This is a genomic window from Bradyrhizobium sp. F1.4.3 (assembly GCF_040548375.1).
Lineage (GTDB): Bacteria > Pseudomonadota > Alphaproteobacteria > Rhizobiales > Xanthobacteraceae > Bradyrhizobium.
Map to the genome: position 1 here is coordinate 115,344 of NZ_JBEPRN010000006.1, position 167,142 is coordinate 282,485.

General features: G+C 62.5%; 173 protein-coding genes, 1 tRNA gene and 7 pseudogenes (1 of these 181 cut by a window edge). 100 read left to right on the plus strand and 81 right to left on the minus strand.

Annotation, left to right across the window (positions count from 1 at the left end):
• The 4 genes from ABIB73_RS18880 to rocF all read right to left on the minus strand — a co-directional run.
• Window positions 1-101: the 5' portion of a hypothetical protein gene (locus ABIB73_RS18880; protein ID WP_354226149.1), read on the minus strand. Its footprint begins 184 nt before the window's first position; 101 of the gene's 285 nt are visible here — the first part of the coding sequence; it begins with the start codon at window positions 99-101; its stop codon lies off the left edge, out of view.
• 111 nt (window positions 102-212) lie between these two features.
• Window positions 213-755, minus strand: a complete 543-nt coding sequence (locus ABIB73_RS18885; RefSeq protein ID WP_354226151.1) for a c-type cytochrome — start codon at window positions 753-755, stop codon at window positions 213-215.
• On the minus strand, window positions 742-2,013 hold the full coding sequence (gene soxC / locus ABIB73_RS18890) for a sulfite dehydrogenase (protein ID WP_354226153.1): 1,272 nt from the start codon (window positions 2,011-2,013) through the stop codon (window positions 742-744). The genes ABIB73_RS18885 and soxC overlap by 14 nt, the downstream gene beginning before the upstream one ends.
• A 158-nt stretch (window positions 2,014-2,171) precedes the next feature.
• On the minus strand, window positions 2,172-3,149 hold the full coding sequence (gene rocF / locus ABIB73_RS18895) for an arginase (protein ID WP_354226155.1): 978 nt from the start codon (window positions 3,147-3,149) through the stop codon (window positions 2,172-2,174).
• Window positions 3,150-3,436: 287 nt separating this feature from the next.
• Between rocF and ABIB73_RS18900 the strand changes: the two genes are divergently transcribed.
• Complete coding sequence (locus ABIB73_RS18900; protein ID WP_354226157.1) at window positions 3,437-3,697, plus strand: hypothetical protein; 261 nt, start codon at window positions 3,437-3,439, stop codon at window positions 3,695-3,697.
• A gap of 4 nt (window positions 3,698-3,701) precedes the next feature.
• On the opposite strand, the pseudogene ABIB73_RS18905 reads toward ABIB73_RS18900, so the two are convergent.
• Window positions 3,702-4,040 (minus strand): annotated as a pseudogene (locus ABIB73_RS18905) (EAL domain-containing protein); the annotation flags it as partial.
• A gap of 247 nt (window positions 4,041-4,287) precedes the next feature.
• On the opposite strand from ABIB73_RS18905, the gene ABIB73_RS18910 reads away from it, so the two are divergent.
• Window positions 4,288-5,118, plus strand: coding sequence for an alpha/beta fold hydrolase (locus tag ABIB73_RS18910; RefSeq protein ID WP_354226159.1), 831 nt, complete (start codon window positions 4,288-4,290; stop codon window positions 5,116-5,118).
• 225 nt (window positions 5,119-5,343) lie between these two features.
• Here the strand turns inward: ABIB73_RS18910 and ABIB73_RS18915 are convergent, their stop codons facing one another.
• The 3 genes from ABIB73_RS18915 to ABIB73_RS18925 all read right to left on the minus strand — a co-directional run bounded on the left by ABIB73_RS18915 (window position 5,344) and on the right by ABIB73_RS18925 (window position 6,854).
• The gene (locus tag ABIB73_RS18915; RefSeq protein WP_354226161.1) at window positions 5,344-5,685 is read right to left on the minus strand and encodes a phasin; all 342 of its coding nucleotides are present in this window, start codon (window positions 5,683-5,685) and stop codon (window positions 5,344-5,346) included.
• Between the two features lie 145 nt (window positions 5,686-5,830).
• Window positions 5,831-6,016 carry a hypothetical protein gene (locus tag ABIB73_RS18920; protein WP_354226163.1) on the minus strand — a complete coding sequence of 62 codons (186 nt, stop codon included), beginning with the start codon at window positions 6,014-6,016 and terminating at the stop codon, window positions 5,831-5,833.
• A gap of 448 nt (window positions 6,017-6,464) precedes the next feature.
• Window positions 6,465-6,854, minus strand: a complete 390-nt coding sequence (locus ABIB73_RS18925) for a hypothetical protein (protein ID WP_354226165.1) — start codon at window positions 6,852-6,854, stop codon at window positions 6,465-6,467.
• 70 nt (window positions 6,855-6,924) lie between these two features.
• Here ABIB73_RS18925 and ABIB73_RS18930 point away from each other — a divergent pair.
• Window positions 6,925-7,131, plus strand: a pseudogene (locus ABIB73_RS18930) (hypothetical protein); the annotation flags it as partial.
• 47 nt (window positions 7,132-7,178) lie between these two features.
• On the opposite strand, the gene ABIB73_RS18935 reads toward ABIB73_RS18930, so the two are convergent.
• Window positions 7,179-7,754: a hypothetical protein gene (locus tag ABIB73_RS18935; protein WP_354226167.1), complete on the minus strand. Its 576-nt coding sequence runs from the start codon at window positions 7,752-7,754 to the stop codon at window positions 7,179-7,181.
• Between the two features lie 52 nt (window positions 7,755-7,806).
• The gene (locus ABIB73_RS18940; RefSeq protein WP_354226169.1) at window positions 7,807-8,340 is read right to left on the minus strand and encodes a GcrA family cell cycle regulator; all 534 of its coding nucleotides are present in this window, start codon (window positions 8,338-8,340) and stop codon (window positions 7,807-7,809) included.
• Window positions 8,341-8,507: 167 nt separating this feature from the next.
• On the opposite strand from ABIB73_RS18940, the gene ABIB73_RS18945 reads away from it, so the two are divergent.
• Both ABIB73_RS18945 and ABIB73_RS18950 read left to right on the plus strand, forming a co-directional pair.
• Window positions 8,508-9,116 carry a S24 family peptidase gene (locus ABIB73_RS18945; RefSeq protein WP_212301392.1) on the plus strand — a complete coding sequence of 203 codons (609 nt, stop codon included), beginning with the start codon at window positions 8,508-8,510 and terminating at the stop codon, window positions 9,114-9,116.
• Between the two features lie 107 nt (window positions 9,117-9,223).
• Window positions 9,224-9,499, plus strand: coding sequence for a hypothetical protein (locus tag ABIB73_RS18950; RefSeq protein WP_354226458.1), 276 nt, complete (start codon window positions 9,224-9,226; stop codon window positions 9,497-9,499).
• A gap of 37 nt (window positions 9,500-9,536) precedes the next feature.
• Here ABIB73_RS18950 and ABIB73_RS18955 read toward each other — a convergent pair whose 3' ends face one another.
• Window positions 9,537-10,511, minus strand: a complete 975-nt coding sequence (locus ABIB73_RS18955) for a quinone oxidoreductase family protein (RefSeq protein WP_354226171.1) — start codon at window positions 10,509-10,511, stop codon at window positions 9,537-9,539.
• Window positions 10,512-10,736: 225 nt separating this feature from the next.
• Here ABIB73_RS18955 and ABIB73_RS18960 point away from each other — a divergent pair, with 225 nt between their 5' ends.
• The 3 genes from ABIB73_RS18960 (at window position 10,737) to ABIB73_RS18970 (ending at window position 13,413) form a co-directional block, all read left to right on the plus strand.
• On the plus strand, window positions 10,737-10,937 hold the full coding sequence (locus ABIB73_RS18960) for a hypothetical protein (RefSeq protein ID WP_354226173.1): 201 nt from the start codon (window positions 10,737-10,739) through the stop codon (window positions 10,935-10,937).
• A 146-nt stretch (window positions 10,938-11,083) separates the two neighbouring features.
• Window positions 11,084-12,031: an AAA family ATPase gene (locus ABIB73_RS18965; RefSeq protein WP_354226175.1), complete on the plus strand. Its 948-nt coding sequence runs from the start codon at window positions 11,084-11,086 to the stop codon at window positions 12,029-12,031.
• A 5-nt stretch (window positions 12,032-12,036) separates the two neighbouring features.
• Complete coding sequence (locus ABIB73_RS18970) at window positions 12,037-13,413, plus strand: vWA domain-containing protein (protein WP_354226177.1); 1,377 nt, start codon at window positions 12,037-12,039, stop codon at window positions 13,411-13,413.
• A gap of 24 nt (window positions 13,414-13,437) precedes the next feature.
• Here the strand turns inward: ABIB73_RS18970 and ABIB73_RS18975 are convergent, their stop codons facing one another.
• A complete protein-coding gene (locus ABIB73_RS18975; protein WP_354226179.1) occupies window positions 13,438-13,620 on the minus strand; it encodes a hypothetical protein in 183 nt (60 codons plus the stop codon).
• A gap of 352 nt (window positions 13,621-13,972) precedes the next feature.
• Here ABIB73_RS18975 and ABIB73_RS18980 point away from each other — a divergent pair, with 352 nt between their 5' ends.
• From ABIB73_RS18980 to ABIB73_RS18990, 3 genes are all read left to right on the plus strand, one after another.
• Window positions 13,973-14,194, plus strand: coding sequence for a hypothetical protein (locus tag ABIB73_RS18980; protein WP_354226181.1), 222 nt, complete (start codon window positions 13,973-13,975; stop codon window positions 14,192-14,194).
• Window positions 14,195-14,334: 140 nt separating this feature from the next.
• The gene (locus ABIB73_RS18985) at window positions 14,335-15,348 is read left to right on the plus strand and encodes a formamidase (RefSeq protein ID WP_354226183.1); all 1,014 of its coding nucleotides are present in this window, start codon (window positions 14,335-14,337) and stop codon (window positions 15,346-15,348) included.
• Between the two features lie 85 nt (window positions 15,349-15,433).
• Window positions 15,434-16,753 (plus strand): dicarboxylate/amino acid:cation symporter, encoded by a 1,320-nt coding sequence (locus ABIB73_RS18990; protein ID WP_354226185.1) that lies wholly within the window; start codon window positions 15,434-15,436, stop codon window positions 16,751-16,753.
• 10 nt (window positions 16,754-16,763) lie between these two features.
• Here ABIB73_RS18990 and ABIB73_RS18995 read toward each other — a convergent pair whose 3' ends face one another.
• Both ABIB73_RS18995 and ABIB73_RS19000 read right to left on the minus strand, forming a co-directional pair.
• The gene (locus tag ABIB73_RS18995; protein WP_354226187.1) at window positions 16,764-18,137 is read right to left on the minus strand and encodes a hypothetical protein; all 1,374 of its coding nucleotides are present in this window, start codon (window positions 18,135-18,137) and stop codon (window positions 16,764-16,766) included.
• A 111-nt stretch (window positions 18,138-18,248) separates the two neighbouring features.
• Complete coding sequence (locus ABIB73_RS19000; protein ID WP_354226189.1) at window positions 18,249-19,523, minus strand: allantoate amidohydrolase; 1,275 nt, start codon at window positions 19,521-19,523, stop codon at window positions 18,249-18,251.
• A gap of 404 nt (window positions 19,524-19,927) precedes the next feature.
• Between ABIB73_RS19000 and ABIB73_RS19005 the strand changes: the two genes are divergently transcribed.
• From ABIB73_RS19005 to ABIB73_RS19030, 6 genes are read left to right on the plus strand one after another with little or no spacing between them, the layout of a single operon-like run.
• Window positions 19,928-21,040 (plus strand): BMP family ABC transporter substrate-binding protein, encoded by a 1,113-nt coding sequence (locus tag ABIB73_RS19005; protein WP_354226191.1) that lies wholly within the window; start codon window positions 19,928-19,930, stop codon window positions 21,038-21,040.
• Window positions 21,037-22,149, plus strand: coding sequence for an ABC transporter permease (locus tag ABIB73_RS19010; protein WP_354226193.1), 1,113 nt, complete (start codon window positions 21,037-21,039; stop codon window positions 22,147-22,149). Before ABIB73_RS19005 ends, ABIB73_RS19010 begins: the two co-directional genes overlap by 4 nt.
• Window positions 22,149-23,075 carry an ABC transporter permease gene (locus ABIB73_RS19015; protein WP_354226195.1) on the plus strand — a complete coding sequence of 309 codons (927 nt, stop codon included), beginning with the start codon at window positions 22,149-22,151 and terminating at the stop codon, window positions 23,073-23,075. The genes ABIB73_RS19010 and ABIB73_RS19015 overlap by 1 nt, the downstream gene beginning before the upstream one ends.
• 11 nt (window positions 23,076-23,086) lie before the next feature.
• Window positions 23,087-23,770 carry a biuret amidohydrolase gene (gene biuH, locus ABIB73_RS19020; RefSeq protein WP_354226197.1) on the plus strand — a complete coding sequence of 228 codons (684 nt, stop codon included), beginning with the start codon at window positions 23,087-23,089 and terminating at the stop codon, window positions 23,768-23,770.
• A complete protein-coding gene (locus ABIB73_RS19025; RefSeq protein WP_354226199.1) occupies window positions 23,767-25,299 on the plus strand; it encodes an ABC transporter ATP-binding protein in 1,533 nt (510 codons plus the stop codon). The genes biuH and ABIB73_RS19025 overlap by 4 nt, the downstream gene beginning before the upstream one ends.
• A 13-nt stretch (window positions 25,300-25,312) precedes the next feature.
• Window positions 25,313-25,798: a nucleoside deaminase gene (locus tag ABIB73_RS19030; protein WP_354226201.1), complete on the plus strand. Its 486-nt coding sequence runs from the start codon at window positions 25,313-25,315 to the stop codon at window positions 25,796-25,798.
• A 175-nt stretch (window positions 25,799-25,973) separates the two neighbouring features.
• Here the strand turns inward: ABIB73_RS19030 and ABIB73_RS19035 are convergent, their stop codons facing one another.
• Complete coding sequence (locus ABIB73_RS19035) at window positions 25,974-27,080, minus strand: hypothetical protein (protein WP_354226203.1); 1,107 nt, start codon at window positions 27,078-27,080, stop codon at window positions 25,974-25,976.
• A 582-nt stretch (window positions 27,081-27,662) separates the two neighbouring features.
• Here ABIB73_RS19035 and ABIB73_RS19040 point away from each other — a divergent pair.
• The 4 genes from ABIB73_RS19040 (at window position 27,663) to ABIB73_RS19055 (ending at window position 32,368) form a co-directional block, all read left to right on the plus strand.
• A complete protein-coding gene (locus ABIB73_RS19040; RefSeq protein ID WP_354226204.1) occupies window positions 27,663-29,234 on the plus strand; it encodes an ABC transporter ATP-binding protein in 1,572 nt (523 codons plus the stop codon).
• Complete coding sequence (locus ABIB73_RS19045) at window positions 29,218-30,309, plus strand: ABC transporter permease (protein WP_354226206.1); 1,092 nt, start codon at window positions 29,218-29,220, stop codon at window positions 30,307-30,309. Before ABIB73_RS19040 ends, ABIB73_RS19045 begins: the two co-directional genes overlap by 17 nt.
• A complete protein-coding gene (locus ABIB73_RS19050) occupies window positions 30,296-31,213 on the plus strand; it encodes an ABC transporter permease (RefSeq protein ID WP_354226208.1) in 918 nt (305 codons plus the stop codon). The genes ABIB73_RS19045 and ABIB73_RS19050 overlap by 14 nt, the downstream gene beginning before the upstream one ends.
• A 75-nt stretch (window positions 31,214-31,288) precedes the next feature.
• Window positions 31,289-32,368, plus strand: a complete 1,080-nt coding sequence (locus tag ABIB73_RS19055; RefSeq protein WP_354226210.1) for a BMP family ABC transporter substrate-binding protein — start codon at window positions 31,289-31,291, stop codon at window positions 32,366-32,368.
• A gap of 106 nt (window positions 32,369-32,474) precedes the next feature.
• Here ABIB73_RS19055 and ABIB73_RS19060 read toward each other — a convergent pair whose 3' ends face one another.
• Window positions 32,475-33,824, minus strand: a complete 1,350-nt coding sequence (locus ABIB73_RS19060) for an 8-oxoguanine deaminase (RefSeq protein WP_354226212.1) — start codon at window positions 33,822-33,824, stop codon at window positions 32,475-32,477.
• Between the two features lie 153 nt (window positions 33,825-33,977).
• Here ABIB73_RS19060 and ABIB73_RS19065 point away from each other — a divergent pair, with 153 nt between their 5' ends.
• Complete coding sequence (locus ABIB73_RS19065; RefSeq protein ID WP_354226214.1) at window positions 33,978-34,805, plus strand: FAD binding domain-containing protein; 828 nt, start codon at window positions 33,978-33,980, stop codon at window positions 34,803-34,805.
• A complete protein-coding gene (locus tag ABIB73_RS19070; protein WP_354226216.1) occupies window positions 34,802-37,528 on the plus strand; it encodes a molybdopterin-dependent oxidoreductase in 2,727 nt (908 codons plus the stop codon). Before ABIB73_RS19065 ends, ABIB73_RS19070 begins: the two co-directional genes overlap by 4 nt.
• On the opposite strand, the gene uraD is transcribed toward ABIB73_RS19070, so the two are convergent.
• The 4 genes from uraD to ABIB73_RS19090 all read right to left on the minus strand — a co-directional run bounded on the left by uraD (window position 37,525) and on the right by ABIB73_RS19090 (window position 40,131).
• Complete coding sequence (gene uraD / locus ABIB73_RS19075) at window positions 37,525-38,412, minus strand: 2-oxo-4-hydroxy-4-carboxy-5-ureidoimidazoline decarboxylase (RefSeq protein ID WP_354226218.1); 888 nt, start codon at window positions 38,410-38,412, stop codon at window positions 37,525-37,527. The genes ABIB73_RS19070 and uraD overlap by 4 nt on opposite strands.
• A gap of 7 nt (window positions 38,413-38,419) precedes the next feature.
• Window positions 38,420-39,355 carry an allantoinase PuuE gene (puuE, locus tag ABIB73_RS19080; protein WP_354226220.1) on the minus strand — a complete coding sequence of 312 codons (936 nt, stop codon included), beginning with the start codon at window positions 39,353-39,355 and terminating at the stop codon, window positions 38,420-38,422.
• Between the two features lies 1 nt (window position 39,356).
• On the minus strand, window positions 39,357-39,770 hold the full coding sequence (locus tag ABIB73_RS19085; protein WP_354226222.1) for a DUF3830 family protein: 414 nt from the start codon (window positions 39,768-39,770) through the stop codon (window positions 39,357-39,359).
• A gap of 82 nt (window positions 39,771-39,852) precedes the next feature.
• Complete coding sequence (locus tag ABIB73_RS19090; RefSeq protein ID WP_354226224.1) at window positions 39,853-40,131, minus strand: hypothetical protein; 279 nt, start codon at window positions 40,129-40,131, stop codon at window positions 39,853-39,855.
• 31 nt (window positions 40,132-40,162) lie between these two features.
• On the opposite strand from ABIB73_RS19090, the gene ABIB73_RS19095 reads away from it, so the two are divergent.
• Entirely contained in the window at window positions 40,163-40,573 is a 411-nt protein-coding gene (locus ABIB73_RS19095; protein ID WP_354226226.1) for a hypothetical protein, read from the plus strand.
• 19 nt (window positions 40,574-40,592) lie between these two features.
• Here ABIB73_RS19095 and ABIB73_RS19100 read toward each other — a convergent pair whose 3' ends face one another.
• Window positions 40,593-40,985: a hypothetical protein gene (locus tag ABIB73_RS19100; protein ID WP_354226228.1), complete on the minus strand. Its 393-nt coding sequence runs from the start codon at window positions 40,983-40,985 to the stop codon at window positions 40,593-40,595.
• A gap of 285 nt (window positions 40,986-41,270) precedes the next feature.
• On the opposite strand from ABIB73_RS19100, the gene ABIB73_RS19105 reads away from it, so the two are divergent.
• Both ABIB73_RS19105 and ABIB73_RS19110 read left to right on the plus strand, forming a co-directional pair.
• Window positions 41,271-41,528, plus strand: a complete 258-nt coding sequence (locus tag ABIB73_RS19105) for a DUF2798 domain-containing protein (protein ID WP_354226230.1) — start codon at window positions 41,271-41,273, stop codon at window positions 41,526-41,528.
• A gap of 160 nt (window positions 41,529-41,688) precedes the next feature.
• Window positions 41,689-42,485 (plus strand): annotated as a pseudogene (locus tag ABIB73_RS19110) (MFS transporter); the annotation flags it as partial.
• Between the two features lie 17 nt (window positions 42,486-42,502).
• Here the strand turns inward: ABIB73_RS19110 and ABIB73_RS19115 are convergent.
• From ABIB73_RS19115 to ABIB73_RS19130, 4 genes are all read right to left on the minus strand, one after another.
• Window positions 42,503-43,813, minus strand: a complete 1,311-nt coding sequence (locus ABIB73_RS19115) for an alpha/beta hydrolase (RefSeq protein WP_354226232.1) — start codon at window positions 43,811-43,813, stop codon at window positions 42,503-42,505.
• A 120-nt stretch (window positions 43,814-43,933) separates the two neighbouring features.
• Entirely contained in the window at window positions 43,934-45,721 is a 1,788-nt protein-coding gene (locus tag ABIB73_RS19120; protein WP_354226234.1) for a chloride channel protein, read from the minus strand.
• A 12-nt stretch (window positions 45,722-45,733) separates the two neighbouring features.
• Entirely contained in the window at window positions 45,734-46,387 is a 654-nt protein-coding gene (locus ABIB73_RS19125; RefSeq protein ID WP_354226236.1) for a class II aldolase/adducin family protein, read from the minus strand.
• A 159-nt stretch (window positions 46,388-46,546) separates the two neighbouring features.
• Window positions 46,547-47,173 (minus strand): MarC family protein, encoded by a 627-nt coding sequence (locus ABIB73_RS19130; RefSeq protein ID WP_354226238.1) that lies wholly within the window; start codon window positions 47,171-47,173, stop codon window positions 46,547-46,549.
• A 105-nt stretch (window positions 47,174-47,278) separates the two neighbouring features.
• Here ABIB73_RS19130 and ABIB73_RS19135 point away from each other — a divergent pair, with 105 nt between their 5' ends.
• The 3 genes from ABIB73_RS19135 to lon all read left to right on the plus strand — a co-directional run bounded on the left by ABIB73_RS19135 (window position 47,279) and on the right by lon (window position 50,855).
• The gene (locus ABIB73_RS19135) at window positions 47,279-47,884 is read left to right on the plus strand and encodes a YciE/YciF ferroxidase family protein (protein ID WP_354226240.1); all 606 of its coding nucleotides are present in this window, start codon (window positions 47,279-47,281) and stop codon (window positions 47,882-47,884) included.
• 185 nt (window positions 47,885-48,069) lie between these two features.
• Window positions 48,070-48,453 (plus strand): Hsp20/alpha crystallin family protein, encoded by a 384-nt coding sequence (locus tag ABIB73_RS19140; RefSeq protein ID WP_354226242.1) that lies wholly within the window; start codon window positions 48,070-48,072, stop codon window positions 48,451-48,453.
• Window positions 48,454-48,461: 8 nt separating this feature from the next.
• A complete protein-coding gene (gene lon, locus ABIB73_RS19145; protein WP_354226244.1) occupies window positions 48,462-50,855 on the plus strand; it encodes an endopeptidase La in 2,394 nt (797 codons plus the stop codon).
• A 230-nt stretch (window positions 50,856-51,085) separates the two neighbouring features.
• Here the strand turns inward: lon and ABIB73_RS19150 are convergent, their stop codons facing one another.
• The 3 genes from ABIB73_RS19150 to ABIB73_RS19160 all read right to left on the minus strand — a co-directional run bounded on the left by ABIB73_RS19150 (window position 51,086) and on the right by ABIB73_RS19160 (window position 54,693).
• Window positions 51,086-51,388, minus strand: coding sequence for an HU family DNA-binding protein (locus ABIB73_RS19150; protein WP_195803191.1), 303 nt, complete (start codon window positions 51,386-51,388; stop codon window positions 51,086-51,088).
• A 281-nt stretch (window positions 51,389-51,669) separates the two neighbouring features.
• The gene (locus tag ABIB73_RS19155) at window positions 51,670-52,902 is read right to left on the minus strand and encodes an acetyl-CoA C-acetyltransferase (RefSeq protein ID WP_354226246.1); all 1,233 of its coding nucleotides are present in this window, start codon (window positions 52,900-52,902) and stop codon (window positions 51,670-51,672) included.
• Between the two features lie 330 nt (window positions 52,903-53,232).
• A complete protein-coding gene (locus tag ABIB73_RS19160) occupies window positions 53,233-54,693 on the minus strand; it encodes a GH1 family beta-glucosidase (protein ID WP_354226248.1) in 1,461 nt (486 codons plus the stop codon).
• Between the two features lie 1,165 nt (window positions 54,694-55,858).
• Between ABIB73_RS19160 and ABIB73_RS19165 the strand changes: the two genes are divergently transcribed.
• The 4 genes from ABIB73_RS19165 (at window position 55,859) to ABIB73_RS19180 (ending at window position 58,256) form a co-directional block, all read left to right on the plus strand.
• Window positions 55,859-56,074: a hypothetical protein gene (locus tag ABIB73_RS19165; RefSeq protein ID WP_354226250.1), complete on the plus strand. Its 216-nt coding sequence runs from the start codon at window positions 55,859-55,861 to the stop codon at window positions 56,072-56,074.
• Window positions 56,075-56,114: 40 nt separating this feature from the next.
• Window positions 56,115-56,303, plus strand: a complete 189-nt coding sequence (locus ABIB73_RS19170) for a hypothetical protein (RefSeq protein WP_354226252.1) — start codon at window positions 56,115-56,117, stop codon at window positions 56,301-56,303.
• Window positions 56,304-56,455: 152 nt separating this feature from the next.
• Window positions 56,456-57,088: a tyrosine-type recombinase/integrase gene (locus tag ABIB73_RS19175; protein WP_354226254.1), complete on the plus strand. Its 633-nt coding sequence runs from the start codon at window positions 56,456-56,458 to the stop codon at window positions 57,086-57,088.
• A 766-nt stretch (window positions 57,089-57,854) separates the two neighbouring features.
• A complete protein-coding gene (locus tag ABIB73_RS19180) occupies window positions 57,855-58,256 on the plus strand; it encodes a VOC family protein (protein WP_354226256.1) in 402 nt (133 codons plus the stop codon).
• Between the two features lie 82 nt (window positions 58,257-58,338).
• Here ABIB73_RS19180 and ABIB73_RS19185 read toward each other — a convergent pair whose 3' ends face one another.
• Both ABIB73_RS19185 and ABIB73_RS19190 read right to left on the minus strand, forming a co-directional pair.
• The gene (locus ABIB73_RS19185; RefSeq protein WP_354226258.1) at window positions 58,339-60,819 is read right to left on the minus strand and encodes a TonB-dependent receptor; all 2,481 of its coding nucleotides are present in this window, start codon (window positions 60,817-60,819) and stop codon (window positions 58,339-58,341) included.
• 154 nt (window positions 60,820-60,973) lie between these two features.
• Entirely contained in the window at window positions 60,974-62,332 is a 1,359-nt protein-coding gene (locus ABIB73_RS19190; protein ID WP_354226260.1) for a histidine kinase, read from the minus strand.
• Between the two features lie 198 nt (window positions 62,333-62,530).
• On the opposite strand from ABIB73_RS19190, the gene ABIB73_RS19195 reads away from it, so the two are divergent.
• Both ABIB73_RS19195 and fghA read left to right on the plus strand, forming a co-directional pair.
• Window positions 62,531-63,151, plus strand: a complete 621-nt coding sequence (locus ABIB73_RS19195) for a response regulator (RefSeq protein WP_354226262.1) — start codon at window positions 62,531-62,533, stop codon at window positions 63,149-63,151.
• 103 nt (window positions 63,152-63,254) lie between these two features.
• On the plus strand, window positions 63,255-64,100 hold the full coding sequence (gene fghA / locus ABIB73_RS19200; RefSeq protein WP_354226264.1) for an S-formylglutathione hydrolase: 846 nt from the start codon (window positions 63,255-63,257) through the stop codon (window positions 64,098-64,100).
• Window positions 64,101-64,159: 59 nt separating this feature from the next.
• Here the strand turns inward: fghA and ABIB73_RS19205 are convergent, their stop codons facing one another.
• The gene (locus ABIB73_RS19205) at window positions 64,160-64,663 is read right to left on the minus strand and encodes a DUF3280 domain-containing protein (protein ID WP_354226460.1); all 504 of its coding nucleotides are present in this window, start codon (window positions 64,661-64,663) and stop codon (window positions 64,160-64,162) included.
• 127 nt (window positions 64,664-64,790) lie between these two features.
• On the opposite strand from ABIB73_RS19205, the gene ABIB73_RS19210 reads away from it, so the two are divergent.
• The 6 genes from ABIB73_RS19210 (at window position 64,791) to ABIB73_RS19235 (ending at window position 69,646) form a co-directional block, all read left to right on the plus strand.
• Window positions 64,791-65,972, plus strand: a complete 1,182-nt coding sequence (locus tag ABIB73_RS19210; protein WP_354226266.1) for a lanthanide ABC transporter ABC transporter substrate-binding protein PedA1 — start codon at window positions 64,791-64,793, stop codon at window positions 65,970-65,972.
• An 8-nt stretch (window positions 65,973-65,980) separates the two neighbouring features.
• Window positions 65,981-66,949 (plus strand): YVTN family beta-propeller repeat protein, encoded by a 969-nt coding sequence (locus ABIB73_RS19215; RefSeq protein WP_502918443.1) that lies wholly within the window; start codon window positions 65,981-65,983, stop codon window positions 66,947-66,949.
• Entirely contained in the window at window positions 66,946-67,755 is an 810-nt protein-coding gene (locus tag ABIB73_RS19220) for a lanthanide ABC transporter ATP-binding protein PedB/LutE (RefSeq protein WP_354226270.1), read from the plus strand. The genes ABIB73_RS19215 and ABIB73_RS19220 overlap by 4 nt, the downstream gene beginning before the upstream one ends.
• Window positions 67,752-68,600 (plus strand): lanthanide ABC transporter permease protein PedC, encoded by an 849-nt coding sequence (locus tag ABIB73_RS19225; RefSeq protein ID WP_354226272.1) that lies wholly within the window; start codon window positions 67,752-67,754, stop codon window positions 68,598-68,600. The genes ABIB73_RS19220 and ABIB73_RS19225 overlap by 4 nt, the downstream gene beginning before the upstream one ends.
• Window positions 68,597-69,211 (plus strand): hypothetical protein, encoded by a 615-nt coding sequence (locus tag ABIB73_RS19230; protein WP_354226274.1) that lies wholly within the window; start codon window positions 68,597-68,599, stop codon window positions 69,209-69,211. The genes ABIB73_RS19225 and ABIB73_RS19230 overlap by 4 nt, the downstream gene beginning before the upstream one ends.
• Before the next feature lie 135 nt (window positions 69,212-69,346).
• On the plus strand, window positions 69,347-69,646 hold the full coding sequence (locus tag ABIB73_RS19235; protein WP_354226276.1) for a copper-binding protein: 300 nt from the start codon (window positions 69,347-69,349) through the stop codon (window positions 69,644-69,646).
• A gap of 195 nt (window positions 69,647-69,841) precedes the next feature.
• Here the strand turns inward: ABIB73_RS19235 and ABIB73_RS19240 are convergent, their stop codons facing one another.
• Window positions 69,842-70,399: a PQQ-dependent catabolism-associated CXXCW motif protein gene (locus ABIB73_RS19240; RefSeq protein ID WP_354226278.1), complete on the minus strand. Its 558-nt coding sequence runs from the start codon at window positions 70,397-70,399 to the stop codon at window positions 69,842-69,844.
• Window positions 70,396-71,277: a substrate-binding domain-containing protein gene (locus tag ABIB73_RS19245; RefSeq protein WP_354226280.1), complete on the minus strand. Its 882-nt coding sequence runs from the start codon at window positions 71,275-71,277 to the stop codon at window positions 70,396-70,398. Before ABIB73_RS19245 ends, ABIB73_RS19240 begins: the two co-directional genes overlap by 4 nt.
• 126 nt (window positions 71,278-71,403) lie before the next feature.
• On the opposite strand from ABIB73_RS19245, the gene ABIB73_RS19250 reads away from it, so the two are divergent.
• Together ABIB73_RS19250 and ABIB73_RS19255 are read left to right on the plus strand one after the other, a co-directional pair.
• Window positions 71,404-72,348 carry a quinoprotein relay system zinc metallohydrolase 2 gene (locus ABIB73_RS19250; RefSeq protein WP_502918441.1) on the plus strand — a complete coding sequence of 315 codons (945 nt, stop codon included), beginning with the start codon at window positions 71,404-71,406 and terminating at the stop codon, window positions 72,346-72,348.
• A gap of 53 nt (window positions 72,349-72,401) precedes the next feature.
• Complete coding sequence (locus ABIB73_RS19255) at window positions 72,402-73,220, plus strand: quinoprotein dehydrogenase-associated SoxYZ-like carrier (protein WP_354226282.1); 819 nt, start codon at window positions 72,402-72,404, stop codon at window positions 73,218-73,220.
• A 45-nt stretch (window positions 73,221-73,265) separates the two neighbouring features.
• Here the strand turns inward: ABIB73_RS19255 and ABIB73_RS19260 are convergent, their stop codons facing one another.
• Together ABIB73_RS19260 and ABIB73_RS19265 are read right to left on the minus strand one after the other, a co-directional pair.
• Window positions 73,266-73,580: a hypothetical protein gene (locus tag ABIB73_RS19260; RefSeq protein WP_354226284.1), complete on the minus strand. Its 315-nt coding sequence runs from the start codon at window positions 73,578-73,580 to the stop codon at window positions 73,266-73,268.
• Between the two features lie 236 nt (window positions 73,581-73,816).
• Window positions 73,817-74,176: a hypothetical protein gene (locus ABIB73_RS19265; protein ID WP_354226286.1), complete on the minus strand. Its 360-nt coding sequence runs from the start codon at window positions 74,174-74,176 to the stop codon at window positions 73,817-73,819.
• Window positions 74,177-74,263: 87 nt separating this feature from the next.
• On the opposite strand from ABIB73_RS19265, the gene ABIB73_RS19270 reads away from it, so the two are divergent.
• From ABIB73_RS19270 to ABIB73_RS19290, 5 genes are read left to right on the plus strand one after another with little or no spacing between them, the layout of a single operon-like run.
• Window positions 74,264-75,244 carry an ABC transporter substrate-binding protein gene (locus tag ABIB73_RS19270; RefSeq protein ID WP_354226464.1) on the plus strand — a complete coding sequence of 327 codons (981 nt, stop codon included), beginning with the start codon at window positions 74,264-74,266 and terminating at the stop codon, window positions 75,242-75,244.
• Window position 75,245: 1 nt separating this feature from the next.
• Window positions 75,246-75,983 carry an ABC transporter permease gene (locus tag ABIB73_RS19275; protein WP_354226288.1) on the plus strand — a complete coding sequence of 246 codons (738 nt, stop codon included), beginning with the start codon at window positions 75,246-75,248 and terminating at the stop codon, window positions 75,981-75,983.
• Window positions 75,973-76,713, plus strand: coding sequence for an ABC transporter ATP-binding protein (locus ABIB73_RS19280; RefSeq protein ID WP_354226290.1), 741 nt, complete (start codon window positions 75,973-75,975; stop codon window positions 76,711-76,713). The genes ABIB73_RS19275 and ABIB73_RS19280 overlap by 11 nt, the downstream gene beginning before the upstream one ends.
• 48 nt (window positions 76,714-76,761) lie before the next feature.
• Window positions 76,762-77,556, plus strand: coding sequence for a pentapeptide repeat-containing protein (locus ABIB73_RS19285; protein ID WP_354226292.1), 795 nt, complete (start codon window positions 76,762-76,764; stop codon window positions 77,554-77,556).
• 23 nt (window positions 77,557-77,579) lie between these two features.
• Complete coding sequence (locus ABIB73_RS19290; RefSeq protein WP_354226293.1) at window positions 77,580-77,927, plus strand: hypothetical protein; 348 nt, start codon at window positions 77,580-77,582, stop codon at window positions 77,925-77,927.
• A 6-nt stretch (window positions 77,928-77,933) separates the two neighbouring features.
• On the opposite strand, the gene ABIB73_RS19295 is transcribed toward ABIB73_RS19290, so the two are convergent.
• From ABIB73_RS19295 to lanM, 4 genes are all read right to left on the minus strand, one after another.
• Window positions 77,934-78,143, minus strand: coding sequence for a hypothetical protein (locus ABIB73_RS19295; RefSeq protein ID WP_027534088.1), 210 nt, complete (start codon window positions 78,141-78,143; stop codon window positions 77,934-77,936).
• 107 nt (window positions 78,144-78,250) lie between these two features.
• Entirely contained in the window at window positions 78,251-79,114 is an 864-nt protein-coding gene (locus tag ABIB73_RS19300) for a DUF6662 family protein (RefSeq protein ID WP_354226295.1), read from the minus strand.
• Between the two features lie 66 nt (window positions 79,115-79,180).
• Window positions 79,181-79,261 carry a pyrroloquinoline quinone precursor peptide PqqA gene (gene pqqA, locus ABIB73_RS19305; protein WP_018460299.1) on the minus strand — a complete coding sequence of 27 codons (81 nt, stop codon included), beginning with the start codon at window positions 79,259-79,261 and terminating at the stop codon, window positions 79,181-79,183.
• A 182-nt stretch (window positions 79,262-79,443) separates the two neighbouring features.
• The gene (lanM, locus tag ABIB73_RS19310; RefSeq protein ID WP_354226297.1) at window positions 79,444-79,836 is read right to left on the minus strand and encodes a lanmodulin LanM; all 393 of its coding nucleotides are present in this window, start codon (window positions 79,834-79,836) and stop codon (window positions 79,444-79,446) included.
• Window positions 79,837-80,182: 346 nt separating this feature from the next.
• On the opposite strand from lanM, the gene ABIB73_RS19315 reads away from it, so the two are divergent.
• The 4 genes from ABIB73_RS19315 (at window position 80,183) to ABIB73_RS19335 (ending at window position 84,123) form a co-directional block, all read left to right on the plus strand.
• A complete protein-coding gene (locus ABIB73_RS19315; RefSeq protein ID WP_354226299.1) occupies window positions 80,183-81,847 on the plus strand; it encodes a methanol/ethanol family PQQ-dependent dehydrogenase in 1,665 nt (554 codons plus the stop codon).
• Window positions 81,848-81,857: 10 nt separating this feature from the next.
• A complete protein-coding gene (locus ABIB73_RS19320; RefSeq protein WP_354226301.1) occupies window positions 81,858-82,214 on the plus strand; it encodes a c-type cytochrome in 357 nt (118 codons plus the stop codon).
• The gene (locus ABIB73_RS19325; protein ID WP_354226303.1) at window positions 82,211-83,140 is read left to right on the plus strand and encodes a type 2 periplasmic-binding domain-containing protein; all 930 of its coding nucleotides are present in this window, start codon (window positions 82,211-82,213) and stop codon (window positions 83,138-83,140) included. The genes ABIB73_RS19320 and ABIB73_RS19325 overlap by 4 nt, the downstream gene beginning before the upstream one ends.
• A 707-nt stretch (window positions 83,141-83,847) precedes the next feature.
• On the plus strand, window positions 83,848-84,123 hold the full coding sequence (locus ABIB73_RS19335; protein WP_354226306.1) for a hypothetical protein: 276 nt from the start codon (window positions 83,848-83,850) through the stop codon (window positions 84,121-84,123).
• Window positions 84,124-84,269: 146 nt separating this feature from the next.
• Here the strand turns inward: ABIB73_RS19335 and ABIB73_RS19340 are convergent, their stop codons facing one another.
• The gene (locus tag ABIB73_RS19340; protein ID WP_354226308.1) at window positions 84,270-85,241 is read right to left on the minus strand and encodes a helix-turn-helix domain-containing protein; all 972 of its coding nucleotides are present in this window, start codon (window positions 85,239-85,241) and stop codon (window positions 84,270-84,272) included.
• A gap of 224 nt (window positions 85,242-85,465) precedes the next feature.
• Between ABIB73_RS19340 and ABIB73_RS19345 the strand changes: the two genes are divergently transcribed.
• The 8 genes from ABIB73_RS19345 (at window position 85,466) to ABIB73_RS19380 (ending at window position 93,697) form a co-directional block, all read left to right on the plus strand.
• Window positions 85,466-85,711 (plus strand): hypothetical protein, encoded by a 246-nt coding sequence (locus ABIB73_RS19345; RefSeq protein ID WP_354226309.1) that lies wholly within the window; start codon window positions 85,466-85,468, stop codon window positions 85,709-85,711.
• A 44-nt stretch (window positions 85,712-85,755) separates the two neighbouring features.
• On the plus strand, window positions 85,756-87,561 hold the full coding sequence (xoxF5, locus tag ABIB73_RS19350; protein WP_354226311.1) for a lanthanide-dependent methanol dehydrogenase XoxF5: 1,806 nt from the start codon (window positions 85,756-85,758) through the stop codon (window positions 87,559-87,561).
• 110 nt (window positions 87,562-87,671) lie between these two features.
• Window positions 87,672-88,163, plus strand: a complete 492-nt coding sequence (locus tag ABIB73_RS19355; protein ID WP_354226466.1) for a c-type cytochrome, methanol metabolism-related — start codon at window positions 87,672-87,674, stop codon at window positions 88,161-88,163.
• A 61-nt stretch (window positions 88,164-88,224) separates the two neighbouring features.
• Window positions 88,225-89,334 (plus strand): S-(hydroxymethyl)glutathione dehydrogenase/class III alcohol dehydrogenase, encoded by a 1,110-nt coding sequence (locus ABIB73_RS19360; RefSeq protein ID WP_354226313.1) that lies wholly within the window; start codon window positions 88,225-88,227, stop codon window positions 89,332-89,334.
• Window positions 89,335-89,367: 33 nt separating this feature from the next.
• Window positions 89,368-89,928: an S-(hydroxymethyl)glutathione synthase gene (gene gfa / locus ABIB73_RS19365; RefSeq protein ID WP_354226315.1), complete on the plus strand. Its 561-nt coding sequence runs from the start codon at window positions 89,368-89,370 to the stop codon at window positions 89,926-89,928.
• A 683-nt stretch (window positions 89,929-90,611) separates the two neighbouring features.
• On the plus strand, window positions 90,612-91,064 hold the full coding sequence (locus ABIB73_RS19370) for a (2Fe-2S)-binding protein (protein ID WP_354226316.1): 453 nt from the start codon (window positions 90,612-90,614) through the stop codon (window positions 91,062-91,064).
• 1 nt (window position 91,065) lies between these two features.
• Window positions 91,066-93,381 (plus strand): xanthine dehydrogenase family protein molybdopterin-binding subunit, encoded by a 2,316-nt coding sequence (locus ABIB73_RS19375; protein WP_354226318.1) that lies wholly within the window; start codon window positions 91,066-91,068, stop codon window positions 93,379-93,381.
• A 55-nt stretch (window positions 93,382-93,436) separates the two neighbouring features.
• Entirely contained in the window at window positions 93,437-93,697 is a 261-nt protein-coding gene (locus ABIB73_RS19380) for a hypothetical protein (protein WP_354226320.1), read from the plus strand.
• 282 nt (window positions 93,698-93,979) lie between these two features.
• Here the strand turns inward: ABIB73_RS19380 and ABIB73_RS19385 are convergent, their stop codons facing one another.
• From ABIB73_RS19385 to ABIB73_RS19405, 5 genes are all read right to left on the minus strand, one after another.
• A complete protein-coding gene (locus tag ABIB73_RS19385) occupies window positions 93,980-95,707 on the minus strand; it encodes a methanol/ethanol family PQQ-dependent dehydrogenase (protein ID WP_354226322.1) in 1,728 nt (575 codons plus the stop codon).
• Window positions 95,704-95,850 carry a hypothetical protein gene (locus ABIB73_RS19390; protein ID WP_354226324.1) on the minus strand — a complete coding sequence of 49 codons (147 nt, stop codon included), beginning with the start codon at window positions 95,848-95,850 and terminating at the stop codon, window positions 95,704-95,706. The genes ABIB73_RS19385 and ABIB73_RS19390 overlap by 4 nt, the downstream gene beginning before the upstream one ends.
• The gene (locus ABIB73_RS19395; protein WP_354226326.1) at window positions 95,847-96,503 is read right to left on the minus strand and encodes a QcrA and Rieske domain-containing protein; all 657 of its coding nucleotides are present in this window, start codon (window positions 96,501-96,503) and stop codon (window positions 95,847-95,849) included. Before ABIB73_RS19395 ends, ABIB73_RS19390 begins: the two co-directional genes overlap by 4 nt.
• A gap of 266 nt (window positions 96,504-96,769) precedes the next feature.
• Window positions 96,770-97,234: a group III truncated hemoglobin gene (locus ABIB73_RS19400; protein WP_354226328.1), complete on the minus strand. Its 465-nt coding sequence runs from the start codon at window positions 97,232-97,234 to the stop codon at window positions 96,770-96,772.
• A gap of 138 nt (window positions 97,235-97,372) precedes the next feature.
• Window positions 97,373-98,263: a 3-hydroxybutyryl-CoA dehydrogenase gene (locus tag ABIB73_RS19405; protein WP_502918444.1), complete on the minus strand. Its 891-nt coding sequence runs from the start codon at window positions 98,261-98,263 to the stop codon at window positions 97,373-97,375.
• A gap of 232 nt (window positions 98,264-98,495) precedes the next feature.
• On the opposite strand from ABIB73_RS19405, the gene ABIB73_RS19410 reads away from it, so the two are divergent.
• From ABIB73_RS19410 to ABIB73_RS19430, 5 genes are all read left to right on the plus strand, one after another.
• Window positions 98,496-98,840 carry an ArsR/SmtB family transcription factor gene (locus ABIB73_RS19410; protein ID WP_354226332.1) on the plus strand — a complete coding sequence of 115 codons (345 nt, stop codon included), beginning with the start codon at window positions 98,496-98,498 and terminating at the stop codon, window positions 98,838-98,840.
• Window positions 98,841-98,851: 11 nt separating this feature from the next.
• A complete protein-coding gene (locus ABIB73_RS19415; RefSeq protein WP_354226334.1) occupies window positions 98,852-99,316 on the plus strand; it encodes an ArsI/CadI family heavy metal resistance metalloenzyme in 465 nt (154 codons plus the stop codon).
• A 17-nt stretch (window positions 99,317-99,333) separates the two neighbouring features.
• Window positions 99,334-99,744, plus strand: a complete 411-nt coding sequence (gene arsC, locus ABIB73_RS19420; protein ID WP_354226336.1) for an arsenate reductase (glutaredoxin) — start codon at window positions 99,334-99,336, stop codon at window positions 99,742-99,744.
• Window positions 99,744-100,436: an MIP/aquaporin family protein gene (locus tag ABIB73_RS19425; RefSeq protein ID WP_354226338.1), complete on the plus strand. Its 693-nt coding sequence runs from the start codon at window positions 99,744-99,746 to the stop codon at window positions 100,434-100,436. Before arsC ends, ABIB73_RS19425 begins: the two co-directional genes overlap by 1 nt.
• 136 nt (window positions 100,437-100,572) lie before the next feature.
• Window positions 100,573-101,271: an ABC transporter permease gene (locus ABIB73_RS19430; RefSeq protein ID WP_354226340.1), complete on the plus strand. Its 699-nt coding sequence runs from the start codon at window positions 100,573-100,575 to the stop codon at window positions 101,269-101,271.
• Here the strand turns inward: ABIB73_RS19430 and ABIB73_RS19435 are convergent.
• Together ABIB73_RS19435 and ABIB73_RS19440 are read right to left on the minus strand one after the other, a co-directional pair.
• Window positions 101,245-102,054 (minus strand): ABC transporter substrate-binding protein, encoded by an 810-nt coding sequence (locus ABIB73_RS19435; protein WP_354226342.1) that lies wholly within the window; start codon window positions 102,052-102,054, stop codon window positions 101,245-101,247. The genes ABIB73_RS19430 and ABIB73_RS19435 overlap by 27 nt on opposite strands.
• Window positions 102,055-102,089: 35 nt before the next feature.
• On the minus strand, window positions 102,090-102,416 hold the full coding sequence (locus ABIB73_RS19440) for a hypothetical protein (RefSeq protein WP_354226344.1): 327 nt from the start codon (window positions 102,414-102,416) through the stop codon (window positions 102,090-102,092).
• A gap of 230 nt (window positions 102,417-102,646) precedes the next feature.
• Here ABIB73_RS19440 and ABIB73_RS19445 point away from each other — a divergent pair, with 230 nt between their 5' ends.
• The 3 genes from ABIB73_RS19445 (at window position 102,647) to ABIB73_RS19455 (ending at window position 104,609) form a co-directional block, all read left to right on the plus strand.
• Window positions 102,647-102,907 (plus strand): hypothetical protein, encoded by a 261-nt coding sequence (locus ABIB73_RS19445; RefSeq protein ID WP_354226346.1) that lies wholly within the window; start codon window positions 102,647-102,649, stop codon window positions 102,905-102,907.
• Between the two features lie 205 nt (window positions 102,908-103,112).
• Window positions 103,113-104,261 carry a hypothetical protein gene (locus ABIB73_RS19450; protein WP_354226348.1) on the plus strand — a complete coding sequence of 383 codons (1,149 nt, stop codon included), beginning with the start codon at window positions 103,113-103,115 and terminating at the stop codon, window positions 104,259-104,261.
• 63 nt (window positions 104,262-104,324) lie between these two features.
• The gene (locus ABIB73_RS19455; RefSeq protein WP_354226350.1) at window positions 104,325-104,609 is read left to right on the plus strand and encodes a TonB-dependent receptor plug domain-containing protein; all 285 of its coding nucleotides are present in this window, start codon (window positions 104,325-104,327) and stop codon (window positions 104,607-104,609) included.
• 15 nt (window positions 104,610-104,624) lie between these two features.
• Here ABIB73_RS19455 and ABIB73_RS19460 read toward each other — a convergent pair whose 3' ends face one another.
• Window positions 104,625-105,941 (minus strand): alpha/beta hydrolase, encoded by a 1,317-nt coding sequence (locus ABIB73_RS19460; protein ID WP_354226352.1) that lies wholly within the window; start codon window positions 105,939-105,941, stop codon window positions 104,625-104,627.
• 268 nt (window positions 105,942-106,209) lie between these two features.
• Here ABIB73_RS19460 and blaBJP point away from each other — a divergent pair, with 268 nt between their 5' ends.
• Window positions 106,210-107,100: a BJP family subclass B3 metallo-beta-lactamase gene (blaBJP, locus tag ABIB73_RS19465; RefSeq protein ID WP_354226353.1), complete on the plus strand. Its 891-nt coding sequence runs from the start codon at window positions 106,210-106,212 to the stop codon at window positions 107,098-107,100.
• A gap of 158 nt (window positions 107,101-107,258) precedes the next feature.
• Here blaBJP and hutU read toward each other — a convergent pair whose 3' ends face one another.
• Genes hutU through hutI form a run of 3 tightly spaced genes read right to left on the minus strand, consistent with a single transcriptional unit; the run spans window position 107,259 to window position 111,710 of the window.
• The gene (hutU, locus tag ABIB73_RS19470) at window positions 107,259-108,929 is read right to left on the minus strand and encodes a urocanate hydratase (RefSeq protein ID WP_354226355.1); all 1,671 of its coding nucleotides are present in this window, start codon (window positions 108,927-108,929) and stop codon (window positions 107,259-107,261) included.
• A 10-nt stretch (window positions 108,930-108,939) separates the two neighbouring features.
• Window positions 108,940-110,499 carry a histidine ammonia-lyase gene (gene hutH / locus ABIB73_RS19475; RefSeq protein ID WP_354226357.1) on the minus strand — a complete coding sequence of 520 codons (1,560 nt, stop codon included), beginning with the start codon at window positions 110,497-110,499 and terminating at the stop codon, window positions 108,940-108,942.
• Window positions 110,496-111,710 carry an imidazolonepropionase gene (hutI, locus tag ABIB73_RS19480; protein ID WP_354226359.1) on the minus strand — a complete coding sequence of 405 codons (1,215 nt, stop codon included), beginning with the start codon at window positions 111,708-111,710 and terminating at the stop codon, window positions 110,496-110,498. Before hutI ends, hutH begins: the two co-directional genes overlap by 4 nt.
• Before the next feature lie 99 nt (window positions 111,711-111,809).
• Here hutI and ABIB73_RS19485 point away from each other — a divergent pair, with 99 nt between their 5' ends.
• The 6 genes from ABIB73_RS19485 (at window position 111,810) to ABIB73_RS19510 (ending at window position 117,801) form a co-directional block, all read left to right on the plus strand.
• On the plus strand, window positions 111,810-113,168 hold the full coding sequence (locus ABIB73_RS19485; RefSeq protein WP_354226361.1) for a formimidoylglutamate deiminase: 1,359 nt from the start codon (window positions 111,810-111,812) through the stop codon (window positions 113,166-113,168).
• On the plus strand, window positions 113,165-113,893 hold the full coding sequence (hutC, locus tag ABIB73_RS19490; RefSeq protein ID WP_354226363.1) for a histidine utilization transcriptional repressor HutC: 729 nt from the start codon (window positions 113,165-113,167) through the stop codon (window positions 113,891-113,893). Before ABIB73_RS19485 ends, hutC begins: the two co-directional genes overlap by 4 nt.
• Before the next feature lie 110 nt (window positions 113,894-114,003).
• Complete coding sequence (locus ABIB73_RS19495; RefSeq protein ID WP_354226365.1) at window positions 114,004-114,948, plus strand: ABC transporter substrate-binding protein; 945 nt, start codon at window positions 114,004-114,006, stop codon at window positions 114,946-114,948.
• Window positions 114,949-115,020: 72 nt separating this feature from the next.
• Window positions 115,021-115,794 (plus strand): ABC transporter permease, encoded by a 774-nt coding sequence (locus ABIB73_RS19500; RefSeq protein ID WP_354226468.1) that lies wholly within the window; start codon window positions 115,021-115,023, stop codon window positions 115,792-115,794.
• Complete coding sequence (locus ABIB73_RS19505; RefSeq protein ID WP_354226367.1) at window positions 115,791-116,576, plus strand: ABC transporter ATP-binding protein; 786 nt, start codon at window positions 115,791-115,793, stop codon at window positions 116,574-116,576. Before ABIB73_RS19500 ends, ABIB73_RS19505 begins: the two co-directional genes overlap by 4 nt.
• Complete coding sequence (locus ABIB73_RS19510) at window positions 116,569-117,801, plus strand: Zn-dependent hydrolase (RefSeq protein ID WP_354226369.1); 1,233 nt, start codon at window positions 116,569-116,571, stop codon at window positions 117,799-117,801. The genes ABIB73_RS19505 and ABIB73_RS19510 overlap by 8 nt, the downstream gene beginning before the upstream one ends.
• Here the strand turns inward: ABIB73_RS19510 and bamA are convergent.
• Window positions 117,798-120,311 (minus strand): outer membrane protein assembly factor BamA, encoded by a 2,514-nt coding sequence (gene bamA / locus ABIB73_RS19515; RefSeq protein WP_354226371.1) that lies wholly within the window; start codon window positions 120,309-120,311, stop codon window positions 117,798-117,800. The genes ABIB73_RS19510 and bamA overlap by 4 nt on opposite strands.
• Before the next feature lie 249 nt (window positions 120,312-120,560).
• Between bamA and ABIB73_RS19520 the strand changes: the two genes are divergently transcribed.
• The 3 genes from ABIB73_RS19520 (at window position 120,561) to ABIB73_RS19530 (ending at window position 123,689) form a co-directional block, all read left to right on the plus strand.
• Window positions 120,561-120,929 (plus strand): hypothetical protein, encoded by a 369-nt coding sequence (locus ABIB73_RS19520; RefSeq protein ID WP_354226373.1) that lies wholly within the window; start codon window positions 120,561-120,563, stop codon window positions 120,927-120,929.
• Window positions 120,930-121,225: 296 nt separating this feature from the next.
• Window positions 121,226-122,365 carry an MFS transporter gene (locus ABIB73_RS19525; RefSeq protein WP_354226470.1) on the plus strand — a complete coding sequence of 380 codons (1,140 nt, stop codon included), beginning with the start codon at window positions 121,226-121,228 and terminating at the stop codon, window positions 122,363-122,365.
• A gap of 406 nt (window positions 122,366-122,771) precedes the next feature.
• Window positions 122,772-123,689 carry a lipid A biosynthesis lauroyl acyltransferase gene (locus tag ABIB73_RS19530; protein WP_354226375.1) on the plus strand — a complete coding sequence of 306 codons (918 nt, stop codon included), beginning with the start codon at window positions 122,772-122,774 and terminating at the stop codon, window positions 123,687-123,689.
• On the opposite strand, the gene ABIB73_RS19535 is transcribed toward ABIB73_RS19530, so the two are convergent.
• The 5 genes from ABIB73_RS19535 to ABIB73_RS19555 all read right to left on the minus strand — a co-directional run bounded on the left by ABIB73_RS19535 (window position 123,669) and on the right by ABIB73_RS19555 (window position 129,679).
• Window positions 123,669-125,285 (minus strand): B12-binding domain-containing radical SAM protein, encoded by a 1,617-nt coding sequence (locus tag ABIB73_RS19535; RefSeq protein ID WP_354226377.1) that lies wholly within the window; start codon window positions 125,283-125,285, stop codon window positions 123,669-123,671. The two genes, ABIB73_RS19530 and ABIB73_RS19535, sit on opposite strands and share 21 nt — an antisense overlap.
• A 216-nt stretch (window positions 125,286-125,501) precedes the next feature.
• Window positions 125,502-125,909, minus strand: coding sequence for a Rap1a/Tai family immunity protein (locus ABIB73_RS19540; RefSeq protein ID WP_354226379.1), 408 nt, complete (start codon window positions 125,907-125,909; stop codon window positions 125,502-125,504).
• Between the two features lie 744 nt (window positions 125,910-126,653).
• Entirely contained in the window at window positions 126,654-127,355 is a 702-nt protein-coding gene (locus ABIB73_RS19545; protein ID WP_354226381.1) for a hypothetical protein, read from the minus strand.
• Between the two features lie 501 nt (window positions 127,356-127,856).
• Window positions 127,857-128,441, minus strand: a complete 585-nt coding sequence (locus tag ABIB73_RS19550) for a protein-S-isoprenylcysteine O-methyltransferase (protein WP_354226383.1) — start codon at window positions 128,439-128,441, stop codon at window positions 127,857-127,859.
• 5 nt (window positions 128,442-128,446) lie between these two features.
• Window positions 128,447-129,679, minus strand: a complete 1,233-nt coding sequence (locus tag ABIB73_RS19555) for a hypothetical protein (protein ID WP_354226385.1) — start codon at window positions 129,677-129,679, stop codon at window positions 128,447-128,449.
• 136 nt (window positions 129,680-129,815) lie between these two features.
• Here ABIB73_RS19555 and ABIB73_RS19560 point away from each other — a divergent pair, with 136 nt between their 5' ends.
• Together ABIB73_RS19560 and ABIB73_RS19565 are read left to right on the plus strand one after the other, a co-directional pair.
• Complete coding sequence (locus ABIB73_RS19560; RefSeq protein WP_354226387.1) at window positions 129,816-130,604, plus strand: SGNH/GDSL hydrolase family protein; 789 nt, start codon at window positions 129,816-129,818, stop codon at window positions 130,602-130,604.
• Window positions 130,605-130,779: 175 nt separating this feature from the next.
• Entirely contained in the window at window positions 130,780-131,040 is a 261-nt protein-coding gene (locus ABIB73_RS19565; RefSeq protein WP_354226389.1) for a hypothetical protein, read from the plus strand.
• Between the two features lie 791 nt (window positions 131,041-131,831).
• On the opposite strand, the gene ABIB73_RS19570 is transcribed toward ABIB73_RS19565, so the two are convergent.
• Window positions 131,832-131,936: transfer RNA gene (locus tag ABIB73_RS19570), tRNA-Ser, on the minus strand.
• A gap of 48 nt (window positions 131,937-131,984) precedes the next feature.
• Here ABIB73_RS19570 and ABIB73_RS19575 point away from each other — a divergent pair.
• Window positions 131,985-132,140: a tyrosine-type recombinase/integrase gene (locus ABIB73_RS19575; protein ID WP_354226391.1), complete on the plus strand. Its 156-nt coding sequence runs from the start codon at window positions 131,985-131,987 to the stop codon at window positions 132,138-132,140.
• A 1-nt stretch (window position 132,141) separates the two neighbouring features.
• On the opposite strand, the gene ABIB73_RS19580 is transcribed toward ABIB73_RS19575, so the two are convergent.
• From ABIB73_RS19580 to ABIB73_RS19605, 6 genes are all read right to left on the minus strand, one after another.
• A complete protein-coding gene (locus tag ABIB73_RS19580) occupies window positions 132,142-132,840 on the minus strand; it encodes a hypothetical protein (protein WP_354226393.1) in 699 nt (232 codons plus the stop codon).
• 550 nt (window positions 132,841-133,390) lie between these two features.
• A complete protein-coding gene (locus tag ABIB73_RS19585; protein ID WP_354226395.1) occupies window positions 133,391-133,642 on the minus strand; it encodes a hypothetical protein in 252 nt (83 codons plus the stop codon).
• 69 nt (window positions 133,643-133,711) lie between these two features.
• Window positions 133,712-133,945 carry a hypothetical protein gene (locus ABIB73_RS19590; RefSeq protein ID WP_354226397.1) on the minus strand — a complete coding sequence of 78 codons (234 nt, stop codon included), beginning with the start codon at window positions 133,943-133,945 and terminating at the stop codon, window positions 133,712-133,714.
• Window positions 133,946-134,196: 251 nt separating this feature from the next.
• Complete coding sequence (tnpC, locus tag ABIB73_RS19595) at window positions 134,197-135,825, minus strand: IS66 family transposase (protein ID WP_354226399.1); 1,629 nt, start codon at window positions 135,823-135,825, stop codon at window positions 134,197-134,199.
• A gap of 70 nt (window positions 135,826-135,895) precedes the next feature.
• A complete protein-coding gene (tnpB, locus tag ABIB73_RS19600; protein ID WP_231188497.1) occupies window positions 135,896-136,243 on the minus strand; it encodes an IS66 family insertion sequence element accessory protein TnpB in 348 nt (115 codons plus the stop codon).
• An 88-nt stretch (window positions 136,244-136,331) separates the two neighbouring features.
• Entirely contained in the window at window positions 136,332-136,685 is a 354-nt protein-coding gene (locus ABIB73_RS19605; protein WP_354226401.1) for a transposase, read from the minus strand.
• 318 nt (window positions 136,686-137,003) lie between these two features.
• Between ABIB73_RS19605 and ABIB73_RS19610 the strand changes: the two genes are divergently transcribed.
• Both ABIB73_RS19610 and ABIB73_RS37620 read left to right on the plus strand, forming a co-directional pair.
• Entirely contained in the window at window positions 137,004-137,855 is an 852-nt protein-coding gene (locus ABIB73_RS19610; protein ID WP_354226403.1) for a GIY-YIG nuclease family protein, read from the plus strand.
• 299 nt (window positions 137,856-138,154) lie between these two features.
• Window positions 138,155-138,361, plus strand: a complete 207-nt coding sequence (locus tag ABIB73_RS37620) for a DUF7662 domain-containing protein (protein ID WP_502918445.1) — start codon at window positions 138,155-138,157, stop codon at window positions 138,359-138,361.
• Here the strand turns inward: ABIB73_RS37620 and ABIB73_RS19615 are convergent.
• Window positions 138,358-138,537, minus strand: coding sequence for a hypothetical protein (locus ABIB73_RS19615; protein WP_027516023.1), 180 nt, complete (start codon window positions 138,535-138,537; stop codon window positions 138,358-138,360). The genes ABIB73_RS37620 and ABIB73_RS19615 overlap by 4 nt on opposite strands.
• Before the next feature lie 615 nt (window positions 138,538-139,152).
• On the opposite strand from ABIB73_RS19615, the gene ABIB73_RS19620 reads away from it, so the two are divergent.
• The 3 genes from ABIB73_RS19620 to ABIB73_RS19630 all read left to right on the plus strand — a co-directional run bounded on the left by ABIB73_RS19620 (window position 139,153) and on the right by ABIB73_RS19630 (window position 139,978).
• The gene (locus ABIB73_RS19620) at window positions 139,153-139,455 is read left to right on the plus strand and encodes a hypothetical protein (RefSeq protein ID WP_354226405.1); all 303 of its coding nucleotides are present in this window, start codon (window positions 139,153-139,155) and stop codon (window positions 139,453-139,455) included.
• A 65-nt stretch (window positions 139,456-139,520) separates the two neighbouring features.
• Window positions 139,521-139,754 (plus strand): hypothetical protein, encoded by a 234-nt coding sequence (locus ABIB73_RS19625; protein ID WP_148774776.1) that lies wholly within the window; start codon window positions 139,521-139,523, stop codon window positions 139,752-139,754.
• Window positions 139,755-139,756: 2 nt separating this feature from the next.
• Window positions 139,757-139,978 carry a hypothetical protein gene (locus ABIB73_RS19630; protein WP_007600502.1) on the plus strand — a complete coding sequence of 74 codons (222 nt, stop codon included), beginning with the start codon at window positions 139,757-139,759 and terminating at the stop codon, window positions 139,976-139,978.
• 60 nt (window positions 139,979-140,038) lie between these two features.
• On the opposite strand, the gene ABIB73_RS19635 is transcribed toward ABIB73_RS19630, so the two are convergent.
• From ABIB73_RS19635 to ABIB73_RS19680, 10 genes are all read right to left on the minus strand, one after another.
• Complete coding sequence (locus tag ABIB73_RS19635) at window positions 140,039-140,443, minus strand: hypothetical protein (RefSeq protein WP_148774775.1); 405 nt, start codon at window positions 140,441-140,443, stop codon at window positions 140,039-140,041.
• Window positions 140,444-141,115: 672 nt separating this feature from the next.
• Entirely contained in the window at window positions 141,116-141,541 is a 426-nt protein-coding gene (locus tag ABIB73_RS19640) for a hypothetical protein (RefSeq protein WP_354226408.1), read from the minus strand.
• Window positions 141,542-141,561: 20 nt separating this feature from the next.
• Complete coding sequence (locus tag ABIB73_RS19645; protein ID WP_007600495.1) at window positions 141,562-141,783, minus strand: hypothetical protein; 222 nt, start codon at window positions 141,781-141,783, stop codon at window positions 141,562-141,564.
• Between the two features lie 791 nt (window positions 141,784-142,574).
• A complete protein-coding gene (locus tag ABIB73_RS19650) occupies window positions 142,575-143,858 on the minus strand; it encodes a type II toxin-antitoxin system HipA family toxin (protein WP_354226410.1) in 1,284 nt (427 codons plus the stop codon).
• A complete protein-coding gene (locus ABIB73_RS19655; protein WP_148774771.1) occupies window positions 143,855-144,142 on the minus strand; it encodes a helix-turn-helix domain-containing protein in 288 nt (95 codons plus the stop codon). Before ABIB73_RS19655 ends, ABIB73_RS19650 begins: the two co-directional genes overlap by 4 nt.
• 343 nt (window positions 144,143-144,485) lie before the next feature.
• Window positions 144,486-144,653, minus strand: coding sequence for a hypothetical protein (locus ABIB73_RS19660; RefSeq protein WP_354226412.1), 168 nt, complete (start codon window positions 144,651-144,653; stop codon window positions 144,486-144,488).
• Window positions 144,650-145,438, minus strand: a complete 789-nt coding sequence (locus ABIB73_RS19665) for an ABC transporter permease (RefSeq protein ID WP_354226414.1) — start codon at window positions 145,436-145,438, stop codon at window positions 144,650-144,652. The genes ABIB73_RS19660 and ABIB73_RS19665 overlap by 4 nt, the downstream gene beginning before the upstream one ends.
• Window positions 145,439-145,516: 78 nt before the next feature.
• Entirely contained in the window at window positions 145,517-146,380 is an 864-nt protein-coding gene (locus ABIB73_RS19670) for an ABC transporter ATP-binding protein (RefSeq protein WP_354226416.1), read from the minus strand.
• Window positions 146,377-147,447, minus strand: coding sequence for an ABC transporter substrate-binding protein (locus tag ABIB73_RS19675; protein WP_354226418.1), 1,071 nt, complete (start codon window positions 147,445-147,447; stop codon window positions 146,377-146,379). Before ABIB73_RS19675 ends, ABIB73_RS19670 begins: the two co-directional genes overlap by 4 nt.
• A 25-nt stretch (window positions 147,448-147,472) precedes the next feature.
• On the minus strand, window positions 147,473-148,402 hold the full coding sequence (locus ABIB73_RS19680; protein ID WP_354226420.1) for a TauD/TfdA dioxygenase family protein: 930 nt from the start codon (window positions 148,400-148,402) through the stop codon (window positions 147,473-147,475).
• A 566-nt stretch (window positions 148,403-148,968) separates the two neighbouring features.
• Here ABIB73_RS19680 and ABIB73_RS19685 point away from each other — a divergent pair.
• The 3 genes and pseudogenes from ABIB73_RS19685 to ABIB73_RS19695 all read left to right on the plus strand — a co-directional run.
• Window positions 148,969-150,056 (plus strand): annotated as a pseudogene (locus ABIB73_RS19685) (NtaA/DmoA family FMN-dependent monooxygenase); the annotation flags it as partial.
• Between the two features lie 313 nt (window positions 150,057-150,369).
• Complete coding sequence (locus ABIB73_RS19690; protein ID WP_354226422.1) at window positions 150,370-150,510, plus strand: hypothetical protein; 141 nt, start codon at window positions 150,370-150,372, stop codon at window positions 150,508-150,510.
• Window positions 150,511-150,544: 34 nt separating this feature from the next.
• Complete coding sequence (locus tag ABIB73_RS19695) at window positions 150,545-150,910, plus strand: hypothetical protein (protein ID WP_354226424.1); 366 nt, start codon at window positions 150,545-150,547, stop codon at window positions 150,908-150,910.
• On the opposite strand, the gene ABIB73_RS19700 is transcribed toward ABIB73_RS19695, so the two are convergent.
• The gene (locus ABIB73_RS19700) at window positions 150,904-151,236 is read right to left on the minus strand and encodes a hypothetical protein (protein ID WP_354226426.1); all 333 of its coding nucleotides are present in this window, start codon (window positions 151,234-151,236) and stop codon (window positions 150,904-150,906) included. The genes ABIB73_RS19695 and ABIB73_RS19700 overlap by 7 nt on opposite strands.
• A gap of 1,456 nt (window positions 151,237-152,692) precedes the next feature.
• Between ABIB73_RS19700 and ABIB73_RS19705 the strand changes: the two genes are divergently transcribed.
• Both ABIB73_RS19705 and ABIB73_RS19710 read left to right on the plus strand, forming a co-directional pair.
• The gene (locus ABIB73_RS19705) at window positions 152,693-152,851 is read left to right on the plus strand and encodes a hypothetical protein (RefSeq protein WP_354226428.1); all 159 of its coding nucleotides are present in this window, start codon (window positions 152,693-152,695) and stop codon (window positions 152,849-152,851) included.
• A gap of 18 nt (window positions 152,852-152,869) precedes the next feature.
• Window positions 152,870-153,058, plus strand: coding sequence for a hypothetical protein (locus tag ABIB73_RS19710; protein ID WP_354226430.1), 189 nt, complete (start codon window positions 152,870-152,872; stop codon window positions 153,056-153,058).
• Between the two features lie 339 nt (window positions 153,059-153,397).
• Here the strand turns inward: ABIB73_RS19710 and ABIB73_RS19715 are convergent, their stop codons facing one another.
• Complete coding sequence (locus tag ABIB73_RS19715) at window positions 153,398-153,598, minus strand: hypothetical protein (protein WP_354226432.1); 201 nt, start codon at window positions 153,596-153,598, stop codon at window positions 153,398-153,400.
• Window positions 153,599-154,216: 618 nt separating this feature from the next.
• Entirely contained in the window at window positions 154,217-155,098 is an 882-nt protein-coding gene (locus ABIB73_RS19720) for a transglutaminase-like domain-containing protein (RefSeq protein ID WP_354226434.1), read from the minus strand.
• 179 nt (window positions 155,099-155,277) lie between these two features.
• Here ABIB73_RS19720 and ABIB73_RS19725 point away from each other — a divergent pair.
• From ABIB73_RS19725 to ABIB73_RS19755, 7 genes and pseudogenes are all read left to right on the plus strand, one after another.
• Window positions 155,278-156,168, plus strand: a pseudogene (locus ABIB73_RS19725) (transglutaminase family protein).
• 144 nt (window positions 156,169-156,312) lie between these two features.
• A complete protein-coding gene (locus tag ABIB73_RS19730; protein ID WP_354226472.1) occupies window positions 156,313-156,549 on the plus strand; it encodes a DUF1045 domain-containing protein in 237 nt (78 codons plus the stop codon).
• Entirely contained in the window at window positions 156,515-156,808 is a 294-nt protein-coding gene (locus ABIB73_RS19735; RefSeq protein WP_354226474.1) for a DUF1045 domain-containing protein, read from the plus strand. Before ABIB73_RS19730 ends, ABIB73_RS19735 begins: the two co-directional genes overlap by 35 nt.
• A gap of 712 nt (window positions 156,809-157,520) precedes the next feature.
• Complete coding sequence (locus tag ABIB73_RS19740; RefSeq protein ID WP_354226436.1) at window positions 157,521-157,907, plus strand: MarR family transcriptional regulator; 387 nt, start codon at window positions 157,521-157,523, stop codon at window positions 157,905-157,907.
• A 403-nt stretch (window positions 157,908-158,310) separates the two neighbouring features.
• Window positions 158,311-158,577, plus strand: a complete 267-nt coding sequence (locus ABIB73_RS19745) for a DUF3551 domain-containing protein (protein WP_204513504.1) — start codon at window positions 158,311-158,313, stop codon at window positions 158,575-158,577.
• A gap of 262 nt (window positions 158,578-158,839) precedes the next feature.
• Window positions 158,840-159,204 (plus strand): annotated as a pseudogene (locus tag ABIB73_RS19750) (hypothetical protein); the annotation flags it as partial.
• A gap of 264 nt (window positions 159,205-159,468) precedes the next feature.
• Complete coding sequence (locus tag ABIB73_RS19755) at window positions 159,469-160,704, plus strand: diaminopropionate ammonia-lyase (protein WP_354226438.1); 1,236 nt, start codon at window positions 159,469-159,471, stop codon at window positions 160,702-160,704.
• Between the two features lie 254 nt (window positions 160,705-160,958).
• On the opposite strand, the gene ABIB73_RS19760 is transcribed toward ABIB73_RS19755, so the two are convergent.
• Both ABIB73_RS19760 and ABIB73_RS19765 read right to left on the minus strand, forming a co-directional pair.
• Entirely contained in the window at window positions 160,959-161,531 is a 573-nt protein-coding gene (locus ABIB73_RS19760) for a GNAT family N-acetyltransferase (RefSeq protein WP_354226440.1), read from the minus strand.
• A gap of 1,235 nt (window positions 161,532-162,766) precedes the next feature.
• The gene (locus ABIB73_RS19765) at window positions 162,767-163,540 is read right to left on the minus strand and encodes a polysaccharide deacetylase family protein (protein ID WP_354226476.1); all 774 of its coding nucleotides are present in this window, start codon (window positions 163,538-163,540) and stop codon (window positions 162,767-162,769) included.
• A gap of 774 nt (window positions 163,541-164,314) precedes the next feature.
• Here ABIB73_RS19765 and ABIB73_RS19770 point away from each other — a divergent pair.
• Window positions 164,315-164,584 (plus strand): hypothetical protein, encoded by a 270-nt coding sequence (locus ABIB73_RS19770; protein ID WP_354226442.1) that lies wholly within the window; start codon window positions 164,315-164,317, stop codon window positions 164,582-164,584.
• Window positions 164,585-164,679: 95 nt separating this feature from the next.
• On the opposite strand, the gene ABIB73_RS19775 is transcribed toward ABIB73_RS19770, so the two are convergent.
• Window positions 164,680-166,599, minus strand: a complete 1,920-nt coding sequence (locus ABIB73_RS19775) for a methyl-accepting chemotaxis protein (protein WP_354226444.1) — start codon at window positions 166,597-166,599, stop codon at window positions 164,680-164,682.
• 207 nt (window positions 166,600-166,806) lie between these two features.
• Here ABIB73_RS19775 and ABIB73_RS19780 point away from each other — a divergent pair.
• Window positions 166,807-167,064 (plus strand): annotated as a pseudogene (locus ABIB73_RS19780) (transposase); the annotation flags it as partial.
• Window positions 167,065-167,142 lie beyond the last annotated feature (78 nt).

Sequence of the window (167,142 nt, forward strand, 5' to 3'; positions counted from 1 at the left end):
ATCAGCATCGCAGCAATCGTCACGCCGGCCACGATCAGCGCGATCACGCCGGGATGGCGAAGCGCTATGGAGATGGAGCTCGCGAAACGATCTGTTGCCATCAAAGAATCCATACTTTTCCTCTCGCGGGTTAACTCAATTGCGCCCCGACGAGTTCCGCCTCGATGTAAGCAAGTTCCGAGCCAATGCGCCGGAACTCATTAGGCACGGACTCAATGCTTCACATCGGGGCGTGCATCGCCGACGAATTTGTCCCGGTTCGGCATTTTGATGGCAGCGAGTGATTTTGCGTCGAGCGTCGCATCGGCTGCGACCAACCCATTCAAGTTCAGGATGTAGGCCGACACCGCGTACACGTCGTCATTGCTGAGTGACTGCGGCGCGTTCTGCGGCATGGCGCGGCGGATGTAGTCGAACAGCGTCGTCGCATAGGGCCAGTAGCTGCCGACAGTCCGGATCGGCTTGGGCGTACCAAGCGTTCCCTGCCCGCCGACGAGACGATCACCGAGGCCGCCCTCGCCCTTCTCGCCATGGCAAGAAGCGCATTGCTGAGCGAACACGTCGCGTCCCTGGCTGACCGAACCGCGCCCCTCCGGCAGATTGCTGCCATCGCGACCGACATCGATATTCCAGCCCGCGATCTCGGCAGCCGTCGCCGGCCGTCCGATGCCATAGGGACTTTGGGCCCGCGCATCGCTGACCCAAGCGCACAGCAGGATCGCGAAGGCAGTGCCGCAGATTTCACGCAAGCGCATTGGTCACCTCGCCGTCGGCCGCGACACGCCAGGGCCAGATCGCGTTGTTGTGGTAGAAATAATTCTCGCCGCGCACCGCGAGCAGCTCGGCGAGCGTTGGCTGAAAATAGCCGGTCTCGTCAATCGCGCGGCTCTGGATCACCGCGGGCTTGCCATCCCATCGCCATGGCAAACGGAAGCGCGTCAAAGCGCGTGTCAGCACGGGCTCTTGCAGTCGCGCCTCCTGCCAGCTCTTGCCGTCATCGACGGACACCTCGACACGAGCGATCTTGCCATGCCCGCTCCAGGCAATGCCGGTGATCTCGTGGAAGCCCGGCGCGCTCAGGCGTTGACCGCCCGAAGGACGTGTGATGATCGACTTCGCTTCCATATAGAAGGAAAATTCGCGCGCCGTGCCGTCCGGCAACAGGTCGGTATATTTGGAGGTCTCCTCGCGCGAGTAAGCGGGCTCTGCCGCGACGTGCAGCCGCCGCAGCCATTTCACGCTCATATTGCCTTCGAAGCCCGGCAGAAACAGCCGCAGCGGATAGCCCTGCTGCGGCCGCAGCCGTTCGCCGTTCTGGCTGTAAACCAGCATGGCATCCTCCAGGCATTTTTCGATCGGGATGCTGCGGGTCAGTGCGGCAGCGTCAGCACCTTCCGCAACGACCCATTTGGCTTCCGGCTTCAGCCCGGCTTCCTGGAGCACCAGCTTCAGGCTCACACCCGTCCATTCCGCGCAACTCAGCAAGCCCACGAGGTCCGATGCCGTCTTGCCATAGGGCTTGCTGTAACCGGGATTGCCGGAGCATTCGAGAAAGTGGATGCGCGACTCCGACGGGAAGCGCCGCAGATCGTCCATGGTGAAGATCAGCGGATGCTCCACGAGGCCGTGCAACACCAGCCGGTGCTCCGCCGGATCGATGGTTGGGACGCCGCCGTGATGCCGCTCGTAGAACAGGCCGTTCGGCGTGATGATGCCGTCGAGCTCCTGCAACGGCGTCCGGCCCGACGCGGAAATGTATTGCTTGAGATTTGGCGAGATGTTTTTGACCAGGCCCTTCTCGAACGGCGAGGGCGCGCCATAGGGCTGGCTTCCCATCGGCTCGCCCGGCGCCTTCATCCAGTCGGGAATGCTGGGAGGAAGGTTATCCGTTTCCGCAGCGGCAACGGTGCCTGAGCCAAGGATGGCGCCTCCCACTGCTGTGGCGCCACCTTGCAGGAAGCGACGTCGGGTGGTCGTCGCGGATTTTTCGTCGGCGTCGATAGTGCTGCTCATCGCGGTTCCTCGGCTGGCGCTGACCCGCATGAAACCTCCCGCGAAGCGCATTTGCAATTCGCACGTATTTCAAAAGCAGGCGATTTCGATCAGGACTGATCTAAATCCATCGGCCGGGCAGCAGTTCCCTTCTTTGCGATGCACAAACGGCTCGCGTCTCACTCGCCGGGTGCGATCGCGTTGCTGGGCGTCGGACGATCGGCGATCTGCTGGCCGAACAGGCTGCCGATCAGCTCGACCGCAGTGCGTGCCGTCCGACCCCGTTCGTCCAGGAACGGATTGAGCTCGACGATATCGACCGATCCGACCACGCCGGAGTCGTGCAGCAGTCCCATGATCAGGTGAGCCTCGCGATAGGTCGCCCCACCCGGCACCGTCGTGCCGACGCCCGGAGCGACGCAGGGGTCGAGGAAATCGACATCGAAGCTGACATGCAGCACGCCGTCGCTCGCCTTGACACGCTCGATGACGCGCCGGATCAGCACGGCAACACCGAACTCGTCGATCTGGCGCATGTCTGCAACCCTGATCCGGCGCGCGCGCATCAATTCCTTTTCGAGTTTGTCGATCGAACGCGTGCCGAACAAATCGAGCCTGTCGGGATCGATCGAGGCCCGCGGATCATCGCCCAGGAGACCATCGAGGCCCGGCTCGCCGCACAGGAATGCCGCCGACATGCCGTGCATGTTGGCGGTGATCGTCGTCTCCGGCGTGTTGTAGTCGGCGTGGGCGTCCAGCCAGAGCACGAATAGCTCGCGCTCGCGCTCCTGCCAATGCTGCGCCATCGCATTGACCGAGCCCATCGACAACGTGTGATCGCCGCCAAGGAAGATCGGGATCGCGCCCGTCTTTGCGATCTCATGGCCGCGACGACTGAGCAGGCGCGTCCAGCGCTGGATTTCACGGTAATGGTTGGCTTTCTCCGGCGGCCGATCGGCGAGATCGCTGAGTTCGGCCACGGAGAGATCACCGCAGTCTACGACCTCGAAATCCAGGCTCTCGAGCAATGTCGCAAGGCCGGCGGTGCGTAGCGCAGCCGGGCCCATCAGAGTGCCGCGCTGCGAGGCTCCCATGTCGATGGGTGCACCGAGCAACGCAATACGCCGGGCTCGATCCGGCATGGTCCGATCGGTCACGGCAATCTCCTGATCAGCAGCGTTGAGCCTTGGTGCCCCAGCCTAACAGAGATTCGCATCCGTCGTCTCACGGGGATGTCCCGGCGAAACACCATCGCGCGAGCCAACGTGGTCGGAACAAAATCCCGCGCGCCGCATTTCCACTGCAAGGCCGGCACCCGCCGTTTCACGACGGCGCCTGTCGCGGATAGCCAAAGGTCTTCGGACCCGCTGTTCAAAACTAGCGCTCGCGCGGATAGCCAAAGGTGCCGGCCTCATTCATCTCATCTGGAGCGGAGTTCACGAATTTGAAGACGGAAATTCCGCGGGCCATTCCGCAACCTGGCATGGCCGAGCGCGCCATCGACGCCGCAGTCGATGTCTCCCACTCGATCGGCGAAGTCGCGGGCGGCTTGCGCACTGCTGTCGATCGCCTCACCTACGCGATCGAGGAAGCGCGAAAGCCCGGACGGCCGCTCTCGACAGTCGCAGCGATCACCCGCGAAGCGCCGCTTGCCAGCTTGTTCGTCGCCTTCTTGTTCGGCGTCGCGGTTGCGCGCCGGCGCTAGCCCGTCAGGCAGCGGTGACAGCTTCGCGCTGCGCCGCCGGGAATTGCTTCTCGAACGCGTCGGCCGGCAGTGGGCGACCGAAGAAGTAGCCCTGCCATTCCTCGCATCCCATGCTGTCCAGGAAGTCGGCCGTCGCGCGGTTCTCGATGCCTTCGGCCACGACCGTAAGATTGAGCCGCTTGCTGAGGCCAATGGTCGAGCTGACGATCGCGGCTTCGTCGGAATCCGCGAGCAAGTCGAGCACGAAAGAGCGATCGATCTTAAGTCCATCGAGCGGAAACTTCTTCAGATAGCTCAGGCTCGCATAGCCCGTGCCAAAGTCGTCGAACAGGATGCGGACGCCGCCCGACAATGAGCGCCGCAGCCCGCGCTTTCTGTTCACGCTCTCGAGTGCCTTCCGGCTCTGCCCGGAACGCAGCAAGGCAAGCTGCCTCTAGCCGTGCTAGCCTTGCCATTGCACGGCCGCATGCGGCCCCTTTTGAGGCCCTCCTCACAGACTTGCCTAAATTTAATCCCGTAGCGTGCTCACGATCGCTCGATCCGGGAGTTCCTAATGACCATCTTCAGTCAAAAGTGATTGAAACGGAACCATGAAGAAAGTGTTTGCAATTCTGGCTTTCCTCTGCGCCCTCGGGGTCGCCCAGTATGTCGTCGTCAGCAAATTCGCGATCCGTCACGAGATGCTGACCTTGTTCGACGCCGCGCGCCAGCGACCGATCTCGGTCGAGATCGCGGTGCGGCGCGACTACGAGACCAAGGCCAATCTCGGCCTCTGGAAGCTTCCGCTCGCCATCATCAGCAATGGCAATACCGTCAAGGCCACCGAGTATTCCTTCCTCGCCAACGTGCTCGCCGCACGCGGTTATCTCGTCGCTAGCATCCAGCAGGACCTGCCGAGCGATCCGCCCCTGATGACCCATGTCGGCCAGCCCTATGTCGGCCGGCGCGAAGTCTATATCCGCTGCGAGTCTAATATCCTCTTCGTGCTGAATGAGCTGAAGGGTCGGCAGGAGAATGCCGACTACGATCACATCACGCTGGTCGGTCATTCCAACGGCGGCGACGTCTCCATGTATGTCGCCCGTCAGCATCCCGAACTGGTGTCGAAGGTGATCACGCTCGACAATCTCAGGGTGCCGTTCGTGCGCAACGACCGCATGAAGATCCTGTCATTCCGCTCGAAGGACCCGAACTTCGTGACCGATCCCGGCGTGCTGCCGACACCGGAAGAGGCCAAGGCGCGCGGCATCGACATCATCCATACCGGTGCGCAGCACACCGAGATGAGCGACCGCGGCCCCGAGTCGGTCAAGGAGAAGATCCAGGCGACGCTCGATCGCTTCCTGCGCGACAGCGCCAGCAGTGCGCTCGCGCCGGCCGATACGACCAGCCCGATGATCATGAACCCGGGCGATTATTAGCCGGGAACGCCTTGCAGCAGATCGTGCTGCGGCGGAGCACGGACTTTGCGCCAGCCCGCAAAATGCAAATCCCTGCCGGTTGAACCGACAGGGATCAGCAGAAAGGATGATGGACGGCGGATGACGTTCATCCGGTGGCCCGTCATGGACCTGCACCGGAATTGAAATGCGCATCGCACCGCCGCGCAAGATCAATTTGTGAGCAGACGGCGGCGCCTTGCATACTCAGGACTTGCCCTTGCCCGGCTGCATGAAGTTGCCGGTCATCTGGCGCATGTGATCCCCGGCATTGGTGAACTGGCTGCGCAGGAATTCGGATTGGATCCGCATGGCTTCCTGAACATCCGTTGCGTGCACGAGCTTGCGCGCGTGCTCGAACGCCGCCTTCATGTTCTGCTCGGTGAAAGCTAGCGCCTGCTTGGACACATCCGCGCCTGCCCCCGGGACCGACGACATGGACTTGGTGGCGGCGTCGAAAAACATGCCGAAGGCCCTTTCAGCCTGGTCGATCGTCTTCTCGGCCAGGTCGCGCAGTTCGGCCGGAACTTCGAGCTTCGGTTCGATCATGGTCGCTCTCCTCCCTCTTTTTCCCCTGATTATCACATTTGTCGCACCGCCTTCCAGCGGCCAGACTCCGGTCACGGCCGCCACCTGGCGGTCCCTTCTTCGGCCGGAAAGATGGACAAAATGTAATGCCGGCGCGGGGCCCGGCTCAAGACAACGGATGTTCGGGGAGGGTTTCGTCGGTGACGAGGTCTTCGACGAGCTTGATGACCTCAAAGCGCTGCCGGGGCGCGAGCTTGAGAAAGGCGCGCAGCAGGCGGAGACTTTCCACGGTACTGTTCGCGGGCGCGCCGAGCCTGAGATGCAGTTCAGCCGCGAAATTGAGGTTTTTCATCTCGCACCTATGACAAGGATCGGCCTTCGTGGTCGACGTCGGGGTCCCGATCGAGAACCGGACGCCGTCACCGAACACCATGGCGACGACGAACTCTCGGCCGGGGCACCCCAGCGGGTTGGCACGCTGAACTACACATCTGAACGGACTCGGCCCGACCCGAGAAGTTGTAATTATGCCAAGGAACAACCCCTCGGGCAAGCCAAACCGTAAGACTTAGCGATGCTTCGTCGGCATCGCGCCACGGCAATTCCGGATAACAGGAATATGCACCGCCGTCACCCACCTGCGTCAAGAAGCGGCATCACTCGCGCGCGCAGCCCTGATCGCTGTCAATCTGCACAGCCTTTCGCCTTGTTTTCCGCTGTGAACAGAGATTCGCAGCCGCGGACTAGCGCTTCTTCAGTATACACGTGGTCGTTGAGTCCGACCTGGGCGGTTGCATCGTCTACGAAATGGATGTCGGCCTCGCAGCCGGTCTCCAGCGTCCTGATCCGAGCGAAGCGGCAAGCACTTTGGGATCGGCGTTCCTGTCGGCGCGCCGCATCTCGTCGAATGCGCCCTGGAAAAGCATGTCAGGACCATAGTCGGTCACCTTGTATTGCGGCTTGGCGCAGGCAAACGGACGCGGACCGGAGATCTCCCCGCCTTTGAGGACCATCGTCTTGCCGATCAGCCGCGCCCGGTCGGCTCCGTCAGGCTTGCGCTGCGGATCGGCCCATGGTTCCGCCAGGGCCGTCGTGAATGTCCAGCTTCCGAGATAGAAGGGATCGGCGACCATGACGGAGCCGGCCATGCCGAGAGACATGAAAAGACATACTGTGCCGGTGAATTTCATCTGACGGGTCCCCTTGATCTACCGGCTTGGACTCGCCGCTCCGCGTCAGGGTTCATCATTGGCAATATTTCTCGCGACGCTCGGCGGCAACGATGCAAGCGCGGTCGCGCACGCACTGGCGCAGAAGGGCGATCTCACCGTCTGGCCGTACAACGTGCATCGCGGCCAGAACGGTGAATTGCAGCAGGCGCCGACCGCCAGGATCGGGCTGCTCGCCAACGCCTCGCTCCGCGTCGAGCCTTACACCACGCCCTACCAGGTCGTGCCGCATCGGTAAGGGATAGCCGAGGCACGCCGACGACGAAGGCCGCCGGCGCACTCTTGTCATCGGCACCGCTCGAGGCGCTGCACTGACGCTTCGGTCGCAAAGCCGTAGACCAGCGCCAGCCGGTCGAGGCATTCGCGAAAGCGTCGCGCGAAATAGTCGTTCCAGCGCTGGGTGCGGACGGCGCGACGCTGCCCGATCTGATCCATGGTCAGCCCCAGCACCAGCACATCATGCACCAGGACGGCACCGTCGGTGCCGAGCTCGCGCTCGACCCGGTTCAGCCGGAGCACCGCCCGGCGCTGGCTCTCGGTGATGGGCTCGCGGGAGCGTGCGCCGTCGACATATTCGCGAGTCGGATCCATCGCCTGAGGGCCCCGCTCCGCCCTCTCCCAGTCGTCCTGGTAGGCGCGGCCTCCGCGATATTGCGCCTCATGGATCTGGTGGTGTGAGTGCAGCCGGCCGAGCGGATCATTGCGGATTGACCGGATCGCCACGATCTTCTCGTCCGGATCGAGCGCCAGGGGATTGTCGACCTCAACCTCCGTCACCGCGGCATTGAACGGCAAGTCGCGCGACCGCCGGTCGTGAAGCTTGGCCAACTTGTAAGACATATTGCGTCTGACACGTCCCACTCGGAAACTCCTTGCGAAATTGACGTTGGAAGGAATGGCTGGGCCTTGCGCGTCAGGCGGCGGGGACCAGCCTCAACACGACGGCACCGGCAGTGCGGCCCGAAGCGGGTCCGGGACCGCGGGTCACGCCCGCATGCGGCGCGCAATAGCTTGAACCGGGCTGACGCGGGTGACCGCAGAAGGCGATCTCCTCTCCGTCCTTGTCGCCGCCATAGGGATAGCGGCAGTCGCCTCGTTCGAGTTCGACAAGCGGGACCAAGCGCGGCCGGACACCGACGCAGCGCAATTTGACCGGTTTGGCCGGCTTCAGCGCCGATTGCGGCGGCAAATTCAGGTTCGGTAACGCTGGACGGCGCGTCGAGAGCAATCCGAGCTCACCGGGCAAGGATGGCACGATTGATGGACTCGTCATCCGTACCGGCGCGGCGAGCCCCAGCCGCTTGGCGCGGCCGACCACTGCGTTGCGCGTGTAAGCCGTTCCAAACTTTGCGTTAATCTCTCTCCCGATCTCCGCATAAGACATTCCCTTGAGAAAATAGTCGCGAAGCGCGTCGGAGTGCTCCGACGACCAATGGCCCGGTTCCATGCTGCTGTCCCGTGATGCGCCTCCGCCGATCGCACGATCCGGAGGCAGAACGGCACATTCCGGTATTCCGAAACAAAAGTCAAGCTAGATTTCTGATATTCATAATTGCATCAATTCCGAATTTCGGATTACAAGAGGCAAGACGATGGGCAATCGAGGGAATCACCATGTTGGACGTTGCAATGATCGAGCGGGGCCTGGAGAAGACGGGCAAGAGCAAGGGCGGGCTGGCCGCGGCAATGGGCGTACGCCCGGGCGCGGTGTCGGAAATCCTCGGTGGCGAACGCCTGGTGAAGGCCTCGGAAATCATTCCGATCATGGAATATCTCGAGCTGAACCTCGCGCCGATCATGGGCCGGGTCGGCGCCGGCGCCGTGATCGAGCCGGATTTCGAGCAGGTTCCTCCGGAGGGGCTCGGCGACATCGCGCTGCCCTTCCCGATCATGGAAGAGACCGTCGCCTTTGAGATCGTCGGCGATTCGATGCTGCCCAAATACGAGAGCGGCGACGTGATCGTGGTCTACAAGGACCAGCGCCATCCGCTATCGAGCTTCTACGGTGAAGAGGCCGTGGTCCGGCTCAAGACCGGCGAGCGCTATTTGAAGACCATCGAGCGGGGCAAATCCCCCTCCGTCGTCAATCTCAACAGCTTCAACGCCAAGCCGATCGTCGGCGTCAAGCTCGACTGGGTCGGGGAGATCTGCCTCTCGATGCCCAAGGGCCAGCTCGAGCGGCTGCGCGCCAAGTCGGCCCGCCCCCGCAAGAAGGGCAGGTAGGCGCGTCGGCGCCGATTTCCGATTTTTGGAAATCACCCTTGACTTGATTCCGTTTTTCAGAAATACTCTTGCCGCGCTCCGACCACAGGGCGCGGCAGGACCGTTTGATGCAGTATTTCGTCGTGATGATCGATTATGGGCGGCGCGGCCGCGAGGCGATCGTCGACCCCGAAATCACAAGGCGCGAGGTCATCTCCCGCATCGCCTCGGGCGAGTATCGAAATATCTGTTTCATCCACGAGATCGTAGAGAGCTCCGTCGAGGACGTGACCGAGGCCATCCTGACCGAAGCCGCCCTCCCCCAAATCCCGCCTGAAGATGTCGATCTCCAGGCGATCCGCCTCGATCACGCCCGCGACCTGCGCAAGCACGAACGGACGTGACGCAGGCCTGCCGCCCGCGCCACCGTCCGTCCGGTGATCACACCGTAAGAACAGTCGATCCCGTGGTCTTGCGCGCGGCGAGATCCGCATGCGCCTTTGCGGCGTCCTTCAGCGCATAGGTCTGGCGCACCTCGATCTTGACCGCGCCGGACTTGACGACGTCGAACAGCTCGCTCGCCATTGCAACCAGGCTCTCGCGCTTGGCGGCATAGGTGAACAGCGTCGGCCGCGTCACGTAGAGCGAGCCCTTCTGCGCCAGCAGACCGAGATTGAGCGGTTCGACCGCACCGGAGGAGGCGCCGAACAATGCAGCGACGCCGAGCGGCGCGAGGCAGTCCAGCGATTTCAGGAACGTGTCCTTGCCGACGGAATCATAGACCACCGGCACCTTCTTGCCGCCAGTGATCTCATCGACGCGCTTCACGAAATCCTCGCGGCTGTAGATGATGACGTGATCGCAGCCATGTGCCTTAGCGAGTTTTGCCTTCTCATCGTTGCTCACCGTGCCGATCACGGTCGCACCGAGATGCTTGGCCCATTGGCTCAGGATCAAGCCGACGCCGCCGGCCGCAGCATGCAGCAGGATGGTGTCGCCGGCCTTCACCCGATAGGTCTGCCGGATCAGATATTGCGTGGTGAGCCCCTTCAACATCATCGCAGCCGCGGTCTTGTCGTCGACGCCGTCAGGCAGCTTCAACAGCCGGTCGGCGGGGATAAGCCGCGCCTCGGAATAGGCGCCGAGCGGCGAAGCGCCATAGGCGACGCGGTCGCCCGGCTTCAGATCGGTGACGCCGGGCCCGACCTCCTCGACGACACCGGCCGCCTCGCTGCCGAGCCCGCTCGGCAATTGCGCCGGATACACACCCGAGCGGTTATAGATGTCGACGAAGTTGAGACCGACGGCGGTGTGGCGGATACGCGCTTCGCCCGGTCCGGGCTTGCCGACGCTGACCTCCTCCCACACCAGGACTTCCGGACCGCCGGTCTTGTGAAAACGAATGGCATGCGTCATGGGGTTGCTCCCTTATCGTTGCAGTGAAGGTCCGTGAAAAGCGGATCGGCCTGTGAAATAGGCATTTGGTCTGCCCGTTACAGTACAGAGACGTAACAAGAATGTCACAGCGAACGACAAACCCTCGCCGTTCCGCCTCTGTTCGAAAGAGTTGATGACGGCGCCGACGCGACCGGCAGTAGCCTCTGCGCGGGGTTTGGTGGTCGCCTGCGAAGGAGAGCCGAGATGCCAGCTTATGTACAGCATCATCAGGATATCGAAATCGCGCCCGTGATTTGCCCCACCTGCATGGGGTTCCTGCCGATGTATGTGCGCGAGGTCGAGCCGCACTGGAGCCTTGCCAAGATCGACTTCGTCTATGAATGCGCCGATTGCGGCGCCGAGGTCAGACAGACCATCCGCAAGCCGGAGCTGCAGCGGCACTGACCGCACGTCGGCCATCGCTTAAGTATTTGCGCTGAACGGAAAAAGCGACCGTCAGCGCGGGTCAGGCCCGTCCCAAACGAGGCTTGTTCTTTGCCGGGAACGCAGGCAGAACAAGCCTCAAGCAAGACCTTTGGGAGCGCCCATTCGTGGCTGAACAGAAGCCCTCGACCGCGATCGAGGCAGTGGAGAGCGGCCTCGCCGCGCAAGGCTATATCGCGAGCCGGCAGATCGCGACCGCCGTCTATTTGTCGCAACAGATCGAGAAGCCGATCCTGGTCGAAGGCCCCGCGGGCGTCGGCAAGACTGAGCTTGCCAAGGCGATCGCCGCCTGGCGCGGCATGAAGATGATCCGCCTGCAATGCTACGAAGGCCTCGACGAGGCCAAGGCGCTCTACGAGTGGAAATACGCCAAGCAGCTGCTCTACACCCAGATCCTCAAGGACAAGCTCGGCGAAGTCCTTGGCGGCGCGCAGACGCTGCATGCTGCGCTCGATCAGCTCCATGATTTCGGCGACGTGTTCTTCTCCAAGGAATTCGTCGAGCCGCGTCCCCTGCTCCAGGCGCTGGAGCAGCCGGGCGGCTGCGTGCTGCTGATCGACGAGATCGACAAGTCGGACGCGGAGTTTGAATCGCTGCTGCTGGAGATCTTGTCCGACTTCCAGGTCACGATCCCCGAGCTTGGCACCGTCTCAGCGATTACGCCGCCGACGGTAATCCTCACCTCTAACAGCGAGCGCGACCTCGGCGACGCCCTGAAGCGGCGCTGCCTTCATCTGCATATCGGCTTCCCCGAGCAGCGGCTTGAGGAACGCATCGTCGAGAGCCGCGTGCCCGGCATCTCGCAGACGCTGCGCCGGCAGATGGTGGGCTTCATCCACGAAATCCGCTCGCTGGATCTGAAGAAACTGCCCTCCGTCAGCGAGACTATCGACTGGGCGCGCGTGCTGGTGCTGTTGCAGGCCTCCGAGCTCGACACCGAGATCGTCAAGGATACGCTCAACGTGCTCCTGAAATACGAAGCCGACATCGAGGCCGCATCGCCCCAGATCACGACCTTCATTGCCAAGGCAGCACGATCCAACGTCTTCGGTTGACGCCGATGCGCGAGAACATCCATCGTTTCTTTCGGGCGGCACGTGGCGCGGGCGTACACGTCTCGCCCGCCGAAAGCATCGATGCGATGCGCGCGGTTGCGCAGGTCGGCGTGTCCGATCGTGCTATACTGCGCGACACCCTCCTTCTGACCCTCGCCAAATCGCAGGACGAGAAGATCGCGCTCGGCGACTGTTTTGATCTGTTCTTCAGCCAGCCTGAACCGCGGCAGGATCAGCCAGAGGACGACAACAACGACACGTCGCAGGACGCCGATCAATCTCCCTCGTCGGGTGAGGCCAGCGAAGCGGGCGAAGGTCCACCGCCCGAGGAACTAGGCCCGCTTGCGCAGATGCTGCTGTCACAGGACCGCAACGTGATCGCAGCCGCCATCGCCAGCGCGGCCGGCGCGGCGTCCCTGTCCGACATCCGTTACTCCACTCAGCGCGGAATTTTTTCCAGCCGTATCCTCAATGCTATGGGTCTCCAGCGCCTGCGCGACGATCTCGACGAGCTGACCGCGACCAATCCGGCATTGGCCGAGCGCCTGCGCGCCGCGCTCGACGCCTTGCGCGAAGCGGTGCGCGACACCGTCTCGCAGGGGCTTGCGCTCTATGCCCGCGAAGAGGCCGAAAACCTGCGCAACGAGATCCTGCGCAATGCGCCGCTCGCGCGCATCGAGCGGCGTCAGGTCGCGGAAATGCGGGCGCTGATCCGACAGATCGCGCGGCGCCTGCGCGAGCGCTATTCGAAACCGCGCAAGCGCCAGCGCCGCGGTCATCTCGACGTTCGCCGCACACTCCGCCGCAACGCCGCCTGGGGCGGCGTGCCCTTTCTCACCGCGTGGAAGCGCAAGCACCGGGACCGGCCGAAGATCGTGGCACTCTGCGACGTCTCCGGCTCGGTCGCGCAGGTCTCGGATTTCTTCCTGCTCCTGATCCACTCCCTGCACGAAGTCGTCGACGACGTCCGCTCCTTCGCCTTCTCCTCGCATATGATCGAGGTCAGCGAGATCCTGGAATCGAAGTCGCCGGAAGAAGCGATGGCCGAGATCATGTCCAAGGTCGGCTTCGGCTCGTCCGACTACGGCTCTTCACTGGTCGATTTCGAGAAAGATTTCATGAGTGCGCTGACGCCGCAGACCACGGTGATCGTGCTCGGCGATGCCCGCAGCAACAACCTCGATCCGCGGGCCGACATCCTGCGCCGCGTCTCCGAACGCTCGAAGCGGCTGGTCTGGCTCAATCCCGAAGGGCGGCTCGCCTGGGGCTTTGGCGATTCCGAGATGCCGCGTTACGCGACATTTTGCAGCGCAGTGCGGCAATGCGCCACCGCACAGCAGCTCGAGCGCGCGGTGTCCGATATCGTTGCGACTTATCAGTAAGCGGTGATCGGCTCGCCTCGGGCGTCAGGCGGCGTTCAGCTCGGCCCGCGCGAGATTGCACTCCCAAAAGTGATAAGCGATTTCGTCGAGCGCGCGCTGTTCCCATTCCTGGGCCTGCGCAAGCCAGAACACCCGGCGCTCGAAATCCAGCGCGGCGCGCTCACGGCAAAGGAATTCCTGACTGCGAATTTCCACCAGCCTTTTCATGCACTCACACTCCTATCGTGTGAAGCCAATTCCCTCGAATCAGCGTAACAGAGTTACGAACCCCTCGCCTCATGATTTCTCTGCGTATCGCGACGCAGAATGGGACAGCGGTGCTTCCCGTGCATTGCGGTAGCTCGCGTCGCACGATCAAGAGCAAATCATCAATAAGTGATCCGGGACCCGGACGATATTCGTGCCTGAGCGATCTTAACTCTTGCGACGCAACGATGTGCGGCAATTTGTGAAGAGACGTTCTAAACAGCTCACCGGATTCCGGACTCATTGTCGTCGCATGGTCTTCACGCAGCGCCGCTAACAGGGGCGCGCGAGCAGTACTAGCACTCGAGGCAACATGAGCAACGACGTCGACTTCGATCTTTCACCGGACCAGTGGGAAACGCTGCGTGCGCTTCGCAACCCGGTGTCGAACGGTCGCCTCTCGAAGGCTTACCTCCTCGAAAGCCTCGTCAAGCTGGACCTTGTCGTCATCAACGGTGGCGTACCCGCGATGACGCCGACCGGACGCAAGGTATTGGTACGCGGATCGTGCCGGCTGCTGGACGTCACGGCCTGATGAGCTCCTCATCTGACTGCGCCATCGCCTGAAAAATAATCTTTTGCTCTCGGCCTAAATCGGATTTGCTTCCCGCGACAACACCTCGCGCGCAACGACGTGGCGCGGGAACGGCAAGGAAGCCGATAAGGGAGCTGATCATGAACGGGCTTGGCGGGCTGAACAAATCTCCCAATGGCGTGGTCATAGGGCTCGTGCAGTTGCAGCTGCCCAACGTCGTGACCCGCGCTGATCTGGCGAAGCAGACCGAGCGCATCGTCTGGATGGTCGGCAAGGCCCGCCGCAATCTCTCCACCATGGATCTGGTGGTGTTCCCCGAATATTCGCTGCACGGCCTCTCGATGGATACCAATCCCGAGCTCATGTGCCGGCTCGACGGGCCCGAGATGGCAGCGTTCAAGAAAGCCTGTATCGACAACAGAATCTGGGGCTGCTTCTCCATCATGGAGTTCAACCCGCACGGCAATCCCTACAATTCCGGCCTGATCATCGACGACCACGGCGAGATCAAGCTCTACTACCGCAAGCTCCATCCCTGGATTCCGGTCGAGCCTTGGGAACCTGGCGACATCGGCATTCCCGTGATCGACGGGCCGAACGGGGCAAAGATCGCGCTGATCATCTGCCATGACGGCATGTTCCCGGAGATGGCGCGGGAGTGCGCCTACAAGGGCGCCGAGATCATGATCCGCACCGCCGGGTACACCGCACCGATCCGCGACTCCTGGCGCTTCACCAACCAAGCCAATTCGTTCCAGAACCTGATGGTCACCGCAAATGTCTGCATGTGCGGCTCCGACGGCTCGTTCGATTCCATGGGCGAAGGCATGATCGTGAATTTCGACGGCGCAGTGCTGGCCCATGGCACTACCGGCCGCGCCGACGAGATCATCACCGCCGAGGTGCGGCCCGATCTGGTGCGCGAGGCCCGCGTCAATTGGGGCGTCGAGAACAACATCTACCAGCTCTGGCACCGCGGCTATGTCGCGGTGAAAGGCGGAGCGATGGACTGCCCCTATACGTTCATGCAGGACATGGTTGCGGGCACGTACCGCCTGCCCTGGGAAGACCAGGTCAAGGTCACCGACGGCACATCGTGCGGCTTCCCGGCGCCGACGCGGATGTTCGGCAGAACGGTGAAAGCGGCCGAATAGGCCGTTTTCAGCGAAAACAGCGACATTCTGGCACGGTTGTTGCTCCTTTTGACGACCAAGACGTCGCCAAAACGGGGGACTTACTATGTCGACCATCGTCGCGGCCCCGGCCGCCGAGCCCAAGCCGCTTTACACTTCGCTGTTCGTCCAGGTCCTAGCCGCGCTGATCCTCGGCATCATTCTCGGCGTAGCCGTCCCGGATTTTGCCATCAGCCTTAAGATCCTCAGCGACGCGTTCCTGAAGCTGATCTCGATGATCGTGGCGCCGATCGTGTTCTGTGTCGTCGTGCACGGCATTGCCGGCGCCGGCGACCTCAAGAAGGTCGGGCGGGTCGGCGTCAAGGCGTTGCTTTATTTCGAGGTGATGACGACGGTGGCGCTCGTGGTCGGGCTTATCTTGGCCTACAGCTTCGGCCCCGGCCATGGCATGAACATCGACCCCTCGACGCTCGATGCCAAGGCTCTCAACACCTACGCCGACAATGCCCACAAGCTGCAAGGTGCGGGCATCGGCTCCTTCCTGCTCAACGTGATCCCGACCACCTCGTTCGATGCGTTGTCGCGCAACGACGTGCTCCAGGTGCTGTTCTTCGCCGTGCTGTTCGGCGTCGGCCTCGCACTGGTTGGCGGTGAGAAGGGCAAGCTCGTCACCTCGATCATCGATGCGGCCTCCACCGTGCTGTTTCGCGTCATGGGCTTGATCGTACGTGTCGCCCCGCTCGGTGTGCTCGGCGCGGTCGCCTATACCGTCGGCAAATATGGCGTCGGCTCGCTCAAGCAGCTCGTCTCGCTGGTGATGCTGTTCTACGTCTCGGTCGGGATCTTCGTGCTCGGCGTGCTCGGCAGCGTGATGGCGCTCGCCGGAATCAATATCCTAAAGTTCCTCTCCTACCTGCGCGAAGAACTGACGATCGTGCTCGCGACCGCGTCCTCCGACGCCGTGCTGCCCCAGATCATGAAGAAGCTGGAGCGCATGGGCGTCAAGGATTCCGTCGTCGGGCTTGTCATCCCGACCGGCTATTCCTTCAACCTCGACGCCTTCTCGATCTACCTGACGCTCGCCGTCGTCTTCATCGCGCAGGCGACCAACACGCCGCTGTCGTTCGGCGATCTTCTGCTGGTGCTCGGCGTGTCTCTGATCACCTCAAAAGGCGCGCACGGTGTGCCGGGCTCGGCGATCGTGATCCTGGCCGCGACGCTGAATGCGGTGCCGAGCATTCCCGCGATCGGCCTCGTGCTGGTGCTCTCGGTCGACTGGTTCATCGGCATGGCCCGCGCGGTCGGCAACCTCATCGGCAACTGCGTGGCGACCGTGGTGGTCGCCGCCTGGGAAGGCGACCTCGACCGTGCCAAGGCGGCGAAGGTGCTGGAAGGCGGTGAGCTGGTGGACGTGACCGCGGGGTAGCGTCCGCAGATCAGTCATTCCAATGGAGCAAGGGCGTTCCAAACGCCCTGCTCCAAACCGACAGGAAACGCGGAAACCAGGAGTGCGCCACGGCGCCCTTGTAGGCCCAGGTGCGATACTTCAGGCCCTGTTCCGACAACAGTTCCTGATAACCGCCGTGGACTTCGGTCGCAGTCCGAATGTCCTTCAATATTCCCTGGGCGTAAGTCCGATAGGTATCGCTCCCTGAGAATTCATCGTAATCCAGCATGCGATCCGCAAATTCGACGTTGAACGTTGGCCAGGAGGAACGTCCCTGGTAGGCGGGCGCCGCAATCTTGTGGATCATCTTGTTCCGCGGATTATCCGCGGACACCAGGAAGTGGAACGTGCTGGGGATGCGAAAGCGCGGCTCGGCGATGACCAGGTCCGTCGTGGCCGCGAACAGCGCGCGTTCGCTCGCCTCGCTCAGATCCCAAAAACCCTGATGCACGCTGACGAAATCCAGGGCGATGGAGGATGCCGGCGAACCTGCCGGGCTATCCAGGGAATGCCTGACATAGCCGTCTTTGCCGAACAGCCGGAGAAGCTCTTGCTTGTACTGGGCGAGTTCGCGTCCGAGCAGTTGCTTTAGCTCGTTCGCATCGACGACCCCGAGTTGCACGCCCCACATGAACGTCGTGTAGACGCAGGCATTTGTAACAAAACGCCTGCGTTCCGCGCGGGTGTCCGTTGCCGCGGAACGAGGTGCACTGACATCGCAAAGCAGATACCTGGCGCCGTCATGATCGAACGGCTTGAGTTCGCTGGCGAGTTGCAAGATCGCCCGTTTCAGATCGACACCGTATTCGGCCAACAACAGGCGGCCGGCATGCCCGCATTGTGACATCGCAAGGTAGGACGACGCCCTCTGGTCGGCAGAGATCATCTGCTGGAGTCCGGCCAGAATGCCGAGCAGCGTATCCGAAGGGCGCGAGAAATAGTTCACGCCAAGATATCGACCGCGTCCTGCCGGGACGATGGTGGTCGTGACGACGTCAGCGCGAACCGCCTCGAGCAAGAGACGGACGCTCTTTTCAAGCAACCGAACCCGCCGGACCGCGTCCTGTGCATCCATGATGGTCTCGGGATCGAGAACGTCGGGATAGAACCAGGCGAAGTCGCGCGGGTAATAAGCGGACGCGTGCGGCGCTCCCGTGACGAGAAAGGACTCGGTCACCGAAAAGGCACTGGCCATCGAGTGTCGGTAAAGGTCCTCGATGGCCGATGACAAATGATGCGGCTTTCTCAGGAACCGATCGCCGAGAAAATTCACCGCCTGAAGGGCGTTGGCGACAAAGGTCGCCGCCACGCCCTGGTAAAATCGGTTCTCACGATGTGAGGGAAGAGAGATGTCGCTGTTCATATGCGTAAATCGGCTAATGTCTCGTGATCGCGGTGATGGCCGTCACCATTCTAACCATGCCTGATTCGTGTCTCTACCCGGTAACTTGCGGGCTCCCGACCGGGGGCTCCGTCAGTTTGCGCTGGCCCGGTCCTGCTGCGGCCGGAAATTCTCGATCACCCTGAGCAGCACGCGCGCGCCGGCGTCGGCGTCGGCGAGCTCGACGTGCTCGTCCGGATGATGGCTGATGCCGCCCCGGCAGCGGACGAAGATCATGCCGACATCGGCAATGTCGATCATCGCCATGCCGTCATGCCCAGCCCCACTCGGCAGCTCTAACACGCCAAAACCTTCCGCCGCGATCGCTCTTGCGATCTGCTCCTTCAGCCAGGACGCGCAAGGCGCGGTGCGGTTCTCATGGGTGACATCGAGCTGAAGCGCCAATTGTCGCCGCTTTGCGATCGCTTCGATCTGCCGGACGACGTCGGCGACCGCGCGCTTGCGATGCATGTCGGTCGGCGCGCGCATGTCGATGGTGAAAGACACCTCGCCCGGAATGACGTTGGTCGCGCCGGGCTTTACGTGGAGATAGCCGACGGTGCCGACCAGTCCGCTCTCGTCGGTTCGGCAGAACTGCTCGATCGCACCGATGCACTCGGCCGCGCCGCTGAGCGCGTCACGGCGTAGCGCCATCGGCACCGTGCCGGCGTGACCAGCCATGCCGGTCAGCCGCGCGGCAAGCCGCGTCGCGCCCGCAATCGCAGTGACGACACCGATGGGCAGGTTCTGTGCTTCCAGCACCGGTCCCTGCTCGATGTGCAACTCGATATAGGCCAGCAGCTCGCGCCGCGCCCGCGCGGCTGCACCAATATGATCGGGATCAAGCCCAAACTGCACGAGCGCATCGCGCATCGACACGCCGTCGCGGTCGCGCGTGCCCAAGACACTCTCGTCAAAAGTTCCGGCCACCGCGCGACTGCCGAGCAGTGTCGAGGCGAAGCGCACGCCCTCCTCGTCCGCAAAGCCGATGATTTCGATCGCAAACGGCAGGCGCTTGCCGCGCCGGTTGAGATCGGCGACGCAACAGATCGCCGCGATCACACCCAGCGGCCCGTCCCATTTGCCGGCGTCGCGCACGGTGTCGTAGTGCGAGCCGAGCATCAGGCAAGGTGCCCCCGGCCGCTCGCCCTCGTAGCGGCCACAGACGTTGCCGATCGCGTCGAGATGCGCGTTCATGCCGGCCTCGCGCATCCAGCCGAGGATGAGGCCCGACGCCGTGCCCAGCTCCTTGCTGAGATAGATCCGGGTAAGCTTGTCCGCCTCTTCCGAGATCGCGCCGAGCTCGTTGATGCGGCGAACGATCTCCTTGCCGAGTGACGCATCTTGAACGGCGGTAGCAGCACCCATCTCGCTCGAGCTTTCATCCTGGGGACCGCGCGCGGCGATCGTGACGACAATCGATACAAGTTCAGTGCCAGCGAAAATCGCTCGGCCGGCGCCCGTCCCAAATCAGCGACTGGTTAGCATGAATGCGCCAAGTGGCAGACGGTCCGGTCATCGCAATGCACACGCATGCTGGTTAAAGCTGCTTAACTCAATTGCATACAACACAAAAATACTGCTTAAAATCTAATCTGCCGATTTCCTGGTCAAGATTCGAACGGTCAGCATACATTATATAATTCATATACTTACGAATATATGCACGTTTCATAGCCTCTGGCACGAAGCTTGCGACATCTTGTTCCGGGCTCCGCCAGACCGGCGTAGCCGCGAGATTAAGGCGGTCCGTCCGCCAAAGGGAGCAACCAATGGATTTTGGCAGGATTTCACGACGGCATTTGTTGCAGGGCAGCGCGGCCCTCACCCTCGGGGCGGCAGCCGGCGTCCGCCCGGCCTTCGCAGCCGACACGACCATCGGCTTCATCTATGTCGGCTCGCGCGACGACTACGGCTACAACCAGGCCCATGCGCAGGGCGCGGCGGCGCTGAAAAAAATTCCGGGGCTGAAGGTCGTCGAGGAAGAGAAGGTGCCGGAGACCGACGCGGTCGAGAAGACGATCGAGTCGATGATCAATCTCGACGGCGCCAGCCTGCTCTTCCCGACCTCGTTCGGTTACTACAATCCGCACATGATCAAGATGGCCAACAAGTTCCCGAAGCTGCGCTTCGAGCACTGCGGCGGCCTGTGGAGCGACAAGGACCCGAAGAACGCCGGCAGCTATTTCGGCTACATCGACGAAGCCCAGTACATCTCGGGCATCGTCGCCGGATACACCTCCAAGACCGGCAAGCTCGGCTTCGTCGCCGCCAAGCCGATCCCGCAGGTGCTGCGCAATATCAACGCCTTTGCACTCGGCGCCAAGCTCGCCAATCCGAAAGCCACCACGCAGGTGATCTTCACCGGTGACTGGTCGATGCCGGTCAAGGAAGCCGAAGCCACCAACAGCCTGATCGATCAGGGCGTCGACGTGCTCACTTGTCATGTCGACGGCCCAAAGACCATGGTCGAGAACGCGGCGCGCCGCGGCGCCATGGTGTGCGGCTATCACGTCAACCAATCGCCGCTCGCACCGAAGGCTTATCTGACCGGCGCAGAGTGGAATTGGGAAGCGCTCTATCCGAAGTTCGTCAAGATGATCGCCGCCGGTGAGAACATCCCGAACTTCTATCGCGGCGGCCTCAAGGAAGAGATCGTCAAGACCTCGCCCTATGGCGAAGCGGTCTCCGCCGAAGCGCGCAAGCATGCCGACGACGTCAAGGCCAAGTTCCTGTCCGCAGACGGCTACTCCATCTTCAAGGGAGGGCTGGTGGACAACAAGGGCAAGACGGTGATCGCGGCCGGCACCGATCGGGGCCAGAAGGATCCTGAGCTCGAGAAGATGGACTATCTCGTTGAAGGCGTGATCGGAGCGACTTCGTGACAACGGAAGCGGCGGATCCCATTGAAGCGGTCGGGGCGATTGCCCCGGCCGCCGATCCCGGCTTCCTCCAGCGCCACGGCGCGACAATCGAATACATCCTGATCCCGGGCGCGGCGCTGGCCGGCGCGCTCGTGGTCTTCGGCATCTTTGTCGCGATGTTCGGCAAGAACCCGCTCGATCTCTATTTCTATATGTACTACGGCGCCTTCGGCACCTGGTTCTCCTGGCAGAACACGCTGACGCGCGCTGCCCCTCTGATCCTCACCGCGCTCTGCACCGCGCTGCCGGCGCAGCTCGGCATGGTCATCATCGGCGGCGAGGGCGCCCTGCTGATCGGCGCACTGACGGCGACGAGCGCCGCGCTCGCGCTCCAGGGTATGCCACCGCTCATCGTCCAGATCGCCATGGTCTGCGCCGGCGTCATCGGCGGCGGGCTGTGGATCATGCTGGCGGGCGCGCTGCGGCAGTATCGCGGCGTCAACGAGACGATCTCGAGCCTGCTGCTCGTCTACATCGCGCTTGCGATCCTCAATCATCTCGTCGAAGGCGCGATGCGCGACCCCGCGAGCCTCAACAAGCCGTCGACCCGCGAGATCGGCGCCGCCAACATGATCGGCTCCATCCCCGGCACCGACGTGCATTGGGGTCTTGTCTTCGGCCTGATCGCCGCGATCGCCGCCTACATCCTGATCTATCACACGGTATTCGGCTTCGCTGCCCGCGTCGCCGGCGGCAACATCCGCGCCGCGAAGATCGTCGGCCTCGGTGTCGGCAAGCTTATTTTGACGATCTGCTTCCTCGCCGGCGGCGCCGCAGGCCTTGCGGGCATGGTCGAGGTCGCCGCCGTGCAAGGGCGCACCAATGCCAATCTCGCGGCAGGCTACGGCTTCACCGGCATTCTCGTCGCCTTTCTGGCGCGGCAGAATCCGCTCGCAATCATCCCCGTCGCGATCCTGCTCGGCGGCATCAGCGCCAGCGGCGGCCTGCTGCAACGGCGCCTGGGATTGCCCGATGCATCCGTGCTGGTGCTCCAGGGCATCATCTTCGTCTTCGTGCTGGCCAGTGATGCGCTCTACGGCCGCATCGGTTTCCTGAAAGGCAAGTCCTGATGGCAGACGGATCGATCGGACTCTGGACTGTCCCGCTCGCCGTGCTCGGCGGCGCCATTCGCGTCTCGACGCCATTCCTGTTCGTGAGCTTGGGGGAATGCATCACCGAGCGCTCCGGCCGCATCAATCTCGGCCTTGAAGGCACGCTGGTGATGGGCGCGATGAGCGCCTACGGCATCTCCTACCTCACCGGCTCGCCGTGGCTTGGGGTGCTCGCCGCCGGCATCACCGGCGCGCTGCTGGGCGCGCTTCATGCCGGCATCTGCTCGCTGCCGCGCGTCAACGACGTTGCCGTCGGCATCGCGCTGATGCTGTTCGGCACCGGGCTCGCCTTCTATCTCGGCAAGCCGCTGATCGAGCCCACCGCGCCGCGGCTGCCCGCGATCGATTTCGGCTGGTGGAGTGACATCCCACAGCTGCGCGCCGCGCTGCGCGTCAACGTCCTTTTCCTGATCGGCGTCGTGCTTGCGCCCATTCTCTATTGGGCCTTCCGCACTACGCGCTGGGGCCTCCTGATCCGCACCGCCGGCGAGAGCTCGGACGCCGCGCGCGCCATGGGCCACTCCGTGCTGCTGATCCGCCTGCGCGCCACCATGGTCGGCGGTTTCCTCGCCGGCATCGGCGGCTCCTTCCTGTCGCTGTTCTATCCAGGCAGCTGGAACGAAGGCCTTTCGTCGGGTCAGGGCATCACGGCCGTGGCACTGGTGATCTTCGCTCGCTGGGATCCCCTGCTGTGCCTGTGGGCCTCGCTCGCCTTCGGCGGTGCCGCGGCGCTGGGCCCGGCGCTGCAATCGGTCGGCGTCACCTCCGGCTATCACCTGTTCAACGCCGCGCCTTACATTCTGACGCTGGCGATCATGATCATCACCTGCTCGCCGAAACGCACGCTGACCGGAGCACCGGCCGAATTGTCGATCACCCGCTAGAGAGCGAAATCATGCCCGAGCGCTACATCAAGTCCGAGCCCTATGCCTGGCCTTACAACGGCGATCTCGGTCCCGAGAACACGGCGCTCATCATCATCGACATGCAGACCGATTTCTGCGGCGTCGGCGGCTATGTCGACAAGATGGGCTATGACCTCTCGCTGACGCGGGCGCCGATCGAGCCGATCAAGAAGCTGCTAACGGCCATGCGCAGCCAAGGCTTTCACATCATCCATACCCGCGAGGGCCATCGCCCCGACCTCTCGGATCTTCCTGCCAACAAACGCTGGCGCTCGCGCCAGATCGGCGCCGGCATCGGCGATCCCGGCCCCTGCGGCCGCATCCTGGTGCGCGGCGAGCCCGGCTGGGACATCATCCCCGAACTGGCGCCGCTGCCGGGTGAGCCCATCATCGACAAGCCCGGCAAGGGCTCGTTCTGCGCCACCGATCTCGAGCTGATCCTCCGCGTGCGCGGGATCGAGAACATCGTGCTGACTGGAATCACCACCGACGTCTGCGTCCATACCACCATGCGCGAAGCCAACGACCGCGGCTTCGAATGCGTGCTGCTGCACGATTGCTGCGGCGCGACCGACAAGAGCAATCACGAGCACGCGCTCAAGATGATCAAGATGCAAGGCGGCGTGTTTGGCGCGGTCTCGACGTCCGACGCCTTCATCGGAGCGATTTCGTGATTATCGGCGAGCCGCCCCCGCCGTCAGGCGCCTTTGGCGTCAACGCCATCGCCATGACCATGCGCTTCGGCGACTTCCTGGCACTGGACAATGTCGAGCTGAAGGTGCGGCCGGGCTCGTTCCATGCGCTGCTCGGCGAGAACGGCGCTGGCAAATCGACCCTCGTGAAATGCATCATGGGCTATTACCACGCGACCGAAGGCGACATCATCATCGGCGATCGCGAGCAGGCTATCGGCAATCCAAAGGACGCCCACGCGCTCGGCCTCGGCATGGTCTACCAGCATTTTACGCTGGTGCCCGCCATGACCGTCGCCGAAAACCTCGTGCTGGCCCGCGACGACGTCCCAGCCATAGTGGACTGGTCGAAGGAGATGAAGGAGCTCGATGCGTTTTTGGCGCGGATGCCCTTCAAGGTGCCGCTCGGCGCAAAGGTCTCCGACATCTCGGCCGGCGAGCGCCAGAAATGCGAGATCCTGAAGCAGCTCTATCTGAAGCGCCGCTTCCTGATCCTGGACGAGCCGACCTCGGTGTTGACACCGGCGGAAGCCGACGAGGTGCTCGGCATGCTCCGCGACATGGTCGTCAAGGGCGAGCTGACCATCCTGATGATCACGCACAAATTCCGCGAGGTCATGGCCTTCGCGGACGAGGTCACCATCCTGCGCCGCGGCAAGCTCGCCGGCGCCGGCAAGGTGGCGGAGCTGACACCGGACGCGATGGCACGCACCATGATCGGGGCGGAGGAGCTGACCGTGCAGCCGCCGCGCACCGGCGAAGCCGGTCAGGCGAGGCTCGAACTGGCAAAGGTCCGCGCGCTCGACGATGCCGGCGCCATCGCCGTTCATGACGTTTCGCTGACCGTGCGCGCTGGCGAGATCGTCGGCATTGCCGGGGTCTCCGGCAACGGCCAGCGCCAGCTCGTCGAAGTGCTGGCAGGCCAGCGCGAATCCGAGAGCGGCGAGATCCGCGTTGCAGGCGATCCCTATCACGCCAGCCGCGAGGAGATGCGCCGCCACAGGATGTCGCTCCTCCCCGAGGAGCCGTTGAAGAATGCCTGCGTCGGCGGCATGAGCGTTGCCGACAACATCGCCTTCCGCGAGTTCGACCGTGCGCCTTTCGCTAGCTGGGGCTGGTGGCTCAACCGCGGTGCCTTCCGTGACGACGCCCAGAAGAAGATCGGGCAGTACAAAATCAAGACCCGCACGCCGGATACGCCGATCTCGGCATTGTCGGGCGGCAATGTACAGCGCGCCGTACTGGCCCGCGAGCTCGGCGGCGACGTCGAGGTGCTGATTGCGGCCAATCCCTGCTTCGGCCTCGACTTCGCGGCCGTAGCGCAGATCCACGCCGAGATCATGGCCGCGCGCAATCGCGGCGCCGCCGTGCTGCTGGTCAGCGAAGATCTCGACGAATTGCTTGAACTCTCCGACCGGCTGGTGGTGATGTTCCACGGCGAATTCGTGTATGAAGCACGGACCAGCGAAGCCGATCTCACGGAGGTTGGTAGGCACATGGCGGGGCACTGACCGCGGAGCATCAATGGACGGCGCAACCGAACGCGACGAACACTTTCTGCGCCTGTCCTTCACGGTCGCCCGCCGCTCGCTCACCCATGGCAATCACCCCTTCGGCTGCATCCTGGTCGATGCGGACGGCAAGGTGCTGATCGAGACCGAAAACGGCTACATGCCGGACCACGACGGCACCGCGCATGCCGAGCGCCTGGCGGCCACTCAGGCCTGCCGCACGCTGAGCCGCGATGTGCTGGCCAAGGCCACGCTCTATTCCTCCGCCGAACCCTGCGCGATGTGCGCCGGCGCGATCTACTGGGCCGGCATCGGCCGCGTGGTCTACGGGCTCAGCGAACACCGCCTGCGCGGTGTCACGGGCAACCATCCGGAGAATCCGACGCTCGACCTGCCCTGCCGCGAGGTCTTTGCCACCGGCCAGCGGCCGACGGAGGTCCTCGGCCCGCTGCTCGAGGACGAGGCCGAAGCGCTGCACGACGGCGTTTGGACGAAGTAGCGAGCCCCAAGAACTCGACTTCGGTGGGCAAAGCGAAGCGTGCCCACCAATTGCCAATGACCTGGAAGATGGTGGGCATGGCGCTTCGCGCCTTCCCCACGCCTCTGCGCATAAACGCCGATGGCGCCGCGCGGGTCATGCGCGGCGCCATTCGAACCTGGAGCCCTTCAGCCGATCAGAACTTCAGAGTGATACCACCGTAAACCGTGGACTCCGTGCAGCTCTTGGTGCTCTGGCCGGTCGGCGCGATCGTGCAAACGCCAGCCATGGCGTTGTGGTCGAGGCCGAACTTGTTCTGCCAGTAGCGATAGGCAACCCAGAGGTCGACGAAGTGCGAGTACTTGTCACCCCAGACCGCCTTCGAGGCATCGAAGGTCAGGCGGATCGGTTCGCTGTTGAGCTCGGTCTTGGACGCGGTGCTGAAGATGCCCGTACCCGACAGCGCAGGCGTGCCGTTCGAGTCACCCTTCGGGCCGTACCAGCCGGCGCGGCCGCTGATCGACCAGAACTGCATGTTCGGCGGCAGGAAGCCGAGGTCCATGTAGTAGTTGATTTCGACGGCCCAGGTCGGGTTGTAGCTCACGTTGCCGTCGGAGTTGCAGGTCACGCCCGCAACGCCCGGCCCGAACAGGCCGCACTGGGTGAAGGCGTTGTGGTTGGAGAACTCCCAGTACATCAAGGGCGCGACGTTGATATAGCCCTTGTAGGGAAGGTCGAAGGCGAACTGGAGACCGGCGACCACGTCGCGCTTGGCGGGCGCGAGGAAGTTGTTCTCGCTGTTGCCGTCCATACCGACTTCGAACGAGATGTTGTGCAGCGGCCCCATGGTGAAGGCCTTGGTGTTGAACAGCTCGTTCCAGCCGAAGGTCGAGCGGAACAGACCGTAGATTTCGGTTGCACCGGCACAGTCGCCGACGCCGCCGGTGATGGTCACGCCCGGTGCGGTACAGGGCGATGCGGGATCGTTATGACCCGACTTGAACATCGAGATGGTGAAGAAGTTGGTGCCGTAGGCCCAGAGGTCGAAATGAGTGAAGGAGTAGACCTGCTTGGCGGTGGTGCCATTGATGCTGCCATCCGGGCGGGTGCTCCACATGCCGGGGTCAGTGCCCTTCGGCATCCAGGAGAACGACACGCGGTCATCGATCACCAGGAAGAACGGGAGGTCAGGAGCCTTCTTCGCGGCCTTGACCGGCAGGTCCGCTGCCTGAGCCAGGCCACTGGTGGCGAGCGTAGCAAGTGACAGCGCCGCTGCTGCAATTGCCTTGAAACGAAACGACATCCTGAATACCCCCAAGTTTGGACACGTAAAAATGAACGTCCCTTGGGTGTGACACTTGCGCCGAACTCCCGGGGTGAGAAGCCTCAACTTCTTTCAAGGCGTGCCGCTTGTTTTGGCAGCTAGCCGCATTTCACCGCTGAATTCCGCAGTTTTTTGCGCGTCACCGTTGCTTGGTAGGAGTCACGCGAGACCGGCCATTGCCGGACATTCCCGTTTGATTTTGCTTGGCTTTTGTTTCGATCGAATAGCGTGCAGACGGTCTTCGGCGACGACTGCCGCCGCGCCCAGGAAATGCATACGCGCAGTGGCGCGTCTTTGCTCAACTTCACGTCAAGCCTGCATAGCGGGTTCCGATTTGACTTGAACCGTCACAAATCTGCAACAGGCGCTGTACGCAGGACGCGGCCTCGACGGCTGTCCAGGAACGGTTGCAGCTGATCACCGCGCGACGAGGGCAGCGACTCGCAATGCCGGCGCGCCTGCCGAAGCGTTGAGCAAGGGATGACGCTTTTTCACACCTTACGCGGCGGTTCAAACTAGCCCACAATTAAGGCACTTCATCCCATGCAAGCGTATCAGCGAATGTTAGATCCGACGCCTAACGGCCTGCATTCCGGCAAATCCCCGCTGCTTCAAACGCTCGGGCTCACCAAACGCTATGGGGACTTCCTCGCCAACGATTCCATCGACATCGACATCTGGCCGACGGAAATCCACGCGCTGCTGGGCGAAAACGGCGCCGGCAAGTCGACGCTGGTGAAGGCGATCTACGGACTGATCCAACCCAGCGCCGGCGAGATCCGCTGGCAGGGCGCGCCCATCGTGCTGTCGGGCCCGTCCGAAGCACGAAGCCGCGGCATCGGCATGGTGTTCCAGCATTTTTCGCTGTTCGACAATCTCACCGTCGCCGAGAATGTCGCGCTTGGCCTCGACGGCAAGGAGTCCTTCAAGGACATGTCGGCGCGGCTGGAGCAGGTCTCGAAGACTTATGGTTTGCCGCTCGATCCAAAGCGCGAGGTCTGGCAATTGTCGGTCGGCGAGCGCCAGCGCATCGAGATCGTCCGCGCTCTGATGCAGGATCCCAAATTCCTGATCCTGGACGAGCCCACCGCGGTGCTGACGCCGCAGGAAGCCGACCAGCTGTTCATCGTGCTGGAGCGGCTCAAGGCCGAAGGCCGCGCCATCCTTTATATCAGCCACAAGCTCGATGAGGTGAAACGCCTCTGCGATACCGCCACGATCCTGCGCGGCGGCAAGAAGGTGCAGACCTGCAACCCCCGGCTCGAGACCGCCGCCTCGCTTGCACGCATGATGGTCGGCGGCGAGATCAAGGAAGTGAAAGCGGCCGCTGGTCGTCAGACCACGATACCGCGGCTGGTCGTCAACGACCTCTCGCTCGCGCCCGATGAAGCGCACGGCGTGCGGCTCGAGCACATCTCGTTCGAGCTGAAGGGCGGCGAAATCCTTGGCATCGCCGGCGTCGCCGGCAACGGCCAGGACGAGCTGTTCGCCGCGCTATCCGGCGAGCGGTTGTCGAAGGACCCCGGTACGGTGGTGATCGAAGGCATCGCCGCCGGCCACCTCTCGATCACCAAGCGGCGCAAGCTGGGCGCGGCATTCGTGCCCGAAGAGCGGCTCGGCCACGGCACCGCGCCGCGCATGAAGCTGTCGGAGAATGCGCTGCTCACCGGGCATGCCGCCAGCGGCATGGTCCATCGCGGCTTCATCGACACTGCGGCCACGCTGAAAACGGTCGACCGCGCCACCGAAACTTTCGACGTCCGCAAGGCCAAGCGCGATCCGGAAGCCGCCAGCCTCTCCGGCGGCAATCTGCAAAAATTCATCGTCGGCCGCGAGATCCTGCGCAATCCGGCGGTGCTGGTGGTGAGCCAGCCGACTTGGGGCGTCGATGCCGGCGCTGCAGCCGTCATCCGCCAGGCGCTGCTCGATCTGGCGACAGCGGGCGCGGCCGTGCTCGTGACCAGCCAGGACCTGGACGAGCTCGCCGAGATTGCCGACCGCATCGCCGTGATGTTCCACGGCCATTTGTCGGAGCCGCTCGCCACGCGCGACGCAACACGCGAAAAACTCGGCCTGTTGATGGGCGGCAGCAGCCTGCAGCCGAAGGAGGCCGCGCATGCAGTTGGTGCTTGAGAAGCGCGCCGAGCGCTCCCACGCGATCGCGCTGGTCTCGCCGCTGATCGCGATCGGTCTGACGATCGTCACCATGACGATCCTGTTTGCGATCCTCGGCAAGAATCCGTTTCTCGCGCTGCAGGCCTATTTCATCGCGCCTTTGACCGACAGCTATTCGCTCCAGGAGATCGCGGTGAAGGCGACGCCGCTGGTGATGATCGCGATCGGGCTGTCGCTCTGCTATCTCGCCAACGCCTGGAACATCGGCGCCGAGGGACAATTCCTGATCGGCGCCGTTGCCGGAAGCTGGATCGCTGTGAAGACGCAAGGCACCGACGCCGGTGCATGGGTGCTGCCGGCGATGCTCGTGCTCGCGGCAGCCGCGGGCGCGCTCTATGCGCTGATCCCGGCGATCTGCAAGGTGAAGTTCGGCGCCAGCGAAATCCTGACCAGCCTGATGCTGGTCTATGTCGCCGACCTCTTCCTCGATTACCTCGTGCGCGGGCCCTGGCGCGATCCGAATGGCTTTAACTTCCCGACCACGGCCGAGTTCGATCCGGTGGCGACGGTCCCGCTGCTGATCGAGGGCGGCCGGCTGCATCTCGGCTCGATCATCGCGCTGCTGGTTGTCGCGGCGGCCGCGATCCTGCTCGGGCGAACCATCAAGGGTTTTGAGATCCGCGTGGTGGGCGCCGCGCCTCGTGCCGCGCGATTCGGCGGCTTCAATTCCAATCAGTTGATCCTTCTGACCTTCGCGGTCTCCGGCGCGCTAGCGGGCCTTGCCGGCATCATCGAGGTTGCGGGCCCCGTCGGCCATCTCCAGCCCGGCATCTCGCCCGGCTACGGTTTTACCGCGATCATCGTCGCCTTCCTTGGGCGGTTGAATCCGATTGGAATATTAATTGCAGGCCTTTTTCTCGCATTGACCTTTATCGGCGGCGAGCAGGCGCAGATCGCAATGAAGATCCCGTTGGACGTCACCAAGGTTTTTCAGGGCATTCTGCTGTTCTACGTGCTCGCCTGCGATTCCCTCATCCTCTACCGCTTCAAGCTGGTCTTCCCGAACCGTCAGGTGTCCCGTGGAGCTGGTTGAAGCCATCATCCTGGCGGTGCTCGCCGCATCGACGCCGCTGCTGATCGCGGCGACCGGCGAGCTCGTGACGGAGCGTTCGGGCGTGCTCAACCTCGGCGTCGAGGGCATGATGATCGTCGGCGCGGCCTGCGGCTTTGGCGGCGCCTGGCTGACCGGCTCGATCTTCATTGGCGCCCTTTTCGGCATCGTCGCGGGCACGCTGATGTCGCTGATCTTCGCGCTGATGGCGCTCGGGCTTGCCGTGAACCAGGTCGCGACGGGTCTCGCGCTGACCATTCTCGGCGTCGGCCTGTCGGGCCTGATCGGGGCCGGCTTCGTCGGCGAACGCATTACGCCGGCGGCGCATCTCGCCATTCCCGGCCTCACCGACATCCCGCTGATCGGCCGCGTGCTGTTCGGCGAAGACGCCTTCGTCTATTTCTCGCTGGCGCTGATCGTTGGCGTCTGGTGGTTCCTGTACCGCACGCGTGCGGGCCTGATCCTGCGAGCCTGCGGCGACAACCATGTCTCCGCCCATGCGCTCGGCTATTCCGTGCTGCGCATCCGCACCTTCGCCGTGATGTTCGGCGGCGCCTGCGCCGGGCTTGCGGGCGCCTATCTGCCGCTTGCCTACACGCCGTTCTTCATTCCCGGCATGACCGCAGGCCGCGGCTGGATCGCGCTGGCGCTGGTGGTGTTCGCGTCCTGGTTGCCGGGGCGACTGGTGATCGGCGCCTATCTGTTCGGCGCGGTAACCATCTTGCAGCTGCATGCGCAGGGCTGGGGCATCGGCATTCCCTCGCAGTTCATGTCGTCACTGCCGTATCTGGCGACTGTCATTGTGCTGGTGCTGCTGTCACGCGCGCGCACCGGCGGCTCGACGGCCCCGGCCGCGCTCGGCACCGTGTTCGTACCCGATCGCTGAGTTCACTTTCCGGGCGTCCGCGATGGGGCGCGGCGTTCCGGAGTTTGGTTCACCCCGACTGTTTGGAGATTGATGATGAGGAAAACATTTCTTGCGGCTGCCGCTGCGCTTTTGCTTGCCGGGAGCATCGCGAGCAGCGCCTCGGCCGCCGATAAGTTGAAGGTCGGGTTCATCTACCTTGGCCCGATCGGTGACCTGGGGTGGACCTACCAGCACGACCTCGCGCGTCAGGCGCTCACAAAAGAGCTCGGCGACAAGATCGAGACCACCTTCCTCGAGAACGTACCTGAGGGCCCCGACGCCGAGCGCGCCGTCGAGCAGTTGGTGCGCGCCGGCAACAAGCTGATCTTCACCACGTCCTTCGGCTACATGGACCCGACGCTGAAGGTCGCCAAGAAATATCCCAACGTGCATTTCGAGCACTGCTCGGGTTACAAGCGCGACAAGAACATGGCGACCTATTCGGCGCGCTGGTACCAAGGCCGCTACATCCAGGGCCTGATCGCAGCCAAGATGTCGAAGTCCGGCGTGCTCGGCTACATCGGCTCATTCCCGATTCCGGAGGTCGTCTCCGGCATCAACGCGACAATCCTCGCGGCGCAGACCATCAATCCGAACATCAAAGTCAAGATCATCTGGGCCAACACCTGGTTCGATCCGGGCAAGGAAGCCGACGCCGCCAAGGCCTTGGTCGATCAGGGCGCCGACGTCATCATGCAGCACACGGATTCGCCGGCGGCGATGCAGATTGCCAGCGAACGCGGCAAGTTCGCCTTCGGCCAGGACTCCGAGATGATCAAGTTCGGACCCAAGACCCAGCTGACCTCGATCCTCGACACCTGGGCGCCCTACTACATCGCCCGCGTCAAGGCTGAGCTCGACGGCACCTGGAAGTCCGAGGACACCTGGGGCGGCCTCGACAGCCACATGTTCGCGATGGCGCCGTACACCAACATGCCTGACGACGTGAAGAAGATCGCCGAAGATGCCCAGGCTGCGATCACCGCCGGCAAGCTGCATCCGTTCAAGTGCCCGGTCGTTGGGCAGGACGGCAAGGAGATCGAGTGCAAGGGCGGCGCCAATCTGGCTGACGGCCAGATCCTTGGCATGAATTTCTACGTCAAGGGCATCGACGACAAGCTGCCGGGCAAGTAGCACGCTTCTTGCATCGCTAAAATTACCTGCTCCTCCCGGAGGAGGTTCGGAGGGGGTGGCCAGAAGCACCCGGCACTTGTGGTCGCCCCCTCTTTCTATTCCGCCCCTATCCCGCCTGCATCGCCCGCGCCGCGGAACTGTGGCGGCGGATGAGGTCTGGAACATCCAGGCCGGGGATTGCACCGTCGACCACGACCCATTTTCCCGCCACCATCACCCGATCGGCCCGATGCGCCCCGCACAGCACCAATGCGGCCAGCGGATCGCCATGGCCGGAGAAACGCAGCTCGTCGAGCCTGAACAGCGCGAGGTCAGCCGCCTTGCCGACGGCGATCTCGCCGAGTTCCGGACGGCCGACGCAGGCAGCCGACCCCTTGGTGGCCCAGCGCAGCGCATCCTTGTGGCTGACCTTCGTCACGCCGTAGCGCGCCCGTTGCAGCAGGAAGGCCGCACGCACCTCCTGCATCAGGTTCGATCCATCGTTCGAGGCCGAGCCGTCCACGCCGATCCCGATCCCGACACCGGCCTCCTCCATCTCGCACACCGGGCAGCAGCCCGACGCCAGGAGCTGGTTGCTACAGGCGCAATGGCTGATGGTGGTCCTGGCCTTGCCGAGCCGCTTCATCTCGTCGGGATTGAAGAAGATGCCGTGGGCGAGCCAGGTCCGGGCATTGAGCCAGCCGCATTGCTCGAGATAGTCGAGCGGACGGCAGCCATACATCTGCTGGCAGAATCTATTCTCGTCCTCGGTCTCGGCGAGATGGGTGTGCAGCCGCACATCGAGCTTGTCGGCAAGATCAGCCGTGGCGCGCATCAGCGACGTCGTCACCGAGAAGGGCGAGCATGGCGCGAGTGCAATCTGCACCATCGCATCCGCGCCGCGCTGGTGATGCTTGGCCACCACGCGCGCGCTGTCGGCGAGAATCGTGTCCTCGTCCTGCACGACGCTATCCGGTGGCAGGCCGCCGTCGCGCTGCGACAGGTTCATCGAACCGCGCGTGAGAAGCACCCGCGCGCCAAGCCGTTTCGCAACGCCGACCTCGATATCGACGGACTCCTCGAGCCCCGCCGGGAAGACGTAGTGATGATCGGTCGTCGTGGTGCAGCCCGACAGCAGCAGCTCGGACATCGCCACGGTAACACCAAGCTCCAGCCGCTCCGGCGTCAGCTTCGCCCATATCGGATAGAGCGCCTGGAGCCAGGGAAACAGCTCGCGGTCCATCGCCGCCGGCAGCGCGCGCGTCAACGTCTGGTAGAAATGATGATGCGTGTTGATGAGGCCAGGCAGCACGACATGTTCGCTCGCGTCGAACGCCGCGACATCCGTGGTCGCCGGCGTGCCGCCGGCCGGCACGAGCTCAATGATCCGGCCGTCTTTCACCACGATCCCGCGCTCGGCGCCGTCGGCGAGGATGGCCAGGGGATCCCTGATCCAGATCGGCTTTGCGTCGCTCATGATCCTGTTTCTCCTCGCCCGCGTTAACGAATGGCCTGCAAGGCAGAGGCCTGCCCGAGAGCATCATTGCTGCGACTTGTTGTTGCCACTTGGCGCTGGTCTTGCAAGACTTTCCCGGAGAATAATGCGTTCGGTGCAAGCGTTGGCGCAACCATGGACTTGAATACCATCACAGCGGTCGCCCATCCGCAAACGCGCTCCCAACTGCCGGTTTGGACGCCAGGTGATGCTTGGCTCGCGGGCGGCACCTGGCTGTTCTCGGAACCGCAAATCCACCTGACAAGGTTGATCGATCTCATCGATCTGAAGTGGCCGGCACTGACGATCACGGACAGCCACCTCAGCATCGCCGCCACCTGCACCATCGCACAGCTCGATGCGCTGGCCTGCCCGGCCGACTGGCTCAGCGCGCCGCTGATCAGTCAGTGCTGCCGCGCCTTCCTCGCCTCCTTCAAGATCTGGAAGACGGCGACCGTCGGCGGCAATCTCTGCATGTCGCTGCCGGCGGGACCGATGATCTCGCTCACGTCAGCGCTCGACGGCGTCTGCACCGTCTGGAAGTCCGGCGGCGGTGAACAAAAGATTCCCGTCGTCGACTTCGTCACCGGCAATCAGCATAACCGCCTGACACCGGGCGATCTATTGCGGCAGATCAATATCCCGATTGCCGCGCTGAAGCGACGCTCCGCGTTTCGCCAGATCTCGCTGGCTCCAGTCGGCCGCTCCGCGGCGCTTCTGATCGGCAGCCTCGATGCCGACGGTGCGTTGGCATTGACGGTCACCGCATCGACGGTGCACCCGATCCAACTGTCGTTTCCAAAACCACCCGATGCGGGTGCGCTTCGCGATGCGATCGTGCAGCAGATCACCGACGACCTCTACCACACCGACATCCACGGCAAGCCGCTCTGGCGCAAGCACATGACGCTGCGGCTCGCCGAGGAGATCCTCGGCGAATTGCTGGACACGACGCGACCATGAGCTTCGAGATCAACGGCACGACGTTTCCGCAAGAGCCGCGCGCAGGCCAATGCCTGCGCACGTTCCTGCGCGAGCTCGGCCATTTCGGCGTGAAGAAGGGCTGTGACGCCGGCGATTGCGGCGCCTGCACCGTGTTGCTCGACGGCGAGCCGGTGCATAGCTGCCTGATCCCCGCGTTCCGCGCCGAAGGTCGCGCCGTCACAACGATCGAAGGACTTGGCGGAGACGGCAGCGCGCATCCGATGCAGCAGGCCTTCCTCGACGCGCAGGGGTTCCAATGCGGCTTCTGCACTGCCGGCATGATCCTGACCTGCGCCTCGCTGAATCAGGCGCAACGCACCGATCTCGGGGCGGCTCTGAAAGGCAACATCTGCCGCTGTACGGGCTATCGTTCGATCGAGGACGCACTTCTCGGCAAGAACAACGTCGAGGAGGGTGTGGGGGCTGGCGCCGCATTCGGCCGTAGCCTGCCGGCGCCCGCAGGCCCCGAAATCGTGCGGGGCAAGGCACGCTACACGTTCGACGCTGCCATCGATGACCTGCTGCACATCAAGCTGCTCCGTTCGCCGCATGCCCACGCAAAGATCGTCGCAATCGATAGATCTGCGGCACTCAGCGTTCCCGGCGTGCACGCAGTGCTCACGCACGAGGATGCACCATCGGTTCTGATCTCGACCGCGCGGCACGAAAAGGACTGGATGGACCCCGAGGACACCCGCATCCTCGACGACGTCGTCCGCTTCATCGGACAAAAAGTCGCCGCCGTCATCGCCGAAAGCGAAGCCGCCGCCGAGGAGGCCTGCCGACGATTGAAGGTCGAATACAAAATCCTGCCCGCACTGGTCGACCCTGAGCAGGCGATGGCGCCGGGCGCGCCCGTCATTCATCCCGATCGGACCACCGAGAACCGCGTCGCCGACGCCCCGCGCAACCTCGTCGCAGAAACGCATGGCGAGTTCGGCGATGTCGCAGCGGCGCTCGAAAAGTCCGCAGTCACCTTCGAAGGCACCTTCCACAGTCACCGTGTGCAACATGCGGCGCTGGAGACTCATGGCGGCCTCGCCTGGCTCGACGAAGCAGGCGTACTCAACGTCCGCACCTCGACGCAGGTGCCGTTCCTGACCCGGCGCGCGTTGTCGGATATTTTCAAGCTTCCCATGGACAAGGTCCGCGTGTTCTGCGAGCGCGTCGGCGGCGGTTTTGGCGGCAAGCAGGAGATGTTCGTCGAGGACATTTTGGCGCTCGCCGCCCTGAGGACCGGGCGGCCGGTCAAGCTCGAGCTCACGCGGGAGGAGCAGTTCATCGCGACCTCGACACGGCATCCGATGCGGGTCCACATCAAGGCCGGCGCCGATGCAGACGGCAAGCTCACCGCGCTTCAGCTCGACGTGCTCTCCAACACCGGCGCTTATGGCAATCACGCCGGCCCGGTGATGTTTCACGCGCTATCCGAGTCCATCAGCGTCTACAACTGCCCGAACAAGAAGGTCGATGGCGCGGCCGTCTACACCAACACGGTGCCTGCCGGCGCGTTTCGCGGCTATGGCCTGCCGCAAACCCTGATCGCAGTTGAGGCCGCGATCGACGAATTGGCAAAGCAGCTCGGCATCAGCCCTTACGACATGCGCCGGCTTAACGTCGTCAAACCCGGCGATCCCATGCTGTCGCCGCCGCCGTCTGAATATCATGACGTGCTCTATGGTTCCTACGGGCTCGACCAGTGCCTCGACCTCGTCGAGCGGGCGATGCTGGGAGATCAGCCGCCGCCCGACCTGTCGCCGGAATGGCTCGTCGGCGAGGGCATCGCGCTGACCATGATCGACACCGTGCCGCCGGCGGGCCACATCGCGGACGCGATGATCGCGCTGCGCGACGATGGCGGCTTCGATCTGACCGTCGGCACCGCCGAGTTCGGCAACGGCACCAGCACGGTGCACCGGCAAATCGCAGCGACAATGCTTGCGACCACTGTCGACCAGATCCGCCTGCGCCAGTCCGACACCGCCCATGGGGGCCACGACACCGGTGCCTATGGCAGCGCGGGCACCTTCGTCGCCGGCAAGGCAACCCACGCGGCGGCCCTGCAGCTTGCAACCGAGCTGAAGGTGGCCGCCGCAGCAGCATGGCTTTGCGATGCCGGGAGTTGCACCCTCGAGGGCGAGACCGTCGTCAGCGGGGTGCGGCGCATGTCATTTGCGGAGCTGGCCAAGCTCGCCCGCGAGCACGGCCAGCCGCTTGCGGCAAGCGGAAACTCCGGCGGCACGCCGCGCTCGGTCGGCTTCAACGTCCAGGGTTTTCGCGTGGCGGTGAACAAGGGCACCGGCGAGATCAAGATCCTTAAAAGCGTGCAGGCGGCGGATGCTGGCGTCGTCGCCAATCCCATGCAGTGCCGCGGCCAGGTCGAGGGTGGCGTGGCGCAGGCGCTTGGCGCGGCGCTCTACGAGGAGATGGTGATCGACGCGGACGGCCGCGTCACCAACCCGAAATTCCGCGACTACCACCTGCCCTCCTTCGCCGACGTGCCGCGCACCGAGGTGTTGTTTGCCGAGACCTCCGACACGATCGGCCCGCTGGGCGCGAAGTCGATGAGCGAGAGCCCGTACAATCCGGTCACCGCCGCACTCGGCAACGCGATCGCTGACGCCACCGGCATCCGCTTCACCGCGCCGCCGTTCAAGCCGGACCGACTGTTTCCAGCCTTGCGCGAAAAATTTGGATCCTAGCTGCCGCGATAGGTCGAGTAGCTCCACGGCGTGACCAGAAGCGGCACGTGATAGTGGCCTTCCGGCTCGCTGATGGCAAAGCGCAGCGGTATCTCGTCGAGGAACGGCGGGTCCGCTAGCGGCACGTTGCGCTCGGCATAATATTTGGCGACGCTGAATTTGAGCTCGTAGCGACCGATCGGCAGCGGGCGTCCGCCGATCAGCGGCTGGTCAGTGCGGCCGTCCGCATTGGTGACGGCGCGCGCGATGACGCGGCTCTCGCCGAGCGCCGCGAGCTCGACCAGTTCCACCGCGATGCCGGGCGCGGGCTTGCCGGCATGATTGTCCAGGACATGGGTCGAGAGCCGGCCGTGCACCTTCAGCCTGTCGTTGGCGATGACGAGCTGATCGAGCCGCAGCGCCGAGATGCGGCCAATCTCCTCGATCGCGCGTCGCGTCTCGGTTTTGGCAATATTGCGCAACCGCGTTTCGAAGTCATGCAGCACGGAGTCCTTGGTGTGGCGGCGCACGCAGACGATGTAGGGGATGCCGAACTTCTCACGATAGGCATTGTTGACCCGCTCGAACGCGGAATATTCGGCGTCCGACAGCCGGTCGAGCCCGGCGCTGTTCTGCTCGTCGGTCGATTCCGCCGTGAGGCCAGCGGCGCGCTGGGTCTTGTTGGCGAGATCGGGATGCGCCCGGATCAGCGCCAGCTGCACATCGGGTTCGGCACTCTGGATCGCCGCCATCAGCGCGGCGTGCAACTGATGGATACCGGCGAACGGCCGCTGCGCCGCGAGCTGCTCGGCGATCCACGGCGAATATTCAACGACGTTGGCGAGCGCCGCAACGAAACCGGCCTTATCAGCGGCGTTGAGATCGGAGAGCGAGATTTGCGACATTACTCCCTCACCCGATCTCGAATGCGTCAGCCGCGAGATGCGCGAGCTTGTCGTGCCAATGCTGCGCGATCTGCAACCGCGTCGGCACCCAGACGTGCTCATGCTTGCCAATGTAATCCAGGAAACGGATCAGCCCCGCCGCGCGGCCGGGCCGACCGGCGAGCCGGCAATGCAGGCCGACCGACATCATCTTCGGCGCAGTCTCGCCTTCGGCGTATAGCACGTCGAAAGCGTCCTTTAGATAGGTGAAGAACTGCTCGCCCTCGGCAAAGCCTTGCGGGTTGATGAAACGCATGTCGTTGGCGTCAAGCGTGTAGGGGACGATCAGCTGCTTGCCGTTGGCGCCCTTGACCCAATAGGGCAGATCGTCGGCATAGGAGTCGCAGAGATAGAGGAAGCCGCCCTCCTCCATCAACAGACGGTTGGTGTTGATCGAGGAACGGCCAGTGTACCAGCCAAGCGGCCGCGAGCCGGTTGCCTCGGTGTGGACGCGGATCGATTCGGCGATCTCGGCGCGCTCCTGCGCCTCGGTCATGTCCTTATGCTCGATCCATTTCAGGCTGTGGCTCGCGATGTCCCAGCCCGACTCCTTCATCGCCGCGACGATTTCCGGATTGCGCTTGAGCGCGGTGGCGACACCGAACACTGTGGCCGGCCACTTCCGCGCGTTGAACATCCGCCACAGCCGCCAGAAGCCGGCGCGCGAGCCATATTCGAACATCGATTCGATATTGGCGTGGCGCTGGCCCGGCCAGGGCTGCGCGCCGAGCACGTCGGACAAAAAGGCTTCCGAGGCGCGGTCACCGTGCAAGATGTTGTTTTCGCCGCCTTCCTCGAAATTGACCACGAACTGCACCGCGACCCGCGCGTTGCCTGGCCACTGCGGATGCGGCGGGTTGCGGCCGTAACCGCGGAGATCGCGCGGGTAGCGGGGATCCGGCAAATCAGGCTTCCTCGAGGCGGATCGGGAGAGCGCCCTTCCACAGCACGCTCTTGCCGAGCGTCGCCAGATTCTCCAGGCCCGAGGTCAACGTGATGAAGTGATTGCCGGCGAGCTGGCCCATCTTGCTTGCAAAGTGCACGCCGCCATAGGCGAGCAGGATCTCGGTCTCGCTGATGCCGCCGGGATAGAGGATGATCTGGCCCGGCGAGGGATAGCTCGTGTGGTTCTCGTAGCCGACGCCGAAGTCGAGGTCGCCGAGCGGCATCCACACTGCCTCGCCGCTCCAGCGCACATGGATGATGTGGCTTTCGAAGGGTAGCGCTTTACGGAACGCAGCGACGGTCTTGGGTGCCAGTTGCTCCTCGAAGCGGGCATCGAAGCTGAAATCACCGGCGCGGATAACGAGTTTGCTCATCTCTTCTCTCTGGATCGGGGCCCCACGGGGAACTTTCAGGCAAAGAGCATTCCAGAGGGCTTCGCGCAAGTGGCGCGGCCCATCACCGGCGGTCGTAGGACCAGCCGAGAATGCCGCTTCGGCGCACCTCCGGCTCCGGCTCGGCCGCCGGTGCGGGCGCCTCCTTGAGTTCCGCCTGCGGCGGGGGCGAAGGCGGTGCCGGCAGGCTCTCGCATTTCATGGAATAGACCAGCTTGCTATCCGCGGTGCGCCCGATCGGCGCGCAGGGGTCGGGATGCGCCGCCGAGGTCTTCGGAGTGAGCTTCACCTGCGCCGCGGCCGGCGAGGCAATCAGCAGAAGGACCAGCAGATATTTCGACATCGTTGTCGCCTAAATCGTCAATTCGTCCCCATTGAACCGGATTGCGCGGGTCAAGTCCATCGGACCCTCGGGGACGATTGCCGAATATTTAGCCGAGATCAAAAAATTTGCTCGCCCCATCGTGATGGCAGTGACGGTGATATTCGGCAGGACGCATCGCCATGTCAGCCGCGACGACGAACACATGTCTCAAAACCGGGACGTCGTCACGGGAGAAACAACAATGCAAAAGACCTTCACCATTCTCGGCGCCACGCTGGTTGCCGCCATCACCATTCAGGCCGCCGCCGCAAGCGACCGCCACCACGTCCGCAAGGCGCACCCCGCCCCCATCACCCAATCGGTCCGCGACTCCAACGCCGCCATCTGGCCGTCGCAGCCGACCGAGCTGGACTACTGGCGCTATACCAACGGCGCACTGTCGGCGCCGGCGGGCCGGTGATGTCGAGGCGACCTACCGGTCAATACTGCTGATAATAGCGCGGGCCACCGTAATATGGCCCGCCGCCATAGCCGTAGCCGGGATCGTAATAGGTCCGCGGACCGCCATAGTAATAATTGTTCTCGTAGTACTCGCGGCGCTGGCTCTCGGCAATCGCACCGCCGATCAAACCTGCGGCCACGCCCATGAAGGCGAGGCCGGCGGCGTTGGGTCCGCGGCGATAGTATCGGTGACGGCGAGCGGCGCTGAAGTCGGTCACGTCTGACGACGCGAGGGTCACTGCGGCGCTGGAAGGTGTCGCGGGCGAAGCAGCGGCAGAGGGGGTTGCAGAAGCGGCGGCGAGGGCGAGGCCGGCCAGCGCGGCCAGCGCCGAGTTGCGGCTGATTCTGGAATTCACGGGCCTATCAGTCATCTGACCGTCCTCTGTTCTCGCGCCAGTGAGACATATGCAAACAACGTCCAATGACCGCTGAAATGGTTTCATGATCGCGGCAATCTGCCACGCTTCGAACGATTGTAAACCGAACGACCAGATGCAGCTTGAACTACTCAACCTGAGCGGCTAGTGAACGGGCGCGCCGTTTTTCGGTCGCCGTAAGCGTTTCACGTGAACCAACGCATCAACCGACGCCGTCGGGATCGATGCCATTTCAGGGTTCAACGTGACTGACGCGTCCTTTTCCTCAAGAGAAATCAGATGATTGCGGTTCGCAAACTGCCGGCGCGCTATGCGCCGATCGTGATGCCATTGGTGCTGTCCATCCTCATGACCGCCGTGGTGTCGGTCATTTCGACACTCAGGAGCCTCGGTGCAACGTCGGCGTTCCTTGCGATCTGGCCGGGCGCCTGGGCGCTGTCGTGGCTCGTCGCCTTTCCCACACTGCTCGTGGTGCTGCCAATGGTCCGCCGGATCGTCGCCTGCCTCGTCGCAGCCCCTCCTCAACCAGGCCGATAGGCGGCGCGGACGGCGACGCATGAAGCCCGCCGTCCCGCTTCCAGATTGCTCAACACCTTGGATCAAGCTTCCACATTTCCATCTTCACCCGTCGTGCTGTCGCGACACCGTCCATTGCTGCTCTACATCGCCTCGCGAACCCTGTCGGAATTCTTCTACCACGTTGCAACGGGCGACCGCGCTGGCGACCGGCGCCTGGCAGGTCGCCAGCATCGGCGGCCCCGCCATCGGCGGGCTCGCCTATGCACTCTCGCCGGGCGCGCCGTTCGTGCTGTGGCGGTGCTGTCGCTGCTTGCGAGCGGCCTTAGCGGCTTGATCCGGGTCGAACGGACTGCCACTTCCGAGCACGAAAGTCTCGACGGTCTCTTTGCCGGACTGCACTTCATCCGCAGCAATCCTGCAATCCTCGGCACGATCTCGCTCGACCTGTTCGCGGTCCTGCTCGGCGGCGCCACCGCGCTGCTGCCGATCTATGCCAAGGACATCTTGCAGGCCGGCCCCTGGGCGCTCGGCGTGATGCGCGCCGCGCCCGCGGTCGGCGCGCTGCTGATGACCGCCGTGATCGCGCGCCATCCGATCACGCGGCGCGCAGGCCTGCGGATGTTCCAGGCGGTCATCGCCTTCGGGATCGCGACCATCGTGTTCGCGCTGTCGCAGACCATCGGGCTCTCGATCATCGCACTTGCAGCGATGGGCGCAGCCGACACGATCAGCGTTGGCGTCCGCGTCGCGCTGGTGCGGCTTGCGACGCCCGACGCGATGCGCGGGCGCGTCGGCGCCGTCAACTTCCTCTTCATCAACGCCTCCAACCAGCTCGGCGAATTCGAGAGCGGGATGGCGGCGGCCGTGCTCGGCGCGATGCCGGCGGCAGCGCTCGGCGGGATCGGTACCATCGCCGTCGCGCTATTGTGGATGCGGCTATTCCCAGTGTTGCGCGAGGTCGACCAGCTGGAGTGAACGCGGCCATACAACGCCTAGGCCCGGTAGCTCCAGTATTTCCGGAGCGCGTCGCCCGCGACCTGGAGGTCGAAGCGCTGGTCGGGCGCGAGTTGCTGCATGATCAGGTTGAACATGTCGTTCAGGATCGAGCGCTTGTCGCCGAAATAGGAATGGCGCAGTCCGACCAGGCTGGTATCGACCAGCGACGCATCGATCGTATCGACGCCGTCGACGACCAGCAGCGCCTCGCCGGCCTCGCCCGCCCTTGGATAGCCGTGCACGAATTTCGAGGCCAGCAGCGCGACGTCGCGAGACGAGGCATAGAGCGTGAAGCGCGCGGCGCAGCCCTTGAATTTCGCGGCAAGCTGGACGAAGCGATCGCGGTCGATGTCGGGCGCGGCAAAGATGACCTGACCCAGCGTGGCGGCGCCGGCCGGCAATTGCCAGGTCGTGACGCGTTCGAGGGTGTTGACCAGCGCGCGGTTGCCCATGCTGTGGGCGATGATGTGAACCTGGCGGGCGCCGATTTCGCTCAGCGCAAGCTGGAGAAACGCCTCGAAATGGTCGCGCGACCATTCGATCGTGCTCTCGTCAACGGTGTACTGCTTCGTATCCGCCGCAGACGCCCAGCTATATAGCAGCGTCCGGCCGGCGAATTTCAGGTCGACGGAAATCTGCGCGGCCCGCCGCGCCGCATCCTCGAATGACACGTTGAAGCCGTGCACGAAGACGAGGACGTCGCGCTCGTCGGCCGCGGCAAGCGAGTCCGCGAGACTCGTGACGAAAATATGCCGGACGAGCGGCCCGACCGTCTTGAGGATGACGTGCTTTGCCGGATCGGCCGCAAATTCGAGACGCCACCAGCTGGGACTGGTCAGTTCGCCGAGATCGCGCCCGCGCGTGGGCACGCTGACCTCCGCGATCCCGAACGCCAGCGCCCCGCGCTCGCCTCGAAAATAGTTCGCCGGCGTGTCGTCGCCCCGGGCGCGATCCGTGCCGTAGAAGACGGGAATCGTGACGATGCCGGTCGCCTCGTCCGCGCTCGGCCGAACGATCTCCGAAACCAAGGGCGGCGACACGCGGCCACGGCGCACCACAATCTCCTTGGTGGCGGCTGGTTCCGGCATGGCGTGTCGGACGAGCTCCGCGGCAGGCGCTTCAGCAAGCAGACGCCGAACCAGCGCATCGAGCCCGCGGCGAAGCTCACCAAGATCCTCGCCATGACCGGCGCGCCCGGCAAGCCCCAACAATTCATCACGATAGGCCGGCCATTTGCCGCCGAGCAAAGTCTCCAATTGCGGCCCAAGGTCGAGCAAGGCAAGCAACAGGCGAAGTGTGTCGGACATCGCACGTCCCTCGTCGCTGAGGGCGCCAAAGCGGTCGCCCGTTCGTCTCTAGCCTAGAGGTTGTGGATGATGCGACAAGGCCGTCGCGCGTGCAAGCCTCGCGTTGCCGGCGTACGCCCCTTATGACAGCGCGCCCAGCACGCCGCGCGTGGCCTTGTCGATCTCCTCGACGTAGCGACGGCGGGCGAAGGTCTCCGTCAAAAAGCCGACCACCTTGCGGCTGTCAGTGGAATCGACCACCGCCAGCATTTCGGCTTCCGCTTCGTCAAACACCGCCATTGCCGACTTCACGTTCATTTCCGGGATCAGCACGATGTCGATCAGGCGCGCCAGCTCGATGACCTGGATGTCGTCGGCGATTGTGTCGAGATCGCTGGAGAACAAATCGGGCAGCAGGACGAGGCCGACATATTCATCCGCATTGTTGACGATGACGATTCCTGGCCGCGAGCCCAGTACGAATTCGCGCCTGGCGGCGGCGATCGTCGTCGTCGACGGCACCTTGCCGACGTCGGAGCGCATCAGGCGCTCGACGGTGAGGTTGCGCAGCCAGCCGACGTCGTTCGCACTGCGGATGGTCTCGCCGCGCAGATGCAAGCGCCAGGTTGAGAACGAATGGCCGAACATGAAGCGGACGCAGATCGAGGTGACGATGCAACCGGCGAGCACCACAGCGGTGACGTCGACGTTGCGGGTCATCTCGAGCACCAGGAACGACATGGTCAACGGACCGCCGACGATCGCGACGCCGAGGGTCGCCATGCCGGTCAGCATCGCGACCAGCGGATCGATCACGAAGTTCGGGCTGATCAGCAACAGCACCGCGGCGAAGAACTTTCCGATCAAACTGCCGACGAACAGCGAGGCAAAGAACAGACCGCCGCGGAACCCGGACGCGAGCGAGATCAGGCAGGCCGTCACCTTCAGGGCGATGATCAGCGCGATCAGGCCGATCGTCATGTCGTGAAACAGATCGAGCACCATGGCGCCGTGGCCGGCCGCCAGCACCTGCGGGGTAGCGATCGCAAAGCCACCGACGATGAGGCCGCCGATCACCGGGCGCAGCCAGATTGGCAGCCAGGCAAACAGGCGCTCGAACATCGATGACGAGCGCATCACGGCGATGCCGACCCCGCTGGTGACGAGCGCAAGCCCGATCAGCGCCAGATATTGCTCGACGCCGACCGCGCTGACCTTCGGTATTTCGAGGGAGTACGGTGCGCCGCCGAGCCATTGCGCCGTCAGCGCGCCAGCGAGCGAGGCCGCGAGGATCGGCGCGGCGCTGCCGACCGAGTAGACACCGACGATCAGCTCGCAGGCGTAGAACGCGCCGGTGATCGGCGCGCCGAAGGCCGCCGCGATCGCCGCAGCCGCGCCGCAGCCGACGATCAGGCGGAGGTCGTTGCGGCGAAGGTTGAAGAACTTGCCGAGCAGCGAGGCGATGCCCGAGCCGATCTGGGTATAGCCGGCTTCGAGGCCGACCGAGGCGCCGCAGCCGTTGGAGATCAAGGTCTGGCTCGACACCACCACGCTGTCGCGCATCGACAGATTGCCGCCGCGTAGCGCATTGGCCTCGATCGGGTCGACCGCGCTCGATAATTTCAGCCGCCGCCGCCACCACTCCATGATGCCGAGCGCCAGCCCGCCAAGCGCGGGCGCAATCAGCGCCGCCCAGGGAGTGACGCGCGTATTGGCGGAGAGGCGAACGTCGATGGGAATGCCGTAGATCACGACGTGGGCGATCTGCGCGATCTCCGCCATCAGCGTCACGATGGCGCCGGCAAGCGTTCCGATCACGAGCGCGAGTGGGATCAGGTAGAACTCGTTGCTGCGCAAAAGCGCGCGCAGCCGAACCATGACGCGGTTCGAGCCCTTCCGATCGACGATATGTCTGATCCGCGCAAACACCGACTGCTCGCCCTACCCTTCCGACATGCCGTAGCCGGCCATGCGCTGGCGGACCCGCTCGATCTCGGCGCTCGACAGCAACGGCGGTTTGCCGATCTGGAGACAGCCGTGATACTGCCGTGCCAGCGTCTCGACCTCGACGGCGAGCCACATTGCCTTGTCGAGCGTCTTGCCGATCGCGATCATGCCGTGATGGTCGAGCAGGCAGGCAAGCCGGCCCTCCAGCGCCCGCACCGCGTGCTCGGAAAGCTCCACTGTCCCGAAGGTCGCATAGGGCGCGCAGCGGATGCTCTCGCCGCCGGCGGCTGCAACCATGTAATGCACCGGCGGGATGTCCATGCCCATGATCGCCAGAATAGTCGAATAGGCTGGATGGGCATGGACCACGGCGTTGACGTCATTCCGCGACTTGAGGATGTCGCGGTGGAAGCGCCACTCGCTCGACGGCTTCTGAGCGAGCGCATGGGTGCCGTCCATCGCCATGAAGACGATCTGGTCCGGCGTCATTGCGTCATAGGGCACGCTGGTCGGCGTAATCAGGAGCCCATTTCCAAAACGCACGCTGACGTTGCCCGAGGTGCCCTGGTTGATGCCGAGCGCGTTCATGCGGCGGCAGGCGTCGATGATGGCCTGTCTCTTGTCGAGTTCGTCCGCTGTCATCGACATCTCGAATTCCTGGCGATGCGCATTCCTTGAGTGGGGAAGTACGTCAAAGCAATGCGGCAGTGCAAGAGAAAGCGGGCCGGATCGCGCGCCGTCTCGCCGACACTCCGGGATACCAGTAAATATCCCGTAAAATCAACAAACTAACGGATTACCGCAGCTCTATGACAGGCTCGCCCGGACGGCCGCGATCCCGTTGATCACGAACTGCACCGAATAGGCAGCGAGCAGCATGCCCAGCACGCGCGACAGCACCGCATTGCCGGTGCGCCCCAAGGTCCGCGCGATCAGGCTCGCGGAGACAAAGCAGAGCATGCAGATCAGGCAGACCGCGAGGACGACGGCGATGATGATGGCGAGCCTCGCCCCATGGCCAGCATCGCCCGTCAGCAGCAGCGTGGTCGCGATCGCGCCGGGGCCGGCCATCATGGGGATGGCCAGCGGAAACACCGCGACATCGGAGGCATGCTCGGAGGTCGCCTTGTCAGCCTCGCGCGCCTCGCGATGCGGGCGGTCGCCGAAGATCATCTGGTAGGAGACGCCGAACAGCAAAAGCCCGCCGGCGATCTGGAACGCAGGGATGCCGATCCCGAGCTGGCGCAACAGCCAGTTTCCGATCAGCGCAATCACAACCAGGATCGAAGCCGCGATCAGCGGGGCGCGCAGCGCGACCGTCCGCTTGACCTTGTCGGGCATGCCCCCGGTCGCGGCAAGGAAGGCCGGCGCGAGGCCGACGGGATCAACCACCAGCAGCAGCGTCACGAAAGCGGACAAGGCAAGGTCGAGCATGCGGATAGGTCTCACGCGAGGTGCAGCCGCAATCCATAACGGCTCGACGCAGCCTTCGCGAGGAACATTTGCCCCTGCCGAGTCTTGGTCGCGCGAGGATTGAGGATGGGAACGCCTTCCCTTGCCCCTCAAGAGGAGGATTTATGGGCCAAACAAGCGAAGAAACGCGCAACCAAGAAGACCGCGGCGCGCCCCACGCGTCAGGCGCCGAAGCTGCTGAGCGACCTGTTTCTGGAAACGCTGAAGGACATCTATTACGCCGAGAACAAGATCATCAAGACCCTGCCCAAGATGGCCAAGGCCGCGCATTCGAAGGATCTCGCGGCCGCCTTCAACAAGCATCTGCGCGAGACGCAGGGCCAGGTCAAGCGGCCGGAGCAGACCTTCAAGATGCTGGGCAAGCCGGCGCGCGGCAAGCCCTGCGATGCGATCAACGGCATCGCCGACGAGGGCGCGGAGATCATGAAGGACTTCAAGAACGCCCCTGCCCTCGACGCCGGCCTGCTCGCCGCGGCGCAAGCCGTCGAGCACTACGAGATCTCCCGCTACGGCACGCTACGCACCTGGGCGAAAGAGCTCGGAATGCCGGATGCGGCAAGGCTGCTCCAGGCGACGCTGGACGAGGAACAGGCGACCGACCGCACACTGACCGAGTTCGCCACCTCCGTGATCAACCTCGAAGCTGAAGACGAGTACCGCGCCGCGGCCTGATGCCGTGCGCCTGCCCCATTGCTGCCTTCGGCGTCGCGGAATATCTCCGCGGCGCCGAAGCGTTTGCAAGGGCTTCTTCCGGTTCGAGGGGCCAGGCATGCACCGAACGCGCCATGCTGGATTTCCGGGGAACCATCCCCATATGCTGTTTTTCCAATCGCGGCGTCTTCCTCCGAGTTTTGCCCATGCAACCGAAAAATCCCCTCGACTGGATGCTGTCCGAAGCCCTGGACTCGTTGACTCGCGCCGACCGGCTGCGCCAGCAGTTCGGCCGTCAGGAAGCCTGCTGGGAGCCGCCGATCGACGTGCTCGAAACCGAGCATGAGCTCCTGATCCTGGTCGCGCTTCCCGGCGTCAATCCCGACAATGTCGAGACGGTGATCCATGACGGCGTGCTCATCATCTCCGGCCAGCGGACACTGCCGCCGGAGCTTCGCAACGCCCGCATCCACCGGCTCGAGCTGCCGCAGGGCCGCTTCGAGCGGCGCATCGCGCTTCCCCTTGGCCGTTACGCCATCAGCCGCTTCGTGATGGACGGCTGCGTCGCACTGCGCCTCGCCAAATCCTGAGGTCGATCATGGCCACCGAACAGATGAATAACGCCGAGACCAATTCCCAAAACAATTCTGACGTGAAGATCCCCGAGGACGCGCTGATCATCATCCCCGTGCGCGAGATGGTGCTGTTCCCCGGCGCCATTGCGCCGATCGCGATCGCGCGGCCGAAGTCGATCGCCGCCGCGCAGCAGGCGCTGCGCGAGCAGCGGCCGATCGGCATCGTCCTGCAACGCAGCCCCGAGACCGACGAACCCGGGCCGGACGACCTCTACCGGGTCGCGACCATCGCCAACATCGTGCGCTATATCACCGCGCCCGACGGCACCCATCACATCGTCTGCCAGGGCGTGCAACGCGCCCGCATCCTCGACTTCCTGCCCGGGACGCCGTTCCCGGCCGCGCGGATCCAGCAGATTCCGGAACCGACCACGAGTTCGCCCGAGATCGAGGCGCGCGCGCTGAACCTGCAGCGCCAGGCGATCGAGGCGATCGAGCTGCTGCCGCAGGCGCCGCCCGAGCTGGTCGCGATGTTCCAGAACACCACCGCGCCCGGCGCGCTGGCGGATCTGGCGACCTCCTTCATGGACATCAAGCCGCAGGATAAGCAGGAGGTCTTGGAGACCATCGACCTCGCCTTGCGGGTCGAGAAGGTGTCGAAGCATCTGGCCGAGCGGCTGGAAGTGCTGCGCATCAGTAACGAAATCGGCCAGAAGACCCGTGCGAGCTTCGACGAGCGGCAGCGCGAGGCGATCCTGCGCGAGCAGATGGCGACCATCCAGCGCCAGCTCGGCGAAGGCGACGGCAAGGCGGCCGAGGTCACCGAACTGACGGCTGCCATCGCCAAGGCCAAGATGCCGCCGGAAGCGGACGCGCATGCCAAGAAGGAGTTGCGCCGCTACGAACGCATGCCGGAAGCTGCCGGCGAAGCCGGCATGGTCCGCACCTATCTCGACTGGCTGATCGAGCTGCCCTGGGCGCTGCCCGAGGAGAAGCCGATCGACATCAAGGAGGCGCGTCGCATCCTGGATGACGATCATTTCGGCCTGGAGAAGATCAAGAGCCGGATCATCGAGTATCTGGCGGTGCGCAAGCTCGCGCCGCAGGGCAAGGCGCCGATCCTGTGCTTCGTCGGTCCGCCCGGCGTCGGCAAGACTTCGCTCGGACAATCCATCGCACGTGCGATGGATCGCCCGTTCGTGCGCGTCAGCCTCGGCGGCGTGCATGACGAGGCCGAGATCCGCGGCCACCGGCGGACCTATATCGGCGCGCTGCCCGGCAACATCATCCAGGGCATCAAGAAGGCGGGTTCGCGCAACTGCGTCATGATGCTGGACGAGATCGACAAGATGGGCCGCGGCGTGCAGGGCGATCCGTCAGCTGCAATGCTGGAGGTGCTCGACCCCGAGCAGAACGGGACGTTCCGGGACAATTACCTGGGCGTGCCCTTCGACCTGTCGCGCGTGGTGTTCATCGCAACCGCCAACATGCTGGACCAGATTCCCGGTCCGCTGTTGGATCGCATGGAGCTGATCAGCCTCGCCGGTTACACCCAGGAAGAGAAGCTGGAGATCGCGCGCCGCTATCTGGTGCGGCGGCAGCTCGAGGCCAACGGCTTGACGGCCGACCAGGCCGAGATCGAGCCGGAGGCACTGAAGCTGGTCGTCAAGGGCTACACCCGCGAAGCCGGCGTGCGCAATCTGGAGCGCGAGATCGGAAAACTGTTCCGGCATGCCGCGGTGCAGGTCGCCGAGGGCACGGCTGCGAAGGTCGTGGTAAGCCCGAAGGACATCGCCACCGTACTCGGCCAGCCGCGTTTCGAGGGCGAGATCGCGCAACGCACCAGCGTTCCCGGCGTGGCCACCGGCCTTGCCTGGACGCCGGTCGGCGGCGACATCCTCTTCATCGAGGCGACGCGCGTACCCGGACGAGGCAATTTGATCCTGACCGGACAGCTCGGCGACGTCATGCGTGAGAGCGTGCAGGCGGCGCTGACGCTGGTGAAGAGCCGCGCCACGCAGATCGGCATCGATCCGTCGCTGTTCGAGAAGAGCGACATCCACGTTCACGTTCCGGCGGGTGCGACCCCGAAGGACGGACCCAGCGCGGGCGTTGCGATGTTCACGGCGCTGACGTCCTTGCTCACCAATCGTACGGTGCGCAGCGACACCGCGATGACCGGCGAGATCTCGCTGCGCGGCCTGGTGCTCCCCGTGGGCGGCATCAAGGAGAAGGTGGTGGCCGCCGCCGCGGCCGGGTTGAAGCGGGTGATGCTGCCGGCGCGCAACAAGCGGGACTACGACGACATCCCGCAGAGCGCGCGGGACAACCTCGAATTCATCTGGCTCGAGCGCGTCGACGAGGCCATCGCCGCAGCGCTCGAACCGGCCGAGGCCAAGGTCGAAGCGGCGGAGTGATGCGATGAGTGAACTATTGAAAAGAGCGAAGAGGTCGCGGAAAGCGCAGCGCCTGCGCCAGTTGCTCGATCGCGCAATCGACCGGGTTCGCGACACGCTGGCGTCACCAGAACCGCGGCTTCAGCCGGTTCCGGTCCGAATTAAACGCCGCAAGGGCTGATCCCCTCCGTATCAACCCTCGCGGTCGCTCAAGACAAAAGGCCCCCTCTCACGAGGGGGCCTTTGCGTTCTTAGGCCACAGCGTCCTTGGCGGCCTTGACCGGGCGGGCGCGGACGATCTTCCGGGCCGGCTTGGCCTTGAACATCATCTCTTCACCCGTGAACGGGTTGGTGCCCTTGCGCGCCTTGGTCGCGGGCTTCTTGATGACCACGAACTTGGCGAAGCCCGGCACCAGGAACAGGCCGCTCTTCTTGAGCTCCTTGTGGCCGACATCCGTGAGCGTCTCCATGACGTTCTTGACGTCGCGCTTGGAAAGCTCGGTGGCGGTCGCAATCTTTTCGATCAACTGCGATTTGGACATTTGGGTTGGCATCGTGTCTCCTCTGATTCGTTGCCGGTTGCATATTAGACCAACCGTTGAAGGCCTATAGCCTTCTGCACAGTTTTGTCGCGGTTTTACGGGCTTTTTTGGCCCTCTATGGCAAAAAACCCTGCTTTTTAGCTGCTTCCGGAGCGGAAGGAGCCTTGGGCAGCGGATTTTGCCTTGTTTCAAAGGCCCGCAAGCAACCTTGCTAAAGCTGATTCGCTGCTTTCGACAAGCGACGACCGGCCTCTTTGTCGGAGGCCGGTCGCGATTCACCCTGAAAAATAAGGCTAGATCCGCTCGATGATGACCGCAGGCGCCATGCCACCGGCGGCGCACATGGTGACGAGACCGCGCTTGAGGCCGCGCCGCTCGAGTTCGTCGAGCACGGTGCCGATCAGGATCGAGCCTGTGGCGCCGATGGGATGGCCGAGCGCGATCGAGCCGCCGTTGACGTTGACCTTGGCGCGGTCGAGCTTGAGATCGCGGATATATTTTTCCGCAACCACCGCAAAGGCCTCGTTGATCTCGAACAGATCGATGTCATCGATGGTCAGCCCCGCCTTCGCCAGCACCTTGCGGGTGGCCGGCACCGGCGCGTTCAGCATCAGGGTCGGCGAGTCCCCCATGTTTGCCATCGCAACCACGCGGGCGCGCGGCTTCAGGCCATGCGCCTTGGCGTAGGCGGGCGAAGCCAGAAGGATCGCCGCGGCACCATCGACGACGCCGGAGGAGTTGCCGGCGTGGTGCATGAAGTCGATATCGAGGTCAGGATATTGCTGCAGGATCAGGCCACGATACGTCGTGCCTTTGTCGTCGAGCGCATAGTCGGCAATCGCGGGGAATGCGGGTTTGAGGCTGCTGAGGCCTTCCATCGTGGTCTGTGGCCGCGGATACTCCTCATGGTCGAGCGCCAGGCTGCCGTCTTCGCGGTGAACGGCGACCAGGCTCTTCTTGAAGTGGCCGTTCGCCATCGCATGCGCCGCACGCTTCTGGCTCTCGAGCCCGAGCGCATCGACGTCGTGGCGCGTGATGCCTTCCAGCGTCGCGATGGCGTCGGCGCAGACGCCCTGATGCGATTGCGGATGCCGGGCACGCAGGCGCAGATTGCCGCTGTCCATCATCATCGGGCCGCCGCCGCGACGTCCCTCCATCGACATCATCTCGCAGCCGCCGGCAATGACGAGGTCTTCGGCGCCCGCCATGATCGAGGCCGCCGCCATGTTGACGCTGGTGATGCCGGAGCCGCAGAAGCGATCGAGCGTTACCGCACTGGCGCGCACGTCGTAGCCGGCGTCGAGCGCCGACATCCGCCCGAGATCGCCGCCCTGGGTCGCGACCTGCGCGCTACAGCCCCAGACGATGTCGTCGACATCGGCAGTGTTGATCCCGGTCCGATCGGCGAGCGCGCGCAGCACGGTCGCGCCCAATTGCTGCGGATGAATGCCGGACAGTGCTCCCTTGCCGGCCTTGCCGACGCCTCGGGGTGTCCGGCAGGTATCGATGATGAGTGCATCGGTCATTGGCGTTGTCCTCTTTTTATGGATGTTGAGGGCGTTGTGAATCAGGGAGAGAGCGGAGTCAATGCAGGCTGTCGAGCACCCTCTTTGAAAAAAACTCGAAAACAACCCCATGCAAAGTAGAAATGCGGGTGACGGATGAGGCGTGGCTGCGGTCGCGAAGCAATTGACACGTCGGGCAAAACCGCGGCAATCGCGCAATTTCGCGGTGGGACCATGGATACGGCAACAGATGGACGCGCGGAGAGTCCCCCTCACCCGGTTTGTCCGCGTGCCGCGTAAAATCCGGCCTCCCCCCGCAAGCGGAGAGAGGCGAAGAAGCCACCGCCTGAGCTAGGCCCCCGCAGCGTTGTTCGCGATCACGTTGCGATAAAAATCCGCGCTCAGCTTCGGCGTACGCACCTGCGTGTCGAAATTGACATGGTAGAGGCCAAAGCGCTTGTTGAGCCCGTAAACCCATTCGAAATTATCCATCAGGCTCCAGAGGAAATAGCCGCGCACCGGCACGCCTTCGGCGGTGGCGCGCTGGAGCTGCGCGAGGTAGTTGCGCAAATACATGATGCGGTCGGTATCGTAGATCTTGCCGTCGGGCGTGACCTGGTCGGCGCCGGAGGCGCCGTTCTCGCTGATATAGATCGCATCGGTCTTCCAGATCTTGGCAGCCAGCTTTGGCACCCAGTAGATCGTCTCGGGGCCGACGCGCAGCCAGTCCGAATTCATGTGCGGAAAGGATTTCGGGATCGGCAGCGGCGCGAAGCCGGCGCCCTGGTCGGACGGCACGATGTAGTGCTGCGGCGCGTAGATGTTGAGGCCGAGGAAATCGACCGGCGAGGAGATGATCTTCAGTTCAGCGTCGGTGTATTTCGGCGCGTCGGCACCCGCGAACTTCAGGAACGCATCGGTATAGCGGCCCTCCATGATGACGTTGAGATAGCCGGCGTTCATCTCGCGCAGCGCGATTGCCGCGGCGCGGACATGCTCGGGCGTATCGATCGCGGGAATGCAGGCATCGATGTTCTCGGCCGGACCCACCCGCGTGCCGCGGCGCCCATGGGCGCGCACCGCCTGCACCGCGAGCCCATGCGCGAGCGCGCTGTTGTGCCTGACCTGGTTGACCTCCGCCTGCGGGAGCGTCAGGCCCGGCGCGTCGATGCCGATGCCATAGCCGAAATAGACGAAGCGCCCGCTCTCGTTCAGCGTGAACACGTTCCTGACACGATCGGTCAGGTGTTTTGCGACATAGGCCGCGTAGTCGCCAAAAATCTTGCAGGTCTCGGTCGAGCGCCAGCCGCCAAAGCGGTCCTGAAGCGATTGCGGCAGGTCCCAATGGTAGAGCGTCAGCCACGGCTCGATGCCGTTCTTGAGGAGCTCGTCGACCAGGCGGTTGTAGAAGTCGAGCCCTTTCGGGTTCGACTTGCCGTCGCCATCCGGAAACACTCGCGGCCAGGCCACCGAGAAGCGATAGGCCTTGCAGCCGAGCTCCTTGATCCGCGCAATGTCGTCCTTGTAGCGATGATAATGCTCGTTGGCGCGCTCGCCGCTGCTGCCGTCCTCGATCTTGCCGGGGATGCGGACGAAGTTATCCCAGATCGAGACCCCTCGCCCGTCTTCGTTGACCGCGCCCTCGACCTGATAGGACGAGGTCGCGGTGCCCCAGAGAAAGCCCGGCGGGAAGTTGCTCGCGCTACGCTGTGTCGAAGTCGGTTTGGCCTCTGCGTCGAGAGGGCCTGCGATTCCGGCTGCGGACAGTCCCGCAATCTTCGCGAACTGGCGACGCGAGACGTTATTCGACATTGACGCTGACCCGAGATAGTTGTTGCAGCGGCACAATGGCGGGTTACGGGCGGTTTGAACAGCAGGGCGCCGAGGACTGATGCAGAATGACCGTTCGCGACAAACCGCGCTCCCTTTTGTGAGCGACCAGTCGACGCAGAGGGCGTGAGAAATCAATGGCCCGATCTATGAAGATCAGCATCTGCGTTCAGCAGGTACATCCATCGCATGAAGATGTCTGGTTGTGGTCACGGCAGACATGGTGACAACCTCATCGGCAGGTATGAACCAATAGCGGAAGTCATCATAGGACGGCCGCGCGGCAAGCCGCTCCAACAGCAAGAGCACTACGATCGATCGAGATAGATCGAACATTGGTGCGCGACGCTGAACGGACAGGGCTCACCCTTGCGCACCTTGTGGCCGCGCACCTCGATCTGCAGCCAGCCATCGCGACAGGCGGTGCAGCTTCCGCAGCTTCTGGGGATGCGCTGGTTCAATATAGAAGCCCATGCCTGCCGAGCGGCCGCATGTTGGTTCGGCTCGGTTTGGCGCTTGGATTCAGTGGCCGAGCGAGTCGCGCCGCCCCCGGCGGAATGCTGCGCGCGTTGCACCGAACTCACCAAAGGGATTTGGATACATGTTTCGGGAGTCACACAGCTGGCAACCATTTGGCCCCCAAGGCTGGGTCGCCGCGATGCCGCAGAGCGGCAGCGCCATGCGCTCGGCGATGCTGGGCGGCACCGGCTGTTGGCCACCCTCACAATAGCGAGCGATCGCAGAACCACTAGTCGAAAGCGCGAGCACCAATCCAGTAACGAGACACCTCACATTCGCCTCCTCTTAGTTCGATTCTATCAACGATAGAGCTGGTCGAGAATGGTGGCAATCAACCGTTTTTTAAGATCGAACTCATCGAGCGCCTTTCGCCGAAATGCCGTCCCGGACGTTGCGTAAATCTGAACGAGGCAGGGAGCTGAGCCCTCGAAGTCCGGTCTGCCCGATACAGCAGACCTGCGCGGCTTTTCCAACCTCTTCGCCTTCGGGCCAGAAGCGGAAGCAATCTTTGAAGTACTCAAGATTGAATAATTCTCTTAATGCATCCATAAGGTAGCTAGGCTAGTTGCGATAGATAGCTTTAATCGTTAAACTAGAGAGACCTAGGGATCGCACTGGGATTGAGTGGATGGGCGAGCGGTCGGGAGCACCACAGACTGAAAGAGATGCCGAGAAGCTCGGTTTGAAGGAGCTTAACGGCTGGATCAATATTGCCGAATTTCGCGCGACCAAATTGAAGCTTTCGGCGTCACTTAAGAAATCCGCAATGAAGCGGCTAGTCTGGCTCGAAGAACAGCGCGAAAAGCTTCATGGCGTGCCAGCACCTAAGCGCAGGCGCTTCTGATTTTATCGAACTGTCCGTTCCGGCTCAGCAGAGACGTCGAATGATCAACGTTGGATTGCCCGTCAAATCCTACATTACCGAGCGTCTGGCTGAAGGAGGCTGGCGTGTCACCGAACGCGGCGCCGATCTTACAGACATTCCTGTCGCGGATTTTGTGTCACTTCGCGACGCGGAAGAATGGGTGAACTGGAAACAGGGCCTCCCGAGGCTCAACCCGTATGCCGATTGATCACTAAGCGCGCGACTTCAGCTACGGGTCAAAGTCGGTCCACTCATCGCTCGAATTGGACGCAAGTATGTCTCCAATCGTCTGAAAGCGGACGTAGAATTGGAAGGGCTCGGGGTTAAAAATGACCAACCTCACGAGTTGAGGAGGTCAACATGACCGATATTCTGAGCGCTACGCCTGCCGTCTTGAAATACACTCCGTGGAATAAGGGGAAGATCGTCGGCGCGAAGCCGCCGCTCCGTCCGAAGCACGTCTGGTCAATCCGAACCAAGCTCCAGGTCGAAGGCCGGATGCGCGATCTGGCGCTGTTCAACATCGCCATCGACAGCAAGCTGCGCGGCTGCGACGTCGTAGCCTTGAAGGTCGATGACGTTGCGTCGGGCGGATATGCTGCCGACCGCGCGACCGTCCGCCAGAAGAAGACCGGCCGACCAGTCAAGTTTGAATTAACGGAATCGACCCGTCAGGCGATCGATGACTATCTGCGGGTGACCGGCAGAAAGTCAGGCGAATACCTGTTCACTGGCCGGCGGCGGACCGGACACATGACGACCCGCCAGTATGCCCGCCTTCTATCTCACTGGATCGCTAACATCGGACTTGACCCGTACCTATTCGGGACGCATTCCCTACGCCGGACCAAGGCGACCTTGATCTACCGGCGAACCGGCAACCTGCGCGCCGTGCAGCTCCTTCTGGGGCACACCAAGATCGAGAGTACTGTCCGGTATCTGGGAATTGAAGTCGACGATGCGCTCGCAATAGCAGAGCAGGTCGACGTCTGAACTGCGGGGCGGAGCGGACATGCTCTGCCCTACTTTTTATGCCCGCTCGGGGCCACGAGCGGTCCCTGCGAGCTATTCGCGTCGGACGCGTTGATATGCAAGGCACTCGGTGGACCATCCATCATATTGAGATTTGCTGATCGGGAATGAAGCGAGCCGAAGTTTGCCATCGTCCGCTGAATAAATGGTCACGGTGTACTCCCGACCGCTTTGATCAGGCGTACAAGGAAAGGCGATGTACCTTCGGTGTTCGCTGCGCCGGCCTAGGAGAACGTCGAGCACTTGGCCGGCTTCAGCTTTGCCTCTGAGAACTTCAGTGATCTTCAGACGGGTGAAAAATATATCGTCGGTACAACCCTCGCAGTGTCGGCCGCCCATCCATATTGGGCGGAGTTGCAAGCGAACTTTCGCAACGACAACATCCTTACTCTCGGGAGGCAAATTGTTCAGCGCCTCCGCGAGAGTGTCTGGCGCCCCCTCTGCAAAGTACGCAACAGGCGTGTTGTTCTCCGTCGCCGCAGAATGCGGTGGACTGCCAATGATTGCGCTCATCATCGCAGCGATAAGAGCTAGACTTCGCTTGTCGGATTTCATCTACCCTGCGCAACCTAGGGGTTGTAGTGACAACCTAGCCCAATTTTTAGAAGTTGAACAGATGATGTCCGCTTTGGGTCACAAGCAGCCCTCGACCGGACGCGCACGGCATGTGGGCTATGGGCCAGAAGCGGCGGTTGCCGGGCACGAGATCTCTTGATAGAATTTGATCATGATGTCGGTAAGCACTCACCTCATGTTTCAAGGCGGCAAAGCGCAAGCAGCGGTAGACCTGTACGCGACTGTCTTCCTCGGCTTCGCGGTTGTTTCCGTGGAAAAGTATGGGCCGGGCGATCCCACTCCTGGCCTCGTAAAAATTGCCAAGATCAATTTTCACGGGCACCCGTTGATAATTATCGACAGTCCGGTACCGCACAAATTTGATTTCACGCCCTCGATGTCCTTGTTCGTCGATTTTGACCAGACTGCGGACTTGGATCGAACGTTCAATAAGCTTGCCGCTGGCGGTGAGGTGAAGATGCCATTGGGCGACTATGGGTTCAGCCCGCGATTTGGATGGCTGACCGATGTCTTAGGTGTCTCTTGGCAGCTCAATCTGCGAAAGGCCCAGTGACCTTTTGGGTCAGAACCAGACATGAAGCACTGCTGCGAGGTCCGCTTTGCGTCAACGGCGGACGTCCGCGCCTCGAACGTGTCTAGAACGTCACCCGCGCACCCGCGTAGAACGCGCGCGGCCGGGCCGGGCTCAGCGAGCGCGGGTCGGTGAACTGGTTTCCGCCATTGGCGAAGTTCGGCAGCGCGGTGGTGTCGAAGAAGGTGCCGTAGGTCGAATAGCGGTTGTCGAAGATGTTGTCGACCTTGCCATAGATCTGGAGGTTCTGGGTGACCTGATAGGAGGTGTGCAGGTTGAACACGGCGTAGGACGGCAGCTTGGGCGCCTGATTGGATTCGTCACCGACATAGTACTGGCTCGAGACCCAGAGCGCGTCGCCGCCGACTTTCCAGGCGTCGGTGACGGTATATTCGATACCGGCCTTGATGCGATGCCGCGGGACGTTCGGAATCTGGTTGCCCGGCGAGATCTGGATATTGCCGTCGGCGTCGGCAAACGGGCTGTTCGAGCCGACCTGAAGTGCATCGAGGAAGCGGGCATCCACAAAGGCGTAGCTGGCGTGGACTTGAACCGCATTCGACTTGAGACTGACCTCGGCCTCGATGCCTTGCCGGCGGGTCGAGCCGATGTTCTGGAAATAGCCAAAGCCTTGAAGACCGGGAATCGGGATTGCAAGGATGTCGTCATAGTTGGTTGCGCGAAAGCCGCCGATCTTCCAGCCGAGCTGCCCGATGTTCAAGTCCTTGGTGCCGCGAAGGCCGGCTTCCACGGTCTTCGAAACGACCTGCTTCAACGACGGATCGGAGACGAGGAAGGCTGCGATGAGGCAGGGATTGGCGGGATCGGCGCAACCAAGCTCGAGCGGCGTCGGCACGCGGTTGGCTTCCGAATAGCCGGCATAGGCGGTGAGCTCCGGCGTGATCTTGTAGGTGCCGCCGATCACGGGATTGAAGCGATCGTAGGTATGATCGCCGTTCAGCGCAGTCCCGAGCTGATCCTCCAACGTGACGCGCGCGGCGTTGTACCGGCCACCACCCGTAATCGCGAAGGCGTCCGTCACGTTGAACGTATCGAGCGCATAGAGGCCTTGATACTGGTTGACGGTGCGCAGCGACACCGGGCCGATCGACGTCGGATTGCCCGACTGGCCGAGGAAGACGCCGCTGCCCGTGACGACGTAGTTCTCGCCGACCGTCCCAAGCTCGGAGCTTGCATCGAAATGCGTCACGCTGGCGTCGTAGCTGGCACCGAGCACGAGACGGTTCTCGTGCCCGAGCAGCTGATCGCTGTTGGTCGCCTGTCCGGAGATGCCGAACGTGCTCGAACGCGTCGTGGTACGGTCGATCTCGCCGAGCACCGCGCCCGCCGGGAAAGGATTGGCGAGCTGGGCGCCGTTCAGGCCGAAGGCCGGCGTGGTATCGTCGCCGAAACACAGGAATCCCGCCGACGCGCTGCAAGGCTGGGCACCGGTCGGGTTGCCGTCCTGGGTGTTCTGGTTAAAGCCGCGCACGTGCGCGGTGCCTTCGAACGTCCAGGTCGGCGTCGCCTCGACCTTGCCGGTCAGATTGATGTAACCGACCTGGTTGGTATGGGTCTGCGGCGTGGTATAGGAGGCCCCCCAATATTGCTGGAGCAGTTCGTTCGGAACGGTGCTGGGGCCAGCCAGATCGTTGTCGGCAACGCCCATGTTGACGTGAAACTCGTTGCCCTCGAAGCGATAGCCGACGTCGCCGTAGAAGCGGCGGATGTCCGACGATGAGAAGTTTCGGAAGCCGTCGTCATGTGCGCCTTCGAGCGCGCCATAGACCGCCCAGTTGTTGTCGATCCGCTTGCCCCACTGCGCCGAGCCCTGGATGCGGCCGAACGAGCCGCCCATCATGTCGATCTCGGCGCCCTGATAGGTGAAGCCGTCCTTCATCAAGAGATTGACGGCGCCGCCGAGCGCGTTGAGGCCGAAAGCGGGGTTGTTGGTGACGACCGTTGCCGACCGGATCGCCGCGGTCGGGATCACATCCCAGTTGACGGCGTCGGAGAAAGCCTCGTTGATGCGCACGCCGTTCTGGTAGACAGCAAGGCCCTGCGGTGTGCCGGCCAGGGGCGAAGCGACGTAGCCGCGAAACTCGATGTTGGGCTGGAACGGATTGCCAGTGACCTCGCTGAGGTTCACGCCGGGCACATATTGCTGAAGCGCGTCGGCGATGTTCAACGACCCCGTGCGCTTGATCTGGTTGGGATCGACCGCGTTGACGCTCGCCGGAATCTTGTCGACATCGATGCTGCCGGACGCACCGGGCGAGGTCGGGTAGACGTAGATTCTGGGCTTGGGCGTCGCACGGCTCGCAGTTCGGGCCGGCGTCCGCAACGGCGCGCGCCGTGGGGTCGGCTGCGGCGCCACCACCTCGATCGCGGGCAGGTTTTGAACGTTGGTCTCCTCGTCCTGCGCGGCATCCGCGCCGGCCGCGAAGAAGATTCCAGATACCAGCCCCGTCGATACCGAGGCGATCAACAGCCTTCGCGTGCCCAGCCTTCGCTCGCCCATCCCCGGCTCGCCCATCCCTGCCATCCCACTCGTAACCACCGGCTGTTGTGTTTTTCGCCGTTCGGTCGAGACGAGTGTAATCGGCCGCGGCACACGCACCAGCCACAAAAGGTCGGGCGATATCCGCACCCGTTTTCCCGACAAAATCGGGAATTTTTCCCGATCGCCTCCGGCCCGATCATGCGCCCGCAGTCGGAACCAGCGCCTCCACGGTCACACCGCCCTCGCCGGACGCAACGTTGAGCGTACCGCCCAGCGCCAGAATGCGCTCGCGCATGCCGACGAGGCCGAAGCCGAGCTTCTGGCCGGGCTCCATGCCGTGGCCATTGTCGCTGACCCGCACGCGCGCGCAGCCGCGGCCGTCGCGCCCCAGTGGCTCGGCCGGCTCGATGACCACATTGATCGAGGTCGCGCCGGCATGGCGGAACACGTTGGTGAGGGCCTCCTGCACGATGCGGTAGATGGTGAGGTCGGCGGTCTCGCCGGTCGGCCCGAGCGCGGGCGAGATCGAGGTCCTTATCGCGACATCGGGATGTGTTTCGCGCCACAATCGCGACAGCGATTCGAGCGCCTGGCCCAGGCCAAGTTCGGCGAGGCCGACAGGCCGGAGCCGTTGCAGCACACGACGGGTAAATTGCTGGAGCGCGTTGATCTGCTCCAGCAAGGCGCTGCCGTGCCTGCGCACGGCGTCCGCGCTCGGCGCGCGCCCGTCCGCGAGCTTCGCCAGCGCGCTCGCATGCGCGCGCAGCGAGAACAGATACGGCCCGAACTCGTCATGCAGCTCGCGCGCGATCTCCTTGCGCTCGACGTCCTGGAGCGACACCGCGCGCTCGGCCAGGCGGCGCTTGTCCTCGACCGCCTCACCCAGCGTCGCCGCCAAATGATTGAGCTTGGTACAGATCGCGGCCAGCTCGGGCGCGCCGCCCGGCGCCGCGCGCGCATCGTAATGCCCGCCCTCAAGCTCGGCCATCGTTTGCGCCAACGACTGGAGCGGCGCCAGCGCCCGGCCGACCACATTCATCATCACCAGGAACAGCACGAGCGCGATGGCCGAGCCGACCTCGAGCTGCGTCACGATGGCATCCCAGATCTCGGCGATCTCGTCATTGGGATGCGAGGTGATCACCAGCGAGCCGGGCTTGCCATGGACCGAAACCGGGACGCTGACCGCGGTCTGCTCCGGATGGACCAGGCTGACGAACCAGGCCGGCGGCCCCGGCGTGTCGTCATCAGCATCAGCGCGCGGGGGCGTCAGCGGGTTCCCGCCGGCGTCCTTCAGCGCGATGCTGACGTGGCGAAGACGATTGAGGTCACGTGCGATCTGGTTCAGCCTGGCATCCGGATCTGGCGCCTCGTTGAGATCGGCAACGATCATGTCGATGAACTCGCGCGCAAGCCGAATCACGCTCTGGTCCTCGGCCTGCACGCGCGGCCCCGCCTCCGCGACCTGGCGGGCGATGTTGACAGCGAGCCCCAGCGCCAGCAACAGCGCCAGCAAGAGGTTGATGCGCGCGCGCAAGGATAGATTTTGCCACATTGGTTACGCCCGTGCCCCCGCGAGGATCGCTCAGGCCTGTCCGATGACGTTGACAGACCCGAAGCGCCCGATATCTAATCGGAAGCGTACAGCAATCCAACCCGGGTTGCATGACCCGACATGGGACACGCTCGCGCGTCTCTTTTGGTCGGCATCGTGCGGCGCAAAACAGGCCGGCGGCTGTCGCGGGGAACGCCTATGCGCATTCTGATCGTCGACGATCATCCCATCGTCGCCTCCGGCTGTCGCGCCGTGCTGGCGGACGACGGCGAGATCGACATTCTGGAGGCCGCCGACGCCGAAAGCGGCGAGTGCGTCTTCATCGTCGAACGCCCCGACCTCTGCATCATCGACATCAACCTGCCGACCGTCTCCGGCTTCGAGCTCGCGCGCCGCATCCTCGAGCGCGCGGCTGATGCCCGCATCATCATGTTCAGCATGAACGACGACCCCGCCTTCGCCGCGCGCGCGATCGAATGCGGGGCCAAGGGCTATGTCTCCAAGACCGGCGACCCCGACGATCTCGTCGAGGCGATCCGCACCGTCGGCGGCGGCGGCACTTATCTGCCGAGCGCGATCGCGCGCAGCATCGCCTTCGCCGGACCGACGCTGGCGCAAAACCCGCTGTCGAAGCTGAATGCGCGCGAGATGGAGATCCTGCGGCTGCTGAGCGCCGGAAAGAGCCTGTCCGAGATCGCCTGGCTGGTGCAATCGTCCTACAAGACGGTCGCCAACACCTCCTCGATCATGCGCCAGAAGCTCGGGGTGAAGACCTCGGTCGAGCTGGTGCGGCTGGCGATCGACAGCGGCGTCGCCTGATCTTGTGCCAGACTTGTCTTGCGCCAGATTTGTCGCGCCGGCACAAATTCGGTCACACAAGCGTTGCAATGTAGATGTGGTGAGATGCCACGGAGCCCAGGGCATGACGATGCAGACTGTCTCGACCAACACCTCCTATGGCGGCGTGCAGGGCGTGTACCGCCATGCGAGCCAGGCCACCGGAACCGACATGGTGTTCTCGGTTTATGTTCCGCCACACGCGAATGGCGCAAAGCTCCCCGTGGTCTGGTATCTGTCCGGGCTCACCTGCACGCATGCCAATGTCACCGAGAAGGGCGAATTTCGCCGCGCCTGCGCCGAGCTCGGCCTGATCTTCGTCGCGCCCGACACCAGCCCGCGCGGACCGGATGTGCCCGGCGATGCCAACAACGCCTATGATTTCGGCTTAGGGGCCGGCTTCTATGTCGATGCGACGCAAGAGCCGTTTTCGCGCAATTATCGCATGTGGAGCTATGTCACCGACGAGCTGCCCAAACTGGTGGCGGAGAATTTTCCGGTCGATGCCAGGCGGCAGTCGATCATGGGCCATTCGATGGGCGGCCACGGTGCGCTGACGGTGGCGCTGCGCAACCCGCACCGCTATCGCGCGGCAAGTGCTTTTGCCCCGATCGCGGCGCCGTCGCAGGTGCCGTGGGGGATCAAGGCGCTGACCGGCTATCTCGGGCCGAACAAGGATGCGTGGCGCAGCCACGACACGGTGGCGCTGATCGAGGACGGCGCCAAGTTTCCGGGCTTTCTCGTCGACGTCGGCGAAGCCGACAATTTCTTGAAGGAGCAGCTCAAGCCGGAGCTGCTACAGGCCGCCTGCACCAAGGCCAACATCCCGCTGACGCTGCGCCGCCAGGCGGGCTACGACCACAGCTATTATTTCATCTCGACGTTCATGGGCGATCATCTGCACTGGCACGCGGAGAGATTGACGGGGTGAGCTCTTACCCTCCTCAGGAGGGGGAGGGTAAGCGGGCAGCGTGTCGTGAGGGGAAGAACCTACTCCGGCTTTCCGTAGTTCGGCGCCAGCAGACGGTTGCGGATCAGGTAGCTCATCGTCCGCGACCAGGATTCGTCGGTGTTGCCGCGCATGTCGGCGCTGGCAGCCATGACCATTTTTCCGCTCTTCACATCGCGCAGATAGATATTCAGATTGATGATCAGGTTCGAGACCTTCTGCACCATGCCGGTGATCTCGAGATCGGCGCCGAGCTGGCCCGCGAGCTTGAGGTCGCAGCCGCCGCAGACCTGCAAATTGCTGTGATGGGCGGCATCCCTGATAGGCGCGATATCGAGCAGCTGGAACCTGCCTGACTCCGCCAGTTCCTTGCGCAGTTGCTCGCTGATGCGATCGAGCCGCGCCTCCTCCGGCTTCGAGCCATAGAACTCGCCAGGCAGGCTGGTGTCGATCAGCTCGAAATCGAACACCGCAAGCTTCGGCGGATCGGCGAAGGCGACCGAACCGGTCAACAGCAAAACGGCAATCGAGAGCAACGCTCGCATCATCGTGATTCCGGACACCGTGTGCGCGACGACCAAATGCGGGGTTGCAAGCCCGGCCAAATCGGTCATGCTTGAAGAGAGACAATTCTCCACCAGCGGTCAAGCCGGGGAGACGTACGGAGGAAGCATGATCCGATGGTTGCTCGGCCTAATCGGCATGAGCCTGGCCGCGACGCAAGTGTTCGCGGCCGACCCGGTCGCGATGGGCGTCGGCTATCTCGGTGTCGCCGGCACCAGGTCGACGCTGTCGCTGGTCGAGCAGCCCGCGGAGAATGACGGCATCGCCGGCGCTAGGCTTGCCATCGAGGACAACAACACCACCGGAAAATTTCTCAACCAGCGTTTCACGCTGGAAGAACGCCGCGTCAGGGAAGGCGAGGACGTGGTGCAGGCCGCGACCGACCTCGCCGCGCGTAACGGCTTCATCGTCGCCGACCTGCCCGCCGATGCGCTGCTGAAAGTGGCGGATACCTTGCGCGACCGCGGCACATTGCTGTTCAACGCCGGCGCCATCGACGAGCGGCTGCGCGAGGCCGATTGCCGCGCCAATGTCATCCACACCGCGCCGACGCGGTCGATGCTGGCGGACGCGCTCGGCCAGTATCTGGTGTGGAAGCAGTGGAAGCGCTGGCTGCTCGTGGTCGGCTCGCATGACGAGGACAAGCTCTACGCCGATGCTCTAAGACGTGCTGCGACGCGTTTCGGCGCCAAGATCGTGCAGGAGCGCGCGTTCGAGGACACCGGCGGCGCGCGCCGCACCGATAGCGGCGTGACGCTGATCCAGCGGCAGATGCCGGTGTTCACACAGCAGGCCCCCGCTTACGACGTGTTGGTTGCCGCCGACGAGAGCGAGGTATTCGGCGCCTATCTGCCCTATCGCACCTGGGATCCGCGGCCCGTCGCAGGCTCGGCTGGCCTGGTGCCGCGCAGCTGGGACGCGGCGCAGGACCAGTGGGGCGCCACCCAGATGCAGAACCGCTTCATGAAGCTGAACTCGCGGCGCATGACCGCGCTCGACATGCAGGCCTGGACGGCAGTGCGCATGATCGGCGAAGCCACCTCGCGCACCAATTCCGGCGACGTCAAGAAGGTCACCGATTTCATCAAGGGACCGGACTTTTCCGTCGCCGCCTTCAAGGGCACAAAGCTGACCCTGCGCGACTGGAACCTCCAGTTGCGCCAGCCGATCCTCCTTGTCGACGGCCGCATGGTGGTGTCGGTGTCGCCGCAGGAAGGATTTCTGCACCAGGTCTCGGAGCTCGACACCCTCGGCTACGACCGCCCGGAGAGCAAATGCAAGCTGAAGTGAGGACGATGATGTTGCGCATGTGGCGCGTGGGGCTTTTCTCCGGACTGGCGCTCGCCGCGGCGCCCGCGCATGCGTTCATCGCCTATGTCTCGAACGAAAAGAGCAACACGGTCTCGGTGATCGACACCGAAAACTGGACGGTGACCAAGACCATCAAAGTCGGTCAGCGCCCGCGCGGCATCGAGTTCACGCGCGACGGCAAATTCGTGATGGTCGCGGTCGGCGACGACGACACCATCCAGGTGATCGACGCCAAGAGCCAAGCGATCGTGGACACACTGCCCTCCGGACCCGACCCCGAGCTGTTCACCCAGGATGCCGCCGGCAAGACGCTCTACGTCGCCAACGAGAACGACAACACCGTGACCGTGATCGATCTGGAGAAGCGCGCCCGGCTCGGCGACATCCAGGTCGGTGTCGAGCCCGAGGGAATGACCGTCAGCCCCGACGGCAAGACGCTGATCAATACGTCGGAAACGACCAACATGGCGCATTTCATCGACACGGCGTCGCGCCAGATCGTCGCCAACGTGCTGGTCGACGCCCGGCCACGCTTTGCCGAATTCAAGCACGACAGCTCGGAGCTGTGGGTGTCGTCCGAAATCGGCGGCACGGTCTCGATCATCGACCCCACAAAGCATGAGGTGATCGGCAAGGTCACCTTCGACATCCCGGGTCTGCGCCGCGAGGCGATCCAGCCGGTCGGCATCGGCATGACCAAGGACGACAAGACTGCCTTCGTCGCGCTCGGGCCCGCCAACCGCGTCGCCGTGGTCGACACCGCGACGCGCAAGGTGACGAAATATCTGCTGGTCGGGCAGCGGGTTTGGCACATGGCGTTCACGCCGGATGAGAAATACTTGCTGGTGACCAACGGCGTCTCCAACGATGTCTCGGTGATCGACGTCGCCGCGCAAAAAGTGATCAAGACCATTCAGGTCGGCGAATTACCCTGGGGCATCACGATCGCACCATGACCAGCCCCGCCCCCATCGCCGAACCACGCGAGAGTGCGCCGAAGCCCGATTCGGCCGCGGCGCCGGCGCTGTCGATCGACGGCGTCAGCCATGCCTATGGCTCGCGCCGCGCGCTGATCGACGTCTCCTTCAACGTGCAGCCTGCCAGTTTCACGGCGCTGCTCGGTCTCAACGGCGCGGGCAAGAGCACGCTGTTCTCGCTCATCACGCGACTGTTCGGCATCCAGACCGGCCGCGTCGGTATTTTCGGCTATGACATCAGCAAAAGCCCCGGCGAGGCGTTGCGACTGCTCGGCGTCGTGTTCCAGCCGCGCACGCTCGATCTCGATCTGTCGCTGACGCAAAACCTGCTCTACCACGCAGCGCTCCACGGCATCAGCCGCCGCGAGGCCGCCGCGCGCAGCGCCGAACTCCTCGGCCGTATAGGCCTTACTGAGCGTGCCCGCAGCAAAGTGCGCGATCTCTCGGGCGGACAGATGCGGCGGCTGGAGATTGCACGCGCGCTGTTGCACCGGCCGCGGCTTCTGCTGCTCGACGAGCCGACCGTCGGACTCGACGTCAAGGCACGCGCGGACATCATCATCCATGTTCGCCAGCTCGTCAGCGAGCAAGGCATCGGCGTGCTCTGGGCCACGCATCTGTTTGATGAAATCAATGCGGGCGACGACCTCGTGGTGCTGCATCAGGGCAAGGTGCTGGCCAAGGGTCCCGTCAGCCGCGTGATTGCGGAGGCCGGCGCGCAGGACGTCAACACCGCCTTCATGCGCCTGACCGGTGCGCAAGTGATGCCGGGAGGCGGCGCATGAGCAGCATTACCGCTCACGACGCGCCGCGTGGCTTCTCGTTCTCGGAATACATGACCTGCCTCACCGGTATCGTCTGGCGCGAGGGCCTGCGCTTCCTGCATCAACGCGAGCGCTTCGTCTCGGCGCTGGTGCGGCCCCTGGTGTGGCTGTTCATCTTCGCCGCCGGCTTCCGCCAGGTGCTCGGCATCTCCATCATCCCGCCTTACGAGACCTACATCCTCTATGAGGTCTTTATCGCGCCCGGGCTGATGGCGATGATCCAGCTCTTCAATGGCATGCAGTCCTCGCTGTCGATGGTCTACGACCGCGAGATGGGCAACATGCGTACGCTGCTGGTGAGTCCGCTGCCGCGCGGGTTCCTGCTGTTCTGCAAGCTGCTCGCGGGCACGGCGGTGTCGCTGCTCCAGGTCTACGCGTTCCTCGCAATCGCATGGTTCTGGGACATCACCCCGCCCCCGATCGGCTATCTCACCGTGTTGCCGGCGCTGATCCTGTCGGGATTGATGCTAGGCTCGCTCGGCATGCTGATCTCCTCCGGCATCAAGCAGCTCGAAAGCTTCGCCGGCGTGATGAACTTCGTGATCTTCCCGATGTTCTTTGCTTCCTCCGCGCTCTATCCGCTCTGGCGGGTGCAGGAGGGCAGTCCCTATCTCTACTATGTCTGCCAGGCCAACCCGTTCACCCATGCGGTGGAGCTGATCCGCTTTGCGCTGTACGGACAGATCAATTGGATCTCGCTGGCGGTCGTCGCGACCTGTACAATCGTCTTCATGATCGGTGCGATTTTCGCTTATGATCCGTCGCGTGGGCTTGCACGGCGCGGGCCTGCCGGAGGCGAAGGATGATCGTTCGGAGTCTTGCCATTGCTGCCCTTGCGTTCGTGGTCACGGGCACGGCCGCGCGCGCGGCCGATCCGCGCTATCCCGAATGGCCGTGCTCACAGGCCAAGGTGCCGGAGATCTCGCTCGCGGCTGTCTGGGCCGGTCCCGCGCTCGACGACGCCGAGAACAAGTGGAAGGACGACGCAAAAGTCAGTGCGCTGGTCTCAAAGCTATCAGCACGCAAGACGCCGCTGGACGAGGCCGAAAAGTCGGTGAAGGAATTTCTGGCGGGCTCCGCCGCCGACAAGACCACGAACGCAAAGCTCTTGTTCGCCGGCCTGTTCGACACGCTCAACGCCCAGCGTTCCCAGGTCATGGGCGGGCTTGAACGGGTCAGCCGCAAGCAGCGCGAGGCCGCAGACAAGATCCGCGACGAGACGATCCAGCTCCAGACGCTCCAGGGCGCGACGCCACGCGACGACACCAAGGTCGAAGCGCTCAGCAACCAGCTGGTCTGGGAGACCCGCATTTTCGAGGACCGCCGCAAGGTGGTCCGATTCGTCTGTGAGGTTCCCACCACGATCGACCAGCGCCTGTTCGCGCTGGGACGCGTGATCCAGCAGGAGATGGAGTAGCGTCAGCCTCGCTGACCGCTGCGCAAAAGTTCCCGCAGTGGCACCGCGATCGTTAACCTTTGCTGCGCTATCTGCCGGAACCAAATCGATCTAGGATGTCTTGTCGATGTGAATCTCGAACGCCGGGAGGCCTTGATGGGAACCACAAGATTCATCCTCGCAGGCGCTGCAGCCATCAGCATGCTTGCATCCAGCGCTTTCGCTGACGACATGACCGGAATGGTCACCAGGATCGATCGGCTCAACAACACGATCTCGATCCAGCAGACGCAGAAGGGTACGGTCGGCGGCAGCGCAGGCGGCGCTGGCGCGCTCCAGCAGTACAAGGCAAAGGACGCCGCGATGCTGGATGCCGTTCATGCCGGTGACAGGGTCAGCTACTCCGCGACCGACACGGATGGCACGGGAACGCTGACGAAGTTGCAGAAGCAGTAAGCTCGCTTTTCGCCTCTCCCCGCGCACGGGGAGAGGCCGGAATGCGCGCGCAGCGTGGATTCCGGGTGAGGGGGAGTCTCCGCGAGTCCATCTGTCACCGTGGATGTGGAAGCAGCCCCTCACCCCAACTCTCTGCCAGTAAGAACGGGGCGAGGGAGAGCACCTGCGCTCCGTGACGCGACTCGGCTCAATCGCTTACTGCTCCGGGCGGGGTTCCGGCTGCGCCTCGTCGGTCGGGAGTTTCGCGTGCTCCCAGCCGTCCGTGCCCTCTGGATACCAGGCCACGTTGGAGTAGCCGTCAGCCAGCGCGCGCTTGGCGGCATTCCACGACATCCAGCAATCGGCCAGGCAATAGATCACGAGCAGCGCGGCCTTGTCGCTGCGCGATGCACGCGTGAGACCGCGCCTGAAATAATCCTCCATCGCGGGCGGCAAATTGCCGTAACCGGTATCCGGCAGCCAGATGCTGCCCGGAATGTTCTTGCGCGGCGCATCGCGCCACACCGTGCCTTCGGGAAGGTTCTTTGGCTTCGGCGGCCGCGGCAGCACATCGATGAATGCGGCGCTCTTCGCCCGCCAGATCGCCTCGGCCTCCGCCGTCGTCAGCACGCGCGCGCCTTCCAGCGTCGCCGGCACCGGCGCGCGGTAATTGTCGGTACGAAACCCCTCCGGCTCGAACGGCTCCTGCTGCTGCGCGAATGCCGGCGCCGCCAGCATGGCGGCGACGATCGCAGCGGCAAGGGGCCATCTCATGGCGCCTTCTTGGCCGTCTCCGCGCCGAGCGGCCGATCACTCTCGTCCAGCAGCGGCACCCCGAAGTCGAGCAGGATCTTGTTGATCTCGCCCTGGTTCTCCTGGATCAGCTTGTTGAGCTGCCGCTTCCAGTTCTGGTCGGCGGGGCGCACGCCCATGCCGATGCGATAGACCAGCTTTGGCCCGGTCGTCTCCTTCACCAACGGCGTCACGTGGAGCGAGCCGACCTTCTTCGCGTAGAACCCCGCCATCGGTCCCCACAGCACGCCGGCATCGATCTTGCCGGCGGAGAGGTCGTCGATCATCGCCTGCGCCGAATTGTCATAGCGGGTGTCGATCATCAGCGGATACGGCTTTGCATCGCCCATCAGGCCGGCGATCGCCATGTTGGTGGCCGGCGGCGTGCCGGCGACGATGCCGACATGCTTGCCCTTCAGCCGCGCGTCTTCAAGCGTGTCGACGTCCTCGAGCCCGCCGCCCACCTTCGTAACCAGCGCGTAGGACGTGCGGTAATAGGGGTTGGTGCCCTGCACGAGATCGTCACCTTGCGGAAAGCCCATGATGACGTCGCAGCGATGCGCACCCAGCGTCATCCGCACGAAGCCGGTCGCCTGCGGAAAGAACACGTAGTCGAGCTTCTTCTGGAGCTTGTCCGCGAACAGCTCTGCGAGCTTGTTCTCGATACCCTCGCCTTTCTCGTTGGAGAACGGCAGGTTGCGCGGATCGGCGCAGACGCGCAGCACCTTTGGATCGACCAGCTCGAATGAGAGATCGCCACTTTCGTTCGTCTGCGCGACGGCGACGTCGCCGATCGCGCAAGACGCTGCCATCAGACATAGCGAAAATAACCAGCGACGATGTCGCCCGGCCTCCGTCATCGCGCTTCCTCCATCTTTTGTCTCAATGCTATCCATGCAACGCAGGACGCACCATGTTTTGCCAAACTTTGTGCTGGCTTGTTGTGTTGCAGTGCAATGCCGCAAACCATGAACTGAGGCGGAAAAGTGTCTCATCTCGCGTCAACGGTCGCAGCCTTCTTAAGAATCGAGGTTTTGGCCCTGCTGAGCCTCGCCACGCTAACATGCGCCGCGGCGGCCGAATTGCCTGTGAGCGAAGTCGCACCGGGAATCTTCGTACACTCCGGGACCATCGCCCTGATGACGCGCGAGAACGAGGGCGACATCGCCAATGTCGGCTTCATCGTCGGCGAGGATTCGGTGGCCGTGATCGACACCGGCGGCAGCCTCCGCGAAGGCGAGGCGCTGCTCGCGGCGGTGCGGGCCCGCACCAGCAAGCCGGTCCGCTACGTCATCAACACCCACGGCCATCCCGACCATGTCTTCGGCAATGCCGCCTTCGTCGCTGAGGGAACCAGCTTCTTGGGCCACAGCAAGCTGCCGCAGGCGCTGGCCACGCGCGGGCCGTATTATCTCGACAATTTTAGACGCATCATGGGCGGCGAATTGATCGATCCCGTGAAGATCGTGCCGCCCACCGTGCTCGTTTCGGACACGCTGACGCTCGATCTCGGATCGCGTCGCCTCACCTTGCGGGCGTGGCCGGCCGCTCATAGCGACAACGATCTGACCGTGCTCGATGAGACGACCAAAACGCTGTTCGCGGGCGATCTCGTCTTTCTCCGCCATATTCCGGTGGTCGACGGCAGCCTCCGCGGCTGGCTCGCCCTGCTGAAGGAGCTGGAGACGATTCCGGCGCAGCGCGTCGTTCCCGGTCACGGACCTGTGAGCGACTGGCCTGCAGCGCTCGCCGATGAACGGCGTTATCTCTCAATATTGCTGTCCGATGTGCGCGGGTCGAACAAGAAAGGCGAATCGATCCGCACCGCTGCGGACAAGGCGGCGGGATCAGAACGGTCGCACTGGGAGTTATTCGACGACTACAATGCCCGCAACGCAACCGCAGCATTTTCTGAAATTGAATGGGAGTAGCGGACGCGCTACGCTCACCCCAACCACTGCTTCGTTAGCGCGGGACCACGACCATGATGGGATATGCGCGGCGCCTGACCTTGATCGCCGCACTGGCCGGCATCGTCTTCGCTACGCCGGCGCGCGCAGAGGAGGCCTATGATCCCTGGCCGGGCCTGGTTCAGGACATCTTCAACAACCGTCCGATGAACGATGGCGCCGACATCATCGGCATCGAGATGCCCTATCGCGCAGAGGACGCGGCGATCGTGCCGGTGACTTTGCGCAGCAAGCTGTCGCCCGCTGACAGCCGCCGCATCCGTTCGATCACACTGGTGATCGACCGCAACCCGGCGCCGATGGCGGCGAAATTCGAGCTCGGGCCGGATGCCAACGTCACGGAAATCTCCACGCGCGTGCGCGTCAACAACTATACCGACGTCCATGCGGTCGCCGAGCTCAGCGACGGCCAACTCTACGTCTCAAAAACCTATGTGAAGGCCTCCGGCGGCTGCTCTGCACCGGCGGGAAAGAATGCCGAGGAAGCCCAGAATCGTCTCGGCCAGATGCGCTACCGGCAGTTCGCGCGTGAGGAGGCGCCGGCGAGCCGCATCCGCGAGGCGCAGATCATGATCGGCCATCCCAACAATTCCGGCCTCCAGATGGACCAGGTCACGCAGCTCTATATTCCCGCCTTCTTCGTCAACCAGCTGAAGCTGACGCAGGACGACAGTCCCGTGCTGTCGATGGAAGGCGGCATCTCGATCTCGGAAGATCCCAATCTGCGCTTCACCTACGTCTCCAACGGCGCCAGGCGTTTTCGCGCGGAAGCCAAGGACACGGACGGGCACGTGTTCCGCAATGAGTGGGACGTGGAGAAACCGGGGACATAATACACGCCACTTGCGCTGACGCCCCGCCTCCCTTGTCGCGTGGGTTCACATGCCACTCCCTCCGCCACCGCCGCCACCACCACCACCACCACCACCACCACCAGCCTGTCGGGAAGCTTCGAGGTTTCTGTCTAAACGACTGGGTTCGCCAGCCGCGTAACCGTAAGCTCCCGGATAGCCTTTCTTCGATCCCACCGTTTGCATCTCACGCAGCGGAGCGTAGCCGGGGACACTCGGATGATGTGTCTTGGAGATCATCTTGTGCTGACCATGGGCTTTGCTCGGCACGCCCTGCGCCAGCGCGGCTGGTGCAGCGGCGATGAGAGCGGCGGCAGAAAGTGCGATGATCGTCTTCTTCACTTTTCGGTCCTCCCACGTTGGGATGGAAGAGCCTGCATGGAAGATCGAAATTACGCCTGCTCCGTGAAAGGCTGCGTCACGCCACAGTGAACGCCTATCACTTCACCGTGGCGGTGCCGCAATCTATTAACGCACACGGCAACCTCATGGCCATGTCCGCTTGCCCTCGAAGGCGAACATCATGGAGGTCAAGTCGAACGTCAGAGTCAGAGAAGGGCCATTAGTCGAAGGCAGCGTCAGAAACACCTCACCTCGGCTTCCGCCTGCGCGCGCCGCAGATCGTTCACGGCGGAATTCGCCTGCTCCGACGTGCGAAACTGGACGCCGAGGTTGCCGCGGACCTGGGACATGCTGAGCGCGGTCTCCGCGGTGACGTAGCGGTCATAGGATACAATCGAGGCCACCACGTCGATCGAGCAGGAACATTGTTCGATCGACTGCCGCGTCTCGCCATTGGCTTTCATGCAGCCATAGACATATTCCGCGCGCGCGGAGGTGGGATAATCGTTGGCCTCCTCGGCCCGCGCCACACACGCGGTCGCCGCCACGACCGCCAATGCGGCGACAATCGGTCGTAGCTGTCCCGCCAGATACATGAGCGTCCTCCCGCTGGTTGCGACGGAAGCTATGCTATGCGTATTGTCCTGAAAAGCACTCCCTTCGAGGAAACGGCTCACAAGGTGATGAGAGCACTTGGTCGAACATTGGCGCTTGCGGCAGCCCTGGCGCTGACACTGGCCGAACCGGGCCGTGCCGCGGATACGATCCGCCTTGCGGTGCAGAGGACCGGAACATTCTCCTGGGAACTGGCGACGATCCGCCAGAGCGGTCTCGACAGGGAGGCCGACCTCTCGCTCGATGTCACCGAGCTTGCGAGCCCCGAGGCCGGCAAGATCGCGCTCCGCGCCGGCAATGCCGACATCATACTGTCGGACTGGCTGTGGGTGTCGCGCGAGCGCGCGCTCGGCGCCAATCTGACCTTCTATCCCTATTCCAGCGCGCTCGGCGCGGTGATGGTGCCGGCGGCGTCGCCGGTCAAGACGCTCGCCGACCTCAAAGGGCGCAAGCTCGCTATCGGTGGCGGGCCGATCGACAAGAGCTGGCTGCTGCTGCAAGCGCGAATGAAGCAGGACGGCATCGACCTGAAGTCGGAGGCGACCATCGTCTATGGCGCCCCGCCTTTGATTGCCGCCAAGGCGCTCGACGGCGAGATGGATGCGAGCCTGAATTTCTGGAATTTCTGTGCCCAGCTGGAGGCCAAGGGCTTTCGGCGCCTCGCCGGCATCGAGGACATTTTGCCAAAACTCGGCGCCAAGGGAGCCGTCTCCGCCGTCGGTTATGTCTTCGACGAGAGCTGGGCCGCGGGCCATCGCGACGCGGTGGCGCGCTTCATCGCGATGACCCGCAAGGCCAAGCAGTTGCTGGTGACGTCGGACGCGGCCTGGGACAAGATCGCCCCGCTCACCGGCGCGACCGATCCGGCCATGCTCAAGACCTACCGCGACCGCTATCGCGACGGCATTCCGCGCCGGAGCATCGCCGACGAGGAGGCGGACGCGCGCGTGCTTTACCGCGTGCTGGCCGAGATCGGCGGCCGCGACCTGGTCGGGCCTGCGGCTGAGCTCGATCCCGGCACCTTCTATCACGCCGTGCCCGGAGACTGAGGTGCTGCGCCTTTTGTCGATTGCCCTGCTGCTTGCGATCTGGTGGACAGCCGCGCTGTTCGTCGGCGGCGCAAAGCTGCCCTCCCCGCCTGCCGTGCTCAACGTCATCATTGCGGAGGCGTCGAGCGGCGCGCTGTTCCTGCATCTCGGCGCCACGCTCGCGCGCGTCGCGCTCGCCTTCATGCTGGCGATGTCGCTCGGCAGCGCCATCGGCTATCTGATGGGACGGGTGAGGCTCGCCGACCGTCTTGGCGATCCCTGGCTGATCCTGCTGCTCAATTTGCCGGCGCTGGTGGTGATCGTGCTTGCCTATATCTGGGCCGGGCTCACCGAGGCCGCCGCGATCGCGGCGATCGCCATCAACAAGCTGCCGACAGCGGTCGTCACCTTGCGCGAGGGCACCCGGGCGCTCGACCGCTCGCTCGACGAGATGGCGAGCGTGTTTGCAATGCCGCGCTGGCGCGCGTTCCGCCATGTCGTGCTGCCGCAGCTTGCGCCTTATATCGCGGCCTCCGCACGCTCGGGCCTTTCGCTGGTGTGGAAGATCGTGCTGGTCGCCGAACTCTTGGGGCGGCCGAACGGCGTCGGCTTCGAGATCGGCGTCGCCTTCCAGCTGTTCGACACGCCGCGGCTGCTCGCCTATTCGCTGACGTTCGCCGCCGTCGTGCTCGTGATCGAGACGGCACTGGTGCAGCCGTTCGAGGCCCGCGCAACACGGTGGCGGCCCCGTGCGGCTTGAGGTCGATATTCTCAGCAAAACTTTCAGGAGTGCCGCGGGCGAAACGCACGCGGTGCTGGCGCCGGTCAAGTTCGCGCTTCAATCGGGCGAGGTCGGCGTGCTGATCGGCCCGTCCGGCTGCGGCAAGAGCACGATGCTGCGCATCATCCTCGGGCTCGACCGTGACTTTGAGGGGCACATCGCGCGTCCCCCGGAGGCACGGGTCGGCATGGTGTTCCAGGAGCCGCGGCTGCTGCCCTGGCGCTCGGTCGAGCAGAATGTGCGGCTGGCAGCGCCCGCTGCAAGCGATGCAAAGCTCGCCGAGCTTTTCAGGATTTTGGAGCTGGAGGCGCATCGCAGCCACTTTCCCGGCGAATTGTCGCTGGGGCTCGCCCGCCGCGTCGCGCTTGCTCGCGCCTTTGCGGTCGAGCCGGATGTTCTGGTGCTCGACGAGCCCCTGGCCTCGCTCGACGACGCGCTGGCCGGCCGATTGCGCGACGAGATCGCGACGCTGGTCGCCAGCCGGCCCGTCACGACGCTGCTCGTGACGCACAGCCTGGACGATGCAGCGCGCCTCGGCGACCGCCTATTCCTCCTGTCGCGGCGCCCGGCGCGCATTCTGGCCGAGGTCCCCATCGATATCCCTCGCGAGACACGCAGCGACGCCGCGATTGCCGCGATCAAGGCCGGGCTTGCGCGGCGAGCCCAGGATGAACAGGGCGGCGAACGCGCCGGGCGGGATGTCTCATAGGCAGCCGCGCGGCCCATGTGCTAAACAGGCCGGCAGCGGAGCCTGACGATGAGACGAACCGTTGCTCTGACGACGCTTGGCTTCGCGCTCGTCGCGACCGTGGCGAGCGCCCAGGACATGATGCGTGACGTCGACCTCACCTCACCCGCCATGGTTTCCGCTGAAATGAGCCGGCAGGAGGTCGAGGCCGTGCTGGCCAAAGCGGGCGCCGGCGCGCCCGCGGACTTCACCGGCACGCGCTTGTCGGGGCTCGATCTTTCGGGGCTCGACCTTTCCAGGTCGGTGCTTCGCGCGGCACGGCTCAACAAGACAAAACTCAGCGGCGCCCGTCTTGATCGAGCGATCCTCGATCAGGCGTGGCTTCTCGACGCGGATCTCACGGGCGCGAGCCTGAAGGACGCCAACCTGTTCGCCACGCAGATGGCGCGCGCCCACCTCGACGGCGCTGATCTGACCGGCGCGCGCATCGCAGCCGATCTCAGCGGCGCAAGTCTGGTCGGCGCCTCGATCGCCGACGCGCATCTCGGCGCCGACATGCGCAACCAGTCGATGGGGTTGATGCGCGCCGTGCTGCGATCGGCCAATCTGGAACGGTTGAACGCGCGCAACGCCGACCTGTCGCGCGTCGATCTCGAGTTTGCCTCCCTCAGGGGAGCCGACCTGACCGGGGCGTCGCTCCGGAACGCCCAGCTCGGCGGCGCCGACCTGACCGGGGCGACCGTCATCGACACCGATTTCGAGGGCGCCGATCTCGCCTCCGCCAGGCTGATTGCACCGATCGGCCTTGACCGCGCCAGAAATTTCGACAAGGCAAAGAACCGCGAGCGCCTGATCAAGCAATAGCGGCGCCTTGGGAGGACGATTTGATGCGTTGGGGTCTGGTGTTGATCGCGTTGCTGGCGTTTGCCGGCGAAGCCGCCGCGCAAAGCAAGGGCAAGGGCATCCGGCTTTGGAATCTGACCACGGAGACCATTTCCGGCTTCCAGCTCTCGCCGGCCGGCAAGACCGACTGGGGCCCGAACCAGACCTTGAACGACAAGGACAAGGAGGTCGACCACGACGAGCGGCTGCGTATCACCGGCGTCGAGCCCGGCCGCTACGACGCCAAGGTCAGCTATCCCAATGCACGGCAGTGCGTCGTTCGCGACATCGAAATCAAGGCGGATGCGGTGTTCTCGATCGCCGACAAGGATCTGAAGGACTGCACCAAATAGCGCGTCTCACGCCTTGTCATTCGGGTGCGGATATTCGCAGCGCCACCGCACCGCCTGCCACTTCGGATGCTCGCCGACCCATTGCGCAATATAGGGCGGCGCCGCCATGGCGCATTGCGTCGGCGACCCCGCATAATTGAACACCAGATGCTGCTCCTCGCAGGTCGCAGGCGAGAGCACCGCACACACAGTCACCACCAGGTCGATCGGGTTCATGCCGGGATCCTCGCGCGAGGGGCAATCAAAGTTAGCACACCAGATTACGCTCGAGGCCTGTCGAGGTTTCAAACCGGCGTGAGAGCTGGGGTCCGGAACTCGCCCTGCTAGAAGTTAACGCCAAACACCAGCCTTGCCTGATGTCGTTCGAAATTGACGAGGTCGAGATTGGCGGCCGATCCGGCCGGACGCCCCCAGGCCTGCATGCTCCAGCTCAGCGTCAGCCGCGAACGGTCGGAAAGCTGGAAATAGGCGGTCGGGCCGACAAACAGGGCCTGGCCCGAAAACGCGCCGAGACCGATGCCGTCATATTGGCGGAAATAGCGCAACTCAGCGCCGAGCAACAAATTGGGGCGCACGCGCACCATGCCGGCGAAGGCGGCGCCGATGGTGGAGCTCTTCTCGGACAGGCCCGTCACCTCGAAGCGCGTCCACTCCGGCTGGTAGATCAGGTTGAGCGCCCCGATGGCGAAGTTCGGGATCAACTCGCGGTCAAAGGCGAGCGTGAAATCGGTGCCGTACATCCGCCCTTTCGCGCCGCTGATCTCGTCGATTCGGTCGCCATGGAGTTCGGTGGCGACGGTCAGGCCGAACGGCGCCTTGTCACGATCAAGCAGCCGATAACGCAGGTCGAGCGAGGCGCCCTGGAAATTGAGCTGGCGGCGATCATCGATGTCAGGGACGCCGGTGATGTCATGCAACGTCGTCGTGCCGCCGATCTCGATGCGAAAGTTCGGCAGCGGCACCACTTCGATCTCGACTTCCTGGCCGAGGGCACGATAGGTGCCGCCGCCCTTGCCGAACCGTCCCGTCGTCTGGCTCTGGAATTCGCGCTCACCGGGATTGCCGACATCTGTGCCGATCATGAAGCCGAAGATGTGCTCGGTATCAAAACCCTCTTCGGCGCTGACGCACGCTGGTGCAAGTGCAAGGCTGCACGCAACCGCTGTCCAGATTGTGTGGGCTCCCATGCGTACCCCGAACACTGCCGCGACTTCTACAGCATCCGCCTTCGACGCCGCGGCAGGTCGTCAGTCTTACTTGCGCAAAGCGCAGGCGTACATGTTGATTTCCATGCCGACCGGCACTTCCACAATCTTCGGAGCTTTCCAAGCCATTCGGGGGTCTCCAAGGTATTGAGCGCGACATCGCGCCGGGCGAAACCTAGGGCTGCGTCCGGCACAGCGCAAGTCTGGAGTCGAACGGCGAACACAAGGAAACGTGCCCGGTCGCGAGCAGACTTCCCTCTTGGGCAAACTGGCTTCGCTCTCAGTCAAGCCACACAGCGCGAGCGCGATTCCTAGTGCAGCAAACGCAGCAACGCGCGCCCCGCACGGGACTTCAATTCCTTGGCGTCGAGAGTGCCATCATTATCGGGATCCGCTGCATTGAAGCGCTGCTCCACAACGGACAGATACTCATCAAGCGTGAGTGTCCCGTCATGATCGGGATCGGCGGCGGCAAGTTCCTTCGCCGTTAACCGTCCGCGCAATTCACGCATGTCGAGCGTACCGTCATGGTCGGGATCGAGCTTTGCGAACAGCGCAGCGGCTGCCTTCTTCACTTCGGCGAGGTCGAGCGTGCCGTCATTGTCGGTATCGAACATCTTGACCGCACTGCCGGATGCCGACCAGGCCGGACCGGCGAGCAATGCGATCGTCAACCCAAGAGCAACAGAGCGACGCGTTATCATCAAGACCTCCCTGATCAAGAAACCCGATTCGGAGCGGGGTCGAGACCACATAAGTCCGCAACCTCGCCCTGGTTCAAGTCCGGAATTGCAACCGACCCGTCGACGTCCGGTCCCTCGCCCGCGGTTTCCTGCCTGAAAAACGCGCCGCACCAATCTTCGCGCCACGGAAATTGATGCAGCGCATTCGCGCAAGACGTGCAGAACCCGTTGGGGATTACCGCGCGCGTCTGGCATCCGGCGTCCAACATATCGGCAGCGCGCTTTCGACTTTCGTATTGACGGGTTTTGCTTTCCGACGGAGTGTTGCTCTCGCAGCGTCAAAAGGCGCGCATATTGGGAGGAACGGATGAAACGCTTTGCGATGGCCGCGAGCCTCGTCATATCCGCATGCTCGGTTGCGAGTGCACAAACCACCGACCAGCTGGTCAAGGGCGCAACCGACACGTCGAACGTTCTCAATTACGGGATGGGCTACAATCTCCAGCGCTTCTCGACCCTGAACCAGATCAACAAGGACACCATCAAGAATCTCGTCCCGGTCTGGAACTACTCCTTCAACGACGATCGCAGCGAGGAATCGCAGCCGCTGGTTTACCAGGGCGTGGTCTACGTGACGACGCATGCCGCCACCATGGCGATCGACGCCAAGACCGGCAAGCAGCTCTGGAAGACCAAGGTCGAGTATCCCGCCGAGACGCCGCGCATCGTCTGCTGCGGCATCATCAACCGCGGCGCTGCGCTGTATGACGGCAAGGTAATCCGCACCACGCTCGATGCCAACGTCATCGCGCTCGACGCCAAGGACGGCAAGGAGTTGTGGCGTCAGAAGGCCGCCGACATCAAGGAAGGCTACTCGATGACGGTGGCGCCGCTGGTCGCCGACGGCGTCGTCATCACCGGCATTTCCGGCGCCGAGTTCGGCACCCGCGGCTTCATCGACGGCTGGGATCCGGCAACGGGCAAGCATCTCTGGCGCACCCATTCGATCCCCTCGCCGGACGAGCCCGGCGGCGACACCTGGAAGGGCGATACCTGGAAGCTCGGCGGCGGCTCGACCTGGATCACGGGGTCCTACGATCCCGAGCTGAACACGGTCTATTGGGGCATCGGCAATCCCGGACCGTTCAATGCGGCGGTGCGTCCCGGCGACAACCTCTACACCTGCTCCGTGCTGGCGATGGATCCCAAGACCGGCAAGATCAAGTGGCACTACCAGTTCTCGCCGAACAATCCGTTCGACTATGACTCGGTGGCCGAGATGGTGCTTGCCGACATGAATGTCGAAGGCAAGCCGACCAAGGTGCTGATGGATGCCAACCGCAACGGCTTCTTCTACGTGCTCGACCGCACCAACGGAAAGCTGCTCGCGGCCAATCCTTACGTGAACGTCAACTGGGCAACCGGCGTCGACATGAAGACCGGCCGTCCGGTCGAGACCGACGTCGTCAAGGATGCGCGCGACGGCAAGAAAGTCACGGTCTATCCGTCGATTCTCGGCGGCAAGAACTGGGAGCCGATGTCGTTCAATCCGCAGACCGGCCTCGCCTACGCCAACACGCTCGCCTTCGGCGGCAAGTACAAGTCGGAGCCGGCCACTTTCAAGCAGGGTGAATGGTATCTCGGCATGGACCTGACCGATCCCTGGGAATGGGGCACCGGACCGCGCGGCCATCTCAAGGCCATCGATCCGATGACCGGCAAGGCGAAGTGGGAAGCGGCCAGCGACATTCCGCGCTTCTCGGGCGTGCTGTCGACGGCGGGCGGCGTCGTGTTCACGGGTGCGCTGACCGGTGAGTTCGAGGCCTTCGATGCCGACAGCGGCAAGAAGCTCTGGCAGTTCCAGACCGGCTCGGGCATCGAGGGACAACCGGTGACCTGGCAGCAGGACGGCGTGCAGTACGTCGCCGTCACGTCAGGCTATGGCGGCGTCTACTCGCTGTTCTCGGGCGACGAGCGGCTTGCGAAGGTGCCGCCCGGCGGCTCGCTGTGGGTGTTTGCGGTCAAGCAGTAACCACGGCGCAATGCTGAGAGACAGATCTCACAAGACGGCGGCGATCCTCGCCGCCGTCGCGGTGCTGACGGTCGCGCTTGCTGCGACCGTTCGTGCCGCGGATGAAACCAATGGCAATCCCGTGCAGGCGCAGATCGACCACGGCAAATCGACCTATGCCGAAAAATGCTCGCACTGCCACGGTCCCAACATGATGAATTCCGGCACCATCACGCCGGACCTGCGCGCCTTCCCCGACGACAAGACGCGGTTCGTCACCACCGTGAAGAACGGCAAGAACAACAAGATGCCGCCCTGGGGCGACATCCTCAGCGACGACGAGATCGGGAATCTCTGGGCCTTCATCTCGAGCCGGAGGAAGCCATGAGGGCGAGGCTGCTCGCGTGGAGTCTGGCGGCGCTCTGCTCCGCCTTCGTAACGGCTGCTTATGCAGCCGACGAGCCCCTGAAGATCTGCCTCGACGAGGATCGGCCGCCACTGTCCGTCCATCATCGCGGCAAACCGGATAGCGGCTTCGACGTCACGCTGGCACAGGCGATCGCCGAGCGGCTCGGCCGTCCGCTGAAGATCCAGTGGTTCGAGAGCAAGCTCGACGAGGATTCGAGCCCGCAGCTCGAAGCCAATGCGCTGTTGTCCGACGGTCGCTGTTCGCTGGTTGGCGGCTACGCGCTGACGCAGGACTCGCTGGTCGTCCCGGGCGTCAAGACGGCGAAGCTTCCGGATTACGACGGCGCCACGCGTGAGGACCGGCGGCGGCGCGTCGCGCTCGGTGTGCTGGTGCCGAGCCAGCCTTATATCTATTCGCCGATGACGGTGGTGCTCGGACCCGAGGCGCGCGAGCGCAAGCTCGCCGGTATCGGCGACCTTGCAGGCCTGCGCATCGCGATCGAGAGCGGATCGCTCGGCGATGCCATTCTGATGACTTTCGACAAGGGCAAGTTGATCGACGACATCACTCATCTGGTGCCCGGCCGCGACGATTTGCTCGGCGCGCTCGACCGCGGCGACTATGATGCGACGCTGCTCGATCTCGCCCGCTTCGACGCCTACCGCACCGCCCATCCCGACACGGCCATCTCCGCGTCCGGCTACTATTATCCGATCGGCGCCAATCGCGGCTATGTCGGGCTTGCCAGCGACCCCGTCCTGATCGACGCCGTCAACAAGGCGCTGTCGGAGCTGTCGTCCGGGGGCAAGATCGCGGAGTTCGGCAAGCAGGCGGGGCTGACCTACCTGCCGCCACGCGAGCCCGCGATTCTCGGCGATGTCTGGAAACAGATCATTCGGCAGTAAGGCGGACGTCCTCTCACGGCGTTCGGCGGCTGGTGAGCTCACCCTCGAAGCCAACGAAGACGCTCTTGAGCGCCCTGTCGTTCGCGAAGTCGACGGCTCACCGGGGTCGGCTCACTCCTCCGGGGGCCCTGCCGCCACACCTCTCGCGCCGACGAATCCGCCGGGACTGCAAGGCGCGGTTTCCACGAAGGCGGGGCCCTTTGAGGATGCCCGCCCGTGTGTGACCAGTTGTACCACGGCCCAATGGCTGGCGGACGCGATTCCTGCTAATCTTGATGGCAGCCCCGCAGCGACCTCGCAGGAGTGAGTGACGAACTAATCCCGGTTTTCGACAGTCCCGACGGCCGCAGAAGATCGTGAAAGCGAACTGAGTTCTCGTCGCAAATCAACGGCATCGAGCCGGTCAACCAGAGCGAAGAGGGAATGGAAATGAAACCGAAATCCGCGTTGATACTCGCAACGCTCGCCTTGAGTTCAGGTTTCGTGGCCGGAGGCACCAAGCAGGCCAACGCAGTCGTCTACTGCCAGTACGTCAGCTATCCCGCCGGCTGCATCGTAAGGCCCGGCGTCGTACTGGCGCCAAGGCCGGTTGCACGAGCCGCCGCGCGCGAAGCTGTCCGCCCTGGAAGGCCCATGAATCGAGGCGGGCCAGTCAATCTTGTCGGCAGATACTGATATTTCTCAATCTTTGAACCAAGGAGGCGATGATGGAACAGATACTGATGAATCTCGTGGCCGGCGCTCTTGGCGGAAACGCAGTTGCAAAGGCCTCACCCAACTTCGATCTCGGCACGCTCGGCAATACGATCTCGGGGCTCGTTGGCGGCGGGGTGCTCGGTCAGGTCATTACGTTGCTGCTTCCGAGCCTGGTATCCGGAAAACTCGATGTCGGCACCATCATCACCCAGCTCATCGGTGGTGGCGCCGGAGGCGCGCTCCTGACGGCAGTCGCTGGGGCCATCAAGAACAGGGCCGCGGCCTGACCTGATCGCCGTACGCAGATTGCACGGTGAACGACGCGCCTTTTCAGCGCGAGAATTTTGCGGTCTTGCGCGAACGTCTCGCTGACAGCGCCGAGGCTCGTCGAGTATCGGTCACGAACAGCCCGCACGCGAGGCGCAGACGGGCCCTAATGTTCGTCGGCGACGCTGGCATTCGGCGGCTGCGCCTTGTGGATCGAGGACGGCACCACGCCAAAATATTTCCGGAACACCCGGCTGAAATGCGATGAGCTGGAGAAGCCCCAGGAAAACGCGACGTCGGTGATGGTCTTGCCGGCGTGCGCCTCGAGCTCCTGGCGGCAGTTCTGCAAGCGCGCCTGCCAGATGTAATCGCTCACAGTGGTGCCGCGCTCGGAGAACAGCATGTGCAGATAGCGCTTGGAGCAGCCGAGCTCGGTCGATATCTGGTCGATGCACAGATCGGGATCGCGCAGGTGCTCGCGGATGAAGAACTGCGCGCGCACATACATCGCCTCGGGCCCGACCCGATCGAACATCGTGTCGGCTTCACGCAACGGCAGCAGCAACAGGTCGATCAGCGAATCGGCAACGCCGACCGCACTGTTCGCCGACAGCTTGGCCGCCTCGTCGAAAGTGGCATGGACGAAATCATGCGCGATCCGTCCCGTGCCGGTACGCGACGTCAGCTTGCAAGCAGGCATCCGCTGCGACGGGAATCCGCGATCGCGCAGCAGCGCCTTTGGCACGATCACCACGTCGTGGCGCGTGAAGGCGGGGCTGATGATCGAATGCGGGCAGGAGACATCATAGGCGATGATATCGCCCGGGTTCAGCTCGATGTGGCGGCCTTCCTGCTCGAAATAGGACACGCCGTAGGTCTGGAAGTGGATCTTGATGTATGGGTGTTCATTGGCTTTGGCGCGTGCCAGCGTGTGCGCGATGCGATGCTGGCTCACCTCGATCTGGCAGAGCTTCAGGCGCGAGACGGACGTGTAGTCGATGCGGCCTTCGAGCGAGGACGCCTCTAGCGGATCGACGTCGAAATAGCCACACAGGCTCGTCAGCCCGTCGATCCAACTCTGGATCTGCCTCTTCGGCGTCAGTCCGGTCGTCGAGAGCGTGTGAATTGTGTCGGACATTAATCCAGCCACTGCCTTCATCCGGGAGATTCGACGCGAATCGCGACCGGTGCAGCCGGTGCCCTCAGCCGTGATTGCGTGACGTTTACCTCAAATTTGGGCGGTCTTTCGGAACGAGCGCCATCGCTCCACTGCTGCCCTTGAAGGCTAATCCTCCGCCTTAGTTGCAGCGCCGTCAAGCGGAACCTGACCGATGCGGTCCACGCTTGCGCGGTGCGAGAAACTTGAATTCGCTCCTGCAAAATCAAAAACTTCGCATCCGTGCGCTATCGAGCAAAGCGGCTTCTCTCTTGGGCAAGTTTCCCGATGGCGAACCCGTTAGGAATTGCGACAGGAACAACAAAAACGGGCCGCTCCTGCACGCGGACCTGTGGCTCTCATCAGGAGGAGGAAACACCCCAGCATCGTTTCTGGTCCCAATCGTGACCGCCCTGCACGAGCAGACGCCGGACGAGAAGCCCGGCGATTGAGCAATGCTTCGGAAACAATAAACGAGATCAACGGAGGAATGACTATGCGCAAGGTGCTACTGGCGACCTTTCTTGGCTCCGCGGCGGCTCTCGCCGTCGGCAGCGCTTCAGCCAATGACGAGCTGAACAAGATGTCGCAGAACCCGAAAGACTGGGTGATGCCGACGGGCGATTATGCCAATACCCGCTATTCCAAGCTAAACCAGATTAACGCTCAAAATGTCGGCAAGCTCCAGGTCGCTTGGACCTTCTCGACCGGCGTGCTGCGTGGCCATGAAGGCGGCCCGCTGATCATCGGCAACATGATGTACGTCCACACGCCGTTCCCGAACAAGGTCTACGCCATTGACCTTTCACAGGAGAACAAGATCGTCTGGAGGTATGAGCCGAAGCAGGATCCGAACGTCATCCCGGTGATGTGCTGCGACACCGTCAACCGCGGCCTGTCGTACGGCGACGGCAAGATCTTCCTGCATCAGGCCGACACGACCCTGGTCGCGCTCGATGCCAAGACCGGTCAGGTTGCATGGTCCGCGAAGAACGGCGATCCCAGCAAGGGCGAGACCGGTACGTCGGCGCCGATGGTCATCAAGGACAAGGTGCTGGTCGGCATCTCCGGCGGCGAGTTCGGCGTTCAGGCCCACATGACGGCCTACGACATCAAGACCGGCAAGGAGGTCTGGCGCGGGTATTCGGAAGGGCCGGATAACCAGATCCTGGTCGACGACAAGACCACCGCCCTCGGCAAGCCGATCGGCAAGGATTCCAGCCTCAAGACCTGGCAGGGCGATCAGTGGAAGATCGGCGGCGGTGCCACATGGGGCTGGATCTCCTACGATCCCGAACTCAATCTCGTCTACTACGGGTCGGGCAACCCATCGACCTGGAACCCGAAGCAGCGTCCCGGCGACAACAAATGGTCGATGACGATCTGGGCACGCAACCCGGACACCGGCGTTGCCAAATGGGTTTACCAGATGACGCCTCACGATGAGTGGGACTATGACGGCGTCAACGAGATGATCCTCTCGGACCAGCAGATCAACGGCCAGCCGCGCAAGCTGCTGACGCATTTCGATCGCAACGGCCTCGGCTACACGCTCGATCGTACCAACGGCGAATTGCTCGTCGCCGAGAAGTACGATCCGAAGGTGAACTGGACCTCCGGCGTCGACATGGACAAGAACTCAGCCACCTATGGCCGTCCGAAGGTGCTCGACGCAGCTTCGACCGACAAGGCGGGTGAGGACCACAACGTGAAGGGCATCTGCCCGGCCGCGCTCGGCACCAAGGACGAGCAGCCGGCAGCCTACTCGCCGGACACGCAGCTGTTCTACGTTCCGACCAACCACGTCTGCATGGACTACGAGCCTTTCAAGGTGAGCTACACCGCGGGCCAGCCCTATGTGGGAGCGACGCTCTCGATGTATCCGCCGCAGGGCGATACCCATATGGGTAACTTCATCGCCTGGGACGGCAAGACCGGCAAGATCGTGTGGTCGAACAAGGAGCAGTTCTCGGTCTGGTCGGGTGCGCTCGCAACTGCCGGCGGCGTGGTGTTCTACGGCACGCTCGAAGGCTACCTGAAGGCGGTCGACGCCAAGACCGGCAAGGAGCTCTACAAGTTCAAGACTCCCTCCGGCATCATCGGCAACGTCACCACCTATGAGAACAGCGGCAAGCAGTACGTTGCCGTGCTCTCCGGCGTGGGCGGCTGGGCCGGCATCGGTCTGGCGGCAGGCCTGACCGATCCGACCGCTGGCCTCGGCGCAGTCGGTGGCTATGCGGCGCTCAGCAACTACACGGCGCTCGGCGGTACGCTGACGGTGTTCTCGCTGCCGACGAACTAGCCTCAACTCCGTATCGCTCCGGCGCGTGGATCAACTCCACGCGCCGGCTCGTCTCCACCGAACGCCCCGAGGAAAATCTCTTGCGTAAAATCTGCTCTGTCATTGCTGCGATGTTCTTCGTTGCGTCCGGTGGAATTGCTATCGCGGACGGCTCGGGTGACCCGACCGCCGTCAAGCAGAACGAAACTGGAGAATGGCTCGATAAGGAAGGTAACCCGACCTACAAGATCTCGGCCGACGGCAACGTGGACTGGTACACCTATTCCGGATACCGCCGCTATCACTCGGACTGCCATGTCTGCCATGGCCCTGACGGAATGGGCTCCACCTATGCGCCGGCGTTGAAGGATTCGCTCAAGACCATGAGTTATGCCGATTTCCTCGGCGTCGTCGCCTCTGGCCGCAAGAACATCTCGACCGCGCAGGAGAACGTGATGCCAGCCTTCGGCGATAACCCGAACGTCGCCTGCTACATGGACGATCTCTATGTCTATCTGCGCGCCCGCTCCGACGACGCCTGGGGTCGCGCGCGCCCCGGCAAGCATGAGGACAAGAACGACGCCTATACCAAGAACGAAGACTCGTGCATGGGCAAGAAGTGAACGTTTGGGGCCCGGCCGAGACTTAAATCTTGGCGCCCTGCGAGAATTTGAGGAGTTTACGATGAAGACACGTGCCGCCGTCGCTTTCGAAGCCAAGAAGCCGCTCGAGATCGTCGAAGTCGATCTGGAAGGACCGAAGGCCGGCGAAGTCCTGGTCGAGATCAAGGCGACGGGCATCTGCCATACCGACGCCTACACGCTCGACGGCTTCGACAGCGAGGGGATCTTCCCCTCGATCCTGGGCCATGAGGGCGCCGGCATCATCCGCGAGATCGGCGCGGGCGTGACCTCGGTGAAGCCGGGTGATCACGTCATTCCGCTCTACACGCCGGAATGCCGGCAGTGCAAAAGCTGCCTGAGCCGGAAGACCAATCTCTGCACCGCGATCCGCGCCACGCAGGGCAAGGGCGTGATGCCCGACGGCACCAGCCGCTTCTCCTACAAGGGCAAGCCGGTCTACCACTACATGGGCTGCTCGACCTTCTCCAACTTCACGGTGCTGCCCGAGATCGCGGTGGCGAAGATCCGCGAGGACGCCCCCTTCGACAAGAGCTGCTACATCGGCTGCGGCGTCACCACCGGCGTCGGCGCCGTCGTCAACACCGCCAAGGTCGAGCCGGGCTCCAACGTCGTCGTGTTCGGCCTCGGCGGCATCGGGCTCAACGTGATCCAGGGCGCCAAGATGGCCGGCGCCGACAAGATCATCGGCGTCGACATCAACGACTCCAAGGAGGAGTGGGGCCGCAGGTTCGGCATGACCGATTTCGTCAATCCCAAGAAGATCACCGGCGACATCGTCCCGCATCTCGTGACCCTCACCGACGGTGGCGCCGACTACACTTTCGACTGCACCGGCAACACCACGGTGATGCGCCAGGCATTGGAAGCCTGTCATCGAGGCTGGGGCACATCGATCATCATCGGCGTCGCAGAATCCGGCAAGGAGATCGCCACCCGTCCGTTCCAGCTCGTCACTGGCCGGAACTGGCGCGGTACCGCCTTCGGCGGCGCGCGCGGCCGCACCGACGTGCCGAAGATCGTCGACTGGTACATGAACGGAAAGATCCAGATCGATCCGATGATCACCCACACGCTCAAGCTCGAAGACATCAACAAGGGCTTCGACCTGATGCATGAGGGCAAGTCCATCCGTTCAGTCGTCGTGTTCTAACTCAGAAGCGTCACACCCAAGGAGGATCGACCCATGACTGCACTCCACCCCTCGATCGACAACGGCGTCAAACAAGGCACCGGCCACTTTGCTGGCGGCACGCTCGCCTGCAAATGCAAGGACCACCAGGTCAAGGTCGGCATCAAGGGCGACGTGGCGCACAACCACGCCTGCGGCTGCACCAAGTGCTGGAAGCCGGAAGGAGCGAACTTCTCTGTCGTCGCGGTGGTGCCGCGCCAGAACGTCACCGTGCTCGAGAATGGCGACAAGCTCCAGATCGTCGACGCTTCCGCGGCGATCCAGCGTCACGCCTGCAAGGCCTGCGGCACGCACATGTACGGCCGCATCGAGAACAAGAACCACCCGTTCTACGGGCTCGATTTCATCCATCCGGAGCTGTTCCAGGAGCAGGGCTCTCAGGCGCCGCAATTCGCCGCCTTCGTCTCCTCGGTGATCGAATCGGGCGTGAAGCCGGAGCAGATGGCCGGCATCCGTTCGCGGCTGAAGGAAATCGGGCTCGAGCCCTATGACTGCCTGTCGCCGGCGCTGATGGACGCGATCGCGACCCATGTGGCGAAAGCCAAGGCTGCCTAGACCAACAAGGCTGCCTAAACAAACAGGGCCGCCTGAGCAAGGCCGCCAGACTTCGCTGTACCCGTCCGCTCGCTGACCATAACCACGGCCAGCGAGCCGGGCGGGCGCGGCTCGCTGATGATCGCGGCCAAATCTTCACGGCGATCATCGCCGCCAGTGCGCTCTGCGTGTGCGAGGGCGTTCCGCTCCTCAGTCTTGGTGTCTGAATGACTGCGCAGTGCCCACAACTTCCCTCTTGAAGTCCGCAGGTCCTGCGTTTCTCCCTCCCTCGACTGAGGCATCCTGCTTCGTCCGCGCAGTCCCTCTGGCGGACGAAGCCTTTTTCGCGACGTCGCGCTGATTTTGTAATCGCGCCATGCACGCGACGTGTTGCCGCGCCCTGCTTTTGACAAACCACGGATGCAATCTTTTCACGTCGAGAACACCCGGCTGTGAATGCCGGGCCGGCCCGATCTCTGCTACGATCGCGGCGTCACGATGCCGCGCGAAGTTCAATCAACTAAGAACAAAACGGGAGGTATCGAGCACATCCGGACATTGCGATTCGCATTTCTGTCCCCTGCAGGGATTTGCCCGCGCGGGACGACGGGCCGGAGTGCGGCTGCGACGACGCACGGACCATTATGCCGGCCGACGTTGGCGAATTCTGAATCGGCAAAGCTTATGAAGAGCGAGGGACGATCATGATCAAGGTGAAGATCAACGGCCAGGAACAGAGCTGGGACGGCGACCCGGATCTCCCGCTACTCTGGTTCCTGCGCGACGAGGCCGGGCTGACCGGCACCAAGTACGGCTGTGGCCAGGCCCTGTGCGGCGCCTGCACGGTCATCGTCGACAAGGAGGCGGTGCGCTCCTGCATCACGTCGATCAACGACGTCGCCGGGCGCGCGGTCACCACGATCGAGGGGTTGCATCCGACCGGCGATCACGCCGTCCAGAAAGCCTGGCGCCAGGTCAACGTTCCCCAATGCGGCTTCTGCCAGGCCGGCCAGATCATGCAGGCCGCAGCACTGCTGATGGACAATCCAAAACCATCGCACGACCAGATCCGCGAGGCGATGTCCGGCAATATCTGCCGCTGCGGCTGCTATCAGCGCATCGAGAACGCGGTCCACCTCGCATCGACGGGAGTGTGACATGAATTTCATCGAGAACCCGACGAAGCTTCGCGGCTTCGAGAAGAACGTCAAGGTCGAGAAGATCTCGCGCCGCAGCATCCTGAAGGGGCTCGGCATCACCGGCGGCTTCGTGCTCGCCGCCCCCGTGATGTCGCGCCAGGCCTTTGCCTATGAGACCGGCGCCGGCAAGATGCCGCACGGCGTCGTGGTCGATCCGCGCGTCTTCGTCGCGGTTGCGCCGGATGGCACCGTCACCATCGTCGCCCACCGTTCCGAGATGGGCACCGGCGTGCGCACCAGCCTGCCGTTGATCGTGGCGGAGGAAATGGAAGCCGACTGGTCCAGGGTGAAAGTGCAGCAGGCCCATGGCGACGAGGTCAAGTTCGGAAACCAGGACACCGACGGCTCGCGCAGCACACGGCACTATCTGATCCCGATGCGCCAGATCGGCGCCTCCGCCCGCACCATGCTGGAGCAGGCCGCCGCAAAGCGCTGGGGCGTGCCGGCGACCGAGGTCAAGGCGGTCAACCACGAGGTCGTCCACAGCGCGAGCGGGCGCAAGCTCGGCTTCGGCGAGCTCGCCGCGGACGCCGCCAAGGAATCGGTGCCGAGCATCGAAGGCCTCAAGCTGAAGGACCCCAAGGACTTCCGCTACCTGACCAAGGGCCAGATCGGCATCGTCGACCTCCACGACATCACCACCGGCAAGGCGGGTTATGGCGCCGACGTGCGCCTGCCCGGCATGAAGTATGCCGTGATCGCGCGGCCGCCGGTCACCGGCGGCAAGCTGGTCTCGTTCGATCCGGCTGAGGCGATGAAAATCTCCGGCGTCGAGAAGGTGATGCAGGTCCGTGGCTGGCCGTGGCCCTCGAAATTCCAGCCGCTCGGCGGTGTCGCCGTGATCGCCCGCAACACCGGTGCGGCGATCAAGGGCCGCGATGCACTGAAGCTGGTCTGGGACGACGGCGCCAACGGCAAATACGACTCGGTCGCCTATCGCAAGGAGCTCGAGGAGGCCGCGCGCAAGCCCGGCCTCGTCGTGCGCAGCGAGGGCGATGCGGATACCGCGCTCAAGGGCGCCGACAAGGTGATTGTCGGCGAGTACTACATCCCTCATCTCGCCCATGTCAGCATGGAGACGCCGGTCGCGGTTGCCGACGTCAAGGGCGACAAGGCCGAGATCTGGGCGCCGGTGCAGAGCCCGGGCGGCACGCGCGAGGACGTCGCCAAGACGCTTGGCATTCCCGAGCAGAACGTCACCGTTAACGTCACGCTGCTCGGCGGCGGCTTCGGCCGCAAGTCGAAATGCGACTATGCGCTCGAGGCGGCGCTGCTGTCGAAGGAGCTCGGTGCGCCCGTGAAGGTGCAATGGACGCGGGAAGACGACATCCACAACGGCTTCCTGCACACCGTCTCGGTCGAGCGGATCGAGGCGGGACTCGACAAGAGCGGCAAGGTGATCGCCTGGCGCCATCGCAGCGTGGCCCCCAGCATCGCTTCGACCTTTGCCGCCGGAACGGTGCATCAGGCATCGTTCGAGCTCGGCATGGGGCTCGTCGACATGCCGTTCGAGATCGCCAATATCAGTTGCGAGAACCCGGAAGCGGCCGCGCATACCCGCATCGGCTGGTTCCGCTCGGTCTCGAACATCCCGCGCGCCTTCGCGGTGCAGTCGATGGTCGGCGAGCTCGCGCAGGCGACGGGCCGCGACCAGAAGGAGATGCTGCTGGAGCTGATCGGCTCGCCACGCATCATCAAGCTGACCTCGGTAAAGGACCTCTGGAACTATGGCGAGCCCTATGACAGCTACCCGATCGACACCGCGCGCCTGCGCAAGGTGGTCGAGCTGGTCGCCGAGAAGGGCGAATGGGGCCGTCAGGTACCGAAGGGCCACGGCCTCGGCATCGCCGTGCACCGCAGCTTCGTCAGCTACATTGCGACCATCGTCGAGGTGGCAGTCGACGACAAGGGCAAGCTGTCGGTGCCGCGGGTCGACACCGCGATCGACTGCGGCACCTATGTCAATCCCGAGCGCATCGAGTCGCAGATCGAGGGCGCGGCGATCATGGGCCTGAGTCTGGCCAAATATGGCGAGATCAGCTTCAAGGACGGCAAGGTGGAGCAGAAGAACTTTGACGACTTCCAGGTCGTCAGAATCGACGAATCTCCGCTGGTGACCAACGTCTACATCGTGCCGCCCGGATCCGACACGCCGCCGAGCGGCGTCGGCGAGCCCGGCGTGCCGCCATTTGCACCCGCGCTGATGAACGCGATCTTCGCCGCAACCGGAAAACGCATTCGCGCGCTTCCGATCGGCAAGCAATTGGAGGCGTGAAGCGGAACGGAAAACGGCCTCGCGCCGTTTCCATCGATCTGACAGGAGCAGATCGATGACCAACATCTCAAAGGCGCTCGCAGTCTCGCTACTGTCGGGCGCCTTTTCTTTGTCTGCCGCAGGTGCGTACGCCCAGAGCAACGCCACCCCGCCGACCACGGCCACGCGCCCCACCGCGCCGGACCAGAACTCGCTTCCGAACGCGAACGCCCCGCCCACCTCGACCACCCAGACCACCGGGCAGAGCAGCACCGATCCGAAGGTTCAGGAGATGAACCAGAAGGAAAAGGACAAGGTCGACCGCCAGGGGAAGTAGACTTGGCGCGCACCAGCGTTTCCGCGCCGATGCAAATTGATGTGCCCTCTCCCCTTGTGGGCCCCTTGTTGGAGAGGGCAGTGACACTGACTACCGCGATCTCGCTTGGGTGAGGGGTCTGCCTCCTCGGATAGAGACCCCTCATCCGGCGCTTCGCGCCACCTTCTCCGACAAGGGGGGAAGGGAAGACAGCACTCCGGCACGCGCGCGAAAATGCGGCGGACGTTGCCGTCCGCCGCATTCGCTCGCCCCCGCTCCGCCTTCTTCGATCCGCCGCGGAGCTTATTTCTTCAGCGCGAACACCCAGATCACGCCGCCTTGCGGCACGTTGGATTCGATGCCGATATTGTTGGTCGCGAGCGCGTCCTGGATGCGCTGTGCATCCACGCCCCAGCCGGACTGAATCGCGACGTACTGGGTGCCGTCGATCTCATAGGACACCGGCATGCCCATGATGCCGGAGTTGGTCTTCTGCTCCCACAACACTTCGCCGGTCTTGGCGTTGAAGGCGCGGAAGTTGCGGTCGTTTGTGCCGCCGGCGAAGAGGAGATCGCCCGCGGTCGCAGTGACCGAGCCGAACAGCTGCGACTTCGGGAAGTTGTGCTGCCACACCTTCTTGCCTGTCACAGGATCCCAGGCCTGGAGCTCGCCGAAATGATCGGCGCCGGGCTTCGCCGTCAGGCCGATGTCCTCCGGCTTGGTGCCGAGCCAGAGCTCGCCCGGCTTGAGCGCGACCTTCTCGCCGGTGAAGCCGCCGCAGAAATTCTCGTTGGCGGGCACATAGACCAGCCCGGTCTTCTGGCTGTACGCCGCCGACGGCCAGTCCTTGCCGCCCCACAGCGACGGACAGAACTCGACGCGCTTGCCGATGACGGGCTTGTGCGCGGGATCGACGATCGGACGCCCGCTTTCGGCATCGATGCCCTTCCAGACATCGGTTGCGACGAACGGCCAGCCGGCGACGTAGTTGATCTTGGTCGGGGTGCGCTCGAGAACCCAGAAGATCGCGTCGCGTCCCGGATGGATCAGGCTCTTGATGCTGCGGCCGTCGCGTTGCAGGTCGACCAGCATCGGCGCGTCGACTTCGTCCCAGTCCCAGGAATCGTTCTGGTGGTACTGGTGATAGGTCTTGATCTTGCCGTTGCTGGGATCGAGCGCGAGCACCGACGAGGTGTAGAGATTGTCGCCGGGATGCGTCTCGCCAGGCCATGGCGCGGCGTTGCCGACGCCCCAATAGACCGTCTTGGTATCCTTGTCGTAATTGCCGGTCATCCAGGCCGAGCCGCCACCGGTTTTCCAGTCGTCGCCCTGCCAGGTGTCGTGACCGGGTTCGCCTTCGCCGGGAATGGTGAAAGTGCGCCACAACTCCTTGCCATCCTTGGCATCATAGGCGGCGACGTAACCGCGCACGCCGAGCTCGCCGCCGGAGCCGCCGACGATGACCTTGCCGTCGACAACAAGCGGCATCAGGGTCATGTACTGGCCCTTCTTGTAGTCCTGCACCTTGGTGTCCCACACCACCTTGCCGGTCTTGGCATCGAGCGCGACGACATGGTCGTCGGTGGTGGCGAGATAGAGCTTGTCCTCCCACAGGCCGACGCCGCGGCTGGTCGGATGCAACTGGAACAGATCGTCCGGGAGCTGCCGCTTGTAGCGCCAATATTCGTCGCCGGTCTTCGCGTTCAGCGCGATCACCTGTCCCATCGGCGTTGCCACGAACATCACGCCGTTGTTGACGATCGGCGGCGCCTCGTGGCCTTCGACCACACCTGTGGCGAAGGTCCAGACCGGCGTGAGATCCTTGACGTTCGAGGTATTGATCTGGTCGAGCGGGCTATAGCCCTGCCCGTCATAGGTCCGGCGATAGAGCATCCAGTTGCCCGGTTCCGGATTTTCCAGGCGTTGCGCGGTGACCGGAGAGTAGCTCTCGATCGGACCTGCAACGGCGGCGGTCGAGGCGAGGCAGGTGAAGGCGACGAAGCCGGACAGTAAGCATTGCTTCCTGGTCATGGACGTATCCCCTTTTCATCCGTTTTGAATTCGTTTGGTGAATTCTTGTCGTTTTTCTTGTCGTTGTTCTCGTCGTTCTCGTCACCCGCGCGTTGGCGGATGCGGCCTGTCGTGGCGCGGGCGCGACCCGCGCGATCGGTCATCCCTGCTGCACGCCACCTACCTTTCCGACGAAGTTGCCGGCGACGTTGAGCGAGCCGTCAGCCAGCGCCAGCGGCAGCGCGGCGAGCCGCCGCGGCGCCGGCCCGAACACGACCTGCGCGCTCGCGCGGGGATCGTATTCGGAGTTGTGGCACATGCATTTGAACACCTCCTTGTCGCCGACATCGCTCTTGACCCAGGCGGTGACGGGACAACCGGCGTGGGAACAGATCGCCGAGTAGGCGATGATGCCGTCGACGGCGCGCGCGCGTGTCTGCTCGTCGAGCTCGGCGGGATCGAGCCGGATGATCAGGATCTCGTTGAGCCGCGAGGCGCTTCGCACCACCGATGTCTTGGGATCCTTCGGCCAGGCATGCACGGGCGGTCCGCCGCGCGGTAGATCGGCAGACGTGATGAGCTTTCCTTCCTGATCGCCTTCGGAGAAGACGAGCAGATCGCCCTTCTGCGGTCGTTCGTCAGAGCCGGGCGGATCCTCGCCCGCACGCGCTTGCGCGGAACAGCCGAGGCACGCGGTGGCGGCGGCGAGCGCACCGAGCAGTAGCGTTCGCCGCGTTTGCTCCGTGCACGCGTCGGTTTCAGGTTCCGCAATGTTGTCGGAGGACGAAGAAATTGTGTTGAACGATGCGCTCGACATGCTTGCTAGCAGGCGCTGGAACTCTGCCGAAAAGAAGGCGGAGAATTGGCGCCGCAGTGCATCAATATGTCTTTGCTCGCTTTGATTGAACGGAAACGAACGCATTCGAACGCGTTTTTGCAAGTTCTACATCACAGCGCGCGAACGGCATGATGATTTTGCAGACCAGACCGATGATGTTGGAATTGGTGCGCCGCGCTGTCTTTCAACGCGGCGTTAGCTGACGTTCGCACTGCTGCACGTTTCTCAGGCAGGCATTTTGTATGTCAAGATCGCAGCACGTGGCGCGGCGACGCGATGTGCCCCGCCATCGTCGCCGATGCCATTTCAAAACTGTCGGCGATGCGCCGCGCCTTGTCGATGAACAGCGCAGCCGCGGCCGGCGGACAGATCTCGCACGCGGTCTGCTCGAACAGGTCGAGCCAGCGATCGAAATGGTTCCCGACCAGCTTCAGCGGAACGTGCGCCCGCATCGGCGAACCATGATAGCGGCCGGTCATCAGCACGACGGAGGACCAGAAATTCTTGAGCTTGGCGAGATGCTCGTCCCAATCCTGCACGGCCGCAAACACCGGCCCCAGCAACGCGTCCTCACGCACGCGTTCGTAGAAGCGGGTGACGAATTCCCCGATCATCTCTTCCGTGATCCCGGTGTGCGCGATCGCGTCCTGGACCAGCAGGTTCCGCCGCGCGGCCGCAGCGTCCCGCTCGGCCTTCAGTCGATCCGACATGTCCTTTGCTTTCCGTTCCGTTATTCCGTTCCCGCAGGCCGCCCGAGCGACATTGTCGGGTCAATTGCGCGCGTCGTCTTTGTCGCAGCGCAAATTGCGGGACGAGCGGCGGGCGTTCGACACCCGCCGGCGCCAGGATCAGGCGCTGTAGGTATAAAAGCCCTGCCCCGTCTTGCGGCCGAGATGGCCGGCATCGACCATTTCCTTGAGCAAGGGCGCCGGACGGTATTTGGGGTCGTTGAAGCCTTTATAAAAGACCTCCATCACCGACAGCATGGTGTCGAGCCCGACCAGATCGGCGAGCGCCAGCGGCCCGATCGGGTGGTTGCAGCCGAGTTTCATGCCGGCATCGATTTCTTCTGCCGTCGCGATCCCCTCCTGGAGCGCGAAGATCGCCTCGTTGATCATCGGGCACAGGATGCGGTTGACGGCGAAGCCCGGGCTGTTCTTGGCCGTGATCGCCACCTTGCCGACGCGCTTGGCGAAATCGAGCGCCTTGGCGTGGGTGCCGTCGGAGGTCTGCAAGCCGCGGATCAGCTCCAAGAGCGCCATCACCGGAACCGGGTTGAAGAAGTGCATGCCGATGAAGCGGTCCGGGCGATCGGTCGCCGCGGCAAGCTTGGTGATCGAGATCGACGAGGTGTTGGTCGCAAGCAGCGTGCGCGGCGACAGCGTGGCGCAGAGGTCTTTCAGGATCTTGACCTTGAGCTCCTCGTTCTCGGTCGCGGCCTCGATGACGAGATCGCATTCGACGAGCTTGGCGCGATCGGTCGTGCCGGCGATGCGCTTGAGCGTCGCCTCGCGATCGGCCGCCGACATCTTCTCCTTCTTGACCAGGCGCTCCAGGCTGCCGCCGACGGTGGCGATACCACGGTTGACCGCGGCATCGGAGATGTCGACCATCACGACCGAAAGCCCGGCCGCGGCACAGATCTGGGCAATGCCGTTGCCCATAGTCCCTGCTCCGATGATACCAACGGTTTGGATCATTGCTTCATATCCTTCTCTTTCGGTGGGGTGCCGACACAGACCCGCGCCCTTTTTTCCTGCATCGGGATCTAGCAACGCCGCTCGGCGTCTGCGACCCGATCCTGCCCCTTTCCTTAAAGCATCCATGGCGGGAATAAAGCCCGCTTGAAAGTCGCGAAAAGCATGATTTGGCGTCGTCGCGGCTCGTTTGGCGCGCGTGCTGCGCCTGGTCCGGCTCAGGGCGCGGATATCCGGATTGACAGACCGCAATCATTTCAATATTCGTTGAAATATGGAAACGACGGATACCGTCACCGCGCTCGCCGCGCTCGCGCAGGACAACCGTCTCGACGTCTTCCGCCTGCTGGTGCAGGCGGGCCCCGACGGCATGGCCGCCGGCGCGATCGCGGAGGCGCTGGATCTCGCCCCCAACACGCTGACGTTTCACTTCGACCGGCTGCGGATGGCGGGTCTTGCCACCGTCCGGCGCGAGGGGCGTTCGATGATCTATGCGGCGCGGTTCGAGACCATGAACGCTCTCGTCGACTTCCTGACCGAAAATTGCTGTGGCGGGACGCCATGCGCTCCGGCCGAAACCTGCAAGCCTGCGCGCAAGCGCAACAAGATTCCAGCCTGAAAGGACAATCCATGAAGCGCCTGCACGTGCACGTGTCCGTCGAGGATCTTTCCCGCTCCATCGGATTCTATTCGGCCTTGTTCGCAAGCGAACCGTCGGTGGTGAAATCCGACTACGCAAAATGGATGCTCGAAGACCCCCGCGTGAATTTCGCGATCTCGACGCGCGGACGCGCGCCCGGCCTCGACCACCTCGGCATCCAGGTCGAGACCGGCGATGAGCTCCAGGAGGTCTATGCGCGGCTGCGCCAGGCCGGCGGCGCCATCATCGAACAGGGGCAGACCGCCTGCTGCTATGCCAAGTCTGAAAAATCCTGGATCGATGATCCCGCTGGCATCTCCTGGGACACTTTTCACACCACGGGCGAGAGCACCGACTACGGTGATGGCAGCGGGGAGAACCTCGCGCGGGTTGCGCATGAGCAGCCGTCAGCCTGCTGCGCACCGCAGGCGGCGGCGAAGCCATCACAGGCCTAATGCTGAAGGTGTTGGCGATGGATGCGATCATCTACCACAATCCCGCCTGCGGCACGTCGCGCAACACGCTTGCCATGATCCGGAACACCGGCATCGAGCCGCACGTGGTCGAATACCTCAAGACGCCGCCGTCGCGGGCGCTGTTGCAGCAGCTTGTTGCGCGCATGGGACTGTCCGTGCGCGACCTGCTGCGCGAAAAGGGCACGCCCTATGCCGAGCTGGGGCTCGGCAACGCGGCCCTGACCGACGAGCAGCTTCTCGACGCCATGATGGCGCATCCGATCCTGATCAACAGGCCGGTCGTGGTCACGCCGAAAGGCGTCAAGCTCTGCCGCCCGTCAGAGCTGGTGCTGGAGCTCCTGCCCGCGCACCAGGGCGAGTTCGTCAAGGAAGACGGCGAGCGCGTCCGGCTGGACCGCGGCACCTGATGCGCGGCCTTGCGCGGCGCGCCTTCGCCGAATGGCTCGGAACGACGTTCCTGCTTGCCGCGGTGGTCGGCTCGGGAATCATGGCCCAAAAGCTCGCGGGCGGAAACGTCGCGCTGGCGCTGTTGTGCAATACGATCGCCACCGGCGCCATCCTCGTCGTGCTGATCCTGACGTTCGCCTCCCTGTCGGGGGCCCATTTCAATCCGGCGGTGACCCTGGCATTCGCCCTCCGCGGCGAGACGCCCTGGACCGATGCTGCAATTTATATCGCCGCACAGATCACCGGCGCGATCATCGGCGTATGGATCGCGCACCTGATGTTCGGGCTTCCAGTCCTCCAGCTCTCGCTGACAGAACGCACCGGAGCCGGACAATGGCTCGCCGAAGCCGTGGCGACCTTCGGTCTGCTGTTGACGATCTTGGGCGTCGCGTCTCGAACCCCCGCAGCCGTTCCTTACGCCGTCGGCTTGTACATCACCTCGGCGTATTGGTTCACGGCCTCGACGTCGTTTGCCAATCCCGCAGTCACCATCGCCCGATCGCTGTCCGATACATTCGCCGGCATCGCCCCGCAGGGCGTGCCGGCATTCATCGCCGCGCAAATCATCGGGGCAATCGTTGCCATACCACTCGCGCGCTGGTTTTGGGGCACATCCTCGGTGACGCACAGCCCCGCCCCGCTTGCGTCCTGAAGGCAGAATCACAGCCGCGATATTCGCCTCCGAATAAATCGAGTTCCCAAACCGTTCCTTCCAAGTATTCTGTGAATGTCGACAGGACTCGCAGAGGATAATCCGTGAAGCGACTTCGTAGCCTTGACATCGACGGATGAACGACTTCGTGCGATCCATTGGCGCCGCCTTCTCGCTGATCGGCGAAGCCAACGCCGAACTCCTCGGCATCGTCGCATTGTCGTTGCGCGTCAGCCTGACGGCGAGCGTCGTCGCGCTAGCAATCGGGGCACCGTTCGGCGCCTTTCTTGCGATCGCCCGTTTCCGCGGACGTCAAGTCATCATCGTGCTGACCAATGCGCTGCTCGGCCTTCCGCCGGTCGTTGTCGGGCTCGCCCTCTATCTTCTGCTGTCGCGGTCCGGTCCGCTCGGGGCGGCCGGCCTGCTGTTCACGCCGACCGCCATGGTGATCGCGCAGACGCTGCTTGCCGCGCCGATCGTGGTGGCGCTGGTGCACAGGCCGGCGAGCCTGTTGTGGGCCGAGTATGGCGACATGGCGCGGACGGACGGGCTGTCGACCCTGCGCAGCATTGGCTTGTTGTTCGCGCTCGGCCGGACGTCGCTGCTGACGGCTTTCCTCGCGGCCTTCGGGCGCGCCATCGCAGAGGTCGGCGCTATCATTATCGTCGGCGGCAACATTCGCGGCTTTACGCGAACCATGACGACTGCCATCGCGCTGGAGACCAGCAAGGGTGACCTGCCGCTGGCGCTCGGACTCGGGCTGATCCTGCTCGCGCTCAGCGTGACGGTGTCGACCGTTGCTTTCCTGCTAGTGGGACGCGTTGGGGAAAAATAGCTGCTTCCCGCCGACCCTGTAGCCGGCGATCGCATCCTGCCCCTTCGACGAGACCAGCCAGTCGATGAAGGCCTGCCCGTCCTGCGCTTTCACGTTCGGATGCTTTGCCGGATTTACCAGCATGACGCCGTACTGGTTGAAGAGCCGCTTGTCACCCTCGGTCAGGATGGCGAGCTCACCGCGGTTTTTGAATGACAGCCAGGTGCCGCGGTCCGACAGCAGATAGGCGTTCGTCGACGACGCCATGTTCAGCGCCGGCCCCATACCCTGGCCGATCTCGCGATACCAGCCATCCTTGCCGACACCGATGTCGACGCCCGCCTCCTTCCATAATCTCAACTCAGCCGCGTGCGTGCCGGACTTGTCGCCTCGCGAGATGAACGGCGCTTTCGCCGCCGCGATCTTTCGCAGCGCCTCGGCCACGTCCTTGCCGCCGGCGATCTGCGCGGGATCGCTCTTCGGCCCGACAATGATGAAGTCGTTGTACATGACGTCGAAGCGCTTCACGCCCTGCCCTTCGGACATGAACTTGTCCTCGGCGGGCCTGTCATGGACGAACACCACGTCGGCATCGCCCCGCCGTCCGATGTCCAGCGCCTGGCCGGTGCCGACGGCAACGACCTTCACATTGATGCCCTCGGCCTTCGAGAAAAGTGGAAGCAGATAGCCAAACAGGCCCGACTGTTCCGTCGATGTCGTCGAGGCGACGGCAATGGTGCGATCCTGGGCAAAGGCGACGGTGGACCAGAGCAGAACTGCTCCGATGGCGGCAAGCTTCCTCATGCGTCGTCCTCACAACAGGGAATGGGCGGTCCAGATTACCCTTGGGAGAAAGAAGCAGGAACCCCCGACGTTCGGCGTGGCGGCACCGTCGGCATGGTCACCGGTGTTGACGGGCGTGGTTCTGCCGTCACGAGGATCGCAGCCGTGTCGAGAAGATCGAGCAGATGTCGCGCCGACTGCGCCGACCCGCTTGCAGCCGCCGGATCGATCACGGTCAAGCCTTCGGTCAGGCGCGCGATGACTTGCACGAGCTCGTCGCGCCGGCCCTGAAGATCGGCAAGCGTTGCGTCAAAGCGCTCGTCGAGCCTTGCGCCTTGCAACGAACGGGTCGGAACGATCCTGTCATCGGGAGGATCGGACATGCGAGCGTTTCGCCTTGCTGCCCGCTCATCCTATGCGTGACGTCTCGAAACTCCGCGGCGGTGCTTTGTTGCATGCGGGTTCCCGAGAGACCTCGTCGCCTGCAAGCAGGAACCGCTCACGCCCGCCTCACGCCTTTTGAACCCCGCGTGAACTATCGCGAGATCATGCGGCAGCGCGGAATATCACGCGTCCCATCCGATCATGTCAATGGAACGGTTTGGAGCCTCCCATGACAAAGACAGCTATCTTCACAGCCTTGCGGCTCATCCTCTCGCTCGCGATAGCCGGCCCCGCGCAGGCCTGGCCTGGACAGCCCGGCGGCGCAGGGATCGTCTCGCCGTCCGGCGCGCTCGCCGTGGCGCTTGTTCGCAAACCCGCCCCGGCACATTCACACATCCGCAAAACGGAGCATGCGACCATCGCGCTTCCTCCGATGCGGAGCCTCTCCGATCGTGAGCAAGATCCGCTCGCATCCATGCATTTCGAATAGACACGGCAACGCAGCTGGCGTCGCGATCCGTGGACGACAATCCGGAAGGCGAGACGGCTGCTGCATCGCCTCTCGCCCGACGGACGTCCGGATGTTCTGCAATTGGTCCCGCCTACATTGACATCGATGTGACGGCCGGGGCAGTTTTTGCGTTGCTGACGAATCAGCGATTGCCTTACGCCGAGTACCTCTTGGACAACTCCCAGTGCTATCGAGACTGATATCGTTGCTGTGCCGCATTCCTGCGGTGCAATGGGCGTTCACCCGGCTTCGGCCTCTGCCGCGCAGCGGCAGCATCGACGTGGCACCGATCGCTGCGGCTGAGCAGTCTACCACCATCGTCGACATCGCGGATGCCGTTCCGGCTCTCGACACCAGCAACAGCATTGACCCGTTGCGCAACGACGCAGACATTGCAGTCGCAGGGGATGACACGACTATCTCTGTCACCGCGGAGAGCCCATCGGCCGCGCCGTCCGATAGCCACGCCAGCGACGATTCATCTCGGGTGGCGCTTCCGGAAATCGAGCCAGTCGTCGAAGACGAGGCTTCGGTCTTGTCTGACGTCGACAGCGAGCCGGCTGATGTTCCTGAACTCGTCATCAGCAGCGAGCCATCCGCCGAACTCCCGACGGACGTTGAACCCGTCGTCGCGGAGGAGATCTCCGTCTCGTCTGTCGACGTCGAGACCGCCCCGGTCGATGTCCTTGATATCGTGATCGACGAAGATCCCTCCCCCAGCGTTCTCGAAAACGTTGAGCCAGCCGTCGCAAGCGACTCGTGTGCCGCCCTTGTCGGCGCCGAAGTCTCTGCGGCTGATGCCCCCGAGATCAACATCTGCAGCGAGCCATCTCCCAGCGTCGCGGTAGAGATCGCGCCGGTCCTCGCCAATGATCCTCCGCCCATCGCCACTGTTGCCGCCGAAGACTCTTTCGCCGCCACCGTCGCCGCGAGCATCGAGCCATCTCCCGCTCTTGCGTCTCCCTCTCCGGAGATCCGCAGCGCACCGAAGGCGCGCGCAAGAGCCGCGGAACCTGTCGATCGCACCACGCTGATCCGGCAACGTTGGGCCGAAACCGGGATCAGGATGTGGAATCCGCGGCTTCACGGCGCTGGCGACGCCACGCTGAACATCCAGGGAAGCGTCGAGCTGCTGCCGCCCGCACCCGGCGAGACGATGCCGCGCTATGACAAGCTGGAATTCAAGATGCTCGGCGGCCACATCGTCTGCGAGGGCGTGATCGTCGAAGCGCCCGCGCAGGCCGACAAGCGCAGCTTCACCCGGCTCGCCGAGCCGGGGAAACCCGACCGGGTTCGCGAGCCGTTGCGGGAACGCCAGGCCGCTCTCGCCTGATCCTTTTGCTCGGCGACGATGCTCGCCATATGCTAGGCTGACACCCTGGATATGGGAGATCGCATGCCCGCAAAATCGGTGCGATTGGTCGTGATCGCCGCCCTCTGCTTCTCGCAAGGCGCCTTTGCCGCCTCCAGCAAGCGGCCACGCCACGCGCCTTCGGTTGCCCCCGCCACCGATCCGGCTGCGCCCTACAAGGCCGACCGGCTATCATCTTCGCGCGGCGAGCCGATCCTCAATACGCCCGGCCAAACCACCGTGCTGACGCGGCAGGTCCTCGACGACATGAACGCGACGAGCCTGAAGGACGCGATGCGCTCGACCGCCGGCGTGACGATCGGACGATAGGCGCTCCGCACCGACCTAGGGAATTGGATAGCCCTTCCAGACCCACTCCAGCGCTGCCGGCAGCGTTTGCGCGATCGTCGGCCGATCGACATGCTTGGCGTTGCGCACGAACAGGAACTGGTAGTGGTAGCCCTTCTCGGCCAGCACCTTTGCCGTCAGTTCGTTCGACAAGGTCCAGTCGTGCATGCCGTCGGGAATGGTGGGATTTGGATAGAACAGGTCCTGGTCGCCGCCGAAGAACCAGAAGCGGATCGGCTTGGTCGGCGCGCTCAGGATCAACGGGACGCCGGGCGGCTCGGCCGGCGTAAGCACGCCCGCCTTGGAGATGAGGTTGGGCGTAGCCGGCCCGGTCCAGGCGCTGTGATATTCCCAGGCGCCGCCGCGCAGCGACGGATCATGCGGCCATTGCTGGTTGACCATCGTCGGCGAGAACGCCAACACGCGGTGATAGAGATCGGGATAGAACCACGCCATGGTGAAGGCTGCCACGCCGCTCGAGCTCAGGCCCATGGTCGCGCGCCCATCCGGATTCCTGATGAGCTTGACGCCGGCATTCTGCTCGACCAGCGGCAGCACCTCGCGCTCGACGAACTGTGCGTAGGCACCCGAAACCGCGTCATACTCGCGCCCGCGCTGGCTGCCCTGCGCATCCTGACCGCCATTGCCGATCTGGATCGCGATCATCGGCGGCACGCGACGCTGGGCAATCAGGTTGTCGAGCGTGGTCGGGAGGTCCTTGTAGGCATTGGAGCCGCCGTCGCCGATCACGATGAACGGCGCCTCCGTGCCGGGCACATATTGCGCCGGCACATAGACGTCGATCGTACGCGACCAGACACCGGGATGGCTGGTGGTCACGAGCATATTCGACTTGTCGTCCGGCGCGGTGACGGTCGTCATGATCGAGGAGTTGGTGCAGCCGGCGACGTCGTCACGGATCAGGCCGGGATTGTAGATCGTGCTGTCCTTGGACGACAGCGTGAAGGACTTTGTCGTCCCGCGCGGCACGCCCTCCTTCGCGATGGTCTCCGGCGCGGGATTGTGGGCGGGACCGATGACGAAATTGCCCTCGGCGCCTGGCGGCGGCAGCGTGCCGTCGGGGAGCTCGGTCGCACGCGGATAGTTGGGGTTGGAGGGATCGCGCGTCGGCGGCGCCGTTTTGAAATCGAGACCAGTGGTGTCGACGAAGAACGGCGCCGTCTTGTCGGTGGTGTTGGCGCCCGGCGGCACGGTCATGTTCTGGGTCACGCAGGCCGGCTGCGACAGCGCAATTGACGTGAGGGAGACGACGGAAATCAGCGTCCCCGCGAGGACGGACAATGAATTGGTCATTTCAGCTCCCGGTGCCGACGAGTCTTGCAGGCTCGTCTTGAGAGGAAGTATGGCGGGCGGCCTGCGTGCGGTCAAACGCCAGCTGGCCGCGTTGCAGCAACGGCCGCCATGCTCAAACCGGACAGGGACCGTTATTCCGCGCATGGCGTGAAATTTTTCAGACGTGAGCCCGTTGCTGCCGTATCGCGCAACACGTAGCTTGCGGCCGGTCGGGGCGCGCGAAAGTCACGTGCGATCACAACGGCAAGAAAACATTGGGAGGAAAACCATGAGAAAGCTCACGGCCGCGCTATGCGCGTTCGCATTGTTCGCCCCGGCTGCGCAGGCCCAGACCATCAAGGATTTCCTGGCGGCGGTCATGGTGAAGTGGACGGCGCCGTTCGAGCCGTTCCAGCTCATCGACAAGATCTATTACGTCGGCACCGACGGGATCGCCGTCTACATCATCAAGACATCGCAGGGCCTGATCCTGATGGACACCGCGATGCCCCAGTCGACCAGCATGATCAAGGACAACATCGCAAAACTCGGCTTCAAGGTGGCCGACATCAAGATCATCCTCAACACGCACGCCCATCTCGACCATACCGGCGGCTTCGCCGAGATCAAGAAGGAGACCGGCGCGCAGCTCGTGGCCGGACAGCGCGACAAGCCGCTGCTCGAAGGCGGCTATTATCCGGGCGACGAGAAGAACGCGGACCTCGCCTTCCCCGCAGTCAAGGTCGATCGCGCTGTGAAGGAAGGCGACAAGGTCACGCTCGGCGACACTACGCTGACGGCGCATGAGACGCCCGGCCACTCGCCGGGCTGCACGAGCTGGGAGATGACCGTCAAGGACGGCAGCCAGGAGCGCGACGTGCTGTTCTTCTGTAGCGGCACCGTGGCGCTGAATAGGCTGGTCGGTCAGCCGACCTATGCTGGCATCGTCGACGACTACCGTGCAACCTTCGCCAAGGCCAAGGCGATGAAGATCGACGTGCTGCTCGGGCCGCATCCAGAGGTCTACGGCATGCAGGACAAGCGCGCACAGCAGATAAAGGACGGCTCGCCGAATCCGTTCGTCAAGCCGGGCGAGCTTGCCACCTACGCAACGAGCCTGTCGGAGGACTTCGACAAGGCGCTCGCCAGGCAGACGGCCGCGCTTCAGCCTGCGAAGTAGCAGCTGCGGACTGTCTGCTGCGCTGTCCCCAAGGTCGACCGCCAGGGCTATACTTCGCAAAACCCATGCCCGTCGACAATCGACGGCTATCTCGCGAAGAAGCGGCAGCGCCTCGACGGCGACGCGGCGCGCGGGACAAAGGAGGCCTGAAACCGCAGCTATTTCGCCAGGCTCGGCAGATCGAGCCCGTTGGCTCGGGCGCAGTCGATCGCGGTCTCGTAGCCCGCATCGGCATGGCGCATGACGCCGGTCGCCGGATCGTTCCAGAGCACACGCTCGATCCGCTTTGCGGCTTCCGGCGTACCGTCGGCGACGATCACCATGCCGGCGTGCTGGGAGTAGCCGATGCCGACGCCGCCACCGTGATGCAGCGAGACCCAGGTCGCGCCGCTGGCGCAATTGAGCAGCGCGTTGAGCAGCGGCCAGTCGGACACGGCGTCCGAACCGTCGCGCATCGCCTCGGTCTCGCGGTTGGGGCTCGCCACCGAGCCGCTGTCGAGATGATCGCGACCGATCACGACCGGCGCCTTCAATTCACCGCGGGCGACCATCTCGTTGAAGGCGAGGCCGAGGCGATGACGATCGCCGAGGCCGACCCAGCAGATCCGCGCCGGCAGGCCCTGGAACTTGATGCGCGCCTTGGCCATGTCGAGCCAGTTGTGCAGGTGCTTGTCGTCAGGCATCAGCTCCTTGACCTTGGCGTCGGTCTTGAAGATGTCCTCGGGATCGCCCGACAGCGCGGCCCATCGGAACGGCCCGACTCCGCGGCAGAACAGAGGTCGGATATAGGCAGGAACGAAGCCTGGAAAATCGAAGGCGTTTTCCAGGCCCATGTCCTTCGCCATCTGGCGAATGTTGTTGCCGTAGTCGAGCGTGGGGATTCCTTGCGCGTGGAAATCCAGCATGGCCTGGACGTGCTCGACCATCGACGTCTTCGACGCGCGCTCGACCGATTTCGGATCGGCGGCGCGCTTCGCCTCCCACTCGGCCAGCGTCCAGCCCTTCGGCAGGTACCCATTGATCGGATCATGCGCGCTGGTCTGGTCGGTGACGATGTCAGGCTTGACGCCGCGACGCACCAGCTCGGGAAAGATCTCGGCCGCGTTGCCGAGCAGGCCAACCGAGACCGGCTTATGTGTCTTGGCTGCCTCCGCCATGATCGCCAGCGCTTCGTCGAGCGTCGCGGCCTGTCGATCGAGATAGCCCGTGCGCAGCCGCATCTCGATGCGGCTCGGCTGGCACTCGACCGCGAGCATCGAGGCGCCGGCCATGGTCGCGGCCAGCGGCTGCGCGCCACCCATGCCGCCGAGGCCGGCGGTAAGGATCCATTTGCCGGCAAGGCTGCCGCCATAATGGCGGCGCCCGACCTCGACAAAGGTCTCATAAGTGCCCTGCACGATGCCCTGGCTGCCGATATAGATCCAGGAGCCCGCGGTCATCTGGCCGTACATCATCAGGCCCTTGCGATCGAGCTCGTTGAAATGGTCGAGCGTCGCCCAGTGCGGCACGATGTTGGAGTTCGCGATCAGCACGCGCGGGGCATCCGCATGGGTGCGGAAAACGCCAACCGGCTTGCCGGACTGAACCAGCAAGGTCTGGTCAGATTCGAGCTTGCGCAAGGCGGTAGTGATCCGGTCAAAACTCTCCCAGTCGCGCGCGGCGCGGCCGATGCCGCCATAGACGACGAGTTCGCTCGGGCGCTCGGCGACATCGGGATCGAGATTGTTCATGAGCATGCGCAGCGGCGCTTCCGTCTGCCAGCTCTTCGCACTGATGTCGCTGCCGCGAGGGGCGCGGATGGTGCGGTCGTTATCCAGTCGGCGGTTCATGAGGACCTCTTCAGTCAAGTCTCGGAAATGGATCATTCGAGAGCGCCGTGAGCGCCATGGCCGGCAACGCATCGGCTTCCACCAGCGCTGCGGCCTTGGCGAGATCCCCGGCCATGTAGCGGTCGGCGCCGAGCGCAGGCACCTGTTCGCGAAGCGCGGCGATCACGGCGACAAGCGCCGCGCTCGTCGCATGCGGCGCACGCAACGTGATGCCTTGCGCGGCGACCAGGAACTCGATGCCGAGGATGGCGGCAAGATTGTCGGCCATATCGGACAACCGCCGCGCGGCGTGCGCGGCCATCGAGACATGATCTTCCTGGTTGGCGCTGGTCGGCGTCGAATCGATCGAGCAGGCAGCCGCGCGCTGCTTGTTCTCGGCGTAGAGCGCGGCGGCCGTGACCTCGGCGATCATAAAGCCGGAATTGATGCCGGGATCCGGCGTGAGGAACGGCGGCAGGCCGAAATTCAGCGCGGGATCGACCAGCGTTGCGATGCGCCGCTCGCTGATCGCGCCGATTTCCGACAGCGCGAGCGCGATGGCGTCTGCAGCGAACGCGACCGGTTCGGCGTGGAAATTGCCGCCCGAGACGATCTCGCCGGTCTCGACCAGGACGAGCGGATTGTCGGTGACGGCGTTGGCCTCGACGATCAGCGTGCGCGCGGCCTGCGTGATCAGGTCGAGGGCTGCGCCCGCGACCTGCGGCTGGCAGCGCAGGCAATAGGGATCCTGCACCCGCTCATCGCCTTCGAGATGCGACAGCCTGATGTCGCTGCCGTCGAGCAGCGCGGTCAACGTCGCGGCCGCCGCGATCTGGCCGGCATGACCGCGAAGCGCCTGAATTTCGGGGCGGAACGGCGCCGTCGATGCCATCGCCGCATCCACCGAGAGCGCACCGGTCACGAGCGCAGCACGAGCCAAGCGAAACGCGCGCAGCACGCCGGAGATGGCATAGGCGGTCGAGAACTGCGTGCCGTTGATCAACGCGAGCCCCTCCTTCGGGCCGAGCGTCAGTGGCGCGAGGCCGGCGGCGGCAAGCGCTTCACCACCGGGCACGGTCTTGCCGTCGAGGATCGCCTGCCCCTCGCCGATCATGACGGCGGTCATGTGCGCAAGCGGGGCGAGATCGCCGGAGGCGCCAACCGAACCCTGTTGCGGCACCAGCGGACAAACGCGCCGCGCCAGCATTGCCTGTAACTGCTCGATCACCTCGCGGCGCACGCCCGAGGCGCCGCGCCCGAGCGAGATGATCTTCAGCGCCATCATCAGCCGGACGATCGGCTCGGGTGTCGCCGGCCCCACGCCGCAGCAATGCGAGACGATGAGGTTACGCTGGAGCAACGCGGTCTGGTCGGGCGGAATCCGTTTCGACGCAAGTTTCCCAAAACCGGTGTTGATGCCGTAGACGGGCGCGGCGGCCTGCGCGGCCTTGGCGACGATCTCCGCGGCGGCATCGACGCGTGGCCAGAACGACGGATCAAGCATGACAGGACTGCCCGCGAGCACGCAAACGAGATCGTCGAGACTGACTGTTCCCGGTTTGACGACGATCGGCACGCCCTGCTCCGTCACTGTCCCCTCCACACCCGGCGGTACAGCGGATTGAAGCCGATGCGGTAGACGAGCTCGGCGGGCCGCTCGATGTCCCAGATCGCGAGATCGCAATATTTGCCGGCTTCGAGCGTGCCGGTCTCATCCAGCACGCCGAGCGCCCGAGCGCCTTCACGGGTGACCCCGGCGAGGCATTCGGCCACCGTCATCCGGAACAGCGTCGCTCCCATGTTCATGGCGAGGAGAAGCGAGGTCAGCGGCGAGCTGCCGGGATTGCAGTCGGTTGCGAGCGCCATCTTGACGCCGTGCTTGCGAAACGGCTCCACCGGCGGCCTTGCGGTCTCGCGGATGAAATAGAAGGCGCCGGGCAGCAGCACGGCGACCGTGCCAGCCTGCGCCATCGCAGCCGCACCGGCTTCATCCGTATGCTCCAGATGATCCGCCGACAACGCGGAAAATCTCGCGGCAAGCGCCGCGCCACCGAGATTCGACAATTGATCGGCGTGAAGCTTGACCGGCAGCCCGAGCGCCCTCGCCGCCTCGAACACCCGCGACGTCTGCTCACCGGAGAACGCGATGCCTTCCATGAACGCGTCCACGGCATCGGCAAGGCCGGCGTTCGCTACCGCGGGCAGCATCTCGTTGCAGACGAGGTCGATATAGCGGTCCTTGTCACCGTCTGCTTCTGGCGGGAGCGCGTGCGCGCCAAGAAAGGAGGTTCGGATCGCGACCGGCCGCTGGCCGCCGAGGTTCCGGGCGGCCGCGAGCTGCCGCATCTCCGTCTCGGTGTCGAGGCCGTAGCCGGACTTGATCTCGACGGTGGTTGCGCCCTCGCCGATCAGCGCGTCGAGCCGCGGCAGCGCGCTTGCGACGAGATCGGCCTCGCTGGCCTTGCGCGTCGCGGCCACGGTCGAGACGATGCCGCCGCCGGCCCGCGCGATCTCCTCATAGCTTGCACCCTTCAGGCGCAGCTCGAACTCATGCGCGCGATTGCCGCCGTAGACAAGATGGGTGTGGCAGTCGACGAGGCCGGGCGTGATCCAGCGGCCCTCGCAATCGATCCGCTTGATGGCGTCCGCATTCGCCGGAAAATCTGCCACCGCACCTGCATAGACGATGTGGCCGCCGCGCGCGGCGATCAGGCCGTGTTCGATCTCGCCGAGATCGGGACGGTCGGCCCGCATCGTGGCGAGCCGGGCGTTGTGCCAGATCCGATCGAAGCGCTCTGCCATGCGGTGGTCCCCTCGCGGATGTCCCTGCGCCGTGGGATGCTTGACTTATATGTCTAGACATATAATCGTGAGGCCGTCCTGTCCAGCCGGCGTGTAATCATGACACGACTGCATTTCACCTCCGCGCTCTTGCCTTCGGGCTGGGCCAATGACGTGCAGGTGGTCGTCACCGCCGGCGCGATCGAAGCGGTGACCCCGGGCGTGGCGCCGGTCGCCGGCGACGAACGCCACGGAATCGCGCTTCCAGGACTTGCGAGCCTGCACAGCCACGCGTTCCAGCGCGGCATGGCGGGACTGGCCGAATTGCGCGGCGGCTCGACCGATACATTCTGGACCTGGCGCGAGACGATGTACCGCTTCGCGCTCGCGATGACGCCGGACGACGTCGCCGCCGTCGCGACGTTGCTTTATGTCGAGATGCTGGAGCAAGGTTTTACCCGCGTCGGCGAATTCCACTATCTGCATCACGATCGCGACGGCTCGCCCTATACCGACCTCGGCGAAATGGCTGCGCGCATTGCGCAAGCTGCTGAAGCGTCGGGCATTGCCCTAACGTTGCTGCCGAGTTTTTATGCGCATGGCGGCTTCGGCGGTGCCGCGCCACATGCCGGCCAGCGCCGCTTCATCTGCTCGGTCGATCTGTTCGCCGCCCTGATGGCTGCTTCGCGCATGGCAATCAGCGATTTGCCGGGCGCTAATATCGGCATCGCGCCGCACAGTCTGCGCGCCGTGACGCCGGATGAGCTCGCGGCCATCATTCCGCTTGCCGATGGTGGACCTATCCATATCCACGCCGCGGAACAGGTCAAGGAAGTCGAGGATTGCCTGACCTGGTCGGGACGACGGCCGGTGCAATGGCTGCTGGAGCACGCGCCTGTCGATCAACGCTGGTGCCTCATTCACGCGACCCACACCACGAGAGAGGAAGTCAATGCATTCGCCGGGACCGGCGCGGTCGCCGGCCTGTGCCCCGTCACCGAAGCGAGCCTCGGCGACGGCACTTTTCCGGCCCGCGAGTTCCTCGATGCCGGCGGCCGGTTCGGCGTCGGCACCGATTCCAACGTGCTGGTCGGCGTCGCCGACGAATTGCGCCAGCTCGAATATGGCCAGCGGCTGAAGCATCGCGAGCGCAACGTACTCTCCTGCGGCGCGGGCGCGTCGACCGGGCGCGCACTGTTCGACCATGCGCTGGCGGGCGGTGCGCGGGCGCTGGCACAGACGACCGTCGGCCTTACGCCGGGCGCACGTGCCGACATCGTCACGCTCGACGCGGCACATCCGTCGCTGGCCGGACGTTCGCGCGACTCCGCCATCGACGGCTGGATTTTTGCGACAGGGAGCGATGCGATCGATTGCGTCTGGGCCGCAGGCAACAAGGTGGTCGAGGGCGGACGGCACAGGCTGCGCCAGACCGCGCGCGAACGCTTCAACGCATCCGTGCGGAGGCTCGTCGCATGAGCCTTGCCACTGACGCGACCGACCAGCCGACGCTCTACAAGCGGATCCGCGCCGACATCGAGAAGCGCATCCTGACCGGCGAATGGCCGCCGGGCCACCGCATTCCCTTCGAGCACGAACTGGTGACGCGCTACGGCTGCTCGCGCATGACGGTGAACAAGGCGCTGTCGGAGCTGGCGCAGGCAGACCTGATCGAACGGCGGCGGCGCGCCGGTTCCTTTGTGCGCCGGCCGCAACATCAGTCTGCCGTGCTCAAGATCGCCGACATCCGCGCCGAGATCACCGCGCTCGGCCGCAGCTACGGCTACGAGATGATGCATCGCAAGCTGCGCACGGCGACCGCCGCCGACCGCGATCGCCTCGGGATCAAGAAGGCCGGCAAGGTGGTCGCGATCGCCTGCCGCCATAGCGCGGACAAGGTGCCTTTCGCGGTCGAGGACAGATTGATCGATCTCTCCTCCGTGCCGGATGCGGCGACCGCGGATTTCGCGCGTGAGCCGCCCGGCTCGTGGCTGCTTCATCATGTCCCATGGACAGAGGCCGAACATACGATCAGCGCCATTGTCGCGGACGATCGCGCGGCGGAGGCGCTCGACATCGCCGTCGGCGCGCCCTGCCTCGTCATCGACCGCTACACGTGGCGCAGCACGCGTACGATTACGGCGGTGCGACTGCTGTATCCCGGGGACTCTCACCGCCTTGTCGCCCGATTCCAGGGAAGTTGAGAAGACGATGTCGGCATAATTCGTGCAACGCTTCGGGCAACGGTCCGTGTGGGCCAACATGAAGAGATCAACAGGACGTCAAACCATCGATCGGCAAGAGGACGACAATCATGCGTAGTTCGAAAGTATTTGCCACAATCATTGCTCTCGCGGCCTCCACTCCCGTGCTCGCCGACGACGTCAAGGTCGGAATCGGCATCTCCGGATGGACCGGCTTTGCGCCGCTGACGCTGGCGAAGGAGGCCGGCATCTTCAAGAAGAACGGCCTCGACGTCACGATCAAGAAGATCCCGCAGAAGGACCGCCACCTCGCCATCGCCTCCGGCGACGTCCAGTGCGCGGCAACGACGGTCGAAACCTGGATCTCCTGGAACGCCAACGGCGTTGCGACCAAGCAGATCTTCCAGCTCGACAAAAGCTACGGTGCCGACGGCATGGCCGTGCGCAATGACGTCACATCGATCAAGGAGCTGAAGGGCAAGACGGTCGCGGCGTCCGCGCCCGGCACCTCGCCGTATTTCGCGCTGGCCTGGATGCTCAAGAAGAACGGCCTCACGGTGAAAGACGTCACCGTCGTGAACCTCGAGCCGGCCGCCGCTGCGCAGGCCTTCGTCTCCGGCCAGAACGACGCCGCCATGACCTATGAGCCGTATCTGTCGACCGTGCGCGCCGCGCCCGACAAGGGCAAGATCATCGCCACCACGCTCGACTATCCGATCGTAATGGACACTTTTGGCTGCACGCCAAAATTCCTGAGCGAGAATCCGAAGGCGGCGCAGGCGCTCGCCGACAGCTATTTCGAGTCGCTCGACATGATCGCCAAGGATCAGGCCAAGGCCTACGAGATCATGGGCGCGGACGTGAAGCAGACCGGCGAGGCGTTCGGCAACTCGGCAAAATATCTGCGCTGGCAGGACAAGGCCGCGAACCAGAAATTCTTCGCAGGCGACTTCCTCGCCTTCAACAAGGATGCCGCTGAGCTCCTGCTCGAGATCGGCATCATCAAGACCGCACCGAAGGTCGAGGACCTCTTCGACGCCAGCTACATCAAGTAAACCTCTCACGAACTGCCGGCCCCGTCTCGCGGCGGGGCCGGCAAATTTGCTCACCGCCCGGATAGACCGTTGATGCGCCCCCTTGATCCCGTGACATCGAAGCAGCGCGTGGCCTACGGCCTCGCGTTCTTCGTGGTGTTCGTTGTCCTCTGGTCGTGGGCGACCTTCGGCGGCCATGTATCGAAAGTGTTCCTCGCTAATCCGCTGACCATGGTGCAGGAAGGCGTCGATCTGATCACCAAACAGGGCTTCCTGTTCGACATCGGCATGACGATCTGGCGCGTGGTCGGCGGTTTTGTGCTGGCCGCGATCATTGCGGTGCCGCTCGGCGTGCTGATGGGCGCTTATAAGCCGGTCGAGGCGTTCCTTGAACCGTTCGTCTCCTTCGCGCGCTATTTGCCCGCCTCCGCCTTCATTCCGCTATTAATTCTGTGGGCGGGCATCGGCGAGCTGCAAAAGCTGCTCGTCATCTTCATCGGCTCGGTGTTCCAGATCATCCTGATGATCGCCGTGACTGTGGGCGCGACGCGGCGCGACCTGGTCGAGGCGGCCTATACGTTAGGGGCCAGCGACCGCGGCATCATCCGCCGCGTGCTGTTACCCTCCTCGGCACCCGAGATCGCGGAGATCCTGCGGCTGGTGCTGGGCTGGGCCTGGACCTATGTCATCGTCGCCGAGCTGATCGGCTCGTCCTCCGGCATCGGCCACATGATCACCGACAGCCAGGCGCTGCTCAACACAGGTCAGATCATCTTCGGCATCATCGTGATCGGCCTGATCGGCCTTATCTCGGACTTCCTGTTCAAGGCGTTCAACGCCTGGCTGTTTCCGTGGAAGCTCGCATGACAACGCTGAAGATCGAGCAGGTCTCGCGCACCTTCCCCGCGCGCCATGGCAACGCTCCGACCAAGGCGCTTGAGCCGACTGACCTCATTATCGGCAACAACGATTTCGTCACCATTCTCGGCCCCTCCGGCTGCGGCAAGTCTACGCTTCTTCGCATCGTCGCCGGCCTCGACCGTCCGACCAGCGGGCGCGTCACACTCGACGGGCGCGAAGTGACCGGACCGGGCGCCGATCGCGGCATGGTGTTCCAGTCCTACACGCTGTTTCCCTGGCTGACGGTGCGCGAGAACATCGCCTTCGGCCTGCGCGAGCGCGGCGTTCCGCAGGAACAGCGTCGCAGAATTGCTGACGCCTTCATCCGCCAAGTCGGATTGTCAGGCTTCGAGAACCACTGGCCGAAACAGCTCTCCGGCGGCATGCAGCAACGCACGGCGATTGCACGCGCGCTTGCCAACGATCCAAAGATCCTGCTGCTCGACGAGCCCTTCGGCGCGCTCGACAACCAGACCCGCGCCTTGATGCAGGAGATGCTGCTCGGGATCTGGGAGCGCGACCAGAAGACCGTGCTGTTCGTGACGCATGACATCGAGGAAGCGATCTTCCTTGGCAGCCGCGTCGTCGTGATGAGTGCGCGTCCCGGCCGGATCAAGGCCGACATCGCGATTGATCTGCCGCATCCGCGCTCCTACAAGATCAAGACCACGCCCGAATTCGTCCAGCTGAAACAGCGGTTGGTCGAGGAAATCCGCACCGAGGCGCTGAAGGTTGCCGAACATGCCTGACAATCGTCCATCCGCCGACGGCAAGCGCGTTCTCGCCGATCTCAATGCGCTGCGCGCCATCGGCGCCTACAAGACCGGCGTGCACAAGCCGACCTTCTCCGAGCCGCACAAGCAGTCGCTGGAGTGGTTGGCGCAAAAGCTGCCCGACGCGGGCCTCGCCGCCACGATCGACGGCATCGGCAACGTCTTCGGCACCAGCGCGAAGCCCGGGCCGAGGCTGCTGGCCGGATCGCATCTGGAAAGCCAGAACTACGCCGGCTGGCTCGATGGTCCACTCGGCGTCGTCTATGCGCTCGAGGCCGCGCGCGTCCTGAATGCCGATCCCTCACTGCACGGCGCCGTCGAAGTTGCCGCCTGGTGCGACGAGGAAGGACATTTCGGCAGTTTCCTCGGCTCGAGATCCTATGTCGGGCAAGTCACCGAGGCGGAGATCGATGCCGCGCGCAACCGCACCAGCGGCCAGAGCATGCGCGACGCGCTAAGCGACATGGGGCTCGCTGGTCGCGCGCGGATCACCGTCGAGCCGAGTCGGCACGTCGGGTACCTGGAGGCGCATATCGAGCAGGGCGACACGCTCGAAAGCGGCCGCCTTGCGATCGGCGTCGTGACCTCCATCGTCGGCATCTGGCAATACCAGATCAATTTCGTCGGCGAGCAGAACCACGCCGGCACCACCCGCATGGTCGCGCGGAAAGATGCTGGACTGGCGCTCGCAAAGTTCTGCGTGGCGATCGACGAGCGCTTCCCGGCCACGTGCGGGCCACGCACCGTCTGGACCACCGGCCGCGTCACGCTCGATCCCGGCGCACCAAGCATCATCCCCGGCGCAGCCCAAATGCTCTTCCAGATCCGCGACGACAATCCGGTCGTCATCGCGCGGCTGGAGGAGTTGCTGCGAACCATGGCGGACGAGGTCAACGCGAAAGGCCCCTGCACGGTGACGGTCGAGAAACTGCGGACCGGCGCGCCCGCAATGATGAACTCCGGCTTTCAGGACGCGATCGAAGCCGCGAGCAAGGCCTTCGCCGGAGGACGATCCCTCCGCATGCCCAGCGGCGCCGGCCATGATGCGCAGATGCTCGCGACCGTCATGCCCGCGGGCATGCTGTTCGTGCCATCGATCGGCGGCGTCAGCCACCATTGGACCGAAAACACCGCCGACGCCGATATCATCACCGGCGCAGACGCTTTTGTCGACGCCTGCCGGCGGATCCTGGGCGGCTAGAACGACGTGCCGCCGCCGAACCTGAACTCCTGGACGACGTCGTATTTGCCCTTCGTGATCGGCACGGCATAGTCGAAGCGAAGCGGTCCGAACGGCGAGGCCCAGATCAGGCCGACACCGACCGACGAACGCACCACATTGCCGTCGTCATATTGGAGCCCGCAGGTTGGGCAGGACGGCGTATTCACTTCGCCTGTGGCCGTCCAGGATGTCGGGCCCTGGTAGCCCCAGAGCGAGCCGGCATCGGCGTAGACCGCGCCCTTCAGGCCGACCTCCTTGGGCAGGAACCAGAACGGCATCTGCAACTCCATGGAGGCGCCCCAATATTTCGTGCCGCCGAGCGCATCGCCGCTGGCGCCCAGGCTTGCATAGGTGATGTCACGCGGACCGATGCCGTTGGAGGCGAAGCCGCGCACGAGGTTCGGACCCATCTGGAAATGATCCAGCATGCGCAGTTCCTGGTCGCCGAGCTTGTTGAGGATGCCACCCTGGAGGTGGATCACGCTGACGATCTCGGACACCAGCGGCGTGTAGTACTTGGTATCCAGCGCAGTCTTCAGGTAGGTCACATCGCCGCCGACTCCGGCGAAATCCTGCCTGAAGTCGATGAGCAGACCGTCGGTCGGGTTCTTGGTGTTGTCGAGCGTATTGTAGTTCAGCGTGTAGCCCAGCGCCGACGTCCAGGTCGCGCCGTTCGCCAGCTCTTTTCGGACCGGCAGGCTCGATTCGCCGTCGCCGTAGCAGCCGTAGCCATAGACCCCTGAATCCGTGGCATTGGTCGGATCGACGCCGCCCAGGACATTCTTGATGTAGGCCGGGGTCGGGTTGAAGGCCAGCGACGCGTTGGCCGCGTTGTTGTTACAGTTGTTATAGGCGTCCGCGAGCGTGATGCTCTGCTGATAGAGCGAGTAACGCAGCTGGAGCGAGAGATCCTCCCGCAGCGCGAAGCCGAGGCGCGGGGCGAAACCCAGCGTCGTCACGCCGTAGCTGGTGTAGCTGTTCGCCAATTGCTGGCGGTATGAGACGTCCAGCCCGAGGGCAACCCGGTAATCGAGCAGATACGGCTCGACGAATGACAGCGATATGCCGCGCGAGTACTGGCCGTAGCTGACGGAGGCTTTGCCATAAAGCCCGCGGCCGAGCAGGTTGCGTTCGGAAATCGAGACCTCGGCCAGCGCGCCATCGGTCGTGGAGTAACCGCCCGAAATCGAAAAGTCGCCGGTCGATTTCTCCTCCATCTCGACGATCAGGATCACGCGGTCGCTGGAAGAGCCGGGCTCCGTTGTGATCTTGACGCTCTTGAAGTAGTCCAGATTCTTCAGCCGTCGCTCGGCCCGATCGACCAGCGCGCGGTTGTAGGCGTCGCCCTCGGCGATGTCGAATTCGCGCAGGATCACGTAATCGCGCGTGCGTGTGTTGCCGCGGAGATTGATTCTCTCGATATAGGTGCGCGGCCCTTCGTCGACATTGAACACGACGGACACGGTATGCGCTTCGAAGTTGCGGTCGCCGCTGGGCCGTATCACGGCGAAGGCATAGCCGCGGCGCGAGGCCTCTATCTGCATCTCTTCGGTCGACTTCTCGAGCAATTCGACATTGTAGAGCGAGCCGACATTGACGCGCGAAAAGCTACGCATCGAGCTTGCATCGAAGTTGGCAATGCTGGAACGGAAATCGACCGTTCCGACTCGATATTGCTGACCCTCTTCGATCTTGAAGGTGACTAGGAAGCCTTTCTTGTCCGGATCGTATTCGGTCAGGGCGGCCACGACCTGCGCATCCGCAAAGCCGTTCTTGAGATAGAAGCGACGGATCAAGTCGCGATCGGCCTCGACCCGGTCGGGATCGTAGATGTCGTTGTTGCCGAGGAAGCTCAGCAGATTGCTCTCATGCGTCTTGATCACGTCGTGCAGGCGCGCGGCGGAGAAGGCGCTGTTGCCGATGAACTCGATCGATTTGACGCCGGTCTTCGCCCCCTCCACGATCGTGAAGATGAGATCGACGCGGTTGCTCGGCTGCTCGATGATCTCAGGCGTGACGCGTACGTCGTAACGGCCTGAGCGACGATAGATCTCGGCGATCCGCAGTGTGTCGGACTGCACCATCGCCCGCGAGTAGGTGCCACGCGGCTTGGACTGGACTTCGGCCGAGAGCTGCTCGTCCTTGATCTTCTTGTTGCCTTCGAAGGCAACGCGGCCGATCACGGCATTCTCCACCACCGACACCACGATGTGGCCGCCGACGCGGTTGACTCTCACGTCCTGGAACAGGCCGGTCGCGATCAGCGCCTTGAGACCTTCATCGATGGTCGGTTGATCGAGCTGCCCGCTGGCGGCGGGCCTGAAATAGGAGCGGACCGTCTCGGCCTCCACGCGGCGATTGCCTTCGACCGCAATCGTCTCGGCGGCTTGCGCCGCCGCCGGCTGCGGCAACAGCACCAGGGGAAGTGAAGTTGCAATCGACACGCCACTCACGACCACCGCGACAAGCCAGGCCCGCAAAACCGACATTCCACACCTCAAGAGCACCTAGTTGCTCTGAAACGGGAAAGCTGTGGCCACGGTGTGGCTTTGTGGTTGCTATATTGTTTCCGAGGATTGAGTTTGATTGTGCCGATCGCCGGCGCCCACGCAAGTAACCCCGCGCGCGTCCCGTTTGCGGGAGCAGCCAGCAACATCGCGTAAAACATGGCTTGTTTACAGATCGCAAGACCGATGCGAGAGCCGTCGGCATCAGCCAACACGCATGGAATGCCCGCAATGAACCTGATCGTCACGACCAGACTGATGCTGGTCGCCGTCCTCGCCTCGACCGCAACCTGCAACGCCGACACGGCTGGCAAGCGCGAACGGCAGCAGACGGCGCGTGAGGCCGTCTATGACTACGGTCCGCACGGCCCCAATCGATCCTATCGGTCCGATCCGCACACGCGCATCTATGTCAGCAAACGGTCGTGGCTGGATGGCGGGACCGAGGTGCTGCCCGGCGACCGGAAGTTCAGCGACTACGCCTTCCCGCCCGGCACATCGTTTGCCCGCCAGAACAACAACCGGCCACTAGATCGGCAGCCCCTCAGCCCGACCTCGGACCTCGGTGGATTTGAGCAGAGAATCCCGCTCGCCTGGTAACCGGCATGCGGCGACCCTGGCGGACGTTGCCGGCGCGCGACGGCCGGCAACATCTTCTCATATTCAGCAACACTGCGCCGGCCGGAAAAACGGCGATCGGGCAGATGCGGATATCCTGCCCGGATTGCGCGCATCGGCTACGCGGCGCTATCGCAAGCCGCGGCATTTTGTCTTCGCACGAAGACACCTGTATATGGGGCAGGAACATCAACATCCCAGGCGACTTGTCGACGAATTGGCCGAATTCGTGCGGCACCGTTCATGACATTCATCGCCTCCTCTCTCCCGGAGTTCTCATGCTCTCTGCCGACCGGCCGGCGACTCGCCTTGCGACGCGGCTCGCCTTCCTGGTTGCCGGCTTCGGCATCGCATGCTGGGCGCCGCTCGTGCCGTTCGCAAAAGCGCGTCTCGCCGTTGACGACGGCATCCTTGGATTGCTCCTGCTCAGCCTCGGCGTCGGTTCCGTCGCTGCGATGCTTCTGACTGGCGTCCTGAGCGCGCGTTATGGCAGCAAGCCGATCATCGTTACGGGCGGGCTCGGTCTTGCGCTGCTGCTGCCGCTACTGGCGATCGCGAGCTCACCGGCGACGCTGGCATTGGCGCTTCTCGCATTCGGCGCGGCGCTCGGCTCCATCGACGTCGCCATGAACATCCACGCGGTCGAGGTGGAACGCGCAGCAGCTCGCCCGCTGATGTCCGGCTTCCACGCGCTGTTCAGTATCGGCGGATTTGCCGGATCCGCCGTGATGACCGGGCTGCTCTCACTGCAACTGGGTGCATTCACGTGTGCCTTGATCTGCTCCGTCCCGATGCTGCTCGTAACCCTGGTGGCCTGGCCGCGCCTGCTTCGCTCGGCGCAAGCGCAGCAGGAGCCGCTCTTCGTGCTGCCGCGCGGAACTGTGCTCCTGCTCGCACTGCTCGGCGCGATCACCTTCCTCGTCGAGGGCGCCGTGCTCGATTGGGGCGCGCTGCTCGTGATCGGCGTGGGCCTCGTCTCCGAGGCCCACGGTGGCATCGGTTATATCGTGTTCTCGATCGCAATGACCGCCGGCCGGCTGGCCGGAGACGCAGTGGTTGCCCGCATTGGCGATCGCACGACACTGTTCTGGGGCAGCCTGCTCACAATCGCAGGCTTCACGGTTCTGTTGCTCGCGCCCGTGGCGGCGGTCGCCATGGCCGGCTTCCTGCTCATCGGCCTCGGGGCGTCGAACCTGGTGCCGATCCTGTTCCGGCGCGCGGCCACCCAAACGGCGATGCCCGTCGGCCTCGCCGTCGCAGCAATCACGACCGCGGGCTATGCAGGCGTCCTCATGGGCCCCGCCGGCATCGGCTTCGTCGCCCATGTCGTAGGGCTTCCGACGGCGTTCTGGATCCTGGCCGCGCTCACGGGTCTCGTCACCGCGTCGGCGCGCGTCGTGACGGCGAACCGGCGCTAGCGCATGCGAGACCGCATGACCACTCCCCTGCTCGGCGCGCCGGGCGGCCTCAGCGGCTATCGCTCCAGACGGCGTCGATCTCCACGATCCCGGCGGCCTCGAACGAGTGCATGAAGCCAGCGACGTGGAAGATTTCCGATATCGATGCCGATCGAGGCTAGCAGCTGTGTGGTGGCGTCCATGGGCCACTTCACCGGATGCTGCGGGGTCGTCCTTGCAAACTATCCTCGCGGGAGAAGCAAAACCGGTCCATCCCCATTAACGGACATTTACTCCGAACGAAGCTCGATCCGAGAGGCGCGCCCTTCGCAACTCGTCGGTGTCTTTGATCGCATCGCGTATCGGTGGTATTGTGCGCGCTGGAGCCCGTGGAAAGCCGAAAGTGTAAGCCAAGATTGTCGTTGCAATGCGGACCAGGCTCCAATTTCGTGACGTGACCAAGCCCCTGGGCCAAGCGGCGGTGGGCGCGTTGACGATCGGAATACTGCGTACCGCTCGCCATTTCGATCCAACCAAGACGGCCAGCTTATTCGCTCGGATCACTCGCTCAATCGGGCCCATGATGCCGGAGCAAAAGACCGGTCGAGCCAATCTAACCGCCGCATTTCCGGAAAAATCGCCTGCAGAGATCGAGACCATTCTCGCAGGCGTCTGGGACAATCTCGGTCGTGTCGGCGCCGAATTCGCGCATCTTGATCGCATCTGGAAGTACGATCCCGCGCTGCCCGAGGATAGCCGGATCGAAATCGACAAGCGCTCGTATGATTTGTTTACGCAGCTGCGGCTTGACGGAAAACCGGCGCTGATCTTTGCAAGTCATCTCGCGAACTGGGAACTTCCGGCCCTGGCAGCCGTCGCGCACGGGCTGGATACCGCGATCCTGTATCGCCGACCCAACATCGCGTCCGCCGACCGCATCATCCAGGATATGCGCGCCGTGAAAATGGGCACGCTCATTCCAGCGGGTCGTGACGCGCCCTTAAGACTTGCCGAGGCCCTTAAAAGTGGCCAGCACGTTGGAATGCTGGTCGATCAGTATCTGACCAACGGCGTCGATGTCACTTTCTTCGGCCGCAAGACCCGGGCCAATCCGATGCTTGCCCGGCTGCTGCGGCAGATCGAGTGCCCGATTCATGGCGTGCGCATCATCCGTCTGCCCGGACACCGCTTTCGTGGCGAACTGTCTGAAGAAGTGAAGCCGGTCCGCGATGCCGCCGGGCAAATCGACATTCAGGGAACGATGCAGGCGGTCACGTCGGTCATCGAGGGTTGGATCCGCGAATATCCCGATCAGTGGCTGTGGCTACACCGTCGCTGGCGGTAGCACTTGCCTAACCGCAGTGGCCCTCAGCGGAGGTACATCGTCCAACTCGGCAATGCGGCGGTCAATCTCGCCGATGACGCGTTCCGAGAACGGCCCGAGGTGCATGTACAGCGCCATCAGCATCACGATGTAACGCAACGCGCCTGGATTGGTCTTGGCGACGTCGACGAAGGTCTTCCAGAACGGCTCACGAACCTTCGGCAGGGCCCGCATGATCTTGTGTACGCTATCGATGCCGCCAAGCCTCTTGCGCACGTCGCCATCCGGAAGATCGCGGCGCCGGTCGGACCGGTCGAGCATGGCTGCGAGACGGGACAGCCGTCCTGCATATGCTGCCGGACTGTAGACGTGTCCGAGCACCGCTTTGTAATCGGTAAGGACGTCACGAAGCGGGCGCTTCGTATCGAAATTGCATCCGAGCGTGCACTGATCGCCCGCCTGCTCGACGTTCATGAGGTCATGGCCCTGGTGCAAGCGGCCTTCCGCGGCCAACCGCCGTGTGAGCTGTGTGCCGGGCAGCGCATAAAGCAGTCCAACGATGGAAACTGGAATGCTCGCCTCCTCGATGAGGTCGGCCATTGCCTGTCCTATCGAGGCATTTTCGCTATCGAACCCAACGATGAAGCCAGCGGTGACGAACATGCCGTAGCCGTAAATCTTGTGAATGCACTCGGCGATGTTGCGCCTGGTGTTCTGCTTCTTCTTCATCTGCACGAGCGTCTCGGGATCCGGGCTCTCGATGCCGACGAAGATCGCGAAGAAATTCGCATCCTTCATTGCCTGCAACAGCTCGCTGTCGTCCGCGATGTTGATCGAGGCTTCGGTTGAGAACTCGAATGGATAGTCGTGGTCTTCCAGCCAGGCTTTGAGCCGCGGCATCAAGGTGCGGAGGTTCTTCTTGTTGCCGATGAAATTGTCGTCGACGAAATCGACATGCCCGCGATAACCGTGATCGTAGAGCGCCTGCAACTCTGCGAGAATCTGATCGTTGGTCTTGGTACGCGGCACGCGACCATACAGCTCGATAATATCGCAGAACTCGCAGGTGAACGGGCAGCCACGCGAATACTGCACGCCGATGTATAGATAGTGATCGAAGTGAAGCAGATCGTAGCGAGGCATCGGGCTCAGCGTGACATCAATCTTGAATTTCTCGGCGATGAACACGCCCTTGCGTTCGCCGCTTTCCCAGGCGACGATGAACTGCTCGATGACATGCTCGGCCTCGCCGATCACCTGAAAGTCCGCGTCCGCGTAAAGATGCGGGCTGGAGGAGACGTCCGGTCCACCGACACATACTGGCTTGCCGTGCAGGTGGGCGAGATCGATCAGGTAGATGGCATCCGGCTGCTGGTTGAGCATACCGCCGATCATCACAAGATCGGCCCAATCGAGGTCCGCATCTGTCAAAGCCTCGGTATTCCGGTTGACGAGCCGGATGTCCCAATGCTTCGGCAACATGGCGGCGACGGTAATCAGGCCGAGTGGCGCCGTTGGATACTTCGCGCCGACGAGTTCGCAGGCCTCCGCGTAGTTCCAAAACGAGTTCGGAACGAACTTCGGATAGATCATCAGGACGCGGCAGGGGGTTGTCATGCTGTTCCAGCCCGGGCGTGGATGGCACAATGCCCCGCTGTTTATCGGGGCTCAAGGGTTCGCTTCGCTCGTCGATAAGGCGTTGAGTGCTGATTGTGGAGGTGTGCACCGCGGTTCAGTTCGCGCACCTCGAGGTAGTGCATTGCGAATCAATCAAGAGCCTGACGCGAACATCGCGGACCGCAAGGCTAGCATCAGTATCCGCAGATACGCGTTCTATTTGGATTTTTTTGGGGCATGCTTTTTCGATCCAGTTCCGGTGGACGACTGAGCGTCGTCCCCACGGCAGGGCCAAGCATCTCTGAATGCTTCGATGGCGACAGTGATCCCCGGTTCATTCACTCGATTCGGATTGTTATCAAGATACCGCAGAAGAACCTTGGCACTTTGCAAAGTGCTGCCTTGCGCGGGGGGGCATGCACGCACGTCAGCTGGCAGATTTGGTGAAAAGAGCATCGCAGTCTCGATCATTCCCTCACATACGCCGGCGGACCGAGCTTCGTCCTGATTGCGAAAAGAGTTCTGAACAAGTAGTTCGCAAGACTTTTGCGCGTCGGTTCCTTTATCGACAACCGTGGCGCTGGCCGTCCCGATGACCGATAGGATTAGGCCGGCAACAATCATATGGACTCGCATCCGCGTCCCCCGAACAGCGGCGCGATAGCTTGCTGCATTCAGTATGCCCCAATAGAGCGGCCGCCCGCGCCGTTCCAGGCGGCTCAGACGGCTTAGCTCAAAAAAAGCGTCCGATCCACCGCGCTCAATACGAGTGACGTGAACTCAGCTCTAAATTTCCACAAAGCCCAAAGAGCGCTTGTCGACTTGAAAACACGCAGCTTACGCGCGTGACAGCCGTAAAGGTCGGCGGTACCGATCATGATCGAGGATCAACATAGGCGACGATCAGTGTACCGATGGTATCGATCTCGATCCGGCATCTGTCATCCGGCCGTGTACGCGAGGTGCATTGATCGATTGATGTCCATGCTCGGCCTCGACGCAGCATCATTGCCTGTCCGACGATCTTCGTCTCAAGGTGCGAGCGCTGAAGACAGAGCGTCGCGTCGCTACGGCCATAGGCGAAAGATACGATTTGCGAACCTTCCTCAACTGCGCCAAGCAGGACTTCGCCCTCGCAACGGTTTCCAACAAGAGCTTAGCCATGACCAAGAGGAGGTGGAGCTGCCTTGCTTCGCAGCACCGCAGACATTCCCACGATCTCCCAGCCGATTCATCAACCAAGCGAGGTAGCGCACGAATGCCGTTGTATCGAACCGCGCCCTCGAAGAACACGCTCGCTTGAACTTCTTGAAGACCTCGCATCTATTCTGACGGCAAGAAGAACAGGATGAACTCTATCCGAGGGTGCTAGCTTCGATCAGGTTCGAGTTGAGCCGTTTTTCGCCCGCCGTTAAGCTCTCTGAGTTGGTTTACGTATTCCTCAGGCTTTAGCAGATGAAATGGAGCCTTAAGGCCCATAAAGGTCGCTATGCGGCCGATGAAAGCAGTGCAGTTTGCCGTTGCTGCATTCCAGAGCGGCGAAGTCTCCTGCAGGTGCTTGATATAAGCAAAGACCTTCTTGGCGTCTGCCTCAGACAAATAGACGCGATAGCTGGCGGTCAAATATTGCTCGTCAAGATCACCGTAGGTCGCACCTGTCTCAGAGGGGACAAATATGACGTGTCCCAAAATGTAGGGTATCTCGTCGCCGGCCGGAGCCAGGCCAGCGACATCGACCTGCTTTTCGTTCGTCTTTCCGTACCAGATGAATGCATGCCCGTACGTTGCTGCCGTGCGGGCACGAAAATCAACGTAGTAGGGACCCGTGGAGGCAGCTCTTCGAACTGGCTTTACATCGGATATGGCCGGCGGGGCACCCGGCGTAGCAGAAGCCATGCTTTCCGCATGCTTTGTCGCCGAACTGGGGAGAGCGTCCCGTTGCTGCTGGTCCGTACGCGCCGCGAGTGGTTGTGCGCTACTGATTCCGGCCCCCAAGCCCACAAAGGCCGCCAGCATGGCGGCCTTTGCAAGAAGCTCAAGACCCGGATATTTCCGAATCACTCCCGCCATCTTCGAATCCTCTTGGATCCAAGATCCGATGCCACAGTTAATCTGCTAGCCCAAGCGAACGCCGCTGGCGTCCGAATGGATAGTCAGATCAACCTTTGGTCACCAACGGAGCCGGGGCAGCGACCGGGTATTTGCCCACGGGGCTCTTACCGACGGGGTATTTGCCGACGGGGTATTTGCCGACGGGCGCCGGGGCGGCAGCAACCGGCTGAGCCCGTGGCAGGTCGGCAGCAACTGCGGTTCCCACGAAAGCCAAAGAAGCGATTCCAAGGACAACGAATTTCAACATCGGGATCTCACCATTGTTCGGGAGGGATTGGATTCACCTGACCGGCATAGAAATAACCTGACACTCGCCACGACACCAACGAATAGACCGGGGGGGCGGGGGTTCCGACAACTTTTTCTGCCGTATGTTGCGGAAATGGCACGCAAATTGAGGCGTTTGGTTCCAAATCAATCTCGTGGGTACCCACAGGTCAAGACGTGCCGGGACCTACTTCAGAGTATCCATGGGAAGACCCGACCGGTCCGCGCCATATACTCGCTATAGCTGTCGCCAAACGTCTGCAGCATCATTCGCTCTTCTCTTGCGACGCGGCCAAAGAACAAAATCCCGAAGCCGGCCAGGCCCGCGAAACCGGCAATCCAGTTAGGCAGCAGCAATGCCTGGGCGATAGCCCACAGCCAAAATGCCGAATACATCGGGTGTCGAACTTTCCGGTAAATCCCTTCCGTCACGAGTTCATGGTTCTCCCGCACGTCGAGACTTATCGACCAATTCCGGCCGAGTGCACGGTGAGTCAGGTGAAAGACGCCCAAAGCCGCAATCGCAAAGAGAGACCCCAGCCAAGCCAACCAGGGATAAAAGCTGTAAGCTGCGAAACGAGGTATTCCTGTCGCTACGTAGACGAGCGGCACAAGTCCAAGCCCCGAAAGAGATATGAGCAGGAGCGCAGTTTCCAGGGGGCCGCGAGCGCTCCACACAACCCCCGCACGGCGGGAACGCCGCGCGTACTTGTAGCGTATAAGGTACCAGCCGATCACCAACGCGACGAAAATGATTTTTGAAATGGTGGGCGTCATTTGAATCAGGCTGCCGCGCCCGGGCTTCCCAGCAGTTCGCTTGCTGACGGCGGTGCGCTCGCAATAAGTCCTCCGTTGTCAGCGATCATCGACACGGCGCCATCCGGGGCGAGCGTCTGGGATTTGGCTGAAATAGGTCCGCATGTGAGCATGAAGTAGTCGTACGATGTTCGCCTGTCATTTCCACTGATGAACTGGCAGTGCAGTCGGAAGAAATTGAGACGGATGCGTTGATACATGTCGTCGTCAAGCATTCGGCTAAGTCTCACGACCTTGACGGTCGCTTCGTTTTCCGTCGACAAGCCCATTTCGGCCATTGGCCGGCTTTTGTAAAAGTTCAACGGGTCGACGAGGGCCTGATAGTCGCCCCAGAAGATCCCGCGCGACTTGGCGACGCGTTCCATCGTCGCGCGAAAGCGTGTTGCCTTCGGATGCAGGCCGACCTTGAGTATGGATGATCCAACGCTCAAGAAGGTGACGGGAATTTTGTTTCGACCGAGCACAGGGTCCAGCTTCAAGGCGCGATCAAGCAGATCAACCGCAAGTACCGCGCCAAGACTGTGCCCTATGACCAAAATTTCGTCTGCGGCAAAGTTGCTCGCCGCAGCCACGAGCTCGGTGGCCAACCTGTCCAGCCTTTGCTCGATTTCTGAATTACCGAAGCGAATATACTCGCGAGAAAAAATCCAATCGTCGAACAAGTCGCCCAGGTGCAGCCAGCGCCACGGACCCGCCAACACGGCCGCGAACCCGAAGAGACCGGTACCAGTAGCAATGGGAATTGATCCGGTGATTTTGAATGCAAACACGCCAATCAAGACAGCGGTCGCGGTGAGCAGTCCGAACATGACGAACGGATAGAGAAAGAAACCTGCGTAACGCCAGTTGGTCAGCAAGTAACGCCAAAGGGTGCCGGCCAAAACGAAATCCAGAAACGCAAGAATGCCGACGGAGATGCGTGAGCCAATGCTCCGACGCCCGAAGGCCTCAATTACGTCGTGCCACCGGACCAGACGGTAATCGGTTTCGACGAGCCAATCGGGGCCGGTTGTCGTCACATTCCATCGAATCTGATCGACGGTATCCTGCAAACCGTCAACGGTCGCTTTCACTGACCAGGTACGTTGGAACCTGGCAATTTCGCGCACAAAGCGTCGTTGCGCGCTGACATGCGACGTGATTGGATCATAGCCGCCGATATGGAATACCAGCCGCTTCGCTAGGGGCTTTCCGGTCATGGTCTCACCCGCGACTACCCGCGGATTCATCGTGTTACTCGCTGCCCACGCGTCAATCGACCTGTAACTCAGGGACATAGCGAAACGTCTGACGCCAACGGTTGTCAAGAGAGAATCGACCAGTTATTGGGGGAACATGTTTCTGACCTATTTTGCCATCCGTACCCGAGCCGCTGGAATAATGGCGTCAATCGGCGCGGCCCTGCTTATCGGATTGTCTGGCAGTGGGTCCTCTCAAGCGCAGGACGAGTTATCATCTGCCGAGAAATGCCTTTCAGCAAATTTCAACGCCTCGCTGGGTGCACAATTGCCCCGCACGGCGTCGCGTTTGAAATCTGGTGAGCCGCTAAGGATTGTAGCGATTGGATCATCGTCGACGGTGGGACTCTGGGTACTTAGGTCCGCGGCCACATATCCGGAGGTGATGCGCCGAGAACTCTCGAGACTTAGATCCAACGCCACGATCGAGGTCATCAACAGCGGTCGAGTCGGCGATACGATTCCGAACAACGTCGCACGGTTCGAGCGTGACGTTTTCGCGCACACGCCTGATCTCGTTATCTGGCAATTAGGTACTAATGACGTCGCCTGGGGGGGCCGGCCGGACCAAGGGCTCAAAAGAAGCGTTCTTGAAGGGGTAAGGGCACTTAAGGCGGGGTCTGCCGATGTCGTGTTGATGGATCTGCAATATGCGCCACAGGTGCTCGCCTCAGTTGGCTATTCGACGATGGAGGACATCATCATCGATGTCGCAAAACAGGAACGGGTCGGGCTGTTCTCTCGTTTTGCGCTGATGCGAAACTCGGTCAGTGCCGGAGTTGCGCAAAGCGCGCTTGTAACGTGGGACGGATTGCACAACACCGCCGATGGTTATGATTGCATTGGACGAGCCCTTGCCCGAGCTATCTCAACGAGTGCGCGTTGAGAGGCTCTAGCTCAGGCGAATCGAAGGCTGCGGGTTCGCATGAGTTTGGACACCGGCCGTGACACGAGCGTGCAGATGCCCACCAACGCGAACAAAGACCAATTATCGTCGACAATCACCGCATCTCTCGCAGCGGTGACAGCAATTCGCGCCAACGCTGTCAGGAGGTGCGCTCATGCACCATTATGCCAGCCAACTTGTTGACCTGTTACTGGTGCTTGTCGCCGCGTGGATGGTGCCGGCCACCATTTTTATAATCTACGCCTATTTCGCTCGCCTTAAGAATCCGGTCAGCGAATCGGTCTTTGGACGTGTGGTCATCATATCCTTGTTGTTCATAACCACGTCGATCTGGCTCCCGATAATTCTGACCGCCATAGTCCTATCACTGATCGGTCATTTGTGGTTCCGCTTAAGGGGACAACTACGCAAGTAGCTAGATATTGCTAGAGGCGAAAAAGATGGAGTCGAATTAGAGCAGCCCCTCAGCAAACTGAAAAAGGAAGTGAAGCAATGTCCGCGTTTCTTCCAGCTCTGACGATAGCTGCTATCAATTTTATAACAATCGCCACGGCTGCAGAATGGCGACCGCAGTTTCTCTCAGCGTGCCGAAACGGTTGCGCGCAGCAAGGCGGTTTTTCGACGGACGCTTGCTTGCAGATTTGCATCTGCATGGCGTCAGAGTTGGAAGCGAAGTTTAGTACCGAGACTCTCGGCTCCATTGATCCTCCGAGTGCTGAGCAACTACACCAAACTAACGAAATCAGAATGCTTTGCGTCCGGCGAGTACTAGGACGGTAGAGCTGTTGCCATTGGCACGGAGGTCATCAGCTTGACCCTGACGTACCTCTCCGTCCTTCCATGGCCAGCGAGCGGCTGCGTACTGCACCCTCTCGCCAAGGACGCTCTCGAACTGGTTACGATCCGGGACGAACTGCCGATCGGCCGCATCCACAGGGCGCCGGGGTTGGCGGTCATGACATCTGGAACTGGACCTACGGCCTCGCCAACGTGCCGCAGCGCTCGGCGCGCGTGGAAAGGGCTGAAGGCCGAGCTCAGCCACGATCAGATCCAGAAGGCGCGCGTGATCGCAGGCGCCCCGAGCACGACTCCGATCAGCTCGAAATGTCGCACGGCGTGCGACTGATTTTGGTCGCACAAACGGGTCGCACGGCGACCAAAAGAACGAAACCAGGCCTGCTTAAGCGACTGTGACGTGGGGTAATATGGTGGGCGCACCAGGGCTCGAACCTGGGACCCGCTGATTAAGAGTCAGCCCCGGGTTGAGAATAATCAATCACGTACTGGTCGCACCACTGGGCTTATCCGACCGAAACTGGGCATTCGTCGCACGATCATAGTCATCGCACTGCCTGAGAATTGAACAGGTTATTGAAAGCCACTCGTTCTTGCCGAAGCTCAGCGATTACGCAGGTAATCCAGTTCGCGCTCGCCACTGGGATGAGGCGAGGCGAAATCGCCAATATGCAGTGGAAGGACGCCGTGACGCATGACCAAGCAAAGTCGATTGCGTGACCTAGACTTTCGTTCTCTTGTCTTTATCAAACCGAACATACTCTGGATCAAGTAGGTCCAGCAGATCGATTAAAGCGTGATCCAAAGCAGCTAATCGCGATTCTCCCGCCTCAAGATTTTGCTCGAGGGACGATACATCCTTGCGAAGTCCATCGATGAAGGGATACGCGCCGCTGTCAACGCGCTTGAGGAACGTGCCATATCCTACGCATTGCGGCCCTTTAGCGCCCTCTTCAATCAGAGCTTCACCAACTGCTCGCTGCTCACCGGAAAACAGACGAAACGGCTTCTTGTATTGATCCGTGCCGAAGAGGCCAGAGATTTGATCTTGCAGCTTTGTTAGCTTCCGCGTTCTTTCCGTGCTACCCAAATCGATGAATTGAATTTCCCGGCGTGTCAGTTCGGTCCAGCAAAGATACTGTCCAACTAGAAACGCAGTATTGTTGATCACGTATGTCTTCTCCCGCTCATCGCCCTTCGCGACAAACGCGCCAATCATGTTTTGCCTTAAGATGTTCTGGATTCTACTTTGAAGGTCATAAGCTGCCCGCGCCAGCGGCTCCCGAAACCCGGAAAGCTCCTTCTCTCTTTGAGACTCGATCCTCAATTCTTCAACTTGATTGCTAGTGATAGCAGTGATTACCACTGCTCCGATGGAAGCCGCCGCAGCGACAATTGCAACAACGATTTCTGTTTTCATCCCTCCCCCTCCTCATCGAACGCCGTTCGCGTTGCAGACACAATCTTGCGATGATACAACTCGGATGGCAAGTAGCGTCCAAATAGATTCGCGGGGCCGACTGCAAGCCGGGCGCGCTCGCTTGCCTACAGAGCCTTGCTTGGAATCCCAGGCGTGCCCGTTTCAAAAGCTGTTCCCCCCGATCACGTCGTGACAGTTCTCGCGATCGGCGGCGAGCTCGAAATGGTCCTCGAGACCACGTCGCAGAGCAGACAGTGCTGGTTTCCAGTAACGACCTGCCGTCCGGTGAGGGGGCGCCTCATAGGGCCACATTCAATCATCAGGTTGCCAGCTCGTGCACTGCTTCTCGGCCAGCTGTTGCCGTTGAGCCCTCGCGCTTGACTTGGTTAGGATCGCCGCCTCTTGATTACCTCGCCGATGGTGACCGACTACGACGAGATCCCTATGGCAACATTGTAAAGCGGTAAGGACCAATGGAGCCGGGGAGTTCGCTTTCGGCATCCCCTACCTCGGGGTCGGCTTATGGTCATCGCCCTTCCAGATCGTGATGCTACTCGGGCGTATTGACCGGTTGCGGTGCAGGAGCGCTCGCATGGCTCGCAAGCAACGAAGGACCCAGCTCGCAGCCTCCTGGATCACGACCGAGTACCAAACCTGCATCGAGCATTGTCGGATCGGGTCTCACCAGCTTCGCGGTGCTCACGCCCGCATTCGGATCAACTGCCATTTCGTAGTCTCGTTCAAGCAGCTCTCGCAGGCGCTCGATGCGAGCGAACCGGAATGGATGGACCAGTTTGATCATCGGGCTAGGCCCCTCGGGTCGAAGCGAACAACCGGATGATGAAAATGAAGAGCGTGCGAGGGGTGACGCTCATGAGTCGAGCTGTCGGTTCTCCGCCGAATGCCAGTCCGCGCCGTGGAGGCGGATCATCTCCCGACGGGACCGCTCGATGAAGATGCGCTCAACGCAAAAGCCGGCTGCAACTGAAGCCGCCAGCGCAAGGCCGCAGGCCATATAGTCGTTCATGAAATTCCAAAACATGTTGCAGCCGGCAACTCCTACAAAAGTAAGTGCCATGACCATATTGCGAAATACCTTAACCATGCTGCCCCCAGTCAGTCGGCGAGGAACTTTTAGCCTTGCAACCAAGGCGATTGGCAGCGTTTGACCCTTGTGATGCGCCGTCTTTCTGCTCGATCAGCCTGGGTCCGGCCGCGCTGTCGACCGCCGTGGGGCTCGCTCTTCCCACTTAAGAGGGCACGGGGCAGTGATAGCGACGCCGGCATACTTCATCACGGCGGGCCCCTTTCCCGAAGTAAGCATCCGGCGAAGACCGCGCGCGGGTCATTTTCGGCTCAGGCGGCTTGATCAACGTTCCGGATGGCAGAGCGCCAATTCCATGGCAGCAGTTCGTCGAGCCTTTGGACGGGATGCTCTGCGATGCGCGCCAGAACGTCGGCGAGCCAGGCTTGCGGATCGACATCGTTCATCTTGGCGGTGACGATCAGGCTGTACATCACCGCCGCCCGCTCGCCGCCGCGATCCGGGCCGCAGAACAACCACGACTTGCGACCTAAAGCGATGCCGCGCACGCCACGCTCCGCCGCATTGTTGGACAGGCAGATGCGGCCGTCGTCGAGGAAGCGTGTGAACGCGATCCAGCGCTTGAGCATGTAGTCCATTGCTTTGGCGATGTCGTTGCGACGTGAGAGCTTGGCGCGTTGCTCGCGCATCCAGGCTTCTAAATCGGCGATCAGCGGCGCGCTCAGTTCCTGGCGGACGGCCCGGCGCCGTTCGGGCGTCTCGCCGTTGATGCCTCGCTCGATCTCGAACAGGGCGTCTATCCGGCGGACTGTTTCCAGCGCCAGCGGCGAGATCACTGCCGGCTTCTTGCCCTGAGCCTTGCGACGCGCATTCTCGGCCAGATCAGCCATCACGAAGAACGGCCGCCGGGCATGGACCCAGCACGCGGCTTCCAGGATCGGACCTGCGTTGCGGCCCGGTTCGTAAAGCCTGCCATAGCCGCCATAGGCATCGGCCTGGAAGATTCCGCTGTAGTTGGCCAAGTGAGCCTGGGGATGCTCGCCGGCCCGATCGCGCGAGTAATAGAACACCGCCCCCGGCGGGGCCTGCCCTCCAAAGGGCTTGTCGTCGCGCACATAGACCCAGATCCGGCCGGTGTCGGTCTTGCCTTTGGCCAGGACCGGGACCGTGGTGTCGTCCCCGTGCAATCGCTCGGCGCTCAGCACATAGGCCTCGAGGCGCTTGAACAAGGGTGCCAGCGCCGCGGTGCAGTCGCCGACCTGGTCGGCCAGGGTCGACAGACTGATCGGCACACCCTCCTTGGCATAGCGCTCCGCTTGCCGGTTCAGCGGCTGATGTTGACCAAACTTCTCGAACAGCACCATCGCCAGCAGGCTTGGCCCCGCCCAGCCGCGGGCAAGCACATGGAACGGCGCCGGAGCCTGGCTGATCTTCTCGCAATCACGGCAAGTAAACTTCTCGCGGACGTGCTGGATCACTTTCCAGGATTTCGGGATCACCTCCAGCGTCTCGGTGATGTCCTCGCCGAGCTTGGACAGCCGCGCGCCGCCACAGCAGGCGCACGCCACAGGTCCCGGCACCATCACCCGCTCGCGAGGCAGATGCTCCGGGAACGGCTGGCGTGACGGCCGCTTGCGCGTGAACGACGCCACCTTCGTGGTTTTGGCCGCGGCCATTTCGGCGGTGAGTTCGTCCTCCGTCGCCGAACTCTCCAGCTCCTCCAACGTCAGTTCAAGCTGATCCAATAGCCGCGCGGTACGCTCCGAGCGCGGACCATGGCGGTCGCGGTTAAGTTTCTCGATTTGCAGCTTCAGATGGGCGATCAACGCCTGGTCGTCGGACTGCCGGGCACGGGCGGCCGCAGCCTCCGCCCGAGCAACGATCAATGCCGCTTGCAGCGTTTCGACGTCGTCTGGCAGCGATTCAAGGCCGTCACCCATGGCCCCGATGGAATCACAAAAGAGGCGATTTGAGGCGTCTTTTCTTCCGCACCTCAGAACTTTTTTGAGCCTATCCTGCGCTCTGTGGCCGCCACGTGTGCTGCGGATTGCGCCAGTCGATCGCCTCCAGCAGATAACTCATCTGCGCCGCGCTCAGCCCCACCACACCGCCCACCGTCGCCGGCCAGACAAAACGGCCACGGTCCAACCGCTTCGCGTAGAGCGACAGTCCAACTCCATCGTGCCACAAGGCCTTGATCAGCGAACCGCCGCGTCCGCGGAACACGAAGACATCTCCGGCGAACGGATCACGACCAAGGCTTTCCTGCACCAATAATGACAAACCCTGCATGCCCTTGCGCATGTCGGTGTGGCCGGTCGCAATCCAGATCCGTGCGTTCGAAGAGATCGGTATCATCGACGCTCCAGAACCTGCAGCACCCGCGCCAGCGCTGCCGCATCGACGCTGGCGTCGACAATCACTCGACGATCCCCGCCAATCACGATCACCATCTGCCCACTCGGCGGTGTGGCAGCAACCGCCGGCTCGACCTCAGCGGCCAGGACGACCCGCGCAAAGCCAGATTGTTCGCTTTGAGGGCTGATCGGCTCGGGCCCGAACGCGCGAGTGCGTTGCGGCTAGGGGACGCGCCCGACGACTGGGCGCGTCCCAAGTCACGCCATGTCATCAGCAACGAACGTGATATGCCATGGCGCCGTGCCGTCGACGATATAGCGCGCGGCGCTTCAAAGCTCTCGCTCACGATCCGCAGCTTCTCGTCATCCGACCAGCGCCGACGACGACCAGTCTCGACCACCTCAAGCCGTTCAAGCTGAGTACTGCGCTTATGGCTGTCCATAAGGACTGTTACGCACCAATTGGACTAATCCAACAAGGCGGCCCTCGCCGGAGGGAGACTTCCCGAATGCCCCCGGCGAGGAGCTCCGCATCCCTTTGCGCGAGGGATGGACGCCGCACGGCGTGCGCCGTTGTGGCGTGGAGAAGAAGGGCCACCAAGCTCGCAATCATTCCGCTAATCGTTTCGTCAGACCTTTTGATTAGCAATCTGCCGAAGATGCGGGAGGATTGCCCCGCAAGTCATGCAATCTAGACGTTCCGCCTATTCCACGTCCGGGCGGTCCTCCACTTTGCCGGCGTGGGTTGGGGGATCGCGCCTATGCCGCAGGGGTTTGTCTACGTACTCGTTTCACCAAATAGCGATTACATAAAAATCGGCCGCACCGAACGGCCCATCGCTGAACGCCTTCGAGGAATAAATGGCGGTGAGGCGTACGTTCCCCATGGTCCGTGGGAATTGTCAGATTTCGTGCATGTCACGGACTGCACCGCAGTAGAGAGCGCGCTTCACCGTCACTTTCATACCCGAAAAGTGGAAGTCGAAGGGACGCGGGAGCTATTCAGCGTGGCTCCGCACGAGGCTAGAGAACAATTGCGCTCGATTAGCGAACTGCTTCGCGTCGATCACGAGAGGACGGATCGGCTCTTCCACAATCCCGATGTCAGCCTGTTTCTTTTTCGCTTATTCCAGCTTTCGGGATTGTACGGCAACCTCGACATTCAGGGCGCGTGGACCTTAAGCGTTCTCCCGCAGACCAACGGAGGGCGTTGGTTCACGTTAAACATCGGGTCACACGAAGTCGCTTTCAGCACTCGAACACCTGCGGACGGAAAGTTCTCGCACTACCTCGTGCTTGACCGTCTCATTTTGGACTATCCCAAAACAATCATGTGGCTCGGCCAACGTGCTGGGGATGTTCAACCGGCCGACTACAAAGCTGCTGAACGTGCAGTAAGTGTGATTTTCGACCAGGATTTTGCAAAGGCCGAACGCATCTTCGCGCTCGACGGAGTTCGCCGCGCCATGGTCGCTTATTGGGCTGATGCTCTGGCCGATCTTCGCGAGAGGAATGCAAAGAGCGTCTACGCAAGGTATCATTCCTACGATACGGTGTCGCAGCTGCTCGAATATAAAAGAGCAAGAGACAAGGTGGTGGTAGGCGAGCGATGAAGAGATCCTTCAAGGACGGGAGCGCCTTGGGTGAGAGCCCGCCAGCAGCCTGCCCCGGCGGCGCCCTCGCTCAGCCCGATTGTCTGTTAAGGTACTTTGTCCTGCCTCAGCCGGTTGGATCAATTGCTCGGCGATGTACTTCCGGCTCTCATGATCGCCACCGTGCGGAAGCTCGGCACGCACTTGCTCTAGGACCGTCCATGTTTGCCTAGCCTGCGGTGAGACCATGAGCTTCCGAAAATCGATCTACGAACCATTGCATCAGCGGCTATTGAGGCGAGCACGGGCAAATCGTTAGGCTGATCTTCTCCGAAATGGAAGAGATACTTTGGAGAACGCTTCCGGCAGCGGCACACAAATTCACGGCGTGGTGGAGCAAGGAAAGCTCCATGAGGGCCGGGCACACCCAAGCAAGGGCGTGGATGAACGTGGGCTTTCGGGCGCATGCTCCGATTAAAGTCCCGTCGTCGAACTCCGCCGGGTTTGATCAAGATGTCTGGTTTTAGCGCTTGTCGAAGGCCTTCGCACGCTGGAACAGCACGGTTTGAAGTCCGGTGATGATCAACTTGTTCAACGTCTCACAATCGTTCGGCGACAGGTGGGGAAGCTGGCGCGAAGTCTTCCACTGCTCAATGGCGGCGGTGACAGCGGCGCGCAATTCGTCATCAGTCGGGCTGGTCATCGGTCGACCTCAATGCGATCGTTTACAGCTTGGCGCCTTTTGAAGCGGATGCAATTGAACCTTCGATGTATCGGTTGAGGGTTACTTCAGCACGGGCGAACGGACGATGCGATCGGATCGCTACCTTAATTCCGCTGCGGATGTGATCCTGCGACCTTAAAGATCGATGGCCGTCACTCGATCACTCTGCTAACTGAGCAAAGACTTTCCCACTCGTCCTACTCGCCCGCCCTCGCTGTTTTTGAAAGCGCTGCAAGCGAGCGTAGACCGCTTGGCGGGTGCGGCCTAGCCGTTCGCCGACCTCCTCAGCTGTGGCACCTGCGCCAAACAGCGAGAGCAATTCCGCCTCTTCGTCCGGCAACCACGGACTCGTCGATGTGCGATCGTTCGTCATTCGCGATGCCTGCAATGCCTAAATCCGCGGCGGCGCTGGCCGCCGCGGCGGGTCGGGAAAGCGAGCTGGCCGCTCTGAGCGCGGCGGCGCCGGCAAGCGGCCGGGCTCAAGCACGCGATTACCGCGCGTCATCCACGCTGCTAGACGAGCGTAGCTTCGCCTGAGAGCCGGAACGAACCAAGCGGATGCGTCCTCGTGATCCATGCCGCAGAACAATATCCATGAACCATTTAGAAAAGATTGCCGGCTGTTCCCGATCCGTAACCGATCGTAAACGATGCGATGGCAACAAACGGGCATGGAAACCGAACGCCCGCTTGAAACGATACGTCAAGGCATCGGTCGGCAGGAAAAGCGCAGGCCGCTTTTTAATCAGTTTCACCGGCAAATGCTCGATCCTCTTCGTGACCGCGATTGGGTGTCTTCTTCGAAGCTTCCCGATCATCCCGGAACAACGCTCGCTCTTTTGCGAAACGGATGGATGGAGCGACGCTCAACCGGCGAAGGTGTGGAATATCGTATGACCGAAGCCGGTCTGACAGAACTTAGCCGCCCCCGATAATCCGCAAGCCGGTGGGAAACGACGAACATGTCAAAGGCCATGGAATTGATCGTCGCTGGCTACGTGAAGGTGCGGGACCGTCGCGCGCTGACAGACTTGCTGGCACATCGTCGCAAGGTGCTCGCCCAGCTGCAAGCCGTATCAGGCATCAACCCAGAAAACGCAGTAACAGCGATCCAAGATGAATTGGCGCTGATCGAAGCCGGCCTCGAAGAACTTAAACCTCCGCCCGGTTCGCTGCCTGAGAACGAGTGGAGCTAGCGATGCGCGTTAACAAGATCAATTGGGACAAAATCGGCCGGGTAACGGAGCCGGGTCGATATAGGTGCTTTTTTGGATATCTAAACGTCACTTCAGAGGACATTGAGGTGTGGACGCGCTACCCCGATGCGACGTTCACCTTGATCACGCGGCCGACCACTGAGCAATCGGTGGGCGAAGATTACCGTCTAGGCGCGTTCGACATCGGCAATCCTGAACAGTAGGACGGTCCACCGTCGTCGCCTGGGGCACAGCCCCGACGGGCGTTGAGTGCGCGAGCCCGTCTATCCAGACCGCTTTGCCACTTCTGCGACGAGCAAGTCCCGTTCCTGCAAATGAGCCTTTTGGGTCTCAATCAGGGTGTCCAGAATGGAAAACGCGAGAGCAAGATCACGTCCCTCGCGCTTGAGCTGGGCGATGACCCTCTCTTGCTCACTGATGTGTTGCTCGCCTTCGTGAAGACGGCGTTCGGCTACGATCAAGCGCTCGCGCAGGCGCGAAAGCGGCCGCTCCTGCCTCCGCTCCGGTTCAAAGCGGGCGAGACGCCGTGGACCACACCAAACCTCGACAGGGTCGTTCGCCACCGCGGGAGAGCCCAGCTGTAGAGCCTCTTCGGCGTTATTGCAGTCGATCTCTTGCGCGTTCAGTGTCCTACCGCAGTCGTAGAGCGTGAAGATATAGCAGCGCATCGCAGTTTCGCAGCTGTTGTTCAGTCAGGAATTCCAACGCAGGCCTAGACGTTCCTTCTTATTCACCGGCTCAGAACCTTCCGATGCGGCTTCTCGGTTCCCGAATTAACTTCCAGCGCGGATATCAAGCTTAATTTGACGCGTTGATTGCGGCGACGCGTCGGAGGGTTAGCTTTGCGCACCGGACATTGCCCGGTCCGGGAACACCCCAGGCGAAGCCGTCGCGCCATCATATTCGGCGCGGCGGTTTCGTTTGCCCCAGCACGCCCGCGAGTGCGATTTTGAAGAGGCCGTCAAAACAAGAAGCGCTCGATCTCGCCGAGATGCGTCGGCAGATCATCGCTGTGCGAAGCCGGCACTCAGAAAATTTGCGCTTACGTATCTGCTGAACAGATTGCTGATCAAGATTGCATATCTCACTGAACCAGAGAGCCCTACTCACGCGGAGCAACTGCGCAAAGCGTTCACCCGAACCATGACGGATGTCGAGACCATCACGAGAGAGGACCGCACCGCGCCGCCCGGTAAGGCTAACTAGTAGATTACATTGCAGGAGACCATTTCTGGGTCGAGCCTACCTGTAGTCGCGGAGGTGCCGATGTATCGCGTAAACGCTGCCTTCGCGGCAAGGGGCCGCCGCTGTCACAAGCGGCGGCCCCGCCCGCGGGCGGTCTAGTAAGCACGCCGCACTACTCGGGGCAGGGATGGCACTCTCGGAGAAAACCGGTGGGCAAGCGCGAGCACTGCGGCTTCGTCGGTTTCGAGCGCGATCTTCTGCGCGAGCATCACATCGCCAGCCGCCAGGGCCCGTTCGGGAACGAAACACCACCCGATCTTAGGCTGTCTTTCTTCATCAAGTTCCAAAACATTGCTCATGGTGCCCTGATGAATTCGATATCGTCGGCCGGTGTGAGAGCCCGCGACATCGAAATAACCCTCGGCATCAAACTGCGCACGCTGATCCGGAGATAGCCAATCGCGCAAAAGACGCCGCGCACGCGCTTCCGGCCCTTTTTGCTCGAAGAAGCTCGAATACAGCGAACGCAGGGCGCGCAAACGCGCACTACTGCCGACGCCGTTGCGCCTGAACAAAAACATTTGCCGTGCCGCGAGGGTGGCTAGCCGCCGACGAGGCGCGGATAGAACAGCGTCTCGTCCGCAGTCGGATCAAATGTCCGTACGGCCTTGAGATCGCCGACTGGCGTCCGAGTAGCAGCGGTAAATCCTTGGTCTGTCAACTTCTTAAAGCGACGCTCAGCCTTGGCCAGCCCCTCGAGGGCGGTTTGGTCAAAAAAGTGTCTGCTGTCGCCTGTGTGGTCCATCACGATCTGAGTAGCCATCGAAGAGAACTCCGTAAGTGCTAACCCTACGGCGGAAGAACCTCGCGGCGCCGGCTGGTGTTCCTAGTCTGGGGAAATTTGCTGTGTTTCCCATTAGGCGTCCCTGACCGGCATCGACGAAGCCTGATCCGCCGCGACCTGACCGCAGCGCAGCGCACTGACCTGATCGCGAAGCGGAAGCGGCATATAGAGCCGTGCATCCGGAGACGAAGCACGGCGCGACCGGGCGCCGCGGGAAAAAGATGCCAACGTGGCGTCTTTTACTTCCGATACCGCCGCAAGACAGGAAAACCAGAACGGACCATCCAGCGCGACGCGAACCGCGCCAAGGCGCTAGGCCCCGATCTGGACCGTGTTTCAAGACGTCGCGTACCAACCGACAGGACAGCCGTCGTGGCCGCGATCCTGCTCTGTTTGATCTTCAGCCCTGGCTAATCCAGCGCCCCTTAAATGGGGCGAGACGCCGTGATTGCGCAGCCGTGTCCACGGGACTGCCGGGCGGATAGGAGTCGTGCCAAAAGAGGACCTACAAGCGGACCGCCGAATTGGAAAAGCCCGCGGAGAGTAATCGTACTCTGCCGGAGCCCTGAAAGGACATGCCGTAGGGTCATGCCACCCGCAGCGGCTACGCGGTTGCCACCGATCGCGAGCAACCACCGATCGTAGTCGACATCGACATCGGCATGCCGATCGCGGTGGTGCTGCCGTTGGCGTCGACAACGACATGTCGACTATGATGATCGACGCCTTGCTGCCGAACATCATCATTCTGCTGGCGGCCGTAGTCGGAACTATATCCCACCGAGTTGTCGACGGCATTGCTTGGCTCTGGCAATCAAGTGCTCGGCGAGGCGCCCGATGATGGCATTGTCCAATCCGTCTTTCCGCCCTTGCTCCCGTACGGCGGCTACAATGTCCGGAAGCTGCTCGGCCATGGAAATCAGTCCGGCGATCACCTTGTCAGGATCGAGGCGCGTTTCGCGTGCGAATTTCTGCCAATCGCGCAAACCAATCTGGCTGAGCTTGTAATCACCGCCGATTTTCATCGCGAGCTTGATCTTCTGCAGATCGATGTCATCGTAGGGAAGAATGCTGGCGATGTCGTAGAGGGGGGCGAGTCGTACGTGAGGGCCGCCGGCCAGCAGCAGCGAATAGTTCTTGGCATGAGCATCCGTACCCGCAATCAGCCAATTGAAGCCTAGCGCCTCGACAAACGTGTCAACGTCGACGACGCGATCCGTGGAGTAGGTGCGCAAAAGCTCGATCACGTCGGCAGGGCTTGGTCCGCCATCGTTTTGATACTTTCTGGTCGGCAGGATCCCGAGCGCCTGGCAGATATCCTCCTGGTGGACACGGACAATCTCGTTCCCACTGAACTGCCTGTCGTAGCGCTCGATGACGATGGCGATTTCTTTTCCGAAGCGCATCACCTGGGTGTCGGCGACGGGCAGACCGAGATTGCGGGCGAGTATGAGGCAGATATGTTCATTTTCCGCGTGTCCATCGAAATGGCCGGTCGGCGGTTTGAGGATATGCGTCGTCGGAATGCGCCCAGAGGGAATTCCCCATTTGCCCTTTTGCAAAAGCAAGGCGGTTTTGGGTTGGGCGCCCGCAAGGCTGAATTGTCCGGCATCGCGCGGCAACCGCCATGCGGCGTGATCCTCGCGCAAGGTCTGCAGGCGTTTGGCGATCGCCGTTTCGTCAAGCCATTCGACCTTGTCTTCGGCGCCGCTTCGCAAGGCGTCCAGCCGATCGGGCGTGACGAACTGGACGGCGCCGGCGCAGTCCTCGCCGACATGGGAAATAAGGGCAAACACGTTGCGCGCCGACACCTGAAATCGTCGGGCCCACCGTTCGAGCACGTGTTCGTTGTCGGGCAGGAGTCCCCAGAGGAAAGCCTGCACGGCGGAAGGTCCGTGCTCTTCGGCCGCGAGCGGCATGGACAGTGACAGCGGATAGGCTCCTTCGGCCTGGCGCCAGTCCTTGTCATAGACAAGGGTGAGCCGGCCGCGGGCGTCATTGCGCACGCGGCCGATTTCCCGGCCGTCCAGCAGAGCAACAAGTTCGCTCGTCATGCCTTTTTCTTCCTGGCCTTGGCCACGATGGCATTGATATCGACGGCTGGCCTGGTGGCCCCGCGGGCCGGCGCTTGTTCGGTGCTCGCATCCAGGCGGATGTCCAGGGCGTCAAGGGCGCGAAGGATCAGACCGAGTTCAGCGCGCGCGTGACCGTGCTCAACTTCGATCACCCATTGGCGGCTGACGCCAATGCGTTTGGCAAAAGTCGATTGATCGAGTTTGAGCTTCTTGCGCCGGTCGCGAAGGACGGCACCGAGTTCGGCCGGTGTGCGTACGAGCATGGGATTTCCAAATGTCAACGTTCGCTTACTTTAACATATGTTGGCGTTCGTTGACAATTTGTAAATGACAGCGATCGATGACATTATAAAAAGTCATCGATCGCTGACATAGGCTCCGCAATTCACGCGTTTTCATTGCGCCAGGCCGATTGGCATCGATATTCACCAGCGCGCTCGCACCGGCTTCTCATCGATTACGGCACCGGGGGGCACGATCACTATCGGCGACAATGTCTGAATCTATCAGGCGGTCACGCTCGAGGCGCGACTTTCCGACGGATGACAAAGGCAACGTGATCAGGAGCGACACTCGCCACCCGATCTTGGACGACGGCGTCGTGATCTACGTCGGCGAAACGATCCTTGGCCGTATCACCATCGGCTGAAGCACGATTCGCCGCGGATCGACCATCGGCGGGAATGTCTGGCTGATCCGCGACATGCCGCCGAGCAGCATGGTGACGCTGGCCGCCGCGCGAAAAGTTGAGCGGCGCCTGATCCCTAATCTCATGCCGTCACTGGCGCCTTCCACCGCATGAAGCGCCGCTCCACTGCCTCCAGAATGGCATTGAACGCCAGCCCGATGACGGTGATGCCCAGGATGCCGAAATACATTTGCGGAATCAGGAAGCTGTACTGGCTATTGATGATGAGATAGCCGAGGCCGGCCTTGGCGCCGACCATTTCGGACGCAACTAGCACCAGCATGGCCGACGCGCTGGCCAGACGAATACCGACGAAGATAGTGGGACGCGCAGCCGGCAGGATGACCTTGCGAAACAGCTGCTGCGGGGTTGCACCCATGGTCCGCGCCGACTTGATCAGCAACGGATCGACCTGTTTCACCGCGGCAACGGTGTTGAGCAGCAGCGGCCACGCGCAGCTATAGACCACCATCGTGATCTTCGACGTTTCGCCGATTCCGAGCAGCAGGATGAAGACCGGCAGCAGCGCAAGCGGCGCGGTGTTGCGGCAGATCTCGATGAACTGGTTCACGAGATTGCCGAGACGCGCATACCAACCGACGGCCACGCCAAGCGGGACGATCAAGGCGACAGAAATCAGAAATCCGCTCAAGGCACGCAGCAGGCTGGCGGAGACGTCATCATAGAGCTCGCCGGTTTGCGCAAGCTGCCAGCCCGCGGCGATCACCTCCGAGAAGGGTGGCAGGAACACCGGATCGATCAACCCGAGCCGCGGCGCCACCTCCCATGCCGCCAACAGGGCAATCAGCAGCAACGAGCGGTGCCCGAAGGCAGCCAGCCCGCGGGCCGCGGCGAGGATCCGGTCCACCACTGCGATGCCGGTCTTTCCACGCCGGTCAGCGGCTCTCGGCGCCCGTGCGCAACCTCCAGCAATGTCAGTATCTCGAGGCTAGACATGGGTGACCTCCTCCACTTTTCGATCGGCTCGCGCACCAGTGCCGGCGGCCAATTGCCCTTGCTGCGCTTTCAAGACTTCGTCGCGTAACAGACTCCAGACCTCGTGGCGCACGCGGCCGAACTCAGGCAGCGAGCGCACGTCGTCGGCCTCGCTGCGCAGCACGTCCGGAATGTCGATGACCTGCTTGATCCGGCCCGGACGCGACGTCATCACCGCTACCCGCTGGCCGAGCACGATGGCCTCGTCGATGCCATGGGTGATGAAGACGATCGTCTTGCCGGTGGCGCGCCAGATCCGCAGCAGCTCGCCCTGCAACGTCTCGCGCGTCTGGGCGTCCAGCGCGGCGAACGGCTCGTCCATCAGCAGCACTTCCGGATCGTAGGCGAGGCTTCGCGCGATCGCCACGCGCTGCTTCATGCCGCCGGAGAGCTCATGCGGGTAGCGGTCGGCAAAGCCGGACAACCCGACCAGCTCGAGGAAATGCCGCACGATGTCGAGCCGCTGCTTGGCCTTGAACCCGGCGATATCGAGACCGAACTCAACGTTCTGCGCGGCGGTGCGCCAGGGAAACAGCGCATACTGCTGGAACACGATGCCGCGGTCGCGACCGGGTCCGGCAATCGGCCGGCCATCGAGCAGAATCCGGCCGTTGGTCGGCAGCGTGAGCCCGCCCAGCAGATCGAGCAATGTGGATTTCCCGCAGCCGCTTGGGCCAACCAGGGCCAAGAATTCGCCGGAGCGAACATCGAGCGTGATGTCCTCCAGAGCGATGAAGTGGCGGCCTGGTGCGCCTCCCTCCCCGCGCAGGACGAACTCCTTGCGGACATGCTCGAAACGGATCTTGACGGAGGTCATCGGGCCTCCGCCGTTTTTCCGGGACGAAAATAGTTGAACGCATTGGTGTAGGTGTCGGAAGCCTTGACCTGACCCGGCTTGAACAGGCCGTCCTTCACCAGCCAGTCGATCCATACCTGGATTTCGCTGTCCGAGATCAAGCCGCCCTTGGATGCAACACCGGTGCTCTTCCAGTATTTGATCGAGGAGGCATCCTCGTTGCGCTTGCGCTCGGCGATGATCTTGTCGAACCGGGCCCCCACCTCTTCCGGCGGTGTGGTCTGGGCCCATTCGATGGCCCGCGAAATCCCCTCCACCAGCTTACGCGAGGAATTGGGATTATCCTTGATGAATTTGTCCCGCAGTACATAGGCACCGCCGGTGAACTGGCCGAACAGATCGGTGTCGACAAAGAGCGAGCGGATGCCACCCCGTTCCAGCGCCTTGTCGCGCAGGACACCGCCCAACGCGCTGACCTCGACCTGGCCCTGGCGCAACGCTTGCTCGCCGCTGACCGGAGGGATCGCCACCAGCGTGACCTGCCTGGCTTCACCAGCGCTGAGGCCGGACCTAGCCAGGTACTCGCGCAGCACGAACTCCAAATGTGCGCCCAGCGTGTTGACCGCGACCTTCCTGCCGATCAGGTCATGCGCGGTCTTGATCGGGCTGTCGCCCTTCACGAAGTAGCCGTAATAGGTGTTGGCGTCGGAGCCGTAGTAGCCGACCACCGCCTTGACTGGCGCCTTCGCCGCGATCAACTTGAGGATCGCCCCATAGAACGCGCCGCCGATGTCGATATCGCCGGTGACGACGGTCTGGATGTCCTGCGGCCCGCTGATGGTGTTGCCGACCCATTTGAGCTTGAGCGGGGCGAGATAGCCAAGGTCCTCGGCCAGCTCGATAAACGTCACCTGCCCGGCCGATCCCTGGTAGCGGATCTCGGTCTTCTCGAGCGGCGGCTCGGCGAATGCCGGGGCCGTGAGGCCGAGCGCCACGGCGCCCGCCAACAAAACCCGCAACGTGTTGCGGGTGGCCCGTCCCAACCCGGCGCGCCTTGCGGGAAGCAATCGAAGTATAGCGTTCATCATTGTGACTCTCGTGAGCTAATCAGGATCAAGCGGCTTTGGCGGTCTGGGGCTTGGATGTCTTGACGCGCGTCACACTGCGGCGACCGTCGACGCTGAGCGGTACATCGCCATCGATGGTGGCCCGGCGCACAACGCGGTGCTGGTCGCCATAGTCGTTGACCGCGTAATGTTGCGTGGCGCGATTGTCCCAGATCGCAACGTCGCCGGCCTCCCAGCTCCAACGAACGGTGTTTTCCGGCGCCGTGATATGCGATTGGAACAGGTCGAACAGCTTCTGGCCGTCGTATTTCGGCAGGCCGACGAAGCGCTGCACGAAATTTCCGAGCACGAGCGTGCGCTCGCCGGTCTCGGGATGGACGCGCACGACCGGATGCTCGGTTTCATAGATCGTTCCGGTGAACACCTCGTCGAAGTGCTTTTTGTCCGCCTCGGTCGCCCGCGTTTTCACGGCATAGTCATAGGCGTTGCTGTGAACGGCCCACAGCTCGTCAGCGAGCTTGCGCAGAGGCGCCGGCAGGCCGAGATAGGCGGCTGCCGTGTTCGACCAGACGGTATCGCCGCCGTAGGGTGGAATCACCACGCCGCGCAGCACCGAGATTTTCGGATAGGCGTCGACGAACGTGACATCGGTATGCCATTGATCGGCGCGGCCACCGCCCCGGCCCGAGTCCAGCTCCAGGATCGACGTCGTGCCCTTGATCGCACCGACCGTCGGATGGGGCACCAGCTTGCCGAGCCTGATGGCAAAGCGCTCCTGCTCGGCATCGTCGAGATGTCCCTGGTCCCGGAAGAAGATGACCTTGTGTTCGAGCAGCGCCTGATTGATGGCAAGGATGGTCCCGTCCGAAAGATCGCCCGACAATTTGATGTTCCTGATCTCAGCGCCAAGCCTGGCCGCACGCTTGACGATGTCGGCGCGCGGAATGACGTTGTCAATTGTTGTCGTGTTGCTCATGGTCGTGCTCTCGTCACTGCGATCCCCGTGGACAAAGCTCCGCCATGCGCCGGTCGCGGAAACGACGGCGGAGATAGATGAAATCATTTCTGGCTAGGGGCCCTACTCGGGCGCAACGTGCTCCGGCAGACGGCCCGAGCCGGGACATCGGTCACTGGGTTCGGATTGGAGCATGATGAAACGACCTCGCGTTGAGGCCTTGAATGGTACGAGCGATCGATCGTCAGTCAATGAAACAAAACCAGCTTTGTTTTCGGCGAGAGGCAACGAACGCTTCATTAGCAATGCTGACACTGAAAGATTTGCAATGATGACTGCCCGCCCGGCTGCAAGAGCGGCGCAATTTGACGCGACGCAACGCACTTCTCGTCCAGAGGCGCGATAAAATCGTTACAACCGCCGCCGTTCCTCGTGGTGACGACTGCTCTCGTCTTTGATTGGCGCTCTGCTCGCAAGCTTCGTGCCTGCATCCACCTCAACAATGCAAATTCATTTCATCGACATCAGCGCGACTGCAGACGTAGAGTCTCGCTTGCTACAGCTCCCAATGCACGCGGATCTCACAAATGAGCGAACGACGGCAGCTTTCACTCAACTTCTTCATCTATCCAGACGGCCATCACGAGGCGGCCTGGCGCCACCGGAGTTCGGCAGCCAATCGCATCCTCGACGTCACCTGTTACCAGGAGCTGGCGCAGCGCGCTGAAGCGCACAAGTTCGACGCGGTCTTCTTCGCCGACGGCCCGGCGCTGGCGGACAATGTCCGCTATGCGCAACGGTTTCGACTTGAGCCGATCACCCTGCTCACCGCGATCGCGTCCGCTACCAGTCGGATCGGCCTGATCGCGACCGCATCGACGACTTATACTGAGCCCTACAACCTGGCGCGGCTCTTCGCCTCGCTGGATCACATCAGTAGCGGCCGGGCCGGCTGGAACATCGTGACAACGAGCACGCCGCAGGCCGCGCAAAACTTTGGCTTGCCCGAGCATCCTCCGCATCACGAACGCTATGAGCGGGCGCGGGAGTATCTGGACGTCATCACGCGGCTTTGGGACAGTTGGGAGGACGACGCGCTCGTCAACGACCCCATCTCGGGTGTTTTCGCCGACACCGGCAAGATCCACGCAATCAATCACGTCGGAAAGCATTTCCGCGTGCGTGGGCCGCTCAACATCTCAAGGACGCCGCGCCGGTCTATGTCCAGGCCGGCTCTTCCGACGACGGACGCGCCTTTGCGGCACGTTTCGCAGAGGCGATCTTCACCGCGCATCAGACACTGGCGAGCGCCCAGGAATTCTATGCCGACATCAAGCGTCAGGCGCGCGCCTTCGACCGCAGTCCCGATCAAATCAAGATTCTGCCCGGCATCAGTCCTTTCATAGCCAGCACGCAGATCGAGGCCGATCGGCTGCAGGACGAGTTCAACGAGCTGATCCAGCCCGAGTATTCGCTGACCCAGCTGCGCCAGATGATCGGTCTCGACCTCTCCGGGTTTGACCTCGATGGCCCCTTTCCTCGTCATCTGATCGATACGGAGGGCGCCAGCGGCGTTGCCAGCCGCTTCAAGCTGGTGATCGAGATCGTCGATCGCGAGAAGCCTACCATTCGCCAGCTCGTGCAGCGCCTGGCTGGCGCCCGCGGCCATTGGGTGATTGCCGGACCGCCGGAGAAGATCGCCGACAACATCCAGACCTGGTTCGAGAACGGGGCAGCCGATGGTTTCAACTTCATGCCGCCCTGGCTGCCCGGCGGGTTCGACATCTTCGCCGAGCAGGTCGTGCCCATTCTGCGCAAGCGCGGCCTGTTCCGTCACGACTACACGGGCACAACGCTGCGCGATCATTACGGCCTGAGCCGGCCGGCCAGCATCTTCTCCAACGCCATTCAGGCGATCGCATAGTTCGCCTGTCGCAAGAAAGCCTAACGGATTGCTTTCATTGGGCCGCTGGACGGCTAAGGCGCGAATGAGCAACAGATTTCTCTATGCCCCGGAAACCAAGCTGCGGTGTCTTCGAAATGCGGTGCGCTTTGGGAAGCTGGTTTTGGCGATGCACGAGCTTCGCAACGAGAGCGGCTGGTTCGCCGCTCTGGCCTCGGTGGTGTAGGAGCGCGGGCTCAGCCGCTGCGAGTGTAGGATCGATGTGCGGCTCGACACGCTTTCCCAAAGATCAGCCGTGGTGGTGCGTCGGATTGCGCCTTTTCTGCTCGGCAGTGGCGCCGCAGGATCTGTCATCAAACATCGCACTGAAACTCGTCACCGAACGCCCGTTTGCCAATCCGGAAGTCGCCGCCCGCCATCTCCTTCAGCTTGCGTCGGTCATCGAGCCGGTACAGGACGGCCGTGTCCGCATCGAGAAGATCAACTATCCCTTCCTCTACCCACTTAAGGGAACCGGCGCAGAGTTCGGCGCCGGCATGACGTGCGCTGTAGAGAAGGGCGAGCTGCATGAGAGCGGCACATACGTTCGGCTGCAGACGCCCGCCGAGGATCTGCTCCGTCAATAGAGGAGAGTGAAGGACAACCACGCCGCGAGAGACGCGCAGAGGCAAATTCCAAAATAAGGCAATACAAGGCGCATCGGGCTTCCCTCCGAAACGCAAATGTTGATCATCATCTCATGCGCGGACGACGACCACCAGGAATCAGGGGTTGCAATCGCGCGCCTTCCGGCAAGCTGGGCGGCGCGTTCCCAATGGAACATAATGCCGATAGTCACATTTCGGTTTCCGCGAAATTCAGCTTGCAAACGAGAAAAGGTTAGCGCTAGATTTTCCGAACCGGGGCTGGCTGCATATTTCACTTGGATATTTAACCCGGCTTTTTTGACCATGCGCGGGCCGCAGCGATTTAACCTCCCGCTGCGGCCTTCGTACGTGCGGTTACACCCGCTAGTGCGGATCGGTGAACCTCTTTCTCAGCTTGCACGCAGTCTTTTCCCACCCCGGCGAAATCCTCCTGAAACATGCGGGGCGATAGTGGCAGCATCGAACACGGGGATGCCAACATGCTAGTCCTGATGAACCTGATCTGGCGGCGCCTTGCTTATACGATGCTCGGCGGTATGCGGTCCAAGCTCGTCCGGCAGTAGGGTAGAGGGGCTGTCCGCCTGGGGGGCCACCACATGCCTAAGCAGATCGCGATAGCCCTGTGGTGCTGGCTGCGTACGTGATCGCATTCAGCAGGGCAACGCTGGTTGCGTCGCAATAAAAAGGGAAAACCCGCCGCCTCGTGAGACGGCGGGTCTCTATGCCCATGCGCACCGCGGTACTTGTCACCAGGCCGCGATGGCGGCTTTTGTACCTGTTAGGTATTGCCGGCAGGTTACCGGCTCGCTGGGCGTCTGCCGCTCTCCCGCTGTTCGGTGGCGGGCTGAAGGCAGAACGACTCCAAGGAGTCCGCTAGGCCGGTCGGCAGCGCGCCGGCGGGAGCGGTAGCTACGTCCCGCCACCGGGAGGGACCCGTGACCGCTATTCGGCTATCAAAGGCATTGCGTGAAACGGTCGACAAATGGGCTGGCAAGCAGGAGGATCAGTCCGGCCGTTCCGAAGCCATTCGCCGAAGTCGGGATCGGGCTGAAGGCGAAGGCAGAATAAACGCATTCAACGGTCGAGGGGATGGACCATGAAGCGACTATTCGGACTTATCGCACTGCTCATTGCGACTGGCGCGTTTGCTCAAACCGCTCCGCCGAAAGCCGCCAAAAAGCCGCCTGTTCAGGTCAAGCCGCAGGTGCCAATGGGATGCAAGCCCGTCGGCACGGTTAGGGGAACCAAGATTTGGGCCGGCGATTGTACAGCGCCCTCAGATCTCAGGGGCAGCGCACCAGCCGCCGAACCCACGGCGCCAGCAGAACCGCCCGGAGCGCCCGCTAAACAATAGCGGGCTTCCTTTCCCGTTCCGTCCGCGCCGAGCGGGCGAACTTGCCATCGTCTGCTCTGAGGACGATATTCCGATTATCTAAGGTAACTTCCGGCAGCTTACAGGCTCATTTCGATGGAGGCTGCGATGCTCGCATTGGAATTGCCGCGCTGGTTGATTGTTGCTGGCAGCGCGCTGGTGATGGCTGGACTTGTAGGCCTAGGGCTTACCCGAAACAAACAGGTTGAGAGTGATCCCCTTATGCTTCCGGGGGACGTAAGTTCATGGAGATCTGAAAGGGCCGATCCATCGGGGCCCTCGGGCACCAGGGATTCAGGCTAAAACCCCATCCCTCGGAGCGCATCCGCGCGCAGGGAACATTTGGCCTCCCACCGAGTCCCTATCGGGACGTGCTTGTGAGGCGACCAATGGAGAAAGCGGTTGCCTATGCGATCTCAATCGGAATTGTCGGCTTCGGCGCCTGGGGCCTCGTTGCCGGCCGCTCCTCGAGCGTACCCATTTTCTGGTCATGCGTCGCTCTCGTCGCCATTGCAGTCGGCATCTGGAGCGTTTGCAGCGACAGCTAAAGCACGTTGCGGGCGATCATGGACCTGACGGCAACCGAGCGCGATTTCCTGAGCCGTCTGGCTTCGCAATTCTGGACCAGCCCGCCGTTGTTTGACCATGAGCTCGTCGCCCGGTTGGTCGAGCTGGGACTCGTCGAGGCCGAACTGCTGGCATCGGGCGAAGTCGCGTACAGCATTACCGCGGCCGGCCGAGTTACTTTGTCCTGATCGTGTGCCGCGTGAGTGCTCAGGAGGCGGGCTCTGTTATTTGTGAGAATGGCTCAAAATTGGCGGCGTGTCCGTCACGCTTCATCCGAACGCGCCTCCATCGCCAAAGCTTTCTTCAAACGGAGAATACCCGCGCCCTTCCTAGAGCGAAGGGTTTTGATTCTGCTTCGTTCGTATCGGCGTAATCTCGTAAATGGGACGCCGGAGGCGCGTTCGGTCTGTGAATACACCCCGACGTCTTCTAGAACCGCGAACGCCTTTGAAGGTTGCATTTCTGCGAACGCTTCTCGAACAGTGCACGAACAGGATGTGATAAAAGAGAACGGCCCTCGGGACCATTTAGGGAATCTCGCTCCTGCTTCGGCTCGGTCCAATGCTGTGCGGCTTGTTGAGGACGAACTCGCGGTTGCCGAAAGCCGCCTCAGCGTATTGATCAATCGCGACCTGGATGGCCTCGATGTGCGCCCTGCACCATCCTTCACGGGTCGAGAGCCCCCGCGTCTGTTCGAGCGACTTCAGCAAGTCAGGGCCGTCCTGCATGTCGGAAAAGTACTTAGGCCGCTCGGACTTCCTGCCTCCTATAAGGGGCCCCAACGCACAGAGCTGGGGCTTGGAAGCAAAAACGCCGCCTGCTCAATGAGCGCAGGCGGCGGCTTTCCAGCCCCGGGAGGGTGACGCGCAAAATCCCGATAGGGTCCAGGCTATCACGATTTGTGCGAAGGATTTATTAAGCGTCCTCGGTCGCCACTGCGGCGCGTACCGTCTCAGGCTTCAAGTAATTTTGCCTTCCAAAAATCAGCTGCGAGTGCGCCTAGGAAAAAAGGCCGCCGAGCTGAGGGGAACGAAACGTTGCCGCCGACGTCTTCTGCATCTTTGGACAGGAATTCGTTTGCAAGCCAACCATCCGAAAGAACTCAGCAAGCAGGTCCTCCATGCGGAACGCCTCTCCTACACAATCAGCAACATGCAGGCGTCCCGCACATTGAGGACCATAGCCGAACAGCGGCTGATGACCTTGAGCACTCGGAAGTGTCAGCTTGCAAGCAGATGGCTCAGCAAAACCTCCGCTCAAAGACAATGGTGGTCCCGCAGCTGGCAATGTGCGCGCGATTGTCGGCAGTAAGCATGCTTGGAATCGGTCGCAGTCGCAATTGCCGTTCAAGCAAACTGCCGCTGGCCCACCAAACCGTCGTGTGATGGATCAATGTTCGGCTGAAGCGGAAACGCTTCGTGAGCTGGCACTTCCTCAGTCACTACGTTGAAGCGCACAAGTTTCCTTGGTCCAAACGAAGTTGAGATAGCGACGTCAGCCGCGTCCCTACCACGCGCAATTACGACACGACCGATGCGAGGCTGATTATGCCGAGCGTCGAAAGTGTACCAATCCCCGCCGATGTACGCTTCAAACCATGCGCTGAAATCCATCGGCGCCGGATCCGGCGGAACTCCGATATCGCCCAAGTAGCCCGTGCAGTAACGTGCTGGAATGTTCATGCATCGACACAAAGCGACAGCGAGATGAGCGAAGTCTCGACAGACGCCCACTCGTTCTTGGTTACCTTCGAAGGCGGTGCGATCGTTTCGGGCAAAGTGGTAGCCGAACTGAATGCGGTCGTGCACATAATCGCAAATGGCTTGAACCCGCTGCCAGCCTCCGTTGATCTGCCCGAACGTGGACCAAGCAAAATCTGTCAGCTTTTGCGTATCGCAGTAACGGCTGCCCAACAGATATATTAAGGAGTCGTCTGGCAACTCGTGCAGCGGGACCTGAGTAGCATTGGGTGCGACTGCATCGGGCAGACCACTGTCCTCGATGATGAACTCGTTCCGAATCTCGATCAGCCCGCTCGGCGCGACTAAACGCGTACAAATATTACGGAAAACATCTCTGTAATCCCTGGTATGTACAATCGGTGCCACGCGGATGGCATGGTCCATCAAGATCTCTGACGCGCGGGACGGATGGACGGTGAGCATAAGCACCATCGGAACGTCCTGGAAGCACTCGAACACGATTTTGTAGCCTGCCCGAATCTTCAAAGCCGTGTCCTTACCCGTCTGCGTTTACTGTGGCAGACAAAGCCCACTGGCCCTTGTTTGTTCCGGGATCTTCTCAGGTATGCTGCTGAAATGAACGGCATTCGTGGTCGAACAAATCCATTTCCACGTGCGGCCTGCGATCAGGACCGGGTCTTATGTTGTAGTCTAGAGCGAATTCGATGATCGTTTACACCGTCCACCACAGCACCGTTTATCGCTACCGTAGGTCCGTAGGGCTTGGCCAGCATCAAATACTCTTTCGTCCGAGAGACAGTTTTGATCAGCGGCTACTGGACTGCAAACTTGAGGTAAGACCGGAGCCGGTCGAAATCCGCTGGATACACGACGTATTCGGTAACTGCCTCACGCTGGTTGACTTCAACACCTTGGCAGAGGTGCTCGAGTTTGAAACGACCATCCGTCTTGAGCATACGCCAGAGAAAGCTCCAGACTTTCGGATCGAGGAATACGCTCGGGAGCATCCTTTCGCTTATGACGGCAATGAACTGCCGGATCTGGCCCCATACATCCGTCGCCATTATCCAGACGATACAGCCGTCGACGAATAGCTTTTAAAGTTCGTGGCGCCAGGTGTTAATCGCCCTACTGGTCAGTTGCTCATGACGCTCAACGAAGCGATCGCAGAGGGATTTTCCTACCAACGCCGTACGATGCGAGGCACTCAAACACCCGCGGAAACCATACATCTTAAACGGGGAACTTGCCGCGACTTTGCGCTCCTGATGATGGAGGCCGCGCGCTCGCTCGGCTTTGCCGCTCGCTTCATCACTGGCTATGTCTATGTACCCGATCGCGATGGGGGCGTCCGTCTCGGAGGCGGCTCGACACACGCCTGGTGTTCGATCTACGTCCCAGGCTCTGGTTGGGTTGAATTTGATCCAACCAACGGCATCGTTGGAAATCGCGACCTTATCAGGGTTGGCGTCGCTCGGACACCTGCTCAAGCTATCCCGCTTTCGGGCAGCTATTGGGGCGCCCCCACAGATGAAGCAGAGATGGAAGTCTCGGTGAACGTGAAATCGGAACCGATAGACAAAGACGGCATGTGAATCAGCGGCCTTTGCCTTGCTATTGATACAGCGGAAATTGGAACCGTGCTCGACCACCACGCGATCTACTACACGCCAGGTCCGGACCACCCGCGAACGGTAGCGGCGATTGGCTTGGGTACGACGCCTGAGGGACGCTCGCCCGTGGCCTCGGCTGCACTCGACGCCGCTACTACGAAGCAAAATTCACCGTGCTCTTACCATTGTGCCCGTCGCTACGGCTTCCACGCGACGCTCAAGCCGCCGTTCCGGCTGAAGGAGGGGTATTCAGTCGAGGAATTGGAGCGGGCGCTGCGTGCGTTCGTGACAGCTTGGCCTTCGTGCCCGATCGGTCCTCTGAAACTCGATCTACTGGGGGCTTCTTTGGGCTCGTTCCCGTGAGTCCGATTCCCACTTCGCAGGGCTTGCCTTGTGCATCGTCGAAGAGTTCGACGCTTCGAGCCCCGCTGAGTCAGCGCGACTTTCAACGGCGCTTGTGCAGTCAGCTCAACGAGCCCATCTTGTCCGATGGGGTTACTCGTACGTTTTCGATCTCTTCCGCTTCCACATGACCCTAACCGGTCGCGTTCTCGCCGATAGTCAGCCCGAGGTACGGCAGGAGTTGGATGCGGTCTTCGCACCCTTGTTCCTCGACGAATAAGGGCTGGATAGTCGGACAGCCGACGATCGAATTCTCTCGCTCGTCGGGCGGCAAAATCAGCTCTTGGACGGCAACACACGAGATACAACGCTGCGATTGCGCTTGAATTCGGCGTTTGGGCGATCGTTTTTGATGAATTCCACCGTATCGATTGTGCAAAGTTGCGATTCTGTTAAGCGCAGAGCTGCCCGACGTTAGAAAGACATTCGAGGCCGTTGCCCGGATCCGAGTACGGTCTTCCGGCGTTGGGGGAAACCTGTGGTCGGAGCGTAAGTGATGGAGTGTCGCGCCGGTGCGCGACACCACGAATCGAGGGTCTCTTTTTGAACGTGCATCTCGGCGAGCCCCGTATATTTGGCGAAGCCAATTGGTTGGCAAGCAGTAGCCGCCGACATGTAGGCCGGGAGGTCTCGCTGGGAGCCACATACTTCGCGCCACTTCTCGGCATTCTCCGATAATCGACGGAAGTAAGCGCGTGAGGCCCAACACATTGTCCCTGTCTTTGAACCTTGTCAGCGCGAACGAGCTTTGAGCAGGGTCCTAACATTCGACGGCACCGCATTTGGCTAAGCAAGCAACGCGAGGGGGAAATGGCTCTGCTGAGAGCCAGGAGCTGGTGCGGCGATTAACGTTGGAGATCAGGTCCCTCAACGTCTGTCTGGAGGATTTTCTTCACGTCCGAGCCGAGGCACTCGGCATTAGTGGAACACAATTGGCGATCTTGATGGCGGTGATGGACTTAGACAAGGATGGCGGTGCTCCGGCCGGAGTGGTCGCAGAACTGATGAAAGTCGATCCATCCTTCATCACGCTACATTCGAAGGCGCTGGAGAAAGTCGGATTTGTGCGGCGCAAGACCGGTATCAGGGATGCTCGGGTCGTCCAGCTCTCGCTAACGGACAAAGCCCGTAAGCGTCTTGCGGACATCGCTGCACAACAGGAGGAACTGGATCAGTTCGTTTTCGGTGAGCTTGGCATCGAGGAATCGATGAGCCTGTCGAGCCGACTTGCTGGGCTCAGGAAGCGGCTGGAGAGAGCTCGCCTGAAAGCCGAACTGGACACCGGTGGGGCGTCAGACCGAGGGAGGGGCCGACGTTAGAAGGGAGGCGCTTTGGACGATCAACGGTTGCTTGAATGCGTGGCCCGCATGCCCTCATGTGAAGCACCACCATCATGAGGAGCACATCGGTTCCTCGCGCCGGTCGGCCAGTCCCAGCGGTGACAGGCTAAAGTTACCATTGTGGATCGGGAGCTAGTCGATTTGGGCGACCAATACGGGTTCAGTATGAGGCCAGAGTTCTCTTCCGAGCTCCAGATTTCTGGCTTCTCCAACCTGTTACACGCGGTCAGCCGCTAAGCCTTTGTGGAATCGCAAAGCTCTTGCAGATCGCGACAAAGTCCGTCGGCCAAGCCGTCTACGAAGCTGTTTGCCATTGACCAAGATCAAAACATCAATCCTAGATTTTCTATCCTCTCAAGTCTGAACGGAGGTTAAAGGTCTCATGCGCAACCTTCCCTTTATCTGTGTGCTTGCACTTTCCATCCTCATCGGCTTTGGATCGCCATTGACCGCCGCTCCGCGGGGTCGTTTTTTCATTCCACCGGCTCGGCAGGACGTTTATTGCCTCCAGGGACGTATCTGGGGATATCCAGGCAATTGCCAGTTCTCGACCTATGACCAGTGCATGGCCACTGCCTCCGGTACCCTAGCCTATTGCGGGATGAATCCAATCTATGCATTCCAGCAACAAGGAGGGCACCCGCGCTGATGCGTGATCGCCAACTGTGGTCGAGACATCAGTCTTTGCGCCTATAAATCGACCTGCCCTGCTGGTTAAGCGTTGGGCTTCCGCCTGGTTGGACGTCCTCGCTCGAGTACGCTCGCGTCCTCAGTTGCCTCGGGACGCCAAGCACAACGATCGGAACGGGATGGCTCATCGGCCTCACGCGCAATTGGGCAATCTTGTCGCACCGGCACCGGCCTCAATCCTCGACCAAATCCGACCGCCGGTTTCGGGGGAACCCTGTCGCGGCAAGCGCCGCCAGGCTCTCGGAGGCGCCAAGAACCACATGATTGTCATGCCGGACGCCGATATGGTCCACGCGGTCGATGCTCTGAAAAACCTGACGGCTAAGGTCCGCGCCCTGAACGTCGGTCCTGGCACTAGTCCCGAAATGGGGCCGCTAGCAACAAACCACATCTCGATAAGGTCCGAGGCTACATCGACGCGGACGTAGAAGAATGTGCAAAGCTGATCGAAAGCGTCCCTGTTCGGCGATCACCACATGCATGGCCCCGAGGGCGTTCGCTTCTACACCAAGCGCAAGACGATCATGACCCGATGGCCGATGGGATCCGCGCCGGCGCCGAATTCCTCATGCCGACGATGAGCTGATCTTTTGAAGGAGAAGGGCGTGGACGGTCCCACGGCCTTCCCACGTAGCGGATCTCCAGACCCGCCGATATAGCGCTCGGGCGCAGGTTTCTGTGAACTTTGCTCGATCGTTGTGGGAAGATCGTCGATCAAAAACCTGGTCGTGGCAAAGGCGCGTGCAATACCCAGGCGCTGCTTCAAATCACCCCAGAATAAGCCACTTATATCGTCGTGAAATGAAGTATTCCATACGTAGCGCTACTGACGAGGCAGGAAAGCCAGACCATGTTTCTCCTCAACCAACACATCGACCACCGCGCTCCCATCGATGCCTCGGACGCCGACGCGGTGAGCGTCGAAGCCGCTCGCGAGGTCGAGCGGTTTCTCAAGCATCGCGATGGCCACAAGGAAACCCCTCTTATTTCTTTGCCAGGCGTTGCCCGCGAGATTGGAGTGGGTTCGATCCATCTAAAGGACGAAGGCCAACGTCTCGGACTTGGGAGTTTCAAAGCCTTGGGAGGTTCCTATGCTGTGATCCGTCTGGTGCTCGAGGAAGCAACTCGGCAGCTCGGTCGCGATGTTGACGTGTCCGAGCTTCACACACCTGAAGTGAGTTCCGTGGCAAAAGGTATGACGGTCTCTTGTGCTACGGATGGCAACCATGGCAGATCAGTTGCTCAAGGCGCCCAACTCGTTGGTGCAAAATGCGCCATCTTCGTTCATTCAGGCGTGAGCAACGAGCGCGTCGTCGCCTTCGCCGGCTTTGGCGCGCAGATGATCCGCGTTGACGGCAACTATGACGATTCTGTCGTCCAAGCATCGCGAGTTGCGGCTCAAGAAGGTTGGATCACAGTGTCTGACACGTCTTGGCCTGGCTATGAGCGGATCCCGCGCTTTGTGATGCAGGGATATACCGCCCTTGTGAGCGAAGCACTACGACAGTTGCCGGAGCCGCCGACGCACGTCTTCATCCAGGCAGGCGTCGGTGGGATCGCCGCGGCCGTTGCTGGACATCTATCAATTCTGTTCGGCGACGTCCGCCCGTTCTTCACAGTTGTCGATCCCTCGCGGGCAGCATGCCTCTTCGAAAGCGCTCGGGCCGGGCACCCTGTCAAGGTAGATCATGGACAATCAACAGTGATGGCGATGCTCGAATGCTACGAGCCTTCGCTCGTCGCTTGGCGCATTCTTTCACGCACGGCGGATGCTTTTATGACTGTCGACGACGAGGACGCAATCAGCGTGATGAAACGTCTGGCAAATCCGACGGATGGCGATCCCGCCGTCGTTGCAGGCGAAAGTGGTGGTGTTGGCCTTGCAGCTTTGCTGAAGACTGCTGGTGACCCGACCTTGCGTGGTAAGATTGGTCTTGGACCCAATGCACGGGTCTTCCTGATCAACACCGAGGGTGCGACAGATCCTCTCCTGTACGAACAGCTCGTCAATGCGACGCCAGCGCAAGTGACCGCGAAGAACAATAAGCCGGTCAAGAACGGCTCAACAGATGGGGCGAGCTCGTGAGCCTTTCGTTAGTCATCCGATCCGCAGGCCCGGGGAGACTGGCCAGCATTCGGCCCTGACGGAAGGCTCATCGCCGCGCAGACGCCGGCCCCTGCGTGGCGCAGGGCGTCGTGTCCCTCTGAGCTGGGCACGCGGATCAGCTCACTCAGAATGAGGGGTTTGAGATGCGCCGGTGCTCTCTGACTCGTCGGCCGGACTCAAACCCCGCGCTACAAACCTCATCGCGAATTAATCGGGCGCTGGCAAATCGACGCTCACGCAAATTTTGCAGAAGACGCATCCGGGATGCCGCGGCCTAGTGCGCGTTGCCGCCGAGGCTCCAACCGCGATCTCCCCGCAGCATTACGTTTCGCACGTTGACTAGCTAAGCCGTGTAACGGCAACTTGAGGCGTGGGCCGATCTCTGCAAAACCGGCCTTCAAGTACAATGCTGAGCTGGGGCTACGGCTCCACATGGGTTGCCTCGGCGCCCCCACTTCGAGCTGGCCCCAGCCTTTTACCGTCCCCAGGCCCACCGCAGCCTCAATGAGACGCATCGCGACCCCAGACGATCGCTGATCCGGCACCACGTAGAGTTCGGTGATAATGCCGTAGGTTCCGCCCGCAAAAAGGGCGGCGCTTTCCGACAACATGATGAGACCGACCGGGCGCTCCTCCGTGAAGGCCAGAAACCCATAGACGCGCTCTTTCATGGCCAGGAGGTCGACAACAAGCCGGGTATCTAGTCCGCCCTGCTTTTGTCCACCCTCAAGTTCAGCAAGTAGGGCAGCAACCATGTGAGTCACCGTTGTGGCGTCATCGATAGAGACTTCACGCGTGGTCACCATGTCATATCCTCTTCCAAGTTTAACCAACATACGATCTGGTCCAGCGGCGGCATCGGAGCAGGAGGCCGCCGCAGCACCCGATCCAAAACAGATATGCCGCACGGTTGAAGGTCAGATGACGTCTTAGTTCACACCGAGGTGATAGCGTCTTTGTGTCGCTCCTAGCTAAGTTAAACTATCTCAGGACTCGAAGGAGTAACTTGTCGAACATCGTGATGGTCGCACGGAGCAGACTCTTCCTCTTTGGACTTGCGTGTCGCCCCACATCGGGTGCTTCGTGTTCATGCTCAGACGTTACAGGGGCGAGGCTGACCGCTTGCGAAAAGGCTCACGGATCTGGTTCTACGCTCCGCCTCGTAGAAAGTTCGAGCGGCAGGCCGACCAGCGATTTGTCGGATCTAGTCCCGAGCAATCACATTCGACGGTCCCATCGCAAGGGCTGCGCGCGTCGCAGAACGAACGCTCATCGGGCCGCGGTAATAACTGAATTACTCACCTTGTCGAAGATGTTGTTGGGCATCACGAGCGTCCCTGACCTCCTCCTTGCCTGAGATCAATGCTCTCAGAGAATCGTGGCACGCGCGAGTCCAAGGCACACTGTTTTTGGTAGTGTTTAGATAATTCATTTTTCTAATTTCTCATCGGACGCGCCATTTGTTGCCGCGCGATGAAGAACATCACGGACGCCCGACGAACGCGTGCAACTTGGTCGTTGAGCGCGGGATTGAGGCCGGCTTCTCTCGTGTTCTCCGAATAGACAACGTCCCGTCCTGATGAGCCGGGTTCACGGCCTGCCATCGCATTGCCGTTAAATGCGTTGTGAGAGCATCGTCGGGCTGTGTCGCGCGAGATCGTTTTTGTCGTTCACTTTGCATCACTTTACGATCTGTTTGTTTGGAAGACCTCTTCTAATGCTTGCGGACACGCGTTACAGCGTGAGCCGGTCGCGGCATTTCGGCAGACGATAGCTTAGGTCACAAGCGGTGGGCTTCTGGATTTCAAAATCAGGAAGTGCTGCCGACGAAGATGCCGAGCGGCTATGCGCGCCTACCACTCCTGCCGGCGCGTAAACGGCAAGGATGAGGCAGACGTCTGAGGTGATCTACGTCAATTGCGGTTCCTACTGCCCGAAACGGCTCAGGCGCGATACCGCCTTCATCATTGCACCGGCTAGCATGAACGACGGCTTAGTGGATTGGGGATGCTCCACTCTGCGCCGCCGTGACATTCCGCCATCAAAGCGTATGGGCGTTCCTTTGCAGCGGCGCCGTCGGAACGATGTGAACGACGTGATAGCCGTTGTCGTGCAGGTACCGTAGGAAGGCGGGCATCATCGCGGCGGTATGTGCCTTGGCGTCGTGAAACAGAATGATCCCCTTCCCCTCGGCATTCAGCCGGCTGGTGATGAGCTTCAGCTCCTGGTCTGGCGTCATTTCCTCCCAGTCGCTGGCCCACAGGTCCGCTCCGAACACGACGATGCCCCGAGACTGGAGTAGCTCGAGCGTCTTAGGGGTCGAGTCGAAATAGGGGAAGCGGAAGAACGGCGTCGAGGGCGCCATCGTCGATACGCCATGGAGCGCCGTTTCGTCGGCCGCAATCCCACGCTCAATGTCCTCTTTTGCCTTCTCGAAGCTGATCTTCGACGCCATCGAATGCGACCAAGTGTGGTGCGCCATGGTGTGGCCTTGCGCAGCGGCGCGCCGCACGAGCTCGGGAAATTGGGCCGACGACTTGCCGACCAGGAAGAACGTGGCTCGGACGCACTCCTGCGCGAGCGCCGCCAGCACCTCTTCTGTGTACGGCGGCTGGGGCCCGTCGTCGAAGGTCAGCACAACTTCGTGGTCGGCCAAGGGCAGCGTCTGGCGAAAGCTCTTCAGTCCGACCCGCGGATATGTCTTGGCGTCAACGACGAGCACGCGCGAGGTCCCGAGCGCGTCCTTACGCGGACAGTCGGCCGCGCCCGCAGCCGTGACGCCGGCAAGCACAGCCGTCGCGGCGCTCACGAGCAGCAAGGTCCATCCGTGCAGACATCTGCCATCAAGGTCGTGCCCGGACGGGTGTCTGGTTGCGGCCTTAAACAAGATAGTCCTGCCGTCCTGGCTGGAGTTGCATCACCATGCCGATGGCTTCAGCCACCTCGTTTTCCATTCCGGACTAGCTGATCCGTCGCAGTGGACCTGTGCTCATATCGGGCAACTTCGCTCCCGAGCGCATCAGATTGTCTGCAGCCAGATCATTTGCTGCGTCGTCCAATTGGAATTGATTTAGCAGGCCATTGTACTTTGCCGGCCTCCACAAACGTCGGCTCGTCCAATGGTCACGTTCGCCTCTACACAGTAGCCATATGGCGATATTGATTAATGCAATGGCGCGGCACTGACGCCGGAATTCCGCGTTCCGATGCCGTTTGTCGGCGGATTTCACCCACGACTGTCGGCTTGGGCCGACGGCGCTCCAGCGATCGACAATTACAGCGACTGACCGGCAATACCGTCACCTTCATGAGGCGACAATCTTCCTCGCAGAGGACATGATATCAATCGAACCGCTTAGAAACGGCGGCTTTGCCGCGGAGCCGCCAATGCTGCAGAACGCCTACTGGATGCCGACGTTCAGCGTCCTTCTCCGCAGCACGACCATCGGCTCAAAATTCCATATGCTCGATGTCGATCGTTCCTCGTTGTCGGATGCAGCCGCTAAGCGAAGGCAAAGACGAGCAGGCTCGAGCAGAGCAGCGCGAGGCCGGCCGCGGTCAGTGCCAGGAAGCTTCCGGAAACAAGGTCATGATTGCGCATGAAATACCCTCGATTGCACCGCAGAAGAGAGAGCAGCAATCGCTGCGTTACGTGCTTGACCGGTCAGCACATAAATTAATATTTAAAACCAGCGCATTATTCCTGCTGTTGTCAGGAGGGAAAGCATTTTTCCAGCGTGGTTACGGCTCGCTCCGCCGTCTTGCGGCGGAGATAAAGAAACCGCGCATGAGAACCGCAGGAGTGTTCAGCGCTTCCGCGTTTGCAGCTCTAAGAGGCTCGGTCCGATTGAACAACTAGCATTTACACGCCGATCCGAGAGCAGATGGGCAACTTGGCTTCGGAAGAAAGGTCAACTTTCAGGCGTGGAGAGCTTGCGGCGTTGACGCGCTGATTTAAGCCGCTTGAACCCTGCACAGGTAGCTGTCTAGTTCGTGCTTCAGCCGAGAGCTTTCCTCAGATAGCAGTTCGGCAGACATCAGCACCTGCATCGAAGCCCCTCCGGTTTCCTTTGCGCGGTTGGTGACTTCACCGGCGCTCGCTGCCACCTGGATCGTCCTGGCCGCCGCTTCCTGCAAATTGAACGCGATGCTCTTGCTGGTCGCCTCCTGTTCCGCGATCGATTCGACCACGGTCATGGCGATGTCCGAGATGCGGCCGATGATGACGCCAATTTCGGTAAGCGCGCCGACCGACTCTGTCGTCGCGGCCTGAATGCCGCCAATGTGCTCGCTGATCTCAACGGTCGCGTGCGCGCTTTGCGTCGCGAGCGATTTCACTTCCTGGGCGACAACCGCGAAACCTCTGCCACGATCGCCGGCGCGCGCGGCTTCAATCGTCGCATTCAGCGCGAGCATATTGGTTTGCCGCGCGATCGCGGCGATCAGCTGGACCACGTTGCCGATCCGCTCCGCCGCGGCCGTCAAGTTAACCATGCGCTGGTCGCTGAGTTCGGCCTTGCGAACCGCTTCGCGCGCCATATTGGCCACTTCTTCGACCCGCCGGCCCACATCGGCGATGGTTGCCGCCATTTCGCCCGTCGCGGCTGCGACACGTTGAACGTTTTCAGACGCATCCTCCGATGAGGAGGCGACCTCTATGGAGAGTTGCCGGCTGCGATCAGCCGAACTGGTAAGGCTGCGTGCGGAGACTTCAAGTTTTGTAGAGGCGGACGAGACAGTGTCGATCACCTTGCCTACGGCGGCTTCGAATTCGCCGGCGAGCCGAGCGATATCGGCCTTCCGCTGCTCGGCTGCGGTACGATCCTGTTCGGCCTTTGCGTCGAGCTCTGCCTGCGCCTTCTCGCGAGCTCTCAGCTTGAACATTTCGACTGCCTCGGCCATCTCGCCAAGCTCATCCTTTCGGCCAAGCCCCGGGAGAACCACATCGAACCGACCGTCGCCGAGCTGGCGCATGGCTTCCGTCATCGAAGCGACCGTTTTTGCAATGCGCTGGCCGAACAGTAAGGCGAGCAGGCCCACGACCATCGTTGCAAGCCCGATCACCCAGATCAGCTTCCGACGAATCTCTTCAGCTCGCATTTCCGCAGCCCGCGAGCGCGCGTCAGCGGCAGCCATGATCTTCACGAGCGCCGGGCGGATACGGTCGTAGATCTGTGCGAGATCGTCGACCTGGTCGCTCAGCGCTTGCTGCGTCACCATGAACGACATAAAACTCGACTTGTATGCGCGGATCAGTTCGAGCATCTGGGACTTCAGCTCTGCGGGTAAGCCGCCCTGATTGAGCGCGGTTTCGAATTCCACCTCCCGGTCCGCCAGTTGATCGCCATATTTGTCTTCGCCGCGCAGCATGAAATCTTTCTCGTGCCGGCGTATCATCAGCATCAAGATCGTGAGGCGGGGCTGGTTCAGCTCTGCCAGCCGTTGCTCGACGGTGTGCACGGCCTTGCGCAGCTTGCCCTGAAATCCGTCCTCTTCGTTGAAGCCGAGGTTGCGTTGCGCTGCCACGAGGTTATGAAAGCGCGTTGCATAGAGACCAATCACCGGCCGCAGGGAAGTCGCCTGCTTCAGCGGGTCATCCTCCGGCAACCCCGTCACAAATGCTTCGACGCGACTCAAGTCTGCGAGCTGCTGCTCATAATTGTCCGCATACTTCTTGATCGACACTTCACTGGGCTTGCGCAGGAAGTCGCTCGCGATTTGTCGTGACTCGAGGAAGCTTTGCGACAACGATACGACATCGGCTTTGAATTGGTTGCTGTCGTTCGAAGCGCTCTGGACGAGGCTCGCGTAATTCAGGGCGGCGGCGCAGATTGCACCGGTGACGAGGACCCCGGAAATCCCGAGCAGTGCCATTTGGCCGCGCAATCCAATGCGTACGCCACGGCAGCCCTTTGATTGCCCGAAAATCCTCGTAGCAATTTTACTCATTTTACCCCTTCAATAAGTTTTTGCCCCAGCGCAATGCTGGTTATAGAGCCGGCCCCGCAAATTTGAACAGGTCGATAAGTGGAGTTTCTGCCTGACAGCGGGCACGCTGGTGCCTGCGAATCAGGAGCGACGATGAGCAGACGAGCACGCCGGAACCACACACCGGCCTTCAAGGCGAAGGTGGCGCTTGCCGCCGTCAAGGGCGACCGGACGATAGCTCAGCTGGCCGAGCAGTTTGACGTCCACCCCAATCAGATTACGGCATGGAAGGCGCAGCTGGAGGGTGGCGCTTCCGGAGTTTTTGGACCTGGCAGCGCTGCGCCGGCCACGCCTGCGATCGATGTGAAGTCGCTGCATGCCAAGATCGGCGAGCTGACGCTGGAGAACGATTCCTAAGAAACGGCACCAGCTCCCGGTTCCAAGGGGTGCAGGACAAAGCCGAATGCCTTGGCACGTCGGTGCAAATTG

Coding starts and splice junctions, on each gene's coding strand:
- ABIB73_RS19690 (WP_354226422.1), top strand. CDS start 150,370: ATGAGCAACAGATTTCTCTATGCCCCGGAAACCAAGCTGCGGTGTCTT.
- ABIB73_RS19710 (WP_354226430.1), top strand. CDS start 152,870: ATGGACCTGACGGCAACCGAGCGCGATTTCCTGAGCCGTCTGGCTTCG.
- ABIB73_RS19180 (WP_354226256.1), top strand. CDS start 57,855: ATGATGTCGGTAAGCACTCACCTCATGTTTCAAGGCGGCAAAGCGCAA.
- ABIB73_RS19395 (WP_354226326.1), bottom strand. CDS start 96,503: ATGTCGAGCGCATCGTTCAACACAATTTCTTCGTCCTCCGACAACATT.
- ABIB73_RS18920 (WP_354226163.1), bottom strand. CDS start 6,016: ATGAAAAACCTCAATTTCGCGGCTGAACTGCATCTCAGGCTCGGCGCG.
- ABIB73_RS19630 (WP_007600502.1), top strand. CDS start 139,757: ATGCGCGTTAACAAGATCAATTGGGACAAAATCGGCCGGGTAACGGAG.
- ABIB73_RS19460 (WP_354226352.1), bottom strand. CDS start 105,941: ATGACCAATTCATTGTCCGTCCTCGCGGGGACGCTGATTTCCGTCGTC.
- ABIB73_RS19775 (WP_354226444.1), bottom strand. CDS start 166,599: ATGGCACTGCTCGGGATTTCCGGGGTCCTCGTCACCGGTGCAATCTGC.
- ABIB73_RS19580 (WP_354226393.1), bottom strand. CDS start 132,840: ATGAAAACAGAAATCGTTGTTGCAATTGTCGCTGCGGCGGCTTCCATC.
- ABIB73_RS19605 (WP_354226401.1), bottom strand. CDS start 136,685: ATGGACAGCCATAAGCGCAGTACTCAGCTTGAACGGCTTGAGGTGGTC.
- ABIB73_RS19090 (WP_354226224.1), bottom strand. CDS start 40,131: ATGTCGAAATATCTGCTGGTCCTTCTGCTGATTGCCTCGCCGGCCGCG.
- ABIB73_RS19215 (WP_502918443.1), top strand. CDS start 65,981: ATGTTGCGCATGTGGCGCGTGGGGCTTTTCTCCGGACTGGCGCTCGCC.
- ABIB73_RS19265 (WP_354226286.1), bottom strand. CDS start 74,176: ATGTATCTGGCGGGACAGCTACGACCGATTGTCGCCGCATTGGCGGTC.
- gfa (WP_354226315.1), top strand. CDS start 89,368: ATGACTGCACTCCACCCCTCGATCGACAACGGCGTCAAACAAGGCACC.
- ABIB73_RS19325 (WP_354226303.1), top strand. CDS start 82,211: ATGAGGGCGAGGCTGCTCGCGTGGAGTCTGGCGGCGCTCTGCTCCGCC.
- xoxF5 (WP_354226311.1), top strand. CDS start 85,756: ATGCGCAAGGTGCTACTGGCGACCTTTCTTGGCTCCGCGGCGGCTCTC.
- ABIB73_RS19380 (WP_354226320.1), top strand. CDS start 93,437: ATGACCAACATCTCAAAGGCGCTCGCAGTCTCGCTACTGTCGGGCGCC.
- ABIB73_RS19220 (WP_354226270.1), top strand. CDS start 66,946: ATGACCAGCCCCGCCCCCATCGCCGAACCACGCGAGAGTGCGCCGAAG.
- ABIB73_RS18975 (WP_354226179.1), bottom strand. CDS start 13,620: ATGAAAAGGCTGGTGGAAATTCGCAGTCAGGAATTCCTTTGCCGTGAG.
- ABIB73_RS19130 (WP_354226238.1), bottom strand. CDS start 47,173: ATGCTCGACCTTGCCTTGTCCGCTTTCGTGACGCTGCTGCTGGTGGTT.
- ABIB73_RS19500 (WP_354226468.1), top strand. CDS start 115,021: ATGCGCCCCCTTGATCCCGTGACATCGAAGCAGCGCGTGGCCTACGGC.
- pqqA (WP_018460299.1), bottom strand. CDS start 79,261: ATGGCTTGGAAAGCTCCGAAGATTGTGGAAGTGCCGGTCGGCATGGAA.
- ABIB73_RS19245 (WP_354226280.1), bottom strand. CDS start 71,277: ATGACGGAGGCCGGGCGACATCGTCGCTGGTTATTTTCGCTATGTCTG.
- ABIB73_RS19535 (WP_354226377.1), bottom strand. CDS start 125,285: ATGACAACCCCCTGCCGCGTCCTGATGATCTATCCGAAGTTCGTTCCG.
- ABIB73_RS19070 (WP_354226216.1), top strand. CDS start 34,802: ATGAGCTTCGAGATCAACGGCACGACGTTTCCGCAAGAGCCGCGCGCA.
- ABIB73_RS19425 (WP_354226338.1), top strand. CDS start 99,744: ATGCGCGGCCTTGCGCGGCGCGCCTTCGCCGAATGGCTCGGAACGACG.
- ABIB73_RS18960 (WP_354226173.1), top strand. CDS start 10,737: ATGCCAGCTTATGTACAGCATCATCAGGATATCGAAATCGCGCCCGTG.
- ABIB73_RS19485 (WP_354226361.1), top strand. CDS start 111,810: ATGACACGACTGCATTTCACCTCCGCGCTCTTGCCTTCGGGCTGGGCC.
- ABIB73_RS19255 (WP_354226282.1), top strand. CDS start 72,402: ATGATGGGATATGCGCGGCGCCTGACCTTGATCGCCGCACTGGCCGGC.
- ABIB73_RS19375 (WP_354226318.1), top strand. CDS start 91,066: ATGAATTTCATCGAGAACCCGACGAAGCTTCGCGGCTTCGAGAAGAAC.
- ABIB73_RS19300 (WP_354226295.1), bottom strand. CDS start 79,114: ATGGGAGCCCACACAATCTGGACAGCGGTTGCGTGCAGCCTTGCACTT.
- ABIB73_RS19170 (WP_354226252.1), top strand. CDS start 56,115: ATGATCAACGTTGGATTGCCCGTCAAATCCTACATTACCGAGCGTCTG.
- blaBJP (WP_354226353.1), top strand. CDS start 106,210: ATGAGAAAGCTCACGGCCGCGCTATGCGCGTTCGCATTGTTCGCCCCG.
- ABIB73_RS19185 (WP_354226258.1), bottom strand. CDS start 60,819: ATGGCAGGGATGGGCGAGCCGGGGATGGGCGAGCGAAGGCTGGGCACG.
- ABIB73_RS18885 (WP_354226151.1), bottom strand. CDS start 755: ATGCGCTTGCGTGAAATCTGCGGCACTGCCTTCGCGATCCTGCTGTGC.
- ABIB73_RS19415 (WP_354226334.1), top strand. CDS start 98,852: ATGAAGCGCCTGCACGTGCACGTGTCCGTCGAGGATCTTTCCCGCTCC.
- ABIB73_RS19620 (WP_354226405.1), top strand. CDS start 139,153: ATGAACCATTTAGAAAAGATTGCCGGCTGTTCCCGATCCGTAACCGAT.
- ABIB73_RS19510 (WP_354226369.1), top strand. CDS start 116,569: ATGCCTGACAATCGTCCATCCGCCGACGGCAAGCGCGTTCTCGCCGAT.
- ABIB73_RS19320 (WP_354226301.1), top strand. CDS start 81,858: ATGCTGAGAGACAGATCTCACAAGACGGCGGCGATCCTCGCCGCCGTC.
- ABIB73_RS19045 (WP_354226206.1), top strand. CDS start 29,218: ATGCAGTTGGTGCTTGAGAAGCGCGCCGAGCGCTCCCACGCGATCGCG.
- ABIB73_RS19140 (WP_354226242.1), top strand. CDS start 48,070: ATGCAACCGAAAAATCCCCTCGACTGGATGCTGTCCGAAGCCCTGGAC.
- ABIB73_RS18915 (WP_354226161.1), bottom strand. CDS start 5,685: ATGATCGAACCGAAGCTCGAAGTTCCGGCCGAACTGCGCGACCTGGCC.
- ABIB73_RS19445 (WP_354226346.1), top strand. CDS start 102,647: ATGACAAAGACAGCTATCTTCACAGCCTTGCGGCTCATCCTCTCGCTC.
- ABIB73_RS19150 (WP_195803191.1), bottom strand. CDS start 51,388: ATGCCAACCCAAATGTCCAAATCGCAGTTGATCGAAAAGATTGCGACC.
- ABIB73_RS19230 (WP_354226274.1), top strand. CDS start 68,597: ATGATCGTTCGGAGTCTTGCCATTGCTGCCCTTGCGTTCGTGGTCACG.
- ABIB73_RS19035 (WP_354226203.1), bottom strand. CDS start 27,080: ATGTCGTTTCGTTTCAAGGCAATTGCAGCAGCGGCGCTGTCACTTGCT.
- ABIB73_RS18940 (WP_354226169.1), bottom strand. CDS start 8,340: ATGGAACCGGGCCATTGGTCGTCGGAGCACTCCGACGCGCTTCGCGAC.
- ABIB73_RS19135 (WP_354226240.1), top strand. CDS start 47,279: ATGGGAACGCCTTCCCTTGCCCCTCAAGAGGAGGATTTATGGGCCAAA.
- ABIB73_RS19125 (WP_354226236.1), bottom strand. CDS start 46,387: ATGTCGATGACAGCGGACGAACTCGACAAGAGACAGGCCATCATCGAC.
- ABIB73_RS19240 (WP_354226278.1), bottom strand. CDS start 70,399: ATGAGATGGCCCCTTGCCGCTGCGATCGTCGCCGCCATGCTGGCGGCG.
- ABIB73_RS18980 (WP_354226181.1), top strand. CDS start 13,973: ATGAGCAACGACGTCGACTTCGATCTTTCACCGGACCAGTGGGAAACG.
- ABIB73_RS19160 (WP_354226248.1), bottom strand. CDS start 54,693: ATGTCGAATAACGTCTCGCGTCGCCAGTTCGCGAAGATTGCGGGACTG.
- ABIB73_RS19270 (WP_354226464.1), top strand. CDS start 74,264: ATGAGAGCACTTGGTCGAACATTGGCGCTTGCGGCAGCCCTGGCGCTG.
- ABIB73_RS19165 (WP_354226250.1), top strand. CDS start 55,859: ATGGGCGAGCGGTCGGGAGCACCACAGACTGAAAGAGATGCCGAGAAG.
- ABIB73_RS19680 (WP_354226420.1), bottom strand. CDS start 148,402: ATGAGCAACACGACAACAATTGACAACGTCATTCCGCGCGCCGACATC.
- ABIB73_RS19520 (WP_354226373.1), top strand. CDS start 120,561: ATGAACCTGATCGTCACGACCAGACTGATGCTGGTCGCCGTCCTCGCC.
- ABIB73_RS18950 (WP_354226458.1), top strand. CDS start 9,224: ATGCAGTATTTCGTCGTGATGATCGATTATGGGCGGCGCGGCCGCGAG.
- ABIB73_RS19560 (WP_354226387.1), top strand. CDS start 129,816: ATGTTTCTGACCTATTTTGCCATCCGTACCCGAGCCGCTGGAATAATG.
- ABIB73_RS19675 (WP_354226418.1), bottom strand. CDS start 147,447: ATGATGAACGCTATACTTCGATTGCTTCCCGCAAGGCGCGCCGGGTTG.
- ABIB73_RS19525 (WP_354226470.1), top strand. CDS start 121,226: ATGCTCTCTGCCGACCGGCCGGCGACTCGCCTTGCGACGCGGCTCGCC.
- ABIB73_RS19225 (WP_354226272.1), top strand. CDS start 67,752: ATGAGCAGCATTACCGCTCACGACGCGCCGCGTGGCTTCTCGTTCTCG.
- ABIB73_RS18995 (WP_354226187.1), bottom strand. CDS start 18,137: ATGAACAGCGACATCTCTCTTCCCTCACATCGTGAGAACCGATTTTAC.
- hutC (WP_354226363.1), top strand. CDS start 113,165: ATGAGCCTTGCCACTGACGCGACCGACCAGCCGACGCTCTACAAGCGG.
- ABIB73_RS19340 (WP_354226308.1), bottom strand. CDS start 85,241: ATGTCCGACACAATTCACACGCTCTCGACGACCGGACTGACGCCGAAG.
- biuH (WP_354226197.1), top strand. CDS start 23,087: ATGCCCGAGCGCTACATCAAGTCCGAGCCCTATGCCTGGCCTTACAAC.
- ABIB73_RS19755 (WP_354226438.1), top strand. CDS start 159,469: ATGTTTCTCCTCAACCAACACATCGACCACCGCGCTCCCATCGATGCC.
- ABIB73_RS19745 (WP_204513504.1), top strand. CDS start 158,311: ATGCGCAACCTTCCCTTTATCTGTGTGCTTGCACTTTCCATCCTCATC.
- ABIB73_RS18990 (WP_354226185.1), top strand. CDS start 15,434: ATGTCGACCATCGTCGCGGCCCCGGCCGCCGAGCCCAAGCCGCTTTAC.
- ABIB73_RS18955 (WP_354226171.1), bottom strand. CDS start 10,511: ATGACGCATGCCATTCGTTTTCACAAGACCGGCGGTCCGGAAGTCCTG.
- bamA (WP_354226371.1), bottom strand. CDS start 120,311: ATGTCGGTTTTGCGGGCCTGGCTTGTCGCGGTGGTCGTGAGTGGCGTG.
- ABIB73_RS19155 (WP_354226246.1), bottom strand. CDS start 52,902: ATGACCGATGCACTCATCATCGATACCTGCCGGACACCCCGAGGCGTC.
- ABIB73_RS19705 (WP_354226428.1), top strand. CDS start 152,693: ATGGAGAAAGCGGTTGCCTATGCGATCTCAATCGGAATTGTCGGCTTC.
- ABIB73_RS19455 (WP_354226350.1), top strand. CDS start 104,325: ATGCCCGCAAAATCGGTGCGATTGGTCGTGATCGCCGCCCTCTGCTTC.
- fghA (WP_354226264.1), top strand. CDS start 63,255: ATGACGATGCAGACTGTCTCGACCAACACCTCCTATGGCGGCGTGCAG.
- ABIB73_RS19530 (WP_354226375.1), top strand. CDS start 122,772: ATGCGGACCAGGCTCCAATTTCGTGACGTGACCAAGCCCCTGGGCCAA.
- ABIB73_RS19100 (WP_354226228.1), bottom strand. CDS start 40,985: ATGACTGATAGGCCCGTGAATTCCAGAATCAGCCGCAACTCGGCGCTG.
- ABIB73_RS19195 (WP_354226262.1), top strand. CDS start 62,531: ATGCGCATTCTGATCGTCGACGATCATCCCATCGTCGCCTCCGGCTGT.
- ABIB73_RS19085 (WP_354226222.1), bottom strand. CDS start 39,770: ATGAGCAAACTCGTTATCCGCGCCGGTGATTTCAGCTTCGATGCCCGC.
- ABIB73_RS19440 (WP_354226344.1), bottom strand. CDS start 102,416: ATGTCCGATCCTCCCGATGACAGGATCGTTCCGACCCGTTCGTTGCAA.
- ABIB73_RS19770 (WP_354226442.1), top strand. CDS start 164,315: ATGATTGCGCATGAAATACCCTCGATTGCACCGCAGAAGAGAGAGCAG.
- ABIB73_RS19565 (WP_354226389.1), top strand. CDS start 130,780: ATGCACCATTATGCCAGCCAACTTGTTGACCTGTTACTGGTGCTTGTC.
- ABIB73_RS19030 (WP_354226201.1), top strand. CDS start 25,313: ATGGACGGCGCAACCGAACGCGACGAACACTTTCTGCGCCTGTCCTTC.
- uraD (WP_354226218.1), bottom strand. CDS start 38,412: ATGTCGCAAATCTCGCTCTCCGATCTCAACGCCGCTGATAAGGCCGGT.
- ABIB73_RS19360 (WP_354226313.1), top strand. CDS start 88,225: ATGAAGACACGTGCCGCCGTCGCTTTCGAAGCCAAGAAGCCGCTCGAG.
- ABIB73_RS19435 (WP_354226342.1), bottom strand. CDS start 102,054: ATGAGGAAGCTTGCCGCCATCGGAGCAGTTCTGCTCTGGTCCACCGTC.
- ABIB73_RS19635 (WP_148774775.1), bottom strand. CDS start 140,443: ATGCGCTGCTATATCTTCACGCTCTACGACTGCGGTAGGACACTGAAC.
- ABIB73_RS19625 (WP_148774776.1), top strand. CDS start 139,521: ATGTCAAAGGCCATGGAATTGATCGTCGCTGGCTACGTGAAGGTGCGG.
- ABIB73_RS18925 (WP_354226165.1), bottom strand. CDS start 6,854: ATGAAATTCACCGGCACAGTATGTCTTTTCATGTCTCTCGGCATGGCC.
- ABIB73_RS18970 (WP_354226177.1), top strand. CDS start 12,037: ATGCGCGAGAACATCCATCGTTTCTTTCGGGCGGCACGTGGCGCGGGC.
- ABIB73_RS19060 (WP_354226212.1), bottom strand. CDS start 33,824: ATGAGCGACGCAAAGCCGATCTGGATCAGGGATCCCCTGGCCATCCTC.
- ABIB73_RS19315 (WP_354226299.1), top strand. CDS start 80,183: ATGAAACGCTTTGCGATGGCCGCGAGCCTCGTCATATCCGCATGCTCG.
- ABIB73_RS19655 (WP_148774771.1), bottom strand. CDS start 144,142: ATGCTCGTACGCACACCGGCCGAACTCGGTGCCGTCCTTCGCGACCGG.
- lon (WP_354226244.1), top strand. CDS start 48,462: ATGGCCACCGAACAGATGAATAACGCCGAGACCAATTCCCAAAACAAT.
- ABIB73_RS19295 (WP_027534088.1), bottom strand. CDS start 78,143: ATGAACCCGATCGACCTGGTGGTGACTGTGTGTGCGGTGCTCTCGCCT.
- ABIB73_RS19505 (WP_354226367.1), top strand. CDS start 115,791: ATGACAACGCTGAAGATCGAGCAGGTCTCGCGCACCTTCCCCGCGCGC.
- ABIB73_RS19400 (WP_354226328.1), bottom strand. CDS start 97,234: ATGTCGGATCGACTGAAGGCCGAGCGGGACGCTGCGGCCGCGCGGCGG.
- ABIB73_RS19495 (WP_354226365.1), top strand. CDS start 114,004: ATGCGTAGTTCGAAAGTATTTGCCACAATCATTGCTCTCGCGGCCTCC.
- ABIB73_RS19545 (WP_354226381.1), bottom strand. CDS start 127,355: ATGGCGGGAGTGATTCGGAAATATCCGGGTCTTGAGCTTCTTGCAAAG.
- ABIB73_RS19190 (WP_354226260.1), bottom strand. CDS start 62,332: ATGTGGCAAAATCTATCCTTGCGCGCGCGCATCAACCTCTTGCTGGCG.
- ABIB73_RS19210 (WP_354226266.1), top strand. CDS start 64,791: ATGATCCGATGGTTGCTCGGCCTAATCGGCATGAGCCTGGCCGCGACG.
- ABIB73_RS19390 (WP_354226324.1), bottom strand. CDS start 95,850: ATGACCGATCGCGCGGGTCGCGCCCGCGCCACGACAGGCCGCATCCGC.
- hutU (WP_354226355.1), bottom strand. CDS start 108,929: ATGAACCGCCGACTGGATAACGACCGCACCATCCGCGCCCCTCGCGGC.
- ABIB73_RS19055 (WP_354226210.1), top strand. CDS start 31,289: ATGAGGAAAACATTTCTTGCGGCTGCCGCTGCGCTTTTGCTTGCCGGG.
- ABIB73_RS18945 (WP_212301392.1), top strand. CDS start 8,508: ATGTTGGACGTTGCAATGATCGAGCGGGGCCTGGAGAAGACGGGCAAG.
- ABIB73_RS19590 (WP_354226397.1), bottom strand. CDS start 133,945: ATGGTTAAGGTATTTCGCAATATGGTCATGGCACTTACTTTTGTAGGA.
- ABIB73_RS19610 (WP_354226403.1), top strand. CDS start 137,004: ATGCCGCAGGGGTTTGTCTACGTACTCGTTTCACCAAATAGCGATTAC.
- ABIB73_RS19555 (WP_354226385.1), bottom strand. CDS start 129,679: ATGACCGGAAAGCCCCTAGCGAAGCGGCTGGTATTCCATATCGGCGGC.
- ABIB73_RS19550 (WP_354226383.1), bottom strand. CDS start 128,441: ATGACGCCCACCATTTCAAAAATCATTTTCGTCGCGTTGGTGATCGGC.
- ABIB73_RS19695 (WP_354226424.1), top strand. CDS start 150,545: ATGTGCGGCTCGACACGCTTTCCCAAAGATCAGCCGTGGTGGTGCGTC.
- ABIB73_RS19650 (WP_354226410.1), bottom strand. CDS start 143,858: ATGACGAGCGAACTTGTTGCTCTGCTGGACGGCCGGGAAATCGGCCGC.
- ABIB73_RS19370 (WP_354226316.1), top strand. CDS start 90,612: ATGATCAAGGTGAAGATCAACGGCCAGGAACAGAGCTGGGACGGCGAC.
- ABIB73_RS19355 (WP_354226466.1), top strand. CDS start 87,672: ATGTTCTTCGTTGCGTCCGGTGGAATTGCTATCGCGGACGGCTCGGGT.
- ABIB73_RS19175 (WP_354226254.1), top strand. CDS start 56,456: ATGACCGATATTCTGAGCGCTACGCCTGCCGTCTTGAAATACACTCCG.
- hutI (WP_354226359.1), bottom strand. CDS start 111,710: ATGGCAGAGCGCTTCGATCGGATCTGGCACAACGCCCGGCTCGCCACG.
- lanM (WP_354226297.1), bottom strand. CDS start 79,836: ATGATAACGCGTCGCTCTGTTGCTCTTGGGTTGACGATCGCATTGCTC.
- ABIB73_RS18985 (WP_354226183.1), top strand. CDS start 14,335: ATGAACGGGCTTGGCGGGCTGAACAAATCTCCCAATGGCGTGGTCATA.
- ABIB73_RS19410 (WP_354226332.1), top strand. CDS start 98,496: ATGGAAACGACGGATACCGTCACCGCGCTCGCCGCGCTCGCGCAGGAC.
- ABIB73_RS19205 (WP_354226460.1), bottom strand. CDS start 64,663: ATGCGAGCGTTGCTCTCGATTGCCGTTTTGCTGTTGACCGGTTCGGTC.
- ABIB73_RS19040 (WP_354226204.1), top strand. CDS start 27,663: ATGTTAGATCCGACGCCTAACGGCCTGCATTCCGGCAAATCCCCGCTG.
- ABIB73_RS19290 (WP_354226293.1), top strand. CDS start 77,580: ATGCGTTGGGGTCTGGTGTTGATCGCGTTGCTGGCGTTTGCCGGCGAA.
- tnpB (WP_231188497.1), bottom strand. CDS start 136,243: ATGATACCGATCTCTTCGAACGCACGGATCTGGATTGCGACCGGCCAC.
- ABIB73_RS19335 (WP_354226306.1), top strand. CDS start 83,848: ATGGAACAGATACTGATGAATCTCGTGGCCGGCGCTCTTGGCGGAAAC.
- ABIB73_RS19670 (WP_354226416.1), bottom strand. CDS start 146,380: ATGACCTCCGTCAAGATCCGTTTCGAGCATGTCCGCAAGGAGTTCGTC.
- ABIB73_RS19540 (WP_354226379.1), bottom strand. CDS start 125,909: ATGATTGTTGCCGGCCTAATCCTATCGGTCATCGGGACGGCCAGCGCC.
- ABIB73_RS19700 (WP_354226426.1), bottom strand. CDS start 151,236: ATGGTCAAAAAAGCCGGGTTAAATATCCAAGTGAAATATGCAGCCAGC.
- tnpC (WP_354226399.1), bottom strand. CDS start 135,825: ATGGGTGACGGCCTTGAATCGCTGCCAGACGACGTCGAAACGCTGCAA.
- ABIB73_RS19585 (WP_354226395.1), bottom strand. CDS start 133,642: ATGATCAAACTGGTCCATCCATTCCGGTTCGCTCGCATCGAGCGCCTG.
- ABIB73_RS19760 (WP_354226440.1), bottom strand. CDS start 161,531: ATGGTGACCACGCGTGAAGTCTCTATCGATGACGCCACAACGGTGACT.
- ABIB73_RS19015 (WP_354226195.1), top strand. CDS start 22,149: ATGGCAGACGGATCGATCGGACTCTGGACTGTCCCGCTCGCCGTGCTC.
- ABIB73_RS19385 (WP_354226322.1), bottom strand. CDS start 95,707: ATGACCAGGAAGCAATGCTTACTGTCCGGCTTCGTCGCCTTCACCTGC.
- soxC (WP_354226153.1), bottom strand. CDS start 2,013: ATGAGCAGCACTATCGACGCCGACGAAAAATCCGCGACGACCACCCGA.
- ABIB73_RS19715 (WP_354226432.1), bottom strand. CDS start 153,598: ATGCAGGACGGCCCTGACTTGCTGAAGTCGCTCGAACAGACGCGGGGG.
- ABIB73_RS19115 (WP_354226232.1), bottom strand. CDS start 43,813: ATGTCCGACACACTTCGCCTGTTGCTTGCCTTGCTCGACCTTGGGCCG.
- ABIB73_RS19000 (WP_354226189.1), bottom strand. CDS start 19,523: ATGGGTGCTGCTACCGCCGTTCAAGATGCGTCACTCGGCAAGGAGATC.
- ABIB73_RS19660 (WP_354226412.1), bottom strand. CDS start 144,653: ATGAGATTAGGGATCAGGCGCCGCTCAACTTTTCGCGCGGCGGCCAGC.
- ABIB73_RS19235 (WP_354226276.1), top strand. CDS start 69,347: ATGGGAACCACAAGATTCATCCTCGCAGGCGCTGCAGCCATCAGCATG.
- ABIB73_RS19065 (WP_354226214.1), top strand. CDS start 33,978: ATGGACTTGAATACCATCACAGCGGTCGCCCATCCGCAAACGCGCTCC.
- ABIB73_RS19615 (WP_027516023.1), bottom strand. CDS start 138,537: ATGACCAGCCCGACTGATGACGAATTGCGCGCCGCTGTCACCGCCGCC.
- ABIB73_RS19285 (WP_354226292.1), top strand. CDS start 76,762: ATGAGACGAACCGTTGCTCTGACGACGCTTGGCTTCGCGCTCGTCGCG.
- ABIB73_RS19640 (WP_354226408.1), bottom strand. CDS start 141,541: ATGTTTTTGTTCAGGCGCAACGGCGTCGGCAGTAGTGCGCGTTTGCGC.
- ABIB73_RS19105 (WP_354226230.1), top strand. CDS start 41,271: ATGATTGCGGTTCGCAAACTGCCGGCGCGCTATGCGCCGATCGTGATG.
- ABIB73_RS19645 (WP_007600495.1), bottom strand. CDS start 141,783: ATGGCTACTCAGATCGTGATGGACCACACAGGCGACAGCAGACACTTT.
- ABIB73_RS18910 (WP_354226159.1), top strand. CDS start 4,288: ATGAAGAAAGTGTTTGCAATTCTGGCTTTCCTCTGCGCCCTCGGGGTC.
- arsC (WP_354226336.1), top strand. CDS start 99,334: ATGGATGCGATCATCTACCACAATCCCGCCTGCGGCACGTCGCGCAAC.
- ABIB73_RS19430 (WP_354226340.1), top strand. CDS start 100,573: ATGAACGACTTCGTGCGATCCATTGGCGCCGCCTTCTCGCTGATCGGC.
- ABIB73_RS19005 (WP_354226191.1), top strand. CDS start 19,928: ATGGATTTTGGCAGGATTTCACGACGGCATTTGTTGCAGGGCAGCGCG.